Raw genomic sequence first — 164,431 nt, 5'->3', positions numbered from 1 at the left:
ACATCGGTATCATTGGTAGTGACGTTGATCGTTACCGGCGTGTCTTCATTCGTGCTTGTCGCATCATCAAGTGCCACAGGAGCATCGTTTTCAGCAACAACAACAGTAGCAGTGGCGGAATTACAGTTGGACGGGGTTGCGCCTGCTTCGCACAATTCATAAGTGATGGTATAAGTTCCTGATGTGGCATTTGCAGCTAAGGTCAAAACCCCTTCTGAATCAATGCTCAACGGGCCGCTGGTAATTGGGGTAACATTTGTATTTGCTGCTGTTACCAAGACGCCATTCAGCTCATCATTTGCTGTTACATTGCCAACAGTAGTGTCGGCAGTAGTACTTGGTGTCTGCACCCCGAATGTATTGTCATCAACGGCGTTAATTGTATTTCCGCATGAAGGTTCGTTTAAAATGATCGGACCGGAGATTATATTGGAATTGCATGAACTTATTACAATATATAAATTTGTAATAGTACCACCGCTTAGATTCTCAACTACCAACTCACCAACTCCATTAGAAATAATAGAAGTTAAAACTGGATTATTATTAAATAAATAGTTAACATCATAAGTTGTAGTATTAGACAGACCTGAAATCTTGATCGTACCATTTGCAGCGATACAACTATTTGGATCTGTTACAGTTTCTAATATTATTGTTGGAGCTGATGGAATTGAATTTATCACAACATCCGAAGAGGCTAAGGATGTACATGAAGTAGCGATTTCGGTTACTGCAAAATTATAAGTAGTTGAAGCTGACAAGCCACTAATAGTGGCAGTAGTTCCTGAGCCGCTTATAGCACCTGGATTTATAATCCATGATCCAGATGGTAAACCACTCAATTCTACACTTCCTGTACTAACAGAACAAGTTGGCTGAATTATCATTCCAATAACGGGCGCAGGTAAAGCTCCAGGATCACTTATAATTACAGGTCCTGTAATAGTATTTAAAGAATTACATCCAAATAAGGTTGTATAAATATTCTCATATGAACCTGCATTTAGACTGGAAATAGTTAAAACACCAAAACCATTTGTAATAAAAGTACCTGATGTTGCTACTCCATTAAACAAATAATTAACGTCATAAGAAGTTGAATTACCTAAACCGGAAATTTGAATTGAACCATCAGCACCACTACATGATGTAGTATTTGAAACTGTTTCCAGAGCTATTGTTGGAGGAGACTGGACAGTTACATTTATTGTCTCACTTAATGTTTGAGTACAAGTTCCATCATATGGAGACTTTATAGCAATAACTGAAATAGTAGCACTTGAAGTTAATACAGATGTAGATAAAGTAATTAGCCCTCCGTTTCCAATAATCGACGAACCTGTATTAGATCCCAAAGTGTTATTGTATAATTGGTAAATCACTCCTATTTCAGAATTATCAATTTGAATATTTGTAGCTGCATAGCCCGAACATATAGTTACATTATCAGGACTCACAACTAAACTGGTATCTGGTGACACACAAACCACGGGTGTTGGGTCTTGAAGAACACTCTCACATGTACTTGCGTTACTTGAAACAGCAGCAACTGTTGCACCTGCGTATAATGTATTATCAATTAGAGTAATTGACCAGTTACCCGATCCATCAACAGTTGCTGTTGCTGCAAAATTCTCAGCAAAATCTCTGTATAAAGGCCAATTATCAATATAAAGTTTAATAACATCATTAGGCGTTCCTGTACCATTTATCAATAAATTATTTTCTGTTAATGGATTTGGCGTAATTAAAACACTATTATTATTTCTAACTCCCACAATTACTGATGCCGAAGACAGGCTTTCAGATTCGCATTGTACTGAATTTGTTGCTTTAGCTGTAATAGTACTTCCTGAGCTTATAGCTGGTGATACATTCGCACTCCAAATACCTCCACTTACAGTAGTAGTACCGACCAAAATAGAATTATTATATACTGAAATACTTGTACCATTTGTCTCTGTTGAAGTCCCAGACACAATACTTGTTGTCCCACAATATGATCCTGTTATTATAGGTGCAGTTGAGCTGCCTCCGGAAACTATCATAGTAGAACTCTGAGATGGGCAACGCTGTGTAGCTGTATTTCTTGCTGCAACAACATAAATTTGATCACATGCTTTAAATGTATTTGCAGGAAATGCTATAGACCAATTACCTGTATTATTTGTGGTGGTAGTTGTGGCTATTTGATTTCCGTTTTTATAAAAGAAAATACTAACTCCATTATTTTCTGCTATATTCCCTGCCAAGTTGCCAGTAACTGTTAATGTAGAAGTCGATACAGCTGTTGAAATTGTTGGCACACTTGTAGAACCCGAAAGCCCAATACAAAACCAGGTTGGAGTAGATTCACATTGTCCCGGAACTTGAGCTGTTAGATAATAATTTCCATCCACCAAACAAGGACCTCCTCCAGCTGTACAACTTGTTGTTTCACCAGATCCAACACAACGCCATAAAAAATTTGCTGTTGAAGGTGATAATCCACTGGGGAAAGCAACTGAAACAATTTGACCTCCTGTAAATGAAGTACCACTGGAAGGATTCATTAAATCCCCTGAAGAGTTATACAGTCTTATAATTGCACCGGGCACTGCTACTCCTGTAAATGCTTTATTTGCATTACAAATAATTATATCTGTTGGAGGACTCGTACAGGTAGTACCTGCAACTTGTAAATTATTACAATTAGTTCCCGACTCAACTTCTCCTATACCCTGTGCAGTAGCTCTTACATTTGCGTTTGCAACTAATGATGACGAAATAGTAACATTATAAGTTCCCGAACCTGAATTTATATTTTGCGTTCCCGCTAAACTTTCATTGACATAAACTCTCAAAACCCCATTTGACTCGGTAGTCGTTACACTTACAACGGTAGCTCCAACTTGCAAAGGTGAACCATTTATAATCGGGCAATCTGAAAACACACATGACGAAGTGTTACTTGGAGAACATCCTGGCTGATTTACAACTACTTCTGTAAAACAAGACTCTAAATTACCACAAGAGTCATCATTTATTCCTCCTATATCAGAGGCTGAAGAAGGGTTACAAATTGTAGATTTATCTGCCGCCATATTATCAACAATTGCATATCGCATAACTGTTGAAGGATTAATACCAAATTGTGATGTTAAATGTGCCCAATCAACATAAAAATCTAAAAAATAATTTAGCGAAGAACAAACAGTGGAAGCAGCAATGGATTTTTGAATTCTATCAATACCGTAAGACTGCACTAAATTAGAACCACAAGGAAGTCTATGATCATAAATTCGAACACCAAATTTTGTAGACAAGACAATTTCTAATTCAAAACCAGGGTTGACTCCTGCTAGATAACAATCATCAGATGGACCAATCAAATTATCTATATCAACAAGTATAGAATAGGATTTTGCATTAGGTGCAATACTTGCCATTCTAAATCGGAACAACCAATTTGCTCCATTTGACAAATGGAAGACAGGATCAATACCACCAGAAGTAGATTCTACAAAATCTGAAAAACCACAATCAGGTCCATTCCTTACATCACTGCTTGGTTCAGTACCTGCGGGAATTAAAGTTCTCCAACTTAATTCACTATTTAATTTATCATTGCCTAAAAATCCTGCCGTTGTAGCTGAAACATACCCATCGCTATTTGGGTCAAGTATTGCAGCCGAGGATCCTGTAGCTGGTTCTACAATCATTCCTGTAGTTTGAGCTTTTAAACACAAACTCATCAAAAATAAAAATGCCAAACAAATTTTTAGAAAGTAATTTTTTCTCATATAAATAGTTTAGTGATTAATGGCTACGAAACATTAGTAACTTATTTTTTGTACGAAATTAACATTTTTTTATTAAACCAACAGTAAATTCTTAATAAATCACAAATTAAAAACTTATTTCAAGCATTTTTAAGTTATATTGAATTTTTGTTATAAAAAAAGAAAAAAAACATAGCTAATATCAACATACAGCAATAAATACACGAAAGAAACAATTTACAACAACATTAATCTCTACAAATAAAACTTCAAAATTCAATTGGATGTAAAAAAGAAGACATAGAGATAGAAATAGTGTAATTATATAATAACTTTAACTTTTCATATTTTAATATGACTTAAAAGTCTTGATCGCTGTGATTGAGAATTTTTGAGTTATTTAGACATTATCCTAAAAAAGTGGTTTATCATTTAAGAAAAACTAACGTAAGTTTTTCTCATTCCTATGATATCTAAATAACATATTATATCCTAGCCTAAATTATTCGAATTTAGGTTTATATAAATATTTGTAGTAACAAAATTTTCTAACAAAAGTATTAGCTCCTTTCGAATAAGCAATGTTAACTGATTCATTGGAAATTCGATTATAAAAATGTCAATATAAATACTAAATTCGAAGTTGATAGAACTTAAATGAATTTATCGAAGAAGTATTTAAAACTCGCACCGGTGATACGAGTTTTTAATTAAAGAGATTTGTATTCAGTTCATTTAACCCTTATAAAAAACTTTGAAAATCAAATGCTTTTCTTTTTAAACCTCTGTTAACTCACTTAAAACCTGAAAATCGTCTAATAAAAGGTTCGGATTTTGTACCAAGGTGTCACAAGAAAAAATAAAAAGCCTGTAAACCCTCAGTTTTACAGGCTTTTTTGTGGTTCGACAAAATCTTCGCTATTTTTGAGTGATTAACAAACCCTTATGTTTGTTGAGTTTTCTGGTTCGAATCCTGTAATGTTTTTTAACTTATATGTTAAAATTATTAAAACACTTTAGTTTTCATTGTAGGTGTTAAAGGAGAAAAAACAGCTCTGTTCATTCTAAGTTTTTCTTAACTCGCTGTCTACTTTTTTAGCACTTTTTTGATCTGAAGATAATTAAATCATTCTGTGAGTTATAAATTGTAAAAGAGGCTGTCCGAAAAGGACAGCTTTTTTTATGCGGCAAATTTCAGGAATCGATTTTGCGTTGGTTGATTTATGAAAAAATATTCCTTTACAGTATTTAAAAAGTAAATTTCGACTTTTATAGCTCTATTTAGAACTCTCATGGAGACTTTTATATGAGCCCTCTATGCATTATTGTTCTTTGTAATCATTTTTCTGAAATTATGCCCGATAGCCATCAATAGAAATTCCATCTCCACTTTTTCGATGCTTTTGAAAGTAAACCGGTTGAATTTATTGTTGTTTTTTAGTTGTCCAAATACTGCTTCAACTTCTATTGGACTTTTACTTCGGTGTTCGAGTCCCTTTTCGCTTGTGCTTGTGAGCAGCTCTTTTGCTTTAGCCCTTAATTGGTTCAGACGGTGGTTTACCTCTATTCTCCAAATAAAGACACTGGTTTTTGTTTTTTATATGCTTAATTATTTTATAGTTGTCACATTCTAAATCCTCTTTTTCGAGAAGAAAGGTTTTGTTGAGAAAATACAGAAACCTCTGCAATGGCTTCCTTTAATGTCGGAATTGAATTTATTGAAAGGTTTTTTAGTTCCGATTTTTTCAAAAGTTGTCCATATCTGTCTTTACTTCTAATTTCCATTTTTTGTATATCAAAACCATCGTTTTCTTGTCTTACCCAAAAATTGCATTCAATACTCTGATTATTATCTCCTGACCATTGCAGATAAGTCGATAGTAAAAAGTTTCCGTCTCTATAAGATCTTTCTTTACCATTGTTACAGGCTTCCATATATTCGGTAATGCTTTCTTTCAACTTTCCCGGATAGGCTACTTCTGTTTGAAAGTAACCACTAAAGCCTTTGTCTATGAGAATTTTTGCGAATGCGTCTAAATTAGGCAACTGTTTCATAATTTTAAGTTTTAAATTATTATTTTAAATTTTAGTTTTCAATACGGTGAATTTTTAATATTGAAACCTTTCGAGTTATTACATATATAAATACAATATTATTAAGCCTAACCTTTCAATATTGCTGGAACAAATGATAGACTTTTTGTGTATTTACTAGATATCCTTAAACTTAAGGGGCTTTGTATTTCATACAATTGGATGTGCTTTGTATCAGCCCCATTGCTAGTTGCAACTTTTTAATAAACTAGGGCAATCAAATACTTTCATTATCAAACCTCTGCGAGCTCGCTTAAAACTTGGAAATCTTCGAGTAAAAGGTTCGAATTTTGTACCAAGGAGTTCACAAATTAATTATTATTTCGAGCAAAAATTATTCCGTATAATATTTTTAAATATTGGATCTTCTTTGTTAAAATTAACACTTTTTTCATTTTTTATTTACTTTTTTGAGTTCGTTATATAGTTCATCAGGAAGCTTGTTCTTGTTTGATACGTTCTTCGTCTTCGTAGCGCATACTCACGCCACAATCGTTCACTTAGTAATATTGTTGATGTTGAAAGACCAATCCTCTATGTTTTTTTACCGAAATGGACAGCTCGGCGCCACAATTTTTCCACAGTTCGAAGAATTTCGTTTTTTTGTCGTTGTGTAACTTATTAAAATCTGTATACACAGAAAAACCAAGCATTTCAGGATTTAAAAATTTTATTACCATATAAATTGGAGCGCCGCCCCAGTCTATTGGTTCTTTCTTGTGTGATTACTAAATCATTTTTTATAGGGAACTCCATATCTGTTGCATTTTTTATAATTAAATTAGTTCTATTCTTCCAAAAACTTTCTTTGAGATATTTGTACTTTTACTGTTTGTGCTAATTTTTCTTGGCAAGAATTAAGAAAAACCAGAAAAAAAGACTACAATTGTTTTGTTTTTCATAAAATCAGATTAAAAATATACTTCAATAATAAATAATTTTTCTGTTTTCAATTTCAATTATTTCTTTACCAACATAAAAAGTGGATTTAACCAAACTTCCAATTTCATCATACTCATATAGATATTTAGCCGAAATTTGATTTTCATCAGAATAACGATAAATTAATGTTTGAATTAATTGATTTTTTTTATTGTAGATAAACTTTTCTTTACTTTGCCAAAAAGAATCATAATCTGATGAGACAAAATGCATTCTTTCTTTTAAAAGACCGTTTGAATCATATATTGTTTGGATGGTTTTATTTCCAAAACTTCTAATCTCTTCTGATTTTTGTCCTTTTTCATTATACTTATATAATATCTCAATATTATTTTCATATTCTTTAATTAATCTTTTTTTATTGTCGTATTCTTTTTTATTGTAATGCTCCGAGTCTTTAATTTCTTCATCTATTTGTCTTTTCCATGGAGTACGATTTTTTATTTTCCCTTCTTTATCATAGTCTATAGTCTCAATAGGATTTCCATTTGTATCAAAGGTTGTTATTATAGATAAGTATAAATCTTTCATTGTTGTTTTTGACCAAATATCTCTTTTAATTTCTTTTACATTTCCTTTCACCTTAAAGATTTCTTGAATATCTTTTAAATTTGGATTGTTTTTTTTTGAATTACATGATACTATTGTAAAAATCAATGATAATATTAAAAACAAATTTTTCATTTTATTCTTATTTATTTTATTGCCATCTAAAAATTGAACTTTTTCCATTATTATAATTTACTATTTTGCTTAAAATTAGAAATCCACTGACTTCCTGTCCACATTGCAATATGTTCACAATTGTAGATTTTAATTATTTTGGGTTGTTTTGTCTTTATGTTTCACGATTAAAGTGTGTCTAAAATCATTTAATTGGTGTTTTTGAATTGAAATTCCAAGTATCGATATTTTCAATGCGTTTTCCTTTCTTTGAATTGAACTTTTCGTGCAGTTTTAAAAAAGAAAATTGCTGCTGGATACAGACAAAATACTCTAATGGAGTGTGGCTGCGATGAATAATCACTTGAATCTAAAAAGTTTAAATCACTCCCTACTCACAAAATATTTCTTATAATTTTTCAGGGTTACATTTTTCTTTACGAATCTGTTCATCTGGAATGGCAATAATTTTATCCATCCAATTTTCTTTAGTAAGATCTATATTTTGCATGACATCACAACTATATAAAATGGCATTTTCTGCATTATCAGACCTTATTTTGTAAATTATTTTTTGAAGTAACCAAGTGTAGTTTTGTGGAACAACATAATGTTCTTCTTCATAATAACCTCCATTTGGAAAGTAGGTTATTATATTAAAGCCTTTACTGTTGTTTATAGGTACAATATTCTTTATTATATTTCCGCCATCTTGGGAAAAATTAATAGTTTCTAAAATTAAATTGAATGTTCCATCTTGTTTTCCATAAAAAACTAATAACTCATTTCCTTTATATGGCTTACTACTAATAATTTTATCTGGTATTGCATCTTGATTCATATCGAAAATAGTAATGAAGTAATTTTCTTGGTTTTGATATTTTTCTAAATCATTTACTTTCGCTTCAGGTAAAAAGAATTGCAAATAACTTTCTTTAATATCAATTGGAGCAAAATTATTAAAACTTCCATTTTTATTATACAAAAGAATGGTCCAAGGTTTATATTGCGAAATTTTTATTATTGTATCGCCAATTTTCAGTAATTGGTTATTACTAATATTTTCTATTTTTATCTTTTTCTCCTTTAGAAAATATTGGGCTTCAGCATTATAAAAATTAGCATCATCTGCTATTATATAAAAATCATCTTCATTGTTGTATGTTTTCTTAAGACTATCAATATAAGTTATTGTTGGGTTTATGAAAATAGCAAGGTTTTGATTTTCAAAATACAAAGTATCATTAGAAATTACTTTCTCCAAAGATATTATTTTATTTTCTACTTTTTGTTTACAACTAATAAGGAGAAAAAGGGTTAAAATTAAATTAATAGTTATTTTCACATTATACATATTTTATAATTAACACTTTATTTCATAATTGTAGCGTATAATTATTTTGGGGTGTTTTGTCTTAATTTTATCAAAAAAGCTTATATACTGCACCTGAAAACGCTTGTGCTTTTTCAGGTAACATCCAATCATTCGTAAGTACCTGCATCTTCTGTTGTTTTTTCAACATATTCTTTTTTAGCAAAATAAGCCGCAAGTAAACTTTCTTCATTATTAAACTATTCTAATGTTATATTGTTATTATATTCTTTCTCATATTTATTTTTTTGGTAGAAACTAATTTGACTTTTTACTTTGTTTAAATCTGACTTAGCTTTAAGTCTTATTTTAAGAACTAAATTTTCATTATAATTTTCTAAATAACCGTTTTGATTATCTCTGGCTGACTCATATAGATATTTATTATAATCAGCTGAAATTTCATTTTTATAAAATAATAATGCAAAATATTTTTTGTCTTTGATGTCATTAAATTTATAGTTCTCAATTATAAATTGATTAAGTTTTAAAGTAAATTCTTCAGCTTTCAACTCTTCATAGTTTCCAATTTTATAGTATTGAATTATTTCTTTTGTACTAAAAAGATTTGAATCTAATCCTTTACCAGTTAACAATTGCTCATTAAACTCCTTGTCAATTGGCTCTATTGTCATATTATTGTTTGTGTTACAGCTATAAAAACTTGTTAATAATATAAACGAAATAATATTTTTCATTTTCACTTTTTGTTATTTTGTCTTTAAACACATTAAAATTCACCTTTAAGTTCTCCCACAATGTCTATTTTGGTATAGAAAGGTTTATATCCTTTAAAATGCTGTAAAACAAACCAACTATAAAATATGTCTTTATCAAATTTTTGAATATCTGGATAATCTAAACCAAAATGATCCCAATAAATATATTCTAGATTCATTTTAAATGTATTCTCTTTCTTTTTATAATCAGTAATGTAAACCTGATAAGCCCAAACATCATTAATTATTATTTCAGGAACCACTAATACAGCTTTTTACATCTCCTTTTATACCAATGCTTATTTTCTTCATATTATTCCTCTTTTGTAAACGATCCTCTAATTTTTTTTCCTTTTGGCAAATAAAGTGTAATACCCTGGTAATGTTTTCTTTTTAATCGTTTTAAAAATCAACATTGTTATTGAATTCATTAAAAAAATTCTAACCCCGTTTTACCCTTTGTAAATAAAACAACTGATTTCATTGCTTTCACCATCCATTCCTCTAGGGATTAATGGAGGTACATTATATTTTATAACATATCGATTACCATTCTCGTCTTTTTCTTTACATAACTCTGGCTAATTTGCCATCAGCAAAAAACACGATATCATAGTCTGGTATTGAAAAAACCTTTTCATCATTTGACAAATCTGTAAAAAAAGTTTTATGTTATAACCCTAAAAAGTAAATTAATTAGTATGGTGAATAATTAATTTTTGCTAATTGTTGTTTTTTATTATTAGCTAATTTTTCTTTTGAATCTTTATAAATCCCTATAATTAAATTTCTTTTATGCCAAACTTTTATTGAATAGAATAATTGTTGCAATTGATCATATTACAACTGGCAAATAAGTAAAAAGGGTGTTGAACATGTTATCTGACTATTTCAAGCTCTTTTTTTTCCTTTGGAATATGTAAGAACATATCAATAAAAATTTGTCTTTTCAATCCATTCCTATCTATATCCTCATAACCAAATACTGAATTTCCTTTATTAGGTCCCTTTGCAAATTCTAATCGTACAACTTTATTGTCACAATAGAAGCCAAGTTTGTAATTGTCTAAAAGAAACATTTTCAGCTCATAAACATTTGAATTTGATTTAATTGTAGAGATTGATTTACCTTTACGTCCTTCTTTATTCTGATATTTTTTTATAATATTCAAAGAAAAATATTCTGATTGATACCATTCTGTGTCAGCATTTAAAAATAAAGTATTTAAATTGTCATAATCTTTTATTTCAAAGGATTTTATTACTTTTTTATAAAAACTTAATACTTGTTCTTTTAAAAGCTCTTTATCAATTTTTGATAAGTCCTGACTATTATTCCAGCCTTTTAATTCATATGGGATTTTAGCATCAAAAAGGATTTTTTGACTATATTCTTTTAAATTATTATACTCAATCTTTTCACCTAATTTATCCCTTTCTTCCAATTCATAATGTAAGATCTTTTTAGATTCTTCTAAACTACCATATTTATCCCAAGCAGTTTGTTCAATTTCTAGTGAAAATGAATCAGAATTTGAAAGATATTCATTTTGTGTATTATCATTTTTATAAGAAGGTAATATAACAATTTCCAAATTTTGTTTTCCACTTTTTAAAAGTGCTGAATTAATATTAAATTTTACGATTCCTGGTATATTTTGATTATGAGTATAAACTGGAAAGCCATTTATTAAAATTTCAAAACAATTCATTGTCTCAACATTAATTTGATATAGAGGCTCGTAATCATATTTTGTTATTTTTTTTTCAATAAATTTTATTCTTTCTTCAATGTTCATAGCATCTTCTTTTTTTTCCTGACCACAAGCTACAAGAAAACTAATTATTAAAAGGAATTGTATATATTTTTTCATATTATTCTATCATTTGTAATCCATCTTCTAATTTTTTCCCTTTTGGAATGTAGAAATAATTATTCAGGAACATCGGTCTTAAACCTCTATCATGATTTACTTTTGCCTTGGTTTGCCTGGTTCTTGTTTTTTGAATGGCACTCTTGTAAGTATGACATATTCATAATCAAACTCATCAAGTATAAATGTCCCGTTAAGTTCCTCCAACCGACTGATCAGTTCAATTGGCAGTATTTCATTCTATACAGGGCGCTTTTGAACAGGTTTAGGAGCCTTTATGCTGCCAGAGCTATTCGCTACCTGACTAAAGTACAAAAGTGAAAAACACCAATTTTTAGCGATGTAAATGTGCTTACGCTAAATACAAATTCGTGCCAGCTTACTATAAATTTGAAAAAGGGGGATGTTTTTAAACGATAATTAATCCATTAGAAAGTCAATTCTTTTTTCAAGATAAATGTTTTCATTATCATTTTCAAATCTGAAAGTATAATCTTCATTTTCTAAAAGTCTTAGCCCTGCCACACGTTTTTAATCATACTTCTGAAAGCTAGAACTCACTATTGATGTTTCTATTTGGCATTAGATAAACTTGTTTGTTTTTAAAATCTAAGATAATATGAAATCTTTTTAGCAGGTTACCTCCAAACAAAGCAGGTATATTTGAGTCAACTTTTGTCTTCATTAAATCAGCTGGCATATTATATATTTCAAAGCCTCCAATTTCGATTCTTGGAATTAAAACGTAATCAGATTTTGCAACTGTACCATCTGTACCAAAGCTGGTAGATTCACCAATAATCTGGTATTCATTTGAAAGTTTATTGTTGATTGCAAAGCTGTAATACACCTTTAAATTAGAATTATAACCGGTATCTAACATTGACCAAATTTTTACTTTTTTCTTTCCTTTATACAATATCGTTTTTATATATGGAACACCGTTTATAAATTTCAATTTGGATTTGCTATATCTTTCGGAATACTTTGGCAGGTTGTCTGAAATTAACAGTTCTTTACTTTCAAAATCAATTTCCACTATTTTATCTTCGAAAAAGTTCCAGCCAATTAAACCATCTAATATTTCACTTTCGGGGTATGATATTCCAAGTACATCTTTTCCGGGGTAATCTTGCTTCCCTATTTTGACTAGGTTGTTAAAACTTTTACCTTCCGTTGAAACTCCATTACCACCTGTATTGGCTACTATGGTATCAAATTTAATGTTGACATTTTTGGCTTCCATTTTTGTTTTATTAATGACAGTAATGTTGGCACCTAAATCAAATACTAAATTTAAGGTGTCAGACTGATTAATAAGTCCTTTTATATATATACGATTGTCATCTCCCAGTTTAAACGGAATAACTTCTTGAGCATTTGAAATAGAGGTTGAAAGAATGAATAATAAGGATAATATTGCTTTCATAAGAGGCGTTATTTTAACTTTTAGTAAAGTTGGAACAATCTTAATAGATGCTATTGTAAAATATTGCACTACTTGAAAAGGAAAGAGTTTTGAAAATCTAATGGATTGACTCCTGTAAATCGTTTAAAATTTTTATAAAAATGAGAAAGGTCGTAAAACCCACAATCAATTGCAGTATTAAATATTGGTTTGCCTTGTTTTAACATATTTTTGCTGTGTTGAATTCTAGTTAACAGTACATAGTTATTTGGTGTTAAGCCTGTTTCCTGTTTAAAAAGCCTTATGAATTTATACTTGTTTAACCCAAATTGGCTTGCAGTTTTATTCAATGAAAAAGATTCAAAGTTTGTTTCAGCGATGAAAGATTGAAATAGTTTGCTTGTAGCAAATTTTAAAGGTTTAACGGAAGCGTATTTTAAAACAAGTAATTTTAATGCCTCAATTAGCCGAGTCTCGAAATCGATTTCATTATTCTTAAAATTCGCTGACAAAAAATATAGTTCATTAAAAATAGATTGGTCATAGATTACTTTATCTTCAAAAAACACATGCTCCCCATTATTAAAGTCTTTAATAGCTTCTGGTGAAACATAAAATGTAAAAAATGAGTTTCCTATATCTTTGTCGCAAGGTGTGGCGTGTACTTCATTCGGATTAGTTATAGATAATGTTCCTTTTGGCGCTTTTAAAAATTTATCATTAAGTTTTGTATTGAAAGTAGTATCTAAAATTAAAGCAATGTTGAAAGTATCGTGTACGTGAAATGGAAAATCTAAAGTATGTGATTTTGCATTTAGTAATTCTAATCCGTCAAGAATTGGTAGTTGGTAGTATTCACTTATGTTTTTTTTTCTCATCAACTTTTTTATTTTTCCTTACATTTTAATTATCACTCGATTTCTTAAATATGTGGCAACAATGAATGTAACTTTTACTATTTATAAGAATGATAAGCTCTGATATATAATCCTTCATTCCTAATCTTAACTTCCCCTGTGCTAGTATTTATCCATATTTTACCGCCATATGCTTCAGGAATATTTGGATGAACATAATTTGTAAAAGTATAATGGTTATCTATTATAAAATATAAAGAAGTCTCAGGTGGTAAGTTATTATTAGTAACATATTCCAACATTAATTTTTTTGCTTCTTCTGGTTTAATATGTGCTTGTTTAATAAAACAATCAAACGCTTCAGTATTACAGAATATAACTTCATGTTGATTTAAAAAAATTTCTTCTTTAGTTTTACATCCTAATTTAGTAGAGATATTAATATAAGCATTTTGTGCAGTTTCACTGTCATGTTATTTGTTTTTAACTTGTTCTCTATATTCAATTACTTTTTTGTCATTTAAATCATTTCCATGATCAAAAATTTCATAAAACCCTATTGTCTTTATTGGGTTTTTTATTTTTGTTATTTTGGTATTCCCTATCTTACTTTCTTCTACTTTATTTCCAAATTTTAATTTAAAATAATCCGATGAAGTTTCATTTACATTCAGAAGATATTTATTAACGGCATCTTTAAATGTGTTAAAATCCTTATTGTTATAATCATTTATCTTAATGATTGGCAATTGATTTTCCTTTGATTTCGAAGAAAAATTAAACATCCTTAATTTATTGTACCACTTTTGAAATTCATATTTAATATTCTCTGGTTCTCTATTCAAAATTATGATATATTCAAAATTATGATATTCTCCATCTAAAGGAGATTTATTTAACAAGAATATAGCTTCAATGTTTTTCCAATAAATTATTGTCTTTTTTTCTAAAATTGGGTTAATGATTATAATTTTCTCGTTAGTGTAAACTAAACTCTTTTTCTGTTCTTCTATTTTGTTATTTATTTTATTTGATGTTGGAATACCAAAGTTTATTGAATACATAATAAAGCCTAGAAATAGAACAATGACAATTATACTTACGAAGCCAACCCAACCCATTTTTATGTGAATAAAAAAACAAATTAAAGACAGCCCTAAACCTATAAACATAAAAATCAACACATTGAAAATTAATAGCGGATTTATTTTCTTCATATTGTATACATTTTATCGGATTCATACCATGCCTTATCAGGTTTTTCAATTAAATTTTTCATTCTTACAAATTCGATTTCAACAAGTTAAGAACCTTATTGTTCACATTTAATTACAAAATGTGGATTGGTGGTTGATAATACAAACTCATTTGGTGTTACCTCTGCATCTATATAATTGTATTCCGGGCTAACCCCCCAGTATTTATGTACTTCTCGTGTTTCCATCATTTCTTTGTAGGCCAGCAAAGCTGATTGCTCTTCTTCAGAAAGGTCGGATAGCTTAGGGACTTCCTCAGGATTATAATTATCGGGCGATATATTTATATAATAATCTTTATCATAATCTCTGTTTGGGAAATATATTGTTATAAAATCATTATACGCATTTGTTTGAAATGTGTAGGTGTGACGATTGCCCAAAAGAATTGTTTTTGCTTTTATTGATAGGATTTTTGAGTAACTTTTATCTGGTTCACAATCTGATTCCAAACCAAAAACTAATGCACAATCTGTTGGATTTGTTCCAAAAAACGATCTGTCGTTTGTAAAGTTTCTAAATTCAATACGAGTGGTTTCAGCTTCTAAACCTGGGGTGTGCTTACCAAAAAGCAGGAACTTTGTTTTTTTAGGTTTTAGCACAAGTGTATCCCCTTCTTTTTCCCAATTACCAATTACCACACTTCCATAACCTATGGCTACAAAACCGCCTTCCTGAAATAAATAAGCTTTAGCTCCTTTAATGGAATACAACCCTTCATATTCACTTTGGGCAAAACCATTAAAGTTCATAAATATAAAAATAAGTGTTGGTATTTTTTTAAAGATTTTCATAAAATCAAATATACAAAGGCAAAAAATACTATTTTAAAAGGATATAAATATGATAGTCCTCAATATAAATTCGTATAGGAGTAATATAAATATGAAAAGGAGATGAGCAAATTTACCCTTTTCTTAAGATTGCTACTCTAAGTTAATCATTACTTTATTTTAATTACGATATATTTATTATTAACCTGAGTTAGACTATTAACTATTTAATTTTCAATACTCATAATTCCATATGCATTGCATGTTGGCAGAAAAAAATAAAGGTTGTTGCTTTTGTCCCGTTCAAGAACTATACATTTCTCTCTAAATCAATTTCCCTACGAAACAAATAAAAAACACACCTTGACATTACTACCAATATGCAAACCCTGCGGGATAAAATAATAATCTAACTCAGGTTCTACGTATTTTTCACTAAACACCTTGCATCTAAAGAACACCTAATATACTTGACTTCATTCTTTATTCCTGTCAAAAAGCAGGAAATAAACTGTCATAATCACGATATTTTAATATTTAAAAACATGTTATTGTCTGTTTTTTTAATGGTACGTAAGTATTAATACTTACGTAAAATTGCATAGTACATAATTCAAAAATAAATACTAATAAAAAAACAATTATTTATGAAATTAATCAAAACAATATCATTATCACTATTAGGACTTGTAAGTGTGGCTACTTATGCCCAGGAATTTAGTTCAGATGTTCAAATCAGGCCCCGATACGAATACACTAATGGTTTTGGAACATTATTAACGCCAACTACCAGTCATACCTCATTTATAGGACAGCGTACCAGATTAAATGCCAACTATGGAGACTCTAAATTAAAAATAAAAGTGGCTTTGCAAAATGTTCGTACCTGGGGAAATGTAAGCACACTTGGAAATATCTCTACGGACAAAAACGGATTTGCATTATTTGAAGGTTGGGCACAATACAGTTTCACTGACAAATGGAGCACCAAAGCAGGTCGTCAAGCGATTAGTTATGACAATCAACGCATCTTTGGAGGATTGGATTGGGCCAATCAAGGACGTAGTTTTGATGCCGCTTTAATCAAATACAAAGGAACAAATGACCAATTGGACTTCGGTTTTGCCTTAAATGCGGATTCAGAAGGAAAAGTAGCTCCATCTACACCATTTACAACCGATTTTAAAGATATGCAATATGCCTGGTATCATACCAGCATCAAAAAACTAGGTGTTAGTTTATTAGCCTTAAATGTGGGTAGAGAATATCAAAAAGCACCTTCGGAAATAGAAACCAATTATTCTCAAACTTTTGGAACTTATGCCAATTACGCTGGAGAAAAAGTGACTTTTGACTTTAGTTTATATGGACAAACCGGAAAAATTGGCCCAAACGAAGTATCGGCTTGGGAAACGGCTGCTAATCTAGGCTTTGCCTTTACACCTAAATTCAAAGCAACTTTAGGATATGAATTTTTATCCGGAAAAGACCAAAATTCTACTTCATCAGTTATAAAATCGTTCAACCCAATATTTGGTACTAACCACGCTTTCAATGGTTATATGGATTATTTCTACGTAGGAAACCACGCTAACTCAGTTGGTTTACAAGACATGTCCCTGAAATTGGATTTTCCTGTCAAAAAAGTAAACCTTTCTGTAGCACCTCATGTATTTTATGCTCCTAATAAAGTGTTTGCCGGAGCAGTTGAGCAAGATTCATACTTAGGAACTGAAGTTGATGTAACAGCAGTTTACAAAGCAAGCAAAGACATTACCCTTATTGCCGGATATTCTCAAATGTTTGCCTCAGAGTCTATGGTAGCACTTAAAGGTGGTGCTGGTTTAAAAGACACAACCAACAATTGGGCTTATCTAATGGTTAACATCAACCCACAAATTTTCTCTACCAAAAAATAATTAAAACAATAACTTAAGAAAATTTCACATGAAAAAAATAGCATTAAGATTATCGATAATCGTTTTAACGACATTAAGTGTTGTTAGCTGCAAAAAAGAAGCGAAAAAAGAGGCTGCAGGCGAAACTGCAACTGCATCAAAAACAGAAAAATTAGTATTAGAAAAACCACAAGTAACATTGGGTTTCATAAAACTAACCGATATGGCCCCACTTGCCATTGCTAAAGAAAAAGGTTTTTTTGAAGACGAAGGATTATTTGTAACGCTTGAAGCACAATCTAACTGGAAGAACGTTTTAGACCGTGTTATTGACGAGCAGATTGATGGTTCGCACATGCTGGCCGGACAACCTATTGCTGCTGCTGTAGGTTTTGGAAGACAAGCTAAATTGGTTACTACTTTTTCTATGGACTTGAATGGTAATGGTATAACAGTTTCTAATGATGTTTGGGCAAAAATGAAACCGGGAATTCCGTTAAAAGATGGAAAACCAGTTCACCCTATTAGCGCCAGTGCTTTGTTACCCGTAATCAAAGACTACAAAAACGCTAACAAAACATTCAAAATGGGTATGGTATTCCCAGTTTCTACACACAACTATCAATTAAGATATTGGCTCGCTGCCGGAGGAATCAACCCTGGACAATACACCAAAGACAATGTACAAGGAAACATCAATTCGGATATATTGCTTTCCGTTACTCCTCCTCCACAAATGCCTGCAACCCTTGAAGCGGGAACCATCAACGGATACTGCGTAGGAGAACCCTGGAACCAACAAGCGGTAAGCAAAGGAATTGGAGTACCTGTAATTACCAGCAGTGAAATCTGGAAAAATCACCCGGAAAAAGTATTCGTAATGACTCAGGCTTTTATTGACAAAAATCCGAATACAGCTATCGCAATTACAAAAGCCTTGATTAGAGCAGGAAAATGGTTAGATGATCCGAAAAACAGAGCCGAAGCCGTGAAAATTTTGTCTAGTCCGGCTTATGTAGGTGCTGACGAAAATGTATTGAAAAACTCCATGACGGGAACATTTGAATATGAAAAAGGAGACAAACGTGACGAACCAGATTTTAACGTATTCTTTAAATACAATGCTACCTATCCTTTCTATTCTGACGGAATTTGGTACATGACTCAAATGAGACGTTGGGGACAAATTACAGAAGCACAACCAGCTGAATGGTATGCTTCTAAAATTAAAGAAGTGTATAAACCTGAAATTTGGACTAAAGCAGCTGAATTATTGGTGAAAGAAGGAAACATAGACCAAGCTGACATTCCTGCAACAGATGGTTATAAACCAGCAACAAATGAATTTATTGATGGATTAACTTATGATGGTAAAAAACCATTGGATTACATCAAAAGCATGAAAATTGGTAACAAAAACTAATTAAAATTAAAAGCAGAGGATGTACTAAAAAACATCCTCTGCTTTATAAAAAAAGCTAAAATTATAAAGTGAGTTTCCAGAAACTAAAACTCAAAACACATTATTTCTTTTTAAAAAAGCTTAAAAAGGATTTTACGAAATCATACTCTTTTAATCTCTTTTAAATCAACATTATTAAATAAAAAGCACTATGAAGACATTAACAATAAAAACTGTGAAATTTATGGGATTGAGTTATTTAGAACCTCTCATTCGATTAATTACAGGTGAAGAAGTGAAAAAAAATGCAAAGGAAACCTTCAAGAAAATCTTTATCCCTTTATTATCTGTTCTTTTATTTATTCTTTTGTGGCAATCATTTTCGAATTATTTAAACAATGTTGAATCAGAAATAAAAATTGAAAAAGCACTTAAAGACCAAGGTCCTGAAGCGGCTAAAAAACTGGAAGAATGTATTGCTTCCGACGACATTAGCTGCAGATCCAATTCTTTACCTTCACCATTAATGGTGGTGGCTGCTTTAGGAAAATTATGGGACGATCATTTAATCCTATCAGCTAAAAAAGAAGATTTCATTCAACAATATGCAACTATAAACGAGGAACGCGCAGCGAAAGGCGAAACTGAAATTGTTTATACGGGCAGACCTTCTTTTGTTGACCAAATAAAAACCAGTTTAAAAACCGTTTTTGCTGGATTTTTATTATCGGTAATTATTGCCATCCCAATGGGAATTGTATTAGGATTGAGTACCACTTTGAGAACCTCTTTCAACTGGATTGTCCAAATATTCAAACCTGTATCTCCTGTAGTATGGTTATTATTGGTTTCCATGATTGTAAAAACAGTTTTGACCAATGTCGATATCGAAAAGTCATTTGTAATATCCTTTATCAGTGTGGGCTTATGCTCCATGTGGGCAACACTTGTAAATACTAGTGTAGGAGTTTCATCTGTAGATAAAGACTTTATAAATGTTGCAAAAGTATTGCAATTGGGAACATTCAAAAAAATATTCAAAATTATCCTTCCTTCCTCTTTTCCAATGATTTTTACGGGATTAAGAATTACCCTTTCGGTAGCCTGGATGGTATTAATTGCAATTGAATTATTGGCACAAAGTCCCGGTTTAGGCTCTTTTGTTTGGGAAGAATTCCAAAACGGTTCAAGTGATTCCAATTCCAAAATAATCGTTGCTATGTTTGTCATCGGTATTATCGGATTTATGCTAGACCGCATCATGATGATTTTTCAAAAATTACTAACATTTACAGATTAATTTTTTAACGAATAAAACAAGTATTATGGCTTATTTAGAACTAAAAAATGTTTGTAAATCCTATGGTGAAGGAAAAAACAAAACCGAAGTTTTAACAAACATCAATTTAAAGATAGAAGAGGGGGAATTTGTTGCCATTGTTGGATTTACAGGAAGTGGCAAAACAACTCTTGTCAATTTGATTGCAGGATTAATCGAACCCGATTCCGGAGAAATATTGTTCAAAGGACAACCTGTTTCAGGAACCAGTCACGAACGTGGGATCATTTTCCAGAACTACTCTTTGCTTCCCTGGTTAAGTGTGTATGACAATATTGTTATGGCGGTAAGAGCAGTTTTCAAAAACTGGAACGAAAAACAAGTGGAAGAACATGTGAATAGCTTTATTGCCAAAGTAAATCTCTCTCATGCTACCCATAAAAAACCAAGAGAACTTTCCGGAGGTATGCGCCAACGTGTGGCGGTAGCAAGAGCCTTGGCCATGAAACCCGAATTAATCCTGATGGACGAACCGTTGGGTGCCCTGGATGCCTTAACTCGCGGCAATCTTCAAGAAGAAATTTTATCCATTTGGAGTGAAGATAAACGAACCGCTTTATTAATTACCAATGATGTTGACGAAGGTGTTTTTATGGCTGACAGAGTTATTCCGTTGCGACCAGGACCAAAAGCGACTCTGGGACCAGAATTTGAAATAACAATCGACAGACCAAGAGATAAAATTGCCCTGAATCATTTGGATAATTTCAAATCATTAAGAAATGGAATTATTGAATACCTGATGGAAATTGGACAGGAAAGAACCGCAGGAATGGAAATAGCCAACTATGAATTACCGGATTTAATGCCTTTAAAATTTGACTAACAACATCGTTTATTTTAAAATTAAAAGAAAGAGAATCATGATAGAGACCATATTAGATAGAAATAAGACCAATAGTGATCCACTAGGTTTTGAGAAATATATGTTGGAATTGTCGAATTTGACCAAAATATATCCTACCCCAAAAGGAGATTTTGTAGTGTTGGAAAATTTGAACCTAAAAATAAGAGAAGGAGAATTTGTTTCCATCATTGGACATTCCGGTTGTGGCAAAACCACCTTATTGTCCATGATTGCCGGATTGAATCCTATTTCTGGCGGACAAATTATTTTGGATGGAACACCCATTTCCGGTCCGGGACCAGATAGAGGCGTAATCTTTCAATCGCCAAGTTTATTACCCTGGATGAGTGCGTTGGAAAATGTTTTATTGGGAGTAGAAAAAGTCTTTGCCCATGCCACCAAAAAACAAAGGGAAGATATTTGCAAATACTATCTAAGCAAAGTTGGTCTGGATGGCGCCTTCGACAAAAAAGCCAAAGACCTTTCGCAAGGAATGAAACAACGTGTTGGAATTGCCAGAGCTTTGGCACTCAAACCGCAAGTATTATTGCTTGATGAACCTTTCGGGATGTTGGATTCCCTGACAAGAGGGGAATTACAAGATGTATTATTGGAAGTTTTAGACAAAGAAAAAACCACCGGTATCATGATTACACACGATGTAGACGAATCTATCTTCCTCGCCGATCGTGTGATTATGATGACCTCTGGACCAAAAGCACAAATTGGAGATATCCTGAATATCAATTATGAAAGGCCCAGAAACAGAAAAGCAATTTTGGAACATGCTACATATTACGGCAATAGGGAACATTTAATCAATTTCCTGGAACATTGATAATTCAATTACAAGGTTAATTTTGTTTAGTTGAAAATCCCTGTAATGAATCTTTCGTTATGGGGATTTTTTTGATAAAAATTTAAATTATACACTTATATTAAATGAGTCAATAATAAAAGATTATAATAGCTTCCTAATAATATGCCAAGCCAAAATAGAATATTCTAAAAGGGTGTAAATAGGATACCGTCAATACAAATCGTCCCGACTTACTATCAAACTCCGGCAAAGTTAATTTAATGGGTTTTACGCCACTAACCCAAGTAAAAAAACAGTTATTATTGAAATAAATGTAACTTTTACCATTTATAAGAATGATAAGCCTTGAGATATAATCCTTCATTCCTAATCTTGACTTCACCAGTGCTAGCATTTATCCATATTTTACCACTATATGCTTCAGGAATATTTGGATGAACATAATTTGTAAAAGTATAATAGTTATCTATTATAGAATATAAAGAAGTCTCAGGTGGTATACTTACGAAGCCAACCCAACCCATTTTTATTTGAATAAAAAAACAAATTAAAGACAGCCCTAAACCTATAAACATAAAAATCAACACATTGAAAATTAATAGCGGATTTATTTTCTTCATATTGTATACATTTTATCGGATTCATACCATGCCTTATCAGGTTTTTCAATTAAATTTTTCATTCTTATAAAGGCGTTTTTGAACAAGTTCAGAGATTTTATACGAAAAGACTTTGCGATGCTTTGGATATATATTTGTAACAGGACTAATATACAAAAGTGAAAAACACTAATTTTTAGCGATGTAAATGTGCTCACTCTAAATACAAATTCGTGCCGGCTTACTATAAATTTGAAAAAGGGGGACGTATGAAAGATCAGGCGTTTTTATAGGGGATTTTTAGAGTGACCGTATAATTTTCTTTGGTCTGCGTAACTTGTATTGCACCTTTTTTGGCAGTTTCCTTAAACAGTATATCCATTCTTTCCCTGGCAATACTTCCCGATAGAGAGGTATGTCCGGCTGAGTTATTTTTATTATTAGCCTTGCCGTTGTCGCGAATTTCAACGGTTATCAAATCACTGTCTAAATCGATACTAATTTGTATTTCACCTTTGCCTTGTAAAGGCGAAACCCCGTGAATTACAGCATTTTCCACAAAAGGCTGAATCAGCATTGGTGGGATCATTACCCCTAAGGTGTCTTCAGGTATAACAATGTTAAACTCGAAATTGTGATTATTTCTCATTTGTTGAAGAACCAGATAATTTCTTATGGCCTCAATTTCATCTTCCAACGAGATTAAATCGTTCCTGCTCATCTCTAAGCTGCTTCTAAGCAGTTTACTGAAATGGCCGAGATACTTGATCGATTTTTCCTTCTCTTCAAACCGGATAAAACTTTGCAGGGAAGAAAGGGTATTAAAAATAAAATGGGGCTCCATTTGCGTTCGCAATAACTTTTGCTGCAAAAGCATTTTCTCTTTTGCCGCCAGTTTCTTTCCTTGTTTCTGCACATATATATAAAACCCTATAAAACCGGATACTATCAGGAGCAGCAAACCACTTATTATTAAAAATAAGGTTCTGGTTTCCAGTTTTTCATTTGTGGTCTTTAGGGTCTCATTAAGCAGGTCTATGGATTTCTTTTTTGCTTCTACATCATAAAAAACGGATATTTCCTCTATAACCTTGGCACTATTGCTGGATTGTATAGATTCCTTGATCGCCAAACTTTCTAAGTGCAGTTTACGGTATGCATTCAAATCCTTCTTTTGAAGATAATACTGGGCTTGTGACATTCTATTATCGAATTTGGAATTATAATCTACACCTAAATGCTTTTCTATATTATATGCAGCTTTTATGTATTTTTCAGAGGCTGAAAATTGTTGCTTTGCGGCATAAAGAGCAATTAACTGGGTATAGTCTGTATACAGATTGCTTTGATGGATGTCAAGATTGGTTTCGGCATAAACCTTTTCATCCAATTCCTTACATTTTTTGGTGTATATAAGTGCCGAGTCCAATTTTTGTTCATAAATCAAAATGGTTGCCTTTTGTCTATAAAAGAACCGCTTAATGTTATCGTTCCCTTGTATATTATAGATTTCACCCACCTTTTGGGTATATAGTCTGAGTGAATCCAATTGACTCGTCTGTCTGTAAATGTCAAACAATTGGGTATAGACCCTAAACAGATTATTATGGTAAAAATCCTGATCCAGATTGCTCTTATTGGAAATGAGCGTTTGTAATGCCAAATAGTTTTGTTGGGTTGATTTGCTTATTTGGGACGACTTAAAATTTTCCTGGGCACAGTTTACCAGGCAGATCACCTTGGCTTTGGGTGCTATTTCATCGGGATAGGTGGTAATTAGGGCTGCCGCCTTGTTGTAGTAGTGATTGGACTGAAAAGTTTTGCCCTCTGTCAGATAGATGTTGGCCAAACCATTGTAAATGGAAACTTTGATTTCAAAAAAATCTTTTTCTTTTTCTATCAATCCCAAAGCCGTTTCTATATATGCTTTAGATTTTGGCAGATCCGTTTTTGCATATTCTTTAGCCAGTTGGTAATAGATATAGGCCTGAGGAACGTGATGTTGATTGTAGGGAGAATGGTTCAATACATTATTCCAAAAATCAATTTTTTCATCTGAGTCCTTATCTACAGTACTTAGAGTTTCCTGCTTCAATTTTTCAATAAGTGCGGCAGGTTGTATATCTTCCTTTTTCACTTCTTTTTGACACGAAAGTAAGGTAAACAAAAACAAAAGGTACAGGCTTCTTTTCATTAGGAACTATAATTGTGACAGTAATCGAACAACCGCTTCTTTTTTTCGGGTAGAAACAGGAATTTCTACTCCGCTCTTCAAGACTATAAAACCTGATTTTAAATACCTGACAATTGACGATGTGTTGACCATATAGGATTGATGGCATTTTACAAAAGAATCGGCAGGCAACAATTCCTCATAAAATTTTAAGGGTTTGGAACTGATTATTTTGTTTCCGCCATCTAAATAAAAATGCGTGTAACTCCCATCTCCTGACAGGTACAGAATATTCGTAACTTTTAAAAACTCCAAACTCTCTAGGGTAGAGATACATATTCTGGAATTTTGTTGTTTGGCGTTTTTTTGGTGCTCATTTATAATTTCCAGTTGCTTGGAGGTAAAGAAGGAATTATCCCGATTATAATTGTCCAGTGCATTATATAACTCTTCTTCATCCACTGGTTTTAAGAGATAGTCCATGGCACCGTGTTTAATGGCTTTAATGGCAAAATGGTTAAAGGCGGTAATAAAAATTATGGAAAAAGATGGGTCTGGTATTTGATTTAACACTTCAAAAGCGTTACCATCGGGCAATTGGATATCCATTAAAACCAAATCGGGTTTTAACTGTACAATCTTTTTAACGGCATCTTTAACGCATGTAGCACTGCCCAAAAGGTTAAATTCCTGCCTTTTGCTTACAAGCCATTCCAGTTCTTTTCTAATATTGTTTTCGTCTTCAATGATGAGGATTTTGGGTAAACTCAATGTGTTTTTTTTAAGGATACTAAAGGAGCTAAGTTAATCATTGTTTTTATGTTGTGCTATTGTGTATTTGCAAAAATAATTTCCGTTTTAGTTCCCTGGTGTTGCCCATCCGTTTTGTATCCATTTCTGCAATTTCTGTGCTATTCAATGTGCTTTTTTTTATAATTTTTGGATCGATCCATTGAAATTATTTTTTAACAAATGTGCCATCATTATTAATCTTATAAGTTAAATTAATTTTTTCTTTTGGGTGTAATCCATTAATTTCATAAACAGTAATTGTTAAATCTTTATTAACAACAAAATTTCTTGAATGAAAAAAATCATCCTCATCATTTGACAATATATCAATAATAGTATTGTCTTTTAAACTTACTATAAATTGATCACCATTCTTCATCAGTTTCAGTTATTATAACTGTTAAATTGATTTCATTTAATAGTTATGTATTTAATTTATAATAATAAAAGGATTCTTATTGTTAAGTTTTAGCTTTAAGTTTTCTTTTAACTCACTTTCATTTTTAAGCTCAAATACATGATATTCATTATTGCATAATTCCTTACAAAGTGATCTATTGTCTTTTTGGCATAATCTATAAACTCTTTCAAAATCAAAAGGTAATTCACTTGATTTTTTATCCGAAACTTTGTATTTATCTTCTTTTTTGAAGCAAACAACGTATCTTTTATAATTTAAGAATAAACAATTGTTTTCATAAATTGCATCACCTGCTTCCAGGAAATAATCTTTAAACGGTGGCAAATCATTATTATTTACATCTAAGCTTATGTAATTGACATTGTCTTTTATGTCTGTATTGAAAAAGTTTTTATATAAATCTACATTGTAGTTATATCTTTTTTTCAATTCTGAAAATTCCATCTGAAGTTTTCTTGATGAACGTCCTTTCATCAACTTTACTATTGAACTAATATCCTGAGATGGACGATACTCAATATGCATATGTATGTGGTCTTTTGAAACAACACCTTTCAAAATTTGAATATCTTCTGCTTCACAAATCTGTATTAATATCGTTCGACATCTAATCTTTATATCTCCTTCCAAGACAGGATAACGATACTTTGTAACCCAAACTATATGAGCAGTAAGGAGAGAAACTGAATGACCATTTGTTCTTTGAAAATCAATAAAACAAATATAGTATTTTTAGAAGCTGAAAGCGAAATGCACTAAAGCGCATAGTTTTAACTATTTTTGAGACCAATAAATTAAACCAATAATCAATGTGTAATCATTGCTTTCATTATATAATTCTCTTGGCTCATCTTTGTCAAAATCCCACCCAAAATAGTTGTTGAATTCATCAAAGTCTTTTGGGAACTGATCTAAAAAAAGGCCTCATCTTTAGCTTTGAAACTCTTTTTCAAATTTTTCACACTGTGCTCTTCCTGTGAAGAGGTTTTGCAACCAATTGAAAATGTAAATAGAGCCATATATAAAATTAATATTTTCATCTGTATTAGTCACACTTTTTTAATGTAATTGGATTTACATTATTGTTTTCTTTTAAAAAGATAAAATCTTCTACAAATTGTAATTTATTAGTTTTAATATTATACAAACCAATCCAATTCAATAACATAGTATTGTTATCAGTAAATGAAATTTTTGCAATGCTTTGATCTTTTGAGATTTCTTTATCCTTCACGTTACCAATATCCTCATAAAATTCATTTTGAGATTCAGTATTAAAAAAATGCAGGGTATATTCGTCATCTTTTCCCTTAACTTCTTTAAGTAAAATGTTTATGTATATTGAATTATCAGAATTTAAAAACAGATATACTTTGTTTTTAGAAATATCAAAAGTTAATAATTCACTATTGCACTCTAATTTCCAAGAGCCTGAAACATCAATTGAATTTTTATATTCAGAAGAATTAGTGTCATTTAAAGGCAATACTATTGCATTGTTTAAATTTATATTTTCATAAGAGGAACCCAAATTTAAATTTATAAGATTTTCTTTTTCCGAAATGATAAAATTATATTTTAATTCAATTTCATTTTCATCAAACTGAAATGCGAATTCATTGGAACCTATGTATTTTATTTTGTTTTCTTCAATAAAATAGGTGTAAAATTTATGGCCATATTCCAGAAATGAATCCAAAATCAAAATCATTTTTTTATCATTCTCAAATAGATAACTTTTTAATCCTAAATCTGTGATTTGCTCATTTAAAGAATGAATATAATTTTGGTCTTTATATTTAAAATCAATTACGGTCTTTCCATTATTAATTAAATTAGTAAAGGCAATCTCTTTTTCTTTGTTTTCGCATCTGGAAGAAGCATCTGTACCTTGGCAATTAATAACGATTTGCTTGTAGTTGTTGTTGAGGATGTTTTCTTCTGCAAAATCATTATTGTTTTTGTCTTTGCAAGAGAATAATAGTGTCAGGAGAATATATAAAGCGTGTTTCATTGATTATTTATTTGTTTTATTTTGCCTTAAATTTTTCAGGAAATATTCATTAACATCTTCAAATTTCACTTTTCCAAAATATTTTGTAGTCAAAATTTTAGACGGAATATCTTTGTCGGGGTTGCTTCTATCAGTATACTCTTCTCCATACTTATGGAGATATATTTCGTTAGTATTTTCATCAATTCTAAATGTAGTATATGAATTAACAAATTTAAAATCTGAGCAAAATGTTTGCTCAATTGTAAAATATTCATTTTTAGAAACTATTCTGGTAAAACCATCAGTTGGACAATTATCATCGTAATCAAAAATTAATTGAGCATTTTCTTTTAATCTTATATAATCTTTGTCTTGTTTTTGTAAAATTACTATTGGATTTGAATTATGTTGCACATTTTCTTTATCTTTTAAATCCGTTCTTTCTAATACTTCAACTTTATATTTGTTTGATTTTAAATTCAATAATATGCTTTCAAGATTATAATAATCATTAGTTATTCTGTTTACTTTGTCAAAATCTAATTCTGATTTTTTAAATCCTCTATCATATACTATTGTATATTCTTCCCTATTATTTTTAAAAAGTTTTATAGTTATTTTAGAATAATCAATTTCAGTTAATAACTCTTCTAATGATTTAAAATCGGATTGTTTCTTGTTAAGAAACTCATTTGCATATTTATAGTCAGAAGTTCCAAACCTATCAGGATTTTTGATAATATCTTGGTAATGGTAGTAATTAATTAAATAACTTTTTTCAATAACTTTATTTAAATCAAACTTTTTGCTGATGTGTTTTTTTATTTCATCTGAATTAGGTATGAAAAAATGTCTATTCTTGATGTCAATATTTAAAAGCGTATCAGTTTTAAAATTAAGAGTATAATCTCTCTTTTCTTCTCCACTGAAAATAGCATCATATGTGAAAATTATTTCAATTTTAGAAAATTCATCTCCTATAATTTCAATTTCTTTATTATCTAATAAATCACTTTCTAAAAATAGTGGTGTTATTGTTATTTGATTACTATTTTTTTTAATGTCGTAATCATTGTTGACTTTAGTTGAATCATTTATAGAAGTAACCCCTTTTATCAATAAAGTTGTTTTATCTAAATTTAAAACAATTCCATTGGCTATATTGTTGTTTGTGTCTGAATCTGCTTTATTTTTACACGAAAAAGAGAGTATTAAAAGAATGTAGAATAGGTGTTTCATAAAATTATTTTATTTTTTCTAATTTACCAGTATCAGAAATTTTAAAGTTAATTTCTTCTTTCAGACTTAAGTTTCCGTTTTCTATGATTTCCGTTTTAATCTTGATATTATAATTCTCATTAATAGTAAAACTTGTAAACTCTTTATAAGTATCATCTTCAGGTTCATACCATTCTCCTTCAACAAACTCACTTGAAATAACGTTGTTATTAAATATCGTAAGTAAATAATAGCGATAATTAAAGTCCCCATAATCCATAGGAACAAGAATAACATTTACGTCTTTATAATCGGGTAATGAAATGTAACGTAAAGAGGCTTCATCACAAAGGAATTTATCTACCCCAGAAATAGTTTTACATTCTAGTTTATGGTATGTAATTGTTTTGTTATTTATTTTTTGATTAAAGGGTAGTTTAAAATTGGACTCTTTCAAACAATTTTCACTAGTTTTTATTCCATTATTTGATTTGTATTTTGAACATAACATATTTCCATATTCTTCAAAATTGTTTCTAATTTCTGGAAGATTACTTTCTAACAGGTTGTCATTTTTTCCTTTTAAATTGATTACTGAAACCTTTTCCTCATTGCATTTAAATATATAAGTTTCAAAATAGGTGTCGTTTAAAACTTCATCTATATACATTTCTACCTTAAATTTTACTTCACGTGATGTCTCTAAAATAATAACATTATCTTCATAATAAGTCATAGCACATCCTGAACCACAAGAAACAACAAAAGAGGCATTTTGTTCCTTATTCTTAGAAACAGAATTTTCTACAGGGATTTCTTCTGCAGCAGTACCAGGTTGATTATTGGATTCTTTTTTACAAGAGATGTTTAATAATAGAATTATTAGTAAATACTTTAGTTTTAAAATTTTAATTATTTTCATTTTAGAGTATTAAATTTTAAACAAACGATGGTTTTTCCTTGTAAAAGCAAATGATGGCTTTTAGTGTTTTTAGAAATATTTATTCGCTTTTTGGAAAAGCCAAATTAAAAGTATTCACTTTTCAGCTTTTGGTTTTAAAACTATATTGTTGTATTCTATTTCTAAATCGACATCTGCCCCTCCATATAAACTACGATAGGAAATAATAGTATCCTTGTACGTTTTTTTTGATATGGACAAATTATAAATTAGTGGAGGGGCTTCTCCACCAATCCTAACAAATTCTATATAGGTTTTTCTTTTAAAATTAAAGTATCCTTTCTTATTTGTTAAAATACATTCTTCATTAAGGCATACCTGTACTTCCTCTAAAGGCGTTTTATTAGAGTCATAAATGTAGCCTTGCATTAATGGAGACTCTAACCTTGTAACACATGACGAAGCAAAAAACAAGACCAACAAATAAAGAATTATCTTTCTCATTTTATTTTATTTATCTGTAAAAGTTATTTCTGTTTTTAATTGAGAAGCGTTGCCGATTCGTTTTGTAATAATTTCAGCAATGCCAAACTCATCATAATAGTCTATTAATATTTCACTGGAAAACCCTCCCGGATCCTCCGGGTTTTTAATAAAATAAGACGTTTTACTGTTTTCGATATAAAATGTTGTTGAAAATGTAATAACCTTTTTGTCTTGAAAAACCGAATCTATATTTTTTTCATGATAATTCAATAGTAACGATTTTAGTGTTTTATTTTCAGCTGGAAGATTAGAAACCAATACACTTTGATAATAATATTTTTTACCTTTTCGCTCATCATCCCTATCATGAACACCAGTTTCTCTTTGTTTATTCAATGCTGTAAATTTTATTCCATTTTTACAGGACACCATAAAAAAACTTAATATAATTAATAATTTATTCATGCGAATTAATTTATATTGTTCTGAAAATTTAAAATACTGTTGAGAATATAAATAGACCTTTTCATCCTGTATTTTGTATAAATAATAAAGAAATACCAAAGCTATAATATCAAAACTTCTTCAAAAACAGGGCAATTTAGACAAGCTGAGTCTGTAATTTTAATTACTGCTTAACAATGGTTATTCAATTGTATTTTTATATTTTCAGATAGAATTACTGTCTTAAACTTTATAGTTCACCAATAAAAAACACAGTGGCAATTACCAATAAAAGCAAGCCTGCTAACATGAAAATTTTGTTTTCTTTGTTAAATCCTCTTTTATTATAGTTAAGGATAAGGTTTGATAACAGCACAATTTGGTAAAGCAATAGAAACCCGATTATCCAGATCCAATACCTCCATCGTAGAGAAACCAAAGCGTAATGCCTATTAAGGGCACTAGTAAGAAGATGCCTCTCCATATAATCCCTGTAGTTATCATAATATTATTCATTTTCTGGTTTACTCATATCGTAAATGCTATCTCCGTCCTCTTCTTCAACCGAATCTTCACCATTTTCATCAGATTGTCCGTTTTCAGCCCTGCTAATACTATAGAGGTTGTGCTCTTCTTTGACCAAGGCCTCGTTCGTAGATTTTAAGAGAAATTCGTCCCTAAAAACTGATAATTTTTCGAACTGAAAGTCTTTATAGCTGTAGTACTTACCATCGTACAATAGTTTATCCGGAAATTCGAAAAGGTGTGCTTTATAGATGTTTTCTTTTTGAAGATTGTCCATAATGAGCATATCAATCTTGTAATAGGTTTCATTTACACCATCTTCTGAACCGAAACCCCATGAGAAACGGTTGCCATAAGAGGTTTGGATTTCCAGAGTCCTATCCGCCAAGACCCACTCATAAGAGCAAATATTAAATTCATGGCTAATAAAAAAGGCATGTTTGGGCTCACCATATTTGTTCTTTATTGTTGCCAAAAAATCCCGTTGTTCTTTTTCCGTTTTTACTTCTGCTTCGGCATAAAATGCTACAGGTTTTTTGTTGGTGTCCGCCAGTGTAGAAAGTTGCTTAAAGTATATGCCTGCAAATAGGGCAACACTGTCCAAGGTGGGGCTTCTAAACACAAATCCGAAGTCTTTTTGCGGGACTTCCAAATGATAAGCATCGGTAATGAGATTACTAATTTTATAACGTAGCATATCATCCGTCAATTTACCGTCCGTCACACTATCGTACCTAAAATCATCTATTAAAAGGTATTTAGAATAAAGTTTGTGCAAGTTTTCCTGGAAATCAATTCTTTCCAGATCAAATTGACTATTTTTCTCCAGAACCAAAGGCTGCTCCCTCTCAGAAATCTGGCTACATGATTGAAACATAAGAATGATGATAATGAAATTAAAAAATGGGCTCATAATACATGGGTTAAAATGTTATCTGCTGTGCTAATTTAAGTTTGCATTTTTTTGTTTTGGCAAGCTATCATAAATGGTAAAATTGAAAATTGTAATACTGGTTTTTCATTTTAATTATAAGTGTGATTTATGTATAGCGAGGCCATAAAAAGCCCAATTAAAATGATTAGCAAAACAAAATTAGCAAAGGCAAAATGCTTTTGTTTTTTTAATATAAGCATAATTGCTTCTATCAAAATCCAAATACACCAAATAGTCAAAATGCCAAAACCAAGTACTATTTTTATAGTGTTTGAGCCAATAAAATCATTTCCGCTTGTTTTATCGTTAAGAAATGTCAAAGCAAATAAAATTAACGGAATTATCCCTACAAGACATCTTATTAGAATATGTTCCTGAATTGTCTTTTTCATCTATGATTTATTTAAGTATTGGTCGGTTCCGAAAAATTACCGCTAACATAGTATTGAACATTTGGGGTCATAATTGGAGATTAGGGGCTTTGTTTGTTGGACGACTTAAAAAAGTATAGCGTCCGCCCGCCTGCACCGCCCATAAATAATAAAAAGCTTCCAGATTTTTCCCATTTATGGTCTATGATCAACTCATTGTTGGTTGTGAAGCCGATTCTAGTCCTTTTCAAATCCACATTACTGTACAAAAAGGGAATAATAGGAGGGATTTGGATGTTTTTATGTACCGCTGAAATTTCAAGATACCCTTTACGAGCATGTTTTACTTCAAACGTTAGGGTTTTGGTAATGGAGCTATCTTTGTAGATAATATCTAACAAATTATTGTTTTTAAATGTTAAGGTGACCATTTCTGCTTCGCTATTTGAAATCCCAAATAGCGACAAAAGCTTAGGCCCATTGATGGGGGCAGCTATCGACTTACTTGTTTTGAAAGACTGATTGATAAAAGATTTAGAGAAATCTTTGTCAATCGGCTCAAAATTTCTCTGGCTTACCCTGAGTCCGGTGCCACAAGAAAATAGTAGGCATATTGATGCTATTAAGTAGGTTTTCTTGATCATGGTTTATTCGGTTCACGGCTTTATGCAGGTGAGGCATTAGAATTCCTTCAGCCCTACTTGCATAAAACCGATGCTGGTGTCAATATTTTTATTTATTCCAACGATTTATAAAATTCTTGACTTTTAAAGACTTCTTGAAATGATTTTACAGTAGCCTGCAATATTGGAATAAAAAAAACTTCATTTCCCTTAAATGTAAAGGTGTAGCTGTATTTTTCTCCCTTTTTAAGTGTTTTTAGGGCTTTATCTAAATCTTTTTTGAATTGCTTTTTATCTTCATTTTCTTCTTTGAAATAAATATTAATATCTTCTTTTGTATCTATATTGCTATCCAACATCAGCGCAATTAAAAAAGCATAAGCTTCGTCTTTTTTTCCTGCTTTATAGGCGTTTTTAGCAAGGTCATAAATAGTTCTGTCTACGTCTTTTCCAACCGTTGTCCCACTTAATTCAATTAATGGATTTGTGAAAATAGCTTTTGTATAAAATTCTTTAGCAAGCTGATAATTTCCTTGTGAAAAATAAATATCGCCCAAACTATGAGCCGATAAATGCGTAATATTTTCAACTTCATACTCTCCGTGTGGAGGATCATCAAAATGTTCTTTTAAAAACGCCTCACTTATTTTTAAATCCACAAGATAATTGAGTTCTTTTACATAATTCCGAATGCTAAAACGGTCTAATTTTTCATTTAATTTGTTGGCGTGATTGAGTAATTCTTGATTGGATTTGTAGGGTTCATATTTTATAAGTTGTTTCAAACCTATTCTTAAATCATCTATCCTAAAATCGTGATATAAAGGGTATTTTTCTCGGTCTTCTTCGTGTTTAGCTTGCTTGTTTTCTCTTCTTTTTTCAGCATCTTCCAAAGAATTATTTAAGTTAAAAATATCTTTTCCAGAAATAGATTTTTTAAAGCAGTACACCATAATTCTTGGATTGGCTAAATTTTTATAATCATCGTCGATACTTATAATATACATCCAATCGTCATTTCCACGTATAAAGGAAACAGTATTCGGTTCATTTACAATAGATTCCGTTTTGTTTTCGGTAAGTGTGCCTTCAGTTGCAATTCTCTTTAAGATAAGTTTTTGAAATAATATAGTACTACCAATGCTTTCAAATTCAGTAAGGTATTTTTGCACATATTCTTCCATATAATCGGGCAATTTACTGGGATTTTGTGGGCCAATTCCTGAAATATTTATTTTTTCATCGTCAAAAGTATATTTTGCAGGTGAAATTATTAAATCTGGATTATCTTCTGAAAGTACAATACAAATACCAACATTATCTTTTTTTAAATCCTTTAATTCATTTTTTTTAGATTCATTAAAATTTGAAATAATGGTATTTAAGTACGTATTTATTTTTCCGTTTTTTGTGTAGGTTTGAAGGGATTTTTCTACGTTTTTCTTTACATTTTGATAGCTCTCTTGTGCTACGAACTGCAAAGGGATGAGAAGTAAGATTAGAATATATTTTATTGTACATTTCATCATTTTTCAAGGTTTTGCCATTTCTTAATATTCCTACCAATATAAAGGCTGAAAATATAATTGTTTGATATATTTATGTTTGTGCCACAGATTTAAAAGCGTTATTTTAGGTAACCCCGATACTTCTACCAACTCCTATTTGGGGCTTCTTTTTATAAATTCATTGAAAAAGGCTGTATGTTTATTACCTATGATGATAAAAACCCTATCATTTTCATTCAGCGGAATTTGGTTTAAGTTGGAATAAATCCTTAAGTTCCTCCTGTAAAATTTTGCGGCTTCATCGACCCCTTCAAAATTTCCTGTTGTGGCATTGTGCACCAAGATGTCGGCATTTATATTTATAGATCTATCCCAATAGTCCGGTGTGTTCATGTATTTTAGTTTCTCAGGTGTGGATAGTGTATCTATTCCATCAAATTCTTTAAAAACAATTCCATATATTTTTGGAGGTGAGGCTGTCGGTTTGGTCTTCAATTCATTCCAAATAAACTAATTAATAAGGGGCTGTTTCCTGTTCATCGATACCGTATATTTTCTGTACACCAGATAGTTTACCAAACTGATAAGCAATCAATTCAATTTTCCCTGAATAATTAGCCTTGTGATTTGGGTCAATTACAAATTTGGAGTAATCCAGATTTATACCTTCATTTTCTCTGGGCACCACCTCAACGCAGATAACTGTAGGTTAAGTACGGCCAGCATTTTGGCTATCCCATAGGTCTCTCTCTTGCTTTTTTTATTACTTTGATTAAATTCAACTTTTCCTGCATCAGTTGTACCGGACATATGAAATGCACCAAAATTATTCATCACCTTTTATTTCTTGTCCAAAGACAAAGGTATAGAGAGGGCGATAATCAATAACGTTACTGGTTTTACATTAGCTTTATTGTCTTTTAATCTTTTACAAGTATATAAAAAAGAAATAGGACATAGCTGTCAAATATCAATACGAATGAAAAGGGTTTAAATACGCCGAGAGCGATTTTAAATTCGTAAAGACGCGGCCGATTTTAAAAATAATATAAAAACAATTTTAAACCACTGGTTAGAATTAAAATTTCTAATAAAAAGTATAAGGATTAGTTTTGAGATGACCAATATCTTAAATATTCGTTTGAAATTCGATTATAAAAATGCTAATATATGTACTCTATTGCAATTAGATAGAACTTAAATGAATTTATCGAAGAAGTATTTAAAACTCGCACCGGTGATACGAGTTTTAAATTAAAGAGATTTGTATTCAGTTCATTTAACCCTTATAAAAAACTTTAAAAATCAAATACTTTTCTTTTTAAACCTCTGTTAACTCGCTTAAAACCTGAAAATCGTCTAATAAAAGGTTCGGATTTTGTACCAAGGAGTTCACAAGAATATTTTAAAAGCCTGTAAATCATTGATTCAACAGGCTTTTTTATGGTTTTTAAAGAACAAAATATGGCTTAAGCTCACTCTTCATTTTTCTCAACTAGTTTTATCAGCTTTTTGTTAGCATATCGATACTACACCGAAGATTACTTAACAGTTACGGTATAGGCAGTGAGTGTATTGGCAGTACCTCTAATAAATCTTACTCGATTGTATGTTCCGGCAGGTGTTCCCGCAGGCACTTTTAATACAATTCTGTATGGAGTAGAGCTTACCACCTCTAAAGGATAAATTAAAGTAGCAGCAGTACTACTGTACATCTCAACAGCAGTCACAGTATTCAACATTCCGCCTCTTACTTCAAATGTTTCCCCGTCTTGTTTTTCAACAGGAGAGCCAACCAATTCGGCTTTAAAAGAGTCAGGTTCAATAACATTGATTTTAAATCTGTTTTCTACACTTTGGTTTTGCAGGGTATAGATTCCGTTTTGTATACGTAAATCATACATTCCTAAAGGCATATCTTCCGGCAGAAAGTAATACACACCGTAATCAGTATATGCTGTACCGCTTATACCACTTCCCATATATCCTATTTCTGCTGTATATTCGGTTTTCTGATCAGCAGCAGATACAAGATACACTCTTGTGTTTTCAATACTCATCCATAAATTATTTATGGTGCTTGTGTTACCAGAAGTACCAATATTAGTCAATTTTTGCAGCACGCCTTTTCTATAAGTTTCTCCTGCAGCTGTAGTCCAGGATCTAGGCTCCTGCTGCCTGAAGTCTATTTTTAAAGTATATTTTTTTGTTGTTCCTGCTTTTGAGGTAACGGTATATACTGTACCGTCTTTAAAAGCGACTTCTGCACCAGATGCTGGAGAAATAACAGCTTCTGTACCTAAAATAATTTCAGGTTTAATAGTTTCCGGAAGTGCTGTATTTACACTCCAGGTAACGATAATATTCTCCTCGGTAATAGCAGCACTTACAGCATTATTTTCAGTGTCTTTTACAGTAAAAGACTCAATTTGAGTGTATCCGGGAACTTTTATTACATCGCCCGGAATAGTATTTACTTTATCAATATATTCGGTATCGCACGAAAAAAATAATACTGATAAAAAAAGTATTCCAATTATAAAGATATTGGTATTGTTTTTTTTATTCATGATTGTATTGGTTATCTGATTTTTAAATAATTTTATTTATTAGTTTTGCCACTTATTGAATAAGTAGGCTTTTATTTTTTAAAATGCCTGTAATTTCAATGCTTACGGTAATTTAAAAAGCCGTTTGATAGTCATGGGGGAATGATATGATAGTGGTATTATACAGAGATCGCCGGTCAAGCTTTACTGCATTTGCCTTTAATTATGTCATGAACCCATGTTTTTTTTTATGCATTGTTATTAATTATTTTACCTGTGTCCAGTTGTAGCTGATTGTACTGCTTGAAGCGCCTGGCACAATACCGGTTACTTTCACCAAATAGGCTTCTGTAGCTGTTGTAGGATCTGTAATAGATTGTGAATTAAGACCAGTACCTGTTACTTTCCAGATTACGATAGCTTTTGCAGGAGTCATAACGTGTGTAGTGATATTGTATGAATAATATCCTAGTCCATAATTTGATCCTGAAATACTTCCATCATATCCTAATACATTATAAGGATCAGATGCCGGTGCACTACCAACGTTTCCTGAAGCATTTTTAACTACAATACTTCCGCTCCAAAGATCATAGTCTTCACAAGTCTGATCTAGGTCTACTGTACCTACATACCATTGGTCCGTATTACCTGCAGGACGTATAGATCCTCCATATATACCTTCCCATTGTACATTAACGCTTCCAATTGCCACAGCAACTGGTGTCCAGTTTGCATCAACAGATGATGGGGCCTGCCATCTGTTTACTGTTACTGATGTTGAGGTTGATGAACATAGTACCAGAGCACTTTTTTTAGTTGTATTAGAAACTTGTTGCTCTTTGGCTAATACTTGTGAATCAGCAGTTTGATCGTCAGAACTACATGATGTAATTGAAATAGCAGCCAATGCTATTATTGATAAGATTATTTTTTTCATAATTATTTATATTAATAGATTAATTGGCTTTATTCATTACCCCGGCTGAAAAAACAGGCATTTTTTTATTTTGTGTTTATTTTGTAATTCTAATAGGATACTGCATAGTAACCGATAGATTATAGCTTTCCATCATGATCCAGTAATCAGTTCCAGCCTCCAATGTCACAACAGTATTAATATTATCTATAAAAGAATATTTAGCAGTAAAGCTTTCAATATCCAGCCCTTCGTTATATTGTTTCATCTGCCATTTTTTATTTCCATGTGCATCTACTACAAAAACTTTTGTTACTTCATAAGAAGGAATGAAATTTTCTCCTTTTAAAATCAAAGTATTGGAAACTGGTAGTGAATACGTAGATGTTTCACTCGATAATTCTTTTAAAACCAGTTTTGGCTGTTGTATGACAATCTTTACCGTGTAAACAGCAGTAGTACCATCTGCGGCTTTTGTAGTGTAGGTTACAGGTGTTTGGCTGAATACAGGAATCAGCTCTGTAGCTGCAGGAGAAATAGTTGTTTTTTCCGGAAGTGTTATAACTGTTTCAAGGTACTCATATTGATAGTAAGATGGCAGATAAACTGTTATCGTTTTTTCCAGATTATTCACAGCGCTGTAAATGGCCTGGGCTTCACCAGGGTTTGTTACTTTAAAAGATATAATTCGTCTGGCATCAAGATCTGTAATGATTTCAGTAACAGGATCTTCTTTTACATCTGTCCATCTTTCTTCTTCATTATCACATGAGGTTAAGAGACTAAATAGTACAAAAGCAGTAAAAAACAAAGGTGTTTTTAATTTGATGATTTTAGTATTCATTATTGTTTGGAATTGGTTATTTAATTTCAAATTTGGTGCTTCCGGCCGGTACCATCACATAATCAAAGGTGTAGTACATATGCGGGGTATCTTTGAACCATTCAGCCGGAGTATAAACATCTTTGTAAACAGAAATCATTTTTATTTTAGCATAACTTCCATTTGCAGTTTTAAGAATAATTGTTCTTGCAGGAATAACTGAACCATTGGCAATAGTAAGCGGCTCTCCAAGTGCATAAGCAACGTGAGCTTTCTGCGGATCAGTTCCATTAGTTACAACTTCTCCTCCAAAATCATATAAATACCAGCCCATTCCGTTACCAAAAGAACCGGAATCATCTGTACCAATAAGATCTATGCCTGTTTTGAACTCACTGTCTGCCGGCACATCAACCACATCGTTAAAATGCTTCTCGACGATTGTAATACCGCCAATACCGCCTGCAAGAGAACCATTGTTTTGTGTGTTACTACCATTATTACCTGATAAAAAGCTGGCGTAAAGTCCGCCAAAAGCTAAATCCCATTTTTTAGTTTTTTTGTAAGATCCGTCTACTGCTTTATTTTCTTCAAGACTATAATACAGCGTTGCCGATGGAGCAGTTGGATTTTCATCCGAAGTACTGCCTTGATAATTTTTTACACTTATTACTTTATAAAACAAACCCGTATCCGGTATTTCTGTTTCAGTGTTTTCTTTGGCTGGTTTGTCATCAGATGAGCATGCTGTGAATAATGCAGTAATAAGAAAGATCGCCAGTATTCCCTGTGGGATTTTCTTAATTAAGGCTTTAGTTTTTTTCATAGGATTATATTATTTTGTGTTTAAATTTTTGCTTCCATCAGCTTGTACATAATATCTAAATGTAAAATAAGGTGCTGGCCAGTTAAGGTCGGTTACAGCAGGGGGATTTCCTTTATAGGCATTTACAAGCTGTAATTTTGCATATTTCCCGTTTGGAAGCCTTATGGCATACGTACGATCAGGAATCGCCTGCATGATATGACTGCTTAAACTGTAGTAAAACCAGCCCGGAGAACTCTCAGAAGATGCCCATCCAATTTTAGTAATTTCACTATTGTCAAAATCAGTGTCGGCGGGTGCTTGTGTTACATTCTTATAAGTATCATTAAGAAGGATTACAGCTGTATTTTCAGCAACCCCTTCATATCCGGGATTGTATTGGTATGTAGCATTATTTATAAAAACCTCACTGTTGTATGGTCCGGTAAAAGCAATATCCCAGTCCGCTGTTTTCATATATTGTAATGAATCCGCTTTGGTGTGCAGCCATATTTGTTTTTGATCACTGAAACGAAAAAGGAATGTATGGAAACTTCTTTGTTCCTTCCCATTTGTTCCATCACCCATTGAGGCTCCTGTATCTCCGGCAAGATCGCTAATGACAGTGCTTTTACCATCTTCAAGTGAGGCAACTGTATCTTCATCGTTACTGCTGCATGCGATAAAGTTGATCACTGTTAGCATAAGCAGTAACATATTCCATTTTTTAATTGTTTTATTTATTATCATTTGGGAAATATTTATTGGTTATTATTTTTATTAGTCTTTAAAGAAACGATAGCTTAAACCGAAGAGGAGTATTCTTCCGGGCTGACCGGGCATTAAAGGATCGGTATAGTTAAAAATATTATCGGCAGTAAATCTGATACTCAGGTGATCTTTTAACAGTTGTTTTTCCAGACTGACATTGGTCAGATAATAATCTTTTACAAAAATGTCGTATTTATCAATGAACTGGTTACCATTACGATCCCCAAATGGGTATTTACCTCTGAAATTTACTCTAACGCTGGCATTAATTTTCCAGGGATTATAGCGATAAAAAATAGAAGTATTGGCCATGTGACGGGAGCGGTTTTCAATTCCCCAGTAGTCTGACGGGCGTGGCTTATAGGAGTTTCCTGTTGCCGGATCATGTATGTTTTGGCTATAAGGCCATTTGCCCGCTCTAATACTGTCTTTAACACTAAGATCCTGAGCAATTAAGTATTGATAGCCGGTGCTTATTTCCATGTTTTTTATTGGACTGAATTTTAAGGCAAGCTCAAATCCTTTGTTTACTGCCCGGGGCAGGTTTTGGTAGGTATAAATAATTCGATTATTGGTACCAGTAGCCACTTGTATGCTATTAATCTGATTTGTTATTTTATGATAAAATGCACTTCCCTCGATTTTAAAAGTTTTTGAAGGTTCCAGAACGAGGCCCGCATTGTAAGATGTACTTTTTTCTGCCTGCAGGTTTCCGGCTGTCTGATTTAGTATATACTGTCTTATTTCACTAATCTGTCCATCCTGTTGTAACTCCTGCAGTGTAGGTAAGAGAACGGCATTACCAATTACCAGATAATTGTTGCCTGAATTATAAAAAACTAAGTAGTTCGTTTTGAAATCCGGGGCTTTAAACCCCGTGCCAATACCTGCCTTAAACGTAATTTTAGGTGTAATAAAATACTGGAGTCCAAAACTGGGGTTCAGCCTTCCTCCAAAATTATTTGTATGATCATAACGTAAACCACCCACGGCTTTTAATTTTTGAAAAGGAGTCCATTCACCTTGAATATAAGAGAAAAATGTTTCAAGTGAATTTGCACCGGTAAGTGCATCGTCATTCATATTTTCGATACTTCCGCCAAAACCGCCAACTAGCTGGCAGGAATTATTGCCGCTGTAAGAAAACTGCTGTTCAATACGATGGAGTGTCTGTTTAAAAACATCCTGACTTACGGCATTGTTGTTTTGCTGCCACGCCACGCTCATATCAGCAGTATAGTGAGTGAGATAATATCTGGTAATACTTCTAAAAGCACTATTAAAACGATGATCAAAAGAAACAGAAAGATTAAGGTCCTGCTCGTCCTGATTGTCGCCGGATATGTGGCCGAGGCCAAAATCCTTCTGCATGAAAGAACGTCGCAGGCCATAACGTCCGCTTAACCCCAGAAAATTGTTTTCACTGACCTGATAACGCGATCTTCCCTGCAGGCTGTAATTATCATAAGGCGGAGAAGTAGTACCCTGAATATATTTAGAATTGGTATTATAGCCGTCTGTCCTGTAATAATTCGCAGCCATATTAGCTGTCCCTTTGTTTTGTAAAAAGGGAGTTTCACCTTCTAATGTCGCATCAATTATATTTAACGACCCATAACTTAGAGAAGCCTGCATTTGCGGGTCAACTACACCATGTCGTGTAATAATATTAATAATCCCGCCAAGTGCTTCGCTTCCATAAAGACTGGAAGATGCCCCTTTTATAATCTCAATACGCTCAATATTGGACACACTGATTCGTGAAAGATCAAAGTTACCATTATTTCTCCCTACCATTGGCTGACCGTCTATAAGCACCATAATATACTCGCTGCCAAAGCCCTGCATTTGAACACCGACAGATCTTGCTCCGCCGCTGATGTTATTAACAACAGCTATACCGGTCTGCTCTTTTAATATTTCATCAAGTCTCCTGCTGCCCATAAGTTCTATGGTTTTGCGATCTATTACCGTTACTGGCATTGCACTATATTGTGCTTTGATTAAATTTTCAGGATTGTTCTTTACAGTACGGTTTGTCACATTGACTTCTTTCAGGTCAATACCATGCTCCATTTCTATATGCAGCGGTTTTGTGGCCTGTCCACTTAAAGTAATCTTTTGGATGTAATCTTTAAAACCCATATTAGTGATTTTGATGGTGTAAATTCCATTTGATAATCCCGAAATTGAAAAAAAACCATTAGTATCTGATATTGCTGTTTTACCGGATGGTTCCAGCACAATAATTGACTGCGATAGTGGATTTTGAGAATGATAAATTACACCGCTGATTGTATTGCTATTTTGTGCTTGAATTAAACTGGCATATACTATAACAAAGCCTGTAATAATTTTTTTTAAATGACCGTGAGTACTTTTGTTTTTCATTATTATTTTTATCCGTTGTCAATAGTAAGAACGGGATTGCTGTTTATTCTTATTTAGACTAGGTAAAAATAATAATTAATACTATACTAATAGTAATTTTTTTACTTATTTTATTAAAATTAAATATATCTACCGTATTCAATTTAATTATAAACTATAGATAAATACAGGTAGTTTATTGATTATGATCTATTTATACAAGTAGGATTTTCATTTTATTTTACGGTGTCTTAAGAAAAAATTTAACAATTGATAAAACAGTAAACGCGAGATGCATTCCGTACAGGCGACAAAAAAAAGAAGCAAAAGAACGATGCCTGGTTACCTGTAGGGCTATTAAATTTGTAAATTGCGGCTGTATGTTAGAAACAATAGCAACTAAATGAAAATAATTACACTTCCTAATGAACTAAATTTAAAGTCCTCACAAGCTGTACAAGTTTTTGATTACCACAGCCAGCAAGAAATTTCTAAACAACAAATTATTTTGAACCAAAACACATTCAGCTTTTTGATAGAAGGCACAAAAGAGGTTGTTTTTGACAATACATCTTTATCAATTAATAGTTCCAGGTTCATCATAATGAAATCAGGTCATTGTTTAATGACCGAAAGACTTTCTGATATTAAGAGCTATAGAAGTGTACTCTTATTTTTTACAAATGATATAGCATTAAAATTCATTAGAAAACTTGAATTAAATAAAATTGAATCAGCTGACCATACATCTGTTTACTCATTTGAATATGATGAATTTATCAGGCGGTTTGTAAACAGCCTGCTGGATATTTCTAAACTCTCAAAAAATATACAAAGCAAACTATTAGAAGTTAAATTTGAGGAAATAATGCTCTATCTAATAGAAATGTATGGTATTGATTTTCTTTATTCATTAATCACAAACAGCAGTGATGCAACACAAAAATTCATTCACACAGTAGAAAGCAACCAATTGAGTAAATTAACATTAAAAGAGTTGGCTTTTTTGTGTAATAAGAGTGTTTCAACATTCAAAAGAGAATTTGAAAAATACTATTCTGAATCTCCTATCAAATGGTTTCAAAACAAAAGATTGGAACACGCTCATTATTTGCTTGATCAGGAACAAAAAAATCCTTCCGAAATCTATTTTGAAGTCGGTTACGAGAATTTATCGAGTTTTATTCAGGCCTATAAATCAAAATATGGTGCCACACCCAAACAGCATCATAAAGTTTGAGCTTTTAGCAACATTTTTTGAACAGCACCCTATAATTTATTTGACCTTGCCCATCTTAAATTTGCCATGAATATTAAATCATAATAAAATGAAAAAAGCAAATTTAATTTTGATGCTGTCCTTAATTTTCTCTGCAGTAGTTTTTGGTCAAAAAACATTTACCCTAACCAGCAAAAATTTGGGAGGAGAATCAACAAAAAAACAAGAATTCAATGGATTTGGTTGTTCAGGAAATAACGAATCGCCTCATTTACTATGGAAAAATGCTCCCGAAGGAACGAAAAGCTTTGCAGTTACAATGTACGATCCTGATGCTCCTACTGGAAGTGGGTTTTGGCATTGGGTAGTATTCGATATCCCTTCAAACATAGATGAATTGATGACAAATGCAGGAAACACTAAACTGAATTTAACAACTAATGGAGTGATTCAAAGCATTACCGATTACGGAATTAAAGGATATGGTGGTCCTTGTCCTCCCGAAGGTCACGGGATTCATCAGTATCTAATAACAGTTTACGCCCTGAAAACTGAAAAACTGGGACTTGATGAAAATACAAACCCGGCAATAGTCGGTTTTAACCTTTGGAACAACACCTTAGCCAAAGCAAGTATAGTGGTCTATTACAAGCGATAAAAGTTAAAAAAGAATGGATTGGGAGTAATCTTAATCCATTCAAAAAAACACGCTTTTTTTAGATAACCAATTTGACTACAAACTATTTATAATTATCTCCGTATAATTTCTTTCCGAAAATGACTCCCAAAATTTAGGAGCAGGAAATCAAGATAAGGTAGCAGGTTTAGTTTATATCGCAGCATTTGCTTTGGAAACAGGCGAAAGTTTGGGTAACCTGTTTGAACGCAGAGCCAGTTCAGGCGGAGCGAGTATTTACCCAGATCCAAAAGGTTTTTATAGGTTAAATATGATAAGTATGATGAGTTTTACAAAGAATTCTGACAAGGAGGTCACTGAATTAATTTTAGAAGCTGCTGCCTCTTTTTAAAATACACAAAAACCGCTGATGCTTCAATCAGCGGTTTTTAAAAGTTAAATTTATCAGCAAGTTAGCCATGTTATAAATTTATTTCTTTTTTCTATGCCTGCAATAATCCCCGTTATCAAATAGAAACAGCAGATAGATTTTACAGTTTTTTTGGCTTAATACCTATCATCCTTTCTTATAAAAAAGCAAAAAACAGCTAATTTCTCTCTAATATTTAGAGTGCATTTCATTTATTATACAGCAAAAAAACGCAACAATGTTGCGCTTATGGATAAGATTTTTATATTTGCAACATAATTGCATTAAAGGAAGTAATAAAGGCATCAATAAATCAACTGTCTTTTAAACTGCACTAATTAATTACAAATGCAATTATCAGAAATGAAAAAAAAGAAATTTATTATAATCAATGTTCTTCTGTCAATGTCAGTATTGTTTTCAATACTGTTTCAGTTTATACATTCTTATGAACATCATTCTGAACAACTTGCAGCAAAACGCTATCATCATTATTCCAAAAACAAAACAGAAATAAGCAATAATCACAGCATTTCTGAAGAATGTTTTACTTGTGATTTTAGTTTTAGCTCATTCACCACATCTGATTTTGATGTCTTTCAATTTCATAAAAATAATGCATTAATACATTTTTCTTTATTTCACTTCCAGGAATATTCTTCATTTTTTAAAGGAAGCCATTTTTTACTTCGGGCACCGCCATTATTTTTAAAATAGCTAAAAAAACAATCATTTTAAATCTTAAGATGAGAGGTATTCTGTATTTTAAATTAAAAGAATATCCAAAAAAACTTGCTTTTACTGTATTGGAAATGTTCATCGTTACCAAGATAAACGGCAGGTAAAACTTCAAAAAAAACGAGTCAATCTTATCAGATCTAACCATCCGGATAATGATACCGTTTAGAAACTATTTGGAAAATCAATACCAAAATGGTTCTAATTGACAATCTCGAAATAATAGTCGGACCTCTTTTGAACTATAAATCCCAATCGAAATAAACTTCCAAATGGAACAACCCAAAAAAATCAACGTTTACATCATAACTGGATTTCTAGGCTCAGGAAAAACAACACTTTTGAATAATTTGTTGCAACAATTTGCCTCTGAAAAAAACGTAGTCATAGAAAACGAATTTGGTAAGATTAATATTGATGCCACATTGGTAAACGGAACATTTGAATCTGTTTATGAACTCACAAACGGCTGTATTTGCTGTTCGATAAACAATCAGTTATTGGAGACCCTGGGTCGAATTCATACTTTAGAAAACCAGGCTGACAATTTGTTTATAGAAACCACAGGCATTGCCGATGCTGGAGAAATTGCGGCAAATTTCACATCGCTTTTTATAGCAGAAGCTTTCGATTTAAAGAAAATTATAACTGTTGTTGATGCTGAAAATATACTTTTCTATAAAGATTCAAATCCAGAAGTACAAAAGCAAATTGTAGCTGCTGATTGTATTGTTATCAATAAATCAGCGTTGGTTACAACCGAAATTATTGCAGATATAAAAGACTTCATACAATCTATAAATCCATATACAAGCATTTTTCTGTCTCAGGAAGGTTCGTTAGACCGAATGAATTTGGCAACAGAAAACAGTGAAAAATCACTCACTCCTAACACTATTTATAAATCCGAAAGTATTCATAAAATCAAAACAATGCTTTATGAAACAGATGATTTTTTTGATATTCAAAAATTGAAATACGAACTTTTTAAAAACTTGTATTTGTATTACCATCAAATTTATAGAATAAAGGGCTATGTTTTGAATACAGAAAATGAAGTTTTTCTGGTTCAGACCACAGGAAAAACAGTAGTAATAACTCCATCAAAAAACCAGCAGATTTCAAAAAGCCAATTGGTTTTTATTGGAAAGGAACTGGAATTAAAAACCATAGCGCGTTTACTTAAAAGTGCTGTTGTTAAAAATAAAAAACTGCAATTATCATAAAATGGGAAAAATAAAAATTGGAATTCTTACCGTTTCTGACCGGGCTAGCAAAGGAATCTACGAAGACCTATCAGGACAAGTAATTAGAAATGTAGTCGATAAGTACACCAATGACAGTTGCGATTTTGCTTATTTGATAATTCCTGATGAAGAAGAATTGATACTCGAAAAATTACTCTATTTATCCGATGTCGAAAATTGCAGCCTCATTTTTACCACTGGAGGAACAGGTCCCGCATTGCGGGATGTAACACCCGAAGCCACCGAAAAAGCCTGTCAAAAAATGCTGCCCGGTTTTGGCGAATTAATGCGACAGGAAAGTCTTGCCTACGTTCCTACCGCCATATTATCAAGACAAACGGCAGGAATCAGGAACCAAACCTTAATCGTGAATCTTCCCGGAAAACCAAGTGCCATCGAACCCTGCCTGAAAGCAATTTTTCCAGCCATACCTTATTGTATTGATTTACTTGAAGGCCCGTTTATGATTTGCAACCCGGAAACAATCCAAATTTTTAGACCCAAAAAACAACTATGATTACGCTATTCTTACCTTCAAATACAGAAAAAATATTCCATCAAAAATCGGTTACTTTGCTTGATGTTGCTGAATCTATAAGTAATTCTTTAGCCAAAGAAGTTCTTGTGGCAAGTGCAAACGGACAAATTATAGATGTAAATACCAGCATAGAAAATAACTCTAAAGTCAATTTGCTGACCTGGAAAGACGATGAGGGCAAAAATGCTTTTTGGCACACCACCGCTCATTTGCTTGGCGCAGCTTTACAAGAGTTATACCCAGGCATTCAATTAGGAACTGGTCCAGCCATCGAAAACGGATTTTATTATGATGTTGATTTTGGCGATTACAAATTTACCGATGCCGAGTTTGTTAAAGTCGAAAATAAAATACTGGAATTAGCCCAACAAAAATCATTGAACATTCGAAAAGAAGTTTCAAAAAAAGAAGCTACTGCTTTTTTTATGCAACACTATAACGGCTATAAATTAGAATTAATTGAAGGTTTGCCTAATGGAACGATTACGTTTTACGAAACCGGAAATTTTACTGATTTGTGTGCAGGTCCTCATATCCCGAATACTTCATTTATCAAAGCCGTTAAACTTACTGCTATTGCTGGCGCTTATTGGCGTGCCAACGAAAAAAACAAAATACTGACTCGTGTCTATGGAATTTCGTTTCCAAAAAAAGCAGAACTTGAGCAGTATCTCGAAGCTCTGGAAAAAGCAAAGCAACGGGATCACCGCAAACTGGGCAAGGAATTAGAACTTTTTTATTTTGATGAACAAGTCGGAATGGGTTTGCCGTTATGGGCTCCAAAAGGCGAAGCTTTGCGACAAAATTTAATTGGGTTTCTCAAAAAAATACAAATGCGGGCAGGCTACCAGCACGTGGCTAGTCCGCATATCGGTAAAAAAGAGTTGTATATCACCTCGGGACATTATGCCAAGTATGGTCAGGATGCTTTTCAGCCTATAAAAACACCAGCTGAAAATGAGGAATTCTTTTTGAAACCAATGAACTGTCCGCATCATTGCAAAATATACGCAACCAAACCCCGAAGTTATAAAGAAATGCCCATAAAATATGCCGAATTTGGTACCGTATATCGCTACGAACAAAGCGGCGAATTGCTCGGATTGACCCGGGTGCGGGGATTTACCCAGGACGATGCACACATTTATTGCCGACCCGACCAGCTTAAAGAAGAGTTTTTGAAGGTAGTCGATTTAGTGAATCTAGTCTATGGAAAACTAGGTTTTACTGAATTTCAGACTCAAATTTCTTTGCGGGATTCTGTAAATAAAGAAAACTATTTGGGCACAGACGAAATGTGGAACTTAGCCGAAAATGCCATTATAGAAGCCACCCAGGAGCGAGGAATGAAAACCACAACCAAGGAAGGCGAAGCGGCATTTTATGGTCCAAAATTAGATTTTATGGTACGTGATGCCATTGGAAGAAAATGGCAAATTGGTACCATTCAGGTAGATTATATGATGCCCGAAAATTTTGATTTGACTTATACAGGAACCGATAATGCCTTACACCGACCTGTAATGATTCATCGGGCATTGTTTGGTTCTATGGAGCGGTTTATTGCCCTTTTGATTGAACATACTGGCGGAAATTTCCCCGTTTGGCTCGCACCAACCAAAGTAATTGTGCTGCCTATTGCGGCTAAATACATTCCGTATTGTCAGGAAATTACCAATCAAATCAATGAAGAATTCGATTTGCAAATTGAAGTCGATGAACGTGACGAGAAAATTGGCCGCAAAATTCGGGATGCCGAAACACAAAAAATTCCTTATATGCTTATTGTTGGCGAAAAAGAAAATCAGGAAAACAAAGTTTCGATTCGGGTGCATGGCGAAGGAGATAAAGGGGCAGTTTTCATTTCAGAGTTTATAGAAAATTTTAGAAAAGAAATTAAAATAACAGGCTGATGAATTGTTGTTTTAGCTGAATTTGAATAGCCTGCAGCTTTAGAGGGATAAAATAAAAGAGTATGAAATGGCTTTAGCCAAAATCCAGCCTTTTTGGCTAAAGCCAATTGGAGATTCATTCTCTGTTCTATTCAAAAGCTGAAAAGAATTCAAAAATTGAAGGCTAATGAAAACTATAAACAACAAAATTGCATTCTAAATGATTTTAAGCGGAAAAGAAATAGAGAAAAAACTCGGAACAGATATTTCGATCGAACCATTCGATGCCAAACAACTCAATCCTAATAGTTATAATTTGAGATTGCACGAGGAATTATTGGTTTATGACAATGCTATTTTAGATATGAAAACCGAAAATAAAGCATCGATGATTCGCATCCCAAAATCGGGCTTGTTGTTAGAACCCAATAAACTGTATTTAGGCAGAACCGTAGAATATACCAAAACCCATAATTATGTACCGATGCTGAAAGGCCGAAGCAGTATTGGACGTTTAGGCATGTTTATACACGTTACGGCAGGATTTGGCTATAAAGTTACGCTCGAAAAAGGAGGCGTTTGTCACACCTAATAACGCTCAAGGCAAAAACAGAAAAACCTGTTTTTACCGAAAATTAGATTTAGAAAACCATCAACTCTATTTTTTAGAAAAATGAAATGAGCATTTCCGAGAATTTGTAGCAATTGAAAATCATCGAATACCAAAATAAAATAGTAACCGATGAGATAAACACAAATGAGGCTATGCAAATTACACATGACCGATAAAAAACAATAAATAGTAGCATATGAAAAACATAAAACACAAACAAGCCGATGCACTTGGCGACAACCATATTGGGACATCGGTAGAAACGCCTTTGCGAAGCGATGCTTTTGCCAAAACAGACGACCAAAAAATAGAAGCTATATCGTTTCATTATCAAAAAATAATGGAAGAATTGGGCCTGGACTTAACAGATGACAGTTTGAGCGGCACGCCCTATCGAGTGGCAAAAATGTACGTAAAAGAACTTTTTTCGGGATTAGACCCCAAGAACAAACCCAAAATTTCGGTTTTCGATAATAAATATGAGTACAACAAAATGTTGATCGAAAGCCATATTACTTTCAATTCTTCCTGCGAACATCATTTTTTACCCATTATTGGCAAAGCGCACATTGGTTACATTTCGTCAGGTAAAGTTATTGGATTGTCAAAAATGAATCGGATTGTGCAATATTTTGGAAGAAGACCCCAGGTGCAGGAACGGATGACGATGCAAATTTTTAACGAATTGAAAACGGCTCTCCAAACTGATGATGTAATTGTAGTAGTCGAAGCCGAACATTTATGTGTTTCGACCCGGGGTGTAAACGACAAATCCAGCAAAACCACTACGGTGGAATATGGCGGACAGTTTGGCGACGCCCAAATTCGAAATGATTTTTTTAAAATGATCTAAATGATACCAAAAGCCACCGCAATTCTGAAAGAAAACGGACTCAAAATTACCCAAAACAGATTGGATGTTTTGGCTGTTTTTCTAGGTTCTGAAAAGGCTTTTAGCTTATTGGATTTAGAGAAGATATTGCATTCAAAACACGATCGGTCCAGCATTTTCAGGAATTTACAAACCTATTCCGAGAAAGGCATTTTAGAGAAATTTTGTAACGCATCCGGCACAGCGATTTATGCTTTAAACCTGCATAAACCCAATTGTAATGGTACATCTCATTTTAAATGCAAAGATTGTGATACCGTAGTTTCTCTTCCTGGTTTACCTGCTGAATATTTAGAAATATTAGGCAATAATAAAATGGAAACGATGAATTTATTAATTGAAGGTACTTGCGAAAAATGTCAAATTAAAAACCCAAACACATTATGAATCAATTTGTATTAAACGAATATCCCAATGCCGCAACAGGCGAAAGTGTAACCAACAAATATTTGTATTTTTTAGAAAAAGAATACCAATCTGACCTTAAAAAAATGCTCTTTGCTACTTCGCTATGCTCGGATGATGTGAATGTCTCTGCCGATTTTAGAAAAGTTTTGGCACGACCCTTTACCATGGGTGGATTAATCAAAAATCTGCAATCATTTATATATTTAAATGCCATTAAGTGAAACCCTCACTTATTTCATTCTTTTCATACGCTTTCCAATCTATCAGCGGCATTATCCCAATTGATTATACGGAATAAATTATCTGCAAAATCTATTCTTTATTTCTGAATTTTATAATATGCGTGTTCCCCAAACATCGATTGCCAGTGATGTAATTACGCCTTATTACACTAATTTTTAGTGGTTTTCGCGTTGCAAAAAGGTTAACTTATCTGTGTAGTTGGCAGACTAAAATTTCCAATCGTTACCATCAACATCATTGGCAGTTTTGGCGAAATCCATTTTGAGTTTAAATGAAAAATAAATAAAAAATACTATCGCAACAATGTTGCGATATGTAAATAATTTATATATTTACAATAGTATTAAAATTGGGGTAAGCCGAAAACCCAAAAAAAAGAGTAGGCAATAACAATTAATACTTGAAACGATGGTAAATTCAAAAAAAGCTTTGATTGCAGCAATTCTTGCCGCAAAAAGCGCAGTTGGAGGAACACACTGTAGCAAATGCGGTCACTGTACAGCTACACTGTAATTCAAAACAAAAACGGGAGTTGCAGTTCGCGCTGCTACTCCCGTTTTATTTAACCATTAATACTTGAAAAAAATGGAGCCACAAATTTACAAAGAAATAGTTGATATCGATAAATCCCAGCTTGAGAATATGCTTTTATATTCTAATGAAGATATAATTTCCAGATTTAGGGATATGTATAATGTGGATGAAGATGAGGCTCAGGATTTATTTAAAGAAACGCGTAAATTTCTTTTTATCTGCCAGTTGAAAGGCATATTTATTCCAGATGATTTATTGATTCTTGATGAAATGTGGCACAACTTTATCTTGTTTACAAAAGAATACCACTCCTTTTGCGGCAAACATTTTGGGCGATACTTTCATCATCTTCCTGCCTCTAAAAAAGAAAAAGAAGAACACAAAATAAAAAACGAAGCAAATCCTGATGCTACGATGACTGAATACCTTCAGAAAATGGAACATCTTATGAGTACTACTTACGACTATTTGGGAGAAGAAACCGTAATAAAATGGTTTACCGAATATCCAGTTAAGTACAGCAAAGAAAATGTTAAAAAATTGAGAAAAGAATGAGTATTTTTCCCAAAAGAACAGTGCCTAATAAAGGCGTAACGATTCATTGGAACTTTAACACTGCCCACTTAAAAGGGATACATATATTCCCTTTTGTACGCATAGGAGTAAAAAGACCGGACGGAGAAGTTACTATGCTATACGAAGGCAATATCCTTGCCTTACCAGACTCCAAAGAAGAAATTACAGAAAACGAAACTATCAAATATAAATATCTCAATAAAAACACCCCTCTTTTAGTCCTTGCAGATTATCTGTCAGGTTCATGCAAACGTGAAGTCCTTGTAGATATACTAAGTGCCATTCAATCCGGACGGCACTACTATTTCTATTATGACATTGCTGATGATGCTCCGCCAGGTAAATATAAATTAATCTCCGAAGTGCATAGTAACGGGGAAATTCGATATTCTAAAACAGCAACTGATGATTTTTTCTTTGTAGAAAAACTCCAGCTGAAAGAAATTAGAAAGCAATCTGGTCAGCGTATTGCTATTGTTCAAAATCTATCTACAGAACCTGTTCCCGTAAAAATTGTGGAATGTATAGAAAATGATGCAGAGTTGTCAACCCAATTGCAGGTATTTGAAATTCCTGCCAACAAAGAAATTTCAATTAGTTTCAATTCAGAAAAAACATTTCTGCTTTATAACGAAGAACGTGAAGTTATCCCTTTGATTGAAGGTTCCGGAATGATGAGCCTTCGCAATCAACAATTGCTATCTCTTTCTAAAAAAGAAGACTTTGATGAGGTGATTTATGTGATTCCAAAAGATACTGATGAAACTTTTAAACTCGATACTATTTCAAAAGAAATATGGTTGAAAGCAGATGGGCTCAACACTAAAGAAGTATTTGAAAACAACTATCTATATAAAGAGGCTTATCAGGAATTAGTGCAAAGTGGCCTGGTACAAGAAATAAAATTATGAAAAAGCCATTGGATATAAAAAACGATAATTTATGGAGACTGATGTGGACAATGTCTTTGCCGGGAATCATAGCTACAATTGTCATTTCGCTCAACACTTTCATAGATTCCCTTTACATTGGTTATTTTATTGGAGCAGATGCACTTGCCGGAATTTCGTTGGTAATTCCTTTAACCATATTAATCACGGCAGTTATGGTTTTGATTGCCTCTGGATCAGCGTCAGTTTTGAGTCGTGCTATCGGAGCAGAGAATATTGTCATCCAGCAAAAAGTATTGAGTAATCTTTTTACAATGTCTGTTATCGCTTCCGCTTTGCTTATGCCAATAGGAATTTTGTTTTCGGATGAATTGATTGCATTGATGGGCGGAACAGGAAAAGTCCTGCATTACGGGTCTGATTTTTATAAAACATGGTCTTTCGGTATTTTCTTTACTATTTTTGGTCTTTCTGCAAATGGACTCATTCGGGCAGAAGGAAAAATAAAACAAGCGATGCGCTTTTCTGTTATTGCAGTGGTATTGAATATTGTTCTTGCCCCCATATTAATTAACATTGGAAATTTAGGCATAAAAGGCGCTGCCCTTGCAAGTATTATCGCAATGGCAGTATATGCTTTTCTTACCCTCCGATATTTTTTATCCGGCAAAGCCTCTTTTATAACAGGAAAAATTCAATTTAAGATTGAAGCAGAAATGCTCAAAAATGTATTTACAGTAGGTTTGTCTGCTTTTTTTATTCAGGGGACAAATTTTATTCGCCAGGTATTTATTTTTAAATCAATGGCACATTATGGAACAGATTGGGATTTGGCCTTCTTTTCAACAGTTTTCAGAATATTTACTTTCTCGGTTATGCCGGTTTTCGGGCTATTGCAGGTATTACAGCCTGTTGTAGGTATAAATTATGGAGCTGGTAATTATGAAAGGTGTGTAAAAGCAGTTGGAATATTCAGAACAGGAGGTATTTTATTTCTTTTATTTATATGGATCCCATTAATGCTGTTTCCCTCTGCAATTGTGTCTATTATGCTTCCTGACAGGATACTTTCTGAACAGGAAATTAATTACTTCCGGACAATATTATTTATTATACCGTTTTTCCCTATTGGAACAAGCGGAATTATCTTTTTTCAGGCTATCGGAAAAGGTAAGAAATCCAGTTTTATATCCATTGGGCGGGAATTGATTTTATTTATACCTCTTATACTTGTTTTACCCTCCCATTATGGCACAAGCGGAATATATTATAGTATTGTTATTGAAAATTTTTTATACATAATCATACTGTTTTTACTAACCTCTTATGAGTTCAAAAAATTAAGAGTAAATGCACTCGTTCCGGCATAAGAAAATACAGAAAAAGATGAATAGCAATTGGGAAAAGCATTACCAAAAAGTTCAGGAAAAGAATCTGACACCTTCTGCAACACTTGTAAAAGCAATGGATTTATTTGATGAAGAAAAAATAGATTATTTAGTTGCTTCCGATCTTGGTTGTGGCACGGGAGTAGATACAATTGCACTCATAAAAAGCGGATGGGAAGTAATTGCTATAGATAGGCAAACACAGTCAATAGAAGAATTAAAAAAGAATGCTCCTGAAAAGTATGCAACTAAACTGAGCATTATTACCGGAGATTTTGAATCTGTTTCTCTTCCTGATGTATCGCTGGTAAATGCCTCTTTTTCCCTTCCTTTTTGTCACCCTGAAAATTTTAATTCTTTATGGAAAAAAGTGGTGCACTCTATTTTACCAAATGGCCGGTTTACCGGACATTTTTTTGGAGTTAATGATTCCTGGTCAACAGATCCCAACAAAACCTTTCATACCAAAGAACAAGTTTTAAATCTATTTACGGAATTTGATTTAGAGTATTTTGAAGAAGTAGAAAAAGCAGGCAGGACAATTCTCGGGGAGGAAAAAAATTGGCATGTGTTTCATATTGTATCCAAAAAAAAATCCCAGAGCCAATTTCACAAAAACTATAACCCATCCTGATTAACCCGGGATGGGTTATGTTTTTAATTTAGAAATGGAAAAGATCTCACTTATTTGCTTTTTAATTTCTCTTTAAGAACCTATTACTCACAGTAAATATAAAAATCGACAATAAGCCTAACAAGGCATAACATACAATAATATTTATCGAAACAGGCATGGCTTTTTTATATTCAAAAACAGGAAATTTATCATAATCCTTTTTCGTTAATAATCTGTCAAAAAATAATGCCGGATAATAAGCATCATTTAGTTTGTCATGGAAAGCTTTGGTTTGCCATACAAACGAGTGATTTGCAAAAGCATCATTGTTCGCTAACGACGCAAAAACACCATCTATTGCAGCTGTAGGATTGATTAAGCAACCTGAATTAATCAATTTTTGCCTTTGCTCGATATTTGCATAATAGTTTTTGACTTTTATGGTATTGGAATCGTCCAAAAGCCTATGGTAACCCATATAAACGGCAAATGAAAATGCAGCTGTATTTGGATCTATATTGGCATTTTTGTATTCCGGATAGACCTTCCCAAATTGCTTTATTAGTTTTATACCATAAGCAGTATCCTCAAATTTGGAACCTTGTGGTCTTCTGGACATTCTGCTAATAGCCGTGTTATCAACAGGAACTATTTTCTCAATTAATGCCGTGGACAAAGTTGGAATAACAACACAAGTCATAGTCCATACAACCCCGCAATACAAAGCATTAGCACTAGTGTTTTTACCTATTGAATTGATGCAATACACGACTGATAACCAAAAAATAAAGTATAAATTAGCGCCTGCAAAAAACATAAAATCATTTATCGTCGGGCTTTGCCTGAAGCAAATATAATTCACAATCATTCCTGTAATTAGAATAAAAACAACCATCATTTCGATAATCAGGCCTATTAACAAAAACCTGGATTGCAGCCATTTTTTTTTAGAAATCCCCTGACTGTTTATCAACCTCCAGTTGCCATTGTCCAACTCACTGGAGAGCGAATTAAAGCATAAGATAATTATCAATAGCGGTAACAAATAGATAATCCAAAAACTGGTGTCAAAATGCCCTGCTAATGACCGCAACGGATTGGCAATTTCTCCTTGTTTAAATAATTGCATAAAAAAACTTTCTACCTTAACGGTATAATAATACGGAAAAACATCGGCCTGACCGATAGAAAAAATAGCCGTACTTGAGGGAGTTTTGAACGCTGGTAAAACGACATTCCTATTAGACGACAATAATCCCGTAACCTTTTCATAGGCTTCTTTACCCTCATTTATAGTCGTATCTGCATCAAAACCACGAACAAGTTCCTCTAAATTCTTTGTTTTTTCAGTTTTAAAATTTTCAATTGTGCTTAGCTGTTTGTCTTTAAACACAAATCCCTGGTACAAACCATATATTCCTGTTACTAAAAAAACAAAAAGTATCATACTATTTGCCAGGTGCTTTTTGAAGAGCCAAAATTGGGTTTTTAATGAAACTTCCGGATGTATTACACTATTATTTTTCATCGTTATTTTAACTATAAATTTTATTACTGCGACTTCTGAACATTAAAATAAATAATGATAAGCCCCAAATGAACAACCAAATATTTTCTATAAATACCGAATGCAATAACCAGGTCAATGACCTGTTTTCAGTCTGTAAATCTGCAATGGCTTCGTATTTTCCTTTTTTTACACGATAAGTTTCAAATGAATTGTAAGCAGAATTATCTTTCATATCGTTGTTCATATTTTGAACAAATGACCTTCGGTAGTTTTCGGCCTGAGTCTGAAAATCAATTTCAGATTCTAGTCCGGCATTACAGGTGGTCATAGATAAATTCCGTATCAAAATGTAAGGACTTGCAATACCCATCCAGGTTTGCACTTTCTTTTGATTTTGGAGGGTTGCAAATATTTTTTTGAAATGTAAATCATACGCTTTACTGGAGTATTCTTCACTTTGCTGCATAATATATCCTTCAAAATTAAATGGCAATTGTTGTACACTATCTACTTTGTATTTTACTAGTAAATCCTTTTCAATTTTCAGGGCTCTGTCACTAGTAGGGTCGTGTCCGTCCAAACCGTTCTCTATCGATTCTTTTATTTGCTTTTTTAAATCATAATTGGTAATCAGGGGGTAAATATTTTCAGCTAAATTAGCCGACATCCTGGGCATAATAATATTGCTGAACATCCAAACAAGTAATAAAACAGCAATGGAAACTCCTATTTTTTTAATGTGTGCCGAAACCAAAACTCCCAATAAACACCAGATAAGAGAATAAAGAGAATAAACTAGTAAGAGATAAGTCAGGGATGCAGGATTCAAATCTCCTCCAAACACTTTCCAGGAAACGATTGCGGTAAGCAAGAAATAAGGAATAATAAAACTCTCAAAAAGAATAAAAGCAGCCAGCACTTTCGAGAAAAGTATTTTTCTAAAAGATGCCCCCTGTGCCAGGAGCAACTGCATGGTGCCTTTTTCGAACTCTCCGTTGACACTATTAAAAGTAAATAAAATGATGAACAAAGGTAAAATTAATTGGCAAATCAAGGCTGGACTTAACCAGCCAAATCGCAGCCCTGTATCACTTTCCTGACTTTTGCTAAACAAAAAATCATTTTGCCTGTGCGGTTCCATATATACGGAAGTGCCCGTGTAGATGCTCAACCCTGGATCTAAACATTGTAGTGATGTGGGCTTTTTATAAGCATAATTACCAAAATGTGCCGCCATATGCGGATGTTTTAGTTCCTGACCAAGCCATTCTTTTCTGGAATCTTCCTGAGCCTTTAATCGTGTATCTAATAAATTAGACTGATAGTTTATTTGATGTAACAGAGCGATTAGACTAATAAAAATTAAAAATCCCAAAAGCCTTTTTATTTGGCTGTTTCGTCTCCATTGCAACCATTCATTTTGGATTAAATTAAGTATCATTGCTTTTGTTTCTAATGCGAAAAGGGTTTCGATAACCCCACGCAGACTTTAAGAACCTGCGCAGATTTATCTAATGACAAAAAAATTATAGATTGACCCCTTGATTTGCGTTTCTAATTAATTTTTGTAAAACCATTGCAGGTTCCAGAACTTAAATCAAATTCTTTGGCAACTGTGCCACCATTAATTGTATAAGAATAAACAGCATTACTGCTGGCAGCGGATACATTAAAATAAATCTTGTCTGCATCCCATTGGGTCATAAAGGTATTATTACCAAATATTTTTGGCAATGCTGTCGAAATATTCCCTGAAGAAGTTTTAGCAGCCAAATCTATTTTATAAATTTCTCCTGCTGCATACGAATCATAATTTGCATCGGTATCAAATGGATACGCCACAGGATCTGAATACCGAATGGTAAATGTTAAACCGTTGGCAAAATGATACAATCCCAAGCACGATTTTCCGGTAGCGGTATCAAGATTGAAAAAATAAGTAGGGTCAAATTCTGTTGTGCCACTTTTAATTTTCAATATACCGCTTGGCTTTCCGTTATTAGCAAATCCTAATACATAGATGTCATTATTGGCATCTTTTATCAAAGTATTTGGACTAAAAGAGGAAGAAGTTCCACCTGTCCACATTTCGCTACTGCGATCATCTTCAATTAATTTCTCCACTTTGTTGGTGGTTCTGTTTATTATCCCCACAAAAACTTTATCCTCAAGATTACTAAAGCTTGCATCCTGATAATTAACCCCCATATAAATAAAGTTATCCCGAATGACCATTCCCAGATAGAAAACATCGGTTGCACCTGCTTTTTGCAAGCCCGTCAAATCTACAGTAGTGATTATCTGCATATTGGCTGGATTAAATTTTACCAGCTTGGGTACTCCACCAAATCCATTAGCCGCAGCATAAGCCTCGGTAGCGCTTATAAATTCTACTGCTCCAAAAGTTTTTAAACCTGCAACCGAAAAACTAGCAGTTTCTCTTGGCACCCCTTTATCATCAAAAACATACTTTCGCAAAGTGGCTGGTGCGCCAAATGTGGTCATATAAATATCCGAACCATATTTATACATACTCCCCGAACTGGCTAACTCCGCAGCAGTTGAAGTATCAAGCGTACCTGAAGGAAAGGAATTGGTTCCAAACAAATAAGTGGTTTGATTAGGGTAAATTCCGCCAGTGGTTGATAGGGCATAGTTTACTTTGTTTGGGTTACCTGGTTCTGCATCTTTCTCGCAAGAGAATAGGCTAATTATTGCAACTAATGCTATCATTAGCATTGATAAATTCTTCGTTTTCATTTTTGTTTAGTATTAGATTTATAAATTCGTATTTTAAAACTGAATGCTCTTTCTGGCAACTGTACTTTAAAGTTGTCATACGTTTTTGAATTGGTTATATTATTTACTTCAAAGGCAAACGAGAGTCCTTTGTCTGCCAGAGAATAGGAAACTCCTGTGTTTTGCAAAAACTGGGATGGAATTCTGTTTTTTAATTCTTTAGCACCATCAACTTCCCAATACAAGAAATATTCGTGCGTATAAGTGGTATTCAACCAAACTTGCAGGGTGCTTTTTTTAACAAATAAATTTTCCTTTTTATACGAAACCCCAGCATTTGCAAACAGATAAGGAATATTTGGGAGTCTTGCATTTTTGTAGCGCTCATTATTGATGCCGCTATTGTCTATGATAGATTGGTTTCTTAAATCCTGATAGGTAACATTACCGTTTAAATTAATAAAATCAACAGGATTATATTTGATACTGGTTTCGGCACCCAATACCCTGGCGCTCAAAAGATTTTGGTATTGACCCCCAAATTGAGAGGTACGCAGATAAATGATGTTGCTAACTTTTCTATAAAAACCGGTTAATTCAGTTTCAATTTTATTGGAGTTGTGTAAAAAATTGACATTTACGTTTTCACTTTTTTCAATATCAATTTTCGGATTTGCTTTTATCAACATCAAATCCCCAAAAGCTTCTTCTACCTCGGGTAGCCGGGCAGCGTGTTCATACGAGGTTTTAATTTGAGTATTATCATTGATATTATAAGCTAATGCTACGTTATACGCCATTGAGTGCAGCGATTGTTCTGTTATTGTTTGTGTCGACCACTCGATAGTATAGCCGGACAAATCGGCATAATAATCCTTAATGGCAGTCGAAAATTTTAATCTTGAATCTATTAGGTTTCCTTCAAATTCTATTCCTGCAATATTTTTCAGCATCGAAGAGGGTGTGCCAAAATAATCGACCCCGCCATAAAATTTTTGAGCGACAGTATCTTTTCCGGTACGGTTATAATGTTGCAATGTGTTACTGAAAACAAACTTAAAATTATCTTTGAAGGCATAAGTGCTTGTGATTTTTCCGTTAAAAACATTGGTATAAATATGAAGCAAACTGCCCGAAGATGTAATTTCGCCACCACTATATTTTTTGTCAACAATGACTCCTTTCCAGTTATAAACATTCTTAGAAGTATCTGTAAAAACCCCGTGCAATTTGTTATATGAAAGCAATGCTGAAACATTAATTTTTTTGAACAGATTGTTTTTTTGGTATTTTAAAATACTGCTCAATAGATTTTCTTTGTAAAACGCTTGTCCGTAAGGTTGTGTTTGTGTTAGATTATTTTGCATTTCGTCATAAGTACCGGTTTGTATGATAGTCAGATTCAATTGGTCAGCAAAGCGGGTATCTGTAAGTCCCGTTTGTAGTTTTATGTTGTAATTTTTATACAGATCATGAAATCGTTTTACGTTTACTATCTCATTATTTCCAAACTGGTTCGGAACTTCGGCATCTATACTGTAATTGTTTTGCGCATAATTTGCATTAAGCTGTATCCCAGCAAAAAAGTGATTGGATATATATTTTTTTGCTGAAAAATTCAGTCGGTTTGTATTAAAAGAAGCAATTGAATAGGACGCGTCAAAATAGTTTTCTTTTTCTTTTCTAGTCACAATATTGATGGCCGCACCTAGCGCATCAGCACCCAAATCAACAGGGAGAACACCTTTATATACTTCTATTCTCTCCATTTGCTCTACTGGATAAATATTTAGTAATTGCGTTTCGCCCATATTATCCTGAGGCAAGCCATCAATAAAATATTTAATTTGTTTTCCTGTTGTCCCATTAATAAAAATTTCGGTTCTTGCTCCAAAACCTCCATCTTGTTTTATTTTTATTCCTGAAACTTGCCTCAACAGGTCTAATCCTGTAGCATTGGTATTATAAAAAGGTTTTGCCTCGATGACAGAAATATTGACAGGCTGTTGCTTTATAGCTTTGCTTTTGTTAGCTACTATATTTACAGCTTGTAAAATATGTGTCGTTTCTTTGGGCTTTGTATTTAAAGTATCTGTTTGAGAAAATGCGTTTGAACAAAAAAACGTGACTCCTATTATAACTAAGTTTATTTTCATACTATTTTTATCGAAATAGGAAATTTTTAAAATTGTTTTTTTAAAGATTCTTTTTAAATTGTTTCCAGATACAATTTTTGCAGTTCATTAGCATTTATATCACAAGTATTCAAGATATGTACCAGCGTCCCTTCCTTCATAATGCCAATTTTAGTTCCCACATTTACAGCATTAAAAATATCGTGTGTAGTCATAAAAATGGTCTTTCCATCAGCGGCTAGTTCTTTGCATATTTTGGTAAATTCGGCAGTAGCTTTAGGATCAAGTCCAGAGGTGGGCTCATCCATAAGAATTACTTTTGCATTTTTAGCAATGGCAATGGCAATACCAACTTTTTGCCTCATTCCTTTGGAATAATTACCCAGCTTCGTATTATGTGAAGTAATTTGTAGATTGGCTCTGGTCAAAAAATGGCTTAACTCTTCTTTTGAATATTGAAACCCCGCTAAACGACTGAAAAAATCTAAATTCTCAACTCCGGTTAAGCTGCCATAAAGCTGAACGACTTCGGGGATATAAGCCACATCTTTTTTGGCAGCAGCAGCATCAGGTTTTACCTCGATATTATTGATGGCAGCCGTGCCACTTGTAGCATCCGTAAACCCTAAAAATAAATTTATTGTTGTCGTCTTACCAGCACCATTCTGCCCCAATAGACAAAATATTTCGCCTTTATCAATCGTTAAATCCAAATTTTTCAGGGCATAGACACCATTGTAAACTTTACTCAATTTTGTTGCTTGTAATACAGCCATATAAAAACGGTTTTAAGTTGGATACACTTGGAATATTTGAATTATTCAATCTTCACTAATGCAATATTGTTGCAAATATAATACAATTTTTATTAACGCAATAATGTTGCGTTAAAATATAATCTTTAATTTTGCAAAAAATATAACGCCTCAAAATTTCAACCTATAACAACAACCATAAGCAAAATGAAAAAACTGATTATTATAACATTATTTATTATATCTGTAAATACTTTTAGCCAGGTGGCACTACAAGACAGTCTTAAATTATCTATAAAAGAAACATCCGTTTATGCCATAAAAACAAATGCAATTATAAAAATTGATGGGAAACTTACCGAAAAGGATTGGGAAGAAGCTCAACCAATTTCCCATTTTGTACAAGTAGAACCCCATCAGGGCGAAAAACCAAAATTTAAAACCATCGTAAAAATACTTTATGACAAAAAAAATATCTATATAGGCGCAATTTGTTCGGATAGTTTAGGAAAAAAAGGGGTCAGGGTACAAGATTTCCGACGAGATTTTGATTATTATCAAAATGACGTTTTTGGTATTGCACTTGACACTTATAACAACAAGAGAAATGCAACGGCTTTTCAAACCAATCCATACAGTGCACAACGTGATTTACAAGTTTTTGATGATACTGTTTATGATGTTGATTGGGATGCATTATGGCAAACCCGAAGTACAATAGATGAAAATGGCTGGTCTTGCGAAATGGCAATTCCCTGGAAAACATTGCGTTATCCAAAAAACATAAAAGACACCCTTGCTTGGGGAATTAATTTTATTAGGATCGCCCGTCGTGAAAACGAAACGGTGGCATATCCTGGTTTTCCCAGAAGTTTTGATACCTACAGAATGAAATATGCTATTGAATTAAAAGGAACTGATCCTCCAAAATCAAGTACCAACATTCAGGTAAATCCCTACCTGATTTCGCAAATTGACAGTAAAAAACAAAATGACAAATCCTCTGAAAAGGAGTATAAAACTAAGTTTGGCGGAGAAATAAAATGGAGTCCTAACGCTCAGAGTTCGCTCGATTTGACTTTTAATACCGATTTTGCTCAAGCTGATGCCGACAGGCAAGTAAATAATTTAAGTCGGTTTTCGGTTTTCTTTCCAGAAAGGAGGCAGTTTTTTTTAGAAAATGCAGGATTATTTACAGCAGGAAACCAGAATATTTATATGCCTTTTTTAAGTCGGAAAATTGGGCTGGATGATTATGGAAACCCAATTCCTATTGATGTTGGAGCCCGATTTACACAAAAGACAAATAGTTATAATTTAGGTGCACTATATGTTCATCAACAAGCAACCGAAACTGCTCAGGCATCCAGTAATTCTGTCTTGCTTTTTAAAAAAAATTACGGAAAACAAAACAATCTGGGCATTTTATTGACTAATAAATACAATCAAACCAACGAGGATTTAAAATCATTTTTCAATTCATCGGCAACAATTATGGGTTTTAACAGAATAACAGATAACCTAAATATCAATTTCAGTGTAAGCGGGACCAAAACCGATGGAGACAATAAAGATGATGGATATGCCGCAAACACCAGTTTGAATTATACTTCCAACGACTGGGGAATGGTTTGGAATACGGGTGTGATTTCCAAAAATTATAATCCGCAACTCGGATTTATAACCCGAAATGATTTTCTGAAAAATTATTTGGACATTTATTTGAACAAAAGAAAATTATCATGGTTTCCAAAATTTATTCGCAGTTGGGAACCAGGAATTAGTTTTGATTTCTATCAAAACAGAAACGACCTTAACCTTCAGGAAGGCTACATCGGCATTTACCCCGTTTATTTTCTATTCAATAACGGCAGTAAAATTGTAGCCACCTATCAGCTTAACTGGCAAACACTTACTGAAAACTTTAGTCCCTTGGGAATCGAAATTCAAGCAGGAAATTATAAATATCAAGCCGTAAATCTCAATTATCGTTCTGATCAAAGCAGTAAATTATCAATAACTACCGATTTTACTTATGGTGGATTTTACAACGGTAAAATCGCAACCTATTCAGCAGGAATTCGATATGCACCGGTTCCGTATTTTGCTACAACATTAAATTATGAAGAAAATCAAATTACTGATTTAGGAATGAATGAGCAAAATTTAACAACCAAATTAGTTACACCCAACATTCGTTTAGCATTAAATCCCCGTTTGCAACTCAATGTTTTTTATCAATACAACACTGTTGATGAACGCAGTCGATGGAACTCAAGATTAAGTTGGGAATACCAACCACAATCTTTTGTGTATTTAGTTTTTAATGAAAATAAAACCAATGATTTCAGGCAAGACCAAACAATTGCTAAAATTAGCTTTTTGAAACAATTTTAATTTAATGCAACAATGTTGCGTTAAATTAAAATTTTTATATTTGCAACATAATAGAATTAACAAATATTCTTAAAATGAAAACACTTCTCATCCTATCGCTAATGCTACACTCATTAGTGACACCAAAACAAGACATTCCAAAAGACATCATTAGAATAATGAAATCAGGAAACGGTCGATCTATTGAAACTGCCTTTGAAGTTTATACAATCGATGAAGAATATAAAATGCTTCATTTCCTGAAATTGACCCCTATTATGCAAAAGCTTCAAATAGAGAATGGTGTTTTTTATGATAGTTTCAAAATTGATTCAAGAACTATTTATTTTAAAGTGCTGTCAAAACAAAAAAAGAGCACTCCTGAAAAACATCAATTTAATACCTAAAAAAAGCAATGAAAAAATTACCCGTAACCGTACTATCAGGATTTCTTGGAGCAGGAAAAACAACCTTGCTCAATCATATTCTGCACAACAAAGAAGGACTGAAAGTTGCTGTAATCGTTAATGATATGAGCGAAGTGAACGTAGATGCCCGATTGGTCAAAGACGAAATGACACTCTCTCGCACCGAAGAAAAATTGGTAGAAATGAGCAACGGCTGTATTTGCTGTACCCTGAGAGAAGATTTAATGCTGGAAGTAGAGAAACTCGCCAAAGAAAATCGGTTTGACTATCTATTAATTGAAAGTACAGGAATTAGCGAACCAATTCCCGTAGCGCAGACTTTTACGTTTGTAAACGAAGATGAAAATATTGATTTATCCCGTTTTAGTTACATTGATACCATGGTAACAGTGGTTGATGCTTTCAACTTTTTTAAAGATTTTGGTTCTTCCAAAACGCTCGAAGATATAAAAGCGACCAACATCGAAAATGATAATCGAACCATTGTAAATTTATTGGTCGATCAGGTAGAATTTGCCAATGTAATTATTCTCAACAAAACCGATCTGGTTACCGAAAAACAATTAGAAATCCTAAAAGCTTCTATTCAAAAACTGAATCCAGTAGCTAAAATCGTTTGTTCAGTATTAGGAAAAGTAAATCTGAAAGAAGTATTAAACACTGGTTTGTTCAATTTTGAAGAAGCCGAAACTTCTGCTGGCTGGATGCGGGAACTAGAAGGAATTCATACCCCGGAAACCGAGGAATACGGAATTAGCTCGTTTGTTTTTCGTGCCCCAAGACCTTTTCATCCGTATCGCTTTTGGGATTTTATTTCACAAGATTTTCCGCCAACAATCATCCGTAGCAAAGGCTTGTTTTGGATGGCTTCAAGACCAGAGCAGGCCATCAACTGGAGTCAGGCAGGCGGATCTATGAAAGCCGAAGGCGCAGGCGTTTGGTGGGCCAGTATGCCACTGGCAGAGCGAATGAATTTTCAGAGTTTTGCCGAAAATCAAGATGTCATAGAAGAACGCTGGACACTTGATTATGGAGACAGATTAAACGAATTGGTATTTATTGGTATTTCTTTCGACGAAAAAGAACTGCGCCTACAATTAGAAAATTGCCTTTGTACCGCCGATGAAATTATGGATTTACAAGATGGCTTTTTCTCTAACAAAGACCCTTTTCCTGTTCCCAGAGCTACTGCTACAAGGGGAGAAATCGCAATTTTAAAGGATTAATGTTTTAGTGCATACATAACCAGATATGAAATTAAGCTCTTTTATAACCTAAAAAATTTAACATCGGTTTCCAAAGAAATGTAGAGACAGATATAAGAGAGGAAGAAGTATTAAAAACTCGCGTTATTGATGCGGGTTTTTAAACAGGAAACTTGAATCCAGTACATTTAGCTCTGAAAATCAAATGCTTTTATTTTCAAATCTCTGTTAACTCACTCCAGAACTTCAAAATCTTCTAATAAAAAGGTTCGGATTTCGTACCAAGGTGGTCACAAGAAAGGCAAAAACACTTCTTCGAGTATTTTGCCTTTTTTTATCAATCACCAAAATTAGATTATTGCAACCATCCTTTAAACAAAAATCTCAAAACTCGGGAATTTTCGTATTTTTAATCCCAATTAAAGCATCTTTAAAATGAGATTTTATATCAACACTAAACATCTAATAAATGAAATTGAATATCCTGTCAGGTATCAATCCGAAAAAATTCTCAAAAGTGCAGGTGTTGTTTTTGTTATAATCCTGATGTTTCTTTTATTGTTCAAACCTTTTGGAGTCTACGATCCAGAGCTAAGAATGCATTATTTTTTTATTTGTTTCCTCCACGCATTCTCACCAGCATCAATCCTACTGATTTATTTTGAAGCACTAAATTATATTCGAAAAAGAAATGATCAGGTTAAAAATTGGACTTTACTCAACGAATATATTCATATTGGGATAGTTCTTATTGTAGTTGGCATGTCTAGCTTTTTAATGCGCGACTTAATCTATAATAATGCAAACAATTGGTCTTGGAGTTATTTTTGGGAAGAAATTACAAACTGTTTTGTCGCAGGTATATTCTTTTATTTTTTTCTAAGATTTACCAGTTTTTATTTTGAATCAAAAAAAGGTTCGCCATTTGTATTCCAGTTTACTCCGTTAAATATTGAAACTGAAAAAACTACTTTAGAATCAACTCTTTTTATTAGCACACAGGTAAAACAAGATGATTTTAGCCTGAATATAGACCAATTGCTATTTGTAAAAACTGATGGTAATTATATCGAATTAACCAGATCAAGCGGCAATCAGATTACTACCGAAATAAAAAGAATTTCTCTGGCCCAATTTGAAACACAAATAGCAGAATATCCTCATTTTTTCAGATGTCACAGAACCTATCTTGTTAACATGTTTAAGGTCGAAAAAGTATCCGGAAACTCTCAGGGCTACTTATTGTCTTTTCAGGAAACCACAATAAAAGTTCCTGTTTCCAGAAAGCAAATTGATAGTTTTAATAGCTATTATCAGCAGCTCCGCAGCAAATATATTGCATAAGCTTGTTGCTCATCACAAAAGCTAGTTACTGATAACAAGTCCAACTGCAACTGCATTTCTTATTGTAGGTTTGCCATCGATAACAACTAAACCCATTTATCATGTCAACTGCAATCCCCTCTTTGAATCAGGATTTTGATTCATCAAACAAATTATTTTATATTGATACAATTAAAGTTCTGTTAACCATATTAGTTGTGCTTCATCACACTTTCATTGCTTATGGTTCTTCAGAAGGCTGGTATTATAACGAACAAACTACTCTTATAGGTGCACGTATTCCTATAACAATGTTCGTAGGAATTAACCAGTCTTTTTTTATGGGCTGTTTCTTCATGTTGGCTGCCTACTTTACAGGTTCTTCTTTTTCCAGAAAAGGGACATCAAAATTTATTAAAGACCGTCTTGTCAGATTAGGAATTCCCATGGTATTCTATTCCTTTATTCTTTCACCATTCATCAGCTATCTTGTTTATTATTTTGCAAAAGAGCAACATATTACCTATCTGGAATATCTAAGCGGATATGACAGCTGGATCGATTTGGGTGTGACATGGTTTCTGGCTGCATTACTGCTTTTTACGCTAATTTATGTAGCAATAAAAAAAACATGTAAACTTAGTTTCAAAAAAACTTTAGCAGCGCCAGACTCACGTATAATATTATTGTTTGCACTAGCATTAGGGGTTATTAGTTTCGTGGTCAGAGTCGTATTTCCTGTAGGATGGATCCTTGAACCAATCGGATTCCAACCAGGGCATTTTCCTCAGTATATTGCATTATTTATTATTGGATTGCTGGCAGCCAAAAACAATTGGTTTGATACACTTTCTGACAAAACAGGCAAACAACTCAAAATTTCAGCATGGTTCTGTTTATTATTTTTTCCGGTCTTTTTTATTATCAAATTTAAACTGGATACACCTACTTCCTGGTTTTCCGGCGGTTATCATTGGCAGGCATTACTATATGCAGTCTGGGAACAATGGATTGGTATTTCGATACTAACAGCATTATTAATTAAAGGAAAAAGGAGCTGGAATACATCTTCTGTACTGCTTGCAAAATTATCACGTAGTAGTTTTGCCGTGTATATTTTTCATCCGTTAGTAATTGTTGGCTTTACGCTGGCAGTGAGAAATTGGGTTGCAGAGCCTGCCATAAAACTTCTGGTAGTGGCACCATTAATAGTTATAAGTAGTTTTGTGCTTGGATCACTTGTTTTATTAATTCCAGGAGTTAAGAAAATCATTTAATGCTTATCTATCTATTTATGTTTCATTTGGTTTTATTGCTGGAAACTGATGTACAAATGCTTTAACTATAAATGTTACAATTATTTATTTCGGAAAAATTTAAACTAACATAAGGATAAACAAAAAGAATGTATAATATGTTTTAAGTATCATATCATGAATTATTACCTGCTTCCCATTATTCTTCTAATTTATTATTTGTTTTACTAATTATTTTTTTGAACCTGTTAATTTTATCTGGGTCTAATAATACAAATAGAATTTTGGAAGGCTGGGTTAATAAAACTATTCTTTTTTTACTGTCCTGTCTATATATGGCATCATTTAATATATCCTTGAATGCATTTTCATAATGAATCATTACTTCATCAATATTATCTTCACTTACTTGCCCCGAAAAAACAACATATTCTTTGTCATTAACCGTAATCCTATGTTCAATTTTTCCTTTAGTGTTTTCGTTAAAGACTTCATCTTTCCATTCTAACCGCAATCCATTTTTTTTAAAAACAACTTTGGCTGATTTTAACGTTCCTGCCTTTAAATGATCAACAAACTTCCCAAAGAAATGTCTGCTTACCCAAACTTCAAATGCTCTAAAATCAGTGGATGAAGAACTATTGTCATCAGCTAAATGATTATGAAACCTTAACAACATATAATTATTTGGTATAATCAACCATCCTCCTCCTTTATAATGATTCTTGTCATCTTGAAATTCATAGTCAATTATAGCTTTAATAACCTGTTTCTTTTCTTCGTGATGTATCAGGTCAAAATATCCTATTTTGTCAAGTTCTTCGGAAATTGTCAATTCTTGCGAAAAAAGCAAATTTGAAAAAAAACTCATCATTCCTGTTATTAATATTTTGATATGTAGTGTTTTCATCTATGGTTAGTGCCAAAGGCTGTTAGTAGTACTTGTATATCAAGTAATAATTTTAAATTCCACCCAATCCATCTTTAATTATTCTCATAAAGGCTGAAAGCCTAATATCACTGGAATTATTTTTAATTCTTGAAATATAATTTTTTGTTGTTCCAACTTTTTAGCCAATTCTTCATGTGCCAAATGCACTTTGATTTTGTGCCTTACGAATATAATTAAATTCATTAAGCTATGGGTACAAAAAGCATCCCAATGAATTATTACTTTATCAATCAGTTAGAAAAAATAATTATCATAAAACATTGCGTATCAAGTGCCTTTAAATCAAAATTAATCTGAAAAAAAACAAATATCGTAATTATAGTTTTTCTATTTTTGTTTCCATTCACGCGTGGACAAAGTAGTACCAGAAGAAGTAAAACAAAAAATAACAGGAAATTGGGGCATGATGAAATTCAACGTAGGTGATAACACAGTCCAATAAGAAAAAATTAAAACAGATAAAGACAAAAATATGTCAGAGAAGAAAAATAATAGATACAAAATCTTGTTGCAGGAAATTGAATTGAAAGACGGAACGCAATCAGGAAAATCAATAGAATTTGAGTTTGAAAATCACGACAATATTCTATCGTTAATTGAAATGACAAAGGACAGCGACCGCTTTGAAAGCAAAGCTGAAAATATGGAATTTATTGTGGGATTGAAACTATTCAGTGAAGTAATGATACGGAATAGAAATAATCCTTTGTTTGAAGATTTTGCTCCTTCTTTCAAAGAATTTATGAAAAAACTGAAAGGTAAATAATGGGCAAAGCAGCGTTTTTTTGAAAACAAAATTGTTTGAACAGAATAGAAAATGAACTTTACTGTTTCAGAAGAAAGACTGTCGTAAAATTTCGAAATTTTCATAAAAAAACCTCCCGAAATTCCACTTCCGGGAGGTTTCATCTACAAATTAAACAGGCAATATTATTTCCAACCGCCACCTAAGTCCCTGTAAACATGAACTACGGCATTAAGTTGTTCTTTTTTGGTATCTATCAATTCTAATTTTGATTCTAAGGCATCACGCTGTGTCATCAGAACTTCAAAATAATCTACTCGTGCTGATTTAAACAAATCATTAGAAATGTCTATCGATTTATTTAGCGCATCTACCTGTTGCGATTTTAAATCGTATCCTTTTTGCAGGTTATCAATTTTAGAAAGCTGATTGGAAACTTCTAAATAAGCATTTAAAACTGTACGGTCGTAATTGTACAAGGCCTGAAGCTGTCGCGCATTGGCACTTGAAAACTCAGCTTTAATAGCATTTCTGTTAATCAACGGTGCAGCAAGATCGCCTGCTAACGAATACAAAACAGACTCCGGAAACGTAAACAAATACGAAGGATTAAAAGCCTGTACCCCTACCGCAGCTGAAATATCCAGTGACGGATAGAATTCGGCACGGGCTACTTTAACATCCAGTTTTGCTGCTGCCAACTCCAGTTCTGCCTGTTTTACATCTGGACGGTTCTGCAATAATTGCGAAGGAATGCCCGAATTTACGGTTGCAGGCACCAATTCGGTAAAGTTGGTTTTCTCCCTTTTAATTTCCTGCGGATAGCGTCCTGCCAGAAAGTTGATTCGGTTCTCAGCTTCTTTTATCTTTTGAAGAATTTCAAACTCCATGCTTTTAGAAGTCCAAACCTCAGCCTGAAATTTCTGAACCGCCAATTCAGTTGCCCTTGCCGCTTCTTTCTGCACTTTTACAATTTCTAAGGCATTGGCCTGCAACTGAATGTTTTGTTTTACAATATCCAGCTGGCTGTCTAAAGCCAATAATTCATAATAATTATCGGCTATTTCTGCAATAAGGTTCGTCACCACGAAATTCTTCCCTTCTACCGTGGCTAAATATCGGGTGACAGCTGCCTTTTTAGAATTCCGCAGTTTTTTCCAGATATCGACTTCCCAATTGGCATAAGCAGCAATTGTAAAATCACCCAACGGATCAGGCGTTTCCTTGCCCGGCATAATTTCGGTAGAAGCATCACCGGCGCCCTGACTGGTATAACGCCCTGCTTTTTCTACACCCGCTCCGGCACGAACACCAACTGTTGGCAGCAAAGCTCCTTTTCTGATTCGGATATCATTTTTTGCGATTTCAATTTCCTGCAACGTGATATTCAGTTCCTGATTGTTTTTCAGGGCAACATCAATTAAATCTACCAGATTTTTATCTTTAAAAAAGTCATTCCATAAAATTGCCGAAGTATTGGCTGTATCCTGAGTTTTAGCAAAACCAAAGGATTCAGGAGCCAACTTGTTTGCGCTTGAAACTTCTGGCGCAGGGGCCTTACAACTTATTACAGCCAGACAAATACTTACTGCAATACTGTATTGATATAATTTTAATTTATACATGATTGTTATCTATTTCTTCTGTTAATGGATTTTCCTCTTCATGTTTAACCAACTTATGTTTTTCGGCTATTCTTGCAAAAATGTAATACAATCCCGGAATAACAAATACCCCGCAAATGGTTCCTAAAAGCATACCGCCAGCAGCGGCTGTACCAATAGTCCTGTTCCCTATTTTACCCGGTCCGGAAGCAAATACCAGCGGAATCAAACCGGCAATAAAAGCAAACGAAGTCATTAAAATAGGACGAAACCTGGCTTTAGCCCCTTCCATAGCGGCCTCCAACACTGATTTTCCGACAGCATGCCGCTGAATAGCAAACTCTACAATCAATACGGCATTTTTACCCAGTAAACCAATAAGCATGACCATGGCAACCTGTGCATAAATGTTGTTTTCCAATCCCGTAAATTTCAATAAAAGAAATGCCCCAAAAATACCTGCCGGTAGTGACAGAATGACCGACAATGGTAAAATGAAACTTTCATATTGTGCTGCCAGCACCAGATATACAAATCCCAAACAAATCAGGAAAACCCAGATGGCCTGATTGCCCTGCGCTACCTCATCAGCAGAAATTCCAGCCCAGTCAATTCCGTATCCGCGAGGCAGTTTTTTCTCTGCCACTTCCTGAATCGCCTTAATAGCAGCTCCACTACTGAAACCTTCGGCAGCAGCTCCGCTTATCTCAGCAGAGGTGTACATATTATGTCTTGTAATTTCAGATAACCCATATACTTTTTCCATCTTCATAAAAGCAGAAAAAGGCACCATTTCATCCCGGTTGTTTTTTACATACAATTTTAAAATATCATTTGGTAATGCCCTGTATTGAGGTGCTGCCTGAACGATTACTTTGTAATTAAAGCCATATTTAATAAAACTGATTTCGTAATTACTACCCACCAATGTTGATAGTGTATTCATGGCATTTTCGATAGAAACTCCTTTTTGCTGTGCTAAATCATTGTCAACTTTCAACATATATTGAGGAAAACTGGCACTGTAAAAACTAAATACAGAAGATAATTCAGGACGTTTGTTTAATTCTTTTACGAAATCATTCGTAACCGTTTCCATTTTTTTGTAATCTCCTGAACCTGCTTTGTCAAGTAACCGAAGTTCAAATCCTCCGGCAGCTCCATAACCAGGAACTGCTGGTGGCTGAAAGAACTCGATATTGGCTCCCGGAATATCTTTGGATTTTTCCTCCAATTCTTCCATAATCTCCTGAACAGATTGTTTACGATCACTCCAGTCTTTAAGATTGATCAGACAAGTTCCTGAGTTAGAGCCGGTACCTTCGGTAAGAATTTCATATCCGGCCAAAGCTGAAACTGATTGAACGCCTTCCACATCTTCACAAATTTTTTGTAATTTTTCGGCAACATTATCTGTCCTTTCCAAAGAAGAGCCTGGAGGTGTCTGGATAATCGCATAAAACATTCCCTGATCTTCATTCGGAATAAATCCGGAAGGAACTGTACTGCTAATGAACCATGTTCCTGCGCAAAAGCCCAGAAGTGCAATAATAGTAACTGATCTTCTGTTTACAATTTTACCCAATACGTTTTGATATTTACCTTGTGCCAGATTAAATTGGTTGTTAAAACCATCTATAAATCTATTGACAGGCGTTCTCTTTTTAGGTTTACCATGATTGTTTTTCAGCATCATCGCACAAAGCGCCGGTGTTAAAGTCAAAGCCACAATACCAGAAAGTATGATTGCCGTTGCCATGGTGATCGAGAACTGACGGTAGAAAATTCCAACCGGACCCGACATAAACGCCACCGGAATAAATACTGCTGCCATCAGGAACGTAATAGCAATAATAGCTCCCGCAATTTCGTGCATCGCTTTTTTAGTCGCTTTAAGCGGAGAAAGATGCTCCTCCTCCATCTTGGCGTGCACGGCTTCAATAACCACAATCGCATCATCGACAACGACTCCAATCGCCAATACCAAAGCAAATAAAGTAATCAGGTTTAAAGTAATTCCGAAGAACTGCATAAACATAAAAGTTCCTATTAATGATACTGGTACCGCAATTGCCGGAATAATGGTCGATCTCCAGTCTCCCAAAAAAAGAAATACCACCAACCCAACCAAAATAAAAGCTTCGACTAAAGTGTGAATTACTTTTTCGATAGATGCGTCCAGGAATTTAGAAACATCATAACTAATCTCATAATCCATTCCTTTCGGGAAAGAAGTCTTTTTAATTTCAGCTAATTTTGCTTTTACGTCTTTAATTACCTGACTTGCATTACTCCCGTAAGATTGTTTTAAAACAATAGCTGCAGAAGGTTTTCCGTTTAAGTTCGAATAAATATCATACATCGAACTTCCAAACTCAACATTGGCAACATCTTTCAGCCTCAATATTTCGCCATTGGGATTCGATCTTAAAATAACATTCCCGTATTGTTCTTTTGTGGTAAAACGTCCGGAATATTTCAACACATATTCAAATGCCTGAGATCTTTTTCCGGAACTTTCTCCCGTTTTACCTGGTGAAGCTTCTAAACTCTGACTTGCCAGGGCTTCCATAATTTCATCGGCAGATATTTTATAAGCCAGCATTCGGTCTGGTTTCAGCCAAATTCGCATAGCGTATTCACGAGTACCCAAAACATCTGCAAATCCTACCCCGTTTACCCTTTTTAATTCGGAAAGAATATTAATCTCCGCAAAGTTGTAAAGAAACTTCTGATCCGTATTTTTATCATTACTGTAAAGATTCACGTACATCAGCATACTTGATTCTTCACGGGTAATCTTTACTCCTTCCCTAACTACTAAAGGCGGTAATTTATTAACTACGGATGCCACGCGGTTTTGCACATTAATGGCAGCCTGATTAGGATCTGTACCCAGATTAAATACAACCTGAATACTCGCCTCGCCATCATTGCCTGCATCTGAAGTCATGTATTTCATTCCCGGAACACCATTTAGTGCTTTTTCTAATGGAATGATTACCGATTTGATCATAAGTTCTCCATTAGATCCGGGATAATCAGCAGTGACATTTACTTTTGGGGGAGAAATAGAAGGAAATTGTGTTACCGGCAAATTGGTAACCGCCAAAATTCCCAAAAAGACTATTATAAGCGATATTACAATCGACAGAACTGGTCTTTGTATAAATTTATTAAACATTTATTTATTTTTTAATGATTAAACCAAATTGGATTTTGTTTGTTATCATTTCAAAATCATGTCCCAAACCTGAAACCTGAAACCTGAAACCTGAAACTAAATTAGCAGCCCATAAAACTTACTCCGCCTTTAATCGTAAATTATGAATGACTTTTTGAGGAGCAATGTAGCTGTAAGTAATCTTATCATCGTCTTTTACCTTCTGGACACCATCTAACAAGATCCTGTCATTTTCAGAAATTCCACTGGTGACTACATACAAATCAGGCATTTCTCCGGTAACCGTAATTTCTTTTGAAATCAGTACATTCTTTTTGTTCACGACAAAAACATACTTTTTATCCTGAATTTCATAAGTAGCTTTTTGTGGAATTACAATAGCATTTTTAAGAGGAACAAGCATTTGTACCTGTCCGGTTTCACCATTTCTTAGTAATTTTCCCGAATTAGGAAATCTTGCCCTGAAAGCAATATTTCCGGTTTCATTGTTAAATTCACTTTCGATAACTTCAACATTTCCCTTATATTTAAAAGACTGACCATCTGCCAGAATCAGATTCACTTTAGTATCTGCACGATCTTTCGCATTGGTTTGATATTGCAGGTATTCCGGTTCTGATACATTGAAATAAGCAAACATCTGAGAGTTATCTGAAAGGCTTGTTAGTAATTCGCCTTCATCAATAAAACTTCCTAACTTTAGGGGAATACGATCTATTGTCCCATCAAAAGGAGCCCTGATTTCGGTAAAGGACAAATGAAGTTTTGCCATCGCTACCTCAGCTTTCGCTGACTGAAGTTTAGCCTGTGCAACAGCCTGTTCGTTTTTAGAAACAATATTTTTATCTGCCAGTGTTTTGGCATTTTGTAATTCGATTTCGGCCGTTTTTTGTTCCGCCTGGGCTTTAAGAAGTTCTGCTTCATACATTTTCGGCATGATTCTGAACAATATCTGGCCTGCTTTTACGAACTGGCCTTCATCAACATAAATATTTTGTAAAAAACCTTTTTCCAAAGCCCGGATTTCTATATTTCGAACTGAACGTATCTGCGAAACATATTCTTTGGTAAACGAAGTATCAATTCTGACAGGACAGGTCACTGTAAATTTGTCTGCTTCTTCTTTTTCTTCTTTTTTTGATGTACAACTGGTAAGGCACAACAAGGCTGACAAGCCCGCTAACACGACTATTCTTTTCATGGTATAAAATGGAAATTAAGCGATTGAATATTGGGAATATAAAAATTCCTTAGATGTAGAAATTATCAGTCGCCAGAAAAAACGTGACTTGTCACAATGAAAAAGTAGTTTAAAAATAAAACTCAAACTTATGCATGATCACGCCTTTGGTAACCGACATATAAGTTGAATCAAATTCTTAAAACCCGCTGAGTAATGTAAATAGGATTTGATTGGCCACAAGAGGACCCGAAAATTTCGAAATGATTATAAGAATCCACAATTATTTGACGAGAGAATGTCAAATACCATTGATCCAGTAAACTATAATGCGAAGCAAAAAATTTATTGGCAAGACCGTCTTTATGATCATCACTGCCAGAACAATCTTCTTCAATATCAACATCTTCAATTATGGAAGTGCTTTGATCCTGGCTTGTAAATTTTATGCAATGTTTTTTATTAACACTATGAATTGGGGTATTCTGATGTGTTTCTGCATGAATATATTGCCCTCCGCCTAACAGAAGGAAATTCATAAATACTAAAAACACGATCAATCTTTTCATATTGGGTGCGAAAGTAATCAAAGTACACAAACAAAAAAAGAAATTTTAATAAGGTTTAACAACTAAAATTAACGAAAACGTTTTCATTGCAATTCAATTTATAGCTGTCAATCATTCCATTTTTATAGGGGCAGTTTAAATAGTTCAAGCATAACTTACTGTAGTAATGAGGTTCACTAAAACAAGATATTTTTTTAATTATTTCGTAAGAAAGAAACTTTCATTTGAAAATAAATATTTCCTATATTCGTTTCGTAAAATTTTAACCTAACCCCAAATTAATTTTATGAAACACCTATTATTAGCACTATTTTTATTGACAACATGCACCAACTGGGCACAATCTGCTACTGGATATTTTGACAACGCCTTAAAAAAAGCAGAAGCCCGCAATTTCAAAGGAGCAATTGCTGACTACACAAAAGCGATTAACATGAATTCTAAATTTGTTGAAGCCTATCAAAACAGAGGAGTGGCAAAATTTAATTTAAACGATTTTAAAGGAGCCCTCGCTGATTTTAACAAGGCAATCGAATTAGATTCTATGAATTCTGATGCTTTTACAGGCAGAGCAAATGTAAACTACAAATTATTAAATTTTAAAGAAGCTATTGCTGATTGTTCTTCCTGCATTGATTTAAATCCCAAAGATTATATTGCCTACAATTTAAGGGCTTTGGCCTACAATAAAATTGGAGATAAAAAAAGCTGTTGCAACGATTTTACTAAAGCTATCGAATTAGGGAGCAAAAGTGCCATTAAAAACAGGTCAACTTTTTGTAAATAATATAATTTGAAAATTAATTTTAAAAACCGGGCAATCTGTAAATTATTTAAGTTTACAGATTGCTTTTTTTTATCAAACTTTTATTGCCTATAGTTTTAATCGGATTTTATTTTACATTTGTTCATCCAATAACAAAAAATGATGAACAATATTAAGACGGTTTTCAGCATAAAAGATCTGGAAAACTTATCAGGCATAAAAGCACATACTATTCGTATATGGGAAAAAAGATACAATGTCCTGGAACCAATGCGAACCGATACCAATATAAGACTTTACAACCTGCAAAGCCTTCAAAAGCTCCTTAACATAACTTTACTTCACGAATACGGATATAAAATATCTAAAATAGCCACTTTCCCGGAAGAAAAAATTCCGGAATTAGTCCGGGAAATTATTTCGAAGAAAAATTCGCAAAATTACGCCATCAACTCCTTTAAAATGGCAATGATGAATTTTGACCAGGAAATCTTTTTCAACACGTTTGACTGGTTGATTTCAGAAAAATCATTCAAAGAAGTTTTTAAGGAAAATTTTCTCCCTTTGCTGAAAGAGTTAGGATTATTATGGCAATCACAAACCATAAGTCCTGCCAATGAACATTTCATGAGCCATCTTATCAAGCAAAAAATATTGATTTATACTGAGGGGCTTCAAATTTTAAAACCTACAAAGACAGACAAAGTATTTGTTCTTTCCTTACCGATAAATGAAATTCATCAAATTGGGCTATTGTACCTTCAATATGAAATTTTATTGCAGGGTTATAAAACTATCTATTTAGGTGAAAGCATGCCTATAGAAAACCTTGAAGATCTGACAAAACATTTCAATACAATAACATTTGTTACTTTCATGACTATACAGCCTGACCATAGTGTGATTAATCAATATATAAAAAAAATGGAGCAAAAATTACTTTTGAAAAATAATGAAATCTGGCTTATGGGGAGAATGGTACAACATATAGACAGGCAAAATTTATCTGAAAGAACATTTGTTTTAGACTCCATGGAAGAAACAATTAATAAAATATAAAGTTTTTGTTTAAAGTTTTTGTACATTTGTTAAACAAATGAGAAAAACAATTACAATAATCGGATCCGGGTTCTCAGCTTTAGCCGCTTCGTGTTATCTGGCGCAACAAGGCCATGAAGTAATAATTTACGAAAAAAACGACAGTATTGGCGGGCGGGCAAGGCAATTTAAAAGCCATGGTTTTACCTTTGACATGGGGCCTAGCTGGTACTGGATGCCCGATGTTTTTGAAAGGTTCTTTAATGACTTCAATAAAAAAACATCCGATTTTTATGAACTCATTAAACTAAATCCTGCTTATCGGGTTTATTTTGGCATTAATGATTTCATCAGCATCTTTGATAATGTAGAAGAAATTATTTCAACTTTTGAATCTATAGAAAAAGGAAGCGGGAAAAAACTCCAAACCTTTATCAATCAAGCCAAAAGCAATTATGATATTGCCATAAAAGATTTGGTGTATCGTCCTGGAATTTCCCCTTTAGAATTGATAACCCCAAAAACAGTTCTAAAATTAGGTCAGTTTTTAACGAATGTGAGTGCCGATATTCGAAAAGAATTCAAAAACGAAAGATTAGTTCAAATTCTCGAATTCCCTGTTTTATTTTTAGGCGCAAAGCCATCCAAAACACCTTCTTTTTACAATTTTATGAATTATGCCGATTTTGGCCTGGGCACCTGGCACCCTAAAACCGGAATGTACGATGTGGTACGTGGAATCGAGAAATTAGCAATTGAATTGGGAGTTACTATCAAAACGAATGTCCCAATCGAAAAAATAATAGTAGAAAACAAAACGGCAATCGGTATTCAGATTAATGGCGAATTCATCCCTGCAGATATTGTTGTAAGCGGAGCCGATTATCAACATACCGAAACCTTGCTGGAAGAAGAACACCGTGCCTATTCTTACAACTATTGGGAAAGCCGTGTTTTTGCACCATCTTCCCTCCTCTTTTTTATTGGTTTCAACAAAAAAATAGAAAACATCTCGCATCATGCCCTCTTTTTTGATGTCGATTTTAACCAGCATGCAGCTGCTATTTATGATGGCCCAAAATGGCCGGAAGCACCATTATTTTACGCTAATTTCCCCTCTAAAACAGATGAAACAGCTGCACCACACGGAATGGAAAGTGGTTTTTTCCTGATACCGTTAGCTCCTGGAATTCAGGATAACGAAGCGCTAAGAGAGGAGTATTTCGAAAAAATCATTGCTCGTTTTGAGCAGCTTACGCAACAACAAATTAAAAATAACATTATATTTAAAAGATCCTTTTGCAAAAACGACTTTATAACAGATTATAATGCATACAAAGGAAATGCATACGGAATGGCAAATACATTAATGCAAACTGCCTTTCTGAGACCCAAACTTAAAAGCAAAAAAGTAAAAAACTTATATTTTACAGGACAATTAACCGTTCCGGGCCCGGGTGTTCCTCCTGCATTAATTTCAGGAAAATTAGTTGCTGAGTTAATTAAAAAATCTATCAAATCATAGAAAATGAAATCACTATTTGACACAGTATCTTTCAAATGCAGCAAGTTGGTCACCAAAAACTACAGCACATCCTTTTCGCTGGCGGTTTATATGTTGTCACCAAGTATTCGCGATGCTATTTACAGCGTATACGGTTTTGTTCGTTTTGCTGATGAGATTGTAGACTCTTTTCATGATTATGACAAAGAAAATCTCATTAATGATTTTGAAAAAGAATATTATAAGGCAATGGAATTCGGTATCAGCCTAAATCCGATTTTAAACTCTTTCCAACAGACAGTAAAACAATATAATATTACAGATGACCTGATTCAGGCCTTTTTAAAAAGCATGAAACTCGATCTGGTCAAAACAACTTACAATACCCAAACCGAATACGAAGATTATATTTATGGTTCTGCAGATGTGGTGGGTTTAATGTGCTTGAAGGTTTTCGTAAAAGGAAATCAGCAAAAATATGAACACCTTAAACATGAAGCCATGCGATTAGGATCAGCTTTTCAGAAAGTAAATTTCCTAAGAGATTTAAAAGATGATAATCTGGTCCTAAACCGGAATTATTTTCCGGGAGTCGATTTGAATTCTTTTGATGAAAATGCGAAATGCAGTATCATTAATGAAATTGAAGAAGATTTCAGAATTGCTTACGAAGGAATTGTCAGGCTTCCCATTGAAGCACAATTTGGCGTTTACACCGCTTTTGTTTATTACAAAAAACTCTTGAAAAAACTAAAAAACACACCTTGCCATCAAATTGGAAATTCAAGAATTCGGGTTTCAAATTATACTAAAGCCGGACTATTAGCACAATCTTTTGTAACTTACAAACTAAAATTAGTCTAAAAACCCACTCATAAAAATAAAACAAAATGATTTCTTTTTTAATCTTTTTAGGTGTTTTTCTGCTCATGGAATGTGTTACCTGGCTCACGCACAAATACATTATGCACGGACTTATGTGGTATTTTCACGCTGATCACCATCAGCCTAAATACGAGCATACTTTTGAGCGAAACGACATTTTCTTCGTTATTTTCGCCATTCCAAGCATTATGCTTTTTTATTTTGGTGTTCAGGACGGATTCAATTATCTGTTTTTTGTCGCTTGTGGTATCACATTTTATGGTATTTGCTATTTTATGATACATGATGTTTTAATTCATCAGCGCTTTAAATGGTTCAAAAACACCAAAAACAAATACCTGCTTGGATTAAGAAAAGCTCATAAAATTCATCACAAACATCTCGGAAAAGAACATGGCGAATGTTTCGGCATGCTATTCGTTCCTTTTAAATACTATAAAATGTAAAGAATTTGGGCGTTACCCCGCAGAAAAAGCGGGGTCGGGTTTTACGTTCCCGCTTTTTTGTATCAGGCTTTTTGCCTGATACAAAAAGAGCTCCACTACAACCCCTAACGCAAACGTACATCAAGAACTATCCGTAATTACAAAACTTTTGATTCAAAATTGCTTATAAATATGAAGCATAAGAAATAATCCTTCCCGTTGAAAAATAAAATCATGACAAAACAAAAAGTCTCCTTTTTCTGGTTCCGACGTGATTTGCGTTTAGAAGACAATACAGGATTGTTACATGCTTTACAATCAAATTTTCCAGTAATCCCTTTGTTTATTTTTGATGATGACATACTTGAAAACTTACTTAAAAATGATGCAAGGGTTGGTTTTATTTATGATTCACTTGAAAAAATAAAAACTGAACTTACAACAATTGAGTCATCCCTTTTAATCAAAAAAGGAAAAACGATTGAAGTATGGCAATCCCTTTTAAAAGAGTTTGATATTCAAAACGTTTTCTTCAATAAGGATTATGAGCCGTATGCAATCAAACGTGATACGACTATTACCACACTTTTAAAACAAAATAATATTGAAGCCTTTGCTTTTAAAGACCATGTAATTTTTGAAGAAAAAGAAATCACAAAAGCAGACGGGCTTCCATATACTATTTATACACCTTATAAAAACAAATGGCTGGAGAAATATCATCTTTCAGGACAAACTCCCGAATACGATACTAAACCATTTTTAAGCAATTTTGCCAAAATGCAATTTCCTTTTCCTGAATTATCCCGGATAGGTTTTGAAAGAAGCTCCATAAAAGTACTTCCACATACCTTATCCCAGATTCGGGATTACAAAGAAATTCGGGATTTCCCAGCTTTGGACGGCACATCTTATTTGTCTCCTCACCTGCGTTTTGGAACCGTGAGTATTCGAAAATTAGTGAATTGGGCGAATCGTAAAAACCAAACTTTTTTAAGCGAACTGATTTGGAGAGAGTTTTTTATTCAGATCCTTTTTAGTTTTCCTAAAGTTGTCAATCATAATTTCAAGTCGGCATACGATGGAATCCAGTGGCGTAATAACGAGGACGATTTTAAACGTTGGTGTTCCGGAACCACTGGCTATCCAATGGTTGATGCCGGAATGCGACAACTCAATGAAACCGGATATATGCACAATCGTGTTCGTATGGTGGTAGCAAGTTTTTTATGCAAACATCTACTGATTAACTGGCAATGGGGCGAAGCTTATTTTGCCGGGAAATTATTGGATTTCGAATTGGCCTCCAACGTAGGCAACTGGCAATGGGCTGCCGGAACTGGCTGCGATGCCGCACCTTATTTCAGGGTTTTTAATCCCGAAATCCAACAGAAGAAATTCGATGAAAAAGGAATCTACATCCGCAAATGGATTCCTGAATTTGATTTAGGCTACAATCAACCCATGATCGACCATGCTTTTGCCAGAGATCGTGCGATTGCGACTTATAAAGCTGGGATTTTGAAATAGTTTTTTGTTTCAGGTTTCAGGTTTTAGACAATCTTGTCATTTCGACAAAGGAGAAATCACACGAGTAGTTACATTTGCTGCGTCAATCAGTACGTTGCTCTCTGGATGTGATTTCTCCTTCGTCGAAATTACAAATATCTCATAAAAACAACAGCCTTAGCCCAGATGGGAACGGCATCCTTTTGTGGTCCCGTTTCTAAAAATGGGACCACAAAAGATACAGTGAACAGCTGGAAAGAAATCCTAATATTTAAGATAATTGGTAACCACAATTTTCGCCTTTAAATCGAACATTAAATTGTATAATCCGAAGAAAGTGCGATTCATGTAAATAAAATGTTTAGAACCACGGTTTCCATTCATTTTTTTTAGATTGGTATCATTAGAGAAACGTTCCCCTAATTTGGCGATGTTTTCGAAGAAAGTTACATCGGCAAAATCGAAGGTTACATCTTGAAAAGGCTTCGTGAAAAGTGATAATAAATCATGAAACATCTCAGCAAAATACTCAACTTCTGAAGGCGAATCGTCTGGACGAAGGATTTCTAATTCGAATAATTTTTCATTGAAACGCTCTTTGTCTGTAATGACATTTTTATTGATTAACTCAAAATAGGGCACATAAAAATCATCCGGAATTTGTTTCATACAGCCAAAATCCAATGCAATCAACTGATTTTGTTCATTAACCAAAAAGTTTCCAGGATGCGGATCGGCGTGCACTTTACGCAAAACGTGAATCTGGTACATATAAAAATCCCAAAGTGCCTGACCTATTTTGTCCCCCACAATTTTATCGGTGTTTTTTGCCGTAAATTCAGAAAGATGAATACCCGTCATCCAGTCCATTGTGATAATTTTTTCTGATGAAAACTCAGGATAATAGTTTGGAAAAAGCAGGTTTTCTATTTTACTGCAGGCCCGAACTACTTCCTGGCTTTGTTTTAGTTCCAGTAGATAATTGGTTTCCTCAATTAGTTTATCCTCAACTTCCTTAAAATATTTATCAGAGTCTTTTCCCTGAAGATTAAACATCCTGATGGCGATAGGTTTCACCAAAGCCAAATCTGATGAAATACTATTGGCAACACCCGGATACTGAATTTTAACCGCCAGTTTTTTGTTGTTTTTTACAGCCAGATGTACCTGCCCGATACTCGCCGCATTGACAGAATTCGCATTGAATTCATCAAAAATTTCATAAGGTGTTTTGCCAAAATTGGTTTTGAATGTTTTTAAAACCAATGGTGCCGAAAGAGGCGGAACAGAAAACTGAGACAGTGAAAATTTCTCAACATAGGCCTGAGGCAGAAAGTTTTTGTCCATACTCAGCATTTGTGCTACTTTTAAAGCACTTCCTTTGAGGCTTTTTAATCCATCGTAAATATCTTCGGCATTATTTTCATTTAGTTTGTCACGCGTCAAATCAGAATTGACCATTTTTTCGGCGTAATGTTTAATGTAATTTACACCCACTTTTGCTCCGGTCTGTACCAATTTACTGGCTCTTTCAATTTTTGACGTTGGTATATAATCGATTGTTTTCATTATTTGCTGTATATTTTTTCTTTGAAAAGGAATTTTCCAAAATCTATCAGATGATTCATTGGCGCAACATTCATTAATTCAAATGAAGCATTTACCGATTTTTCGATAAAAATATCTGTTTTTTCAAAAGCTGCGGACTCATCATCTAACCAGAATTTTATAGTCATCATTAATTGCAGCCAGGCACTTTCCTGAATGGCTTTTTCCTGAAATTTTTGTAATTTTTCCAGCTCCAGCCTGTAATCATCAGTCAGAATTTCGGACACATATCCTTTAAATGCTTCACGAAGCAAAGTCAGCTGTACTAAATTCTTCAGCGGATTCCTGTTCATTTTTAATGATTGCAAAACGTAGCTTCTGTTAGCAGTCAAATTTTCGAAGAAGGTAAAATAAAAACTCAGCATTTTATTCTTCATATCATACTCTGGATAATCTGTATTTTTGTGCAGTAAATCAATTGTATTTACAAAAAATAATCTGAAAATTTCTTTTTCTAAACTTTCCAGCGTTCCAAAAAAAGCATAAAATTCAGCTTCAGTAAACTCATTATCTTTTACAAAATGATAAACTGATTTTGGTTTTTCTCCCTTTTCTAAAACTTCGTTCATGTATTTTGAAACGATATCATCTTTTGTGATTATCTTTTTTTTAGTTGCCATTTCATTAAATTTAGAATTTGCCTTAAAGATACTGAATGTTTAAGTATCTTTACTTATCGTTAAACAAAATAGACTGTTAAATATATTATAAACTATCATGGCTAAAAATGTCTTATTAACTGGCGGTACCGGATTCATTGGTAATTATCTCACCAATGTTCTCATAGCCAATGGATTTTCAGTATCCATCTTAAGCAGAAGTGACAGAAATAATACTGATTTTATTACCTATTATAAATGGGACTTGGAACGAAATTACATTGACGAAAATGCTATTTTGAAAACTGATTTTATTATTCATTTGGCAGGTGAAGGAATTGTAGAAAAGCGCTGGACTGAAAAACGTAAAAAGGCAATTTTAGAAAGCCGCACACAACCTGTTGAACTTATCTATTCTGTTTTACAAAAACATAACAAAGCGCTGGATGCATTCATTTCAGCATCGGCAGTTGGAATTTACGGTGCTGTTACCAGCCAGGAAATTTGCACAGAAAACACGCTTCCTGCAAATGACTTTTTAGGGATGACTTGTCAGCAATGGGAAAGTGCAGCAGATAAAATTAATTCACTAAATATCAGAACCGTTAAAATTAGAACTGGAATAGTTTTAGGCAGAAATGAAGGCTTTCTAAAAAAAATGGCTCCGGGTTTTAAATTAGGGTTTGGAGCGGTTCTTGGTTCCGGAAAACAATATTTATCCTGGATTCATATTGAGGATTTGTCTCAGATTTATCTAAAAGCAATCCTGGATAGTGAAATGTCGGGACCATACAATGCTACGGTTACGGATGACACCACCAACTCCTCATTTTCTAAAACACTGGCGAATCTATATGGTTATAAAATATGGCTGCCTAAAGTGCCCCCTTTTGTACTTAAAATTGCTTTAGGCCAAATGAGTCAGGCAATTCTGGAAGGCCAGAGAGTCTCATCTGATAAAATACAAAAAGAAGGGTTTAAATTTGAATATGCAAACTTAAAAGAAGCTCTTTCAAACTGTATCCCTTAAATTTATTTTAAAGTTAAATAGATTAAATCGTCATTTCGGATTATTCCAGTTAACTCAGTATTAACCGTTTTTGAAATTTTTGAAGCAACTTTTTCCGGAATTTGAATATTAAAATCAGAAATCGTAATTGGAAAATTGGATGAAATCAGGATTCCTTCTGCAATCCTTTTAATCAAAACTTTTACTTCTATTTCTTTAAATTTTCCGCGCACGTACAATCTTCCCTTCATTTGGTATTCCTTTTCTGATCCATTGACATCTTTTATATCGAACTTTGCAATTTTACCTTTAAACACCGCTTTAGGATATCGCTGGCTTTCCATATAATTTTCATTAAAATGCTGTTGCATCAAATCAAGCTCAAAACGAAAATCTTTAATCAGGACAATACACAAAAATGTGTTTGTTTTAGGTTCTAAAGTAATCTCAACCGTTCTGTTAACTGCTTTTATTTCTTGAAAAAAGGGCACCGATGCTTCAAAATTAATGACTCCGGTATCTGTTGAAAATTTTCCCTGAGCAATAATCGAATAAGCAGTTAACAGTAAAATAAGTAAAGTAGTTGTTTTCATAATCGTCAATAATTAAACAATTATGTCATTCGATTTCTAAGAGAAGGATTTAAATTAATAAAATCGAACGGCAGCACTCCGTGAAATATACGTAACCAATTGATTACCCTTAAATTTACGAAAATTTAAGGTGATTAGTTGTCGTTTATATGCCAAACTTTTGTGAAAATATTAATACAGAAAATACTGCCTCGTTATTTATATTTTCAACATTAAACTTATCCTTCTGTCGGAGTACAAATCTCAATTAAAAAACCATCCAAATCCCTCAGATAAGCAACAATTTGTCCCCATGGTTTTTGCTTGGGTTCACTCACCAATACAGCTCCAAAAGAAGTTGCCTTTTGTACAAGCTCTGCAACATTATCCGTTATAAAACCCAATTCAACAGCAAAAGGTTTATTACTTAAGTCACTTTCAATAAAACCCTCTTTTAAGTTTTGTCCGGCTAATTTTTTTGAGGCAAATGATATAGTAGTTTCTCCTGTAATCAGTTCACCGTAATCATGTTCCGGCGTTACAAATTTCCTTAAAAAACCAAAAGCATTTTCATAAAATCCAATTGATTTTTCTACATTTTCTACATATAAAATTGTATATCCAAATTTTACCATTTTCTTGATGTAATAAATTAAACAACTATTTAAAAAAATTAATTTATACTATTTCCAGCAAAACGTTGTACTGATCAAAACTTGCTAAATCTTCAATCGAATTTACATTGGTTAATTTGGCGTGTTCTTCGATTTCTTTTTTGGCTTCAATTTGTTTAATGCATTTCCTAAAGCGCCTAACCTCATTCAGATCAGACAATATCAGACCCGGAACCTGCACGCTTTTCCCTTCTTTATCTTTGGCTACCATTGTAAAATAAGAAGAATTACAATGCTTAACAACCCCTGTCTGAATATTCTCAGCTTCTACGCGAATACCTACTACCATAGAACTTCTGCCCACATAATTTACGGAAGCTTTCATTGTTACCAGCTCACCTACTTCAATGGGTTTTAAAAAATTCACTGTATCAACCGAAGCAGTAACACAATAATTTCCACAAAATTTTGATGCAGAAGCAAAAGCTATCTGATCGAGCAATTGTAAAATATACCCTCCGTGGATTTTACCACTAAAGTTAGTGTGTGACGGTAACATTAATTCTGAAATACTTATTTTTGATGATGAAACGGGTTTAAAATCTAAAGCCATACTATTATATTTAAAAGGTGAAGTTTCTTTTTGAACATCTATAACAAAAAACGGGTGTCTCCCCACTCCCCAGAACGAAATCCCTGGCTGTAGGGCACATAATAAAGGAATGCAACATAAATTGACAAAATGAGCGCAGAAACAGCAACAATTATGATTAAAACTCTTTTCATTGATGTCTTAATTTAATAATTGATTTTCATCTGCATTTGTCGCCCTGGCAATAATATTTTCAGGAAGTGATTTTTTAGCCTTTGCGCCCATTTTCTTTAGCTTTTCTACACTCGAAATTAAATTTCCCCTTCCGTCAACCAGTTTGCTCATGGCACTTTCGTATTCGGTTTTTGTATCTTTGATTTTGTTTCCAATTCTTACCAAATCAGTTACAAAACCTTCAAACTTATCATATAATGCTCCGGCTTGTCTTGCAATTTCAAAAGCATTTTCCTGTTGTTTCTGATTGCTCCACATACTGTCGATTGTTCGTAAAGTGGCCAATAAAGTAGTAGGTGTAACAATCACAATATTTCGGTCGAACGCTTTATTGTACAAGGTAGAATCTTCGTTCAGGGCAATTGCAAAAGCGGGTTCTATCGGAATAAAAAGCAATACAAAATCCGGACTTTCAATTTGATATAAATCATGATAATTTTTGTTTCCCAGTTGCTCGACATGTCTCTTAATAGAAATTACATGTTCTTTTAAAAAGTCAATTTTAAGAATATCTGATTCTTCGTTTATCCATTTTTCATAGGCAACCAAAGAAACTTTAGAATCGACAATCATCTTTTTTCCGTCAGGTAAATTGATTACTACATCCGGAAATACCCTTGCCCCTTCTGTATTTGTAAAACTTTGCTGTACTTCGTATTCACGGCCTTTCTCTAAACCGGATTTTTCAAGAACACGTTCTAAAACCAGTTCGCCCCAATTTCCCTGCATTTTACTATCGCCTTTTAAAGCCTTGGTTAAATTTAAGGTTTCTTTGCTCATTTGGGCATTCATTTCGCTTAACCCTAAAATTTGCTGACGCAATGCGGCGTGATAATCTATACTTTCTTTATGGGTTTGTTCTACTTTTTGTTCAAACCCCTGGATTTTATCCTGTAGGGGCATGAGGATATTTTTCATATTTTCACTATTCTGCTCTGTAAATTTAGCCGACTTTTCTTCAAGGATTTTGTTGGCTAGATTCTCAAACTCTTTAGTAAATTTTTCCTGTAAATCGGTTATTTCATTTTTTTGTTCCTTGTGCCTTTCCCATAAATTTTCAAAATCCACTTCTTTTTTAGAGAGTTGAATGGCAAGGCTGTCTTTTTCTGTCCTGATATTTTCTTTTTCCGAATTAATTAATCGAAGTTGTTTTTCAAAATTATCCCTGTCATGGTCAAACTGGTCTTTTTGTAACTCCAATTGATGCTGACTGGCATTTAATCTTTCTTCCAAACTCACTTTCTCAGATTGAAATTTAGCCAAAGAGAGCATTTTTCCTAAGTAGATACCTAAAAATACAGCTATAATAAAAACGAATAAAAACGAAAGCAAATCCTGCATAGCTAGTCTTATTTTAAGTAAAAGTACGCAATAATACGTAGTACTTAATTTTTAAAATTAAAATTTCACGAATTATTGGTTTTCTTAAACTAAACCAACAAATTGAAGTTTTTGAAAAAAAAATACGCCATACGAGATATTTTTTACGCAACCATTTCAGTATAGCTTCATCTAATCATTATAACCTATTTATAAAAAAATTATGAAAAAATTAATGCTTGGCTTATTTATAGCTTTTGGAATTAGTGCCTGTTCGATAGGCGACGACGTCTCTCAAGATACATGCGGGGAATACGTAAATGTTGCTTTTAGCGGATTTCCTCTTTCTTGTAATTATACCGTTAAAACCCTGCCTACCAATCCGGCAGCCATTATAGCAAATACACAGGAAAAAATGGATTCGTATTTTACGAAACATACTAATACCTGTCCAAATCCAAGTGATCCTAATATCGATTTTACTAAAAACTTTTTAGTTGCAATTTTTTCAGGTCAAAAATCAACAAGCGGATATGGTATCAAAATTACCTCGATAGTGGAAAACAGTTGCCAGGTAGTGATCAATTTCTATGAGCATGGTCCGCAATCCGGAGAGGCAATCACACAAACGCCAACAAATCCTGCTGATTTTATATTGATTCCTAAAACCAGCAAACCAATCTATTTTAATAAAACTGTCGAAAGTCCTGATAAAATTATAATTGGAAGCTTTGACGGAGAATGTACAGGGGCTGCCTGCCAGCAATTTTATCAATTAAATGATTATAATGTCCTTAATTTCCTGAATGTTGTTTATGGAAGTTATGAATTTAGTCAATACAAATATAATGCTGTATCAAAAAGAGGCGATTATACTTTGTTCCTAAAAACGGTTCCAACTGAAATTTCAAGTATCAAAGGTCAGACTAAAACTTATGGCTCTCCTGATACCGGTGACAAAAAGGGTGTTTATTTTGAATTACGCCAGGCAGCGGTAGTTACAAAAATTTATATCGACAATGACGATACAGACGATCAGAGTACGGAAATAATAGCATTTAAAAAAGCAATTCAGGATAAAATTACAGCCCTAAAATAATTATCCAACGATAAAAAAGCGGATTCCTTAACATGATCTGTGATTAGGTTTTAAGGCAAAACCTACACCTCACAAAGGCTTGATAATCAAAACCTAACCATATTAAGCAATAACAAAGAAGGTTCTCGTACCTTTTATAAAAAGTAGTATAAGAGCTTTAAAAAACTTATTTTTGCAAAACCAAATTAAGCCATTTTTGAAAAACGATTTAGAAATATACATACAACAATGTATCCAGAATGACAGAGCAGGACAACTGAAAATATATCAGTTGTTCTCTCCTGTTTTATATGGCATTTGTTTAAAATATATGAAAAATGAAGATGATGCCAAAGACGTTTTTCAGGAAGCCTTTATTATTGCTTTTCAAAAAATTCACCAGTATAAATTTGAAGGAAGTTTTGAAGGGTGGCTGAAAAAGATTTTCATCAATAAATTAATCGAAACATTAAACAAAAAGAAAAAAGAAAGTTTCTTTCTGGATGTTTTTGACCCTGAAACTGATTTCATCGAAGAGGATGAACTTGAGGTTTGTACAATTCCCCAGGAAAAATTACTCGAATATATTCAGGATTTACCCGATCAATACCGATTGGTTTTTAATTTATATGTTTTTGAAAAAATGAAACACAAGGAAATTGCAGAACAACTCAAAATTTCAGAAGGAACATCAAAATCAAATTTAAACAGGGCCAAGAAAATTCTACAAAAAAGGATTTTGAGTATAAAAAATTTTAAGACAGCATGAAAAAGCAAAATATAGAAGATATTTTTTCATCAATGGAAAACTTTTCAAGTGTTCCGCCACCAGAATTATGGGATAATATTGAAGAAAAACTACGTCAGGCCAAAAAGAAAAAAGCAGCAGTTATCTGGTGGTCAATTGCAGCGAGTCTTTTAATTGGATTGTCGGTCCCGTCTGTTTTATATTTAAATTCAGGTTCTGAAATTTCAAATCCTAAAAATAATAGTATCCAAAATAATTCGGTTGTAATTGAGGAAAATAATCGTAATTCTAACAAAAACAAAACTCGTTCTGCAGATAATAACAATGCTTCAGAAGAAACCGTTAAATCTAATAAAAACACAGACATAAATATCGTTTCATCAGAAGAAAAAAAATCTACCCAATCGAATCATAATATTATTATTTCAAATCAAAATACAACCAATGGTATTGTTTCAATTCAGGAAAAAGATTGGAATGCAAAAACCAATAGCAATAAAAATCCAAACCCTAAAGACCATCAGAACCCTAATTTATATAATGACAAAAATTCGTTATTCCGAAATAAAAAAGAAACAGTTGCCCATCAAAATACAGCTGTCAATAATGCTTCAAAACAGGAAAAAGATTTAACGGACAAAACTTATAATCAACATTCAAATTCAAAACAAAATCAAGGTTCTTTTGTTTATAATAATAAATCATTAAAAAACGAGGAAAAAACACTCTTCAATTCGAATAATCAAGATGTAAATAATGTTTTTAATCCAAAAGACAAGAATGTTATAATTGCTTCAAATACAATTGAGAATAATACAATTACAACTAAAAGAAATAAAACGGAATTAAAAACTGAAACCTCAACAACAGAAAAGGCTATTGCAACTACTATTGAAAATAAATCTAAATCTGGCATCCTCACTGTTGAAGATTCTGTTCAATTAGCAGAATTACAAAATTTGGAAAAATCCATAGCAGCTTCAAAAACCAAAAAAGAGGAAGAAATAAAACCTGTTTCGAATGCTGATAAATGGTCGTTAGAGCTATTTGCAGGAGTTGCCAATTCAGAAAATATCGGCAAGGATAAAACATTAGGAAATGTGAACCAATCTAAGCAAACTAACACCTATGGTGTAAAAACAAATTATAAACTTAATAAAAAATGGGCAGTGAGTTCAGGTTTGAAAATTAATGAATTAGGGCAAAGTATTGCCAATGTTTCTTATATGAATGCACAAAACAATGCCTTTTTAAGTTCAAGTGATTATTTCATAAAAAGTACAACAACCACTACTGCACCACAAATCACAAACAATGCTAATTATGTATTTGTTTCAAACAACGCTAAAAATTCCCTGAAAAGCGATAATTTTCAAACCGGTAATATAGACCAAAGCTTAAAATACATTGAGATGCCTTTAGAGATTTCTTATGCTCTTTTTAATAAAAACAAAACCAGCATCAGTTTAAATACAGGAGGTTTTGTTGGTAAGTTAATTTCAAATAACGTATTTCTGGATGGTACTTCGATAGGATCTAATTTAGATGCCAACGACTTTGTTTATGGTTCCTTGCTAAGCAGCACTTTGCAATATCGTTTATACAAAAAAACACATGTTTTTGTTGAACCGGGAATGAATTACTATATCAATCCGTTAAGCAGCCAATCATTCAATCAATTTCAATGGGCATTTAATTTTGGATTGAATGTTTCGTTTTAAATTGTAATTTTGTTGTTTAACGTTTAGCAAAAATGACAGATCTGAATACTTGGGTTACTCCACAATTGATTCCTGCTGATTTAATTTCAGCAAAAGAATTGGTTTATGACATTTGTAACCTAATTTGTATACAACCGGAGCCGGAAGCCGAAAGTATTGATTATAGTGCCTATCGCTTTAAGATTAATGAGAAATCAATTTGTTACAGAATAGCGAAAACGACTCCAACAAAAAATGGTCAGTTTGTCACTTTATGGAAACGTAACAGTTCCGGAATTATTGAACCTTTTGATTATGCTGATGCAATAGATTTTGTCATCGTAAGTGTTCGGAAGGAAAACAATTTGGGACAATTCATCTTTCCAAAATCAGTTTTATTGGACAAAGGAATTTTTTCAACTCCAAAAAAAGAAGGAAAAAGAGCTATCAGGGTTTATCCACTTTGGGATATAGCATCAAGCAAACAAGCACAAAAAACACAGCAATGGCAATTGGATTATTTTTTAGATCTTTCAAATAAGGAAACTGTAATTTCAAAAACAAAATTATTATTCGGCATTCAATAGAAATTTTAAATAAAAAGAGGCAGTTCGGACTGAACTGCCTCTTTTTAGTAAACGGCTTATTTATTTTATTTTTTTAAAATCTTACCTCTAAACACAACTTTGTTATTTTCAGTTAAAGTGTAAATGTATATCCCTGATTGCAAATAACTCACCGGGATTCCTGTAATACTTACTCCCTCAGTTCCTACAACATCAATAGGTTTTCCTATCAAATGTCCGTTAATATTATAAAGTCTTAATTTTAAGTTTTTCTCTGTCCCGCTTTTGACAAACATACTTGCCACATCTGTTGCAGGATTAGGAAAGATGCTTACTGCAAATCCGCTATTATTTTCAAAATCGATTGTACCAAGATTATCTTCTTTCAATTCAAAACGGGCAATAACAGGACCGTGATCTGAAGTTGTCGTTGTATAATTGGTAATATCAGTACGAGGATCATACACCGCAATTGAATTAGGTATATATTCATCTGTCAATTCATTCGAAATAACAATATGATCCAAAAATCCTTGTGAGCCCAAATAATAACTATAAGCACCAGCCTGACTAATCCCCAAAGTAAGTGCATTGTAATTACTGGTGTCGTTAACAAATGCTTCGTATGATGAAGGGTTTGGCTCAATAACAGAAGCTTTTACATCATCATTAAAATCTCCCAAAATCATCAAATTAGAATTTGGATAATGAACATCGAGACTGTCTTTTAATAACTGCACATCATATTTACGCATATTGTATCTCGAAATATCTGATCCGCTATTGGCGCGTGCGTGAATGTTTATCAGATTGATTTCTTTTGTAACCCCGCCAATATTGGTTTCTATCTGTACCATGTAAGGCAAACGTCCTGACGAGAAAAAGCTGGCTCCGTTACCACCCGGATAATTCGGTAAAGTTGTAGTCCCCGCACGTACCTCATCGTATAATTTTTTAAACATGACACGGGTCTTTTTTACTGTTGTCGTTTGTGTATTATAAAGTACCACCAATTTTTGAGGTGGAAAATTCGGGTCTGCAGCGTTAAAGGAATACGACCATGATGTTGAAATTGTTTTATCGAATGTTTTACCGTTAATATTTATTTTCTGAATTAGAAGATCTATAGAAGGATCATCTGAAACTTCCTGAACCACATACACATCGGCATTTAATTTGTTCATTACTTTAGCGACATTCTCAATTTGCAAAGCATCATCAATCGGACCAAATTCAAAACCACCGGTATCTTTTACATCCGTACCAAAGAATTCTAAATTATAGGTTACAACATCAAAAGTATCGGCTTTTGGTAAAGAAGAGCCTGTCAACGTTCCAATTTGCTTATTTAATGATGTGCCTGTTACCGTTAAGGCTCCTGAAATAGTTAAGGCCTTTACAGAAGGTGTAAACCTTACATAAATTGTTTTTCCGGCTGATGCATCAGCAGTATTTACAAGAACATTTGACTGAAATGAACTATTATCTAAAGACACCTGATAATCTGCAGGAGCAGTAATTGTAATATCATTATATCCGTTTGCTTTAAAAATAAAAGATGTACTGGCAGAAATAGTATTTGGGCTTACATCGCCAAAATCTAAATTAGGATTTGAAGCTACATATCCTGATTCGTTTGTAATAGCAATATCATCGAGTGACCATTCAGCAGCATTATTAGTTCCTCCTGATGTAGTTTCATACACCCAGGCCAAATATGTATGACTGGTTTTGTATGCTCCAAGGTCTATATATTGTGATGGTTTGTAAGTTCCTGTTTCTACAGGAAAATCACCGTTTAATTCAACCCATGTTGCAGTTTCAGGATTGCTGTTACCGTCATAATCAACAGAAACCATTAATTTTAATTCCGGTCCTGCATAAAATTTACGGGAATAAAAAGACAACAGCGGAAACTGACCAAAATTATCCAAATGCAGTTTAGGCGAAATCAGCCAATCTTTACTGGCACCGCTTTCAGAAAACCCATTCATAAGCACTGCACCAGTTCCTGAATGTACGTTTCTTGCCACTGTTGTACTCGTCCATGCATTTACATTACCTGCTACGTTATATTGTGTCCAGCCACTATTGGTTAAAACATTGACATCGTTAAAACCTTGCACATAAGGGTTAATTCCTGTTCCGGATAAAGCAACATTTTTTGTTGCTGCAGCTGTTGATTCATGTGTGAGTTGTCCTGAAAAAACAGCTGTAGCAGTTGGCAGAAAACGAACGTAAACTGTTGGTGTAGCATTTGAAGCAAAATCAGTTACATCATAAGTAACTACAGAAAGAAAATTAGTATTGTCTTTAGAAACCGTAAAATTAGCAGGAGCAGTAACGATTACATCGTGGGTAAGGTTTTTTCCCTGAATTTGATAACTGAAAGTATCCGATGCAAAATTAGTTTCTGAAAAACCTAAATCAAGTGCTGCTACTGAAGTTGATAACGAAGGAATTACTACACTTGAAGTCGTTACTTCTATTTTATTAACTGTTGATTGTATATTTCCATGTAAATCTTCTGAAACAGAGAAAACGGAATAAGCCGTATTAAGACTCAGCCCTGAGAAAATTTTTACATATATTTGAGAATTATCAGTTATGTCTAAAAATCCCGATTCTAAAGCTGCAGAATTGTTAGCATCAAGACCCGTTTTTATTTGAGTTATAGTTGGAGTTGTACTTCCGGAAGGCAATAACACAAAATAGGTTTTCCCGGGTTCATCTATTTTATTTGAAAACTCAAAACTGTCTGATAGAATATTATCTGCCTTTGGAAAGCCTGTTTCGCTAATTGGAGCAACAATATCACTTCTTATATCTATATTATCAATTGCAAATGATGGACGAGAACCACTTCCTGAAACTTGTCTGGAAATCCATCTGATTTGAACTACGGACTGATTTTCACATTCCACAGGTAATGTAACCTTTATTGTGTGCAGATTCTGAGGCGTCGTAACAGCCGTTATCTGTTTTGTGTCATTATTAGAATATACTGTTGACAATAATGAAGTAAAAGGGGTCGTAGTACCTACCCTATATTGCAAAACCATTTCATTAATACGTGTATTTGTTGTAGTTGGAGGTATATCATACGGATTACGAATTGTCATGGCATCATATTGGACCTGTATTGCGGTTTGACCAATAGTAGAAAAAGCAAAACCAATAGTTAAATCTAAAGAGCCAGTATTCAAAAATCCTATTTTGCCATCATAATTATGAAAATTACCACTATTAGTACCAGCTGTACTATTGGCAATTAAAGATCTGTCAGCAACTAAAACAGCATTTGTATTAAATGCTGATTCTGGTGATGTACTGGCAGTCCATCCCTGAAAACCATCAGGATATGTTGTTAATGATGCGGCAAACGAAAAATCCTGTGTATATGGCAGCGGTTGAGGTGCAGGCGAAGTTTGAGCAATCAAACTTAATGAGCAATAAAAAAAACTAAAAAATGCCATTAAATAGCGTGCAGCGTAAATATTTTTCATAATTTAAAATATAGGGTTTTAGAAGTCAAATTTATATCCTTTAAAGTTAAGGGAATATTATAAAACTATAAACTTAAACATCTCAAACTTATAAACATTTCGCATCAATAAGAAGAAAAACAGAAAACAATCTAAACTATTCTCAGCTATACCTCTATTACAATGATGATATACTCGCAAAAAACTTTGTCTTTTTTAATTTTAAAAATTCAAAAATATAAACTTATACCTACAATTAATCAAACCAAAAAAGACTATCTGAATAACAGACAGCCTTTGCATTTTTATCTAAAAATAATTTTTAAACAGCAGTGTTATGCTTTTTTAATTTTCTTCATCCAATTTCATATTCCCTCTGTCTTCATGACTTTCGGGATGTGAATTTGGATATCGATTTGGCGTTATATCCGAATTTCTATCTTTGTTTTCTATTGTTTTCTTTTCTTCTTCTTCTGTAGCAACTCCCCGATTTGTCTTTTCGATTTGTGTTTCATTGGAAACCTCTTTTATTTCTTCGTTTACATTTCTGGCTCTTTCTACGACTTCTTTTTTTCCATCGGCATCAGTTACTACTTCTTTTTTTAGTTTTGATTCTTTCAATTCTGAATCATGCGAAATATTTTTACCTTTAGATTCGTCTATATCTTTTTGTACTCCGTTTATCTTTTTAGCCCCTAAATTATTCGTCTCCATACTATTATTCTTTAAAATTTCTATTATAATATTACGAATTCTGAAGTCGATAAATAAGTCATTTAACATAGCTTTGGGTTTGTAGAATATTTGTTCTTTAATAATAACAAACAAAACTATCTTTGTATCCAAAAAACTAAAATGCATCAACACTTTATTCTTTTTAAACCTTATGGCTATTTAAGCCAATTTATATATGAATTAAAAAGGAAGAAAAAGCTTTTGGGCGAATTGTATAATTTTCCTGAAGGCACAATGGCTATTGGCCGGTTAGATGAAGATTCTGAAGGGCTGCTTTTGCTTACTACTGACGGAAAAGTCAGCGAACAGATAAGAAGTAAAAAAGTAGACAAAGAATACTATGTTCAGGTTGACGGCGTAATTACCTCAGAAGCAATCGAACAATTGCAAAATGGTGTTGAAATTGGCTTTGATGGCGGAAAATACAAAACCAAACCTTGTACTGCTTTTATTGTTACTGAAATTCCAGATTTTGGACCAAGAGCCAAAAAGATTAGGGACGAACGACACGGTCCTACTTCATGGGCTTCGATAACGGTCAATGAAGGGAAATTTCGTCAGGTTCGAAAAATGACTGCGGCAGTTGGTTTTCCTACTTTAAGATTAGTTCGCGTTAGAATAGGAAATGTATATTTGCAAAATCTGAAAGCCGGAGAGGTTGTAGAAGTACCTAACTTTAATTAGATAATGTGTCATTTGATAATTATTACAATCTTTTAATCTTTTAATCTTTTAATCTTTTAATCTTTTAATCTTTTAATCTTTTAATCTTTTAATCTTTTAATCTTTTAATCTTAAAAAATAATGCTAAACGTTGTTCTTGTAGAACCGGAAATACCAAACAATACCGGAAATATTGGAAGATTATGTGTCGGTACAGAAAGTCGATTACATTTAATTCATCCATTTGGATTTGTGATTAATGACAAAAACCTGAAACGTTCGGGTTTGGATTATTGGGTACATCTTGACGTGACCGAATACCAAAATATAGAAGAATGGATTCAGCATATTCCGGATCAGTCGCGTGTATTTTTGATGAGTTCGCATGCCGATAAATCCTATTTGGAAACTGATTTTCAGGATGGTGACTGGCTGGTTTTCGGAAAAGAAAGCGTTGGTTTAAGCAAAGAAGTTTTAGCTCGTTTTGACAATCATTTAACGATCCCGATGTCGAAATTAATTCGGAGTTTTAATATTGCGAATTCGGTGGCTTTTGTGGTTGGGGAAGCTAAAAGGCAGATTGGATTAAAAGTTTAGATTATACTCTAAAAATCTTATGAAAACTGGTACGCTAGCCCTGATGGAAGTGGCATCCTTTTATGGCGGTGTTCGCCATAAAAGATAAAACGGACAGCAGGATCAGCTCCTGAAAATTACAACATGTTAAGTAACAATAAATTTCCCTTTTTCGGCATCAAAAACAATATGTTCATCTTTGAATAATGTCGCAAAACTTCCTTTGGAAATTAAATTACATGGTTCATCCTGTACTACTAAATCCGGTGTCATAATAATCATTTCATCGCTTAGCTGAATCGCCAAATCGATATCGTGAGTTGAAAATAAAATACACTTTTGGGTTTCCTGGGTTAATTTTTTCAGCAATTTGAATAACGAAACTTTATGCAATAAATCGAGATGTGTCGTGGGTTCGTCCAGAATAATCAACGATGTATCCTGAGCCAGAGCTCTTGCAATCAGCACTTTTTGTAATTGGCCATCACTTATTTCAAAATGCTTTTTTGAAGCTAAATGTTCTATCTGTGTCAGTTGCATAGCATGCTGAACTTTTTCGATATCGGTTTGGGTTAAAGTGCCAATCCAGTTGGTGTAAGGCTGTCGCCCCAAAGCGATTAATTCAAATACAGAAAGGTTACTTGACGGCAGTTTTTCTGTCAAAACCAAACTCAGGCTTTGTGCCAAATCTAATGATTTGTAGGCATTGATATTTTTATCATTTAAAAAAACATTTCCTGCCAAAGGCGATTGAATTCCTGTGATTGTTCTCAGTAAAGTCGATTTTCCTATTCCGTTGGCGCCAATCAAAGAAATTAGTTTTCCTGAAGACAGACTTAAATTTAAATTTTGGGCAATAGTTACAGCTGCTTTACTGGTTTTGTAACCAATGCTTAAATTTGAGGTAGAAAGAATAGTGTTTATTTTTGTCATGATGATTAATCTTACTGGAAATTTCTTTTTCGGACTAACAGCCAAATTACCACCGGCGCACCAATTATTGATGTAATCGCATTTATGGGAAGCGTGATATCAAAACCTGGCATTTGAGAAACTACATCACAGAATAACATGATGATGGCACCAAAAAACAAGGTGCTCCAAAACAAAACAGAATGATTACTGGTATGAAAGGTCAGTTTGGCAATATGCGGCACTGCCAGACCAATAAAAGCAATCGGACCTGCGAAAGCTGTAATGCTTCCGGCTAAAATACTGGTTGCAAAAATAATAATCAAACGTGCTTTCTTGAAATTCAAACCCATGCTTTTTGCATAATTTTCTCCTAATAGCAAAGCGTTCAAAGGCTTGATACTGCCTACGCTTAAAACTAAACCAGACCCTACACTAATGGCTAAAACAGAAATGGATTTCCAGGAAAGATTCCCTAGATTTCCCAACGACCAAAAAGTAAATTTCTGAAGCTGCTCGGCTGTACTAAAATAAGTTAAGACACTCACAATTGCTGTGGTAAAACTTCCAAACATCAATCCCACAATCAGGATTGCCATCGTATCCCGTAATTTCTGGGAAACCACTAGAACCAACAGCAAAACAAGCGTACTGCCTAAAGTCGAAGCCAAAACAATTCCGTAGGATGATAAAGCAATAATTTGTAAAAATGAAGGTAAAAAACCAGCACCTAAAATCACAAATGCTACTCCTAAACTTGCACCTGAACTTAAACCTAAAACATAGGGTCCGGCAAGGGGATTTCTAAATAAAGTCTGCATCAGCAAACCACTAATTGACAATCCGGTTCCGACTAAAACTGCCGTAATGGCTTTTGGCAGACGGTAATTGATGATAATATATTCCCAGGTTGATTTACTGGCGTGACCTCCGGTTAAACTGGCATACACTTCTTTAAACGGAATCGTTACAGAACCAAAACTAATGCTTACAAAAAGCATCAAAATGAGCCCCAAACCCAGAAGTGCAAATAAAACAGTATTGCGTTTTTTGTTTACCAATTTAATTCAGTTTAGAAGCAAAAGTAAATTCATAGCCTGGCAACAAATCCGGATGAAAAATCTTGATATAATCCTTTAAAACCAAATCCGGGCGACTTGGTGATGATTCATAATATACGGTTCCTCCGGTAGCACCCAATTTACCTTCAAAAGTATAAATGGTTCTATTTTTAAAAGCATCAAACTCGCTGTAATGTGGATTCATTTTCGCGAATTCATCCAGTGATTTTACAGATCCTGTAGCTATCCAAAAATTAGCAGATTTGGCTTTGTCCAATACTTTTTCGAAAGGCAAACCTTCACTTCCTGTTCCTTTTAGACTGGCCCATAAATAATTGGCCCGGGCATCTTTCATGAATTGCGCTACCCAGCTGTTTCCTTTAGCTAGATACCAGACATCTTCGTACATAGAACCATATAAAACCGTTGAGCTTGCTGGTTTTTCTGCAACTAATTTTTTAGCCTGATTGTAACTTGTCACAATTTTATCAAATAGCTCCTTTGCTTTTTCTTCTTTTCCAAACAAGGCCCCGTAAAGTTTAATCCATTCTGCTTTTCCAAGTGGCGACTGCTCCATCCAATCGGCCTGAATAAAAACACTCAAACCGCTTTTTTTCAAATTATCAAGCATAGGATTGTTATTGTCTACACCAAAAGTAACAATCAGATCTGGCGACAATTCTATTAACTGTTCTATGTTTAATTTTTCATTTTGACCGACATTTTTAACTGAACCTTTGTCTATCAGTTTTCTGGTTTTTTCAGAAGAAATATAATCTGTATGTGGAAAACCAGTTAGCTTATTTTCCACATCTAACATTTCAAGAAAAGGAATATTGGTTGTTGAAGTTACCACAATAGATTCTAAAGGAACTTTAATAGTTGTATATTCCTGTAAACTATCCGGTACTTTAGCGTCTTTTTCTTTTAAAATGTATTTGAAATTTTTATTAGCATTTGGCCAGGGATTTGAAACCGTTACTAGAGAATATCCTTCGTGTTTTACAATCGAAAGTCCAGATGCATATTCGATATAATTTTGCGCAGCTTTGGTTTCAGTTATTGCTGCAGTTTCATTTTTTTTACATCCAACAAGAATAAAAAATGATATAAGGAAAGTTAATTTTGATAAAGAAATTTTCATATTTTATATTTTCGGGTAAGAACAAAGGTAGCGCAATTTCTAAATTTCCTGTTTATTTTTAATCGTAAAAAATTCAACAAACAGTATCTTTACATTATGAATGCAATAAAAACAAAAATCTGTTCAGGATGTCAATCTGCTTTTGACTGTGGCGATATTTCTGCTGTAGACAAATGCTGGTGCAATGATTTTCCTCCAATTTTTGATTTCTCGGAAGGATCAGATTGTCTTTGTCCCAACTGTTTTAAGGAAGCCTGCGAAGATAAAATTGAGGCTTACGTTGAAACGATTACACCTGAAACAGCATTTGAAAACAAAGCCACATTATTACCAAAACAAGAGAAATTGATGGATGGAATTGATTATTATATCGAAAATGGCAATTATGTTTTTAAAGCCTGGTTCCATTTAAAAAGAGGAAATTGCTGTGGAAATGGCTGTCGTCATTGTCCTTATTAATTATGAAAAACAACATGGTAAAAAATAAAAGCTTTGACTTTGCTACTCAAATAGTTAAATTATATCAATATCTATCTATTGAGAAAAAAAAATTACTCTTTCTAAGCAACTATTGTGTTCCGGAACTGGTATTGGTGCAATGGTAAGAGAAGCAGAACATGCTGAAAGTAAAACGATTTCATGCACAAATTTGCAATTGAAGCTAATGAGGCAGTTTATTGGCTGGAATTACTAAAAGCAACTGATTACTTAAATGAAAAAGAATTTGAAAATATAAATAATGATGCAATTTCAATTTTAAAATTAATAACCAGTATCCTTAAAACCACTAAAAATCAAGTTATTTCTAAGCAAACCCTTTCTTAAATTAACAACCAATAATTTACAATTAACAATTCAAAAAATGATTTACTTAATTACCGGTGGCGAACGGTCTGGAAAAAGCAGCTTCGCCCAAAATTTAGCTTTACAACTTTCAGATTCACCACTATATGTAGCTACTGCAAGAAAATGGGATGATGATTTTCAGAACAGAATCGACAGACATCAGCAGGAACGCGACGAACACTGGACTAATATTGAGAAAGAAAAACATTTGAGTGAAATTGATTTTTCAGGAAAAGTGGCTTTGATTGACTGCGTAACGCTTTGGCTGACTAACTTTTTTGTGGACACTAAAAATGATGTAAATCTAAGTTTGGAGGAAGCTAAAAAAGAATTTCTTTTGATGGCTGCCCAGAAAAATGCAACATTTATTATTGTTACAAACGAAATTGGAATGGGCGTTCATGCCGAAACGCATATTGGCAGAAAATTTACCGAATTGCAAGGTTGGATAAACCAGTTTTTGGCCTCGAAAGCTGATGAAGTGGTTTTGATGGTTTCGGGAATTCCTGTTAAAATAAAAGGTTAGAAAAATCAATATAAAAAGCAAAAATCAATTAAAAAAAACCTAAATCTTTAGTTTTTAGACTTCAATATTGGTACTGTATCTTTACATTATCTTCAAGACTGAAATTGATTTTGCAATTAACATTGAAATTTAAAAATTATGAGCTATTTAGATGATATTTTAAAATCACGCAGAGATACACGCCATTTCACAGCTGATGCAGTTCCGGATGAAGTGATCGATAAAGCTTTACAGGCGGGACATTGGGCTCCTTCTGTTGGCCTCACGGATGCTACGCGATATTTTATCATCAAGTCAGCCGAAGTGAAAAGCGCAATTAAAAATTTGTTTTTGGATTACAATAAAAAAGCTGAAGAACTAACAGATAATCCGGAGCAAAAAGAACATTATAAATCCCTGAAACTAGAAGCGATTGAGGAAGCGCCAATTGGACTTATTATTGCCTACGACAGATCCGTCCTGAACCAATTTACGATTGGGACTGTCGGCAGTAATGAAGCGGTGAAATTCAGTTCGGTTTGTGCGGCACAGAACATTTGGCTTTCCTTAACGGAACAAGGTTACGGAATGGGATGGGTTTCTATTTTGAATTATTACCAATTTAAAAAAATCCTTGATTTACCTGAAAACATTGAACCTTTGGGCTATTTCTGTATTGGAAAACCTGCCACCAATTACGATAATCAACCAATGCTGCAACAATTGCACTGGAAACAAAAATCGGAAACTCCGGATTGTACCGAAATTAAAAATATTGCAGAAAGTTATATTTCTGATTTCAATTTAAAGAATAAAACTGAAATTGAGAATACAACAAACTTCAATCAGCTTTTACAGGAAAAAATAGATTCCAAAACCAAACCGGTTGGCTCTTTGGGAACTTTGGAAACCCTTGCTTTTCAGTTAGGAACTGTTTTTGAAACTTTAGAACCTAAAATTATAAATCCTAATATTATTGTTTTCGCTGCAGATCATGGTATTGCGAATCATGGTGTAAGTGCTTATCCGCAGGATGTAACCCGACAAATGGTGGGCAATTTTCTGGAAGGCGGCGCTGCGATTAACGTTTTTTGCAATCAGAATGACATAGAATTATCAATTGTAGATTCTGGCGTTAATTATGATTTTCCAACGAATGCTAAATTGATTAATGCCAAAATCGCCAAAGGAACCCAATCTTTTTTACATGCTCCGGCAATGAGCGAAACGGAATTGCAGTTGTGTTTTGAAAAAGGAAAATCGATTGTTGAAACAATTGCCAAAACTGGTTCCAATTGTATTGGTTTTGGTGAAATGGGAATTGGAAATACCTCAACAGCTTCGGTTCTGATGAGCCTTTTAACAGGTTTTTCAATTGAGGAATGTGTTGGAAAAGGAACCGGAGTTGATGATGAAAAACTGATTCAGAAACAAAATTTGCTCAAAAAAGCAATTGAAAATTATTCCGGTCCAGCCGTACTGATGGAGCAGTTAGCTTATTTCGGAGGCTTTGAAATTATACAAATGGCAAGCGGAATGTTAACAGCTTTCGAACATAAAATGATTATTCTGATTGATGGTTTTATTTGCAGCATTGCCTTTTTGGTTGCTTCAAAAATTAATCCGGACATTCATAAAAATGCTGTTTTTTGCCATTGCTCAGCTGAAAAAGCACATCAAAAATTATTGGATTATTTACAGGTAAAACCAATTTTAAATTTAGATTTACGCCTTGGCGAAGGCACAGGTTGTGCTATTGCGTTTCCTATTTTGAAATCGGCGGGAGCTTTTCTGAATGAAATGGCCAGTTTCGAAAGTGCCGGAGTGAGCAGGAAATAGTTTTTAGTTACATTTGTGAATCGCTGTAATAATTTTTGAATAGCCTCGAAAATTTAATCAGTATCAAAACAGGCTTTAGCCAAAATCATATCAATATAATTCATAGTCGAGATTTCGATAAAATAATATGCTTAAAATTATATTTAGAAAATATAAATCAAATCTTGAATCATGTCATTAATTAAAGTTTACATCCATTTTGTTTGGAGTACAAAAAATAGAATAGCTTTTTTACATACACCGGAATTACATCTTAAAGTTTAGAATCATATTAAAGAAAATGCTAAAGAAAAAGGAATTTATGTTGATTTTATAAATGGATATTCAGATCATTGTCATTGTCTTATTTCATTAGGAGCAGATCAGAACATTCAAAAAATCATGCAGTTAATTAAAGGCGAATCTTCATTTTGGATTAATAAAAATCAGTTAACTAAAGAAAAATTTGAATGGCAAGATGAATATTTTGCATTTTCTGTTTCAGAATCTATAATTGATAAAGTAAGGGATTATATTAAAAATCAGGAAGAACATCATAAAAGAAAACTTTTCAGAAAGAATATGATGAAATCGTTACAAAATTTGGTTTCAAAAAATAAAATTTGGCTAAAACCTTTTACTCTATCATTTACATCCTCCAGCTGGAGGATATTCAAAAATATTTTTAAAAATTAAAATTCAACAAAACACAATTTTTTCAATGAAAAAAGAACTGCATATTTTCTTCACTTCCTTAATGTTTTATACCCGAATTCCATGTCCTAAAAACATCGGTCATAATCCGGATTATTTAAACAAGGCAACACGTTACTTTCCTTTAATTGGCTGGATAGTGGGAAGTATTTCTTTTTTAGTATTTTATGTTTTTTCTTTTTTTCTATCCACAGAAATTGCTGTTATTATAGCAATTATTGTTTCTATACTTACAACCGGAGCTTTTCATGAAGATGGTTTTGCTGATGTGTGCGATGGTTTTGGCGGAGGATGGACCAAAGAAAAAATTCTTCTGATTATGAAAGATAGTGCCATTGGTGCCTATGGAGCAATTGGCTTGGTACTACTATTTTTATTGAAATTTAAATTGCTCTCTGAATCTGTTTTGCTCTTTAAAACTGACAATACAAACCCTGTCTTTTTAATTTTTCTACTTTTTATTACGGCACATTCGTTAAGTCGACTAGCAGCAATATCTATTGTTTTCACACATGAATATTCTCGTGATGATGCTACCAGCAAAAGTAAACCTATTGCTAAAAATTATAGTTGGAAAGAAGTTTTGGGTTCTTTTTCCTTTGGACTGCTTCCGTTATTTGTCCTCTCCTATTTTCAATATAAAATGCTGTTTATTTTACTTCCTGTCTTCCTGACACGTTATTTTTTAGCACGCTACTTTCAGAAATGGATTGATGGTTATACCGGAGATTGTTTGGGAGCGACGCAACAAGTCTGTGAAATTATTTATTATTTAAGTCTTCTTTTAATATGGAAATTTATTTAGTCCGCCATACCAAAACGATTTGCGAAAAAGGAATTTGTTACGGACAATCGGATGTGGATTTGGCTGAACCCTTTGAAATTACTTTTGAAGCTATTATTTCACAATTGCCAACAGAAGCCATTATTTTTTCGAGTCCTTTAAAACGCTGCGTTACTTTAGCCCAATATATTCAGACTCATATCAAAACCATTTCTTATCAGGAAGATCGCCGATTAATGGAAATGAATTTTGGGGATTGGGAAATGAAAGCCTGGGATGATATTTCACCTGAACAACTCAATCCATGGATGGAAGATTTCGTCAATACTCGGGTTTCGAATGGTGAATCTTTTGTTGATCTGCACAAAAGGGTTGCTGAATTTTTATCTGAACAGAAATCAAAACAAACCAGTATACCTCTCATCATTGTCGCTCACGCCGGTATTATCCGAAGTTTTTTATGCCATCATTCTTCATTGCCATTAAAAGATGCTTTTCAGAATAAAGTTGGTTTTGGACAGGTTCTGAAAATAAATTTCTAAACCTCTTTTGTTTAGAAATTCTTTTAAAAAGTAAAACAAATTTGATTTTTACATATTTTTAACTTTATATTTGCACCCAATTAAGGTTGTACTTTAAATTTAAAAAGTACATTAAAAGGGAATCAAGTAACTGATTTTAAATGCTTTAAAATCAAAAGTCTTGAGCTGTACCCGCAACTGTAAGCTTAGTTCCGTAACAGGAATGCTTGTTGTTATCTACAAACCACTGTTTGCCGAGGCAAATGGGAAGGTAAACAACAAGACGCAAGCCAGGAGACCTGCCTTTATAACAAATATCGAACTCTCGGGAAAAAGAGTGTAGAAATTATGACTTTAAAAAAATGTATTGTTTTTTGCTTTTTGCTTTTGTGCCAGATTATTTTGGCGCAGAATGACTCTATTACTAAACTGAAAGAAGTTATTGTATCGGATAAAAATCTTAAAAAATTTTCTAATGCACAATCTGTTTTAAAGCTTAACGATTCAATTATCAATAAAAACGAAGCTTTGCTTACTGACTTATTAAATTTCAATTCGACACTTTATTTTAAAGAATACGGACGTGGAATGCTTTCGACAGTTTCTTTCAGAGGCACAACTTCTTCCCAGACTGCGGTAATATGGAACGGAATCAATATCAATTCACAAATGAACGGGAGTACTGATTTTAATACAATTTCAGGTTCCGATTACAATTCAATAAGTGTAAAAGCTGGTGGCGGTAGCGTAATTTACGGTAGTGGCGCTGTTGGGGGAACAGTACATTTAAACAATGATTTGAGTTTTTATAACCGATTTGAAAATAATTTAAAATTGGATTATGGAAGTTTCAATACGATTGGAATTAATTATAAAACCAATATTTCTAATGAAAAATGGAGTACTCAGATTGGATTTTCAAAAAACAGCTCAACTAATGATTATAAATATATTAACAAATACACCTGGAAAGGCGAGCAACGCTGGAACCAAAATGGTCAGTACGATGTAATTACGATGAGTGCCAACTTAGGTTATAAATTTAACACCAGAAACAGTCTTAGGCTATACAGCCAAAACTCAAACACGGATAGAAACACTTCCTTAATCACAGAAACTGAAATACCAAGTAAATACATCAATGGTTTTAATCGCAACTTATTAGAATATGATGGTAATTTTGGCAAGTTCAGCACTAATTTCAAAACAGCTTATATATTCGAAAATTATCAATATTATGCTGATAATTCGACCAATAATTATACATACGGAAAAACAGAAAGTTTAATTACTAAAGCTGATCTTGGGTATATCCTTTTTAAATCAACACAAATAAACGGAATCTTGGATTATAATAAAACCAAAGGTACCGGAAGCGGCTTCGGGACTAATACCCGCGAGATAAGTTCAGCTTCTTTATTAATAAAACAAGATATTTCGACAGACTGGAAAAATGAATTTGGTGTTCGAAAAGAATTCACGGACAATTATAAATCGCCAGTTTTATTCTCTTTAGGTTCGTCTTATCAATTTGGTAAATTATACAATTTGAAATTGAATTTATCCCGAAATTTCCGAATCCCAACTTTTAATGATCTGTATTGGGAAGAAGGTGGAAATCGTGATTTGAAACCCGAAAATTCGTATCAGGCTGAAGTTGGAAACGTGTTTACTTTTAATAACATTACACTTACCCAAACTTTTTATTACATCAAAATAAAAGACTTATTGCAATGGATTCCTGGTAAAAATGGCATTTGGACACCCCAAAATACCGATAAAGTAAACAGTTATGGAGCAGAAACTTTACTAAGCTGGAAAAAGCAATTTGGTAAAAATATTTTTGTCGCCAATGCCACTTATGCTCATACGATTTCAGAAAACATTAACACTAAGAAACAGCTTTTTTTTGTTCCTTTTGATAAAGCAACAGCAGCCATTTCATATGCCAGAAATAGGATTTCAGCCAACTATCAATTTTTATATAACGGTTTTGTTTATACCAGAACCGACAATAATCCTGATGAAATTATAAACAATTACATGATCTCCAATATTGGAATCGATTATGATTTTAGATTTTTGGAATCTTTTAAACTAGGTTTTCAGGTTCTGAATTTATTTAATGAAGCTTACGAAAGCCTGGAAAACCGACCTATGCCGGGTCGCAATTTTAACATGTATTTAACCTTAAAATTTTAATATAATGAAATTTAGTAAATTATTTTTAATAGTACTTACCACCTCAATTTTAGCTTCTTGTTCCAATGACGACAACGAATCTAATGACCCAAAAGGAGTTTATGACAATGGGGTTTTTATTTTGAATGAAGGATCTCAAGCTGAAGGTTCAGTTTCTTTTCTAAGTAATGATTTATCCACATTTACAAAAGACGTATATGGACCAGCTAATAACAACGACATCCCTGGTGGCTATCTGCAAAACATCTTTTTTGATGGTGATAATGCTTATGTTATTTCAGGTGGTTCTAATGTAATTAATGTGGTCAACAGATATACGTTTAAGTTAGTTGGAAAAATAGAAAATGGTCTTAAAAATCCAAGATACGGGGTCGTAAAAGACGGCAAAGCGTATGTAACAAATGCAAATACATATTCATACAATAATCCTGCTACAGGTAACACAGACGATTATGTTGCCATAATTGATTTAAAGACGAATAAATATGAATCTAAAATTGATTTGAATGCAACTGCTAATCGTTTGGTGTTAGAAAATGGAAAACTATACATTACAGAGCCTTATGCAAGTACTAAAATAGTAGTAGTAGATATTGCTGCTAAAAAACTGGAAGCACCAATCGAAATTGGATCAAGTGCTGATTGTATCGAAGAAGAAGATGGCTTCTTATATGTCTTAAGAGGTCCTTCTGGTAACAGAAGTGAAATTGTAAAAGTAAAATTGTCTGATCAATCAATTTCTAAAATTACGTTTCCGGAAGCCTTAGACGGTGCAGGATATTTAGATATTGAAGATGACAAAGTATATTACACGGCAGGAAGTTCAGTTTATGCTATCAATACCAATGCAACAACTGCATCAACTACAGCAATCTTAACAGCTACACTTTCAGCAGAAGGTTATATTTATGGCTTTGCCGTAAATAACAACCGTATCTACATTGCAGACGGTGGTACCTTTGGTTTTGACAGTAAAGCTTATATCTATAATCTTACCGGTACATTAGAAAAAGAAATTATAGTTGGCATAGGACCAAACGGTTTTTATTTTAACAACTAAAAAATAAAGATGCCCTTATTAATAAAAATGTAAGGGCATTTTTTCAATTATATATTCTATGATGAAAAAATTACTTTTTACTTTACTCCTTACAACATCAATGATTTCTGCACAATCTTATGCTCCGGCTGCTGGTCAGCCTGGAAGTACAGCTATTGCAAAGAACAGTTCAGTTTTTATTGGCTGGGCAACAGGCATTACTGTTGTAAGAGGCCCTCAGAATATTACAAACCCAACCGGTCCAACTGCCACTACAGGAACTCCGAGTGATGGAATGAAAGGCGGAATATCAGGAAATAGTGTTGTTAGCCTGGGCGATGGAGGGAGCGCAACCTTAACTTTTGACATACCTATTGCTAATGGGCCAGGATTTGATTTTGCCGTTTTTGAAAATGGTTTTTCTGATACTTTTTTAGAACTGGCTTTCGTGGAAGTAAGCTCAGACGGAATTAACTTTTTTAGATTCCCTTCACACAGCGAGACCCAAACTGCTATATCTGTAGGTGGTTTTGGAAGTGTGGATTGTACATACATTAATAATCTTGCCGGCAAATACAGAGTGGGATTTGGAACTCCGTTTGATTTGTCTGATATTCCTGATAATATATTATTAGACAAAGACAACATTACACATGTAAAAGTAGTTGATGTAATAGGAACAATAGATCTTTTATATGCTTCTTTGGATAGTTATGGAAATATTATTAATGAACAATATCCAACTCCTTTTGCATCCGGAGGATTTGATTTAAGTGGTGTGGGAGTAATCAATCAAAAAACATTAGATAATAAGGATTTCAATTCTGATTCTGTAACATTATACCCAAATCCAGCTTCGGATATTGTTTATCTGAATCACAACGAAGAAAGCAGTATCATAATTTATGACATCACAGGTCAAATTATAAAGCAACTACCTGTTGCCAATCATAAAGAAATTATAGTTTCTGATTTAAACGCTGGAACTTATTTATTTGAAATAAACATTCAGGAAAGAAAAATTGTTAAAAAAATAGTAATTAAATAAATTCTTGCAGAATTAGTTTTTGGATTTGGATTTTGTTAAAAGGCTTTCATTTCTGAAAGCCTTTTTTTTTTAGTCTATTTTAATGCTTTTAAAAGTCCTTCAGGGGCTTTTTCTACATACATCTGATTTCTTATACCTCCCATAGCTTTAGAATCTGTAAAAGTTGGTAATGACTGCCCTCGATTTTGCTGCACTCTCTTTGCTGTGGTCCCGGTAATTTTTGAAATAGCTAAATTAAGCAAAGGTTCTGACTGTTCTCCCAATACATCCATAGTAGAAACATATTCAAGCTGTTGATAAGCTGGCTGTAATCCATCCGTATAATCTCCAAAATCAGACGCATTCACAATTTTTAAAACTAAAGGCTGCATCGCATATTTATGAGCTGGATTCACATTCTTTTTTGTAAATGTCTCAGAATCATATAATGTAATTGAACCTACATTTTTTCCAACGGTTTTATCCCCTATCTGCACTACTGACATATAAGGAATTAATCCGTTAATAACCAATTCACTTGCAGAAGCGGTTCCATCTGTAGTTAAAATATATACTTTAGTTAAATTTAAACTGTTTATAGAAGTTCCATTAATGTTATCAGTAAACCTATTATTAAGCAATTCTAAATCTTCACTCGCGAAATACTCATTAATTTTATCATTCCATTTCTGTTTAGAAAAAATTTGGTTTTTAAACTGACCCGTAATCATACTGGCTAAATAAGTAGCTGTTTGTACAGAACCACCACCATTATATCGCAAATCTAAAACCAAATCAGTAATACCTTCTGATTTTAATTGTGCAAAAGCGGTATTTAGTTGTAAATCATAGTTAGCATAAAATCCATTGTACATTAAATAACCTATTTTATGACTTCCCGAAGTGATTACTTTATTGATGTAAACAGGATTCTCATCTAAAACTGTTTTAGTCAATGAAACCGATTTTCCATTAGGTGTTATCACAGCCCCATTAAGGTCAGCCATATTTAAAGTATAACTATCAGCCCCTAATAAACTTTGATAATTGGATATTGTAAGCTTGGTTCCGTTAATTCCTGTAAAAAGATCACCTCTCTTAATACTTTTTGAAGAAGCATCTGAATTTGGCAGAATGTAACGTACAAAACCAACTAAGTCATTCGACTTTTCTGAAACCCTGCTCAGCCTAAAATCTACACCATCACTTTTTGAGGTTCCTTGAAGTTCCTGTTCTAAAACCGTATAATCATCAACTATCCAGCTAAACCGATCAATTGCACCTCCATTTGGATATTTGCTCTTAGGCTTATTTAACAAATCTTCAAATAAATCTTCTGGTTGTGTATATCCCCTTAAAAAAGAATTTAAAGATTCCTGATTTGCAAAACGTTGATCAGCTAAATTAGGCACATCAGCTTGCCATAAATAATACTGATTTAATCCTTTCCAGATAAAATCATTCACTTTTAAATCTGGCGGAGAGTCAACATCATCCTGATCCTCACAAGATTGCAAAGTAAACATTGCTATAAACAAAAAAATCAGGCTTCTTAATATTAGTTTCATAAAATTTGTTTTCAATAAAATAGTAACGTAAAAATAGTATCTTTAGTTTTAACTATAATAAATTATCTCTTTTTTTTTTACAACATTTTTTCAATGTCATTGTAACAAAAATAAAACTACCTCGTCTTGACTATATAAACTAACAAACAATCATTGAATTATGAAATGACAAGACCGCAAATTGGTCGAAAACATCGATAGAAATATGTAATACATAGGAACGATGAAAATCAATAAATAACCAGACATGAATCAAATTGCATTTATAGAATTAATAAATCCTTTCAAAAACAAAGTCTTTCGTTTAGCTAAACGATTGCTTACGAGTACAGAAGAAGCAGAAGATGCGACTCAGGAAGTGATGGTTAAGTTATGGAATAAAAAAGAAAATTTAGAAAACTATAATAATGTTGAAGCGCTTGCCATGACAATGACCAAAAATTATTGCCTGGATCAATTAAAATCGAAAAGAGCAGATAATCTTAAAATAGTTCATAATAATTATACAGATCGGGAGCCGCAATTAGACAAAAAACTGGAAGATTCCGATAGTCTTGAATGGGTCGAAAAAATAATAAGTCAGTTGCCTGAACAACAGCAAATATTAATTCAGTTACGAGATGTGGAGCAATATGAATTCGACGAAATTGCAAAAATTGTTGATATGAATGAAACGGCTATTCGGGTAGCCCTTTCCAGGGCAAGAAAAAAAATAAGAGAATCAATGATTAATACTCATCAATATGGAATTAGATAAAATAGAAATACTATTAGAAAAATACTTTCAGGGAGAAACCACTATTGCAGAAGAAAACGAATTAAAAGAATATTTTTCTTCATCAAATGTTGCGCAGCATTTACAGCAATATCAACCACTTTTTGGTTATTTCTCTCAGGTAAAAGAACAAAAATCGACGCATGAAATTCCACTACAAACTAAAAAACGAAATGTAGCGTGGTTATCAATTGCGGCCTCTGCTGTTATTTTACTGGGAATTGGAACCTTTTTTTATATAAGCGAAAAAAATACAGCCCCGGTTGTAGCGCAAACAGAATTAGGAACCTATGATAATCCTGAAGAAGCCTTAGCGGCAACGCAAAAAGCTTTGGCTTTATTATCAGACAAAGTAAATGTAGGTATAGAAAGTGTACAATACATTAAAGAATACAACGAATCAAAAAACAAAATTTTCAAACAATAATTAAATAAAATTAACATGAAATCAACGATTAACAAATACAGAAAAAATAATAAAAAAAGCATGAATAAAAATTTAATCATAACAGTAATTTTAGCCTTTTTTACACATGCTTTCTATGCACAAAATGCATTTGATAAATTTGATGGTCTGGACGATGTAACATCAGTAATTGTCAACAAAAAAATGTTTGACATAATGAGTAAGGTAAAAGTGGATTCTTCTGATAAGGAAACTCAACAATACATGGACCTTATTAAAAAGCTCGACAATTTAAAAGTGTTTACTACAAAAAACGCAAAAATTGAAGCCGATATGAAACTTACTGCTGACAAATATATTAAAACAGCAAATTTAGAAGAACTGATGCGTATTAATGACAGCGGAAAAAACGTCAAAATATATGTTAAGTCAGGTGCCACAGACACTAAAATAAAAGAATTATTTATGTTTATTGATGGGGCAAAAAACGATGATACTGTTTTATTATCTTTAACAGGGAACTTTGATTTAAACGAAATTGCTGTCCTTACAGATAAGATGAAATTACCTGGCGGTACAGACTTAAAAAAAGCCTCTAAAGGCAAAAAGTAATATGAAAGCTAATGTTTTTACCTCAGCACTTTTAGTATTGCTAACTTTAATAAGTTGTAATACTGAGCCTTCACTGCAAAAATATTTTGTAGAAAATACAGAAAATAAAGATTTTATTGCACTTGATGTTTCGACCAATATTTTAAATGTTGACAAGGCAAAATTATCCACAGAACAAACTGAAGCTTTAAATTCGTTTGATAAAATGAACATACTGGCTTTTAAGGCAAATGATAAAAATCAGGCACAATTTGAAACAGAAAGAGCTAAAGTAAAAGCGATTTTAAAAAATCCTAAATATCAGGAATTAATGAAGGTTGGTTCTGGAAAAGATGGTGCTTCTGTAAGTTTTATTGGCACTGATGATAACATCGAAGAATTTGTAATTTTTGCCAACAGAAAAGAAAATGGTTTTGCCGTAGTCCGTGTTTTAGGGAAAAAGATGAATCCAAATAATATTATGACTTTAATGTCAGTTTTGAAAGAATCAAAAATCGATATGGAACAATTAAAACCTTTACAGGAATTGATTAAATAATACATTTTGGGTTAAAATAAGAAGCTCCTGGTTTAGGGGCTTTTTTGTTACATGTATTTGAAAGATTATACTTTGTAATTTCATGCTGTTTTATTTTAATGTGAACCAAATTTAATTATATTTGCTTATAACCAAAAACTAGATTATTAAACATGGTACAAAAAACATCAAATGCCTTTATAGCGGCATCATGGGTAGCTCTTGGAGCAGGAACAATCGGATTTATAGTTGGACTTGCAAGAGCTGAAATGCTATTAAACGAAAAAGGTTACTATTTCACTGTTTTAATGTTTGGTCTTTTCGCTGTTGTTTCACTCCAAAAAAGCGTTAGGGACCGACTTGAAAATTTTCCTGTAACAGACATGTATTATGGCATTTGCTGGTTTGGAACACTTTTGTCAATTGTACTTTTAGTTGTTGGACTTTGGAATGCTACTATTTTACCAAGCGAAAAAGGGTTTTATGCTTTTGCTTTTTTATTAGCCTTGTTTGGTGCTATTTCAGTACAAAAGAATACAAGAGATAATATGTCATTCAACCAAAATGCATAAAATTTAATATTATTTATTAAATACAAAAAGCCTCAAAATCTAAATTTTGAGGCTTTTTATATAATTAGGATTTGAGGTTATTTACTCAAATACATTTTTCTTCTAGAATACAATTCGTAAAACTGATCATCTTTCAAATCATCAATAAACAAAATACTTTCTCCTGTGGATTTCATCTCCGGTCCTAATGCTTTATTTACATTCTGGAACTTGCTGAAAGAGAAAACAGGCTGTTTGATTGCATATCCTTTTAATTGTGGATTAAAGTCAAAGTCCGTTACTTTATTATGTCCTAACATTACTTTTGTAGCGTAGTTTACATAAGGCTCTCCATATGCTTTTGCAATAAATGGTACTGTTCTCGAAGCTCTGGGATTTGCCTCGATAATATAAACCGTATCATCTTTTATCGCAAACTGAATATTGATTAAACCTACTGTTTTTAAAGCTTTAGCAATTTTAACTGTGTGATCTTTGATTTGTTGCATTACGAATTCTCCTAAGTTGAAAGGAGGTAAAGTCGCATTACTATCTCCAGAGTGAACTCCGCAAGGTTCTATATGCTCCATTATTCCAATGATATATACATTGCCATCAGCATCACAAATTGCATCGGCTTCAGCTTCGATTGCTCCTGCCAAATAATGATCTAACAACAATTTATTACCCGGGATCGATTTCAATAAATTGATAACGTGCTCTTCTAATTCTTTTTTGTTAATTACGATTTTCATTCCCTGACCTCCTAACACATAAGAAGGACGAATCAATAAAGGAAAATCTAAAGTATCTGCCAAAGCAGAAGCTTCGTCAGCCGTTTCTGCAATTCCGAATTGTGGGAAAGGAATTTTTAATTCTGTCAATAAATCTGAAAAACGACCTCTGTCTTCGGCCAAATCAAGTGCATCAAAACTGGTTCCGATAATTTTCACTCCGTATTTAGACAATTTTTCAGCCAATTTCAAAGCCGTCTGACCACCTAACTGTACAATAACACCTTCCGGTTTTTCATGCTGAATGATGTCATAAATATGTTCCCAGAAAACAGGTTCGAAATATAATTTGTCAGCCGTATCAAAATCAGTTGAAACGGTTTCAGGATTACAGTTAATCATAATAGTTTCGTAACCACACTCTTTCGCTGCCAAAACGCCGTGCACACAAGAATAATCAAACTCAATTCCTTGTCCAATTCGATTTGGTCCTGAACCTAAAACAATGATTTTCTTTTTATCTGTTACAATGCTTTCGTTATCTACGTAACGCTCACCGTTTGCTTTTTCGATTTCAGCTTCAAAAGTGGAATAGTAATAAGGCGTCTGTGCTTTAAATTCAGCTGCACAAGTATCAACCAGTTTAAACACACGGTTGATTTTCTGATCCATGCGTAAAGTATGCACTTCACTTTCCAGACAGTTCATCATATGTGCAATTTGTCTGTCGGCAAAACCTTTTTGTTTCGCTTCAAGCAACAACTCTTTTGGAAGATTTGAAATTTTATAATTTGAAATTTCTTTTTCTAAAGTATAAAGTTCTTCGTATTGCTTTAAGAACCACATATCGATTTTTGTGATTTCATGAATACGGCTCAACGGAATTCCCATTGCAATCGCATCATAAATTACAAAAACACGGTCCCAACTTGCAAAAGTCAGTTTCTCGATAATTTGCTCGTAATCTTTATATCCTTTTCCGTCAGCTCCTAAACCATTTCTTTTAATCTCTAAAGATTGGGTTGCTTTGTGTAATGCTTCCTGGAACGAACGTCCAATTCCCATTACTTCACCAACAGATTTCATCTGAAGTCCTAAAGTTCTGTCGGCACCTTCAAATTTATCGAAGTTCCAACGTGGTATTTTTACAATTACATAATCCAAAGTAGGTTCAAAAAGAGCCGAAGTTGATTTTGTAATTTGATTTTGCAACTCATCTAAATTGTATCCTAAAGCCAGTTTAGAAGCAATTTTTGCGATTGGATATCCAGTTGCTTTTGAAGCCAAAGCAGATGAACGGGACACACGAGGATTAATCTCGATAGCCACGATATCTTCTTTTTCATCTGGAGAAACTGCGAATTGTACATTACAACCGCCTGCAAAGTTTCCGATACTGCGCATCATCAGAATAGCATAGTCACGTAATCTCTGGAAAGTGGTATCAGATAAAGTCATTGCCGGTGCAACCGTAATTGAATCTCCCGTATGAATTCCCATCGGATCCATATTTTCGATTGAACAGATAATTACGACATTATCATTTTTATCTCTTAAAAGCTCCAATTCATATTCTTTCCAGCCTAATAACGCCTTATCAATCAATACTTCATGTATTGGCGACATTTCTAATCCGTAGGTTAGCTTTTCATCAAATTCTTCTTTGCTGTGCACAAAAGCAGCTCCGGTTCCACCCAGTGTAAACGAAGGACGAATTACTAACGGAAACCCAAATTCCTGAGCAATTTCTTTTCCTTCAAGGAATGATGTAGCCGTTTTTGCCGGTGCAGTAGGAACATTTATTTTTGCCAAAAGCTGTTTGAACTGCTCTCTGTCTTCGGTAATATTAATTGCGTTTACATCAACACCTATTAATCGGACTCCGAAATCCTGCCAAATTCCCTTTTCATCTGCTTCCAGACACAGGTTCAAAGCCGTCTGTCCTCCCATTGTTGGCAAAACAGCATCAATTTGCGGATGCTCCTTTAGAATTTCAATAATCGATTTTGTTGTTAATGGCTTCAAATAAATATGATCAGCCATGGTTGGGTCAGTCATAATCGTTGCTGGATTCGAGTTGATCAGGATAACTTCAATTCCTTCTTCACGAATAGAACGTGCAGATTGGGATCCTGCATAATCAAACTCGCAAGCTTGACCAATAACGATAGGTCCTGAACCTATTATTAAAACCGATTTTATTGATGTGTCTTTAGGCATTTTAATTGTATTGTGTAGTTATATATTTTTTAAATCTGCAGCAGTTTGTTAAAAACCAGATTTTTAACCCCTTTTTTTACTGACAAGGTATAAAAAAAGGCGATACTAAAAAAAGTAACGCCTTATTTATGTTTATAGAAACATTATTTTTTGTGTCTAGGTTCGCTAGAAACAGTCAATTTATGTCTTCCTTTAGCTCTTCTACGCGCTAGAACTTTTCTTCCATTCGCAGAAGCCATTCTGTCCATAAATCCGTGCTTATTTCTTCTTTTTCTTTTCGATGGTTGAAACGTTCTTTTGCTCATTGCTTTGTATCTTTAAAATGGTATCTATTTTCTTCTTTTAGTTTTTGAATATCGTTATTCTAAAACCGAGTGCAAATATACAAAGACTTTTTTTTCTGGCAAGTACTTTAATAAAAATATTTTTAATTCATTTTACTATATTTGCAGTTACAAATATACACCTATTATGTTTCACAAAAATATTAAACTTATTTTAGCCGGACTTCTTGTAGTCGCTGGCATTTGGCAATTTACAGAAAGTAATATCGGGAATGGAATTTTCCTTATTTTACTAACTGCAATTCCGATTTTTCTTTACTTCAAAAACGAATTTATCCTTTTGGCTTTCCTTAAATTAAGAAAACAAGACTTCGAAGGAGCTAAAAAATGGCTGGCATACATTAAAAAACCTGAAACGGCATTAGTAAGAAAACAACAAGGATATTTTAATTACCTACACGGAATCATGTTATCACAGACTAATATCAACCAGGCCGAAAAACATTTCAAAAAAGCAATCGAACTTGGCTTATCAATGGATATGGATTTAGCTGTAGCAAAATTAAACCTTGCCGGAGTTGCCATGTCACGCAGAAGAAAACTGGAAGCAACTAATTTATTAAATGAAGCTAAAAAGCTAGACAAGCAAGGAATGCTGAAAGAACAGATCACGATGATGAAAGAGCAAATGAAGAAAATCTAATGATTTTTTTTTAATTCCAATATTTAATCCCAAATTTCAAAAGAGTTTGGGATTTTTTAATTTAGAGTTGAGCCTTTAGTTTTTTTGACGACGAAATGACGTGATTGAACAGAGAATATACTCGCAGCAGATCTATATTGAAGTTTAAACTTCGAAAAAAGATTTACAGCTTGCACCATTGGAATCTGGAATTTAAAAAATTGAAAGTTCTTTAAAAGTTCCTAATCTAAAATAATCGAAGGCAAATTCTCATTCAGCCATTTGTATTTATTCAGAATCATAATATGGGTTCCTCCTTTTACCACTATACATTTCTTAATATATTTTATAGGAAAAATATCATCCTGATCACCATGAATATGAATTACATTTTCATCAATTTCGTATCTGTCCCATAAAATCACCGTTTCAACTGCCCATTGCAAATAATCGATATCACGCATGGCAAGAAACTTTTCATATAATTGAATACGTTTATTGATTTTTTCACCAAAGGAAAACTTGGCTAAATTTTCAATATTCAGCAATAATTTCATCGGAATCAGCTTATAAATCTTGGTTGTTTTCCCGATTTTCATTCTACGGGGAAATTCGGCATTACACCTGACACTCGAAATAACAATAACCTTTCTCGCTTTAATATGCTTAGACATTTCCTGTACCAAAATTCCCCCGAAAGAAACTCCTATCAAAACAGGATTTTGATGTTTTATTTTTTTAGTTATCCGAAGGGCATAATCTGATAAGGATTCTTTTTTAAGAGGAACTTCCCACTCCAGCAGGCAAATTTCAAAAACCGATTCATCCAGAACAATTCGTTCAAAAATTGAAGGACTTGCAGCCAGACCAGGCATAAAATACACGGGAATTCTATCCATATAATTTTAAAATTAATTCGTCCCTAAAATTACTTTTTTTTTAATGAAATGCGGTAAAGTTTCACAAGTCATATTAGCATTATTTTTTACATCGTCACTACTATCTAAAAACAGGGTTAATCTGATATTCCGAAATAATTCAATATTGAAAATCAATTGATTACCTTTGTAGTCAGAATTACACATTTTCACGTTAATTCTTTTTTTTCAAATACCACCTAAATAAATAATCTTAGACCGATTCTATTATGGAAATCAAAGACAATGCTTTTGCCCGACAATTTGAAACCTCATCACCAACTGGACTGGTAACAATTGAATATTCATTTCAGGAAAAGAAGATTTTTTTAACCAAAATCAACACTCCGGATTCCTTTCAGGATGATGAATTGGTATCTGATATGCTAAAAAAAATCATGGAATTATCAATTGAAAAAAAGTTAAAAGTCGTTCCAATTCATCCTAAAATTGTAGTTTTTTTCAAAAAAAACCCAGTTTACAAAGAATTACTTCCTCCCGGAATTCGCTTATAATTTCAAAAAAAAACACAAGAATCAACGTGAGCACTGAAAAAGTCCTCTAAAATCAAAAGGCAGTTTTAAAAAAAATAAAATGGGAGATCTAAGATTCGTCTGTACGAAAGTACTCTCCATCTCCTATCCGAGCGAGTACTACAAAAAAAAGAGGCTGTTTTCAATATAGAAAACAGCCTCTTTTGATAAACATCTACTTTTTCAGTACCCTCGAATCAACTTGTGCTTTTTTTGAACTGATATACTTTGAAAGTTATTTTTCGATTTCCTTCATTGAATCCATTTTCTTATGTGCCAAGAATCCAGCCACATCTTCAAAATGCTCTTTTACACGTTTGTTTCCAAATTCAAAAACCTTAGTCGCCAATCCGTCAAGGAAATCACGGTCATGAGAAACCAAAATTAAGGTGCCGTCGAAATCGCGCAACGCATCTTTAATGATGTCTTTAGTCTTCATATCTAAATGATTCGAAGGCTCATCCAGAATTAACAAATTAACAGGCTCCAGCAATAATTTTATCATAGCCAAACGTGTTTTTTCACCTCCGGAAAGCACTTTTACTTTTTTGGTAATATCATCACCCTGAAACATAAACGCCCCCAAAATATTTTTAATCTGAGTTCTAACGTCTCCAACAGCAATATTATCAATAGTTTCAAAAATAGTAGCATTTTCATCTAACAATGAAGCCTGGTTCTGTGCAAAATAGCCAATTTGAGAATTATGACCAATCTCTACACTTCCTTCATCAATGCCAATTTCTTTCATGATCGCCTTGATCATAGTCGATTTTCCTTCACCATTTTTTCCAACAAAAGCTACTTTCTGACCTCTTTCGATCACAATATTGGCATCTTTAAAAACAACATGATCACCGTATGATTTAGAAAGATCTTTTACCACAACAGGGTATTGTCCTGAACGCGCTGCCGGCGGGAATTTTAATTTTAATGCTGAATTATCAACTTCATCAACCTGTACAATAACCAACTTTTCGAGCATCTTAACACGTGACTGAACTGCATCTGTTTTAGAAAACGTTCCTTTAAAACGATCAATAAAAGTCCTGTTGTCAGCTATCATTTTTTGCTGCTCATCATATGCTTTTTGCTGATGTACACGACGATCTTTTCTAAGTTCTAAATAATGAGAATATTTGGCTTTGTAGTCGTAAATTCTTCCCATTGTAACCTCGATGGTACGATTGGTAATATTATCTACAAACGCCCTGTCATGTGAAATAACCACAACTGCTTTTGCCTGGTTAATTAAAAAATCTTCTAACCACTGAATGCTTTCAATATCCATGTGGTTGGTTGGCTCATCCAGTAAAATTAAATCTGGTTTTTGTAATAAAATTTTAGCAAGCTCAATACGCATCCTCCATCCTCCTGAAAATTCAGAAGTCTGGCGTATAAAATCTTCACGCTCAAAACCCAATCCAACTAAAATTTTTTCAACTTCAGCTTCGTAATTTACTTCTTCAATCGCATAATATTTCTCGCTTAAATCAGAAACTCTTTCAATCAGTTTCATATAAGCATCACTTTCATAATCCGTGCGAATAGTAAGTTGCTCATTGATTTCATCAATCTCCGCTTTCATTTTAAAAACTTCACCAAAAGCCTTAGACGCTTCCTCCATTACAGTAGAACCGTCTTTCGTCAATAAATGCTGAGGCAAATAAGCCACAACAGCATCTTTTGGTGTAGAAATACTACCTGTCGAAGGTTTACTTTGACCGGCAATTATTTTTAGAAGTGTCGATTTTCCCGCACCATTTTTACCCATAAGGGCAATTTTATCATTTTCATTGATAGCAAAAGAAACATCGCTGAATAATGTAGTTCCACCAAACTGAACCGAAATATCGTTAACTGTAATCATTTAGATTTTTAAATTTTAGACTGCTTAGATTTTTAGATTCTCAGCAAGTATTTTTTTTGAAGGTGCAAAGATAGATTAATTAAAGAATTAGGCAATCAGATAATTACATAGTTTAGAAGAATATCTGTCATGCAGTAAAAAACCGATAAAAATTAATTCTATCGGTTTCAGTTTTTAGCGAATTAAAAGATTACGATTTTACATCTTCCCTTATTTCGTTCCAAATTGGTGCATTGTCAACACCAATATGCTCAGGATTAAAAACAGGATCCAAACCTTCTTTTTTCTGTTTTTCATAATCTTTTAAAGCTGCCAATGCTGGTTTTTGTAATAAGAAAATAGCAATAATATTAAACCAGGCCATTAATCCAACTCCCAGATCTCCTATCTCCCAAGCTATTTTTGCGGTATTGATACTTCCGTAAATAATCACCAAAATCATTACTACGCGCAAAATATGGTTCATAATTGGCGATTTTGTATTTTTAGTTAAATATGAAATATTTGTTTCTGCAATATAATAATAGGCTAATATTGTCGTAAAAGCAAAGAAAAACAAAGCAACAGCTACAAAATAAGAACCAAATCCGGGAAAGACACTATCCATAGCACTTTGGGTAAAACCAGCTCCTGCTGTTACATCGCTTACTCCCTTATATAAGAATTTTGAAGCATTACCTGTCCCAAAAGCAGGATTTAGTACGTTATAAGTCCCCGTAATTAATATCATGAATCCGGTTGCACTACAAACCAGGAGTGTGTCAACATAGACAGAAAAAGCCTGAACCAAACCTTGCTTAGCAGGATGCGAAACATTGGCAGCAGCTGCAATATGAGGTGCAGAACCCTGTCCTGCTTCATTAGAATAAATTCCTCTTTTTACTCCCCATTGAATGGCCAGACCGAATACCGCACCAAAACCGGCTTCCTGACCAAAAGCACTTTTAAAAATTAATGAGATAACATCCGGCAATTTATTGAAATCAATCGCTATGATAACAACAGAAGCAATAATGTAGCCTATTGCCATAAAAGGGACAACCAGTTCTGTGAATTTTGCGATACGTTTTACACCTCCAAAAACGATAGCTGCAAAAATTACTGACACCACTAATCCTGTAATCCAGGGAGCTAATTGAAACGCATTTTGCACTCCTTCAGCAACAGAATTAGCCTGAACTCCGGGCAATAAAACCCCCATTGCAACAGCTGAAACTACAGCAAACAAAACAGCAAACCATTTTACCCGCAAACCTCTCTCTATATAAAAAGCTGGCCCTCCACGAAGCAGCCCTTTATTCTCTTCTTTATAAATCTGAGCTAAAGTTGCCTCTACAAAAGCTGTGCTTGCACCTAAAAAAGCCACTATCCACATCCACAATAACGCACCAGGTCCGCCAACCGCAATAGCAGTTGCTACACCCGCTATATTTCCTGTCCCTACCCTGCCAGCTAACGACATAGACAAGGCCTGAAAAGAAGACACTCCAGATTCTGAACTTTTTCCATCAAATAACAAACGAAACATTTCTTTAAAATGTCGTACTTGTAAAAATCGGGTTCGCAATGAAAAATAAAGACCTGCCCCCAGACATAAAACAATTAAAGCATTACTCCAGATAATGCCATTTAAGAACCCAACAACTTCTTCCATAAATTTATTTATTATTATCAAAAATGCAACAAAATCTCTTAAAAGAAAAAAAATATGACGTAAAAATAACAATTGCAGACAGAGAGAACCGACAGAACCTACTAAAAATAAAAATGCTTTAAGAATTTAAACTTCCTAAAGCATTCTCATATCTAATTGTTTTTTCCTCTAATCTTTTCTCCACTTTTTTGTTTCTTCAAAAATGTGCTCTAAAATAGCGGCCTCGGTTTCATCAAATTCTACATTTCTGCGTCCCATTACCAGCTTTGCTGTTTCAAAAGCTTTTTTGGTTATGTATGTCGTAAAACCGGCTGCACCTCCCCATGAAAAACTGGGAACAAAATTTCGTGGAAAACCACTCCCAAAAATATTAGCGCTCACTCCCACTACTGTTCCAGTATTAAACATCGTATTGATTCCACATTTGCTATGGTCTCCCATCATTAAACCACAAAACTGAAGTCCGGTTTTAGCAAAACCTTCGATCTCATAACTCCATAATTTTACTTCTTCGTAGTTGTTTTTCAGGTTTGAGTTGTTGCTGTCGGCACCAATATTACACCATTCACCCAAAACGGAATCTCCTAAAAATCCGTCATGCCCTTTGTTTGAATTCGCAAAAAGAACTGAATTTTTAACCTCCCCTCCTATTCTTGATCCTGGCCCAACGGTTGTAGCTCCGTAGACCTTAGCGTTTATTTTTACCTGCGCATTTTCGCATAAAGCAAAAGGCCCGCGAATTACGGTTCCTTCCATAATTTCGGTATTTTTACCTATATATATTGGCCCGGTAGATGCGTTTAAAGTCACGAACTCTAATTTTGCACCTTCTTCAATAAATATATTTTCAGGCGCTATAACATTTACGCTTTTTGGAATTGGCTGTGATTTTCTTTCTTCTGTTAAATAATTAAAATCTTCACGAATAGCTGCGTCGTTTTTCGAAAAAATATCCCAGGTGTGTTCAACCGTTAAAGCATCTTCGTTATATTGAATGATTTCATACAAATCAAAATCAACTTCTTCCTGGTTTTCGGTCGTAAAAAAAGCGATAACATCATCTCCTTTAAAGATTGCCTGATTTACTGTTAGATTAGAAACTATTTCAGCAAGTGTGTCATTGGGTAAATATGCAGCATTGATCATTACATTTTCTTCTAATTCCACCATTGGGAATTTTTTAGAAAGATAATCCTCAGTAATTGTAGTTATAGTGGAGCCCAAACGCGTTTCCCATTTTTGGCGAATCGTCATAATCCCGATTAGAATATCAGCCACCGGTCTCGTAAAAGTAAAAGGTAATAAAGCATTCCGGACAGGGCCGTCAAAAAGAATATAATTCATAAATAAAAAATTTGGTACTTGTTAAAATCCTGATTTGGTTATCAGGTTCAAAGTTACAAATATTTTATGGGTTTCATTAAAAGTGTCGTTTACTAAATCGCTTTGGAATTGAGGAAAGTCCATAAAAAAAGCCTTCCGGTTGGGAAGGCTTTATATAAGTAAAAATAGCTATTATTTAGCGTGTTTTGCATATTTAGTTTTAAATTTATCAATACGTCCTGCTGTATCGATAAGTTTAGATTTACCAGTATAAAAAGGGTGAGATGTTCTTGAAATCTCCATTTTTACAACTGGATACTCAACTCCGTCAACTTCAATTGTTTCTTTTGTATCTGCAGTAGATTTAGTAATAAAAACTTCGTCATTAGACATGTCTTTAAATGCAACTAATCTGTAATTTTCCGGGTGGATTCCTTTTTTCATCTTTTCTTTTATTTATTGTTTAGAGCATTTTTATTTTGAAGCTTTTTCATGGTTAGAAAAAAGGTGTAAACAAAGGATACTCTTTTTTATTTAAAACTTTTAATTATTTTGAGTTTGCAAATTTACAATTCTTTTTTAATATACAAATGTTTAACTCACTTTTTTTTAGTTAAATTCAAAAAGCTTTTTTATCTTCGAATATATTGGGAATTGCTATATTTGTGGATTAATTTTAAACACATAGAAAATATGATTAATGAAGTTATAAAAAAGAACGGAATTGCATATGGTGTAATGATTGGAATTGCATCAGCATTAATTACTGCTACAATCTATGCGGTTGATTTAAGTTTATTCACTTCATGGTGGATGGGACTTATAGGTATAGCCATAAGTATAACTATAAGCATCATTTTACTTTCTAAAACTAAGAGAGAACTAAATGGTATTTTTACTTTCAAAGAAGCTTTTACTACTTATTTTATAGCAGCCGTAATTGGTATCCTGATTTCTACTTTTTTTAATATTATTTTATTTAACGTTATTGATCCAGGCGCTAAAGATACTTTAAGCGAATTAATAATCAAATATACAGTAGAAATGATGCAAAAATTTGGGTCGCCTGCTTCGGTTATCAATGAAACTGTTGATAAAATGAAATTAAGCAATCCATATTCTGCCATCGAATTATTAAAAGGTTCTGTTTTCGCAATAGTAATTAGCTCAATTTTTGGATTAATTTTCGCAGCCTTTTTTAAAAGCAAACCTACTCAAGAATAAAAAAATAAATGAATTTATCTATACTCATACCGCTTCTGAATGAAGAGGAATCACTGAAAGAACTCTATTCGTGGATTATTAAAGTGATGCAATCCAACAATTACTCTTATGAAATCATTTTTGTAGATGATGGAAGTACGGATGATTCCTGGAATATTATTGAAAGTTTTTCGAATGAGAATTCAAATGTAAAAGGTATTCGGTTCATGAAAAATTTTGGAAAATCACAGGCTTTACATGCCGGTTTTGCAAAAGCCAAAGGCGATGTCATTATTACAATGGATGCCGATTTGCAAGACAGCCCGGATGAAATTCCGGGATTGTACGAAATGATTACTGCCCAGAAATTTGATTTGGTTTCTGGCTGGAAAAAGAAACGCTACGACTCTGTTGTGGCAAAAAACCTGCCTTCTAAGTTGTTTAACTGGGCAGCCAGAAAAACTTCGGGTGTTGAACTGAATGATTTTAACTGTGGATTAAAGGCGTATAAAAACACGGTTATAAAAAATATCGAAGTTTCGGGAGAGATGCACCGGTACATTCCGGTTCTGGCAAAAAATGCCGGTTTTAATAAAATCGGAGAAAAAATTGTGATACATCAGGCACGTAAATACGGCGAAACCAAATTTGGAATGGAACGTTTCATAAACGGTTTCCTGGATTTGATTACCATTTGGTTTTTGTCTCGATTTGGAAAAAGACCCATGCACTTATTTGGAGCAATTGGTTCGGTAATGTTTATTATCGGATTTTTATCTGCTATTTATATTGGAGCTTCAAAACTGTACTATGTGTATAATGGTATGCGATACAGCCTCGTTACCAATAATCCGTGGTTTTTTATTGCTTTAACAACCATGATTTTAGGAACTCAATTGTTTCTTGCCGGATTTTTGGGCGAAATTATCCTTCGCACTAAAAACAACGAAGAGCGTTATAAGGTATCCCGAGAAGTTAATTTTTAATACTAAAGCCCTAGCCCTGATGGAAGCGGCATCCTTTTTTAGCTTTTTCTGCTAAAAAAGATATAGCGGACAGCAGGATAAAGCTCCTAAATACCACAATTATTTTTTTAACCTTTAATTGTAAAACATATAATTTATGAATATTGCAACTCCTATTTTAAATGCCGTAAATGAGTGGTTAACACCTACATTTGATAAAGAAACACAAGCAGCCGTTAAGGAATTAATGACGACTTCACCAAAGGAATTAGAGGAAAGTTTTTATAAAAACCTTGAATTTGGAACTGGCGGAATGCGTGGTGTTATGGGTGTTGGAAACAACCGGATTAACAAATATACACTTGGTAAAAGCACTCAGGGTCTTTCAGATTATTTACATGAAGTTTTTCCGAATCTGCCTTTAAAAGTTGTTATAGCTTATGATTGTCGACATAACAGTGATACTTTGGCCAAGGTTGTTGCCGATGTTTTCTCCGCAAATGGAATTCATGTTTATTTATTTTCTGATTTACGACCAACTCCGGAATTATCATTTGCACTTAAACATTTAGGCTGTCAATGCGGAATTGTTCTTACCGCTTCGCACAATCCACCGGAATATAATGGATATAAAGTCTACTGGGAAGATGGCGGACAAATTGTCCCGCCGGAAGATGCTGCCATTATTAAAGTAATTGAGAGTTTAGATTATGATAAAATTAAGTTCAATGCAAATGAAAGCCTGATTGAGTATATTGATACTGAAATTGACAAGGCTTTTGTGAAATCGTCTGTCGAAAATGCCAGTTTTAACACTCCGGCTGAAGCTAAAGACAATTTGCATATTGTTTTTACTTCGCTGCACGGAACTTCGATAAAATCTGTTCCCGATACTTTGTCACAGGCAGGTTACAAAAACGTCCATATTGTTCCTGAACAAGCTGAACCGAATGGGGATTTTCCAACAGTAAAGTCTCCAAACCCGGAAGAACCGGAAGCATTGGCCATGGCTTTAGCTTTGGCAGACAAAACAGATTCAGATATTGTAGTTGGAACCGATCCTGATTGTGACCGTTTAGGCGTTGCTGTTCGCAACGACAACGGGAAAATGATTTTGCTTAACGGGAATCAGGCTATGATTTTGATGACTTCTTTCTTATTGAAGCAATGGAAAAAAGCCGGAAAAATTAACGGAAAGCAATTCGTTGGATCGACTATTGTTTCAACTCCAATGATGATGGAATTGGCCACCAGCTACGGTGTAGAATGCAAAGTTGGCTTGACCGGCTTTAAATGGATTGCTAAAATGATAAAAGATTTTCCTGAACTTCAATTTATTGGAGGTGGAGAAGAAAGCTTTGGTTTTATGGTTGGTGACGCCGTTAGGGATAAGGATGCGGTTGCCGCTACCTTATTAATATGCGAAGTTGCCGCTCAGGCAAAAGCAGCCGGAAGCAGTGTTTACAAAGAGCTTTTACAGCTTTATGTTGAAAATGGCTTCTATAAAGAATACCTGGTTTCGTTAACCAAAAAAGGAATAGAAGGTTTGCAGGAAATCACTCAGATGATGATTGATTTACGTGAAAATCCTTTGAAAGAAATCAGCGGACAAAGAGTAATTATGGTTGAAGATTATCAATCCTCTATTGCTTTGAATTTATTGACTGGTGAAGAATCTACAATGGATATCCCAAAATCGAACGTGTTGATTTATTATACTGAGGATGGTTCGAAAATTTGTGCAAGACCAAGCGGAACGGAGCCCAAAATTAAATTCTATATCAGTGTTAATGCAGAATTAGATTCGGTTGCTAATTTTGACGCCGTGGAAAGTTTCTTAGACGAAAAAATACAAAATATCATTGCAGGAATGCAATTGAAATAAAAATAATGAGTGATAAACCGGAAACAAATGATCAGTCTGAACTATTAAATTCGATTATAGGATTAATAGATCATACCTGTCATTTTGTTGCTAAAACGGTTAATCAGGAATTAACGCTTTTGTATTGGAAAATTGGAAAAACCATCAATGATGAGATTCTAAAAAATGATAGAGCAGGTTATGGAAAGAAAACAATTCCTGCATTAAGCGATGCCCTAACCAATAGATATGGAATAGGTTTTAACAAAAGAAACCTACAAAGCTTCATCAAGTTAAACTCTGTAATACAAGACTTTACAATTTTGCACACAGTGTGTGCAAAATTGACTTGGTCTCATATTAAATCTCTAATTTATATTGAAGATTATATAAAACGTGAATTCTATATTCAAATGAGTATTCACGAGCACTGGAGCGTCAGAACTTTACAAGAACGCATTGACAGCATGCTTTTTGAAAGAACTGCAATCAGCAAAAAACCCGAAGAGACAATTATTAAAGACTTGAATTTACTAAAAAGCGAAAAACAAATTAGTCCAGATCTGACTTTTCGTGATCCTTACTTTTTAGATTTTTTAGGATTACATGACAGCTATTCTGCGAAAGATTTAGAAAGCTCCATTTTAGCTCAATTACAAAATTTCATTACTGAAATGGGCAATGAATTTGCTTTTTTTACCATCGCGGTTTACGTCGTTTGGTAGCCATTGACTTAAAACTAGGGAAGTTTAAAGCATCATGTAAAGGTCAAATGGAATTATATTTGCGTTGGTTAGAGAAAAACGAACAAAAAGTAAGGAGAAAACAAACCAATTGGATTAATTTTGTGTAGTGAAAAGTTGCCTGAACAGATTAATTATTTGATGCTTGACAATGATGACCATATTAAAGTTTCAGCATATTTAACCCAATTACCAGAAAAAAAATTATTGCTTGAAAAACTCGAAAGAGCCATTGCTATAGCAGAAAATAACATCCATAGAATAAATGAGTAATTTCAAAAAAATAGTTCCTTTTATATATCCGTATAAAAAATACGCCTACTTAAACATTTTTTTTAATGTTTTGTATGCGCTTTTCAGCACCCTTTCTTTCATAGCGTTAATCCCCATGATACAGGTTTTATTCGATAAGACAAAAAGAAATACCGTCATTCCTGCCTATGAAGGCATTACAGAGATAAAAAAATATGGTGAAGACTATTTAAGCTATTATATTACGACTAATGCAGATAATCACAATCCAGATTTTACGCTTTCGATTATGGTTGGAATTATCATTTCGATATTTTTATTAAAAAATCTATTCGACTATTTAGCCATGTTTTTTATCACATTTCTAAGAAATGGTGTTTTGAGGGATATGCGAAATGCGATGTACAAAAAAACCCTTGAACTTCCTTTAGCATTTTATTCTGAAAAAAGAAAAGGCGATGTTATTTCAAGAATTTCTGCGGATGTAAATGAAGTTCAGACTTCTTTTTTGGCTATTCTGGAACTAATTGTAAAAGAACCTCTAACTATTATTTTTACCATTAGCGCCATGTTGATTATTAGCGTTAAGCTTACCCTTTTTGTTTTTGTATTTATTCCGGTTTCAGGGTATATTATTTCATTAATTGGAAAACAATTAAAAAAACAATCCAGTAAAGCACAGCAGGAACAAGGTACTTTTTTATCAACAATTGAAGAAACAATCGGAGGCCTTAAAGTAGTAAAAGGCTATAACTCTGAAAATTATTTCAATAGTGTTTTCCAAAGTTCTACAGAACGTTTTTTCGCTTTATCAAATAGCATTGGCAACCGGCAAAATCTGGCATCCCCCGCCAGCGAATTTATGGGGATCACTGTAATTGCGATTTTACTTTGGTATGGAGGACAAATGGTTTTGATTGAGAAAAGTCTGGATGGGGCTTCTTTTATTGCTTATATGGGACTTGCCTACAATATTCTGACACCCGCAAAAGCAATCTCTAAAGCTTCTTATGGCGTAAAAAGAGGTAACGCAGCAGCAGAACGCGTTTTGGAAATCCTGGAACAGGATAACCCTATTACAAGCAAACCTGATGCTGTCGAAAAAATAACTTTTGACAATACTATCACCGTTCAGAACATTAATTTTAAATATGAAGATGAAACAGTCCTGAAAGATTTTTCTCTTCAGGTTAAAAAAGGGCAAACTGTTGCTCTAGTGGGACAATCAGGAAGTGGAAAAAGTACGATTGCAAACTTATTAACCCGTTTTTACGATGTAAATGACGGCATAATTTCGATTGATGGAATCAACATCAAAGATATGAACCTGCAATCGCTTCGTGGTTTAATGGGATTAGTTACTCAGGATAGTATTTTGTTTAATGATACTATAAAAGCAAATATTTCGTTAGGAAAATTAGACGCTACAGATGATGAAATTATTGAAGCTTTGAAAATAGCCAATGCTTTTGAATTTGTAAAAGAACTGCCTTTAGGCATTTACACTAACATTGGCGACAGCGGAAACAAACTTTCCGGAGGCCAGAAACAACGTTTATCTATTGCGCGTGCTGTATTGAAAAATCCTCCGATCATGATTTTGGATGAAGCAACTTCAGCATTGGATACCGAAAGCGAGAAATTTGTTCAGGTTGCATTGGAGAATATGATGCAGAACAGAACATCAATTGTGATTGCTCACAGACTTTCAACCATTCAAAGAGCAGATTTAATTGTGGTTATGCAAAAAGGAAAAATTGTAGAGCAGGGAACGCACGACGAATTAATTGCACATAACGGAACCTACAATAAGCTTGTAACCATGCAATCTTTTGAATCGTAAATAAAGAGTATAGTTTAAGCCACAGATTGCAGAGATTAACACAGATTATTTTTCTACATGAATTAAAATCATTTTAATCCTTATAATCTGTGGCTTTTTTATTTAGTACAATCCTAAATTTATAAAAAATGTACCTTAACAATCCAAACATAAAGCTACCTGAAGATCCGGATACCATTGTCTGGAAATACTTAGACCTGTCAAAATTTCTTGATTTATTGCTGTCTAAGAAATTGTTCATGTCCCGTTCGGATAAGTTTGAAGATCAATATGAAGGCACCTTTAGCGAACCCACATTTGAAGAAATTAAAAAGCTTGCCATTGATAATCCTGAATTTTTAAATTATTACAAAATTCATCGTGAAAGAGTTGCCGTCAGCAGCTGGCATATCAATGAATATGAATCGTTTGCCATGTGGCAGATTTTTACACAAAATAGTGAAGGATTAGCTATTCAGTCTACAATTGGAAGATTACAGAAAGCCCTAAAGCCTGAAAATAATTTTGATCAGTATATTGGTGAAGTGAATTACATTGACTACAAAAAAGAATACATTCCGTTTGATGACTTATTCTTTCCGTTTTTATTTAAACGAAAAAGTTTTCAGTATGAACGTGAAGTCCGTATTATTACTGACACTTCAAGAAACACCCTAAAATTGAACGATGGTTTAAAAATCAATGTTGATATTAATCAGCTGATTGAAAAAATATACATTCATCCAAAATCAGAAAACTGGTATAAAAAATTGGTAATCGAATTGGTCGAACGACTGGATTTTGGTTTTGAAATAGAAAAATCTGATCTGGAAAGTGATATTTTGATTTAAGTAAACCCATCTCAATCTGTCACCTCAGCGAAGGAGAAGTCACACAAACAGAAGAGACGTACAGTGTCGAATATTGGGTGATTTCTCCCAAAAAGTCCAAAATAACAAAAAAACTATATCGGCTTATAACTTTTAACATCCCATTTTTTAGCAGTCAAATCAATGTAGTTATAATGCAAAACATCGTTTTTGTCAAATTGCCCATTTTGATTGGTATCCTCAATCGTTCTGAAATATAAACGATTTTTTGATTCGATTAGGTTCCAATCGACTAATTCCTCTAAATCTGCAGAAACTTTAGTGAAATTTTCTCCACTAATATCACTTAAATACAGTGTTTTTATATCTCCGGTATCAATTTTACCATCTTTATTTGTATCTGAATCTGTTAGTGTGTAAACCATTATCTGATTTAAAGACTTATTAGCAAGCATTTTTAAATAGGTCGCAGTCAGAATTAAAACAGGTTTATCAGATAAAGGTTTAATCGAATCTGAATCTATCTTTTGGAATTTCAAATTCTGCAGATATCCCGTAATTTCAAATTCTCCTAAATTTGAAATCGTAAAACTAACATCATTTACACTTGATGAACCATAACGTGCTTTTGTTCCTTTTTCAAAAACACGTAAATCTCCAACAGGATGAATTAAATAATTAGTTCCTTGCATCTGAATTGGCAAATCTGCCACCTGTATTTGGGTTGAGTCCGTTTTAATAATTTCTTTTGCTTTATTACCGGCATCATAAATTACTTTCGGTTTTTTAACTTCCTCACGGCAACTTATTAATGTTCCGATGATTACCAAGGCTATATATTTTAAGGAATTTTTCATGTCTGCAAATTATATTAAGAATATCAAATATAGTATTTTTGATTGTATTATTTATTTTTATTCAATTTTACTAGAATGAAGATGTTGAGAAGCACAAGTCCTAAATAACCTAAAAAAAGAATCCAGTTCTTTTTATATAAGACACAGCGTAATTTCTCTTTCCTTTTCTTTTGCTTCTTTTAGACAAATATTTTTATTTGCCTCAGCATAACTACAAACAAAATAATTAATCGGCTTTGGCTTAGCACTTGCCAAAACATATAACACTAAACCGTAAAAGCATTTGTCTTTAAAAAAAGCAAAGGAATAAAGATTAATGAAATCATTCCCGGAACGTAAAAGATCTTTTTTCTTTTTTCTCGTTTCTCTATCATAATCTTGCATTCAACTTTACATTAAAAACCCTTGTAGTCATATAATTAGGAATTCCATATTCTCTTTTTGAATAAGCGTCACGAACCCATGTATTGGTTATTGTATTTTGATTATTGAAAAGATTAAAAATTTCTAAACCTACAGATAGTTCCTTAAAGGTTTTCAGCCAATTGTATTTTGCTATTTTAGCATTGCTATCAATAAAAACTTTTGAAAAACCAACATCTACCCTACGATAATCATTTAACCTGTTTTGATACAAATACGGATCTGAATAGGAAGGCGAACCGCCTGGCAATCCTGTATTATAAACTAAATTCAGATATAATTTAACACTAGGAATATTAGGCATGTAATCCTGAAACAACATGGCAAATTTTAGACGCTGATCAGTTGGCCGCGCAATAAACCCTTTGTTTTCGTAATTTTCTTCTGTTTTCAAATATCCAAAACTAATCCACGATTCAGTACCGGGAACAAACTCACCATTTAGCCTGAAATCTAACCCTTGTGCAAATGCCTTAGCATTATTATTGGCAATATAACGAATGCGGACATTATCAATCGAATACACATTGACATCCGAAAGTGATTTATAATATAGCTCTGTAACCCATTTAAAAGGACGATCCCACATTTTAAAATTATAATCATTACTGATTACAAAATGTACTGATTGTTGTGCTTTTACATCTGGATTAACGCTACCATCAGCATCGCGAAGTTCTCGATAAAAAGGAGGCTGGTAATACAACCCTCCGGAAATCCTGAAAACCATATCCTTTTCCCAATCCGGTTTTAAGGCAAATTGTGCCCTTGGGCTAAAAACAACCTGAGTATCCCCTTCTACATTTGCTCCGGACACCTGCCAGCTTTGAAAACGAGCTCCAACCGTAGACCAAAACTGACTGGATCCTAATTGGGTTTTATTATTCCATTGTACATATCCTGAAAACCTGTTAATATCATTAAAATTAACAGCACGAATATTTCGATATGGCAAAAGTGGTCCGGTATAAGGGGTATATGGTTGGTTATTTTTTGGCAAATCCAAAATTGGCGGATTAATTGAAAAACCGGCTGAATCAATAATTTCCCACTCCACTATTCTGTCCCTTATAGATTCTCTGGTATATTTTAAGCCAAATTCTAACTGACTATTGCTCCACTCCTTAAACCCTTTTATTTCAATATTTGCAATCAAGGCATCTAAATCATTACGTGCGTGATTGAGTTGAGAACCAATGCCACGTGTAAATTGGACATCGGTAGGATTTGTTGTTCCTTCATCGTTTACATTTCCTAAACGATATTGCGCCAAAATATCAAAATGTTCCTGTTCAATAGTATGAAAAAGTGAGCCTATAAATTTTAAAGTTAATGTTGATGATGGTTTGTAAGTGGTTTTTAAAGCCCCAAAATAAGTATCATATTGATCTTTTTCCTGCCCTTCATAATAAACCGCTAATACCATTGGCTGATCTATTGTCCCAAATTTTGTTTCGCGGGTCAAAGGCCTATACAGGTATTTATTTTGGGATAAATTTCCTAAGAAGCTTAGTTGCCATTTTTGAGAAATATCATAATTTATATTGGTCTGAATATCAGCAAAAGTAGGTGTGTAATTTGTTTTAGTATCCTGACTATCCACTAATAAGCTATTATTTCGGTAACGAACTCCTGTTACGGCTGACCATTTTTTATTTTTAGAAACGGCATCGACAGCTATACTTCCTCCCAATAAGCTTGCCTCCAGAACTGCACCGAACTGAGTTGGTTTTCTGTATGTAATATCCAGTACAGACGAAAGTTTGTCTCCAAATTTGGCCTGAAACCCTCCAGCAGAAAAATCAACATTCTGAACCAGATCAGTATTTGTAAAACTTAGCCCTTCCTGCTGCCCTGACCGGATCAAAAAAGGCCGATATACCTCAATTTCATTAACATAAACTAAATTCTCATCATAATTACCTCCACGAACCGCATATTGTGTACTCAATTCATTGTTTGAATTTACACCTGGCAATGTTTTAAGGATATTTTCGATTCCTGCATTAGCCCCGGGTATTTTTTTTATTGTAGCCTGATCAATAACTGTAATCCCCTGAACACGTTTTTTGTTTTTTGAAGTCACAAAAACTTCTCCCATTTGCTCTTCAGAATTATTCATAACGGGATTAAAAACCAACAATTCATTAGGTTTTAAATTCACAGTTAATGTCATCATCTTTAAAGAAATATGCGTAAAAACCAAAACGGTTTTTTTATTTGCTGAAACTGTAATTTCAAAAAAACCTTTCACATCAGATTGCGAAACTTTATCACCGGCAGCAATATTTACATCTGCTACAGGATGATTTTCATTATCTAAAATAACACCTTTAATACGGGCATCCTGAGCTGTTGAAACATAACCAATGCAGGTAAAAAAGAAAACAATTATTAACTTAAAATTATTCAAACGTTTAGATTTTATTTTTTTTGACTTCTAAAAAAACGAGTCTCAAAGATAGCAGAATTACCCACATTATCCACAACTTCGATTTTTAAATCATTAGCTCCTTCTGACAATAAACTATCTTCAAAATTATGTGTGATTTTTTTGGTTTTATTATCATATTCAAACAAAATCCAATTTCCATTCAAATATCCGTTATACGATTTGATTCCTGATAAAGCATCATTAATTGTAAACTGTATTTTCTTTACATCACTAATCCATTTATCCTGAATTGGGTTTGCAATTGTAATTGTTGGTGCAATAGTGTCAGTAAACAATCCGTATTGACCGAGTGTTTTTACTTTAATGCTAAAAACATCATTTTTTCTTATTGTCGAATTATAACTAACGCTTTTTCCACTTACCCTGCCTATAAAAACTTTATCTCTTAATACCTTAGCGTAAGTACTGTCCTTAATAGTAATCGTGAAGTTTAAATGTACGGGAACCGTATCATCGTGAATGTAAATCCTTTTGTTTTTTACATCAAAATTCAGGTTAAAATCTTCATAAAATGTTCCGGCAGGAAAAAATACCGACATATTATCCTTCTCAAAATTTGAGTCTTTATCATAACGGATAAAATATTTCGATGTAGCTGGCACAGCATTTATAATTGGTGTAGCCGAATCATATTCTATCGGAACTGTAACCGTATTTAAATTTCCATAATAATCAGAGACCTCAATCCTGTAATTGGATGTCAGATTTGGTTCAGCCAAAATTACTCCGTTAAGCGAATCGGTTTTAATAATGTTTAAGGCAAAAGGCGTTTTCATGAATAGTTTTTGAATACGCTGTCCTGTCTTCTTATATTTTGAATAATCGATTAAGGCATTAATGTACCGCATCTCATCAAAAGAATAGGTATTGAATTGATAATTGAAATTCTGATTTCCGTTAAAGAAAGTCGACACATTAAAAACACCATTTTTATTAAACGAAACATTATCAAAATCAACAGCGGTGATTCCGAAACCAATTTTCCCGTTTGCTTTTACCTTACCGGCCAGATAGGTTCCATCTTTCTGCAGTGAAAGATTCAGTAATAAAGGTTGTTTTGATTGATTGACTGTTGTATTATCCAGCGGATAAACATATAAGCTGGAAATCGTTGGTTTTTTTGTGTCCGTAAAATTTTTGTCAAATCCGAAAAACATCGGATTGATAATAAACTCGGTTTTGGAATCACGAAATTCAAAGTGCAAATGCGGTCCTTCAGAAGCTCCTGTATTTCCGGAAAGGGCAATTATCTGACCTTTCGTAACGATTAACTCATCTGGCTTAGGAAACATTTCAATCTCAAAAGATTTCTCCTTATAATGTGTTTTCTGAACATATTCCTGAATTGGTCCAAGAGTAGTCTGCAAATGACCATAAACTGAAGTATATCCGTTTGGATGGGTGATGTAGATAGTTTTCCCGTTTCCAAAAGTCGATATTTTTATTCTTGAAACATATCCATCAGCGACAGCATAAACATTCAAACCTTCCCTTTGATTCGTTTTTAAATCAAAACCTGCATGAAAATGATTAGGTCTCAACTCACCAAAATTTCCGGATAGCTGCATCGGAATATCTAATGGAGAACGAAAATAATCTTTGGGATAATGGGTTTGAGCAAAAATAAAATTACAAAAAAGTAAAAAAAATACAGAAAATCTCATAAGTAACATTTTTGCTAAGATAAAAAATAAGCAGCTAAAACCGAAGACAAACCCATAAAAACACAATTACTTGAATTTCATTTATTTGTCTATTTTTAATGCAAAAAAAGCGATAAAAAATTGCATTAATAAAAAGGAATACTAACTTTGTATGATTAAGTAATGAATAGGATTTATAATGAGTGTAATTGTCGAAATAATTGATACTCTTGAATATAAAGTCGAAAAGCTTTTTGTAAAGACAAAAGGTTTAGAGAAAAAGAATCAGGATTTACAGTTAGAACTATCCAAAGCTGCACAAATCATACAGAAACAATCTGCAGAGATTGACGCTTTGAAAAAACAATACGACACCCTAAAAATAGCCAATTCGTTGCTCGGCAGCGACAATAACAAGAGAGAGACAAAGCTTAAAATAAATTCATTAATTCGCGAAATTGATTACTGCATAGCACAACTATCAGACTAGTAAACATGGACGGAAAGCTTAAAATCAAAATATCAGTTGCTGACAGGGTCTATCCTTTAACGGTAGAACCGGCTCAGGAAGAAGGCCTTAGAAGTGCTTCTAAAAAAATTGATACCATGATTAAGCAGTTCGAAGAAAGTTATGCTGTTCGCGACAAACAAGATGTACTGGCAATGTGTGCTTTACAATTTGCCTCGCAAGTTGAACAGAAGCAAATTGACAATGCAATTGATGGAGAAGATACCATCGAAAGGATTAAAAGATTAAATTTGCTTTTAGATCAATATCTCGAAAATTAAACGTTCTTTACAGAAACTAAGATACTGCCTACATTAGTTCACAATTGGTAAACTCAACACTAACAATTTAGAATGAGCAAATCATCACTACTAAAGCATGCCACGCTCCTGCGAGGAAACTTGAACAGTGAGTTAGCTCAAAACTTGTCTTTTCGAGTTTATTCAAGCAATTAATGTAGGCTTTTTTATATATAAATTTTAACAAACATGGACATCATAACGATCATCATTTCAGGTATAATAGGCATTACAGCAGGTTTTGGAATAGCTAAAATTATCGAAAAAAGCAATATTTCTAATTTAATTAAGAATGCTAAAAAAGAAGCAGCCTCAATTTTAAAAGATGCAAATTTAGAAGCTGAAAACATCAAAAAAGATAAAATTCTTCAGGCTAAAGAAAAATTTATTGAATTAAAATCTGAACACGAGCAAGTTATTTTATCCAGAGACAAAAAAGTTGCTGAAGTTGAAAAAAGAGTTCGCGATAAAGAATCTCAAATTTCAAACGAATTATCTAAAGCTAAAAAAGTAAATGATGATTTTGAAGCTAAAACACTTGAATACAACAATAAAATTGAGATTTTAGATAAAAAACAAGCCGAAGTAGAAAAATTACACAAAAGCCAATTACAACAATTGGAAGTTATTTCAGGACTTTCTGCTGAAGAAGCAAAAGAGCAATTAGTAGAAGGCTTGAAAGCCGAAGCTAAAAGCAAAGCAATGTCTCATATCCAGGAAACTATTGAAGAGGCTAAACTTACTGCACAGCAAGAAGCTAAAAAAATTATTATCAATACTATTCAGCGTGTTGGAACGGAAGAAGCAGTTGAGAATTGTGTTTCTGTTTTCAATATTGAATCTGATGATGTAAAAGGCAGAATTATTGGTCGAGAAGGGCGAAATATCAGAGCCCTGGAAGCTGCAACAGGAGTAGAAATCATTGTTGATGATACACCGGAAGCTATTATCCTTTCTTGTTTTGATCCTGTTCGTAGAGAAATTGCCCGTTTAGCTTTACATAAATTAGTAACTGACGGACGTATTCATCCAGCCAGAATTGAAGAAGTTGTTGCCAAAACAGCCAAACAAATTGACGATGAAATTATTGAAGTTGGTAAACGAACAGTTATTGATTTAGGTATTCACGGATTACATCCGGAATTAATTAAAGTTGTGGGAAGAATGAAATACCGTTCTTCTTACGGTCAAAATTTATTACAACACTCCAGAGAAGTTTCTAAACTTTGCGGAATCATGGCTGCCGAATTGGGCTTAAATGTAAAATTAGCCAAAAGAGCCGGTTTACTTCATGATATTGGTAAAGTTCCAGATGCTGAAAGTGATTTACCTCACGCCTTATTAGGTATGCAATGGGCTGAAAAATATGGTGAGAAAGAAGAAGTTTGCAACGCAATTGGAGCACACCATGATGAGATCGAAATGAAATCTTTATTATCACCGATTATTCAGGTTTGTGATGCAATTTCCGGTGCAAGACCAGGCGCAAGACGTCAGGTTTTAGATTCCTATATTCAACGTCTTAAAGATCTTGAAGAAGTAGCCTACGGTTTCAATGGAGTTAAAAATGCTTATGCAATTCAGGCAGGCAGGGAACTTCGTGTAATTGTTGAAAGCGAAAAAGTTTCTGATGATAATGCCGCCAATCTTTCTTTCGAAATTTCACAAAAAATTCAGACAGAAATGACGTATCCTGGTCAGGTAAAAGTAACGGTTATCAGGGAAACAAGGGCGGTAAACATTGCTAAATAATCTTCTGGAAAAATATAAACAAAAAACTTCTCCGTATAACGAGAAGTTTTTTGTTTATATTTTTTTAAATCAATAAGATTTATAATTCATCGTTAAAAACAATCTTAAAAGTAGTTCCAATACCAACTTCACTTTCAACAAAAACCTTCCCTTTCATAGCTTCAATTTGATTTTTGGTGATATACAAGCCAATTCCTCTTGCCTCTTTATGCTTATGAAAAGTTTTATACATTCCGAATAACAATTCACCATATCGGGATAAATCTATTCCTAAACCATTATCTGATATCTTTAATGCCTTATGCCCGTCTTCATCAACCCCATAATCAAAAACAACAATCGGGTTTCTATCAGGATGTGCATATTTAATTGCATTTGTTGTAAAATTTAGCAGGACACTTTCTAAATAGGCGGGATTAAAATCAACCTTAACATATTCTGGTACATTATTTATAATTACAACTTTACTGTCAGAATTGTAAACTTTAATTGCCGAAATTGTTTTGTTGATATAATGACTCAACTTTAAAGACTTTACAATGATATTTACGTTATTCTGAACCTGAACTACTTGCGTCAAATTTAAAATAGTATCATTCAAATCATTTGAAACTGTTCTAAGATGAAGCAGCATCTCATTTATTGTTTGTTTTTCTTCATCAAGATCTATAAAATCTAAAATTGATGTGATATTCCCTGCCTGCGTTTTCAAATTGTGTGATACAATATGCGAGAAATTCAGCAATCTGCTGTTTTGGTCACTATATAATTTCATTGTTTTCAGAAGCTCAATCTCTTTTTCTTTTTGTTCAGATATATCGGTATGGGTTCCTATAACACGCAAAGGCTTCCCATTTTCATCTCTTTCTATTACTTTGCCCCTGTCTAATATCCATTTGTATTTCCCGCTTGAAGTCATTACCCGATGGTAATTTTCATAATACGGAATCTTATTATCAAAATGCTCCTGAATATCAGAGTAATATTTAGGCAAGTCATCCGGATGGACTATTTTATCCCATCGTTCAGGATTATCAAATATATCAGTAGAGACCAATTCCAGTATTTTAAGGGATAAAGAAGAATAAAATACGGTATTATTAACCATATCCCAATCCCAAATACCGGTAGTTGAAGCTTCCAATGCAAATTGAAATCGTTCCTCCGAAATCCTCAACTTTAACTCCTTGTCTTTTATATCTGTAATATCAGAAATACGCCCAAAGAAACTAACCCCCCTATCAGATGATAATTCAGATTTAGAAGAAATTTTAAACCACCTTAGCCCTTTTTGAGGAAGTACACTTCTAAATTCAATTTCCCATTGCGAAACTTCTTTTCTTGCCCTGATCAAAGATTTTATAAAAGATGCTCTATCCTGCGCAAGTATTCTTTCATAAATGATATTTTTACTATCATCAGAAAGGGTTTCGGCATTTAATTCAAAAATCTCTTTAATTGATTTGCTTACCAGTGGAAATGAATATGCATTATCCGGACTAATAATAAAATGAAAAATCGAATCAGGGATTTCAGCAAATAACTTCTCGTAAAAGTCATTTGCTTTCTGCTCATTTTCATTGCCTGATAAGTTAAAAACCATATTTTACTTGTGTATTTTAATCTTCTCGTCAATAAAAAAGAAGTGTTTTTTTTAACTAACGTATATTTATTACAATATATTATTTAGAACCCAATCGAGTGTAATTATTAAAAACGTCAGTCCGGGTGTTTTTTGTACAGAGAAACGGAACGAAAAAATGTATGAGAACCCTTTTAATAATAATTTTTCTGTTCCGATACAATTTCCTATCGAAAATCACTCGAACTGAGGAAAAATTATCATCAAGAACTAATGACACCCAACGGATTGTTTATAGACAAAAAGCAGATAACAAATAACAGATCAGAAAACAATCATTTTCTGGGGTGAAAATTATGCATCACTTCTTTCAGAAATCTCCTGTCCAAATGTACGTAAATTTCTGTAGTTGTGATAGATTCGTGTCCTAGCATGAGTTGAATAGAACGTAAGTCCGCGCCATTTTCAAGTAAATGAGTCGCAAAAGAATGCCGCAAAGTATGCGGACTGATATTTTTATTTAAATCAATTTTTACAGCCAAATCCTTAATTATAGTAAAAATCATGGCACGAGTAAGCTGATTTCCCCGACGATTTAAAAACAAAGTATCTTCATGTCCTTTTTTTATATTTAAATGAATGCGGACTTCTTTCTGATAAATTTCAATATATTTTTGAGTTAAATTCCCAATAGGAACAAAACGTTCTTTATTTCCTTTTCCGGTAATTTTAATAAATCCTTCTTCAAAAAATAAATCAGAAATTTTTAGCGTAACCAATTCAGAAACCCTGAGACCACAGCCATATAAAGTTTCCAGCATAGCCCTGTTCCTTTCTCCTTCGTTCGAGCTTAAATCAATGGCCGCTATCAAGGCATCAATTTCGGGAACGGATAAAGTATCGGGCAATTTACGACCGGTTTTTGGGCTCTCGATTAATTCTAACGGATTATCGGTTCTGTAATCTTCAAAAACAAGATAATTAAAAAAGCTTTTTAGTCCGGAGATGATTCTTGCCTGAGATCTTGGATTTACTTCTTTGGAAACCGAATAAATAAACTGCTGAATTGTTTCATCAGTTATCTTTAATGGAGAAACATCAATTTGATTGATTTCTAAAAAAAGACATAAACGTTCAATATCAAAACCATAATTTTCTATGGTATTTTTAGACAAGCCACGTTCAATTCGCAAATACGATTGGTAATCTTTTATAAACGTATTCCATTTCATAATTGCAAAGTAAAACATTTTCAGGTATAAAAAAACCTTCCGGTTAGGGAAGGTTTTTAAAAATATATTAATTCTAAAGATTAGAATTTATATCCTACAGATATTGAGAAAACATTGTTGTTTAATTTATAATCACCTGAATCTTCATAAATATTTGACAGACCTAAGTTATAACGAAGACCAACCGAAAGATTTTCAGTAAAATCATACCCTGCTCCGAAGTTCACACCAAAATCAACTGATTTAAAGTCATCTTTATTGCTTTCATCTTCAGATTCACCTTGATATTCAGCTTTAAACTTTGCATTTAACAAGAAACCTATTTGTGGTCCAGCTTCTAAACTAAAGCCCTTAGCTACATAATATTTAGCCATTACTGGAATATTTAAGTAACCTAAATTTTGAGTTACTTCAACAGTCTCACCTAATTCTGAATATTCTTCTTTAGCACCTTGAGCTGAGTACAAAAGCTCTGGTTGTATAGCGAATTTATCAGAAAGTTTTATTTCAGCAAAACCTCCAACGTGGAAACCAACTAAAGACTTAGTATCTTCTGCATCTCCACCAAAGTTAGCAATATTAAGACCTCCTTTAACTCCAAATTTAACTTCTTGTGCATTTGTAAAACCAAATGCTAAAACCGCAATAATTGATAATGTAATTTTTTTCATTTTTTTTGATAAATTAATATTATTTAGTAAGACAAATCTATAGTATTTAACATTAACAATCCAAATAATATTTTAAAATATTTAATCAAATACGTTATAAAAATCTTATTAAAAGAAGCAAAAAACTATATATCAAACGATTACATTTTTAAAAATCACTAAAAACCGTTAGATAAAAAAACTTTAAAATTATTAGTAAAATTCTTTCTTATGGATAAAAATTAGCCGTTTATTGTTAATTTTAGCTTTGAAAATGGAAATATTGAAACTTCAAAAACAATAAATATAAGAAGTCGGAGTTTTTAATTGTATTATTTTGTATTCAAATTAAATCTTAAAATTAACATTATGAAAAAAATACTTTTAGCTGCTTTCTTATTTGTTGCAGCATCAACTACAAGTCAGGCACAATTATTAAAAATCGGAGTAAAAGCTGGGGTTAACTTTGCAAATCAAACAGGAGACGCAACTTTTGACGGAGATGATTTTGACAAGGATGGTATTACCAGTTATCATGCCGGTTTAGTAGCAGAAATTAAATTATTGGATAGATTCTCAGTTCAGCCTGAGCTTTTGTATTCCACACAAGGAGCAAACTATAAAAATGCAGTTAGTGAATTTAAAAATGAATTAGGTTATTTATCTATTCCTGTTATGGCTAAATTTTATCTGACAGATTCATTTAGTTTAGAAGTTGGACCACAAGCATCTTTCTTATTAAGTGAAAAAAATGATTTTAATGTAGAAAACGGTGAAACATTCGAATTTGGTGTTAATGCCGGATTAGGATTCAAACTGACTGAAAACTTTTTTGTTCAGGGCCGTTATGGTTTAGGGCTGACTGAAGCTTCAAAAAATGCGGATGTTAAAAACTCTACAGTACAATTATCTGTAGGATTCTTGTTCTAAAAATAATATCACATAGTTTTATAAAAACCGTTCTGTTAATTAGAACGGTTTTTTTATTTTTACCAAGTTCAATGGCAATGGCAAAAATCAATTGCAATGTCAAATTTCAATTAAAATATTTTAGCTTAATTGAACTTATGTCTTATATGGTTTAAAATCTAAATATTTTCAAAAACGCAACTTAATATGAAAATCGCTATAATCAACGGTCCTAATTTGAATCTTTTAGGAAAAAGAGAACCTGAAGTTTACGGAAGCCAAACTTTTGAAGACTATTTTGAAACGTTGAAACAAAAATTCCCCAACGTTGAACTTTTTTATTACCAGAGTAATATTGAAGGCGAATTGATTGGTAAAATTCAGGAATATGGCTTTTCATTTGATGGAATTATTTTAAATGCCGGTGCTTACACGCATACTTCTATTGGTTTAGGCGATGCAATAAAAGCAGTTACAACCCCGATAATTGAAGTGCATATATCCAATACTTATGCACGCGAAAGTTTCAGGCATCAATCCTATTTATCTGGAAATGCTAAAGGCGTTATTTTGGGTTTTGGCTTAAAAAGCTATGAATTAGCAATTCAATCATTCTTGAACTAACCCGCTACTGGATTGAAAGTCCATAGATTTGGCAGACTGAAAGTCTGCACAGTTGTAACACTATTTATTAGCCACGAATTACACAAATTAGCACGAATTAATTTGTAAAAATTTGCGTAATTCGTCGCTAAATATTTTTTAGAGCTCAAATATTGTCACAAAAAGGCTTCAGCAAACAACCTGATAATGATTTTAACATTTAACAAATTATTAATAGGCTGGTTTTTTACTTATTCTATTTTTGTGAGAGAAAAAACTTTCATGAGAAACTATACTTTATTTGCCTTTTTATTTTTTTCAATTTCTAACTTTGCCCAAATCAAAGGAACTATAACCGATGAAAAGGGAAATCCTTTGCCTTTTGTATCGGTTTTTGAAGAAAACACGTATAGGGGAACCACCTCGAACGAACAAGGTGTTTACCAGTTAAACGTAAAAGAAATTGGTAAAAACAAAATCGTATTTCAATACTTAGGTTTTAAAACTCAAAAACTGGGTGTTTCTTCTGACTCTAAAACACAACTTTTAAATGTAACCATGCTGGAGGAAAGTTTTACGCTAAACGAAGTTGTAATTGACCCCAAAAATAATCCTGCCAATGCCATTATAAAAAGTGCCATTGACAACAGAAAAGAAAACGCTGAAAAAACAGCACGTTATACAGCCGATTTTTACTCAAAAGGAATGTTTAAAATTAAAGATTTGCCTAAAAAAATACTTGGGCAAAAAGTCGATCTTGGAGAAGATATGGCATCCAATTTAGACTCAACGGGTTCAGGAATTTTATATCTGTCAGAAACCATTTCCAAACTTACCTTTGAAAAACCCAACAAGTTAAAAGAGAAAATTATTGCCTCAAAAATATCAGGAAACAACAAAGGATTTAGTTATAATACAGCCAGTTTATCTACTTATGATTTTTATGAAAACACACTTGATTTTGATGTCAAAATTATTTCCCCTGTTGCCGATAATGCTTTTAATTATTACAAATATAAACTCGAAAGCACCTTTGTTGATGAACATAATCAACAAATCTATAAAATAAAAGTAACTCCAAAGCGTGATAAAGAACCCGTTTTTGAAGGTTACATTTATATTGTAGAGGACAGTTTTGCCATTTATGCCGTAGAATTAGATCTAAAAGGCTATCGAATGAAAAATGAGTTTACAGAAATCATGACCCTAAAACAGAGTTTTACTTATAACCCTAAAAATAAAATTTGGGCAAAAAACACACAATCCCTATTCTTTAAAGCGGGTGGTTTTGGAGTAAAATTTTCAGGTAACTTCAATTATATTTATTCTAATTACGAATTTCCGCCTTCTTTCGAAAAGAAAACTTTCGGGAACGAAATTGTCACTTTTGAAGTCAATGCCAACAAAAAAGACGATGCTTTCTGGAGCGAAATTCGTCCAATTCCTTTAACTATTGAAGAAAGTGATGATTATACTAAAAAAGATAGTTTATTGACAATTAGAAAATCTCAAAAATATATTGATTCTGTTGACAGCAAAAACAATGAATTTAAAGTTCTCGATATTATAATGGGTTATGATTACAAAAACACTTTCAAAAGCTACTCATTTGAATACAAAGGTTTGCTAGATCTGAGTTCGGCAAGTTTCAATACCGTTCAGGGTTTAAATGCAGGAACTGGATTTTCTTTTAGAAAATGGAATGATGAGAAAGGAAAAAGCACCTCGCTAAGTAGTGATTTCAATTATGGTTTTTCTGATGAACGTTTTCGTGTTATCGGGAATTTTATGCATCAATTTAATAAAACAAATTACGCAACAATTTGGGTTTCCGGAGGAACTAAAGTGACTCAGTTTAATAGCACACAACCAATCACAAAATTTATCAACTCTATAAGTTCTTTATTTTTTAAGGATAATTATATGAAGTTATACAACTTAGAATATGCGCAATTTAATTATTCGCAGGATATTGCAAACGGCTTGAATTTGAACGCAAAGATAGGTTACGAACAACGCAAGCCCTTATTCAACACGACCGATTATTCTTTCTTTAAAAGAGATGATATTTACTCTTCAAATAATCCTTTAGCACCCAATGATTTTGATAACCCCTCTTTTGAGAAACACAATTTGTTTAAAACTTCAGTGACAGCAAAAATTAATTTTGGGAACAAATATATTTCAAGACCGAATGCAAAAATAAATATCAGAAACGAAAAGTACCCAACCCTTTACCTAACGGCCGAAAAAGCATTTGCAGGAAGTGATAAAAAATATGAATCTGAACGTATTGGTACTGCTGTAATTTATGATTTATCATTAGGAAATAAAGGTCTTTTGGGAATGAATTTTAAAGCTGGAAAATTCTTTAATGCAGACGATATTGCCTTTATCGATTACAAACATTTTAACGGCAACCAAACACATATTGGAACAAGCAACAGGTATCTGAATGTTTTTAACTTAATGCCCTATTATGCCAACAGTACTAACGATAGTTATTTTGAAGCGCACTTAGAACATAATGACCAAGGTTATGTTATGAATAAAATTCCGCTATTGAGTAAATTAAAATCCACACTTAATCTTGGTTTTCATAGTCTTGCCATTCCTGACAGAAAACCATATTCAGAATTTACTGTTGGTTTAGATAATTTAGGTCTTGGGAAATTTAAAATATTCAGAGTAGATTATGTTCATTCTTACCAAAGCGGAATTGAGCAGAATGGCATTGTGTTAGGATTGAAAATTTTGAATGTTTTGGATTAGATTCAGCCGGTATATCGACAATATTGTCATTTTGGAGAAAAATCTGAGGGAGAAATTTTCTACATTGCTAATCTGATTTACTTGTGTGACTTCTCCTAATTCGAGTGACAAAAAAACAACATCAGATCGACTTTGCAACTTGAACCTCAAATCAGTGATAATCATCCGGTTCAATGTGAATTAAAACATTTCCTAATTGAGGGATTTTTTCTTTTAGGGTATCTTGTAATTTATGAGACAGATCATGCCCCTCTTTTACGGAAATTTTAGCCGAGACTATTGCATGAAGATCTACGTGATATTTCATACCTGCTTTTCTGATAAAACATTTTTCGGTTCCTAGAATACCTTCAACCATTAAAGATTTAATCCGGATTTCTTCTACCAAATCATCATTTAGATTTTCATCCATAATTTCTCCTAGGGCAGGCCTGAAAATTTTATAGCTGTTGTACAAGATAAAAAAAGCAGCAAAAAGTGCCGCCCAGTCATCTGCAGATTCATACCCTTTACCCATAAACAGTGCAATCGAAATTCCGACAAAGGCAGCAACAGAAGTTATTGCATCACTACGATGGTGCCAGGCATCGGCCGCTAATGAAGAACTTTTAGTTTGTTTGCTTCGTTTCATCACCAACCTAAAAGAATACTCTTTCCAGATAATTATAGCACCTAAAACATAAAGCGTCCATGGTTTTGGCAAATCATGTGAGGTTTGGATGTTAGAAATACTTTCGTACCCAATAATCGTTGCCGAAGTAATTAAAAATCCAACTACCAAAAAGGTGATTAAAGGTTCTGCACGACCATGCCCGTAAGGATGATTTTCATCAGCTGGTTTATTAGAATATTTGATTCCGAACAACACCAGACAAGACGAAAATATATCCGTAGTCGATTCGATCGCATCAGCAATCAAGGCGTAAGAATTGCCAAAAAAACCTGCCAAGCCTTTTGTAACGGCTAAGCAGGTGTTTCCAGCTATACTAAAATAAGTAGCTTTTATAGCTTTTTGTTCATTTGTCATTTACGCTTTTTTAGCACGAACGATGAGTTTTTTTGCCTAAATTTCACAAATTATCACAAACTCTCTCTATCAATAAATATGAATTGTACGGACATAATTTAGGAATTCTGCAAATTGAACTAAATCTTTTCGTGTAATTTTTTGTAAATCGCGGCTATCTTTTATCCTTTATTCTCTCACGATTTTAGCACCAATAGCTCTCAAACGTTCATCAATACGTTCGTATCCACGATCAATTTGTTCTATATTTTGAATTGTGCTTGTTCCTTTTGCAGAAAGGGCCGCAATTAATAATGAGATTCCCGCACGAATATCCGGAGATGACATTGTAGTTGCTTTTAATTGAGATTCAAAATTATGTCCCATAACTACTGCTCTGTGCGGATCGCATAACATAATTTTTGCTCCCATATCAATTAATTTATCAACAAAGAACAAACGACTTTCGAACATTTTCTGGTGAATTAACACATCGCCTTTTGCCTGTGTTGCCACAACCAAAACAATGCTTAGCAAGTCAGGCGTAAATCCTGGCCAAGGCGCATCAGCTATGGTTAAAATAGAACCATCGATATCTGTTTTTACTTCGTATCCATCTGTATGAGCAGGAATGTAAATATCATCACCACGTTTTTCGATTGTAATTCCAAGTTTTCTAAAAGTATTCGGTATCAACCCTAAATTCTCCCAGCTTACATTTTTGATCGTAATTTCGCTTTTTGTCATAGCCGCAAGGCCAATCCAGGAACCGATTTCGATCATGTCCGGAAGAATTCTGTGGTCACAGCCTGTAAGTTCTTCAACACCTTCAATAGTCAATAAGTTAGACCCAACTCCGGTGATTTTAGCTCCCATAGAGTTTAACATTTTACACAACTGTTGCAAATAAGGTTCACAGGCTGCATTGTAAACGGTTGTTTTTCCTTTTGCCAAAACAGCTGCCATTACGATGTTTGCTGTTCCGGTAACAGATGCTTCATCAAGTAACATATCTGTTCCTTTCAGTCCTTCTGCCGGGGATTCTACACCATAAAAGTGATCTTCTCTGTTGTATCTGAATTTGGCTCCAAGATTAATAAAACCTTCAAAGTGCGTGTCTAATCTTCGACGTCCAATTTTATCTCCTCCTGGTTTTGGAATATAACCTTTTCCAAAACGGGCCAAAAGCGGTCCAACAATCATAATAGAACCACGAAGCGCACCACCTTCTTTTTTGAAGGCTTCCGTTTCTAAATATCCAACATTAACCTCATCAGCCTGAAACGTAATCGAACCCGGTTCATTTCGTTGAATTTTTACCCCTAAATTACCCAACAAAGTGATTAATTTATTGATGTCAATAATATCGGGAATATTATTAATTGTTACTTTATCCCCCGTCAAAAGCACGGCACATAAAATTTGTAATGCCTCATTTTTTGCTCCTTGCGGAGTGATTTCTCCTTTTAAAGGAATTCCTCCTTCGATTTTAAAAATTCCCATATTTCTCTTTTAGGTTCTGAGTCACTGAGGTTCTAAGTTTTTTCTAAAAAGGCTTAGTCACTTAGATACTTAGCAACTTTTATTTCTGATTGTTTTTTTTAAAAGGTTCCGAGTTACTGAGGTTACTAAGTTTTTCTCTTTATAAAAAGCTTAGCAACTTAGTCACTTAGTACTTAACCACTTTGTTATTTCTGATTATTGTTTTTCTGAAAAGGTTTTGGTTTCCCCGGACCTTTATTGTTTTTATTACCTTGGATTTTTGGTTGTCCGGGTGGTGTGATTTTATTCGACATGCGCTTGTTGGTACGCAATAAATCGGTTGTATTTAAAAGCTCTTCAGTGCTTTGTAACAAGTTGATTTTTCCTCCTGACAATTCAAATAAATGTTCAAAAATCACATCGTCTTTTACTGTGTCTTTGTTCCAGCTTAAATAGGATTTTTTCATGTGGTTGGCAATGACCAATACCAATGCATTTTTCATTTCTCCATCCTCCCATTTATTGGCAACATCAATCATATATTTGATATTGTTACCATAAAATCTGTATTTCGGGAAGTTTTGTGGATACTGTAAAACATCTGGTTTTAGCTGCAACACATCTCTTGACGGAATTGGATATGGCGATTCTACATCTAATCTAAAATCAGACATAATAAAAAGCTGATCCCATAATTTATGCTGAAAATCGGGCACATCACGCAAATGAGGATTCAGGCTTCCCATTACCTGAATGATGTATTTCGCAGCTTTATTGCGCGTTTCAGCATCTTCAATAATAGTAGCCTGATCAATCAGTTTTTGTAAATGACGACCATATTCCGGAATAAGTAAACGCTGTCTTTCAGAATTATATTCTAAATTGAAAACAACGTCATTCGCGACTTCTTTTTTATATTTTTCGACCATAATTTATAATGAAACTATACCTTCTATTGTAGAAACTTCTTTGTATTTACTGATTATATCGTCAGCACTATTCATTGTTACATCTACAGAAACACTGGTAAATTTGCCTGTTTTAGATTTTGTTGTTTTAATAACCGCACCCATACTATCAAAAGCTTTTTCAACTCGCTCAACATTATCGCCCACTGAAGGCATTATAAATTTATACAAATATTCTGCTGGCCAGGTATTTGAATTATCTAACTCAACCTTTAATCTTTCGTAAAATTCGGCGGTATTTTTTTCTTTATCGTTCTCCATTCGTAATTAAAAATAAACGCAAATATACGGTTTTGATTTCAGAATTTTGATTTTTTTCTTTTGAAAAAGGTGTAAAGTTACAGAGGTTCAAAGGTGCAAAGAAAAAAGCGCTACAACCTTATTTCTTTATGAAATTTCCTCTTATATTTGAGAAACATTGCTGAGAAATTTGGTCAAGTAGGCAAAAGCATCCCAGCCTAAGCCTCTCACAGAACCGTACGTGAACCTCTCGATTCATACGGCTCTTGTTATGCAATCACATCGTTGTGAAAAAGTTCCAATGATAAAACATCGTGGGATAGCTGAGTTTGATTTCTCTCAGCCAACTGTATGCTTTACTATAACTCCTTTTCATCGACTTGTACTTCTTCCTTGCCCATTTTACTAAACGGTTTTCCAAATGCCTAAATAATTTCCGTAACGTCCAAATCTTAAAATGACCGTAATATCTAACTATCCCCTGTATCTGTGGGTTTAGTTGGTTGGCTATTGTTTGTATCACGATGTTACTTTGTCTATGAAAATTAAGATTTCCCCACAACGCAACTATTCTCGATTGTGATTTCTGACTTATAGAACAGTCAAATCCTAAAAACATGCCCCTGCCTGTTTTGGAGGCTTTGGAACATGGCTTAAAAGTGAATCCTAAAAAATCAAATTTCTTTAGACAATCCTTGCGTTTTGGTCTTCTGTAATCTTGACAATAAACTATCTTGGTCTTTTGTTCGCTTAACCTTAATTTGCATTTTTCTAGCCTGTCTTTTATTGCATTGAGTACTTCTATACTCTGTTCTTCACTGTAGCAATGAACAATTACATCGTCGGCATATCGTACAAACGACAGCTGTGGATATTCTTTTTCAAGCCATTTGTCTAAAACATAATGCAAAAACAGATTGGCTAGTAACGGACTTATTACACCTCCTTGTGGTGTTCCTGCTCCATTCCTGTGGATTAGTTCTCCATTTGAAGTTTGAACTGGACATTCCAACCATCTTGCAATGTACATTTTTGCCCACTTTTCTGAAACGTGTTTATCTACTGCTTTGAGCAATAATTCGTGATTTACCTCGTCAAAAAATGCTTTGATGTCCATATCAACAACCCAAGCATACCGTCTTACGTTTTTCTTTACCTTCTCTAAAGCTTCGTGAGCACTCTTATTGGGTCGATACCCATAGGAGTTTTTACTAAAAATAGCTTCAAATCTTGGTTCAAGATACGTTTTAACAACTTCTTGGGCTATTCGGTCGCTAATGGCAGGAATGCCTAACTTGCGTTCGCCTCCGTCTGCTTTGGGAATGACAACCTCCTTGACTGGTTGCGGGAAGTAACTACCTGAGCTCATTCTATTCCAAATTTTGTACAAGTTACTTAATAAATTTTCTTGAAATTTATCCAAGCTTTCTTCATCTACTCCTGCACTTCCTTTGTTAGAATTTACTTTCCGATACGCTTCCTTGACCATCATTTTGGTTATCGGAATCGGTTTTGATTTTGTTTCAAACAAATTAGTCATCCTTACATTGATAAGTTGTTAAAATCTTTAAAACTGCATAACTGATGTTCTTCGCTCTACTTTCATTACAAAAGCTTCATCACTACTACAACACCATCCGCCATCCTTACTAGCATTGATACTATAAGCCTCATGAGTATTGCTCACTTGTGCCGTTCTCTTGCCGTCTAGCAAGGACTTCCTGAGTTCCATATAAAAGCCTGAATAAGAGTCATGCCTTCTCTATTGCGTTTGCCTTATAGCCAGTAAGCAAGTAACTGCTATAATAATCATCTACCTGCGAGAAAATAGACTTTTGACAAAATGTTCCGCTATCACACAACTTCTTCAAAGGTTCACTTGCGTTCATCTCTCTTATTCGTACCTGACTAATCTAGTTAGCCTTTTCCTCTTTCCGTTCAATACCTGTCTATTACTATTCCAGCACCGAGAGGCGGTTTGCAACCCTCGCTTGCACAACGATTGCGGTAGACCTACTACCATCTTTTATACAGCATTGAATAACACTCGTAGTCGTTATTCATTCACAGCACACCTCGCGAAAGCGCAGAGTCGCAAAGTCAGGAAAACATAACTTAAAAAACTTTGTGATTCTGCGCTTTGCGAGGTTCAAAAACACTCTGCTATGAAAAATTACATTCGTATTCTTTTTATTGTACTTATATTCAATTCCGTTCAGGCACAGAAAGTCAAGACGATGACTTATTTTCAGAATGATACTATCAAACTGGATCTGGATCAGCCAACGGCTCTATATGGTGTGGACATTCTTTTATATGGCGAATTAAAATTCATCCCTACAATATCCACCGAGCCTAAGGCTCTTTTACGCTGCAGTTCAGGAGAAACGATTTATTTTACAGCTGCGGAACTTATCCGTTGAAATTAATTGCATGTAAAGTTAAGTTCCATAGGACGAACCATATAAAACATGTAACCTCGCAATTCACATTCCTGACACCAACCTACAGGTTTTTTAAACGTTTTCATAAGATTTATTTCCAAAAACAAAACCATGTTTCCTCTTTAGCCCTGATGGAAGCGGAAATCCTTTTGCTTTTTTCTTTTAGAAAGCAAAAGATTGCAGCGAACAGCAGGAACCCATAACCGCTAAAAATGCGAAATCATTCGCTTCTGACAAATATTCTTTTCAAATACCAATAAGTTTAGGTAAATTTGCGCTTTATTTTACGAAAGTGCAAAAAGAAATCATAGTTATCATTGGTGGACCGGGAACGGGAAAATCTACTCTTTTAAACGAATTGGTAGCCCGTGGCTACTGCTGTTATCCTGAAATTTCAAGACAAGTGACACTCGAAGCCCAGCAACGCGGTATCGACCAGTTGTTTTTGGAACAGCCGTTATTATTTAGCGAAATGTTATTGCAAGGACGTATTAAACAATACGAAAACGCTCTTGAAGAACCTGACGACGTGGTTTTTATAGATCGCGGAATTCCTGATGTTGTGGCTTATATGGATTATATTGGCGATGATTATCCGGCGCATTTTACAAAAGCCTGCGAGGATTTTAAATATTCTAAAACTTTTATTTTACCGCCCTGGGAAGAAATTTACGAAAGCGATACAGAGCGCTATGAAAATTTTGAACAGGCAGAAACGATTCAGAAACATCTTATTGAAACATACAAGAAATACGGCTACGACTTAATTGAAGTACCTAAAGATACTGTTGAGAACAGAATTCTTTATATCTTAGATAAAATTTAGGCCTGTTTTAAAGTTGCAAAACTAGAAACTGATTTCTAAATTTTTTAACTTTAAAACAAGACCAATGCCAAAAGCGCAGGAAATTCTTTTAAAATACTGGAAACACGACAGTTTTAGACCGTTGCAAGAAGAAATTATTGACTCGGTTTTAGAGGGTCAGGATACTTTTGCCCTGCTTCCTACAGGTGGCGGAAAATCGGTTTGTTTTCAGGTTCCGGCGATGATGCAGGACGGAATTTGTTTGGTCATCTCTCCTTTGATTGCCTTGATGAAAGATCAGGTGGCGAATTTGCAAAAACGAAATATTAAAGCCATCGCTCTGACGGGTGGAATTCATACGGAAGAAATTATAGATCTTCTGGATAATTGTCAATACGGAAATTATAAATTTTTATATCTTTCCCCGGAACGATTACAATCGGACTGGATATTGGAGCGAATCAAAAATCTTCCTATTAATTTAATTGCTATTGATGAAGCGCACTGTGTTTCGCAATGGGGACATGATTTTCGTCCGGCTTATTTGAAGATTTCGGAACTTAAGAAGTATTTTCCTAAAATTCCTTTTTTGGCTTTGACGGCTACGGCAACTCCAAGGGTTATTGAAGATATTAAAACCGAATTAGGCTTAAAAGACCCAAAACTTTTTCAGCAATCTTTCGAAAGAAAAAATATTGCGTACATGGTTTTTGAAGTCGAAGATAAATTATACCGTGTTGAGCAAATTTTAAAGAAAAATCCTCAGCCTTCCATTATATATGTACGAAACAGAAAATCGTGCCTGAATATGTCGATGCAATTACAATCATTAGGTTTTAAAGCGACTTATTACCACGGGGGCCTTTCAGCTAAAGAAAAAGACAAAAACATGCAATTGTGGATGTCTGAACAAGCTCAGGTTATTGTGGCCACAAATGCGTTTGGGATGGGTATTGACAAAGACAATGTAAAAACGGTAATTCATACACAACTTCCTGAAAACATCGAAAATTATTATCAGGAATCAGGAAGAGCGGGACGAAATGGTGAAAAAGCTTTTTCGGTTGTTTTAACAAATTCATCTGACAGTAATCAATCAGAACAGCAATTTTTGAGCATTTTGCCGGATAAAAAGTTTTTGAATCTGATGTACGTCAAGCTTTGCAATTATTTTCAGATTGCGTATGGCGAAGGTTTAGATGATTCATTTTCATTTAAACTGAATCATTTTTGCCAGAAGTATGACTTCCCTACCCTTAAAACCTATAATGCTTTGCAATTTTTGAATCAGCAGGGAATTATTACCCTGTCGCAGGAATTTTCAGAAAAGATTACGATGCAGTTTTTAATTGAATCGAAAGAAGTGATTCGGTATATGAGTTTAAATTCGAATGATGAAGAAATTATTTTGGCGATTTTGAGAACGTATCCCGGAATTTATGAAATGAAAACGCCATTTAATATTTCACTGATTGCCAAAAAATCAAATCATACCGAAGAACAAGTTGCTGCTGTTTTGGAAAAACTGAAAGAAAAAGACATCATTGAGTACAAATCAAAAAATAATGATGCTACTATATTATTTAATGAAGTTCGCGAAGATGATCGCACCATAAATAGGGTTTCGAAATATCTGGAAAAACAGAATCAACTCAAAAAAGATCAGCTTTTATCGGTTTTACATTATATAAAGAACAAAAAAACCTGCAAGAACCGATTGATATTGGATTATTTTGGAGAAGAAACAACTGAGAATTGTGGAGTTTGTTCCTATTGCATTACTCAGAAAGGCAAAATTACCGAAGCAGATTCTATTGCAGATAAAATCCTGTCTTTACTAAAAACAACCGCTTTAACTTCAAGAGAAATCCAGACCCAAATAAAACTAGATGCCAACGATATTATTTTGGCTCTTCAGGAATTATTAGAAAACAATCATATCGTTATATTAGCGAACAATAAATATACTTTAAAATCATAATGGAAAAATTGAGAATTATTTTTATGGGAACTCCGGAGTTTGCCGTTGGCATTTTGGATACCATTATTAAAAACGATTACGATGTTGTTGGCGTGATTACGGCTGCAGATAAACCGGCTGGACGCGGACAAAAAATAAAATATTCCGCAGTAAAAGAATATGTACTGGCGAACAACCTTACATTATTACAACCAACCAATTTAAAAGATGAAGATTTCTTAGCCGAATTAAAAGCTTTGAATGCCAATTTACAGATTGTTGTAGCTTTTAGAATGCTGCCAAAAGCAGTTTGGGAAATGCCTAGTTTGGGCACATTTAATCTTCATGCTTCGTTGTTACCAAATTATCGTGGTGCCGCACCCATTAACTGGGCCATTATTAATGGAGAAACAAAAACCGGAGTAACTACTTTTTTTATTGACGATAAAATTGATACCGGAGCGATGATATTAAATTCGGAAATTGCTATTGAGCCAACAGAAAATGCAGGACAATTGCACGACCGATTAATGAATTTAGGAAGCAAAACTGTTATTGATACTTTGAAAGTGATTGAAAACGGAAATGTAACTACTACTATTCAGGAAGATGATGCTGAAATTAAAACAGCTTATAAATTAAACAAGGAAAACTGTAAGATTGACTGGACGAAATCAGGAGCCGAAATCAATAATTTGATTCGTGGTTTAAGTCCATATCCAGCTGCATGGTGTTTTTTGAAAGATAAAAATGAAGAGTTAAATGTCAAAATCTACGAGGCAAAATTGATTTTAGAAAACCATTCTTATGACACTGGCAGCCTGATTAGCAGTAAAAAAGAAATTAAAATTGCTATTCAGGATGGCTTTTTGCAACTTTTGAGTTTGCAATTACCGGGTAAAAAGAGAATGCAGGTAGTAGAATTGCTTAATGGGATCACTTTTTCTGATTCAACTAAGGTCTATTAAGGTCAGTAAAACAGGGGTTTTTACCTGTTTTTGGTGATGAAAAAGCCTGCTTTATGAACAAAAAAAGCAAGTTATTAACAATTTTTGCTAAATTTAAAGAAAACACTTGCAAGGAACGGATTTCCTATTAAATTTGTGTATTAACAATTTTTTTTTTAACCAACAATTAATAACTAATTATTATGAACAAATCAGAATTAATCGATGCTATCGCTGCTGATGCAGGAATTACAAAAGCTGCGGCAAAATTAGCTTTAGAATCATTTTTAGGAAACGTAGGCGCAACTTTGAAAAAAGGTGGAAGAGTGTCATTGGTAGGTTTTGGATCTTGGTCAGTATCTGCTAGAGCTGCCAGAGATGGTAGAAACCCACAAACAGGAAAAACTATCAAAATCGCTGCTAAAAATGTAGTAAAATTTAAAGCTGGAGCTGAATTAGAAGGTGCAGTGAACTAAGTAAGAAAGTTCTCTAAACTTATAATATAATCAAAACCCTCCCTCATGGAGGGTTTTTTTGTGCGGTTTAACGATTTTATTTGGGTTTTTAAAAATTTTATGATTAAATTTAATAAAAATTGTAGCCGTATGATTTCAGAAAAATTAAAAAAAGGACACCTGCTTATTGCCGAGCCTTCTATAATTGGAGATTTATCATTTAATAGATCGGTAATTTTATTAGCAGACCATAACAAAGAAGGATCAATAGGTTTTATCATTAATAAACCATTAAAATATACTATTAATGACTTAATTCCTGAGATTGATGCCTCTTTCAAGATATATAACGGAGGTCCTGTAGAACAGGATAATCTTTATTTCATTCACAACATTCCTGAACTAATTCCGAATAGCGTAGAAATATCTAATGGAATTTACTGGGGAGGTGATTTTGAGTCAACCAAAGACCTTATAAACGACGGATCAATCAACAAAAATAACATTCGTTTTTTCCTGGGATATACTGGTTGGGATGAGAATCAGCTTGAAAGTGAAATGCAGGGAAACTCGTGGATCATTACCAATAATAATTACAAAAATAAAATTATTGGAAAATCGACCACCCACTTTTGGAAAGAGCAGATTATAGAACTTGGTGGTGATTATCTAATTTGGTCAAATGCACCTGAAAACCCATATCTGAATTAATTTTCAGATATGGATTCATTTAGCTTTTGTACTAATAAATATGCCAGATTACTTGTAAATTCTTTTTTTCGGTATTTGGTTATCGGCTGTATTCCTATGATTACATTTGTCAGGAATAATTCATCAGCTTTTTGAAGCTCAAAAGGCGAAATTATTTCTTCAATAACTTCTATGCCTTCTACTTTTTTTGCCAGAGCTAAAATTTGCTTACGCATTACGCCATTTAAACATCCTTCTGAAACGGGAGGAGTAATTAGCTTTTTACCCTGCACCATAAATAAATTTCCTTGCAATGCTTCTACCACATTTTTAGCATCATTTAACAAAATACAATTCGCAAGTCCATTTTCGTCAGCAAAAATACTTCCGGTAACATTGATTAATTTATTAGTTGTTTTAATTGACGATAATAATTGTTTTGTAATATAGAAGTCTTTGTATAAATCAACTTCATATTGAGCCGTATTTAAGGCATATAATGTATTCTCTAATGAGACAGCATGAATTAAATAAGACACTTCATTTGTTTTTGGCAGATACAAACCTCCATCATTTCTAAAAACAGTAATTCGGGCTCTTGCTGATATTTCAATTCCTTTATACTTAACCAGGTTTAAGATTTGTTCTTCGAGATATTCCATTGTAAAATTCATCGGAATCTCCATTCTAACGACACGCATTGAAGCCATTAATCTGAAATAATGATCTTCCAGAAACAAAATTTCACCATTAACTATTTTCAATGTTTCAAAAACCCCGTCTCCATACAAAAAAGCACGATTTTGAGTTAAAATATTATTGCTTTGTTCTATTAAATTTCCATTAAAATTGATCATAAAAAAACCCTGAATTTTGTTCAGGGCAAATATAAGTTATAAATAAGACTTTTACTAAACTGATCCTATTAGATGTTTTAAGTCGGAAATCTGATTTTCCCAAAGTTGTTTCGCTTCATCAACTTCTTCTTTTTCAGCAAAATCAATAACCATTAAAGAGACATCCTTAGTAAGTTCATCTACCAAAATATGCAGTTCAAAGAAATATTCTGTGTCTTTACTGCTCTCGTCTACCCATTTAAATTTTACCTTTTCACCAGTTTTTTTAGAAGCCAAACGTGCTTTTTCCTGTGAATCATTCCAGATAAAAGTAAAAAACTCACCTCTTGAATTTACATTGTCGGCAAACCATTCAGACAAACCTGACGGTGTTGATATATATTGATACAATAGTTGTGGCGAAGAATTAATAGGAAACTCGATTTCGTAACGTATTTTTGAATCCATGTGTTGCTTTTAATTTTTTTGGAAATATAAGAATATCTGTTCAAAAAAAAGGACTTTTTAAAAATATTTTTTTTTCTTCATTTTATGCTTGTAAGCTCTAATATAATTTTTATATTTGCACCCGCATTCAAGGATGCAATAACCGAAAAAATGGCGAGGTAGCTCAGTTGGTTAGAGCGCAGGATTCATAACCCTGAGGTCACGGGTTCAACTCCCGTCCTCGCTACTTTAAGTAAAAACACAAAATCATTAGGTTTTATACGGGATAAGAGATACTTTTATCCCGTTTTTTTATGGTTAATAAAATCAAGAAATTACTTTTTAAACACGAAATTAAACACGATTTGGCAATTAAAAAGAAATACTCAATACCAAAATCAGAAAAAATACAAGACAAAGAAAATCCATCACAAAAAACAGGAAATAACGGCCTTTCGGCCGTTGAAAGATTAGTAAAGATGCTGGAAGATGCTCATTATGAGATCAAGTCATTGCGTGAAGAAAATGATCGTCTAAAAAAGATTTGAATTTTTAGATTTAAAATAATTAAATGAGCATAGATTATTTTAAATAGTAATGAAACACATTGAATTTGGTTAGTCATTTTGGCTGGTTAGTTTTGTTAGCTCAAATTAAATGAATAAAAAATAATTACACGATAAACAATTATTAAAAAACAAACTATGAAAAAAAATATTTTAAGTATAGTGGTTTTGCTATTTATCAGTTGCAATAAAACAACTCAAATAGAAAAAAATATAAAATCAAAAGAAGATTTGATTCTTTTATTTTGCAAACAAGATATCAGTGTAAATTCTATAAGTCCATCAACAATTAAATATGATTCATTATTAACAAGTGTTTTTGAAGTCGAAAAAAAAAGTAAATATTATAACGAAGAACTTGATGATGCTTATGGAATGAAACAAATAAATGATTCTACATCAAAAAAATGGCAAGCATCAATACATTATGATTCTGAAAATAAATATGGTGCAAACATCAGAAATGAAGTTACTTATGTTATTAAAGAGAACATTAAATATTATCAGGACTCAATATTTAATCCTCAATTTATAATTCTCTCTAAAAGAGATCAAAACAAACTACATGAATATTTAGGAATTAAATAAATAAAATTGAGCTATACACTTAATATCTGTTTTATATCTTTTTGATATATCGGTTTGGCATTTACCATTCTTTCTATGGATTTATGAAAAATAGTTGTTTTAAATTGAGAACAGTTTATCCTAAAACAAAA

General features: G+C 33.4%; 150 protein-coding genes, 1 tRNA gene, 4 pseudogenes and 1 riboswitch. Of the genes and pseudogenes, 77 read left to right on the top strand and 78 right to left on the bottom strand.

Going from position 1 to position 164,431, the window contains the following annotated elements; genetic code table 11:
• The 12 genes from J2W48_RS16840 to J2W48_RS16790 form a co-directional block, all read right to left on the bottom strand.
• Nucleotides 1-3,785: beta strand repeat-containing protein (locus tag J2W48_RS16840; RefSeq protein ID WP_310282841.1), on the bottom strand; the 3,785-nt coding region annotated here is incomplete at its 3' end.
• 1,294 nt (nt 3,786-5,079) lie between these two features.
• Entirely contained in the window at nt 5,080-5,331 is a 252-nt protein-coding gene (locus J2W48_RS23140) for a transposase (protein WP_409025183.1), read from the bottom strand.
• A gap of 56 nt (nt 5,332-5,387) precedes the next feature.
• Entirely contained in the window at nt 5,388-5,819 is a 432-nt protein-coding gene (locus tag J2W48_RS16835; RefSeq protein WP_310282840.1) for a hypothetical protein, read from the bottom strand.
• Nucleotides 5,820-6,782: 963 nt separating this feature from the next.
• Complete coding sequence (locus J2W48_RS16830; RefSeq protein WP_310282839.1) at nt 6,783-7,532, bottom strand: hypothetical protein; 750 nt, start codon at nt 7,530-7,532, stop codon at nt 6,783-6,785.
• 340 nt (nt 7,533-7,872) lie between these two features.
• Entirely contained in the window at nt 7,873-8,808 is a 936-nt protein-coding gene (locus J2W48_RS16825; protein ID WP_310282838.1) for a hypothetical protein, read from the bottom strand.
• Between the two features lie 227 nt (nt 8,809-9,035).
• Nucleotides 9,036-9,533, bottom strand: a complete 498-nt coding sequence (locus tag J2W48_RS16820) for a hypothetical protein (RefSeq protein ID WP_310282837.1) — start codon at nt 9,531-9,533, stop codon at nt 9,036-9,038.
• 32 nt (nt 9,534-9,565) lie between these two features.
• Nucleotides 9,566-9,817 (bottom strand): DUF3289 family protein, encoded by a 252-nt coding sequence (locus J2W48_RS16815; protein WP_310282836.1) that lies wholly within the window; start codon nt 9,815-9,817, stop codon nt 9,566-9,568.
• Nucleotides 9,818-10,432: 615 nt separating this feature from the next.
• On the bottom strand, nt 10,433-11,428 hold the full coding sequence (locus tag J2W48_RS16810; protein ID WP_310282835.1) for a hypothetical protein: 996 nt from the start codon (nt 11,426-11,428) through the stop codon (nt 10,433-10,435).
• 550 nt (nt 11,429-11,978) lie between these two features.
• Nucleotides 11,979-12,857: a pepsin/retropepsin-like aspartic protease family protein gene (locus J2W48_RS16805; protein ID WP_310282834.1), complete on the bottom strand. Its 879-nt coding sequence runs from the start codon at nt 12,855-12,857 to the stop codon at nt 11,979-11,981.
• Between the two features lie 68 nt (nt 12,858-12,925).
• On the bottom strand, nt 12,926-13,714 hold the full coding sequence (locus J2W48_RS16800; RefSeq protein ID WP_310282833.1) for an AraC family transcriptional regulator: 789 nt from the start codon (nt 13,712-13,714) through the stop codon (nt 12,926-12,928).
• 452 nt (nt 13,715-14,166) lie between these two features.
• The gene (locus J2W48_RS16795) at nt 14,167-14,910 is read right to left on the bottom strand and encodes a hypothetical protein (protein ID WP_310282832.1); all 744 of its coding nucleotides are present in this window, start codon (nt 14,908-14,910) and stop codon (nt 14,167-14,169) included.
• Between the two features lie 95 nt (nt 14,911-15,005).
• On the bottom strand, nt 15,006-15,743 hold the full coding sequence (locus tag J2W48_RS16790) for a hypothetical protein (protein ID WP_310282831.1): 738 nt from the start codon (nt 15,741-15,743) through the stop codon (nt 15,006-15,008).
• 626 nt (nt 15,744-16,369) lie between these two features.
• On the opposite strand from J2W48_RS16790, the gene J2W48_RS16785 reads away from it, so the two are divergent.
• The 5 genes from J2W48_RS16785 to J2W48_RS16765 all read left to right on the top strand — a co-directional run bounded on the left by J2W48_RS16785 (nt 16,370) and on the right by J2W48_RS16765 (nt 22,046).
• The gene (locus tag J2W48_RS16785; protein ID WP_310282830.1) at nt 16,370-17,641 is read left to right on the top strand and encodes an alginate export family protein; all 1,272 of its coding nucleotides are present in this window, start codon (nt 16,370-16,372) and stop codon (nt 17,639-17,641) included.
• A 28-nt stretch (nt 17,642-17,669) separates the two neighbouring features.
• The gene (locus J2W48_RS16780; protein WP_310282829.1) at nt 17,670-19,043 is read left to right on the top strand and encodes a CmpA/NrtA family ABC transporter substrate-binding protein; all 1,374 of its coding nucleotides are present in this window, start codon (nt 17,670-17,672) and stop codon (nt 19,041-19,043) included.
• Between the two features lie 190 nt (nt 19,044-19,233).
• Nucleotides 19,234-20,322 carry an ABC transporter permease gene (locus J2W48_RS16775; protein ID WP_310282828.1) on the top strand — a complete coding sequence of 363 codons (1,089 nt, stop codon included), beginning with the start codon at nt 19,234-19,236 and terminating at the stop codon, nt 20,320-20,322.
• Nucleotides 20,323-20,347: 25 nt separating this feature from the next.
• Nucleotides 20,348-21,187, top strand: coding sequence for an ABC transporter ATP-binding protein (locus tag J2W48_RS16770; RefSeq protein ID WP_310282827.1), 840 nt, complete (start codon nt 20,348-20,350; stop codon nt 21,185-21,187).
• Between the two features lie 100 nt (nt 21,188-21,287).
• Nucleotides 21,288-22,046: an ABC transporter ATP-binding protein gene (locus J2W48_RS16765; RefSeq protein ID WP_310282846.1), complete on the top strand. Its 759-nt coding sequence runs from the start codon at nt 21,288-21,290 to the stop codon at nt 22,044-22,046.
• Nucleotides 22,047-22,348: 302 nt separating this feature from the next.
• Here the strand turns inward: J2W48_RS16765 and J2W48_RS16760 are convergent, their stop codons facing one another.
• From J2W48_RS16760 to J2W48_RS16660, 21 genes are all read right to left on the bottom strand, one after another.
• The gene (locus J2W48_RS16760; RefSeq protein ID WP_310282826.1) at nt 22,349-22,648 is read right to left on the bottom strand and encodes a hypothetical protein; all 300 of its coding nucleotides are present in this window, start codon (nt 22,646-22,648) and stop codon (nt 22,349-22,351) included.
• A gap of 256 nt (nt 22,649-22,904) precedes the next feature.
• On the bottom strand, nt 22,905-24,821 hold the full coding sequence (locus J2W48_RS16755; RefSeq protein ID WP_310282825.1) for a sensor histidine kinase: 1,917 nt from the start codon (nt 24,819-24,821) through the stop codon (nt 22,905-22,907).
• Nucleotides 24,822-24,827: 6 nt separating this feature from the next.
• Complete coding sequence (locus tag J2W48_RS16750; RefSeq protein WP_310282824.1) at nt 24,828-25,571, bottom strand: LytR/AlgR family response regulator transcription factor; 744 nt, start codon at nt 25,569-25,571, stop codon at nt 24,828-24,830.
• Nucleotides 25,572-25,758: 187 nt separating this feature from the next.
• Nucleotides 25,759-25,971: a hypothetical protein gene (locus J2W48_RS16745; protein WP_310282823.1), complete on the bottom strand. Its 213-nt coding sequence runs from the start codon at nt 25,969-25,971 to the stop codon at nt 25,759-25,761.
• 51 nt (nt 25,972-26,022) lie between these two features.
• Entirely contained in the window at nt 26,023-26,727 is a 705-nt protein-coding gene (gene tnpA, locus J2W48_RS16740) for an IS200/IS605 family transposase (RefSeq protein WP_310282845.1), read from the bottom strand.
• A gap of 331 nt (nt 26,728-27,058) precedes the next feature.
• Entirely contained in the window at nt 27,059-28,027 is a 969-nt protein-coding gene (locus J2W48_RS16735; protein ID WP_310282822.1) for a hypothetical protein, read from the bottom strand.
• A 3-nt stretch (nt 28,028-28,030) separates the two neighbouring features.
• A complete protein-coding gene (locus J2W48_RS16730; RefSeq protein WP_310282821.1) occupies nt 28,031-29,248 on the bottom strand; it encodes a hypothetical protein in 1,218 nt (405 codons plus the stop codon).
• Nucleotides 29,249-29,252: 4 nt separating this feature from the next.
• Nucleotides 29,253-30,149, bottom strand: coding sequence for a hypothetical protein (locus J2W48_RS16725; protein WP_310282820.1), 897 nt, complete (start codon nt 30,147-30,149; stop codon nt 29,253-29,255).
• A gap of 114 nt (nt 30,150-30,263) precedes the next feature.
• The gene (locus J2W48_RS16720; protein WP_310282819.1) at nt 30,264-30,632 is read right to left on the bottom strand and encodes a hypothetical protein; all 369 of its coding nucleotides are present in this window, start codon (nt 30,630-30,632) and stop codon (nt 30,264-30,266) included.
• 6 nt (nt 30,633-30,638) lie between these two features.
• On the bottom strand, nt 30,639-31,079 hold the full coding sequence (locus tag J2W48_RS16715; protein WP_310282818.1) for a hypothetical protein: 441 nt from the start codon (nt 31,077-31,079) through the stop codon (nt 30,639-30,641).
• A 487-nt stretch (nt 31,080-31,566) separates the two neighbouring features.
• A complete protein-coding gene (locus J2W48_RS16710) occupies nt 31,567-32,496 on the bottom strand; it encodes a hypothetical protein (protein WP_310282817.1) in 930 nt (309 codons plus the stop codon).
• A gap of 110 nt (nt 32,497-32,606) precedes the next feature.
• Nucleotides 32,607-32,909, bottom strand: a complete 303-nt coding sequence (locus J2W48_RS16705) for a hypothetical protein (protein WP_310282816.1) — start codon at nt 32,907-32,909, stop codon at nt 32,607-32,609.
• An 80-nt stretch (nt 32,910-32,989) separates the two neighbouring features.
• A complete protein-coding gene (locus J2W48_RS16700; RefSeq protein ID WP_310282815.1) occupies nt 32,990-33,532 on the bottom strand; it encodes a hypothetical protein in 543 nt (180 codons plus the stop codon).
• 92 nt (nt 33,533-33,624) lie between these two features.
• A complete protein-coding gene (locus J2W48_RS16695; protein WP_310282814.1) occupies nt 33,625-35,040 on the bottom strand; it encodes a tetratricopeptide repeat protein in 1,416 nt (471 codons plus the stop codon).
• 132 nt (nt 35,041-35,172) lie between these two features.
• On the bottom strand, nt 35,173-35,514 hold the full coding sequence (locus J2W48_RS16690; RefSeq protein ID WP_310282813.1) for a DUF5694 domain-containing protein: 342 nt from the start codon (nt 35,512-35,514) through the stop codon (nt 35,173-35,175).
• 1,046 nt (nt 35,515-36,560) lie between these two features.
• A complete protein-coding gene (locus tag J2W48_RS16685; protein WP_310282812.1) occupies nt 36,561-37,589 on the bottom strand; it encodes a hypothetical protein in 1,029 nt (342 codons plus the stop codon).
• 244 nt (nt 37,590-37,833) lie between these two features.
• Nucleotides 37,834-38,508 carry a hypothetical protein gene (locus J2W48_RS16680; protein ID WP_310282811.1) on the bottom strand — a complete coding sequence of 225 codons (675 nt, stop codon included), beginning with the start codon at nt 38,506-38,508 and terminating at the stop codon, nt 37,834-37,836.
• Nucleotides 38,509-38,584: 76 nt separating this feature from the next.
• Complete coding sequence (locus J2W48_RS16675; protein WP_310282810.1) at nt 38,585-39,331, bottom strand: hypothetical protein; 747 nt, start codon at nt 39,329-39,331, stop codon at nt 38,585-38,587.
• A 16-nt stretch (nt 39,332-39,347) separates the two neighbouring features.
• The gene (locus J2W48_RS16670) at nt 39,348-40,136 is read right to left on the bottom strand and encodes an HmuY family protein (protein ID WP_310282808.1); all 789 of its coding nucleotides are present in this window, start codon (nt 40,134-40,136) and stop codon (nt 39,348-39,350) included.
• 9 nt (nt 40,137-40,145) lie between these two features.
• Entirely contained in the window at nt 40,146-40,865 is a 720-nt protein-coding gene (locus J2W48_RS16665; RefSeq protein ID WP_310282807.1) for an HmuY family protein, read from the bottom strand.
• A 30-nt stretch (nt 40,866-40,895) separates the two neighbouring features.
• Nucleotides 40,896-43,277 carry a TonB-dependent receptor gene (locus J2W48_RS16660; RefSeq protein WP_310282806.1) on the bottom strand — a complete coding sequence of 794 codons (2,382 nt, stop codon included), beginning with the start codon at nt 43,275-43,277 and terminating at the stop codon, nt 40,896-40,898.
• A gap of 382 nt (nt 43,278-43,659) precedes the next feature.
• Between J2W48_RS16660 and J2W48_RS16655 the strand changes: the two genes are divergently transcribed.
• The 14 genes from J2W48_RS16655 (at nt 43,660) to J2W48_RS16590 (ending at nt 56,114) form a co-directional block, all read left to right on the top strand.
• Nucleotides 43,660-44,496 carry a helix-turn-helix domain-containing protein gene (locus J2W48_RS16655; RefSeq protein WP_310282805.1) on the top strand — a complete coding sequence of 279 codons (837 nt, stop codon included), beginning with the start codon at nt 43,660-43,662 and terminating at the stop codon, nt 44,494-44,496.
• Between the two features lie 88 nt (nt 44,497-44,584).
• Entirely contained in the window at nt 44,585-45,133 is a 549-nt protein-coding gene (locus J2W48_RS16650) for a YbhB/YbcL family Raf kinase inhibitor-like protein (protein WP_310282804.1), read from the top strand.
• Between the two features lie 751 nt (nt 45,134-45,884).
• Nucleotides 45,885-46,238, top strand: coding sequence for a hypothetical protein (locus J2W48_RS16645; RefSeq protein WP_310282803.1), 354 nt, complete (start codon nt 45,885-45,887; stop codon nt 46,236-46,238).
• Nucleotides 46,239-46,531: 293 nt separating this feature from the next.
• Entirely contained in the window at nt 46,532-47,485 is a 954-nt protein-coding gene (locus J2W48_RS16640; RefSeq protein WP_310282802.1) for a CobW family GTP-binding protein, read from the top strand.
• Nucleotide 47,486: 1 nt separating this feature from the next.
• Nucleotides 47,487-48,023, top strand: a complete 537-nt coding sequence (mog, locus tag J2W48_RS16635) for a molybdopterin adenylyltransferase (RefSeq protein WP_310282801.1) — start codon at nt 47,487-47,489, stop codon at nt 48,021-48,023.
• On the top strand, nt 48,020-49,957 hold the full coding sequence (gene thrS, locus J2W48_RS16630) for a threonine--tRNA ligase (protein ID WP_310282800.1): 1,938 nt from the start codon (nt 48,020-48,022) through the stop codon (nt 49,955-49,957). The genes mog and thrS overlap by 4 nt, the downstream gene beginning before the upstream one ends.
• Before the next feature lie 199 nt (nt 49,958-50,156).
• Nucleotides 50,157-50,528 carry a dCTP deaminase gene (locus J2W48_RS16625; RefSeq protein WP_310282799.1) on the top strand — a complete coding sequence of 124 codons (372 nt, stop codon included), beginning with the start codon at nt 50,157-50,159 and terminating at the stop codon, nt 50,526-50,528.
• 217 nt (nt 50,529-50,745) lie between these two features.
• Entirely contained in the window at nt 50,746-51,402 is a 657-nt protein-coding gene (gene folE / locus J2W48_RS16620; RefSeq protein ID WP_310282798.1) for a GTP cyclohydrolase I FolE, read from the top strand.
• Nucleotides 51,403-51,828, top strand: a complete 426-nt coding sequence (locus J2W48_RS16615) for a Fur family transcriptional regulator (protein ID WP_310282797.1) — start codon at nt 51,403-51,405, stop codon at nt 51,826-51,828.
• Complete coding sequence (locus J2W48_RS16610) at nt 51,825-52,070, top strand: hypothetical protein (protein WP_310282796.1); 246 nt, start codon at nt 51,825-51,827, stop codon at nt 52,068-52,070. The genes J2W48_RS16615 and J2W48_RS16610 overlap by 4 nt, the downstream gene beginning before the upstream one ends.
• 607 nt (nt 52,071-52,677) lie before the next feature.
• Nucleotides 52,678-53,181: a glycine-rich domain-containing protein gene (locus J2W48_RS16605; RefSeq protein ID WP_310282795.1), complete on the top strand. Its 504-nt coding sequence runs from the start codon at nt 52,678-52,680 to the stop codon at nt 53,179-53,181.
• Nucleotides 53,178-54,113, top strand: coding sequence for a hypothetical protein (locus J2W48_RS16600; protein WP_310282794.1), 936 nt, complete (start codon nt 53,178-53,180; stop codon nt 54,111-54,113). Before J2W48_RS16605 ends, J2W48_RS16600 begins: the two co-directional genes overlap by 4 nt.
• A complete protein-coding gene (locus J2W48_RS16595) occupies nt 54,110-55,462 on the top strand; it encodes an MATE family efflux transporter (RefSeq protein WP_310282793.1) in 1,353 nt (450 codons plus the stop codon). Before J2W48_RS16600 ends, J2W48_RS16595 begins: the two co-directional genes overlap by 4 nt.
• Nucleotides 55,463-55,478: 16 nt before the next feature.
• The gene (locus tag J2W48_RS16590) at nt 55,479-56,114 is read left to right on the top strand and encodes a class I SAM-dependent methyltransferase (RefSeq protein ID WP_310282792.1); all 636 of its coding nucleotides are present in this window, start codon (nt 55,479-55,481) and stop codon (nt 56,112-56,114) included.
• A gap of 61 nt (nt 56,115-56,175) precedes the next feature.
• On the opposite strand, the gene J2W48_RS16585 is transcribed toward J2W48_RS16590, so the two are convergent.
• The 5 genes from J2W48_RS16585 to J2W48_RS16565 all read right to left on the bottom strand — a co-directional run bounded on the left by J2W48_RS16585 (nt 56,176) and on the right by J2W48_RS16565 (nt 63,256).
• Nucleotides 56,176-57,624: a DUF3526 domain-containing protein gene (locus J2W48_RS16585; protein ID WP_310282791.1), complete on the bottom strand. Its 1,449-nt coding sequence runs from the start codon at nt 57,622-57,624 to the stop codon at nt 56,176-56,178.
• Nucleotides 57,625-57,631: 7 nt separating this feature from the next.
• Nucleotides 57,632-59,047, bottom strand: coding sequence for a DUF3526 domain-containing protein (locus J2W48_RS16580; RefSeq protein ID WP_310282790.1), 1,416 nt, complete (start codon nt 59,045-59,047; stop codon nt 57,632-57,634).
• A 113-nt stretch (nt 59,048-59,160) separates the two neighbouring features.
• Nucleotides 59,161-60,366 carry a DUF4374 domain-containing protein gene (locus J2W48_RS16575; protein ID WP_310282789.1) on the bottom strand — a complete coding sequence of 402 codons (1,206 nt, stop codon included), beginning with the start codon at nt 60,364-60,366 and terminating at the stop codon, nt 59,161-59,163.
• The gene (locus tag J2W48_RS16570) at nt 60,363-62,501 is read right to left on the bottom strand and encodes a TonB-dependent receptor (RefSeq protein WP_310282788.1); all 2,139 of its coding nucleotides are present in this window, start codon (nt 62,499-62,501) and stop codon (nt 60,363-60,365) included. Before J2W48_RS16570 ends, J2W48_RS16575 begins: the two co-directional genes overlap by 4 nt.
• Before the next feature lie 53 nt (nt 62,502-62,554).
• Entirely contained in the window at nt 62,555-63,256 is a 702-nt protein-coding gene (locus tag J2W48_RS16565; RefSeq protein WP_310282787.1) for an ABC transporter ATP-binding protein, read from the bottom strand.
• A 186-nt stretch (nt 63,257-63,442) separates the two neighbouring features.
• Here J2W48_RS16565 and J2W48_RS16560 point away from each other — a divergent pair, with 186 nt between their 5' ends.
• The 5 genes from J2W48_RS16560 to J2W48_RS16540 all read left to right on the top strand — a co-directional run bounded on the left by J2W48_RS16560 (nt 63,443) and on the right by J2W48_RS16540 (nt 69,844).
• Nucleotides 63,443-65,632: a DUF5916 domain-containing protein gene (locus J2W48_RS16560; RefSeq protein WP_310282786.1), complete on the top strand. Its 2,190-nt coding sequence runs from the start codon at nt 63,443-63,445 to the stop codon at nt 65,630-65,632.
• A 74-nt stretch (nt 65,633-65,706) separates the two neighbouring features.
• Nucleotides 65,707-66,018: a DUF4919 domain-containing protein gene (locus J2W48_RS16555; RefSeq protein ID WP_310282785.1), complete on the top strand. Its 312-nt coding sequence runs from the start codon at nt 65,707-65,709 to the stop codon at nt 66,016-66,018.
• A gap of 8 nt (nt 66,019-66,026) precedes the next feature.
• Nucleotides 66,027-67,265, top strand: coding sequence for a GTP-binding protein (locus J2W48_RS16550; protein ID WP_310282784.1), 1,239 nt, complete (start codon nt 66,027-66,029; stop codon nt 67,263-67,265).
• A 414-nt stretch (nt 67,266-67,679) separates the two neighbouring features.
• Complete coding sequence (locus J2W48_RS16545) at nt 67,680-68,588, top strand: LytTR family transcriptional regulator DNA-binding domain-containing protein (RefSeq protein WP_310282783.1); 909 nt, start codon at nt 67,680-67,682, stop codon at nt 68,586-68,588.
• A 101-nt stretch (nt 68,589-68,689) separates the two neighbouring features.
• The gene (locus J2W48_RS16540; protein ID WP_310282782.1) at nt 68,690-69,844 is read left to right on the top strand and encodes an acyltransferase family protein; all 1,155 of its coding nucleotides are present in this window, start codon (nt 68,690-68,692) and stop codon (nt 69,842-69,844) included.
• Between the two features lie 178 nt (nt 69,845-70,022).
• On the opposite strand, the gene J2W48_RS16535 is transcribed toward J2W48_RS16540, so the two are convergent.
• The gene (locus tag J2W48_RS16535; protein ID WP_310282781.1) at nt 70,023-70,733 is read right to left on the bottom strand and encodes a hypothetical protein; all 711 of its coding nucleotides are present in this window, start codon (nt 70,731-70,733) and stop codon (nt 70,023-70,025) included.
• Nucleotides 70,734-71,247: 514 nt separating this feature from the next.
• Between J2W48_RS16535 and J2W48_RS16530 the strand changes: the two genes are divergently transcribed.
• Nucleotides 71,248-71,541 carry a DUF3861 domain-containing protein gene (locus tag J2W48_RS16530; protein WP_310282780.1) on the top strand — a complete coding sequence of 98 codons (294 nt, stop codon included), beginning with the start codon at nt 71,248-71,250 and terminating at the stop codon, nt 71,539-71,541.
• Between the two features lie 164 nt (nt 71,542-71,705).
• Here the strand turns inward: J2W48_RS16530 and J2W48_RS16525 are convergent, their stop codons facing one another.
• The 4 genes from J2W48_RS16525 to J2W48_RS16510 form a co-directional block, all read right to left on the bottom strand.
• Nucleotides 71,706-73,145, bottom strand: coding sequence for a TolC family protein (locus J2W48_RS16525; protein WP_310282779.1), 1,440 nt, complete (start codon nt 73,143-73,145; stop codon nt 71,706-71,708).
• Nucleotides 73,138-76,308, bottom strand: coding sequence for an efflux RND transporter permease subunit (locus J2W48_RS16520; protein WP_310282778.1), 3,171 nt, complete (start codon nt 76,306-76,308; stop codon nt 73,138-73,140). The genes J2W48_RS16525 and J2W48_RS16520 overlap by 8 nt, the downstream gene beginning before the upstream one ends.
• Nucleotides 76,309-76,426: 118 nt before the next feature.
• Nucleotides 76,427-77,509 (bottom strand): efflux RND transporter periplasmic adaptor subunit, encoded by a 1,083-nt coding sequence (locus tag J2W48_RS16515; RefSeq protein WP_310282777.1) that lies wholly within the window; start codon nt 77,507-77,509, stop codon nt 76,427-76,429.
• Between the two features lie 170 nt (nt 77,510-77,679).
• Nucleotides 77,680-78,057, bottom strand: coding sequence for a hypothetical protein (locus J2W48_RS16510; protein WP_310282776.1), 378 nt, complete (start codon nt 78,055-78,057; stop codon nt 77,680-77,682).
• Nucleotides 78,058-78,343: 286 nt separating this feature from the next.
• Here J2W48_RS16510 and J2W48_RS16505 point away from each other — a divergent pair, with 286 nt between their 5' ends.
• The 6 genes from J2W48_RS16505 to J2W48_RS16480 all read left to right on the top strand — a co-directional run bounded on the left by J2W48_RS16505 (nt 78,344) and on the right by J2W48_RS16480 (nt 84,205).
• Nucleotides 78,344-78,844, top strand: a complete 501-nt coding sequence (locus tag J2W48_RS16505) for a tetratricopeptide repeat protein (protein ID WP_310282775.1) — start codon at nt 78,344-78,346, stop codon at nt 78,842-78,844.
• A 138-nt stretch (nt 78,845-78,982) separates the two neighbouring features.
• On the top strand, nt 78,983-79,882 hold the full coding sequence (locus J2W48_RS16500) for a MerR family transcriptional regulator (protein ID WP_310282774.1): 900 nt from the start codon (nt 78,983-78,985) through the stop codon (nt 79,880-79,882).
• Nucleotides 79,883-79,919: 37 nt separating this feature from the next.
• Nucleotides 79,920-81,386 carry a phytoene desaturase family protein gene (locus J2W48_RS16495; protein WP_310282773.1) on the top strand — a complete coding sequence of 489 codons (1,467 nt, stop codon included), beginning with the start codon at nt 79,920-79,922 and terminating at the stop codon, nt 81,384-81,386.
• 3 nt (nt 81,387-81,389) lie between these two features.
• A complete protein-coding gene (locus J2W48_RS16490) occupies nt 81,390-82,229 on the top strand; it encodes a phytoene/squalene synthase family protein (protein ID WP_310282772.1) in 840 nt (279 codons plus the stop codon).
• A 26-nt stretch (nt 82,230-82,255) separates the two neighbouring features.
• A complete protein-coding gene (locus tag J2W48_RS16485; protein WP_310282771.1) occupies nt 82,256-82,696 on the top strand; it encodes a sterol desaturase family protein in 441 nt (146 codons plus the stop codon).
• A 213-nt stretch (nt 82,697-82,909) separates the two neighbouring features.
• On the top strand, nt 82,910-84,205 hold the full coding sequence (locus J2W48_RS16480) for a cryptochrome/photolyase family protein (RefSeq protein ID WP_310282770.1): 1,296 nt from the start codon (nt 82,910-82,912) through the stop codon (nt 84,203-84,205).
• A 243-nt stretch (nt 84,206-84,448) separates the two neighbouring features.
• Here J2W48_RS16480 and J2W48_RS16475 read toward each other — a convergent pair whose 3' ends face one another.
• Nucleotides 84,449-85,753, bottom strand: coding sequence for an ABC1 kinase family protein (locus J2W48_RS16475; RefSeq protein ID WP_310282769.1), 1,305 nt, complete (start codon nt 85,751-85,753; stop codon nt 84,449-84,451).
• The gene (locus J2W48_RS16470) at nt 85,753-86,412 is read right to left on the bottom strand and encodes a TetR family transcriptional regulator C-terminal domain-containing protein (RefSeq protein WP_310282768.1); all 660 of its coding nucleotides are present in this window, start codon (nt 86,410-86,412) and stop codon (nt 85,753-85,755) included. The genes J2W48_RS16475 and J2W48_RS16470 overlap by 1 nt, the downstream gene beginning before the upstream one ends.
• Before the next feature lie 97 nt (nt 86,413-86,509).
• On the opposite strand from J2W48_RS16470, the gene J2W48_RS16465 reads away from it, so the two are divergent.
• A complete protein-coding gene (locus tag J2W48_RS16465) occupies nt 86,510-87,421 on the top strand; it encodes a TIGR01777 family oxidoreductase (RefSeq protein ID WP_310282767.1) in 912 nt (303 codons plus the stop codon).
• A gap of 2 nt (nt 87,422-87,423) precedes the next feature.
• Here J2W48_RS16465 and J2W48_RS16460 read toward each other — a convergent pair whose 3' ends face one another.
• The 4 genes from J2W48_RS16460 to J2W48_RS16445 form a co-directional block, all read right to left on the bottom strand.
• Nucleotides 87,424-87,993, bottom strand: coding sequence for a YceI family protein (locus J2W48_RS16460; RefSeq protein ID WP_310282766.1), 570 nt, complete (start codon nt 87,991-87,993; stop codon nt 87,424-87,426).
• 218 nt (nt 87,994-88,211) lie between these two features.
• Nucleotides 88,212-88,607: a VOC family protein gene (locus J2W48_RS16455; RefSeq protein WP_310282765.1), complete on the bottom strand. Its 396-nt coding sequence runs from the start codon at nt 88,605-88,607 to the stop codon at nt 88,212-88,214.
• Nucleotides 88,608-88,650: 43 nt separating this feature from the next.
• Nucleotides 88,651-89,199 (bottom strand): acyl-CoA thioesterase, encoded by a 549-nt coding sequence (locus J2W48_RS16450; protein WP_310282764.1) that lies wholly within the window; start codon nt 89,197-89,199, stop codon nt 88,651-88,653.
• Between the two features lie 180 nt (nt 89,200-89,379).
• Nucleotides 89,380-90,753: a DNA recombination protein RmuC gene (locus J2W48_RS16445; protein ID WP_310282763.1), complete on the bottom strand. Its 1,374-nt coding sequence runs from the start codon at nt 90,751-90,753 to the stop codon at nt 89,380-89,382.
• Nucleotides 90,754-90,955: 202 nt separating this feature from the next.
• Here J2W48_RS16445 and J2W48_RS16440 point away from each other — a divergent pair, with 202 nt between their 5' ends.
• From J2W48_RS16440 to J2W48_RS16425, 4 genes are all read left to right on the top strand, one after another.
• Nucleotides 90,956-91,831: a protease complex subunit PrcB family protein gene (locus J2W48_RS16440; RefSeq protein ID WP_310282761.1), complete on the top strand. Its 876-nt coding sequence runs from the start codon at nt 90,956-90,958 to the stop codon at nt 91,829-91,831.
• 196 nt (nt 91,832-92,027) lie between these two features.
• On the top strand, nt 92,028-92,579 hold the full coding sequence (locus J2W48_RS16435; RefSeq protein WP_310282760.1) for an RNA polymerase sigma factor: 552 nt from the start codon (nt 92,028-92,030) through the stop codon (nt 92,577-92,579).
• Complete coding sequence (locus J2W48_RS16430; protein WP_310282759.1) at nt 92,576-94,279, top strand: hypothetical protein; 1,704 nt, start codon at nt 92,576-92,578, stop codon at nt 94,277-94,279. The genes J2W48_RS16435 and J2W48_RS16430 overlap by 4 nt, the downstream gene beginning before the upstream one ends.
• 32 nt (nt 94,280-94,311) lie before the next feature.
• Nucleotides 94,312-94,845: a MepB family protein gene (locus J2W48_RS16425; protein ID WP_310282757.1), complete on the top strand. Its 534-nt coding sequence runs from the start codon at nt 94,312-94,314 to the stop codon at nt 94,843-94,845.
• A gap of 65 nt (nt 94,846-94,910) precedes the next feature.
• Here the strand turns inward: J2W48_RS16425 and J2W48_RS16420 are convergent, their stop codons facing one another.
• The gene (locus tag J2W48_RS16420; protein ID WP_310282756.1) at nt 94,911-98,330 is read right to left on the bottom strand and encodes a T9SS type A sorting domain-containing protein; all 3,420 of its coding nucleotides are present in this window, start codon (nt 98,328-98,330) and stop codon (nt 94,911-94,913) included.
• 324 nt (nt 98,331-98,654) lie between these two features.
• Nucleotides 98,655-99,023: a hypothetical protein gene (locus tag J2W48_RS16415; protein ID WP_310282755.1), complete on the bottom strand. Its 369-nt coding sequence runs from the start codon at nt 99,021-99,023 to the stop codon at nt 98,655-98,657.
• A 141-nt stretch (nt 99,024-99,164) separates the two neighbouring features.
• Here J2W48_RS16415 and J2W48_RS16410 point away from each other — a divergent pair, with 141 nt between their 5' ends.
• Entirely contained in the window at nt 99,165-99,728 is a 564-nt protein-coding gene (locus tag J2W48_RS16410) for a pseudouridine synthase (protein WP_310282754.1), read from the top strand.
• 120 nt (nt 99,729-99,848) lie between these two features.
• A complete protein-coding gene (locus J2W48_RS16405) occupies nt 99,849-100,304 on the top strand; it encodes a tRNA (cytidine(34)-2'-O)-methyltransferase (RefSeq protein ID WP_310282752.1) in 456 nt (151 codons plus the stop codon).
• 126 nt (nt 100,305-100,430) lie between these two features.
• Here J2W48_RS16405 and J2W48_RS16400 read toward each other — a convergent pair whose 3' ends face one another.
• The 3 genes from J2W48_RS16400 to J2W48_RS16390 are packed head-to-tail and all read right to left on the bottom strand — an operon-like array spanning nt 100,431 to nt 103,400.
• Entirely contained in the window at nt 100,431-101,216 is a 786-nt protein-coding gene (locus J2W48_RS16400; protein WP_310282750.1) for an ABC transporter ATP-binding protein, read from the bottom strand.
• 11 nt (nt 101,217-101,227) lie between these two features.
• Nucleotides 101,228-102,256 carry an iron chelate uptake ABC transporter family permease subunit gene (locus J2W48_RS16395; protein ID WP_310282749.1) on the bottom strand — a complete coding sequence of 343 codons (1,029 nt, stop codon included), beginning with the start codon at nt 102,254-102,256 and terminating at the stop codon, nt 101,228-101,230.
• A 1-nt stretch (nt 102,257) separates the two neighbouring features.
• The gene (locus tag J2W48_RS16390) at nt 102,258-103,400 is read right to left on the bottom strand and encodes an ABC transporter substrate-binding protein (RefSeq protein WP_310282747.1); all 1,143 of its coding nucleotides are present in this window, start codon (nt 103,398-103,400) and stop codon (nt 102,258-102,260) included.
• 96 nt (nt 103,401-103,496) lie between these two features.
• On the opposite strand from J2W48_RS16390, the gene J2W48_RS16385 reads away from it, so the two are divergent.
• From J2W48_RS16385 to J2W48_RS16340, 10 genes and pseudogenes are all read left to right on the top strand, one after another.
• Nucleotides 103,497-103,859, top strand: a complete 363-nt coding sequence (locus J2W48_RS16385; RefSeq protein ID WP_310282745.1) for a C1orf53 family protein — start codon at nt 103,497-103,499, stop codon at nt 103,857-103,859.
• A gap of 2 nt (nt 103,860-103,861) precedes the next feature.
• Nucleotides 103,862-104,225, top strand: a pseudogene (locus J2W48_RS16380) (four helix bundle protein).
• Between the two features lie 37 nt (nt 104,226-104,262).
• On the top strand, nt 104,263-104,772 hold the full coding sequence (gene cobU, locus J2W48_RS16375; RefSeq protein WP_310282744.1) for a bifunctional adenosylcobinamide kinase/adenosylcobinamide-phosphate guanylyltransferase: 510 nt from the start codon (nt 104,263-104,265) through the stop codon (nt 104,770-104,772).
• A 138-nt stretch (nt 104,773-104,910) separates the two neighbouring features.
• A complete protein-coding gene (cobT, locus tag J2W48_RS16370) occupies nt 104,911-106,590 on the top strand; it encodes a nicotinate-nucleotide--dimethylbenzimidazole phosphoribosyltransferase (protein WP_310282742.1) in 1,680 nt (559 codons plus the stop codon).
• A gap of 171 nt (nt 106,591-106,761) precedes the next feature.
• Nucleotides 106,762-107,189, top strand: a pseudogene (gene tnpA, locus J2W48_RS16365) (IS200/IS605 family transposase).
• 101 nt (nt 107,190-107,290) lie between these two features.
• On the top strand, nt 107,291-108,088 hold the full coding sequence (locus J2W48_RS16360) for an adenosylcobinamide-GDP ribazoletransferase (RefSeq protein WP_310282741.1): 798 nt from the start codon (nt 107,291-107,293) through the stop codon (nt 108,086-108,088).
• Complete coding sequence (cobC, locus tag J2W48_RS16355; protein WP_310282740.1) at nt 108,073-108,609, top strand: alpha-ribazole phosphatase; 537 nt, start codon at nt 108,073-108,075, stop codon at nt 108,607-108,609. The genes J2W48_RS16360 and cobC overlap by 16 nt, the downstream gene beginning before the upstream one ends.
• A 66-nt stretch (nt 108,610-108,675) precedes the next feature.
• A riboswitch (cobalamin riboswitch) is annotated at nt 108,676-108,909 on the top strand.
• Between the two features lie 27 nt (nt 108,910-108,936).
• Nucleotides 108,937-110,790: a TonB-dependent receptor plug domain-containing protein gene (locus J2W48_RS16350; protein ID WP_310282739.1), complete on the top strand. Its 1,854-nt coding sequence runs from the start codon at nt 108,937-108,939 to the stop codon at nt 110,788-110,790.
• Nucleotides 110,791-110,794: 4 nt separating this feature from the next.
• The gene (locus J2W48_RS16345; RefSeq protein ID WP_310282738.1) at nt 110,795-111,850 is read left to right on the top strand and encodes a YncE family protein; all 1,056 of its coding nucleotides are present in this window, start codon (nt 110,795-110,797) and stop codon (nt 111,848-111,850) included.
• 58 nt (nt 111,851-111,908) lie between these two features.
• Nucleotides 111,909-112,877, top strand: a complete 969-nt coding sequence (locus J2W48_RS16340; RefSeq protein ID WP_310282737.1) for a T9SS type A sorting domain-containing protein — start codon at nt 111,909-111,911, stop codon at nt 112,875-112,877.
• A gap of 74 nt (nt 112,878-112,951) precedes the next feature.
• On the opposite strand, the gene J2W48_RS16335 is transcribed toward J2W48_RS16340, so the two are convergent.
• On the bottom strand, nt 112,952-114,424 hold the full coding sequence (locus J2W48_RS16335) for a S41 family peptidase (RefSeq protein WP_310282736.1): 1,473 nt from the start codon (nt 114,422-114,424) through the stop codon (nt 112,952-112,954).
• A 247-nt stretch (nt 114,425-114,671) separates the two neighbouring features.
• Between J2W48_RS16335 and J2W48_RS16330 the strand changes: the two genes are divergently transcribed.
• The 5 genes from J2W48_RS16330 (at nt 114,672) to yiaA (ending at nt 117,306) form a co-directional block, all read left to right on the top strand.
• The gene (locus J2W48_RS16330; protein ID WP_310282735.1) at nt 114,672-115,181 is read left to right on the top strand and encodes an RNA polymerase sigma factor; all 510 of its coding nucleotides are present in this window, start codon (nt 114,672-114,674) and stop codon (nt 115,179-115,181) included.
• Nucleotides 115,168-115,626 carry a hypothetical protein gene (locus J2W48_RS16325; protein WP_310282733.1) on the top strand — a complete coding sequence of 153 codons (459 nt, stop codon included), beginning with the start codon at nt 115,168-115,170 and terminating at the stop codon, nt 115,624-115,626. Before J2W48_RS16330 ends, J2W48_RS16325 begins: the two co-directional genes overlap by 14 nt.
• A 15-nt stretch (nt 115,627-115,641) precedes the next feature.
• A complete protein-coding gene (locus J2W48_RS16320) occupies nt 115,642-116,217 on the top strand; it encodes a DUF4252 domain-containing protein (protein WP_310282732.1) in 576 nt (191 codons plus the stop codon).
• A 1-nt stretch (nt 116,218) separates the two neighbouring features.
• Nucleotides 116,219-116,755 (top strand): DUF4252 domain-containing protein, encoded by a 537-nt coding sequence (locus J2W48_RS16315; RefSeq protein WP_310282731.1) that lies wholly within the window; start codon nt 116,219-116,221, stop codon nt 116,753-116,755.
• 152 nt (nt 116,756-116,907) lie between these two features.
• On the top strand, nt 116,908-117,306 hold the full coding sequence (gene yiaA, locus J2W48_RS16310; RefSeq protein ID WP_310282730.1) for an inner membrane protein YiaA: 399 nt from the start codon (nt 116,908-116,910) through the stop codon (nt 117,304-117,306).
• A 77-nt stretch (nt 117,307-117,383) separates the two neighbouring features.
• Here the strand turns inward: yiaA and carB are convergent, their stop codons facing one another.
• Together carB and rpmH are read right to left on the bottom strand one after the other, a co-directional pair.
• Nucleotides 117,384-120,239, bottom strand: a complete 2,856-nt coding sequence (gene carB / locus J2W48_RS16305) for a carbamoyl-phosphate synthase large subunit (protein WP_310282729.1) — start codon at nt 120,237-120,239, stop codon at nt 117,384-117,386.
• Between the two features lie 143 nt (nt 120,240-120,382).
• Nucleotides 120,383-120,544: a 50S ribosomal protein L34 gene (gene rpmH, locus J2W48_RS16300; RefSeq protein ID WP_008464848.1), complete on the bottom strand. Its 162-nt coding sequence runs from the start codon at nt 120,542-120,544 to the stop codon at nt 120,383-120,385.
• Nucleotides 120,545-120,710: 166 nt separating this feature from the next.
• On the opposite strand from rpmH, the gene J2W48_RS16295 reads away from it, so the two are divergent.
• Nucleotides 120,711-121,226, top strand: a complete 516-nt coding sequence (locus J2W48_RS16295) for a DUF2892 domain-containing protein (RefSeq protein WP_310282727.1) — start codon at nt 120,711-120,713, stop codon at nt 121,224-121,226.
• Between the two features lie 221 nt (nt 121,227-121,447).
• Here the strand turns inward: J2W48_RS16295 and J2W48_RS16290 are convergent, their stop codons facing one another.
• A complete protein-coding gene (locus J2W48_RS16290; RefSeq protein ID WP_310282726.1) occupies nt 121,448-122,104 on the bottom strand; it encodes an alpha/beta hydrolase in 657 nt (218 codons plus the stop codon).
• A 248-nt stretch (nt 122,105-122,352) separates the two neighbouring features.
• Here J2W48_RS16290 and J2W48_RS16285 point away from each other — a divergent pair, with 248 nt between their 5' ends.
• Nucleotides 122,353-122,637, top strand: coding sequence for a GNAT family N-acetyltransferase (locus J2W48_RS16285; protein WP_310282725.1), 285 nt, complete (start codon nt 122,353-122,355; stop codon nt 122,635-122,637).
• A 253-nt stretch (nt 122,638-122,890) separates the two neighbouring features.
• Here the strand turns inward: J2W48_RS16285 and J2W48_RS16280 are convergent, their stop codons facing one another.
• From J2W48_RS16280 to J2W48_RS16265, 4 genes are all read right to left on the bottom strand, one after another.
• Nucleotides 122,891-124,525, bottom strand: a complete 1,635-nt coding sequence (locus tag J2W48_RS16280; RefSeq protein ID WP_310282724.1) for an ABC-F family ATP-binding cassette domain-containing protein — start codon at nt 124,523-124,525, stop codon at nt 122,891-122,893.
• A gap of 190 nt (nt 124,526-124,715) precedes the next feature.
• Nucleotides 124,716-126,179, bottom strand: coding sequence for an alanine/glycine:cation symporter family protein (locus tag J2W48_RS16275; RefSeq protein ID WP_310282723.1), 1,464 nt, complete (start codon nt 126,177-126,179; stop codon nt 124,716-124,718).
• Nucleotides 126,180-126,347: 168 nt separating this feature from the next.
• Nucleotides 126,348-127,523 carry a GlmU family protein gene (locus J2W48_RS16270; protein ID WP_310282722.1) on the bottom strand — a complete coding sequence of 392 codons (1,176 nt, stop codon included), beginning with the start codon at nt 127,521-127,523 and terminating at the stop codon, nt 126,348-126,350.
• A gap of 171 nt (nt 127,524-127,694) precedes the next feature.
• A complete protein-coding gene (locus tag J2W48_RS16265; RefSeq protein WP_310282721.1) occupies nt 127,695-127,946 on the bottom strand; it encodes a type B 50S ribosomal protein L31 in 252 nt (83 codons plus the stop codon).
• Between the two features lie 249 nt (nt 127,947-128,195).
• On the opposite strand from J2W48_RS16265, the gene J2W48_RS16260 reads away from it, so the two are divergent.
• The 7 genes and pseudogenes from J2W48_RS16260 (at nt 128,196) to J2W48_RS16230 (ending at nt 135,202) form a co-directional block, all read left to right on the top strand.
• A complete protein-coding gene (locus J2W48_RS16260; protein ID WP_310282720.1) occupies nt 128,196-128,726 on the top strand; it encodes a DUF4199 domain-containing protein in 531 nt (176 codons plus the stop codon).
• A gap of 8 nt (nt 128,727-128,734) precedes the next feature.
• Nucleotides 128,735-129,691 carry a glycosyltransferase family 2 protein gene (locus tag J2W48_RS16255; protein WP_310282719.1) on the top strand — a complete coding sequence of 319 codons (957 nt, stop codon included), beginning with the start codon at nt 128,735-128,737 and terminating at the stop codon, nt 129,689-129,691.
• Nucleotides 129,692-129,827: 136 nt separating this feature from the next.
• Nucleotides 129,828-131,555 carry a phospho-sugar mutase gene (locus tag J2W48_RS16250; RefSeq protein ID WP_310282717.1) on the top strand — a complete coding sequence of 576 codons (1,728 nt, stop codon included), beginning with the start codon at nt 129,828-129,830 and terminating at the stop codon, nt 131,553-131,555.
• A gap of 5 nt (nt 131,556-131,560) precedes the next feature.
• A pseudogene (locus J2W48_RS16245) lies at nt 131,561-132,387 on the top strand (PDDEXK nuclease domain-containing protein).
• A 7-nt stretch (nt 132,388-132,394) separates the two neighbouring features.
• Nucleotides 132,395-132,550 (top strand): hypothetical protein, encoded by a 156-nt coding sequence (locus J2W48_RS16240; RefSeq protein WP_310282716.1) that lies wholly within the window; start codon nt 132,395-132,397, stop codon nt 132,548-132,550.
• On the top strand, nt 132,543-134,372 hold the full coding sequence (locus tag J2W48_RS16235; protein WP_310282713.1) for an ABC transporter ATP-binding protein: 1,830 nt from the start codon (nt 132,543-132,545) through the stop codon (nt 134,370-134,372). The genes J2W48_RS16240 and J2W48_RS16235 overlap by 8 nt, the downstream gene beginning before the upstream one ends.
• A gap of 128 nt (nt 134,373-134,500) precedes the next feature.
• Nucleotides 134,501-135,202: a DUF2971 domain-containing protein gene (locus J2W48_RS16230; RefSeq protein WP_310282711.1), complete on the top strand. Its 702-nt coding sequence runs from the start codon at nt 134,501-134,503 to the stop codon at nt 135,200-135,202.
• A gap of 113 nt (nt 135,203-135,315) precedes the next feature.
• Here the strand turns inward: J2W48_RS16230 and J2W48_RS16225 are convergent, their stop codons facing one another.
• The 4 genes from J2W48_RS16225 to J2W48_RS16210 form a co-directional block, all read right to left on the bottom strand.
• Complete coding sequence (locus J2W48_RS16225; protein ID WP_310282709.1) at nt 135,316-136,038, bottom strand: CREC-EF hand family protein; 723 nt, start codon at nt 136,036-136,038, stop codon at nt 135,316-135,318.
• Nucleotides 136,039-136,170: 132 nt separating this feature from the next.
• The gene (locus J2W48_RS16220; RefSeq protein ID WP_310282708.1) at nt 136,171-136,422 is read right to left on the bottom strand and encodes a hypothetical protein; all 252 of its coding nucleotides are present in this window, start codon (nt 136,420-136,422) and stop codon (nt 136,171-136,173) included.
• Nucleotides 136,409-138,874: a TonB-dependent receptor gene (locus J2W48_RS16215; RefSeq protein ID WP_310282706.1), complete on the bottom strand. Its 2,466-nt coding sequence runs from the start codon at nt 138,872-138,874 to the stop codon at nt 136,409-136,411. The genes J2W48_RS16220 and J2W48_RS16215 overlap by 14 nt, the downstream gene beginning before the upstream one ends.
• 11 nt (nt 138,875-138,885) lie before the next feature.
• Nucleotides 138,886-140,580: a M23 family metallopeptidase gene (locus J2W48_RS16210; RefSeq protein ID WP_310282704.1), complete on the bottom strand. Its 1,695-nt coding sequence runs from the start codon at nt 140,578-140,580 to the stop codon at nt 138,886-138,888.
• Nucleotides 140,581-140,758: 178 nt separating this feature from the next.
• On the opposite strand from J2W48_RS16210, the gene J2W48_RS16205 reads away from it, so the two are divergent.
• The 3 genes from J2W48_RS16205 (at nt 140,759) to rny (ending at nt 143,118) form a co-directional block, all read left to right on the top strand.
• Nucleotides 140,759-141,049: a hypothetical protein gene (locus J2W48_RS16205; protein ID WP_310282703.1), complete on the top strand. Its 291-nt coding sequence runs from the start codon at nt 140,759-140,761 to the stop codon at nt 141,047-141,049.
• A gap of 5 nt (nt 141,050-141,054) precedes the next feature.
• Nucleotides 141,055-141,348: a cell division protein ZapA gene (locus J2W48_RS16200; RefSeq protein ID WP_310282702.1), complete on the top strand. Its 294-nt coding sequence runs from the start codon at nt 141,055-141,057 to the stop codon at nt 141,346-141,348.
• 207 nt (nt 141,349-141,555) lie between these two features.
• On the top strand, nt 141,556-143,118 hold the full coding sequence (rny, locus tag J2W48_RS16195) for a ribonuclease Y (protein ID WP_310282701.1): 1,563 nt from the start codon (nt 141,556-141,558) through the stop codon (nt 143,116-143,118).
• Nucleotides 143,119-143,197: 79 nt separating this feature from the next.
• On the opposite strand, the gene J2W48_RS16190 is transcribed toward rny, so the two are convergent.
• The 3 genes from J2W48_RS16190 to J2W48_RS16180 form a co-directional block, all read right to left on the bottom strand.
• Complete coding sequence (locus J2W48_RS16190) at nt 143,198-144,721, bottom strand: sensor histidine kinase (RefSeq protein WP_310282700.1); 1,524 nt, start codon at nt 144,719-144,721, stop codon at nt 143,198-143,200.
• Nucleotides 144,722-145,035: 314 nt separating this feature from the next.
• Nucleotides 145,036-145,932, bottom strand: coding sequence for a site-specific tyrosine recombinase XerD (gene xerD, locus J2W48_RS16185; RefSeq protein ID WP_310282843.1), 897 nt, complete (start codon nt 145,930-145,932; stop codon nt 145,036-145,038).
• Between the two features lie 80 nt (nt 145,933-146,012).
• Nucleotides 146,013-146,603, bottom strand: coding sequence for a porin family protein (locus tag J2W48_RS16180; protein WP_310282699.1), 591 nt, complete (start codon nt 146,601-146,603; stop codon nt 146,013-146,015).
• A gap of 348 nt (nt 146,604-146,951) precedes the next feature.
• Here J2W48_RS16180 and J2W48_RS16175 point away from each other — a divergent pair, with 348 nt between their 5' ends.
• The 3 genes from J2W48_RS16175 (at nt 146,952) to J2W48_RS16165 (ending at nt 150,866) form a co-directional block, all read left to right on the top strand.
• On the top strand, nt 146,952-147,512 hold the full coding sequence (locus tag J2W48_RS16175) for a porin family protein (RefSeq protein WP_310282698.1): 561 nt from the start codon (nt 146,952-146,954) through the stop codon (nt 147,510-147,512).
• A 186-nt stretch (nt 147,513-147,698) separates the two neighbouring features.
• Nucleotides 147,699-148,115: a type II 3-dehydroquinate dehydratase gene (aroQ, locus tag J2W48_RS16170; RefSeq protein WP_310282697.1), complete on the top strand. Its 417-nt coding sequence runs from the start codon at nt 147,699-147,701 to the stop codon at nt 148,113-148,115.
• A 261-nt stretch (nt 148,116-148,376) separates the two neighbouring features.
• A complete protein-coding gene (locus J2W48_RS16165) occupies nt 148,377-150,866 on the top strand; it encodes a DUF5686 and carboxypeptidase regulatory-like domain-containing protein (protein ID WP_310282842.1) in 2,490 nt (829 codons plus the stop codon).
• Between the two features lie 151 nt (nt 150,867-151,017).
• Here J2W48_RS16165 and J2W48_RS16160 read toward each other — a convergent pair whose 3' ends face one another.
• The 6 genes from J2W48_RS16160 to J2W48_RS16135 all read right to left on the bottom strand — a co-directional run bounded on the left by J2W48_RS16160 (nt 151,018) and on the right by J2W48_RS16135 (nt 156,294).
• Nucleotides 151,018-151,893 (bottom strand): cation diffusion facilitator family transporter, encoded by an 876-nt coding sequence (locus tag J2W48_RS16160; RefSeq protein ID WP_310282696.1) that lies wholly within the window; start codon nt 151,891-151,893, stop codon nt 151,018-151,020.
• A gap of 168 nt (nt 151,894-152,061) precedes the next feature.
• On the bottom strand, nt 152,062-153,375 hold the full coding sequence (gene murA / locus J2W48_RS16155; RefSeq protein ID WP_310282695.1) for a UDP-N-acetylglucosamine 1-carboxyvinyltransferase: 1,314 nt from the start codon (nt 153,373-153,375) through the stop codon (nt 152,062-152,064).
• 185 nt (nt 153,376-153,560) lie between these two features.
• Nucleotides 153,561-154,283 carry a DUF4290 domain-containing protein gene (locus tag J2W48_RS16150; RefSeq protein ID WP_310282694.1) on the bottom strand — a complete coding sequence of 241 codons (723 nt, stop codon included), beginning with the start codon at nt 154,281-154,283 and terminating at the stop codon, nt 153,561-153,563.
• Nucleotides 154,284-154,286: 3 nt separating this feature from the next.
• Nucleotides 154,287-154,583 (bottom strand): DUF493 family protein, encoded by a 297-nt coding sequence (locus J2W48_RS16145; protein ID WP_310282693.1) that lies wholly within the window; start codon nt 154,581-154,583, stop codon nt 154,287-154,289.
• A gap of 256 nt (nt 154,584-154,839) precedes the next feature.
• On the bottom strand, nt 154,840-156,102 hold the full coding sequence (gene ltrA / locus J2W48_RS16140) for a group II intron reverse transcriptase/maturase (RefSeq protein WP_310282691.1): 1,263 nt from the start codon (nt 156,100-156,102) through the stop codon (nt 154,840-154,842).
• A gap of 27 nt (nt 156,103-156,129) precedes the next feature.
• A complete protein-coding gene (locus J2W48_RS16135) occupies nt 156,130-156,294 on the bottom strand; it encodes a hypothetical protein (RefSeq protein ID WP_310282690.1) in 165 nt (54 codons plus the stop codon).
• A gap of 433 nt (nt 156,295-156,727) precedes the next feature.
• On the opposite strand from J2W48_RS16135, the gene J2W48_RS16130 reads away from it, so the two are divergent.
• The 6 genes from J2W48_RS16130 (at nt 156,728) to J2W48_RS16105 (ending at nt 161,884) form a co-directional block, all read left to right on the top strand.
• Nucleotides 156,728-156,985 (top strand): hypothetical protein, encoded by a 258-nt coding sequence (locus J2W48_RS16130; protein ID WP_310282689.1) that lies wholly within the window; start codon nt 156,728-156,730, stop codon nt 156,983-156,985.
• A 313-nt stretch (nt 156,986-157,298) separates the two neighbouring features.
• The gene (locus J2W48_RS16125) at nt 157,299-157,832 is read left to right on the top strand and encodes an AAA family ATPase (RefSeq protein WP_310282687.1); all 534 of its coding nucleotides are present in this window, start codon (nt 157,299-157,301) and stop codon (nt 157,830-157,832) included.
• Nucleotides 157,833-157,896: 64 nt separating this feature from the next.
• Nucleotides 157,897-159,792: a RecQ family ATP-dependent DNA helicase gene (locus J2W48_RS16120; protein WP_310282686.1), complete on the top strand. Its 1,896-nt coding sequence runs from the start codon at nt 157,897-157,899 to the stop codon at nt 159,790-159,792.
• Nucleotides 159,792-160,739 carry a methionyl-tRNA formyltransferase gene (fmt, locus tag J2W48_RS16115; protein ID WP_310282685.1) on the top strand — a complete coding sequence of 316 codons (948 nt, stop codon included), beginning with the start codon at nt 159,792-159,794 and terminating at the stop codon, nt 160,737-160,739. Before J2W48_RS16120 ends, fmt begins: the two co-directional genes overlap by 1 nt.
• A 182-nt stretch (nt 160,740-160,921) precedes the next feature.
• Nucleotides 160,922-161,194, top strand: coding sequence for an HU family DNA-binding protein (locus tag J2W48_RS16110; protein ID WP_310282683.1), 273 nt, complete (start codon nt 160,922-160,924; stop codon nt 161,192-161,194).
• A 129-nt stretch (nt 161,195-161,323) separates the two neighbouring features.
• Complete coding sequence (locus J2W48_RS16105) at nt 161,324-161,884, top strand: YqgE/AlgH family protein (protein ID WP_310282682.1); 561 nt, start codon at nt 161,324-161,326, stop codon at nt 161,882-161,884.
• On the opposite strand, the gene J2W48_RS16100 is transcribed toward J2W48_RS16105, so the two are convergent.
• Nucleotides 161,881-162,720 carry an aminotransferase class IV gene (locus tag J2W48_RS16100; protein ID WP_310282681.1) on the bottom strand — a complete coding sequence of 280 codons (840 nt, stop codon included), beginning with the start codon at nt 162,718-162,720 and terminating at the stop codon, nt 161,881-161,883. The genes J2W48_RS16105 and J2W48_RS16100 overlap by 4 nt on opposite strands.
• A gap of 54 nt (nt 162,721-162,774) precedes the next feature.
• Nucleotides 162,775-163,167, bottom strand: a complete 393-nt coding sequence (locus tag J2W48_RS16095) for an START-like domain-containing protein (RefSeq protein WP_310282679.1) — start codon at nt 163,165-163,167, stop codon at nt 162,775-162,777.
• A 152-nt stretch (nt 163,168-163,319) separates the two neighbouring features.
• Here J2W48_RS16095 and J2W48_RS16090 point away from each other — a divergent pair.
• From J2W48_RS16090 to J2W48_RS16080, 3 genes are all read left to right on the top strand, one after another.
• Nucleotides 163,320-163,393: transfer RNA gene (locus tag J2W48_RS16090), tRNA-Met, on the top strand.
• A 67-nt stretch (nt 163,394-163,460) separates the two neighbouring features.
• Nucleotides 163,461-163,694: a hypothetical protein gene (locus J2W48_RS16085; RefSeq protein ID WP_310282678.1), complete on the top strand. Its 234-nt coding sequence runs from the start codon at nt 163,461-163,463 to the stop codon at nt 163,692-163,694.
• Between the two features lie 156 nt (nt 163,695-163,850).
• Nucleotides 163,851-164,300: a hypothetical protein gene (locus J2W48_RS16080; protein ID WP_310282677.1), complete on the top strand. Its 450-nt coding sequence runs from the start codon at nt 163,851-163,853 to the stop codon at nt 164,298-164,300.
• An 11-nt stretch (nt 164,301-164,311) separates the two neighbouring features.
• On the opposite strand, the pseudogene J2W48_RS16075 reads toward J2W48_RS16080, so the two are convergent.
• Nucleotides 164,312-164,431, bottom strand: a pseudogene (locus J2W48_RS16075) (IS1595 family transposase); the annotation flags it as partial.

Source organism: Flavobacterium piscis, assembly GCF_031457575.1.
Lineage (GTDB): Bacteria > Bacteroidota > Bacteroidia > Flavobacteriales > Flavobacteriaceae > Flavobacterium > Flavobacterium piscis_A.
This window is presented reverse-complemented; position numbering and strand designations above follow the sequence as displayed.

Bases quoted from the DNA above. Each gene is read 5' to 3' on its own strand.
- J2W48_RS16835 (WP_310282840.1), bottom strand. From the start codon at position 5,819: ATGAAACAGTTGCCTAATTTAGACGCATTCGCAAAAATTCTCATAGAC.
- J2W48_RS16830 (WP_310282839.1), bottom strand. From the start codon at position 7,532: ATGGAAAAAGTTCAATTTTTAGATGGCAATAAAATAAATAAGAATAAA.
- J2W48_RS16820 (WP_310282837.1), bottom strand. From the start codon at position 9,533: ATGAAAAATATTATTTCGTTTATATTATTAACAAGTTTTTATAGCTGT.
- J2W48_RS16810 (WP_310282835.1), bottom strand. From the start codon at position 11,428: ATGAAAAAATATATACAATTCCTTTTAATAATTAGTTTTCTTGTAGCT.
- J2W48_RS16805 (WP_310282834.1), bottom strand. From the start codon at position 12,857: ATGAAAGCAATATTATCCTTATTATTCATTCTTTCAACCTCTATTTCA.
- J2W48_RS16800 (WP_310282833.1), bottom strand. From the start codon at position 13,714: ATGAGAAAAAAAAACATAAGTGAATACTACCAACTACCAATTCTTGAC.
- J2W48_RS16795 (WP_310282832.1), bottom strand. From the start codon at position 14,910: ATGAAGAAAATAAATCCGCTATTAATTTTCAATGTGTTGATTTTTATG.
- J2W48_RS16790 (WP_310282831.1), bottom strand. From the start codon at position 15,743: ATGAAAATCTTTAAAAAAATACCAACACTTATTTTTATATTTATGAAC.
- J2W48_RS16785 (WP_310282830.1), top strand. From the start codon at position 16,370: ATGAAATTAATCAAAACAATATCATTATCACTATTAGGACTTGTAAGT.
- J2W48_RS16780 (WP_310282829.1), top strand. From the start codon at position 17,670: ATGAAAAAAATAGCATTAAGATTATCGATAATCGTTTTAACGACATTA.
- J2W48_RS16775 (WP_310282828.1), top strand. From the start codon at position 19,234: ATGAAGACATTAACAATAAAAACTGTGAAATTTATGGGATTGAGTTAT.
- J2W48_RS16770 (WP_310282827.1), top strand. From the start codon at position 20,348: ATGGCTTATTTAGAACTAAAAAATGTTTGTAAATCCTATGGTGAAGGA.
- J2W48_RS16765 (WP_310282846.1), top strand. From the start codon at position 21,288: ATGTTGGAATTGTCGAATTTGACCAAAATATATCCTACCCCAAAAGGA.
- J2W48_RS16760 (WP_310282826.1), bottom strand. From the start codon at position 22,648: ATGAAGAAAATAAATCCGCTATTAATTTTCAATGTGTTGATTTTTATG.
- J2W48_RS16755 (WP_310282825.1), bottom strand. From the start codon at position 24,821: ATGAAAAGAAGCCTGTACCTTTTGTTTTTGTTTACCTTACTTTCGTGT.
- J2W48_RS16745 (WP_310282823.1), bottom strand. From the start codon at position 25,971: ATGAAGAATGGTGATCAATTTATAGTAAGTTTAAAAGACAATACTATT.
- J2W48_RS16735 (WP_310282822.1), bottom strand. From the start codon at position 28,027: ATGAAACACGCTTTATATATTCTCCTGACACTATTATTCTCTTGCAAA.
- J2W48_RS16730 (WP_310282821.1), bottom strand. From the start codon at position 29,248: ATGAAACACCTATTCTACATTCTTTTAATACTCTCTTTTTCGTGTAAA.
- J2W48_RS16725 (WP_310282820.1), bottom strand. From the start codon at position 30,149: ATGAAAATAATTAAAATTTTAAAACTAAAGTATTTACTAATAATTCTA.
- J2W48_RS16720 (WP_310282819.1), bottom strand. From the start codon at position 30,632: ATGAGAAAGATAATTCTTTATTTGTTGGTCTTGTTTTTTGCTTCGTCA.
- J2W48_RS16715 (WP_310282818.1), bottom strand. From the start codon at position 31,079: ATGAATAAATTATTAATTATATTAAGTTTTTTTATGGTGTCCTGTAAA.
- J2W48_RS16710 (WP_310282817.1), bottom strand. From the start codon at position 32,496: ATGAGCCCATTTTTTAATTTCATTATCATCATTCTTATGTTTCAATCA.
- J2W48_RS16705 (WP_310282816.1), bottom strand. From the start codon at position 32,909: ATGAAAAAGACAATTCAGGAACATATTCTAATAAGATGTCTTGTAGGG.
- J2W48_RS16700 (WP_310282815.1), bottom strand. From the start codon at position 33,532: ATGATCAAGAAAACCTACTTAATAGCATCAATATGCCTACTATTTTCT.
- J2W48_RS16695 (WP_310282814.1), bottom strand. From the start codon at position 35,040: ATGATGAAATGTACAATAAAATATATTCTAATCTTACTTCTCATCCCT.
- J2W48_RS16685 (WP_310282812.1), bottom strand. From the start codon at position 37,589: ATGAATAAAAAAAACAATACCAATATCTTTATAATTGGAATACTTTTT.
- J2W48_RS16680 (WP_310282811.1), bottom strand. From the start codon at position 38,508: ATGAAAAAAATAATCTTATCAATAATAGCATTGGCTGCTATTTCAATT.
- J2W48_RS16675 (WP_310282810.1), bottom strand. From the start codon at position 39,331: ATGAATACTAAAATCATCAAATTAAAAACACCTTTGTTTTTTACTGCT.
- J2W48_RS16670 (WP_310282808.1), bottom strand. From the start codon at position 40,136: ATGAAAAAAACTAAAGCCTTAATTAAGAAAATCCCACAGGGAATACTG.
- J2W48_RS16665 (WP_310282807.1), bottom strand. From the start codon at position 40,865: ATGATAATAAATAAAACAATTAAAAAATGGAATATGTTACTGCTTATG.
- J2W48_RS16660 (WP_310282806.1), bottom strand. From the start codon at position 43,277: ATGAAAAACAAAAGTACTCACGGTCATTTAAAAAAAATTATTACAGGC.
- J2W48_RS16655 (WP_310282805.1), top strand. From the start codon at position 43,660: ATGAAAATAATTACACTTCCTAATGAACTAAATTTAAAGTCCTCACAA.
- J2W48_RS16650 (WP_310282804.1), top strand. From the start codon at position 44,585: ATGAAAAAAGCAAATTTAATTTTGATGCTGTCCTTAATTTTCTCTGCA.
- J2W48_RS16645 (WP_310282803.1), top strand. From the start codon at position 45,885: ATGAAAAAAAAGAAATTTATTATAATCAATGTTCTTCTGTCAATGTCA.
- J2W48_RS16640 (WP_310282802.1), top strand. From the start codon at position 46,532: ATGGAACAACCCAAAAAAATCAACGTTTACATCATAACTGGATTTCTA.
- mog (WP_310282801.1), top strand. From the start codon at position 47,487: ATGGGAAAAATAAAAATTGGAATTCTTACCGTTTCTGACCGGGCTAGC.
- thrS (WP_310282800.1), top strand. From the start codon at position 48,020: ATGATTACGCTATTCTTACCTTCAAATACAGAAAAAATATTCCATCAA.
- J2W48_RS16625 (WP_310282799.1), top strand. From the start codon at position 50,157: ATGATTTTAAGCGGAAAAGAAATAGAGAAAAAACTCGGAACAGATATT.
- folE (WP_310282798.1), top strand. From the start codon at position 50,746: ATGAAAAACATAAAACACAAACAAGCCGATGCACTTGGCGACAACCAT.
- J2W48_RS16615 (WP_310282797.1), top strand. From the start codon at position 51,403: ATGATACCAAAAGCCACCGCAATTCTGAAAGAAAACGGACTCAAAATT.
- J2W48_RS16610 (WP_310282796.1), top strand. From the start codon at position 51,825: ATGAATCAATTTGTATTAAACGAATATCCCAATGCCGCAACAGGCGAA.
- J2W48_RS16605 (WP_310282795.1), top strand. From the start codon at position 52,678: ATGGAGCCACAAATTTACAAAGAAATAGTTGATATCGATAAATCCCAG.
- J2W48_RS16600 (WP_310282794.1), top strand. From the start codon at position 53,178: ATGAGTATTTTTCCCAAAAGAACAGTGCCTAATAAAGGCGTAACGATT.
- J2W48_RS16595 (WP_310282793.1), top strand. From the start codon at position 54,110: ATGAAAAAGCCATTGGATATAAAAAACGATAATTTATGGAGACTGATG.
- J2W48_RS16590 (WP_310282792.1), top strand. From the start codon at position 55,479: ATGAATAGCAATTGGGAAAAGCATTACCAAAAAGTTCAGGAAAAGAAT.
- J2W48_RS16585 (WP_310282791.1), bottom strand. From the start codon at position 57,624: ATGAAAAATAATAGTGTAATACATCCGGAAGTTTCATTAAAAACCCAA.
- J2W48_RS16580 (WP_310282790.1), bottom strand. From the start codon at position 59,047: ATGATACTTAATTTAATCCAAAATGAATGGTTGCAATGGAGACGAAAC.
- J2W48_RS16575 (WP_310282789.1), bottom strand. From the start codon at position 60,366: ATGAAAACGAAGAATTTATCAATGCTAATGATAGCATTAGTTGCAATA.
- J2W48_RS16570 (WP_310282788.1), bottom strand. From the start codon at position 62,501: ATGAAAATAAACTTAGTTATAATAGGAGTCACGTTTTTTTGTTCAAAC.
- J2W48_RS16565 (WP_310282787.1), bottom strand. From the start codon at position 63,256: ATGGCTGTATTACAAGCAACAAAATTGAGTAAAGTTTACAATGGTGTC.
- J2W48_RS16560 (WP_310282786.1), top strand. From the start codon at position 63,443: ATGAAAAAACTGATTATTATAACATTATTTATTATATCTGTAAATACT.
- J2W48_RS16555 (WP_310282785.1), top strand. From the start codon at position 65,707: ATGAAAACACTTCTCATCCTATCGCTAATGCTACACTCATTAGTGACA.
- J2W48_RS16550 (WP_310282784.1), top strand. From the start codon at position 66,027: ATGAAAAAATTACCCGTAACCGTACTATCAGGATTTCTTGGAGCAGGA.
- J2W48_RS16545 (WP_310282783.1), top strand. From the start codon at position 67,680: ATGAGATTTTATATCAACACTAAACATCTAATAAATGAAATTGAATAT.
- J2W48_RS16540 (WP_310282782.1), top strand. From the start codon at position 68,690: ATGTCAACTGCAATCCCCTCTTTGAATCAGGATTTTGATTCATCAAAC.
- J2W48_RS16535 (WP_310282781.1), bottom strand. From the start codon at position 70,733: ATGAAAACACTACATATCAAAATATTAATAACAGGAATGATGAGTTTT.
- J2W48_RS16530 (WP_310282780.1), top strand. From the start codon at position 71,248: ATGTCAGAGAAGAAAAATAATAGATACAAAATCTTGTTGCAGGAAATT.
- J2W48_RS16525 (WP_310282779.1), bottom strand. From the start codon at position 73,145: ATGTATAAATTAAAATTATATCAATACAGTATTGCAGTAAGTATTTGT.
- J2W48_RS16520 (WP_310282778.1), bottom strand. From the start codon at position 76,308: ATGTTTAATAAATTTATACAAAGACCAGTTCTGTCGATTGTAATATCG.
- J2W48_RS16515 (WP_310282777.1), bottom strand. From the start codon at position 77,509: ATGAAAAGAATAGTCGTGTTAGCGGGCTTGTCAGCCTTGTTGTGCCTT.
- J2W48_RS16510 (WP_310282776.1), bottom strand. From the start codon at position 78,057: ATGAAAAGATTGATCGTGTTTTTAGTATTTATGAATTTCCTTCTGTTA.
- J2W48_RS16505 (WP_310282775.1), top strand. From the start codon at position 78,344: ATGAAACACCTATTATTAGCACTATTTTTATTGACAACATGCACCAAC.
- J2W48_RS16500 (WP_310282774.1), top strand. From the start codon at position 78,983: ATGATGAACAATATTAAGACGGTTTTCAGCATAAAAGATCTGGAAAAC.
- J2W48_RS16495 (WP_310282773.1), top strand. From the start codon at position 79,920: ATGAGAAAAACAATTACAATAATCGGATCCGGGTTCTCAGCTTTAGCC.
- J2W48_RS16490 (WP_310282772.1), top strand. From the start codon at position 81,390: ATGAAATCACTATTTGACACAGTATCTTTCAAATGCAGCAAGTTGGTC.
- J2W48_RS16485 (WP_310282771.1), top strand. From the start codon at position 82,256: ATGATTTCTTTTTTAATCTTTTTAGGTGTTTTTCTGCTCATGGAATGT.
- J2W48_RS16480 (WP_310282770.1), top strand. From the start codon at position 82,910: ATGACAAAACAAAAAGTCTCCTTTTTCTGGTTCCGACGTGATTTGCGT.
- J2W48_RS16475 (WP_310282769.1), bottom strand. From the start codon at position 85,753: ATGAAAACAATCGATTATATACCAACGTCAAAAATTGAAAGAGCCAGT.
- J2W48_RS16470 (WP_310282768.1), bottom strand. From the start codon at position 86,412: ATGGCAACTAAAAAAAAGATAATCACAAAAGATGATATCGTTTCAAAA.
- J2W48_RS16465 (WP_310282767.1), top strand. From the start codon at position 86,510: ATGGCTAAAAATGTCTTATTAACTGGCGGTACCGGATTCATTGGTAAT.
- J2W48_RS16460 (WP_310282766.1), bottom strand. From the start codon at position 87,993: ATGAAAACAACTACTTTACTTATTTTACTGTTAACTGCTTATTCGATT.
- J2W48_RS16455 (WP_310282765.1), bottom strand. From the start codon at position 88,607: ATGGTAAAATTTGGATATACAATTTTATATGTAGAAAATGTAGAAAAA.
- J2W48_RS16450 (WP_310282764.1), bottom strand. From the start codon at position 89,199: ATGGCTTTAGATTTTAAACCCGTTTCATCATCAAAAATAAGTATTTCA.
- J2W48_RS16445 (WP_310282763.1), bottom strand. From the start codon at position 90,753: ATGCAGGATTTGCTTTCGTTTTTATTCGTTTTTATTATAGCTGTATTT.
- J2W48_RS16440 (WP_310282761.1), top strand. From the start codon at position 90,956: ATGAAAAAATTAATGCTTGGCTTATTTATAGCTTTTGGAATTAGTGCC.
- J2W48_RS16430 (WP_310282759.1), top strand. From the start codon at position 92,576: ATGAAAAAGCAAAATATAGAAGATATTTTTTCATCAATGGAAAACTTT.
- J2W48_RS16425 (WP_310282757.1), top strand. From the start codon at position 94,312: ATGACAGATCTGAATACTTGGGTTACTCCACAATTGATTCCTGCTGAT.
- J2W48_RS16420 (WP_310282756.1), bottom strand. From the start codon at position 98,330: ATGAAAAATATTTACGCTGCACGCTATTTAATGGCATTTTTTAGTTTT.
- J2W48_RS16415 (WP_310282755.1), bottom strand. From the start codon at position 99,023: ATGGAGACGAATAATTTAGGGGCTAAAAAGATAAACGGAGTACAAAAA.
- J2W48_RS16410 (WP_310282754.1), top strand. From the start codon at position 99,165: ATGCATCAACACTTTATTCTTTTTAAACCTTATGGCTATTTAAGCCAA.
- J2W48_RS16405 (WP_310282752.1), top strand. From the start codon at position 99,849: ATGCTAAACGTTGTTCTTGTAGAACCGGAAATACCAAACAATACCGGA.
- J2W48_RS16400 (WP_310282750.1), bottom strand. From the start codon at position 101,216: ATGACAAAAATAAACACTATTCTTTCTACCTCAAATTTAAGCATTGGT.
- J2W48_RS16390 (WP_310282747.1), bottom strand. From the start codon at position 103,400: ATGAAAATTTCTTTATCAAAATTAACTTTCCTTATATCATTTTTTATT.
- J2W48_RS16385 (WP_310282745.1), top strand. From the start codon at position 103,497: ATGAATGCAATAAAAACAAAAATCTGTTCAGGATGTCAATCTGCTTTT.
- cobU (WP_310282744.1), top strand. From the start codon at position 104,263: ATGATTTACTTAATTACCGGTGGCGAACGGTCTGGAAAAAGCAGCTTC.
- cobT (WP_310282742.1), top strand. From the start codon at position 104,911: ATGAGCTATTTAGATGATATTTTAAAATCACGCAGAGATACACGCCAT.
- J2W48_RS16360 (WP_310282741.1), top strand. From the start codon at position 107,291: ATGAAAAAAGAACTGCATATTTTCTTCACTTCCTTAATGTTTTATACC.
- cobC (WP_310282740.1), top strand. From the start codon at position 108,073: ATGGAAATTTATTTAGTCCGCCATACCAAAACGATTTGCGAAAAAGGA.
- J2W48_RS16350 (WP_310282739.1), top strand. From the start codon at position 108,937: ATGACTTTAAAAAAATGTATTGTTTTTTGCTTTTTGCTTTTGTGCCAG.
- J2W48_RS16345 (WP_310282738.1), top strand. From the start codon at position 110,795: ATGAAATTTAGTAAATTATTTTTAATAGTACTTACCACCTCAATTTTA.
- J2W48_RS16340 (WP_310282737.1), top strand. From the start codon at position 111,909: ATGATGAAAAAATTACTTTTTACTTTACTCCTTACAACATCAATGATT.
- J2W48_RS16335 (WP_310282736.1), bottom strand. From the start codon at position 114,424: ATGAAACTAATATTAAGAAGCCTGATTTTTTTGTTTATAGCAATGTTT.
- J2W48_RS16330 (WP_310282735.1), top strand. From the start codon at position 114,672: ATGAATCAAATTGCATTTATAGAATTAATAAATCCTTTCAAAAACAAA.
- J2W48_RS16325 (WP_310282733.1), top strand. From the start codon at position 115,168: ATGGAATTAGATAAAATAGAAATACTATTAGAAAAATACTTTCAGGGA.
- J2W48_RS16320 (WP_310282732.1), top strand. From the start codon at position 115,642: ATGAAATCAACGATTAACAAATACAGAAAAAATAATAAAAAAAGCATG.
- J2W48_RS16315 (WP_310282731.1), top strand. From the start codon at position 116,219: ATGAAAGCTAATGTTTTTACCTCAGCACTTTTAGTATTGCTAACTTTA.
- yiaA (WP_310282730.1), top strand. From the start codon at position 116,908: ATGGTACAAAAAACATCAAATGCCTTTATAGCGGCATCATGGGTAGCT.
- carB (WP_310282729.1), bottom strand. From the start codon at position 120,239: ATGCCTAAAGACACATCAATAAAATCGGTTTTAATAATAGGTTCAGGA.
- rpmH (WP_008464848.1), bottom strand. From the start codon at position 120,544: ATGAGCAAAAGAACGTTTCAACCATCGAAAAGAAAAAGAAGAAATAAG.
- J2W48_RS16295 (WP_310282727.1), top strand. From the start codon at position 120,711: ATGTTTCACAAAAATATTAAACTTATTTTAGCCGGACTTCTTGTAGTC.
- J2W48_RS16290 (WP_310282726.1), bottom strand. From the start codon at position 122,104: ATGGATAGAATTCCCGTGTATTTTATGCCTGGTCTGGCTGCAAGTCCT.
- J2W48_RS16285 (WP_310282725.1), top strand. From the start codon at position 122,353: ATGGAAATCAAAGACAATGCTTTTGCCCGACAATTTGAAACCTCATCA.
- J2W48_RS16280 (WP_310282724.1), bottom strand. From the start codon at position 124,525: ATGATTACAGTTAACGATATTTCGGTTCAGTTTGGTGGAACTACATTA.
- J2W48_RS16275 (WP_310282723.1), bottom strand. From the start codon at position 126,179: ATGGAAGAAGTTGTTGGGTTCTTAAATGGCATTATCTGGAGTAATGCT.
- J2W48_RS16270 (WP_310282722.1), bottom strand. From the start codon at position 127,523: ATGAATTATATTCTTTTTGACGGCCCTGTCCGGAATGCTTTATTACCT.
- J2W48_RS16265 (WP_310282721.1), bottom strand. From the start codon at position 127,946: ATGAAAAAAGGAATCCACCCGGAAAATTACAGATTAGTTGCATTTAAA.
- J2W48_RS16260 (WP_310282720.1), top strand. From the start codon at position 128,196: ATGATTAATGAAGTTATAAAAAAGAACGGAATTGCATATGGTGTAATG.
- J2W48_RS16255 (WP_310282719.1), top strand. From the start codon at position 128,735: ATGAATTTATCTATACTCATACCGCTTCTGAATGAAGAGGAATCACTG.
- J2W48_RS16250 (WP_310282717.1), top strand. From the start codon at position 129,828: ATGAATATTGCAACTCCTATTTTAAATGCCGTAAATGAGTGGTTAACA.
- J2W48_RS16235 (WP_310282713.1), top strand. From the start codon at position 132,543: ATGAGTAATTTCAAAAAAATAGTTCCTTTTATATATCCGTATAAAAAA.
- J2W48_RS16230 (WP_310282711.1), top strand. From the start codon at position 134,501: ATGTACCTTAACAATCCAAACATAAAGCTACCTGAAGATCCGGATACC.
- J2W48_RS16225 (WP_310282709.1), bottom strand. From the start codon at position 136,038: ATGAAAAATTCCTTAAAATATATAGCCTTGGTAATCATCGGAACATTA.
- J2W48_RS16220 (WP_310282708.1), bottom strand. From the start codon at position 136,422: ATGCAAGATTATGATAGAGAAACGAGAAAAAAGAAAAAAGATCTTTTA.
- J2W48_RS16210 (WP_310282704.1), bottom strand. From the start codon at position 140,580: ATGAGATTTTCTGTATTTTTTTTACTTTTTTGTAATTTTATTTTTGCT.
- J2W48_RS16205 (WP_310282703.1), top strand. From the start codon at position 140,759: ATGAGTGTAATTGTCGAAATAATTGATACTCTTGAATATAAAGTCGAA.
- J2W48_RS16200 (WP_310282702.1), top strand. From the start codon at position 141,055: ATGGACGGAAAGCTTAAAATCAAAATATCAGTTGCTGACAGGGTCTAT.
- rny (WP_310282701.1), top strand. From the start codon at position 141,556: ATGGACATCATAACGATCATCATTTCAGGTATAATAGGCATTACAGCA.
- J2W48_RS16190 (WP_310282700.1), bottom strand. From the start codon at position 144,721: ATGGTTTTTAACTTATCAGGCAATGAAAATGAGCAGAAAGCAAATGAC.
- xerD (WP_310282843.1), bottom strand. From the start codon at position 145,932: ATGAAATGGAATACGTTTATAAAAGATTACCAATCGTATTTGCGAATT.
- J2W48_RS16180 (WP_310282699.1), bottom strand. From the start codon at position 146,603: ATGAAAAAAATTACATTATCAATTATTGCGGTTTTAGCATTTGGTTTT.
- J2W48_RS16175 (WP_310282698.1), top strand. From the start codon at position 146,952: ATGAAAAAAATACTTTTAGCTGCTTTCTTATTTGTTGCAGCATCAACT.
- aroQ (WP_310282697.1), top strand. From the start codon at position 147,699: ATGAAAATCGCTATAATCAACGGTCCTAATTTGAATCTTTTAGGAAAA.
- J2W48_RS16165 (WP_310282842.1), top strand. From the start codon at position 148,377: ATGAGAAACTATACTTTATTTGCCTTTTTATTTTTTTCAATTTCTAAC.
- J2W48_RS16160 (WP_310282696.1), bottom strand. From the start codon at position 151,893: ATGACAAATGAACAAAAAGCTATAAAAGCTACTTATTTTAGTATAGCT.
- murA (WP_310282695.1), bottom strand. From the start codon at position 153,375: ATGGGAATTTTTAAAATCGAAGGAGGAATTCCTTTAAAAGGAGAAATC.
- J2W48_RS16150 (WP_310282694.1), bottom strand. From the start codon at position 154,283: ATGGTCGAAAAATATAAAAAAGAAGTCGCGAATGACGTTGTTTTCAAT.
- J2W48_RS16145 (WP_310282693.1), bottom strand. From the start codon at position 154,583: ATGGAGAACGATAAAGAAAAAAATACCGCCGAATTTTACGAAAGATTA.
- ltrA (WP_310282691.1), bottom strand. From the start codon at position 156,102: ATGACTAATTTGTTTGAAACAAAATCAAAACCGATTCCGATAACCAAA.
- J2W48_RS16135 (WP_310282690.1), bottom strand. From the start codon at position 156,294: ATGGAACTCAGGAAGTCCTTGCTAGACGGCAAGAGAACGGCACAAGTG.
- J2W48_RS16130 (WP_310282689.1), top strand. From the start codon at position 156,728: ATGAAAAATTACATTCGTATTCTTTTTATTGTACTTATATTCAATTCC.
- J2W48_RS16120 (WP_310282686.1), top strand. From the start codon at position 157,897: ATGCCAAAAGCGCAGGAAATTCTTTTAAAATACTGGAAACACGACAGT.
- fmt (WP_310282685.1), top strand. From the start codon at position 159,792: ATGGAAAAATTGAGAATTATTTTTATGGGAACTCCGGAGTTTGCCGTT.
- J2W48_RS16110 (WP_310282683.1), top strand. From the start codon at position 160,922: ATGAACAAATCAGAATTAATCGATGCTATCGCTGCTGATGCAGGAATT.
- J2W48_RS16105 (WP_310282682.1), top strand. From the start codon at position 161,324: ATGATTTCAGAAAAATTAAAAAAAGGACACCTGCTTATTGCCGAGCCT.
- J2W48_RS16100 (WP_310282681.1), bottom strand. From the start codon at position 162,720: ATGATCAATTTTAATGGAAATTTAATAGAACAAAGCAATAATATTTTA.
- J2W48_RS16095 (WP_310282679.1), bottom strand. From the start codon at position 163,167: ATGGATTCAAAAATACGTTACGAAATCGAGTTTCCTATTAATTCTTCG.
- J2W48_RS16085 (WP_310282678.1), top strand. From the start codon at position 163,461: ATGGTTAATAAAATCAAGAAATTACTTTTTAAACACGAAATTAAACAC.
- J2W48_RS16080 (WP_310282677.1), top strand. From the start codon at position 163,851: ATGAAAAAAAATATTTTAAGTATAGTGGTTTTGCTATTTATCAGTTGC.